The sequence below is a fragment of the Kribbella sp. NPDC004138 genome (genome assembly GCF_053603655.1).
This window is the reverse complement of record NZ_JBSGFZ010000016.1, coordinates 1-209,782: the sequence shown is the minus strand read 5'-3', so window position 1 is coordinate 209,782 and position 209,782 is coordinate 1. Positions and strand designations below refer to the sequence as shown.

186 protein-coding genes, 1 tRNA gene and 1 pseudogene are annotated in these 209,782 nt (G+C 69.5%); 69 read left to right on the top strand and 119 right to left on the bottom strand.

Annotated elements, in window-relative coordinates; genetic code table 11:
• Nucleotides 1–129 precede the first annotated feature (129 nt).
• Nucleotides 130–1,164: a fatty acid desaturase family protein gene (locus ACWEOO_RS23485; protein WP_452144814.1), complete on the bottom strand. Its 1,035-nt coding sequence runs from the start codon at nt 1,162–1,164 to the stop codon at nt 130–132.
• A 189-nt stretch (nt 1,165–1,353) separates the two neighbouring features.
• On the opposite strand from ACWEOO_RS23485, the gene ACWEOO_RS23480 reads away from it, so the two are divergent.
• Both ACWEOO_RS23480 and ACWEOO_RS23475 read left to right on the top strand, forming a co-directional pair.
• Nucleotides 1,354–2,658 carry a sensor histidine kinase gene (locus ACWEOO_RS23480; RefSeq protein ID WP_452144813.1) on the top strand — a complete coding sequence of 435 codons (1,305 nt, stop codon included), beginning with the start codon at nt 1,354–1,356 and terminating at the stop codon, nt 2,656–2,658.
• Nucleotides 2,610–3,257, top strand: coding sequence for a response regulator transcription factor (locus tag ACWEOO_RS23475; protein ID WP_359930189.1), 648 nt, complete (start codon nt 2,610–2,612; stop codon nt 3,255–3,257). Before ACWEOO_RS23480 ends, ACWEOO_RS23475 begins: the two co-directional genes overlap by 49 nt.
• On the opposite strand, the gene ACWEOO_RS23470 is transcribed toward ACWEOO_RS23475, so the two are convergent.
• Entirely contained in the window at nt 3,235–4,044 is an 810-nt protein-coding gene (locus ACWEOO_RS23470) for a helix-turn-helix domain-containing protein (RefSeq protein ID WP_452144812.1), read from the bottom strand. The genes ACWEOO_RS23475 and ACWEOO_RS23470 overlap by 23 nt on opposite strands.
• Before the next feature lie 51 nt (nt 4,045–4,095).
• Here ACWEOO_RS23470 and ACWEOO_RS23465 point away from each other — a divergent pair, with 51 nt between their 5' ends.
• Nucleotides 4,096–4,884: a phytanoyl-CoA dioxygenase family protein gene (locus ACWEOO_RS23465; protein ID WP_452144811.1), complete on the top strand. Its 789-nt coding sequence runs from the start codon at nt 4,096–4,098 to the stop codon at nt 4,882–4,884.
• On the opposite strand, the gene ACWEOO_RS23460 is transcribed toward ACWEOO_RS23465, so the two are convergent.
• The 12 genes from ACWEOO_RS23460 to ACWEOO_RS23405 form a co-directional block, all read right to left on the bottom strand.
• Entirely contained in the window at nt 4,863–5,048 is a 186-nt protein-coding gene (locus ACWEOO_RS23460; RefSeq protein ID WP_452144810.1) for a hypothetical protein, read from the bottom strand. The genes ACWEOO_RS23465 and ACWEOO_RS23460 overlap by 22 nt on opposite strands.
• A 145-nt stretch (nt 5,049–5,193) precedes the next feature.
• Nucleotides 5,194–5,436 (bottom strand): hypothetical protein, encoded by a 243-nt coding sequence (locus ACWEOO_RS23455; RefSeq protein WP_452144809.1) that lies wholly within the window; start codon nt 5,434–5,436, stop codon nt 5,194–5,196.
• 37 nt (nt 5,437–5,473) lie between these two features.
• Nucleotides 5,474–6,532 (bottom strand): zeta toxin family protein, encoded by a 1,059-nt coding sequence (locus ACWEOO_RS23450; protein ID WP_452144808.1) that lies wholly within the window; start codon nt 6,530–6,532, stop codon nt 5,474–5,476.
• Nucleotides 6,529–6,834, bottom strand: a complete 306-nt coding sequence (locus tag ACWEOO_RS23445; protein WP_452144807.1) for a hypothetical protein — start codon at nt 6,832–6,834, stop codon at nt 6,529–6,531. Before ACWEOO_RS23445 ends, ACWEOO_RS23450 begins: the two co-directional genes overlap by 4 nt.
• Nucleotides 6,835–6,895: 61 nt before the next feature.
• Nucleotides 6,896–7,990, bottom strand: a complete 1,095-nt coding sequence (locus tag ACWEOO_RS23440; RefSeq protein ID WP_452144806.1) for a zeta toxin family protein — start codon at nt 7,988–7,990, stop codon at nt 6,896–6,898.
• Nucleotides 7,987–8,283, bottom strand: a complete 297-nt coding sequence (locus ACWEOO_RS23435; RefSeq protein ID WP_452144805.1) for a hypothetical protein — start codon at nt 8,281–8,283, stop codon at nt 7,987–7,989. Before ACWEOO_RS23435 ends, ACWEOO_RS23440 begins: the two co-directional genes overlap by 4 nt.
• Before the next feature lie 13 nt (nt 8,284–8,296).
• Nucleotides 8,297–9,325, bottom strand: coding sequence for a zeta toxin family protein (locus ACWEOO_RS23430; protein WP_452144804.1), 1,029 nt, complete (start codon nt 9,323–9,325; stop codon nt 8,297–8,299).
• Nucleotides 9,322–9,627, bottom strand: a complete 306-nt coding sequence (locus tag ACWEOO_RS23425) for a hypothetical protein (RefSeq protein WP_452144803.1) — start codon at nt 9,625–9,627, stop codon at nt 9,322–9,324. The genes ACWEOO_RS23430 and ACWEOO_RS23425 overlap by 4 nt, the downstream gene beginning before the upstream one ends.
• A 47-nt stretch (nt 9,628–9,674) precedes the next feature.
• A complete protein-coding gene (locus ACWEOO_RS23420) occupies nt 9,675–11,450 on the bottom strand; it encodes a 3-hydroxyacyl-CoA dehydrogenase family protein (RefSeq protein WP_452144802.1) in 1,776 nt (591 codons plus the stop codon).
• 64 nt (nt 11,451–11,514) lie between these two features.
• Entirely contained in the window at nt 11,515–11,997 is a 483-nt protein-coding gene (locus ACWEOO_RS23415) for an NUDIX hydrolase (protein ID WP_452144801.1), read from the bottom strand.
• Nucleotides 11,967–12,848, bottom strand: a complete 882-nt coding sequence (locus ACWEOO_RS23410) for a class I SAM-dependent methyltransferase (protein ID WP_359930173.1) — start codon at nt 12,846–12,848, stop codon at nt 11,967–11,969. The genes ACWEOO_RS23415 and ACWEOO_RS23410 overlap by 31 nt, the downstream gene beginning before the upstream one ends.
• The gene (locus ACWEOO_RS23405) at nt 12,845–13,168 is read right to left on the bottom strand and encodes a hypothetical protein (protein WP_452144800.1); all 324 of its coding nucleotides are present in this window, start codon (nt 13,166–13,168) and stop codon (nt 12,845–12,847) included. The genes ACWEOO_RS23410 and ACWEOO_RS23405 overlap by 4 nt, the downstream gene beginning before the upstream one ends.
• 49 nt (nt 13,169–13,217) lie before the next feature.
• Here ACWEOO_RS23405 and nucS point away from each other — a divergent pair, with 49 nt between their 5' ends.
• The 3 genes from nucS to glmS all read left to right on the top strand — a co-directional run bounded on the left by nucS (nt 13,218) and on the right by glmS (nt 16,097).
• The gene (nucS, locus tag ACWEOO_RS23400) at nt 13,218–13,877 is read left to right on the top strand and encodes an endonuclease NucS (RefSeq protein WP_452144799.1); all 660 of its coding nucleotides are present in this window, start codon (nt 13,218–13,220) and stop codon (nt 13,875–13,877) included.
• A gap of 78 nt (nt 13,878–13,955) precedes the next feature.
• Nucleotides 13,956–14,237 (top strand): hypothetical protein, encoded by a 282-nt coding sequence (locus ACWEOO_RS23395; protein WP_452144798.1) that lies wholly within the window; start codon nt 13,956–13,958, stop codon nt 14,235–14,237.
• A gap of 39 nt (nt 14,238–14,276) precedes the next feature.
• A complete protein-coding gene (glmS, locus tag ACWEOO_RS23390; protein WP_355699981.1) occupies nt 14,277–16,097 on the top strand; it encodes a glutamine--fructose-6-phosphate transaminase (isomerizing) in 1,821 nt (606 codons plus the stop codon).
• 64 nt (nt 16,098–16,161) lie between these two features.
• On the opposite strand, the gene glsA is transcribed toward glmS, so the two are convergent.
• Nucleotides 16,162–17,610 carry a glutaminase A gene (gene glsA, locus ACWEOO_RS23385; protein ID WP_452144797.1) on the bottom strand — a complete coding sequence of 483 codons (1,449 nt, stop codon included), beginning with the start codon at nt 17,608–17,610 and terminating at the stop codon, nt 16,162–16,164.
• 163 nt (nt 17,611–17,773) lie between these two features.
• Between glsA and ACWEOO_RS23380 the strand changes: the two genes are divergently transcribed.
• Together ACWEOO_RS23380 and ACWEOO_RS23375 are read left to right on the top strand one after the other, a co-directional pair.
• The gene (locus ACWEOO_RS23380; RefSeq protein WP_359930165.1) at nt 17,774–18,889 is read left to right on the top strand and encodes an L-talarate/galactarate dehydratase; all 1,116 of its coding nucleotides are present in this window, start codon (nt 17,774–17,776) and stop codon (nt 18,887–18,889) included.
• The gene (locus tag ACWEOO_RS23375) at nt 18,886–19,566 is read left to right on the top strand and encodes a FadR/GntR family transcriptional regulator (protein WP_359930163.1); all 681 of its coding nucleotides are present in this window, start codon (nt 18,886–18,888) and stop codon (nt 19,564–19,566) included. Before ACWEOO_RS23380 ends, ACWEOO_RS23375 begins: the two co-directional genes overlap by 4 nt.
• Here the strand turns inward: ACWEOO_RS23375 and ACWEOO_RS23370 are convergent, their stop codons facing one another.
• From ACWEOO_RS23370 to ACWEOO_RS23355, 4 genes are read right to left on the bottom strand one after another with little or no spacing between them, the layout of a single operon-like run.
• On the bottom strand, nt 19,567–20,814 hold the full coding sequence (locus ACWEOO_RS23370) for a glucarate dehydratase family protein (protein ID WP_452144796.1): 1,248 nt from the start codon (nt 20,812–20,814) through the stop codon (nt 19,567–19,569).
• The gene (locus ACWEOO_RS23365) at nt 20,811–22,295 is read right to left on the bottom strand and encodes a tripartite tricarboxylate transporter permease (protein ID WP_452144795.1); all 1,485 of its coding nucleotides are present in this window, start codon (nt 22,293–22,295) and stop codon (nt 20,811–20,813) included. The genes ACWEOO_RS23370 and ACWEOO_RS23365 overlap by 4 nt, the downstream gene beginning before the upstream one ends.
• Entirely contained in the window at nt 22,295–22,780 is a 486-nt protein-coding gene (locus tag ACWEOO_RS23360; protein ID WP_452144794.1) for a tripartite tricarboxylate transporter TctB family protein, read from the bottom strand. The genes ACWEOO_RS23365 and ACWEOO_RS23360 overlap by 1 nt, the downstream gene beginning before the upstream one ends.
• Nucleotides 22,777–23,775 carry a Bug family tripartite tricarboxylate transporter substrate binding protein gene (locus ACWEOO_RS23355; protein ID WP_452144793.1) on the bottom strand — a complete coding sequence of 333 codons (999 nt, stop codon included), beginning with the start codon at nt 23,773–23,775 and terminating at the stop codon, nt 22,777–22,779. Before ACWEOO_RS23355 ends, ACWEOO_RS23360 begins: the two co-directional genes overlap by 4 nt.
• Nucleotides 23,776–23,888: 113 nt before the next feature.
• Here ACWEOO_RS23355 and ACWEOO_RS23350 point away from each other — a divergent pair, with 113 nt between their 5' ends.
• From ACWEOO_RS23350 to mmuM, 6 genes are all read left to right on the top strand, one after another.
• Nucleotides 23,889–24,767, top strand: coding sequence for a LysR substrate-binding domain-containing protein (locus ACWEOO_RS23350; RefSeq protein ID WP_452144792.1), 879 nt, complete (start codon nt 23,889–23,891; stop codon nt 24,765–24,767).
• 52 nt (nt 24,768–24,819) lie between these two features.
• Complete coding sequence (gene kdgD, locus ACWEOO_RS23345; RefSeq protein ID WP_452144791.1) at nt 24,820–25,734, top strand: 5-dehydro-4-deoxyglucarate dehydratase; 915 nt, start codon at nt 24,820–24,822, stop codon at nt 25,732–25,734.
• The gene (locus ACWEOO_RS23340) at nt 25,731–27,050 is read left to right on the top strand and encodes an enolase C-terminal domain-like protein (RefSeq protein WP_452144790.1); all 1,320 of its coding nucleotides are present in this window, start codon (nt 25,731–25,733) and stop codon (nt 27,048–27,050) included. Before kdgD ends, ACWEOO_RS23340 begins: the two co-directional genes overlap by 4 nt.
• Nucleotides 27,051–27,875: a M55 family metallopeptidase gene (locus ACWEOO_RS23335; RefSeq protein ID WP_452144789.1), complete on the top strand. Its 825-nt coding sequence runs from the start codon at nt 27,051–27,053 to the stop codon at nt 27,873–27,875. It begins immediately after the preceding gene.
• 209 nt (nt 27,876–28,084) lie between these two features.
• Nucleotides 28,085–29,011, top strand: a complete 927-nt coding sequence (locus ACWEOO_RS23330; protein WP_363715170.1) for an FAD-dependent oxidoreductase — start codon at nt 28,085–28,087, stop codon at nt 29,009–29,011.
• Nucleotides 29,004–29,867, top strand: coding sequence for a homocysteine S-methyltransferase (gene mmuM / locus ACWEOO_RS23325; protein ID WP_452144788.1), 864 nt, complete (start codon nt 29,004–29,006; stop codon nt 29,865–29,867). Before ACWEOO_RS23330 ends, mmuM begins: the two co-directional genes overlap by 8 nt.
• A gap of 12 nt (nt 29,868–29,879) precedes the next feature.
• On the opposite strand, the gene pdxR is transcribed toward mmuM, so the two are convergent.
• Nucleotides 29,880–31,262 carry a MocR-like pyridoxine biosynthesis transcription factor PdxR gene (gene pdxR, locus ACWEOO_RS23320; protein ID WP_452144787.1) on the bottom strand — a complete coding sequence of 461 codons (1,383 nt, stop codon included), beginning with the start codon at nt 31,260–31,262 and terminating at the stop codon, nt 29,880–29,882.
• 46 nt (nt 31,263–31,308) lie between these two features.
• On the opposite strand from pdxR, the gene ACWEOO_RS23315 reads away from it, so the two are divergent.
• Both ACWEOO_RS23315 and ACWEOO_RS23310 read left to right on the top strand, forming a co-directional pair.
• Nucleotides 31,309–31,770: a carboxymuconolactone decarboxylase family protein gene (locus ACWEOO_RS23315; protein WP_452144786.1), complete on the top strand. Its 462-nt coding sequence runs from the start codon at nt 31,309–31,311 to the stop codon at nt 31,768–31,770.
• A gap of 10 nt (nt 31,771–31,780) precedes the next feature.
• A complete protein-coding gene (locus ACWEOO_RS23310; RefSeq protein WP_452144785.1) occupies nt 31,781–32,506 on the top strand; it encodes an isocitrate lyase/PEP mutase family protein in 726 nt (241 codons plus the stop codon).
• An 11-nt stretch (nt 32,507–32,517) separates the two neighbouring features.
• Here the strand turns inward: ACWEOO_RS23310 and ACWEOO_RS23305 are convergent, their stop codons facing one another.
• Entirely contained in the window at nt 32,518–34,401 is a 1,884-nt protein-coding gene (locus ACWEOO_RS23305; RefSeq protein WP_452144784.1) for a hypothetical protein, read from the bottom strand.
• An 85-nt stretch (nt 34,402–34,486) separates the two neighbouring features.
• On the opposite strand from ACWEOO_RS23305, the gene ACWEOO_RS23300 reads away from it, so the two are divergent.
• Nucleotides 34,487–34,975 (top strand): pyridoxamine 5'-phosphate oxidase family protein, encoded by a 489-nt coding sequence (locus ACWEOO_RS23300; RefSeq protein ID WP_452144783.1) that lies wholly within the window; start codon nt 34,487–34,489, stop codon nt 34,973–34,975.
• 4 nt (nt 34,976–34,979) lie between these two features.
• Here the strand turns inward: ACWEOO_RS23300 and ACWEOO_RS23295 are convergent, their stop codons facing one another.
• Nucleotides 34,980–36,611 (bottom strand): GH32 C-terminal domain-containing protein, encoded by a 1,632-nt coding sequence (locus ACWEOO_RS23295; RefSeq protein ID WP_452144782.1) that lies wholly within the window; start codon nt 36,609–36,611, stop codon nt 34,980–34,982.
• A gap of 84 nt (nt 36,612–36,695) precedes the next feature.
• Here ACWEOO_RS23295 and ACWEOO_RS23290 point away from each other — a divergent pair, with 84 nt between their 5' ends.
• The 5 genes from ACWEOO_RS23290 to ACWEOO_RS23270 all read left to right on the top strand — a co-directional run bounded on the left by ACWEOO_RS23290 (nt 36,696) and on the right by ACWEOO_RS23270 (nt 41,324).
• Entirely contained in the window at nt 36,696–37,334 is a 639-nt protein-coding gene (locus ACWEOO_RS23290) for a GntR family transcriptional regulator (protein WP_452144781.1), read from the top strand.
• A 24-nt stretch (nt 37,335–37,358) separates the two neighbouring features.
• Nucleotides 37,359–38,570: an amidohydrolase gene (locus ACWEOO_RS23285; RefSeq protein WP_452144780.1), complete on the top strand. Its 1,212-nt coding sequence runs from the start codon at nt 37,359–37,361 to the stop codon at nt 38,568–38,570.
• On the top strand, nt 38,567–39,811 hold the full coding sequence (locus ACWEOO_RS23280) for an MFS transporter (RefSeq protein WP_452144779.1): 1,245 nt from the start codon (nt 38,567–38,569) through the stop codon (nt 39,809–39,811). Before ACWEOO_RS23285 ends, ACWEOO_RS23280 begins: the two co-directional genes overlap by 4 nt.
• A 68-nt stretch (nt 39,812–39,879) precedes the next feature.
• Nucleotides 39,880–40,479: an RNA polymerase sigma factor gene (locus ACWEOO_RS23275; RefSeq protein ID WP_452144778.1), complete on the top strand. Its 600-nt coding sequence runs from the start codon at nt 39,880–39,882 to the stop codon at nt 40,477–40,479.
• Nucleotides 40,476–41,324, top strand: a complete 849-nt coding sequence (locus ACWEOO_RS23270; protein WP_452144777.1) for a hypothetical protein — start codon at nt 40,476–40,478, stop codon at nt 41,322–41,324. The genes ACWEOO_RS23275 and ACWEOO_RS23270 overlap by 4 nt, the downstream gene beginning before the upstream one ends.
• Here the strand turns inward: ACWEOO_RS23270 and ACWEOO_RS23265 are convergent.
• From ACWEOO_RS23265 to ACWEOO_RS23245, 5 genes and pseudogenes are all read right to left on the bottom strand, one after another.
• Nucleotides 41,321–42,121: a family 1 encapsulin nanocompartment shell protein gene (locus ACWEOO_RS23265; protein ID WP_452144776.1), complete on the bottom strand. Its 801-nt coding sequence runs from the start codon at nt 42,119–42,121 to the stop codon at nt 41,321–41,323. The two genes, ACWEOO_RS23270 and ACWEOO_RS23265, sit on opposite strands and share 4 nt — an antisense overlap.
• Nucleotides 42,118–43,085, bottom strand: a pseudogene (locus tag ACWEOO_RS23260) (Dyp-type peroxidase). Before ACWEOO_RS23260 ends, ACWEOO_RS23265 begins: the two are co-directional and overlap by 4 nt.
• A 15-nt stretch (nt 43,086–43,100) precedes the next feature.
• A complete protein-coding gene (locus ACWEOO_RS23255) occupies nt 43,101–43,913 on the bottom strand; it encodes an aldo/keto reductase (protein ID WP_452144775.1) in 813 nt (270 codons plus the stop codon).
• Nucleotides 43,914–43,932: 19 nt separating this feature from the next.
• On the bottom strand, nt 43,933–45,912 hold the full coding sequence (locus tag ACWEOO_RS23250; protein ID WP_452144774.1) for a protein meaA: 1,980 nt from the start codon (nt 45,910–45,912) through the stop codon (nt 43,933–43,935).
• 75 nt (nt 45,913–45,987) lie between these two features.
• Nucleotides 45,988–46,296, bottom strand: a complete 309-nt coding sequence (locus ACWEOO_RS23245; protein WP_359930109.1) for an STAS domain-containing protein — start codon at nt 46,294–46,296, stop codon at nt 45,988–45,990.
• 130 nt (nt 46,297–46,426) lie between these two features.
• Here ACWEOO_RS23245 and ACWEOO_RS23240 point away from each other — a divergent pair, with 130 nt between their 5' ends.
• Genes ACWEOO_RS23240 through sppA form a run of 4 tightly spaced genes read left to right on the top strand, consistent with a single transcriptional unit; the run spans nt 46,427 to nt 50,075 of the window.
• A complete protein-coding gene (locus ACWEOO_RS23240; protein ID WP_452144773.1) occupies nt 46,427–46,759 on the top strand; it encodes a hypothetical protein in 333 nt (110 codons plus the stop codon).
• Nucleotides 46,760–46,802: 43 nt separating this feature from the next.
• A complete protein-coding gene (locus ACWEOO_RS23235; RefSeq protein WP_452144772.1) occupies nt 46,803–47,420 on the top strand; it encodes an RNA polymerase sigma factor in 618 nt (205 codons plus the stop codon).
• On the top strand, nt 47,417–48,391 hold the full coding sequence (locus tag ACWEOO_RS23230; protein WP_452144771.1) for a CU044_5270 family protein: 975 nt from the start codon (nt 47,417–47,419) through the stop codon (nt 48,389–48,391). The genes ACWEOO_RS23235 and ACWEOO_RS23230 overlap by 4 nt, the downstream gene beginning before the upstream one ends.
• Nucleotides 48,392–48,422: 31 nt before the next feature.
• A complete protein-coding gene (sppA, locus tag ACWEOO_RS23225; protein ID WP_452144770.1) occupies nt 48,423–50,075 on the top strand; it encodes a signal peptide peptidase SppA in 1,653 nt (550 codons plus the stop codon).
• On the opposite strand, the gene ACWEOO_RS23220 is transcribed toward sppA, so the two are convergent.
• Nucleotides 50,072–50,653, bottom strand: coding sequence for a cob(I)yrinic acid a,c-diamide adenosyltransferase (locus ACWEOO_RS23220; RefSeq protein WP_452144769.1), 582 nt, complete (start codon nt 50,651–50,653; stop codon nt 50,072–50,074). The genes sppA and ACWEOO_RS23220 overlap by 4 nt on opposite strands.
• A gap of 49 nt (nt 50,654–50,702) precedes the next feature.
• Here ACWEOO_RS23220 and murA point away from each other — a divergent pair, with 49 nt between their 5' ends.
• A complete protein-coding gene (murA, locus tag ACWEOO_RS23215; protein WP_355700017.1) occupies nt 50,703–51,989 on the top strand; it encodes a UDP-N-acetylglucosamine 1-carboxyvinyltransferase in 1,287 nt (428 codons plus the stop codon).
• Nucleotides 51,990–52,002: 13 nt separating this feature from the next.
• Complete coding sequence (fabV, locus tag ACWEOO_RS23210) at nt 52,003–53,175, top strand: enoyl-[acyl-carrier-protein] reductase FabV (RefSeq protein WP_452144768.1); 1,173 nt, start codon at nt 52,003–52,005, stop codon at nt 53,173–53,175.
• On the opposite strand, the gene ACWEOO_RS23205 is transcribed toward fabV, so the two are convergent.
• Complete coding sequence (locus tag ACWEOO_RS23205) at nt 53,162–55,663, bottom strand: DEAD/DEAH box helicase (protein WP_452144767.1); 2,502 nt, start codon at nt 55,661–55,663, stop codon at nt 53,162–53,164. The genes fabV and ACWEOO_RS23205 overlap by 14 nt on opposite strands.
• 296 nt (nt 55,664–55,959) lie before the next feature.
• Here ACWEOO_RS23205 and ACWEOO_RS23200 point away from each other — a divergent pair, with 296 nt between their 5' ends.
• Nucleotides 55,960–57,186: an SGNH/GDSL hydrolase family protein gene (locus tag ACWEOO_RS23200; protein ID WP_452144766.1), complete on the top strand. Its 1,227-nt coding sequence runs from the start codon at nt 55,960–55,962 to the stop codon at nt 57,184–57,186.
• A 45-nt stretch (nt 57,187–57,231) separates the two neighbouring features.
• Here the strand turns inward: ACWEOO_RS23200 and ACWEOO_RS23195 are convergent, their stop codons facing one another.
• From ACWEOO_RS23195 to ACWEOO_RS23125, 15 genes are all read right to left on the bottom strand, one after another.
• A complete protein-coding gene (locus tag ACWEOO_RS23195) occupies nt 57,232–58,842 on the bottom strand; it encodes an extracellular solute-binding protein (protein ID WP_452144765.1) in 1,611 nt (536 codons plus the stop codon).
• The gene (locus ACWEOO_RS23190; RefSeq protein WP_355700023.1) at nt 58,839–59,738 is read right to left on the bottom strand and encodes a carbohydrate ABC transporter permease; all 900 of its coding nucleotides are present in this window, start codon (nt 59,736–59,738) and stop codon (nt 58,839–58,841) included. The genes ACWEOO_RS23195 and ACWEOO_RS23190 overlap by 4 nt, the downstream gene beginning before the upstream one ends.
• Nucleotides 59,735–60,769 (bottom strand): ABC transporter permease, encoded by a 1,035-nt coding sequence (locus ACWEOO_RS23185; protein WP_452144764.1) that lies wholly within the window; start codon nt 60,767–60,769, stop codon nt 59,735–59,737. The genes ACWEOO_RS23190 and ACWEOO_RS23185 overlap by 4 nt, the downstream gene beginning before the upstream one ends.
• A 120-nt stretch (nt 60,770–60,889) precedes the next feature.
• Nucleotides 60,890–61,828: an MBL fold metallo-hydrolase gene (locus ACWEOO_RS23180; RefSeq protein ID WP_452144763.1), complete on the bottom strand. Its 939-nt coding sequence runs from the start codon at nt 61,826–61,828 to the stop codon at nt 60,890–60,892.
• Between the two features lie 3 nt (nt 61,829–61,831).
• The gene (locus ACWEOO_RS23175) at nt 61,832–62,620 is read right to left on the bottom strand and encodes an enoyl-CoA hydratase/isomerase family protein (RefSeq protein ID WP_452144762.1); all 789 of its coding nucleotides are present in this window, start codon (nt 62,618–62,620) and stop codon (nt 61,832–61,834) included.
• Nucleotides 62,613–63,680 (bottom strand): hypothetical protein, encoded by a 1,068-nt coding sequence (locus ACWEOO_RS23170; protein WP_452144761.1) that lies wholly within the window; start codon nt 63,678–63,680, stop codon nt 62,613–62,615. The genes ACWEOO_RS23175 and ACWEOO_RS23170 overlap by 8 nt, the downstream gene beginning before the upstream one ends.
• Nucleotides 63,677–64,864 carry a CaiB/BaiF CoA transferase family protein gene (locus ACWEOO_RS23165; protein WP_452144760.1) on the bottom strand — a complete coding sequence of 396 codons (1,188 nt, stop codon included), beginning with the start codon at nt 64,862–64,864 and terminating at the stop codon, nt 63,677–63,679. The genes ACWEOO_RS23170 and ACWEOO_RS23165 overlap by 4 nt, the downstream gene beginning before the upstream one ends.
• Nucleotides 64,861–65,607, bottom strand: coding sequence for an SDR family NAD(P)-dependent oxidoreductase (locus ACWEOO_RS23160; RefSeq protein ID WP_452144759.1), 747 nt, complete (start codon nt 65,605–65,607; stop codon nt 64,861–64,863). Before ACWEOO_RS23160 ends, ACWEOO_RS23165 begins: the two co-directional genes overlap by 4 nt.
• Nucleotides 65,608–65,624: 17 nt before the next feature.
• Nucleotides 65,625–67,451, bottom strand: a complete 1,827-nt coding sequence (locus ACWEOO_RS23155) for a right-handed parallel beta-helix repeat-containing protein (RefSeq protein WP_452144758.1) — start codon at nt 67,449–67,451, stop codon at nt 65,625–65,627.
• A gap of 7 nt (nt 67,452–67,458) precedes the next feature.
• Nucleotides 67,459–69,318: a right-handed parallel beta-helix repeat-containing protein gene (locus tag ACWEOO_RS23150; RefSeq protein ID WP_452144757.1), complete on the bottom strand. Its 1,860-nt coding sequence runs from the start codon at nt 69,316–69,318 to the stop codon at nt 67,459–67,461.
• A gap of 23 nt (nt 69,319–69,341) precedes the next feature.
• On the bottom strand, nt 69,342–70,130 hold the full coding sequence (locus tag ACWEOO_RS23145) for an RraA family protein (protein WP_452144756.1): 789 nt from the start codon (nt 70,128–70,130) through the stop codon (nt 69,342–69,344).
• A 19-nt stretch (nt 70,131–70,149) separates the two neighbouring features.
• Nucleotides 70,150–72,078 carry a hypothetical protein gene (locus ACWEOO_RS23140; protein WP_452144755.1) on the bottom strand — a complete coding sequence of 643 codons (1,929 nt, stop codon included), beginning with the start codon at nt 72,076–72,078 and terminating at the stop codon, nt 70,150–70,152.
• Nucleotides 72,075–72,953, bottom strand: a complete 879-nt coding sequence (locus tag ACWEOO_RS23135; RefSeq protein ID WP_363715244.1) for a carbohydrate ABC transporter permease — start codon at nt 72,951–72,953, stop codon at nt 72,075–72,077. Before ACWEOO_RS23135 ends, ACWEOO_RS23140 begins: the two co-directional genes overlap by 4 nt.
• Entirely contained in the window at nt 72,950–73,819 is an 870-nt protein-coding gene (locus ACWEOO_RS23130; RefSeq protein WP_452144754.1) for a carbohydrate ABC transporter permease, read from the bottom strand. The genes ACWEOO_RS23135 and ACWEOO_RS23130 overlap by 4 nt, the downstream gene beginning before the upstream one ends.
• Nucleotides 73,816–75,093, bottom strand: coding sequence for an ABC transporter substrate-binding protein (locus ACWEOO_RS23125; RefSeq protein WP_452144753.1), 1,278 nt, complete (start codon nt 75,091–75,093; stop codon nt 73,816–73,818). Before ACWEOO_RS23125 ends, ACWEOO_RS23130 begins: the two co-directional genes overlap by 4 nt.
• 177 nt (nt 75,094–75,270) lie before the next feature.
• On the opposite strand from ACWEOO_RS23125, the gene ACWEOO_RS23120 reads away from it, so the two are divergent.
• From ACWEOO_RS23120 to ACWEOO_RS23100, 5 genes are read left to right on the top strand one after another with little or no spacing between them, the layout of a single operon-like run.
• Nucleotides 75,271–76,386 carry an FCD domain-containing protein gene (locus ACWEOO_RS23120; protein ID WP_452144752.1) on the top strand — a complete coding sequence of 372 codons (1,116 nt, stop codon included), beginning with the start codon at nt 75,271–75,273 and terminating at the stop codon, nt 76,384–76,386.
• Nucleotides 76,379–77,263 carry an amidohydrolase family protein gene (locus ACWEOO_RS23115; RefSeq protein WP_452144751.1) on the top strand — a complete coding sequence of 295 codons (885 nt, stop codon included), beginning with the start codon at nt 76,379–76,381 and terminating at the stop codon, nt 77,261–77,263. The genes ACWEOO_RS23120 and ACWEOO_RS23115 overlap by 8 nt, the downstream gene beginning before the upstream one ends.
• Nucleotides 77,260–79,683, top strand: coding sequence for a glycoside hydrolase family 95 protein (locus ACWEOO_RS23110; protein WP_452144750.1), 2,424 nt, complete (start codon nt 77,260–77,262; stop codon nt 79,681–79,683). Before ACWEOO_RS23115 ends, ACWEOO_RS23110 begins: the two co-directional genes overlap by 4 nt.
• Entirely contained in the window at nt 79,680–82,430 is a 2,751-nt protein-coding gene (locus ACWEOO_RS23105; protein ID WP_452144749.1) for a glycosyl hydrolase family 95 catalytic domain-containing protein, read from the top strand. Before ACWEOO_RS23110 ends, ACWEOO_RS23105 begins: the two co-directional genes overlap by 4 nt.
• A gap of 2 nt (nt 82,431–82,432) precedes the next feature.
• Nucleotides 82,433–82,903, top strand: a complete 471-nt coding sequence (locus ACWEOO_RS23100) for an HIT family protein (protein WP_452144748.1) — start codon at nt 82,433–82,435, stop codon at nt 82,901–82,903.
• Here the strand turns inward: ACWEOO_RS23100 and ACWEOO_RS23095 are convergent.
• Genes ACWEOO_RS23095 through ACWEOO_RS23080 form a run of 4 tightly spaced genes read right to left on the bottom strand, consistent with a single transcriptional unit; the run spans nt 82,884 to nt 90,209 of the window.
• Nucleotides 82,884–85,742, bottom strand: coding sequence for a glycoside hydrolase family 2 TIM barrel-domain containing protein (locus ACWEOO_RS23095; protein ID WP_452144747.1), 2,859 nt, complete (start codon nt 85,740–85,742; stop codon nt 82,884–82,886). The genes ACWEOO_RS23100 and ACWEOO_RS23095 overlap by 20 nt on opposite strands.
• A complete protein-coding gene (locus ACWEOO_RS23090) occupies nt 85,739–87,730 on the bottom strand; it encodes a beta-galactosidase (protein ID WP_452144746.1) in 1,992 nt (663 codons plus the stop codon). Before ACWEOO_RS23090 ends, ACWEOO_RS23095 begins: the two co-directional genes overlap by 4 nt.
• A gap of 55 nt (nt 87,731–87,785) precedes the next feature.
• Nucleotides 87,786–88,760, bottom strand: coding sequence for a LacI family DNA-binding transcriptional regulator (locus ACWEOO_RS23085; RefSeq protein ID WP_355700187.1), 975 nt, complete (start codon nt 88,758–88,760; stop codon nt 87,786–87,788).
• A 36-nt stretch (nt 88,761–88,796) separates the two neighbouring features.
• Nucleotides 88,797–90,209, bottom strand: coding sequence for a glycoside hydrolase family 28 protein (locus ACWEOO_RS23080; protein WP_452144745.1), 1,413 nt, complete (start codon nt 90,207–90,209; stop codon nt 88,797–88,799).
• A 148-nt stretch (nt 90,210–90,357) separates the two neighbouring features.
• On the opposite strand from ACWEOO_RS23080, the gene ACWEOO_RS23075 reads away from it, so the two are divergent.
• From ACWEOO_RS23075 to ACWEOO_RS23065, 3 genes are read left to right on the top strand one after another with little or no spacing between them, the layout of a single operon-like run.
• Nucleotides 90,358–91,770: a glycoside hydrolase family 28 protein gene (locus ACWEOO_RS23075; protein ID WP_452144744.1), complete on the top strand. Its 1,413-nt coding sequence runs from the start codon at nt 90,358–90,360 to the stop codon at nt 91,768–91,770.
• An 11-nt stretch (nt 91,771–91,781) separates the two neighbouring features.
• Entirely contained in the window at nt 91,782–93,206 is a 1,425-nt protein-coding gene (locus tag ACWEOO_RS23070) for a glycoside hydrolase family 28 protein (protein WP_452144743.1), read from the top strand.
• Nucleotides 93,203–94,498: a glycoside hydrolase family 28 protein gene (locus ACWEOO_RS23065; RefSeq protein WP_452144742.1), complete on the top strand. Its 1,296-nt coding sequence runs from the start codon at nt 93,203–93,205 to the stop codon at nt 94,496–94,498. The genes ACWEOO_RS23070 and ACWEOO_RS23065 overlap by 4 nt, the downstream gene beginning before the upstream one ends.
• Here the strand turns inward: ACWEOO_RS23065 and ACWEOO_RS23060 are convergent.
• Nucleotides 94,495–95,682, bottom strand: coding sequence for a hypothetical protein (locus ACWEOO_RS23060; RefSeq protein WP_452144741.1), 1,188 nt, complete (start codon nt 95,680–95,682; stop codon nt 94,495–94,497). The genes ACWEOO_RS23065 and ACWEOO_RS23060 overlap by 4 nt on opposite strands.
• A gap of 313 nt (nt 95,683–95,995) precedes the next feature.
• Nucleotides 95,996–98,431, bottom strand: coding sequence for a pectinesterase family protein (locus ACWEOO_RS23055; RefSeq protein WP_452144740.1), 2,436 nt, complete (start codon nt 98,429–98,431; stop codon nt 95,996–95,998).
• A gap of 181 nt (nt 98,432–98,612) precedes the next feature.
• Between ACWEOO_RS23055 and ACWEOO_RS23050 the strand changes: the two genes are divergently transcribed.
• A complete protein-coding gene (locus ACWEOO_RS23050) occupies nt 98,613–99,617 on the top strand; it encodes a LacI family DNA-binding transcriptional regulator (protein WP_452144739.1) in 1,005 nt (334 codons plus the stop codon).
• Nucleotides 99,618–99,717: 100 nt separating this feature from the next.
• On the opposite strand, the gene ACWEOO_RS23045 is transcribed toward ACWEOO_RS23050, so the two are convergent.
• Nucleotides 99,718–102,441: a family 78 glycoside hydrolase catalytic domain gene (locus ACWEOO_RS23045; RefSeq protein WP_452144738.1), complete on the bottom strand. Its 2,724-nt coding sequence runs from the start codon at nt 102,439–102,441 to the stop codon at nt 99,718–99,720.
• Nucleotides 102,438–104,150, bottom strand: coding sequence for a hypothetical protein (locus ACWEOO_RS23040; protein ID WP_452144737.1), 1,713 nt, complete (start codon nt 104,148–104,150; stop codon nt 102,438–102,440). The genes ACWEOO_RS23045 and ACWEOO_RS23040 overlap by 4 nt, the downstream gene beginning before the upstream one ends.
• Nucleotides 104,151–104,274: 124 nt before the next feature.
• Between ACWEOO_RS23040 and ACWEOO_RS23035 the strand changes: the two genes are divergently transcribed.
• The 3 genes from ACWEOO_RS23035 (at nt 104,275) to ACWEOO_RS23025 (ending at nt 108,028) form a co-directional block, all read left to right on the top strand.
• Complete coding sequence (locus ACWEOO_RS23035; protein WP_452144736.1) at nt 104,275–105,282, top strand: zinc-dependent alcohol dehydrogenase; 1,008 nt, start codon at nt 104,275–104,277, stop codon at nt 105,280–105,282.
• Entirely contained in the window at nt 105,279–106,595 is a 1,317-nt protein-coding gene (locus tag ACWEOO_RS23030; RefSeq protein WP_452144735.1) for a RuBisCO large subunit C-terminal-like domain-containing protein, read from the top strand. Before ACWEOO_RS23035 ends, ACWEOO_RS23030 begins: the two co-directional genes overlap by 4 nt.
• An 86-nt stretch (nt 106,596–106,681) precedes the next feature.
• Nucleotides 106,682–108,028, top strand: a complete 1,347-nt coding sequence (locus ACWEOO_RS23025; RefSeq protein WP_452144734.1) for a four-carbon acid sugar kinase family protein — start codon at nt 106,682–106,684, stop codon at nt 108,026–108,028.
• On the opposite strand, the gene ACWEOO_RS23020 is transcribed toward ACWEOO_RS23025, so the two are convergent.
• From ACWEOO_RS23020 to ACWEOO_RS22965, 12 genes are read right to left on the bottom strand one after another with little or no spacing between them, the layout of a single operon-like run.
• On the bottom strand, nt 108,000–109,127 hold the full coding sequence (locus ACWEOO_RS23020) for a glycoside hydrolase family 28 protein (RefSeq protein WP_452144733.1): 1,128 nt from the start codon (nt 109,125–109,127) through the stop codon (nt 108,000–108,002). The two genes, ACWEOO_RS23025 and ACWEOO_RS23020, sit on opposite strands and share 29 nt — an antisense overlap.
• Nucleotides 109,120–111,153, bottom strand: coding sequence for a hypothetical protein (locus ACWEOO_RS23015; protein WP_452144732.1), 2,034 nt, complete (start codon nt 111,151–111,153; stop codon nt 109,120–109,122). Before ACWEOO_RS23015 ends, ACWEOO_RS23020 begins: the two co-directional genes overlap by 8 nt.
• Before the next feature lie 56 nt (nt 111,154–111,209).
• Complete coding sequence (locus tag ACWEOO_RS23010) at nt 111,210–112,379, bottom strand: DUF5605 domain-containing protein (RefSeq protein WP_452144731.1); 1,170 nt, start codon at nt 112,377–112,379, stop codon at nt 111,210–111,212.
• On the bottom strand, nt 112,376–113,773 hold the full coding sequence (locus ACWEOO_RS23005) for a DUF5060 domain-containing protein (RefSeq protein ID WP_452144730.1): 1,398 nt from the start codon (nt 113,771–113,773) through the stop codon (nt 112,376–112,378). The genes ACWEOO_RS23010 and ACWEOO_RS23005 overlap by 4 nt, the downstream gene beginning before the upstream one ends.
• Entirely contained in the window at nt 113,770–114,837 is a 1,068-nt protein-coding gene (locus ACWEOO_RS23000) for a sialidase family protein (RefSeq protein ID WP_452144729.1), read from the bottom strand. The genes ACWEOO_RS23005 and ACWEOO_RS23000 overlap by 4 nt, the downstream gene beginning before the upstream one ends.
• Complete coding sequence (locus ACWEOO_RS22995; protein ID WP_452144728.1) at nt 114,834–116,384, bottom strand: ABC transporter substrate-binding protein; 1,551 nt, start codon at nt 116,382–116,384, stop codon at nt 114,834–114,836. The genes ACWEOO_RS23000 and ACWEOO_RS22995 overlap by 4 nt, the downstream gene beginning before the upstream one ends.
• 13 nt (nt 116,385–116,397) lie before the next feature.
• Nucleotides 116,398–117,405 carry an ABC transporter ATP-binding protein gene (locus ACWEOO_RS22990; RefSeq protein WP_452144727.1) on the bottom strand — a complete coding sequence of 336 codons (1,008 nt, stop codon included), beginning with the start codon at nt 117,403–117,405 and terminating at the stop codon, nt 116,398–116,400.
• Nucleotides 117,402–118,400: an ABC transporter ATP-binding protein gene (locus ACWEOO_RS22985; RefSeq protein WP_452144726.1), complete on the bottom strand. Its 999-nt coding sequence runs from the start codon at nt 118,398–118,400 to the stop codon at nt 117,402–117,404. The genes ACWEOO_RS22990 and ACWEOO_RS22985 overlap by 4 nt, the downstream gene beginning before the upstream one ends.
• A 10-nt stretch (nt 118,401–118,410) precedes the next feature.
• Entirely contained in the window at nt 118,411–119,553 is a 1,143-nt protein-coding gene (locus tag ACWEOO_RS22980; RefSeq protein WP_452144725.1) for an ABC transporter permease, read from the bottom strand.
• Nucleotides 119,554–119,559: 6 nt separating this feature from the next.
• Complete coding sequence (locus ACWEOO_RS22975; protein ID WP_355700063.1) at nt 119,560–120,558, bottom strand: ABC transporter permease; 999 nt, start codon at nt 120,556–120,558, stop codon at nt 119,560–119,562.
• A complete protein-coding gene (locus ACWEOO_RS22970) occupies nt 120,558–122,549 on the bottom strand; it encodes an ABC transporter substrate-binding protein (RefSeq protein ID WP_452144724.1) in 1,992 nt (663 codons plus the stop codon). The genes ACWEOO_RS22975 and ACWEOO_RS22970 overlap by 1 nt, the downstream gene beginning before the upstream one ends.
• Before the next feature lie 10 nt (nt 122,550–122,559).
• Nucleotides 122,560–124,953: an Ig-like domain-containing protein gene (locus tag ACWEOO_RS22965; RefSeq protein ID WP_452144723.1), complete on the bottom strand. Its 2,394-nt coding sequence runs from the start codon at nt 124,951–124,953 to the stop codon at nt 122,560–122,562.
• 226 nt (nt 124,954–125,179) lie between these two features.
• On the opposite strand from ACWEOO_RS22965, the gene ACWEOO_RS22960 reads away from it, so the two are divergent.
• Together ACWEOO_RS22960 and ACWEOO_RS22955 are read left to right on the top strand one after the other, a co-directional pair.
• Nucleotides 125,180–126,958 carry a glycoside hydrolase family 127 protein gene (locus ACWEOO_RS22960; protein WP_452144722.1) on the top strand — a complete coding sequence of 593 codons (1,779 nt, stop codon included), beginning with the start codon at nt 125,180–125,182 and terminating at the stop codon, nt 126,956–126,958.
• Nucleotides 126,955–129,837: a glycoside hydrolase family 2 TIM barrel-domain containing protein gene (locus ACWEOO_RS22955; RefSeq protein WP_452144721.1), complete on the top strand. Its 2,883-nt coding sequence runs from the start codon at nt 126,955–126,957 to the stop codon at nt 129,835–129,837. The genes ACWEOO_RS22960 and ACWEOO_RS22955 overlap by 4 nt, the downstream gene beginning before the upstream one ends.
• Here ACWEOO_RS22955 and ACWEOO_RS22950 read toward each other — a convergent pair.
• The 5 genes from ACWEOO_RS22950 to ACWEOO_RS22930 form a co-directional block, all read right to left on the bottom strand.
• Nucleotides 129,821–131,926: a DUF6351 family protein gene (locus ACWEOO_RS22950; protein WP_452144720.1), complete on the bottom strand. Its 2,106-nt coding sequence runs from the start codon at nt 131,924–131,926 to the stop codon at nt 129,821–129,823. The genes ACWEOO_RS22955 and ACWEOO_RS22950 overlap by 17 nt on opposite strands.
• A gap of 94 nt (nt 131,927–132,020) precedes the next feature.
• Complete coding sequence (locus tag ACWEOO_RS22945; protein ID WP_452144719.1) at nt 132,021–133,580, bottom strand: FAD-dependent oxidoreductase; 1,560 nt, start codon at nt 133,578–133,580, stop codon at nt 132,021–132,023.
• Between the two features lie 4 nt (nt 133,581–133,584).
• Nucleotides 133,585–134,607 (bottom strand): LacI family DNA-binding transcriptional regulator, encoded by a 1,023-nt coding sequence (locus tag ACWEOO_RS22940; RefSeq protein ID WP_452144718.1) that lies wholly within the window; start codon nt 134,605–134,607, stop codon nt 133,585–133,587.
• Nucleotides 134,608–134,730: 123 nt separating this feature from the next.
• Nucleotides 134,731–135,459 (bottom strand): Type 1 glutamine amidotransferase-like domain-containing protein, encoded by a 729-nt coding sequence (locus ACWEOO_RS22935; protein ID WP_452144717.1) that lies wholly within the window; start codon nt 135,457–135,459, stop codon nt 134,731–134,733.
• Entirely contained in the window at nt 135,456–136,478 is a 1,023-nt protein-coding gene (locus tag ACWEOO_RS22930) for a methyltransferase domain-containing protein (protein WP_452144716.1), read from the bottom strand. Before ACWEOO_RS22930 ends, ACWEOO_RS22935 begins: the two co-directional genes overlap by 4 nt.
• Nucleotides 136,479–136,710: 232 nt before the next feature.
• Between ACWEOO_RS22930 and ACWEOO_RS22925 the strand changes: the two genes are divergently transcribed.
• Nucleotides 136,711–137,697, top strand: coding sequence for an alpha/beta hydrolase (locus tag ACWEOO_RS22925; RefSeq protein WP_452144715.1), 987 nt, complete (start codon nt 136,711–136,713; stop codon nt 137,695–137,697).
• Here the strand turns inward: ACWEOO_RS22925 and ACWEOO_RS22920 are convergent.
• The 13 genes from ACWEOO_RS22920 to ACWEOO_RS22860 form a co-directional block, all read right to left on the bottom strand.
• The gene (locus ACWEOO_RS22920; RefSeq protein WP_452144714.1) at nt 137,688–138,119 is read right to left on the bottom strand and encodes a DUF2550 domain-containing protein; all 432 of its coding nucleotides are present in this window, start codon (nt 138,117–138,119) and stop codon (nt 137,688–137,690) included. The two genes, ACWEOO_RS22925 and ACWEOO_RS22920, sit on opposite strands and share 10 nt — an antisense overlap.
• Nucleotides 138,120–138,208: 89 nt before the next feature.
• Nucleotides 138,209–138,610: a F0F1 ATP synthase subunit epsilon gene (locus ACWEOO_RS22915; RefSeq protein ID WP_355485667.1), complete on the bottom strand. Its 402-nt coding sequence runs from the start codon at nt 138,608–138,610 to the stop codon at nt 138,209–138,211.
• Nucleotide 138,611: 1 nt separating this feature from the next.
• A complete protein-coding gene (gene atpD / locus ACWEOO_RS22910) occupies nt 138,612–140,066 on the bottom strand; it encodes a F0F1 ATP synthase subunit beta (RefSeq protein WP_355700076.1) in 1,455 nt (484 codons plus the stop codon).
• A gap of 5 nt (nt 140,067–140,071) precedes the next feature.
• The gene (locus ACWEOO_RS22905) at nt 140,072–140,983 is read right to left on the bottom strand and encodes a F0F1 ATP synthase subunit gamma (protein WP_355700077.1); all 912 of its coding nucleotides are present in this window, start codon (nt 140,981–140,983) and stop codon (nt 140,072–140,074) included.
• A gap of 3 nt (nt 140,984–140,986) precedes the next feature.
• Nucleotides 140,987–142,624 carry a F0F1 ATP synthase subunit alpha gene (gene atpA, locus ACWEOO_RS22900; RefSeq protein ID WP_359929983.1) on the bottom strand — a complete coding sequence of 546 codons (1,638 nt, stop codon included), beginning with the start codon at nt 142,622–142,624 and terminating at the stop codon, nt 140,987–140,989.
• 90 nt (nt 142,625–142,714) lie between these two features.
• Nucleotides 142,715–143,512, bottom strand: coding sequence for a F0F1 ATP synthase subunit delta (locus tag ACWEOO_RS22895; RefSeq protein ID WP_452144713.1), 798 nt, complete (start codon nt 143,510–143,512; stop codon nt 142,715–142,717).
• Nucleotides 143,512–144,084: a F0F1 ATP synthase subunit B gene (locus ACWEOO_RS22890; RefSeq protein WP_359929979.1), complete on the bottom strand. Its 573-nt coding sequence runs from the start codon at nt 144,082–144,084 to the stop codon at nt 143,512–143,514. The genes ACWEOO_RS22895 and ACWEOO_RS22890 overlap by 1 nt, the downstream gene beginning before the upstream one ends.
• Before the next feature lie 37 nt (nt 144,085–144,121).
• The gene (atpE, locus tag ACWEOO_RS22885) at nt 144,122–144,358 is read right to left on the bottom strand and encodes an ATP synthase F0 subunit C (protein WP_359929978.1); all 237 of its coding nucleotides are present in this window, start codon (nt 144,356–144,358) and stop codon (nt 144,122–144,124) included.
• Nucleotides 144,359–144,433: 75 nt separating this feature from the next.
• Complete coding sequence (gene atpB, locus ACWEOO_RS22880) at nt 144,434–145,216, bottom strand: F0F1 ATP synthase subunit A (RefSeq protein WP_359929976.1); 783 nt, start codon at nt 145,214–145,216, stop codon at nt 144,434–144,436.
• A gap of 82 nt (nt 145,217–145,298) precedes the next feature.
• Complete coding sequence (locus ACWEOO_RS22875; RefSeq protein WP_359929974.1) at nt 145,299–145,511, bottom strand: AtpZ/AtpI family protein; 213 nt, start codon at nt 145,509–145,511, stop codon at nt 145,299–145,301.
• Between the two features lie 90 nt (nt 145,512–145,601).
• Nucleotides 145,602–146,066: a hypothetical protein gene (locus tag ACWEOO_RS22870; RefSeq protein ID WP_452144712.1), complete on the bottom strand. Its 465-nt coding sequence runs from the start codon at nt 146,064–146,066 to the stop codon at nt 145,602–145,604.
• Between the two features lie 203 nt (nt 146,067–146,269).
• Complete coding sequence (locus ACWEOO_RS22865; protein WP_355700082.1) at nt 146,270–147,388, bottom strand: glycosyltransferase family 4 protein; 1,119 nt, start codon at nt 147,386–147,388, stop codon at nt 146,270–146,272.
• On the bottom strand, nt 147,388–148,305 hold the full coding sequence (locus tag ACWEOO_RS22860; RefSeq protein ID WP_452144711.1) for an L-threonylcarbamoyladenylate synthase: 918 nt from the start codon (nt 148,303–148,305) through the stop codon (nt 147,388–147,390). Before ACWEOO_RS22860 ends, ACWEOO_RS22865 begins: the two co-directional genes overlap by 1 nt.
• 109 nt (nt 148,306–148,414) lie before the next feature.
• On the opposite strand from ACWEOO_RS22860, the gene ACWEOO_RS22855 reads away from it, so the two are divergent.
• From ACWEOO_RS22855 to ACWEOO_RS22845, 3 genes are all read left to right on the top strand, one after another.
• Entirely contained in the window at nt 148,415–149,440 is a 1,026-nt protein-coding gene (locus tag ACWEOO_RS22855) for an adenosine deaminase (protein WP_359929964.1), read from the top strand.
• 230 nt (nt 149,441–149,670) lie between these two features.
• Nucleotides 149,671–150,438 (top strand): hypothetical protein, encoded by a 768-nt coding sequence (locus ACWEOO_RS22850; protein WP_452144710.1) that lies wholly within the window; start codon nt 149,671–149,673, stop codon nt 150,436–150,438.
• Entirely contained in the window at nt 150,435–151,319 is an 885-nt protein-coding gene (locus ACWEOO_RS22845) for an endonuclease/exonuclease/phosphatase family protein (RefSeq protein WP_452144709.1), read from the top strand. Before ACWEOO_RS22850 ends, ACWEOO_RS22845 begins: the two co-directional genes overlap by 4 nt.
• Before the next feature lie 106 nt (nt 151,320–151,425).
• Here ACWEOO_RS22845 and prmC read toward each other — a convergent pair whose 3' ends face one another.
• From prmC to ACWEOO_RS22790, 11 genes are all read right to left on the bottom strand, one after another.
• Entirely contained in the window at nt 151,426–152,253 is an 828-nt protein-coding gene (gene prmC / locus ACWEOO_RS22840) for a peptide chain release factor N(5)-glutamine methyltransferase (RefSeq protein WP_452144708.1), read from the bottom strand.
• Nucleotides 152,250–153,326 (bottom strand): peptide chain release factor 1, encoded by a 1,077-nt coding sequence (prfA, locus tag ACWEOO_RS22835; protein ID WP_355700088.1) that lies wholly within the window; start codon nt 153,324–153,326, stop codon nt 152,250–152,252. Before prfA ends, prmC begins: the two co-directional genes overlap by 4 nt.
• A 90-nt stretch (nt 153,327–153,416) precedes the next feature.
• Nucleotides 153,417–153,623, bottom strand: a complete 207-nt coding sequence (rpmE, locus tag ACWEOO_RS22830) for a 50S ribosomal protein L31 (protein WP_131291225.1) — start codon at nt 153,621–153,623, stop codon at nt 153,417–153,419.
• Between the two features lie 216 nt (nt 153,624–153,839).
• Nucleotides 153,840–155,996, bottom strand: a complete 2,157-nt coding sequence (gene rho / locus ACWEOO_RS22825) for a transcription termination factor Rho (RefSeq protein WP_452144707.1) — start codon at nt 155,994–155,996, stop codon at nt 153,840–153,842.
• A 322-nt stretch (nt 155,997–156,318) separates the two neighbouring features.
• On the bottom strand, nt 156,319–157,293 hold the full coding sequence (gene thrB, locus ACWEOO_RS22820) for a homoserine kinase (RefSeq protein ID WP_452144706.1): 975 nt from the start codon (nt 157,291–157,293) through the stop codon (nt 156,319–156,321).
• A gap of 1 nt (nt 157,294) precedes the next feature.
• Complete coding sequence (thrC, locus tag ACWEOO_RS22815) at nt 157,295–158,359, bottom strand: threonine synthase (RefSeq protein ID WP_355700091.1); 1,065 nt, start codon at nt 158,357–158,359, stop codon at nt 157,295–157,297.
• A gap of 4 nt (nt 158,360–158,363) precedes the next feature.
• Complete coding sequence (locus ACWEOO_RS22810) at nt 158,364–159,659, bottom strand: homoserine dehydrogenase (protein ID WP_452144705.1); 1,296 nt, start codon at nt 159,657–159,659, stop codon at nt 158,364–158,366.
• A complete protein-coding gene (lysA, locus tag ACWEOO_RS22805; RefSeq protein WP_452144704.1) occupies nt 159,656–161,062 on the bottom strand; it encodes a diaminopimelate decarboxylase in 1,407 nt (468 codons plus the stop codon). The genes ACWEOO_RS22810 and lysA overlap by 4 nt, the downstream gene beginning before the upstream one ends.
• Nucleotides 161,059–162,717, bottom strand: a complete 1,659-nt coding sequence (gene argS / locus ACWEOO_RS22800) for an arginine--tRNA ligase (protein ID WP_452144703.1) — start codon at nt 162,715–162,717, stop codon at nt 161,059–161,061. The genes lysA and argS overlap by 4 nt, the downstream gene beginning before the upstream one ends.
• Nucleotides 162,718–162,779: 62 nt before the next feature.
• Nucleotides 162,780–163,307, bottom strand: coding sequence for a hypothetical protein (locus tag ACWEOO_RS22795; RefSeq protein WP_452144702.1), 528 nt, complete (start codon nt 163,305–163,307; stop codon nt 162,780–162,782).
• A gap of 45 nt (nt 163,308–163,352) precedes the next feature.
• Complete coding sequence (locus tag ACWEOO_RS22790) at nt 163,353–163,538, bottom strand: PspC domain-containing protein (protein ID WP_355485637.1); 186 nt, start codon at nt 163,536–163,538, stop codon at nt 163,353–163,355.
• Between the two features lie 190 nt (nt 163,539–163,728).
• Between ACWEOO_RS22790 and ACWEOO_RS22785 the strand changes: the two genes are divergently transcribed.
• Nucleotides 163,729–163,800: transfer RNA gene (locus ACWEOO_RS22785), tRNA-Arg, on the top strand.
• Nucleotides 163,801–163,889: 89 nt separating this feature from the next.
• Here ACWEOO_RS22785 and ACWEOO_RS22780 read toward each other — a convergent pair.
• From ACWEOO_RS22780 to ACWEOO_RS22760, 5 genes are all read right to left on the bottom strand, one after another.
• Nucleotides 163,890–165,626 carry a caspase, EACC1-associated type gene (locus ACWEOO_RS22780; protein ID WP_452144701.1) on the bottom strand — a complete coding sequence of 579 codons (1,737 nt, stop codon included), beginning with the start codon at nt 165,624–165,626 and terminating at the stop codon, nt 163,890–163,892.
• 107 nt (nt 165,627–165,733) lie between these two features.
• On the bottom strand, nt 165,734–166,663 hold the full coding sequence (locus tag ACWEOO_RS22775; protein ID WP_452144700.1) for an SDR family NAD(P)-dependent oxidoreductase: 930 nt from the start codon (nt 166,661–166,663) through the stop codon (nt 165,734–165,736).
• Nucleotides 166,660–167,097 (bottom strand): SRPBCC family protein, encoded by a 438-nt coding sequence (locus tag ACWEOO_RS22770; RefSeq protein ID WP_452144699.1) that lies wholly within the window; start codon nt 167,095–167,097, stop codon nt 166,660–166,662. The genes ACWEOO_RS22775 and ACWEOO_RS22770 overlap by 4 nt, the downstream gene beginning before the upstream one ends.
• On the bottom strand, nt 167,094–168,566 hold the full coding sequence (locus tag ACWEOO_RS22765) for an SDR family oxidoreductase (protein ID WP_452144698.1): 1,473 nt from the start codon (nt 168,564–168,566) through the stop codon (nt 167,094–167,096). Before ACWEOO_RS22765 ends, ACWEOO_RS22770 begins: the two co-directional genes overlap by 4 nt.
• Nucleotides 168,563–169,447: a MerR family transcriptional regulator gene (locus tag ACWEOO_RS22760; protein ID WP_452144697.1), complete on the bottom strand. Its 885-nt coding sequence runs from the start codon at nt 169,445–169,447 to the stop codon at nt 168,563–168,565. Before ACWEOO_RS22760 ends, ACWEOO_RS22765 begins: the two co-directional genes overlap by 4 nt.
• Nucleotides 169,448–169,542: 95 nt before the next feature.
• Here ACWEOO_RS22760 and ACWEOO_RS22755 point away from each other — a divergent pair, with 95 nt between their 5' ends.
• From ACWEOO_RS22755 to ACWEOO_RS22745, 3 genes are read left to right on the top strand one after another with little or no spacing between them, the layout of a single operon-like run.
• Nucleotides 169,543–170,790, top strand: coding sequence for an NAD(P)/FAD-dependent oxidoreductase (locus tag ACWEOO_RS22755; protein WP_452144696.1), 1,248 nt, complete (start codon nt 169,543–169,545; stop codon nt 170,788–170,790).
• The gene (locus tag ACWEOO_RS22750; protein WP_452144695.1) at nt 170,787–171,521 is read left to right on the top strand and encodes a DUF1365 domain-containing protein; all 735 of its coding nucleotides are present in this window, start codon (nt 170,787–170,789) and stop codon (nt 171,519–171,521) included. Before ACWEOO_RS22755 ends, ACWEOO_RS22750 begins: the two co-directional genes overlap by 4 nt.
• On the top strand, nt 171,518–172,825 hold the full coding sequence (locus ACWEOO_RS22745; protein WP_452144694.1) for a class I SAM-dependent methyltransferase: 1,308 nt from the start codon (nt 171,518–171,520) through the stop codon (nt 172,823–172,825). The genes ACWEOO_RS22750 and ACWEOO_RS22745 overlap by 4 nt, the downstream gene beginning before the upstream one ends.
• Here ACWEOO_RS22745 and ACWEOO_RS22740 read toward each other — a convergent pair.
• On the bottom strand, nt 172,759–173,292 hold the full coding sequence (locus tag ACWEOO_RS22740) for a hypothetical protein (RefSeq protein ID WP_452144693.1): 534 nt from the start codon (nt 173,290–173,292) through the stop codon (nt 172,759–172,761). The genes ACWEOO_RS22745 and ACWEOO_RS22740 overlap by 67 nt on opposite strands.
• A 99-nt stretch (nt 173,293–173,391) precedes the next feature.
• Between ACWEOO_RS22740 and ACWEOO_RS22735 the strand changes: the two genes are divergently transcribed.
• Complete coding sequence (locus tag ACWEOO_RS22735; RefSeq protein ID WP_452144692.1) at nt 173,392–174,891, top strand: serine hydrolase domain-containing protein; 1,500 nt, start codon at nt 173,392–173,394, stop codon at nt 174,889–174,891.
• Here ACWEOO_RS22735 and ACWEOO_RS22730 read toward each other — a convergent pair.
• From ACWEOO_RS22730 to ACWEOO_RS22715, 4 genes are read right to left on the bottom strand one after another with little or no spacing between them, the layout of a single operon-like run.
• Entirely contained in the window at nt 174,888–175,271 is a 384-nt protein-coding gene (locus ACWEOO_RS22730) for a VOC family protein (RefSeq protein ID WP_452144691.1), read from the bottom strand. The two genes, ACWEOO_RS22735 and ACWEOO_RS22730, sit on opposite strands and share 4 nt — an antisense overlap.
• A complete protein-coding gene (locus tag ACWEOO_RS22725) occupies nt 175,268–175,900 on the bottom strand; it encodes a maleylpyruvate isomerase family mycothiol-dependent enzyme (RefSeq protein ID WP_452144690.1) in 633 nt (210 codons plus the stop codon). The genes ACWEOO_RS22730 and ACWEOO_RS22725 overlap by 4 nt, the downstream gene beginning before the upstream one ends.
• Nucleotides 175,901–175,918: 18 nt before the next feature.
• Complete coding sequence (locus ACWEOO_RS22720) at nt 175,919–177,106, bottom strand: RNA polymerase sigma factor (protein ID WP_452144689.1); 1,188 nt, start codon at nt 177,104–177,106, stop codon at nt 175,919–175,921.
• Entirely contained in the window at nt 177,103–177,432 is a 330-nt protein-coding gene (locus ACWEOO_RS22715; protein ID WP_359929912.1) for a YciI family protein, read from the bottom strand. Before ACWEOO_RS22715 ends, ACWEOO_RS22720 begins: the two co-directional genes overlap by 4 nt.
• Before the next feature lie 60 nt (nt 177,433–177,492).
• On the opposite strand from ACWEOO_RS22715, the gene ACWEOO_RS22710 reads away from it, so the two are divergent.
• The 6 genes from ACWEOO_RS22710 to ACWEOO_RS22685 all read left to right on the top strand — a co-directional run bounded on the left by ACWEOO_RS22710 (nt 177,493) and on the right by ACWEOO_RS22685 (nt 183,656).
• Nucleotides 177,493–177,870, top strand: coding sequence for a VOC family protein (locus ACWEOO_RS22710; protein WP_359929910.1), 378 nt, complete (start codon nt 177,493–177,495; stop codon nt 177,868–177,870).
• A gap of 71 nt (nt 177,871–177,941) precedes the next feature.
• Nucleotides 177,942–179,438 (top strand): glucose-6-phosphate dehydrogenase, encoded by a 1,497-nt coding sequence (zwf, locus tag ACWEOO_RS22705; protein WP_452144688.1) that lies wholly within the window; start codon nt 177,942–177,944, stop codon nt 179,436–179,438.
• Between the two features lie 97 nt (nt 179,439–179,535).
• Nucleotides 179,536–180,273 carry a hypothetical protein gene (locus ACWEOO_RS22700; RefSeq protein ID WP_452144687.1) on the top strand — a complete coding sequence of 246 codons (738 nt, stop codon included), beginning with the start codon at nt 179,536–179,538 and terminating at the stop codon, nt 180,271–180,273.
• Nucleotides 180,274–180,416: 143 nt separating this feature from the next.
• Entirely contained in the window at nt 180,417–181,244 is an 828-nt protein-coding gene (locus ACWEOO_RS22695; protein ID WP_452144686.1) for a hypothetical protein, read from the top strand.
• A gap of 25 nt (nt 181,245–181,269) precedes the next feature.
• A complete protein-coding gene (cobF, locus tag ACWEOO_RS22690) occupies nt 181,270–182,028 on the top strand; it encodes a precorrin-6A synthase (deacetylating) (protein WP_452144685.1) in 759 nt (252 codons plus the stop codon).
• A 68-nt stretch (nt 182,029–182,096) separates the two neighbouring features.
• Nucleotides 182,097–183,656 (top strand): carboxylesterase/lipase family protein, encoded by a 1,560-nt coding sequence (locus ACWEOO_RS22685; protein WP_452144684.1) that lies wholly within the window; start codon nt 182,097–182,099, stop codon nt 183,654–183,656.
• Here the strand turns inward: ACWEOO_RS22685 and ACWEOO_RS22680 are convergent.
• The 3 genes from ACWEOO_RS22680 to ACWEOO_RS22670 all read right to left on the bottom strand — a co-directional run bounded on the left by ACWEOO_RS22680 (nt 183,598) and on the right by ACWEOO_RS22670 (nt 186,221).
• On the bottom strand, nt 183,598–184,230 hold the full coding sequence (locus ACWEOO_RS22680; RefSeq protein WP_452144683.1) for a TMEM175 family protein: 633 nt from the start codon (nt 184,228–184,230) through the stop codon (nt 183,598–183,600). The genes ACWEOO_RS22685 and ACWEOO_RS22680 overlap by 59 nt on opposite strands.
• Nucleotides 184,208–185,662: an MFS transporter gene (locus ACWEOO_RS22675; protein ID WP_452144682.1), complete on the bottom strand. Its 1,455-nt coding sequence runs from the start codon at nt 185,660–185,662 to the stop codon at nt 184,208–184,210. Before ACWEOO_RS22675 ends, ACWEOO_RS22680 begins: the two co-directional genes overlap by 23 nt.
• A gap of 76 nt (nt 185,663–185,738) precedes the next feature.
• Nucleotides 185,739–186,221 (bottom strand): MarR family winged helix-turn-helix transcriptional regulator, encoded by a 483-nt coding sequence (locus ACWEOO_RS22670; RefSeq protein ID WP_359929891.1) that lies wholly within the window; start codon nt 186,219–186,221, stop codon nt 185,739–185,741.
• A gap of 145 nt (nt 186,222–186,366) precedes the next feature.
• Between ACWEOO_RS22670 and ACWEOO_RS22665 the strand changes: the two genes are divergently transcribed.
• The 7 genes from ACWEOO_RS22665 (at nt 186,367) to ACWEOO_RS22635 (ending at nt 193,395) form a co-directional block, all read left to right on the top strand.
• Nucleotides 186,367–187,533, top strand: a complete 1,167-nt coding sequence (locus ACWEOO_RS22665) for an MFS transporter (RefSeq protein ID WP_452144681.1) — start codon at nt 186,367–186,369, stop codon at nt 187,531–187,533.
• Nucleotides 187,534–187,576: 43 nt separating this feature from the next.
• Entirely contained in the window at nt 187,577–188,632 is a 1,056-nt protein-coding gene (locus ACWEOO_RS22660; RefSeq protein WP_452144680.1) for a precorrin-3B synthase, read from the top strand.
• Nucleotides 188,629–189,258: a precorrin-8X methylmutase gene (locus ACWEOO_RS22655; protein ID WP_452144679.1), complete on the top strand. Its 630-nt coding sequence runs from the start codon at nt 188,629–188,631 to the stop codon at nt 189,256–189,258. The genes ACWEOO_RS22660 and ACWEOO_RS22655 overlap by 4 nt, the downstream gene beginning before the upstream one ends.
• Complete coding sequence (locus tag ACWEOO_RS22650; protein ID WP_452144678.1) at nt 189,255–190,781, top strand: precorrin-2 C(20)-methyltransferase; 1,527 nt, start codon at nt 189,255–189,257, stop codon at nt 190,779–190,781. Before ACWEOO_RS22655 ends, ACWEOO_RS22650 begins: the two co-directional genes overlap by 4 nt.
• Nucleotides 190,782–190,860: 79 nt before the next feature.
• On the top strand, nt 190,861–191,565 hold the full coding sequence (locus ACWEOO_RS22645) for a hypothetical protein (RefSeq protein WP_452144677.1): 705 nt from the start codon (nt 190,861–190,863) through the stop codon (nt 191,563–191,565).
• A 70-nt stretch (nt 191,566–191,635) separates the two neighbouring features.
• Nucleotides 191,636–192,250: a hypothetical protein gene (locus ACWEOO_RS22640; protein WP_452144676.1), complete on the top strand. Its 615-nt coding sequence runs from the start codon at nt 191,636–191,638 to the stop codon at nt 192,248–192,250.
• 92 nt (nt 192,251–192,342) lie between these two features.
• Nucleotides 192,343–193,395: an FAD-dependent oxidoreductase gene (locus ACWEOO_RS22635; protein WP_452144675.1), complete on the top strand. Its 1,053-nt coding sequence runs from the start codon at nt 192,343–192,345 to the stop codon at nt 193,393–193,395.
• Here ACWEOO_RS22635 and ACWEOO_RS22630 read toward each other — a convergent pair.
• The 3 genes from ACWEOO_RS22630 to ACWEOO_RS22620 all read right to left on the bottom strand — a co-directional run bounded on the left by ACWEOO_RS22630 (nt 193,376) and on the right by ACWEOO_RS22620 (nt 196,171).
• The gene (locus tag ACWEOO_RS22630; protein WP_452144674.1) at nt 193,376–194,578 is read right to left on the bottom strand and encodes an MFS transporter; all 1,203 of its coding nucleotides are present in this window, start codon (nt 194,576–194,578) and stop codon (nt 193,376–193,378) included. The genes ACWEOO_RS22635 and ACWEOO_RS22630 overlap by 20 nt on opposite strands.
• Nucleotides 194,579–194,641: 63 nt before the next feature.
• A complete protein-coding gene (locus tag ACWEOO_RS22625) occupies nt 194,642–195,697 on the bottom strand; it encodes a DUF5937 family protein (RefSeq protein WP_452144673.1) in 1,056 nt (351 codons plus the stop codon).
• On the bottom strand, nt 195,698–196,171 hold the full coding sequence (locus ACWEOO_RS22620) for a GyrI-like domain-containing protein (RefSeq protein ID WP_452144672.1): 474 nt from the start codon (nt 196,169–196,171) through the stop codon (nt 195,698–195,700). It abuts the gene before it with no gap.
• A gap of 100 nt (nt 196,172–196,271) precedes the next feature.
• Here ACWEOO_RS22620 and ACWEOO_RS22615 point away from each other — a divergent pair, with 100 nt between their 5' ends.
• Nucleotides 196,272–197,570 (top strand): glycoside hydrolase domain-containing protein, encoded by a 1,299-nt coding sequence (locus ACWEOO_RS22615; protein ID WP_452144671.1) that lies wholly within the window; start codon nt 196,272–196,274, stop codon nt 197,568–197,570.
• 4 nt (nt 197,571–197,574) lie between these two features.
• Here the strand turns inward: ACWEOO_RS22615 and ACWEOO_RS22610 are convergent, their stop codons facing one another.
• A complete protein-coding gene (locus ACWEOO_RS22610; protein ID WP_452144670.1) occupies nt 197,575–197,958 on the bottom strand; it encodes a cupin domain-containing protein in 384 nt (127 codons plus the stop codon).
• A gap of 50 nt (nt 197,959–198,008) precedes the next feature.
• On the opposite strand from ACWEOO_RS22610, the gene ACWEOO_RS22605 reads away from it, so the two are divergent.
• On the top strand, nt 198,009–198,473 hold the full coding sequence (locus ACWEOO_RS22605) for a MarR family winged helix-turn-helix transcriptional regulator (RefSeq protein ID WP_452144669.1): 465 nt from the start codon (nt 198,009–198,011) through the stop codon (nt 198,471–198,473).
• Between the two features lie 417 nt (nt 198,474–198,890).
• On the opposite strand, the gene ACWEOO_RS22600 is transcribed toward ACWEOO_RS22605, so the two are convergent.
• From ACWEOO_RS22600 to ACWEOO_RS22590, 3 genes are all read right to left on the bottom strand, one after another.
• Nucleotides 198,891–200,159, bottom strand: coding sequence for a serine hydrolase domain-containing protein (locus tag ACWEOO_RS22600; protein ID WP_452144668.1), 1,269 nt, complete (start codon nt 200,157–200,159; stop codon nt 198,891–198,893).
• 99 nt (nt 200,160–200,258) lie between these two features.
• Nucleotides 200,259–203,078, bottom strand: coding sequence for a DEAD/DEAH box helicase (locus ACWEOO_RS22595; RefSeq protein WP_452144667.1), 2,820 nt, complete (start codon nt 203,076–203,078; stop codon nt 200,259–200,261).
• A 10-nt stretch (nt 203,079–203,088) separates the two neighbouring features.
• Complete coding sequence (locus ACWEOO_RS22590; RefSeq protein ID WP_452144666.1) at nt 203,089–203,979, bottom strand: alpha/beta hydrolase; 891 nt, start codon at nt 203,977–203,979, stop codon at nt 203,089–203,091.
• 67 nt (nt 203,980–204,046) lie between these two features.
• Here ACWEOO_RS22590 and ACWEOO_RS22585 point away from each other — a divergent pair, with 67 nt between their 5' ends.
• Nucleotides 204,047–204,517: a MarR family winged helix-turn-helix transcriptional regulator gene (locus tag ACWEOO_RS22585; protein ID WP_452144665.1), complete on the top strand. Its 471-nt coding sequence runs from the start codon at nt 204,047–204,049 to the stop codon at nt 204,515–204,517.
• 73 nt (nt 204,518–204,590) lie between these two features.
• Here ACWEOO_RS22585 and ACWEOO_RS22580 read toward each other — a convergent pair whose 3' ends face one another.
• The 5 genes from ACWEOO_RS22580 to ACWEOO_RS22560 all read right to left on the bottom strand — a co-directional run bounded on the left by ACWEOO_RS22580 (nt 204,591) and on the right by ACWEOO_RS22560 (nt 207,820).
• The gene (locus ACWEOO_RS22580; RefSeq protein ID WP_452144664.1) at nt 204,591–205,418 is read right to left on the bottom strand and encodes a chitosanase; all 828 of its coding nucleotides are present in this window, start codon (nt 205,416–205,418) and stop codon (nt 204,591–204,593) included.
• A gap of 134 nt (nt 205,419–205,552) precedes the next feature.
• A complete protein-coding gene (locus ACWEOO_RS22575) occupies nt 205,553–206,425 on the bottom strand; it encodes a diacylglycerol/lipid kinase family protein (RefSeq protein ID WP_452144663.1) in 873 nt (290 codons plus the stop codon).
• Nucleotides 206,425–207,186, bottom strand: coding sequence for a twin-arginine translocase subunit TatC (tatC, locus tag ACWEOO_RS22570; RefSeq protein ID WP_363715446.1), 762 nt, complete (start codon nt 207,184–207,186; stop codon nt 206,425–206,427). The genes ACWEOO_RS22575 and tatC overlap by 1 nt, the downstream gene beginning before the upstream one ends.
• 85 nt (nt 207,187–207,271) lie before the next feature.
• Nucleotides 207,272–207,571 (bottom strand): twin-arginine translocase TatA/TatE family subunit, encoded by a 300-nt coding sequence (locus ACWEOO_RS22565; RefSeq protein WP_355700145.1) that lies wholly within the window; start codon nt 207,569–207,571, stop codon nt 207,272–207,274.
• Nucleotides 207,572–207,628: 57 nt separating this feature from the next.
• Entirely contained in the window at nt 207,629–207,820 is a 192-nt protein-coding gene (locus tag ACWEOO_RS22560; protein ID WP_355700146.1) for a hypothetical protein, read from the bottom strand.
• A 141-nt stretch (nt 207,821–207,961) separates the two neighbouring features.
• Between ACWEOO_RS22560 and ACWEOO_RS22555 the strand changes: the two genes are divergently transcribed.
• On the top strand, nt 207,962–209,152 hold the full coding sequence (locus ACWEOO_RS22555; RefSeq protein WP_452144662.1) for a winged helix DNA-binding domain-containing protein: 1,191 nt from the start codon (nt 207,962–207,964) through the stop codon (nt 209,150–209,152).
• Here the strand turns inward: ACWEOO_RS22555 and ACWEOO_RS22550 are convergent.
• Nucleotides 209,149–209,782: helix-turn-helix transcriptional regulator (locus tag ACWEOO_RS22550; RefSeq protein ID WP_452144661.1), on the bottom strand; the 634-nt coding region annotated here is incomplete at its 5' end. The genes ACWEOO_RS22555 and ACWEOO_RS22550 overlap by 4 nt on opposite strands.

Sequence of the window (209,782 nt, the reverse complement as noted above, 5' to 3'; positions counted from 1 at the left end):
TAGTACCACGCGCGGTCGGCTTTGGCGTCGCGGGCGGGGCAACCACCGGGCCGGGGCCGGTCACTGACCGGCCGCTGCCACTTGGAGGGCTTTCTGCGCGACATAGCCCCTCCAGGCTAGTCGTGTGGCCTAGCTCACCTTGAGGTCGCCTCGAAGTTCCTCGCCGACCTCGTGCATGTGGCGCAACCCCAGGCGGTACGACTCGATCAGGCCGGTCGAGACGTAGGGCATGCCGATGCGTTCGCAGTACGCGCGCACGATCGGCTGGGCGAAGCGGAGGTTGGCGCGCGGCATGCTCGGGAAGAGGTGGTGCTCGATCTGGTAGTTGAGCCCGCCCATCATCCAGTCGGTGACCAGGCCGCCGTTCACGTTGCGCGACGTCAGCACCTGCTTCTCCAGGTGGCCCCAGTTGCTGTCGTCGTCGGGCATCTCCATGCCCTTGTGGTTGGGCGCGAACACACTGCCGAGGTGCAGCCCGAAGACCATGTGGTGGATCAGCGCGAACAGCACCGCCTGGCCGGGCGACATGATCAGGAACAGCGCGCCGAAGTACAGCACCAGGTGCGCCGTCATCAGGCCGAGCTCGACCTTCTCGGTGCGCCGGCGGGCGAGCAGGAAGCGAATGCTCGACACCTTGAGGTTGAAGCCCTCCAGCGTCAGCAGCGGGAAGAAGATCCGGGCCTGGTTGCGGGTCAGCCAGCCCTCGAGCCCCTTGCGGCCCTCGGCCTGCTCGAGGGTCCAGACCAGCACGCCCTCGCCGACGTCCGGATCCTTGCCGGTGTGGTTCGGGTTGGCGTGGTGCCGGTTGTGCTTGTCGTTCCACCAGGCGTAGCTCATGCCGAGCAGGAGATTGCCGTGCAGCATGCCGATCCAGTCGTGCAGCTTGCGCGAGGCGGCGATCTGCTGGTGCCCGGCGTCGTGCCCGAAGAACGCCGCGCGGGTGGTCAGGATGCCCAGCGGGATCGCCAGCAGCAGCACCCACCACGAGGCGCCGATCACCGCGATCCCCGCCCAGGTCAGCGCCATCAGCGCCACGTTGATCCCGATCGCCATCGCGTACGCCGCCGTACGGCGCTCCAGCAGGCCGGCGGCCTTGACCTCCCGCAACAGCGGGGAGAAGTCGGAACGGCGGGTAGCAGCAGGTGACGCGATCGGCTGAGCCATCAGGTCCTCGTCTCGGTAGCGGGGGAAGGCCTAGGCGAACAGCCGCGGCCAGCGTACGGCATCAAGCGTTGTCGGTCGAACGCCCGAAAACATGGGAGTTACTACCCAATTCGCTGGGGGTGACAGCGCCCGGCGGAGAGTGGGCATAACTCCACTGCCGTGGCTCTCACGCTCGGTCATGATGGAGACATGAGCACCACCACCGTCGCCACCACCGAAGCGCCGCCGCTGCGCTACCCGAAGCTCGCCCAGCCGTGGATCGCCCTGTTCCTCGCGATCCTGGCCGAGCTCGGGATCGCCTTGTTCGTGCTCAGTGTGGTGTCCGTGCCGCTGATCGCGGTGTGGGTCGGGATCCCGTTACTGCTCGTGGTCGTGCCGGCCGCGCGCTGGTTCGCGAACTGTCACCGCACGATGCTGGCCGGCTTCCTCGGCGAGCGCATCCCCCGGCCGTACAAGAAGCCTCCGATGCCCGGCATGCTGATGCGGCTGCGGACGATCCTGACCGACCCGCAGACCTGGCGGGACATCATCTGGCTGCTCGTCAACGCTGTGATCGGGTTCACGCTGTGCCTGCTCAGCGCCGTCCTGTTCCTGGCCGGGCTGTTCTACCTGGTCTACCCGCTGCTGGTCGGCGTCACCCCCGAGGGCGTCTTCACCGAGCCGTTCGGCGGGCTCGTCACGGTCAACTTCTGGACCAGCTTCCTGGTGATGCCGGTGGCGCTGCTCGCGTTCCTGATCTGGCAGGCCGCCGGTGAGCGGCTGCTGAAGGCGAACGCGTACGTCGCCCGCTCGCTGCTCGGCCCGACCGAGAGCGCCAAGCTGGCGATGCGGGTCCGCGAGCTGGCCGAGTCGCGGGCCGAGACCGTCGACACCCAGGCGGCCGAGCTGCGCCGGATCGAGCGCGACCTGCACGACGGCGCCCAGGCCCGGCTCGCCGCGCTGAGCATGAACCTCGGGATGGCCGAGGAGATGGTGGCGCGGGACCCGGCCCAGGCGGCGGCGCTGCTCACCGAGGCCCGCGAGTCCGCGAGTACGGCGCTGTCCGAGCTGCGCGACCTGGTCCGCGGGATCCACCCGCCGGTGCTCGCCGACCGCGGCCTGGAAGGTGCGGTCAAGGCGCTCGCGCTGACCTGCCCGTTCAAGGTCGACGTGACCTTCGACGTCCCCGGCCGGCCGCCCGCGCCGGTCGAGTCGGCGGCGTACTTCGCGGTCGCCGAGTGCCTGGCGAACGCGGTCAAGTACTCGGCCGCGACGAACGCGTGGGTGCAGATCACCCACGAGGAGGAGAAGCTGCACATGATCGTCGGTGACGACGGCGTGGGAGGCGCGGCGGTCAAGCCCGGCGGCGGTCTGTACGGTATCGAGCGGCGGCTGGCCGCCTTCGACGGTACGTTGACCGTGGTGAGCCCGAGTGCCGGGCCGACCACCGTGATCATGGAGCTGCCTTGCGAGTCCTCATCGCTGAAGACCACGCCCTCCTCCGGGACGGCCTGATCCGCCTGCTGGAGGCGCACGACTTCGAGGTCGTGGAGGCGGTCGACAACGGACCCCGGCTGGTGCCCGCACTCGTGGAGCACCGGCCGGACGTCGCGGTCGTGGACGTCCGGCTGCCGCCGACGTTCACCGACGAGGGCCTGAAGGCCGCCATCGAGGCCCGCACGCAGGTCCCCGGCCTGCCGATCCTGGTGCTCTCGCAGTACGTCGAGCAGCTGTACGCACGGGAGCTGCTCACCGGCGGCGGAGGCGGCGTCGGGTACCTGCTGAAGGACCGCGTGTCGAACGTCGCCGAGTTCCTGGACGCCGTCCGGCGGGTCGCGGGCGGCGGCACCGCGATGGACCCGGACGTGATCGGTCAGCTGCTGGCCCGCAACACCCGCGACGAGCCGATCAGCCGGCTCACCCCGCGCGAGTCCGAGGTCCTCGGCCTGATGGCCGAAGGCCGCTCGAACGCCGCCATCGCCGGCGCCCTGTTCGTCACCGAGAAGGCCGTCAGCAAGCACACCAACAACATCTTCGCCAAGCTCGACCTGCCCCCGTCCGAGGACGACAACCGCCGCGTGATGGCGGTCCTCACCTACCTCTCGTCCCGCTGAGCCGGTACGCCGTGGGGCTGACGCCGGTGTGGCGGCGGAACCGGGTGGAGAAGTACAGCGGGTCCGGGTAACCGACCTGGGCGGCGACCGAGGCGACGGGGCGGCTGGTGAGTTCGAGGAGGCGGGCGGCCGCGTCGAGGCGGCGGCGTTCGACGAACTGCTGCGGGGCGACGCCGAGCTGCTCGCGGAACAGGTGCGCGAACCGCGAGACCGACAGGTTCACCGCCCTCGCGAGCCGCGGTACGTCGAGGCTCGCGGTCAGGTCCTGGTCGATCAGCTCGATGGCACGCAGCAGCCGGTCGTCGATCTGGACGGCCTTCGGGTTCTGGGTGTCGCACCACAGCAGGGCCGCTTCCAGCGCATTGGCGCTCAGTTGCTCGGCCTGCGGCAGCACGCTGCGCTGATGCCGAACGGCGTCGCGCAGGTGGTCGGCGACGCGCTCGAACGCCGGACCGGCCGGGTGCAGCTGAACGGTGCCCGGGGCAACCTCCAGCCAGTCGAGCAGCGGCAGCCAGTCGGGCTTCGGGTGCATGTGCGCATACAGGAAATGCCACCGGTCGCCGACCGTGGCGTAGTCGTGCAGGGTGCCGGGGCGAACCAGCGTCACGCTGCCCGGAGCGGCCGCGACCTGACCGAATCGTCCCTGGCCGTGGAGGGTCTGGACCAGCAGCCAGTCGGTCGTCCCGCGCCGCCGATAGGTCGCGTACTCAGGGCCTTCGTCGAACTCACCGGTCACCAGCCGGCGCACCACCGGATGCGGCGACTCAGCAGGATGTCGAAGGTTCACAGCTCGATAGGCTATCGCTGACCGCGACCCGCCCGCCGCATCCTGGACAACATGACCCAGACAGTCGTGGACATCTACCGGCGGGACGGCATCGTCCAGGTCCCCCAGTTGCTCGAACCCGCCGAGGTCGAGCGGATCAAGTCGGTCTTCATGGAACAGGTCGCGGTGGACCACTCGCTCGCGATCGACGACGGCGTCCCGGACGACGACCCGCTCGCGAAGTTCCCGCGGTTCGTGCACCCGCACCGGGCGGCTGACACCGAGGCCGGGCGGATGTCGATGGAGCTGATGCTCGACAGCCGGATCCTCGATGTCGTGCAGGCCCTGATCGGCCCCGCGCTCGGCGCCCAGTCGATGTTCTACTTCAAGCCGCCGGGCGCCCGCGGACAGGCGCTGCACCAGGACAACACGTTCCTGCGCGCGGATCCGGAGACGTGCCTCGCGGCCTGGATCGCGATCGACGACGTAGACGCGGACAACGGCGGGCTCGCGGTCGTGCCCGGCTCGCACAAGACCGAGCTGGTCTGCCCGGAGCCGGCCGACCTGACCGAGTCGTTCACCAGCGTCGAGGTGCCGATCCCCGACGGCCTCAGCAGAGTGCAGACCCGGATGCAAGCCGGCGACGTCCTGTTCTTCCACGGCAGCGTCGTCCACGGCTCCCGCCCGAACTCCACCGCGGACCGCTTCCGCCGCTCGCTGATCTTCCACTACATCCCCGAGGACAGCGTCGAGATCGCCGCCTTCTACAACCCGCTGGTCCGCCCCGACCGCCGCGAGACCGTCCTCCCCGAAGCCATCGGCGGCGGCCCTTGCGGCGACTACGCCCAGGCCGAGCCGTAAACCCGCCGGCCCAGCGCACAGGCTGTTGCGATCGCGAGCAGCACCGCGCTGCCGATCAGTAGCCGCCCGACGGAGTGCGGCGGATCGAAACCGGTCTCGGTGGCCGCGGCAGCCAGGCAGGTGAGCAGCGTCAGGCCGAGGATCCCGGTCGCGAGTGTGGTCATCCGGAGCAGTGCCGCGCCGGGTGACGGGTCGAAGCGGCGCCCCAGGAACCGCAGTCCGCGGCCGGGTTCCGGGGCGCGCTGCCCCCCAGTTGTCGTACTCGTGCTGTGGGAGGGCCGGCGGCGTACGTCGTCCAGGCGATGCGGATCAGCACCGCATCGACCCCGAGCACCGCGATCCATCGGGCCACGGTCGCCGATCCCGCGGAGATCCGATCAGCACCCAGGCCACGGGAATCACCAGCACCGCGACCAGCACCATGAGCGACGTCCAGCCCGGCCAGTCCGCGCCCACAACCCCCGGCATCATGACCAGCCCGAGCCCCGTCGCGACGACGACCAGCACCCCGGCAACCGGCACCAGATCCCGCCCGACCGATCTCCTCCGCACCCACCCGAGTCTGCCAGCCGCCCCCGGGTCAGTGTGCTCAGTGGTCGCGGGTGTGGGTGGGGGCTGGTCGGGACGGACGTGGGCTGCGAGAGCCGTTGGTCGGGCTCGGTGCGGCAGTGGTGGAAATGGTGGTCGGGGCGGCTAGGCCGGTGGTGGTGAAGCGGCGGAGGTCGCCTACTTGGTGGTCCAGGCGGTTCGGCAGGATCAGCGGGCGGGGCTGTGGGGCGCCGCGGGCCTCGTGTTGTGTCATCGCGGCCCGGACCTCGGCGATGACGAGCGCGGCCAGGGCATCGCCGCGGTCGAGCAACGGCACCGCGGACGCGAGGAACTGCTCGTGCTCGGCCGACGTCGGCGGACGGTTGCGCTCAGCAAGGATCTCCTGCTTGACCAGCCACGGCTCCGGCATCCGCCCGTCCTCGCCGCGGTGAGTCTCGTAGCAGACGAACCCGTCGCGGTCGACGACGTACAGGTCATCGACGTACGCCAGGGACTCCAGCTCCTGAGCGGTGTCCGGCACCAGCCGGTAGGCCAGGTCCCCGAGCTCTGGCCGCACCCACCGGCCGATTCCGGTGTCGTCGAGCGCCTGCTGGAATCGGCTCACGCGACCGAGCCGGCAGTTGGCTTCGTGCGTCGTGACGTAGACAAGCGCGACGCGGTAGTCGACGGCACGGAAACCGTCCACCCAGTTCGTGGTCAGCGGCACCCGGTGCAGCGGGGCGCTGGCGATCACGTCGTACTGCGGCTCGCCGCGGCGGAGATGTTCGAGGCAGCGCACCATCATGCCGCGCGGGAGGTTGCGGGCGATCTCGTCGGCGCCGCCCATCCCCCGGGACCGCATGATCGCGTCGTACCGGGGGTGCGCGGTGATGTCGTCGTCGAAGTCGTACACCGCGACGGACCGCGCGCCGAGCGACGTCTGCAGCAGCCACTGCGTGGTCGACTTGCCCGACCCCGGCGGCCCGCCGATCAGCACCACCAGCGGACGCTGACCTGGGGCCCGCACCGGCGGCTCGTCCGGAGTGATCTGCGCGAGCCGACGGGCGAGCACCGCCTGCGCCTCGCCCAACGTCAGGTCGAGGCGCGCGCTCGCGATCATCCGTCGAGCTCGGCGCGCAACCGCGCCAGCAGCTCCGGGTAGGTGCCGATGACGGTACGACGTTCCGCGGCCGGCATCGCGTCGAGCCGGCGCAGCTCGCCGTCGTGGTAAGCGAGCCGCTCGACGAGCTCGGCCCGGCGGTCGGGGTCGGTCGCCTGCGCGACCAGCGAGTTGTAGATCGAGGCCACGCTCTGCACGAGAGTCCGGACCCGCTCCCGCTCCACCCGCTCCTCGTGGCCCAGCGGCTCGACCCGCCGTCCACCCAGCGCCTCGGTGATGTGCTTCGTCAGCTCGTCCGGCATGTCGCCAGGGTACTCAGCGATCAGTCTTCGGTTCTGCCAGTAGCCTCCCGCACTTCGCGGGTCAGCGATCCGCTGATAGGCCCGGCGACCGTTGTCCGCCGTCCGGTTGTCGTGGTCCGCTCCCCAGGCCCGGAGGTCGGCTTCCGTCGGCGGGCTGGGGGCCACCGGGTGGTCCGTCGGGCGTCCGGATGCCGCTCGCCGGGGCGATGCCCGCGGCCGTCAAGCGGTGCAGCTCCGCCAGTCGTCCGTCCAGCTGCGGGGCCGGATCCGGGACGGCCGGCGAGGGCAGGGGTGCCGGGCGCTCGACCTGTTTGCGCATCGCCTCTCGGACCAGGTCGTCGACCGCGGGCTCCAGCTCGTCACCACGCTGCCGCAACGCCCGCGCCGTCGTCACGAACCGCTGCTGCTCCACCGGCGTCGGCGGGCGGTTGCGCTCGGCAACGATCGCCTCGCGTGCCCCGGGCTCGCGTTCCAGCGAGCCGTCCGGGCGGCGGTGGTTCTCGTAGAGCACGTTCCCGGCCCGGTCCACGACGTAGATGTCGTCGGCATACCCCATGGTCTCCACCGCGTGCGCCGCGTCAGGCACTCGCTGATAGACAGCGTTGTGCATGCGCGGATCAGCCCAGCGCCCGTTCCCGGCGGCGTCTTTCGCCTGCTGGTACCGGTCCGCGATCGCCAGCAGGCTGTCGGCCTCGTTCGTGGCGACATAGACGGCCACCACGCGATGCCCGGCGTTCCGGAACGGCTCCAGAGTCTGCTGCGCCCGCTCCGGAGTCTCCAGCCACGCGCTCGTCACGACGTCGTACGGCGGGTCCGCGGCCAGCAGACTGTCCAGGCACCGCCGGCTCAGGTCCTCAGGAAGGCTCCGGACCACGTCGCCGTGCGCGTCCCTCCCACGGTCGCGGGTCGCCTCCTCGAACCGCGGATGGGCTTGAGCGTCGTCATCGGCCTCGTACGTCGCCGCCGTGTCCACCCCGAGCGCTGCGTGCACCCGATCCTGGATCGTCGACTTCGCCGCACCGGGCTGCCCACCGATCACCACCGCCAGCGGCTGGATGCCGAGACCGCGGACGGGCCGCCGGGGCGGCACGATCTCCTCGATCCGACGGGCGATCAACTGCGCGGACTCGGCTGGTGTGAGCGTGAGGTCGATCATCCGGCGCGTAGCCGGCTCAGCAGCCCGGGATAGCTACGCAGTATCTCGGACCGCTCCTCGGCCGACAGCGCCGCGAACCGCCGGAACCGCTCGGTGTGCACCGCGCGCTCGGTCTCGAGCTCACGTCGACGGGCTTCGTCGGCCTCGGCGGCGATCAGGCCGTTGTACGCCGACAGCACCGCCCGGACCAGGACACGCGCCCGCTCGTGCTCCACTCGTTCCGCATCCGGCAACGGCGCGACGAACTGCCCGCTCAGCGCCTCCGTGATGTGCTTCGCCGGCTCGTCCACCATGAATCCAGCCTACTCAGCGATCGAGCGACCGCCGCTCCGAAACCCGTCCGCTGACCGGCCGAGCGCCCGCCGTGTCCGCGGCACTCACCCGCGGCGGCGCAACACCGGAACCTGCGATCCGCCGAAGATCGGCGAGCCGCTGGTCGAGGCGGAGTTCGGACCCGCGGACGAGGGGCTCGGGAGCAGGCCGCTCGTTGTGCAGCCGCATCGCGGTCCGCACCAGCTCCAGGACCGGAGGTTCCAGTTCGGCGGCCCGGTCGAGCAGCGGTACGGCGGTACCGAGGAACCACTCGTGCTCGGCAGGTGTCGGCGGACGATTGCGCTCGTCGAGGATCGTCTCCCGGCCGCGATGCGGCGGCGGCATCACGCCGTCGTCCCCACGGTGGTTCTCGTACAGCACGTTGCCGTCCCGGTCGACGACGTAGATGTCGTCGACGAGACCCTGCAGCTCCGCCGCATGCGCCGCGTCGGGCATTCCGGCAGCGGCCCGGTCGTGGAGTTCCTTCTCCAGCCAGCGGCCGTAGCCGACGGTGTCCTTCGCCTGCTGGTACCGGTTCGCGATACCGAGCAGGCTGTTGGCCTCGTTGGTGGCGATGTAGACGACTGCGATCCGGTAGTTCTCGGGACGGAATCCGTCCACCCAGAACCGGGTCGCCGCCTCCGACTGCAGCGGGCTGCTGGCGATCACGTCGTACTGCTGCGACCGCAGGTGGTCGAGGCAGTCGTCGCGCAGGTTCGGCGGGAGGCCCGAGGCGACGAGAAGGTTGCCGTCGACACCGTTCGCGCGCATGATCGCGTCGAACCGCGGGTGCGCGGGCGGATCGTCGTCCCGGTCGTACACCGCGACCCGCCGGGCGTCGAGGGCTGCCCGGATGAGTTCCTGGGCGGTCGATTTGCCGGCCGCCGGCTGGCCGCCGATGACCACCAGGAACGGACGGTGCGCGGCGGCTCGCTCGGGCAGCCACAGCGGTGTGATCTGAGCTATCCGACGGGCGGTGACCGCGCTCGCCTCGGCCGGGCTCAGAGTGGGGTCGGCGGTCATCCGTCGATCTCGGCGCGGAGTTCTGCCAGCAGGGCCGGGTAGCTGCGGATCACCTCGGCACGCTCGGCCGCCGTCATGGTGTCCCGGCGGCGGTACTCGGCATCGTGGAAGTCGAGCCTGGCCATCAGTTCGGCGCTCGGTGCGGCCTGCCGGGCGACGAGGGTGTTGCAGCAGCTCGCCACGGCCTGGACCAGGTCGCGGACACGCTCCCGATCGACCCGGTCGTCGTCGCTCAGCGGCGCGACCGCGCGGCCGCCGAGCGCTTCCGTGATGTGCTTGCGCCCCGCCTCACCATCCGGCATCTTCGGCTCCCTCCCGCGGTCAGGTGAGGGGCGATGCTACCCCGGGTTCAGGAGTAGTCGCGGAAGCCGCGGCCGGTTTTGCGGCCGAGGTAGCCGGCGGTGACCAGGTGTTCGAGCAGCGGCGCCGGGGCGAAGCCGGGCTCGCGGAACTCCAGGTAGAGCGTCCGCTGGATGGCCAGCGAGACGTCCAGGCCGACCACGTCGAGCAGGGCGAACGGACCCATCGGGAGGCGGCAGCCGAGCTTCATCGCCGCGTCGATGTCGTCGACGCCGGCATAGTGCGCCTCGAGCATCCGGACCGCGTCGTTCAGGTACGGGAACAGCAGCGCGTTCACGATGAACCCGGCCCGGTCGCCGCACCGCACGGGATGCTTGCCGGCAGCAACGGCTACGGCGGCCACGGTGTCGGCGACGTCGGCGGACGTACTCACCGTGCTGACGACCTCGACCAGTTGCATCACCGGCGCCGGGTTGAAGAAGTGCAGCCCGACCACGTCACCCGGCCGCTTGGTCGCCATCGCCAGGTCGATCACCGGCAGCGACGAGGTCGTGGTGGCCAGGATCGCGCCCGGCTTGCAGATCTCGTCGAACGTCTCGAACAGCGCCTGCTTGACGCTGAGCTCCTCGACGACGGCCTCGATCACCAGGTCGGCGCCCGCGAGGTCGTCGAGCTTCGCCGTACCGGTCACCCGGCGCAGCGCCGCGTCCCGCTCCTCGGCGGACAGCTTGCCGCGCTGCACGCCCTTCTCCAGCGAGCGCTCCAGCACACCGCGGACGCGGTCGACCTTCTCGGTGCCGCGGGCGACGTACAGGACGTCGTACCCGGCCTTGGCCAGGACCTCGACGATGCCGACCGCCATCGTGCCGGAGCCGACCACGCCGACCTGCTTGACCGGCCGGACGGCGATCTCGTCACCGTTGCGGTGCGGGGTGTGCTCGTCGTCCACCACGACCGGCGAGTCCGGCGCCTCGTAGGTGTAGAAGCCGCGCCCGGTCTTCCGGCCGAGCAGCCCGGCGGTGACCATCTGCTTGAGGATCGGCGCCGGCGCGTGCAGCCGGTTGCGGCCCTGCTTGTACATCGTGTCGAGAATCTCGTACGCCGTGTCGAGGCCGATCAGGTCGAGCAGCGCCAGCGGGCCCATCGGGTACCCGCAGCCGAGCCGCATCGCCGCGTCGACGTCCTCGCGGGTGGCGTAGCGGGACTCGACCATCGACACCGCGTGGTTCAGGTACCCGAACAGCAGCGCGTTCGCGATGAACCCGGCCCGGTCGGCGGCGACCACCGGCACCTTGTCGAGCCGGCGGGCCAGCGCCTGCACGTCCTCGACCACGTCCGGCTCGGTGACCACGGTCTTGATCACCTCGACGAACTCCTGCACCGGCGCCGGGTTGAAGAAGTGCATGCCGACGACGCGCCGCGGGCGCTGGGTGGCGACGGAGATCTCGGTGACCGACAACGACGAGGTGTTGGTCGCCAGGATCGCGTCCTCGCCGACGATCTTGTCCAGCGCGGCGAAGATCTCGCGCTTCAGCTCGAGCCGCTCGACGACGGCCTCGATCACCAGGTCGCAGCCGGCCAGCGCCTCCAGCGAGGTGGCGAACGTGACCCGGTCGAACAGCGCCTGCTGGTCCTCGACCGACAGCTTGCCGCGCTTCACGGCCCGGTCGGTCGAGTGCTGGATGTGCCCACGGCCGCGCTCGACGGCCTCCTCGTCGCGCTCGACACCGACCACCGTCAGGCCGTTGCGCGCGAACACCTCGGCGATCCCGGCGCCCATCGTGCCGAGACCCACCACACCAACCGTCGTCAATTCCCGAGCCATGCTCTGCACTATGCCAGTCCAGGTACTGGTCCGCCCATGAGTTGCGTCACCGGCGAGGTCAACCTCACACACCCTCGTCGATGACGACCGGGGTCTCCATCCAGCCTTCGAGCAGCCACCACGGGTCGGGCGCGCCCTCCAGTGCGGCCGCAACGGGTCGTGGCCGGAGGTCCCGCGCGACGAGGTCGGTCACCGGCATCCACACGGCGCGGTAACTCCCCCGCTCCGAGTCGGCCGAGCTTGCCATCTCCGGACCGTCGCCGGTCCCGAACTCGCCGCCGATCACGTCGGCGACGAAGTAGTGCTGCGTGCTGTCGCCGAAGTGCACGACCGCGACCGCCGCCCGGATCTTCACCAGCAGGCCGAGCTCCTCCTGCACCTCCCGGCGCGCGGCCTCCGCGGGACTCTCCCCGTCCTCCACCTGACCGCCGGGCAGCACGTGGTACGTCCGCCCGCCGCGGACCCGCTCGATCGCCGCGATCCCGTGCTCGCTCAGCAGCACGACGCCGGCGCGGATCACGCCCGCACCGCCAGGATCTGCAGCCATGTTCCGATGCGGGAGTCGCCGCGCTCCAGTCGCCGGACGGACCAACCGGTCGCGGCCAGCAGATCGCGCAGCGGAGCTTCCTGCCAGAGGACGAAGTGGCGCGGCAGGTCGAGGTGCCGGTTCGACCACTCCTCCCCCTTGCCCTCCCGGGTGGCGAAGGCGAGCACCGGCGCGGCGCGGGCCGCCTTCCGCAGTACGCCGTCCAGCTGGGCGCGGTCGAAGTGCAGGAACACCGCGCTCGCGTACACCGCGTCGTACGGGCCGCCGTAGTCGTCGGTGATCGCGTTCAGCCGGTCGGCGGCGTATCCGTCGGACCGCATCATCTCGACGAACGCCTGGGTCGCGTCGGTGCGCCGTACGACGTACCCGCGGCTCTCCAGCTCGATCGCGTCCTTGCCGGTGCCGCTGCCGAGCTCGAGCAGACGTCCGCCCGGAGCCACGCAGTCGGCGAGCAGGTCGATCAGGAGGTTGTTGGCGTCGGTCGGGATCGAGTCGCGGAACTTGCCGGCGGCCTGCTCGTACGACGCCAGCGTCACCTCGTTGTCGGAGGCGATCCGCGTCCAGCCGTCGCCGGTGTGCTCGACGATCGCGGGCAGCCGGAGGCCGAGGTCCAGGCCGAGGACGACCACGGTCTCGCCGCGGTGCAGATCGGCGATCGACTGCAGCTCGGCATCCGGGCGCTGGGTCAGCTCGGGGACGACGGTCAGCCTGACGCCGAGGCGATCGGCCAGCCGGGCGCCGGCAGCCGCCTCGAACGGGCCGGCGTACACCAGGGCGACCCGCTCGCCGACCGCCGCGTCCTGGACGTCACCGGGCAGCAGCAGGATCCGGGCGGGACACATCAGGTTCATCTACCGACGTACTCCAAGGCCTCGGCGGCGTACTCCGGCCAGACGGCCGACTGATCCAAAGGGATCCTTACCCATTCCTTCATCGGTCGACCCATCCCCGGGTCGAACTGCTCCACACCGGACAGCGTGAGTGCCTTCGCGCGCGGCTCCGGCGGGAGCTTGAAGGTCATCCCGTCGCCGTACATCCCGGCGAGCACCTTCTTGCCGATCTTCAGGCACGGCATACCGAACATGCTGCCCCGGACCACGCCGGCTGCCTCCAGCCCGGCCGCGACATCCTCGTACGCCGCGACCGCCGCGTCACTCACTTTCGGCATCATGGTCACCACCTTCCCACTCCGCGCACCCGGTGCACTACGGTGCTTTGTCGTGCGCTTGGTGATTGCTACGTGTTCTGTTGACTACTCGGGGCGGCTGACGGCTCATCTGCCGATGGCGCCCCGGTTGCTGATGGTGAAGGCGGACGGGTCCGTGCTGATCCACGCCGACGGCGGGTCGTACAAGCCGCTGAACTGGATGTCGCCACCGTGCAAGCTGACGGAGGAGGACGGCGTCTGGAGCGTCACCAACAAGGCCGGTGAGGAGCTCCGGATCACTCTCCAGGAGGTGCACAGCGACACGGCGTACGAGCTCGGGACCGACCCCGGCCTGATCAAGGACGGCGTCGAGGCGCACCTGCAGGAACTGCTCGCCGAGCACGTGCACACCTTCGGCGAGGGCTGGACGCTGGTCCGCCGGGAATACCCGACCGCGATCGGCCCGGTCGACCTGCTGCTCCGCGACGCCGACGGCAAGCACGTCGCGGTCGAGATCAAGCGCCGCGGCGAGATCGACGGCGTCGAGCAGCTCACCCGGTACATCGAACTCCTGAACCGCGACCCGCTGCTCGCGCCGGTCCGCGGCATCTTCGCCGCCCAGCTGATCAAGCCGCAGGCCCAGTTCCTGGCCACCGACCGCGGCCTGGAGTGCCTGACCGTCGACTACGACGCCCTGCGCGGCATGGAGTCCGACGTACTCCGTCTCTTCTAGCTCCTGACAAAGCAGGGAATTTGCCCGATTTCGGGCAGATGCTTTGCGTTGACCCCGGAAAGACTGCATGGTTGACGGGTGATCAGTGAGGCGGCCGTGGAGCCGGTCGACGAGCTGGCCGAGCAGGTCAGCCGGACGACGGGACTGTCGGCGGATGTCGCGCGGCGGGTGGTCGCCGACGTACTGGCCTATTTCACCGAGACGACCGAGGAGTACGTCCGGCGCCGGCACCGTGAGCTGCAGACCTACGGCGCCCGCAACGACGAGATCTTCGCGCGCCTCGGCGCCGAGCTCCGGCACTGGCCGGTCCGCTCGCCCGAACTCTCCGCCCGGCAGCTGCGACGGATCGTCTACGGCTGACCGGGCCGCTCAACCGAACCTACGAAGGGGCACCATCACATGTGCGGAATCGTCGGGTACGTCGGCACCAAGCCGGCCGCGCCCATCCTGGTGGACGGACTGGCCCGCTTGGAGTATCGCGGCTACGACTCGGCGGGCGTCGCCGTTCTCGGGTCGAGCGAGCTGAAGGTGCACAAGGACGCCGGACGGGTCCGTGAGCTGGAGGCGTCGCTGCCGAAGCGGTTCGGCGGCAAACTCGGCATCGGCCACACCCGGTGGGCCACCCACGGCGGTCCGAGCAAGGACAACGCACACCCGCACGCCAGCGGCAACGAGCGGATCGCGGTCGTGCACAACGGCATCTTCGACAACGCCGCCGCGATCCGCGCGCAACTGGAGGACGCCGGCGTCAAGCTGCGCTCCGAGACCGACACCGAGGTGCTCGCGCACCTGATCGAGCAGGCCGACGGCGACACCCTCGAGGAGAAGGTGCTGGCCAGCCTGCGCCGGATCGAGGGCACCTACGGCATCGCGGTCGTCGACCTCGACTTCCCGGACCGGATCGTGGTCGCCCGCAACGGCAGCCCGCTGATCCTCGGCATCGGCGACGGCGAGATGCACATCGCCTCCGACGCCGCCGCCCTGATCCGCTACACCCGCCAGGTCGTGTACTTGGACGACGGCGAGCTCGCGACCGTCCGCGCCGACGGCTACCGCACCTTCACCCAGGACGCGTCCCCGACCACCAAGACCGCGAAGACGGTCGAGTGGGAGGCCGAGGAGTTCGAGCGCGGCCTGCACGAGCACTTCATGATGAAGGAGATCCACGAGCAGCCGGACGCGGTCGGCCGGGTCATCCGCGGCCGGCTGGACGAGCGTTTCCACACCGTGCACCTCGGCGGCCTGAACATGGACGCCCGCGAGGCGCGGGAGATCAAGCGGGTCAAGATCCTCGGCTGCGGTTCGGCGTACTACGCCGGCCAGATGGGCGCGCAGTTCATCGAGGAGGTCGCCCGGATCCCCGCCGACGCCGAGCCCGCGTCGGAGTTCCGGTACCGCAACCCGGTCGTCGAGCGGGACACGCTGTACGTCGCGGTCTCGCAGTCCGGTGAAACCCTCGACACGCTCGTCGCCGTCCAGGAGCTGAAGCGCAAGGGCGGCCGCGTGATCGGCCTGGTGAACGCGGTCGGGTCGAGCATCGCCCGCGAGGTCGACGGCGGTGTCTACCTGCACGCCGGCCCGGAGGTCTCGGTGGCCTCGACGAAGGCGCTCACCAACATGGCGGTCGGGTTCGCGATGCTCGGCATCCACCTCGGCCGGATCCGGGACGTCTCCCCCGCCGACGGCCGCCGGCTGATCGACGGCCTGAAGAAGCTGCCGGAGCACATTGCCGCGATCGTCGCGCAGGAGGAGGAGCTGGCCAAGATCGCCGGCCGGCTCGCGCAGCACGAGAGCCTGTTCTTCGTCGGCCGGACCCGCGGGTACCCGGTCGCGCGCGAGGGTGCGCAGAAGCTGAAGGAGATCTCGTACCGGCACGCCGAGGCGTACCAGACCTCCGAGCTGAAGCACGGCCCGCTCGCGCTGATCTCGCCGGACGTGCCGAGCGTCGCGATCGTCCCCGACGACGAGCTGCTCGACCGCAACATCGGCGCGCTGCACGAGATCGGCGCCCGCTCCGGCCCGCTGTACGTCGTCACGCACCCGGGCGTCGACGTGCCGGACGGGGTCGCGGCGAAGATCGTGGTCCCGAAGAACGAGGCCGAGCTGGACCCGATCCTGCTGACGATTCCGCTGCAGATCATCGCGTACTACGCCGCGGTCGCCCTGGGCCACGACGTCGACAAGCCGCGCAACCTGGCGAAGTCGGTCACCGTCGAGTAGCAGCCCGAACGACCACGGCCGCCGATCACCCTCAGGGTGGTCGGCGGCCGTTGTTCGTGCGAGATCAGAGCTGCTGGCCGGGCTGCGACGGACGTCGAAGCGTCGCTGTACCGGCTCGCTCGGTCTCGGTGGTCTGCGCGACGCCCACACCACCACTGCCCGGCCGGGCCAGTCCGCCGAGGGCGCGGTCGGCGGCGCTCGCCGCCTCGGCGCGCCGGTCGGCCCCGTTGAGCGCGCCGGTCAGCTGCCCCGCGGCGCGGCCGCGCTCGGCGCCCATGCTCCGGTACGGGTGCAGGCCGAACTCGTTGACGAGCCGCTTGCACACCTCGACCCCGCGCACCGAGTTGCCGACCGCGTCCAGGCGCGGTGAGAACACCACGACGGCCATCCGCTTCGACGGCACCACCATCATGACGTTGCCGGACACCCCGCTCTTGGCCGGCAGCCCTACCTCGTTCGAGAACTGTCCGGAGTCGTTGTACATCCCGCTGTGGCCCATCATGGACAGCACACGCGCAGCGGTGTCCTCGGAGAACACCTGCCGGCCGCTCAAGGGTGCGACTCCACCGTTCGCGAGCGTGGCACCGGCCTTCACCAGGCTGTCGGCGGTCATGGTGAGTGAGCAGCCCATGGTGTAGAGCTCGGTGGCGTCCTCGGGGGCGCGCCGGTCAGTTGGGCTCGCGCCGTACAGCTTCCCGTTCCGCGCCAGCGCGTTGGCGAACATGACGTTCCCGAACCCGGTTTCCCGCTCGGCCAGGAACGTCGCACCGTGCAGCTGCGGACGCTCGCCGGTCATCGCGGCCCACGTGTCCCGGACGGTGGTGAACCTGGCGGACAGGTCCTTGCCGGCGTCGACCAGTGCGAGCGTCCCGATCGCTCCGGCGTTGATCATCGGGTTGTGCGGCCGGCCGTCCGCACCCAGCGACAGCAGCGGATCGTTGAACGGACCGCCGCTCTGTTCCTGACCGACCCAGCGGTGCACCTCTTCCGGGCCGAGCTGCTCCAGCGCGATCGCGTAGTTGAACGGTTTCGACGTCGACTGGACGCTGAATTCCGCCGCCGTGTCGCCGATCGAGAACACCTGGCCGTCGGCGGTGCAGATCGCGATCCCGAACTTCTCCGGATCGGCGTCCCGCAAAGTCGGGATGTAGTCCGCGGTCTCACCGGACCGTTCGTCCAGCAGGTCGGTGTGGATCCGCTCCACCGCCTGCGCGAACGCCGCGAACTCGTCCGCGGGAACGGCGAGATCACCGGTCAGCGCTCGCTGGATCACCTCGTGCCGCGCGACCTCGGCGAACGTGTCGAAATCGAGCTGCACAGGCTGGGCGTACGGCGTGATCGCGGGCCGGCCGGCGGCGTCACGGACACCGTCCAGCGCCGCACGGACCCGCGGATCGTCCGGCATGATGCCGGCCCGGCCGAGGGTGTTGAGCAACTCCCAGGACCAGATCCGGCCGTCGTCGTCGGTGTCGATCGTCGCGTACGACCGGAGCAGCTTCTCCGAGACGTCCATTGGCTGCTTCCTTCCCCAGCTGGCGGCAGGCGGGCGTGCACGACCACGCTGTCGGCGCGCAGCAGCTTGTCCTTCTTGTGTTTCCGGAGAGGTCACCTGGTGTTACGGCAGGATCAAACGACGGTGTTGTAGGACAAGTTTCCTACTTGTATGATCACTCCTCATGGACCGCATCCGCCACGTGCAGCTCAAGTCCGTCGTCCTCCCGCTCGACCAGCCGATCAGCGACGCCAAGGTGCTGACCGGGCGGCAGCGGCCGATGACCGAGGTGGTGTTCCTGTTCGCCGAGATCGCGACCGAGCAGGACCAGCACGGCATCGGGTTCAGCTACTCGAAGCGGGCCGGCGGACCGGCGCAGTACGCGCACGCGAAGGAGATCGCGGCGAACCTGATCGGCGAGGACCCGTCCGACATCGGCAAGGTGTACGACAAGCTGCTCTGGGCCGGTGCCTCGGTCGGCCGCTCGGGTGTCGCGACGCAGGCGATCGCCGCGATCGACATCGCGCTGTGGGACCTGAAGGCCAAGCGGGCCGGTCTGCCGCTCGCCAAGCTGCTCGGCGCGCACCGTGACTCGGTCCGCGCCTACAACACCTCCGGCGGCTTCCTGCACGCCCCGCTCGACGAGGTGAAGGAGCGCGCGTCGAAGTCGCTCGCCGACGGTATCGGCGGGATCAAGATCAAGGTCGGCCAGCCCGACAGCCGGATCGATCTCGAGCGGGTCCGCGCGGTGCGGGAACACCTCGGCGACGACGTACCGCTGATGGTGGACGCGAACCAGCAGTGGGACCGGCCGACGGCGCTGCGGATCGGGCGGGTGCTGGAACAGTTCGGGCTGGTGTGGATCGAGGAGCCGCTGGACGCGTACGACGCGCTCGGGCACGCGGAGCTGGCGGCGGCGCTCGACACCCCGATCGCGACCGGCGAGATGCTGTCCAGCGTCGGCGAGCACGTGCGGCTGATCGAGGCTCGCGCGGCCGACATCATCCAGCCGGACGCGCCGCGGATCGGCGGCATCACACCGTTCCTGAAACTCGCGACGCTCGCCGACCACAACGGTCTGCAGCTGGCGCCGCACTTCGCGATGGAGATCCACCTGCACCTCGCCGCGGCGTACCCGCGGGAGCCCTGGGTCGAGCACTTCGAGTGGCTGAATCCCTTGTTCAACGAGCGGCTGGAGACGGTCGACGGGCGGATGCTGGTCCCCGACCGCCCGGGGCTCGGGTTCACCACCAGCGAGCAGTGCGCGCGCTGGACGGTCGACCGCTGCGAGTTCTCGTGAGCGGACTGGCCGATCAGATCGTCGACGATCTGAAGCGGCGGATCCTCGACGGCGGGATCGCGCCGGGCGCGAAGCTGCCGGCTGAGAACAGCCTGGTCGAGGAGTTCGGGGTCAGCCGGACGGTCGTTCGCGAGGCGGTCTCGCGGCTGCAGGCGGCCGGGCTGGTGGAGACGTTCCAGGGACGCGGGTCGTTCGTTCTCGAGGTCCCGGAGCGTACGCCGGGGCTGCGCGAGGTGCGGTCGCACCGCGACGTCCTCGACCTGATGGACTTCCGGATCGGTGTCGAGAGCGAGGCGGCCGGACTGGCCGCAGTCCGGCGGACCGAGCATCAGCTGAAGGGGATCGAGCGGGCGCTGGACGACTTCCGGCGGGTCGGTGACGATCCGAGCCGGTCGGTGGCCGCCGACTTCGCGTTCCACCTGAAGGTTGCTGTTGCTTCGGGCAACCGGTTCTACGCGGACCTGGTCGGGGAGCTCGGGCCGATGATGATCATGCTGCCGCGAACCCGGCTCGACCCGGCGTACGAGATGTCGGACCCCGGGCACCTGACCCGCGTCGTGCACGAGCACGAGAACATCGCCGCGGCGATCGGCCGGTCCGATGCGGAGGCGGCGCGGGCGGCGATGCGCGTGCACCTGTCCGGCACCCGGCACCGCTTGACCCAGAGCCCCGGCTAGCTACCACCGGGCCGTGTTCGGGCTGAAGCCGGGATCGACGGTCCGCATGTACGTCGTGTCGTCGCGCTTCCGGATTCCGCACGCCAGGTACTGCTCGTGCAGCGTCCCTAACGCGTCGGCGTCCAGCTCCACGCCGAGCCCGGCACCGGACGGCACCCGCACGCTCCCGGACTCGAAGGACAGCACGCCGGGCTTGATCACGTCCTCGGTCTTCCACGGATAGTGCGTGTCACACGCGTACGTGAGGTTCGGCGTCGCCGCCGCGAGATGCGTCATCGCCGCCAGGCTGATCCCGAGGTGCGAGTTGGAGTGCATCGACAACCTCATCCCGAACGTGTCGCAGATCCCCGCCAGCAGCTGCGACCGGCGCAGCCCACCCCAGTAGTGATGATCCGACAGCACCACCTGTACGGCGTCCGCGAGCACAGCCGGCTTCAGATGCGAGAACGCGATCACGCACATGTTCGTCGCCAACGGAATGCCGGTCTGCCGCGCCACGGCCGCCATCCCCTCGATCCCCGGCGTCGGATCCTCCAGATACTCGAGGACGCCGGCCAGCTCCCGGGCGACCCGCACCGACGTGTCCACGGTCCACGCGCAGTTCGGATCGATCCGCAGCTTGTGCTCGGGAAACGCCTCGGCCAGCGCGCGCACCGCGTCGGCCTCCTGTGCCGGCGGGAACACGCCGCCCTTCAGCTTGATCGCCGAGAAGCCGTACTCCCCGATCATCTTCCGTGCCTGCCGCACGATCCCGTCCGGGTCGACTGCCTCGCCCCACTCGTCCGGCTCACGTCCCGGATGCGCGGCCCACTTGTAGAACAGATAAGCGCTGAAGGGCACAGTCTCACGCACCGCACCTCCGAGCAGATCCACAACCGGCCGCCCCTGCACCTTGCCCTGGATGTCGAGCAGCGCGACCTCGTACGGCGACGACACCACGTCGGCCGGGTCCTGCAGGTTGAGCATTCCGCCCACCTGAGCACCTCCCGCCGTCAGTACGTCGCTCACTCGCCGACGGAGCCCGTTGAGGTCGAAGGCATCCAGTCCGGGCAAGACGTCCGCGACCGCCTGCAAACGCAGTAGGTGGTCAGCTGCCGCGTAGGTTTCGCCCAGGCCTACGAGTCCGTCGTCGGTGTGGAGCTGGACGATCGTGCGCAGGGCGTACGGCTCGTGGACGCCGACCACGTTCAGCAGCGGCGGGTCCGCGAACGCGACCGGGGTGAGTTCGACACGGGCGATCTTGGTCATACACGTTCCTTCTGGCGCTTCACGAGCAACCGGAGTGCGGGCAGGGCGAGGACGACGATCAACGCGGCGAGGATCGTGCCGGAGATCGGCCGGGTGAAGAAGCCGGCCGGGTTGCCGCCGAAGATCAGCAGCGACTGCCGGACCGCGGTCTCCATCACGCTGCCGAGCACGAAGGCCAGCACCAGCGGACCCGGCTCGAACCCGAACTTCTTCATCAGGTAGCCCACGACGCCGAACACGATCACCAGGAAGATGTCGAACACCTGGTTCGCCACGGTGTACACGCCGAGCAGCGTGATCAGCACGGTGATCGGCGCGAGCACGGCCGGCCGGACCCTCAGGATCTTCACGAACAGCCCGACCAGCGGGATGCTCATGATCAGCAGCAGGATGTTGCCCAGGTACATCGAGTTGATCACGCCCCAGAACAGGTCCGGGTGCTCCGAGACCAGTTGCGGCCCCGGCGGGATCCCCTGGATCAGCAGCGCGCCGAACATCAGCGCCATCGTCGCGTTCGCCGGGATGCCGAGCGTCAGCAGCGGGATGAACGACGACGTGGCCGCCGCGTTGTTCGCCGTCTCCGGCGCCGCGACGCCCTCGACCGCGCCGCGGCCGAAACGCTCCGGCTGCTTCGCACGCCGCTTCTCCACCGCGTACGCGACCAGCGACGACAGCGTCGCGCCGCCGCCCGGCAGGACACCGAGCACGAACCCGATCACCGAGCCACGCCCGATCGCGCCGCGCGCCTGCCGCAGGTCCGCACGCGACGGCCAGGCGTTCGCGACCGCGACCGGCTGGTGCTGCTTGGTGTGCCGTTCCTCCAGGTTGTAGAGGATCTCGCCGAGCCCGAACAGGCCCATCGCGATCGGCACGAAGTCGATGCCGTCGGCAAGGTTCAGGCTGTCGAACGTGAACCGGCTCGCACCGGTGAACGTGTCCCGCCCGACGGTGGCCAGCAGCAACCCGAGCCCGGCGGCGATCACCGCCTTCAGCCGGCCGCCGTTCCCGACGGTCGCCACCAGCAGCACGCCGAACAACGACAGCGCGGCGTACTCCGGTGGGCCGAAGTCGAGCGCCACGCCGGCCACCACCGGAGCGAGCAGCGTCAGCCCGATGATCGACACCGTGCCGCCGATGAACGACCCGATCGCCGCCACGCCGAGCGCCGTACCGGCCCGTCCTTGTTTCGCCAGCGCGAACCCGTCGAACACCGTGACCACCGAAGACGCCTCGCCCGGCAGCCGCAGCAGGACGGACGTGATCGTGCCGCCGTACTGCGCGCCGTAGAAGATGCCGGCCAGCATGATGATCGCCGACACCGGCTCGACGCCGTACGTGATCGGCAGCAGGATCGCGATCGTCGCGGCCGGACCGAGCCCGGGCAGCACGCCGATCAGCATGCCGATGACGACGCCGACCAGGCAGTACAGCAGGTTCGCCGGCTCCAGCACGACGCCGAAGCCGTCGATCAGGCCGCCCATCAGATCAGCCTGGGCAGCGGGATCTGGAGCACCAGCACGAACAGGACGTAGAACGCGGCGACCGTCCCGACGCTGATCACGACCGACGTGATCCACGACTCCTTGCCGAGGAACCGCAGCCACACGAACGCCAGCAGCAGCGACGGGATCTCGAACCCGATCAACGGCAGCACGGCCGCGAAGACCACGAGGGTCAGGACGGCCACCGCGGTCAGCACACTCGACCGCGAGAACTTCTCGGTGTCCGTCCCCCGCCGGCCGACCAGCGCAAGGACGATCGACAGCACGGTCACGACGACGCTGACCACGAACGGCCAGAGACCCGGCCCCGGCTGGGTCAACCGGCCCAGCCCGAGCGCGAGCGACCCGATCAGGCCGCCGACCCCGATGACACCGGCAACGATCGCCGCTCCGAGCTGGGACCATGGTCCCGCGTGCGGCGGCCGGTCCGCGGCCAACTGCTCCTGCAGCGCGGCCTCACTCACTTCTTCGCCGCCAGCGAGATGCCGAGCTGGTCGAGCTGTCCTTTGTACTTCGTCGCGTACTCGTCGAGGATCTTGCGCACCTCGTCCGGCGAGACCTCGATCGGCGTCAGGCAGTGCGCGTCGTTGAACTTCTTGTACGCGTCGGTCGCGTACGTCTTCTGCGCCGCGTCGAGCAGCTTCGTCTTCGCGGCGTCCGGCGTACCCTTCGGCGCCGTGAGGAAGCGATACTGCGACACCACCACGTCGTACCCCTGCTCCTTGGCCGTCGGCACGTCGGGCAGGAACTTGATCCGCTCGGCCGAGAAGACCGCGAGCGGGACGACCTTCTTCGCCTTCACCTGCTCGATCCCGTCACCGACCTGGATCGTCGCCACGTCGACCTGGCTGCCGAGCAGCGCGGTGAGCGCCGGCGCACCCCCGTCGAACGGTACGTCGGTGGCGGGGATCCCGGCCTGCTTGAACGTCAGCGCGGACGCGAGCTGTGCCCCGGTGCCGACGCCGGTCGTGCCGTATTTGATGTTCTTGCCGGCCTTCTTCAGATCGGCGATCGTCTTGTAGCCGGAGCCGACCGGAGCGATCAGCACGTAGTCGTCCTGCGAGATGCCGCCGAGCAGGTCGAAGTCGTCGAGCTTGACGACCTCGTCGGCCGAGACCGCGAGCGGCGTGATGGTGAACAGCGACGCGTTCTGGACAGCGATCTTGTAGCCGTCGGCCTTCGCGGACTGAAGCTCCTTGGCGTTCAGCGCGCCGTTCGCGCCGGGCTTGTTGACCACCGGCACCGAGACGCCGAGCTCCTTGCCGATGCCCTCCGCGATCGCGCGGGTGATCAGGTCGGTGCTGCCGCCGGGAGACGCACCGACGCTCATCTGGATGTTGCCCGTCGGATAGTCGCCGTCGCCGCCGGTCGAGGTCGTCTTCACCCCACCGCAGCCGGCCAACAGGACTGAAGCACTGACCGCCATCACCAGGACGTGGCGGTTGCGCGTGAACTGCATCGGATCTCCTCCTTTGCGGAGCGTGGTCCCCCGGCTCGATTGCGTGAGCGTAGGAAGGGTCGATCATGCGTGTCCAAGGCCGATGTGGCATCGAGTGATACCTTTCCTGCATCATGTTTTCGCTCGACCAGCTGAGCGCGTTCGTCGCCGTCGCCGAGGAGTTGCACTTCGGCCGCGCCGCCGAGCGGCTGAACATGACCCAGCCGCCGCTGAGTCGTCAGGTGCAGAAACTCGAGCGCGCCGTCGGCGCCCGGCTGCTGGAACGCGACAACCGCAAGGTCGAGCTGACCGAGGCGGGGCAGGCGTTCCTCACCGAGGCGCGCCGGCTGCTCGCGCTCGTCGAGACCGCGGGCGATCTCGCCCGCCGGGTCGATCAGGGCGCGGCGGGGACGCTGCGGCTCGGGTTCACGGCCACGTCGGCGATCCGGACGCTCGGCCCGCTACTGCGCCGGCTGTCCGAGGAACTGCCGGACGTCGACGTGATCCTGCACGAACGGGTCACGCCCGCACAGATCGACGGCCTGCTGCGCGGCGAGCTGGACCTCGGGCTCGGGCGGCCGCCGTTCGACTCCGACGTCCTGGACTCCCGGATCGTGTCCCGCGAACCGCTGTGCGCCGTTGTCCCCGGCAACCATCGGCTCGCCGCCCTCGGGCGGCCGCTGACGTCGGCGGACTTCAGCGGCGAGCAGGTGATCAGCTACTCACCGACCCAGGCCCGGTACTTCCACGAGCTGACGGTCCGGTTCCTCGCCGAGTCGCATCCCCGGATCGAGCAGCGGGTGCAGCAGATCCTGACCGTGATCCTGCTGGTGGCGGCCGGCCGCGGCGTCGCGCTGGTGCCCGCGTCGGCCCGGCACCTCGGCGTCGAGGGTGTGACGTACTGCGACCTGGACGGCCCGGGCAGCCCGGTCGAACTGCACGCGATCTGGCGCCGCGACGCGACCAGCCCGGTCCTGCAGCGCGTGCTCACGATGCTCCCAGAGCATCATTAGATCCAAAATCGATCTTGGACAGGTATCCACCGGCGTTCCTACGCTGACCGGCGTGACCCATTACTCCCCCGCAGAACTCGCCGCGCAGCTGAAGACCGGGCTGCTGTCGTTCCCCGTCACGCACTTCCACGCCGACCTCAGCTTCAACGAGGCCGGGTACCGCGAGCACCTGTCCTGGCTGAGCCGGTACGACGTCGCGGGTCTGTTCGCCGCGGGCGGTACCGGCGAGGGCTTCTCGCTGACACCGGCGGAGATCGACACCGTCGTACGAACGGCCGTCTCGGAGGTGAACGGGCGCGTGCCGGTGATCGCGCCGGCGACCGGCGGGACCGCGTCGGCGGTGGCGGGTGCGCGAGCGGCGCAGGAGGCAGGCGCGGACGGGATCCTGGTGTTCCCGCCGTACCTGACCGAAGCGGGTCAGCCTGGTTTGATCGAGCACGTGTCGGCGGTCTGCCGCAGTACGAGCCTCGGGGTGACGGTCTACAGCCGGGCGAACGCGATCCTCACCGACGTGACGGTCGCGGAGCTCGCGGACCGGAACCCGAACCTGGTGGCCTTCAAGGACGGCGTCGGGAACGTCGAGCAGATGACGCGGACGTACGCGCGGGTGGGTGAGCGGCTCACGTACGTCGGCGGGCTGCCGACGGCCGAGACGTTCGCGCTGCCGCTGCTGCAACTCGGGTACAGCACGTACTCGTCGGCGATCTTCAACTTCGTCCCGGAGTTCGCGCTCGGCTTCTACGCTGACGTGATCGCACAGGACCGCGCCTCGGTGTACCGGAAGCTGAACCAATTCGTGCTGCCATACCTGGACATCCGCGACCGGACCAAGGGGTACGCCGTCTCGATCGTGAAGGCCGGCGTGAACGCGATCGGCCGCGACGCCGGGCCGGTCCGGCCGCCGCTGCAGGACCTCAGCGACGAGGAGCTCGCACAGCTCACCGAGTTGATCGGCAAGGTCAAATGACCCCGACCGTCACCGCGGTGCAGGTCGTGCCGGTCGCCGGGTACGACAGCATGCTGCTCAACCTGAGCGGCGCGCACGGTCCGTTCTTCACCCGCAACGTCGTCATCGTCACCGACAGCTCGGGCAACACCGGCCTCGGCGAGGTCCCCGGCGGCGAGAAGATCGCCGCCACGATCCGCGAAGCCGCTCCCCTGCTCGTCGACCAACCGCTCGCCCGCTACCGATCCCTGCTCCGCGCCGTGTCCACCAGATTCCAGGGCCTCGACAGCGGTGGCCGTGGACTACAGACGTTCGACCTCCGTACGACGGTGCATGCGGTGACAGGACTCGAGTCGGCGCTGCTGGATCTCCTGGGGCAGCACCTCGGCGTGCCCGTCGCGGATCTGCTCGGGGAAGGACAGCAACGCACCGCGGTCCCCGTGCTGGGCTACCTGTTCTACGTAGGCGATGCGACCCAAACAGACCTGCCTTACCGGACGGAGGATGCCGGCGACAGGTGGTCGGAGTTGCGTCGGCGGCCGGCGCTGACTGCTGATGCGATTGCCGAGCTGGCTGTGGCGGCTCAGGAGCGGTACGGGTTCGCGGACTTCAAGCTGAAGGGCGGCGTCTTCGATCCGCATGTCGAGATCGACGCGGTCCGGGCGCTGCACGACCGCTTCCCGTCCGCGCGCATCACCGTCGACCCGAACGGCGCGTGGCTGGTCCGCGAAGCCGTCGCGGTCTGCTCGGGTCTGGACAGCGTCCTCGCGTACGTCGAGGACCCGTGCGGCGCCGAGCCCGGGTTCTCCGGGCGGGAGACGATGGCCGAGTTCAAGCGGCAGACCGGTCTGCGGACGGCCACGAACATGATCGCGACCGACTGGCGCGAGCTGGCGCAGGCGATCCGCACCGACGCCGTCGACATCCCCTTGGCGGATCCGCACTTCTGGACGATGGCCGGATCGGTGCGCGTCGCCCAGCTGTGTCACGACTTCGGGCTGACCTGGGGCTCGCACTCGAACAACCACTTCGACATCTCGCTGGCGATGTTCACGCACGTCGGCGCGGCCGCACCGGGTGAGATCACCGCGCTCGACACGCACTGGATCTGGCAGGACGGTCAGGCGCTGACCAAGGACCCGCTGCGGATCGCCGGCGGCGAGATCGCCGTACCGGCAGGACCGGGGCTCGGGATCGAGCTCGACCGCGAGGCGCTGGCCACCGCCCACGAGCTGTACCTGGAGCACGGCCTCGGAGCCCGCGACGACGCGATCGCGATGCGGTACCTGGTCGAGGATTGGGAGTTCGACCCGAAACGGCCTTGTATGGTGCGTTAGATGAAGGTCTTCCTCTCCACGGATATGGAAGGTACGGCGGGGGTCGTCGACTGGAGCCAGGCCCGCGGACCCGCCACGGAGTACGAGTACTACCGGGGACAGCTGCAGGCCGAGGTGAACGCCGCGATCGACGGCGCGCTGGCCGCGGGCGGGACCGAGTTCCTGGTGAACGACTCGCACTCGACAATGCAGAACCTGCGCCCCGACGAGCTGCACGGGCGCGCGAGCTACCTGTCCGGGAAGCACAAGCCGCTCTACATGATGCAGGGCCTGGACGAGTCGTTCGACGCCGCGTTCTTCGTCTCGTACCACGGGTCGGCGGGCGCGACGGGGTCCGTGCTGCACCACACGTACAACCCGCGGGCGATCGCCGAAGTCCGGCTGAACGGCGCGATCACCGGCGAGGCCGGGATCAACGCCCTGGTGGCGCTAGCCTGCCGGGTGCCCGTCGTGCTGATCTCCGGCGACCGGATCACGATCGACGAGGCGCAGGCGTTCTGCCCGGACATCGAGTCGGTCGTGGTGAAGAACTCGGTGTCGCACAACGCCGCCCTGTCGGTCCATCCCGAACGCGCCCGCGAGTTGATCCACGACGGCGCCCGCCGCGCGCTCGCCCGGTTGAGCGACATCCGGCTGCCGAGCATCACGCTGCCGGCCGAGCTGACCGTCCGGTTCCACACCCGGGCCTTCGCCGAGCTGGCCTGCGAGCTGCGCGGCGTCGAGCGGCGCGAGGAGAGAGTCGTTGTCTTGCGCAACGACGATCCGCTGCGGCTGTACCGGACCTTCATCGCGACCGTCCTGCTGAGCCGCGGCGTCAGCGACTAGGTTGGCGACTTCGACAGTTCTACTCGCTCGCCGTCAACCTCCACTGAGCGCGGCAGCTCGACAGTACGTATAAGTACGTATACGTCCACTGGACGGTCGGCACGGACCGGCGCACGCCTGGGAGTCGCGCCCACCGGCGGACACCTCCTGTCGAGCTGCAGATTCGTTGCCGGGTGGTGCGATGTCGGTGCGTGCGTAACACTGGGTGAATGCGCGTGATCGTTGTCGGTGCGGGCGTGATCGGGCTCAGCTGTGCCATCCGGCTCGCGGAGGGCGGGTACGACGTGGCGGTGTTCGCCCGCGACCTGCCGCTGGAGACCACGTCGTCGGTGGCGGCCGCGATCTGGTACCCGTACCTGTCGGCGCCGGAAGATCGAGTGGCCGGCTGGTCACGGACGTCGTACGAGGAGTTCGCGAAGCTGGCGGAGGTCGAGCCGTCGGTGCAGCTGCTGCACGGGCGGGAGTTCCTGGTGGAGCGGACGCCGGATCCGCGGTGGGCCGACGTTCTGCCGGATCTCACGCGGGTCGGGTCGCCGCCGGTCGGGTTCGCGGACGGGTGGTCGTTCACGACCCCGGTGATCGACATGCCGGCGTACCTGCCCGCGCTGGTGAAACGGCTCGAGGCGGCCGGCGGGACGCTGACCCGTGCGGCGCTGTCCGCGCTGCCGACCGGAGCCGATCTCGTCGTGAACTGCACCGGGCTGGGTGCCCGGCTGACGGCGAGCGATCCGACCGTGACGCCGGTCCGGGGGCAGGTGCTGACGGTCGAGCCGTGCGGGCTCACCGAATGGCTGCTCGCGGACCGCTCGCCGGACGAGATGACGTACGTGGTCCCGCGCCGCAACGACGTCGTCGTCGGCGGCACCAGTCAGCCCGGCGACTGGAACCTGACGGTCGACCCGAAGACCTCGTCGGAGATCCTGGAGCGCGCCGCCGAGCTGGTTCCCCAGCTCCGTACGGCGAAGGTCATCCGGCAGCGCGTGGGGCTGCGGCCGGCGCGACCGACGATCCGGTGCGAGCTCGTCCGCACTCGCTCGGGTGAGCCGATCATCCATTGCTACGGCCACGGCGGCAGCGGGGTCACCGTCTCGTGGGGCTGCGCGGACGAGGTCTTCGAACTTGTCCAAGGTGTCTGACCGGCCGGTCATCCTGGACGGCGGTCTGTCGAACGCGCTCGAGGACCGCGGCCACGACCTGTCGGACGCACTGTGGTCGGCTCGGCTACTGCGGGACGATCCGGCGGAGATCGCGGCGGTGCACCGCGCGTACTACGAGGCCGGCGCGATGGTCGCGACCACGGCGAGCTACCAGGCCAGCGTGCCCGGCTTCGAGCGTGCCGGCGTCGACCGCTCCGAGGCCGAGCGCCTGATCACGAGCTCGGTACGGATCGCCCGCGAGGTCCGCGACGAGTTCCCCGGACGGCTCGTCGCTGCCTCCGTCGGCCCGTACGGCGCGATGCTCGCCGACGGTTCGGAGTACCGCGGCCGGTACGGCGTCAGCTCGACGGTCCTGCGCGACTTCCACGGTCCGCGGCTGGAACTCCTCGCCGCTGCGGGACCTGATCTGCTGGCCGTCGAAACCATCCCCGACACCCAGGAGGCCGAGGTCCTGGCCGAGCTCCTGGGTGATCTCGATCTCCCCGCCTGGTTCTCCTACTCGATCGAGGGCGACCGCACCCGGGCCGGGCAACCGCTCGCCGAGGCGTTCGGCATCGCGGCCGTCGACCAAGTGGTTGCTGTCGGCATCAACTGCTGCCGTCCCGCGGACGTCCTGCCCGCCGTCCGGACCGCGGTCGCCGCCACCGGCAAACCCGCGATCGCCTATCCCAACCGCGGCGAGTCCTGGGACCCGATCGCCCGCCGCTGGATCGGCGACGGCACCGGCCCGGCGACCTTCGCCCCCGACTGGCTGGCGGCGGGAGCGACGTACATCGGCGGTTGCTGCCGAGTCGGCCCGGACGACATCCGCCGCCTCAGTTCTCTGAGTGGATGAGCCGGTCGTCCCTCAGACACCCAGGACCTGGCAGAGGAGGTCCAGCGCGCCGGGATAGGCGTGGTCGGGTGGGGTGCCGTAGCCGACGATCACGGCTTGGCGGGTGGCCGGCGTGGGGTCGAAATGGTACGTCGTGAGAGTGGTCAGGCCGAGGCCCTGCCGGGCGGCCCGGGTGACGATGTCCTCGGCGTCGCCGGGCACGTCGAGCAGGACGTGCATTCCGGCCGAGATGCCGGCGACCTCGACGGTCGGCGCGCGGACCGCGAGCAGCTCGACCAGGCGGTCGCGGCGGCGCCGGTAGTGCAGGCGGGACCGCCGTACGTGCCGGTCGTAGTGGCCGGAGGCGATGAACTCCGCGAGGACGAGCTGTTCCAGCGTCGCGGTCTGGTAGTCGGCGGTCCGCTTCGCGGCGACGACCGGCTCGATGAGGCGCTGCGGCAGCACCATCCACGCCAGCCGCAGTCCGGGCGCGAGGCTCTTGCTCGCCGTACCGGTGTAGACGACGCGCTCCGGGTCGAGCGCCTGCAACGCCCCGACCGCCTGCCGGTCGTAGCGGAACTCCCCGTCGTAGTCGTCCTCGATCAGCACCGCCCCCGACTCCCGCGCCCATTCGACAGCGGCCGTACGGCGATCCGGCGCCAGCGGCACGCCCGTCGGCATCTGGTGCGCCGGCGTGAGCAGCACCCCCTGCCCGGTCAGCCGCGACGTCTGCGCACCCAACTCGTCCACCGGTACGGCGGCCACCTCCAGGCCGCGGGCCCGGATGACGTCGCGGTGCAGCCCGTACCCGAACTCCTCGACCGCCATCGTCGTCCCGCCGAGCGTCCGGACCGCCTCGCCGAGCAGGCTCACAGCCTGCACGTAGCCCGAACAGATCAGGATCCGTTCCGGGTCGGCGCGGACGCCGCGGGCCCGGGCGAGGTAGTCCGCGAGCACGGTGCGCAGCTCGATCCGGCCGCGCGGATCACTCAGCCCGAACGCCTCGTTCGGCGCCGAGATGAGCGCCTTGCGGGCCGCCGCCAGCCACTCGGTCCGCGGGAACGTCGCCACGTCGGGCGCTCCCGGCGTCAGGTCGTACCGGAAGGTGCGGGCCTCGGGCAACAGCACGGACGGCGCCGGCGGCACGGCAGCCCGGTTCGCGACGACCGTCCCGGACCCCTGCCGCGCCGTCAGCCACCCCTCCGCGACCAGCTGCCCGTACGCGTCCGCGACTGTGTTCCGCGCGATCCCGAGGTCCTTGGCCAACGACCGCGACGACGGCAACCGGGTCCCGGCCACCAGCCGCCCACTCCGGATCGACTCGTGCAACGCCCGCACCAGATCCCCCCGGCCGCGCGCCGCACCGAGCTCCAGATGCAGGTCGGCTCCGCTGGAATTGGCCCCCGAATCCTCCATAGAAGTGGACCATACACCTGGGCCGATCCAGCCGTAGGTTGGAGGCATGACAACGACGACGCGGCGGGTCAAGCTCGCCAATCTGGCCCCCGACTTCTACCAGGCGATGATCGAGCTGGACCGGGTGTCCGACACCGGCCTGGACCCGAAACTCGCGCACCTGGTGCGGATCCGGGCCTCGCAGATCAACGGGTGCTCGTACTGCACCGACATGCACTCCCTCGACCTGCGGGAGCTCGGCGAGGACCAGCAGCAGCGGATCGCCCTGCTCCCGGTCTGGCGGGAATCGGCGAAGTTCTACACCGAGCAGGAGAAGGCCGCACTGCAGCTGACCGAGGCGATCACGCTGATCAGCGTGGACCACGTCCCGGACGACGTGTACGAGGTCGCGGCGCAGGCGTTCGACGAGAAGGACCTGGCGCGGCTGATCTCGCTGATCATCACGATCAACATGTGGACCCGGGTCGGGGTGACCGGGAAGATGGAGCCCGGTCACTACCAGCCGTGAGGTCGCATCGATGACTGCCGAGAAGTTCAGGGCCCAGCACCACGGCGGCACTCCCCTGGTCCTCCCGAACGCGTGGGACCCGGTGAGCGCCCGCCTGGTCGCCGAGGCCGGTTTCGCCGCCGTGGCCACCAGCAGCGGAGCCGTCGCCCGCGTGCTCGGGTACGACGACGGGCAGCTGACCCCGCCGGAGACGATGTTCGCCGCCGTCGCGCGGATCGCCGGCGCGGTCGACGTACCGGTGACGGCCGACATGGAGGCCGGGTACGGCCTGCCGCCGAAGGAGTTCGCCGAGCGGTTGCTGGAGACCGGCGCGGTCGGCTGCAACCTCGAGGACTCGGTCGGCGGCGCGCTGGTCGACGTCGCGCGGCAGGCCGACTATCTGGCCGAGGTGCGGGCCGCCGCGGGAGCCGAGCTGGTGATCAACGCCCGCGTCGACACCTTCATCCGCCCGGTCGACGACCCGGTCGGCGAGGCCGTCCGGCGGGGGCGCGAGTACCGCCGCGCCGGCGTCGACTGCGTCTACCCGATCCTCGCGCCGCTGGACCAGCTGGCCCAGGTGGCGGCCGAGGTCGGCGGGCCGATCAACGGCCACGCGAAGGTCGGCGGCCCGACGCCGGCCGAGCTCGCCGCCGCCGGCGCCACCCGGATCTCGTACGGGACGAGCGTGCACAACCACGTCATGGCCCAACTACGGGACCTCCTCCCTGCGCTCGGCCTGAACGTTACGTCCGAATAACTGGCGGGACCTCACTCCAGTTCTTCGGACGTAAGCGCTCGCAGTGCGTAGACGAGCGCCCAGTCCTGGTCGTTCGCGAGCGGATCGGCGACGTGGGCGGGCTGCCCGTTGACGCAGCTCGGGTACACGAACGCGCAGGTCGCCGATCCGTCCGCGGCGAAGCTGACCAGGTTCGCGCGGAGGATCGCGTCCTCCGCGCGGTCCAGCCAGGCGGCGTCCGCGGGCGTGACGAGTTCGCGCGGCCAGGCGGCGTACACGACCGCGCTCAACGCGGACCAGTAGTGCGGGAAGACGTCGCCCCACAGCCGCAGCCGCCCGAACCAGTAGCCGTCCCAGTGCCGGATCGGGACGTGCCGCAGCCGGACGTCGGGCTGGTCGGCGGCGAACGCGGTCAGCCACGGCAGGCGCCGGGTCAGCTCGGCGCCGTCGATCTCGTCCGGTGCGATCCGGTACGCCGCGACGAGCAGCTCGAGCAGCGGGGCGACCATCGACTGCTCGTAGTTGACCTCGTGCGGCGGCAGCTCGTCGCCGTACGAGACGAAGGTCTTCGCGTGCCGGACCAGGTGGTCGTGCAGGCCGAGCTCGCTGAGCAGCGGGCCGAGGTCGAAGGCGAGGAAGTGGTCGCCGCCGAGCTCGTAGTACCGGTCCAGGATGCGAGTCGCCCCGGCGCGATCGCCCTGGCCGAGCAGGAAGCGGGCGAACCAGGGGAAGTTGTACAGGCGGACGGCGTTCTGGTGGATGCTGTCGTCCTGGATCGTGCCCTGGTCGTCGAGCAGATGGTCGCGGACGAACTGCTCGTAGCCGGCCAGCGCCGCGTCCAGCTCGGCGCGGTCGCCCCACCCGCGGTCACGGACCTCCTGCAGCAGCAGCGCCATGCCGACGCGTTCACGGGCGTCGGACCAGTCGCGCCACGCGCTCGAGAGGACCGTGAGACCGCTGTCGTTGTCGTACGGCACGAACGCGTACTTGCGGCTGTCGTCGAGCTCGGGCCGGCGTTGCCGGTCCAGCACGAACCGTACCCGGCGCTCGGCGACCTGCCGGAGCGGTTCGTGGAACAGTACGGCGATCCGCGCATTGCCGTCCGGCGCTTCGACGTACTGGAGGCCCGGCTCGGTGCTGGTGATCTCGCGTCCGTCGTGCAGCCGGATCGTCTCGCCGAGCTCGGCCGCGAGGCGGTCGGCGCCGATCAGCGGCGCGCGATCCGCGTGGAAGGCGGGCAGGTCGTCGTACCAGGCCAGCTGCCAGGTCCAGCGGTACGACTGGCCGGGGTCCAGGACCTTGGTCGGCTGGCCGCCCATCGCGTGCGGCGCGCGGGCGTGGTCGGTGACGTGGAGGTAGATGTGGCCGCGGATGTTGCTGCTCGTGCTGGGCTCGCGGGACTCGACCGAGTACGCCCAGAGCTCGCCTTCCTCGAGCTGCAGGCCGAGCCCCGGACCGCTGCCGTCCATCGGCACCGCCCACACCCAGGCGTCGGCGCCGCCGGTCCAGACATGGGCATGCACCGCACCGGTGAGACTCTCCCGGCTGGAGGTGTAGACGTCGCGGTACGGCGTACTGATCGCCAGCGACCCGATCTCGACCGGATCCGCGCCGGTGTTGCGCAGCTCGTACGTCTCGGTCCACTGCTCGCCGAAACGGCGCCCGACGCGCAGCTCGAGATCGCCGTACCGGTACATGAGGTCGATGCCGCTGCTCCGCCAGCGGGTGAACGCGGGGGTGTCGAACCGGTGCGCGCCGCGATCGGTGATCACGAAGCCCTTGCCCCAGGCGTGCAGGCTGTCGTGCACGACGCCCTCGTCCAGCAGGATGCGTCTGCCGTCCGGATGCAGCACCTGCGCGACCGAGCCGTCGTCGGCGAGCTGGACCGTCCCGCGACCGAAATCAAAACTCTCCACGATCCGCCAACCTATCGATGTCGAGAACCGCCGTGCGGCTCCGTCCCCCTGATGAGAACCGACCTCCGCAGCGATGGGAACCGAGATGAACAAGCAGCAGATCGCCGAGATCCTCGCCAAGCCGTACGCGCAGCAGCTCCTCGACGGGCCGGAGCCGGCCCGGTTCGCCTACGACGGCCTGGACGGGGACCCGCGGGTCGTCCCGATCGGCTTCTGGGTCGAGGGCGACCAGATCCTGATCGCCACCGTGCCGAAGGCCGCCAAGGTCGCCGCGCTCCGCAAGAATCCGAAGGTCGCGCTGACCATCGACACCGGGGCGTTCCCGCCCAAGGTCCTGCTGCTGCGCGGCACCGCCGAGCTCAGCACCGTCCCGGGTGTCCCCGAGGGCTACCTCGTCGCCGGTCACAAGGTGATGACCGACGAGCAGTACCCGGCCTGGGAGGCCGGTGTGAAGGGGCTGTACGACGAGATGGTGGTCATCACGATCACGCTGACCTGGGCCAAGCTGCTCGACTTCGAGACCACGATCCCGAAGGCCGTCGAGGACCTGATCAAACAGAAGAGCGCAAGCTGACCGGTTACGGCCAGATCGAATCGAGCTCGGCGACCTCGAGGCGTTCGATCGTGCAATCGGCTCCGGACGCGGTGAGAGTGAGCTCGTGGTGACCCGGCTGGACGCAGGCCGTCAGCGAGGCCTCACCGTCGTTGGCGAAGACCTCGACGGACGTCATGTCCACGAGGATGTCGAGCTTGGTGAGCGCGGTGATCGTCGGCTGTTCACCGTCGAGTACGGCGATGCTCCCCGACGTCACAGAGACTCGCGTGCCACAGATGTCGAACGCCAGCTCGCCGTCCGCCGGCACGGCCACGTCGCAGGTGATGCGGAGCAGCGGCCACGCCGTACCGATCTGCCAGGGACTGCCGGTGGACAGCACCCGGGCCGGCCAGGCGTTCCGGTCGCGCTCCAGGCTCGCGAGCTCCGGCACCGGCGAGCGGTACAGCCGTAGGCCGCCCGCGGTGCGGTGCAGGCTCAGGTCGCACGGGATGCTCACCTGCTGGTTGAACGGCATGTTCGGGTAGCGGCCGCCGCGCATCCAGGCAACCTGGACGCGGCGCGGGGCGGGATCGGCAGCCCAGCTCTGGGTCGCGTAGAAGTGCGGCCCACCGTCGACCTGCAGCTGCGGTGTCTCCTCGACGAAGGCCTGCCCGTCGAAACTGCCGACCGAGTAGCGGCCGTCGCCGCGCACGAGGACCCAGCGCGACTCGTCGGTTCCGGCGACCGGGAGCTCGAAGAAGTCCGGGCATTCGAAGCTGTCCGCGATCGAGCTGTCCAGCAGCTCCCAGTGCAGCAGGTCGTCGGAGCGCAACAGCTGGTACCGGTCGTCGCCGTACAGCACCATCACCCACTGCGAGCGCCGATGATCGCGGAACACCATCGGATCGCGCTCGGGCAGGTCAATGATCGGGTTGCCGGCGTAATGCGTCCACGTCCGGCCGCGGTCGAGGCTGTACGAGACGCACTGCGACCGGTTGTCGTTGCGCGACCAGAAGGCGACCATGGCCGGCTCCCCGCCGGGCTCGCCGAGGCCGGAAGTGTTGCCGACGTCGACCACGCAGCTGCCCGACTGTACGCCGGTGTCGAGGGACTCCTCGAAGAACGCCGGCTGGAGCTCCGTCCAGTGCACCAGGTCGTTGCTGACGGCATGGATCCAGCACTTGTTCCAGCGCTGCGCGAACAGGTGGTACTCGCCCTCGTGGAAGACCAGGCCGTTGAGGTCGTTGAGCCAGCCCTCCTCGCGCTCGACCGGGTTCAGCCGGTGCATGGCCCACTGCCGGGCCGTGAAGTGCAGTTGCGGGCGCAGCGCCTCCCGGTACAGCGGGGGTCTCGTCGTGTCGACCGCCGGGGTCGAGCTCGGCGCGATGTCGCTCACGTGGACGCCACTGTGGCCCGCCTCGGAGACGATCTCGAGGTGCGCCTCCTGGCCGAGCCGGTCCGTCAGGTCGAAGGACGCCGGGTGCGGCCGCTCGGTGCCGCGGCCGGTCTCGGTGCCGACGATCTCGCCCTTGACGACGACGTTCAAGCAGGTCTTGTACTCGTAGTCGCCGCCGCCGATCCGGAAGTTCAGGTACGGCTGCGAGATCACGAACGGCGCCGAGACGCGCCGTCCGCGCGCGGATGTGGTCCAGGTCAGCGGTTCCGGTGCCTCCATTGCGCGGACAGTAGCACCTGATTCGCCCGCGGACCCGCTGGTACGAGATGCTGGACAATGGCATACCAAACCCTGGAGAGGCCGATGAGCGAAAGCCGGGAGTCGGAGACCGAGCGGGTCACACGGCAACTGCGGGACGAGATCCTGGACGGCGCACGGCTGCCGGGTGAGCGGCTGGTCGAGCGGGAGCTCGCGGCCGCGCTCGACGTCAGCCGGGTGCCGGTGCGCGAGGCGCTGAAGGCGCTCGTCGGCGAGGGACTCGTGACGTTGCGGCCGCGGTCCTGGGCGGTGGTGCGGACGTTCACCGACTCCGACATCGCGGACCTGAGCGAGGTCCGGTCCGCGTTCGAGCCGCTGACGTTCCGGCTCGCGGCGGAGCGGCGGACCAGGGCCGGACTCGACCGCCTGCGGGTCGTTCTGGACGAGCAACTCGGCGCGGCGCGCGCCGGGGACGCCGTCGTCGCGCGGCGCACGGCGGCCGACTTCCACGAGCTCGTCACCGAGTTGGCGTCGAACGAGCTGCTCGTCGAGATCGAGCGCCCGTTGCGCAGCCGGATGCGCTGGCTGCTGACCCAGCACGACGACCTGGTCGCGGTCGCCGACCAGCACCAGGAGTTGTTCACCGCGATCGCGAACCGCGACGTCGAGGCCGCCGGACGGCTGGCCGGCGAACACCTCACGCAGTCCCGGTCCCTGCTCCGGAACAGGCACGCGGGCGAGTGAGAATTTTGGTATACCATTCCCGCCATGACCTCCTTGCTGCTGGCTGACGTGCGCCCCTGGGGCGGCGACCCGGTCGACGTGACGATCGTCGACGGCGTGATCTCCGACCTTTCTCCCGCCGGGAGCGGCACAGCAGCCGCCGAGCGGATCGAGGCGCGGATCGAGGGGCGGATCGAGGGGCGGGGCCTGCTCGCGCTGCCGGGGTTCGTGAACGCGCACGCGCACGTCGACAAGAGCTGGTGGGGTCAGCCGTGGGTGTCGTACGGCGGGGAGCCGACGACGCAGGGCCGGATCGCCCACGAGCGCGCCGAGCGGGACAAGTACGGCATCCCGAGCGTGAGCGGTGCGCAGGCCGTGCTGCGTGAGTTCCTCCGGCACGGGACGACGGCCACCCGCACGCACGTCGACGTCGACCTCGGGGTCGGGCTGCGCGGCATCGCCACGGTGCGCGAGGCCGCGGCCGCGCTCGACGGCGCGGTCGACGTGGAGATCGTGGCGTTCCCGCAGGACGGTGTGCTCCGGCGTCCCGGCGTCCTCGACCTGCTCGACCAGGCCGCCGCCGAAGGGGCGACGAGCATCGGCGGTCTGGATCCGGCGACGATCGACCGCGACCCGGTCGGCCAGCTGGACGCGCTGTTCGAGATCGCCGCCCGGCGCGGGGTCGGGATCGACATCCACCTGCACGACCGCGGCGACCTCGGCGGCTTCCAGTACGAGCTGATCGCCGAGCGCACCGTGCAGGCGGGGCTGCAGGGCAAGGTGAACGTGTCGCACGGGTTCGCGCTCGGCGAGCTGCCGCCGGCGCGGCGGGCCGAGCTGGTGGACCAGCTCGGCGCGGCCGGGATCTCCTGGACCACGGTCGCCCCGCCGACCTCGGCGCCGTTGCCGTTCCGCGAGATGCGCGCGGCGGGCGTTCCGCTCGGTCTCGGCACCGACGGCATCCGGGACCTGTGGTCGCCGTACGGCGACGGCGACCTGCTGCAGGTTGCCCGCGGTTTCGCCCGGCTGCACGGGCTCCGCACCGACGAGGATCTGACGTACGCCGTCGAGCTCGCGACGACGTACGGCGCCGGGTTCGTGCACCGCGCCAACCACGGCGTCATCGTGGGCGCGCGGGCCGACATCGTGCTGCTCGACGCCGAGAACGCGCCGGACGTGCTGGTGCGCGCGCCGCGTCGCGAGCTCGTGATCGCCGGCGGGCGGGTCGTCGTCCGCGACGGCGAACTCCGGGTGTGAGCAGCGGTACGGCGGTCGGGCGGACGCTGGGCTCACTGCGGGACAACCGCGTCTTCCGGCTGTTCTGGTTCTCGAACCTGTTCTTCTTCGGCGGTGTGTGGACGCAGACGCTCGTGCTCGGGTGGCTCGCGTGGGAGACGACGCACTCCGACTTCCTGGTCGCGGTCTACACAGCGGTGCGGCTGGCGCCGTTGCTGCTCGGGCCGTTCGCGGGGGCGTTCGCGGACCGGCACGACCGGGTGCGGTTGCTGATCGTCGCGGCGTCCTGGGCGCTGGTCGCGGTCAGCACTGTCGCCACGCTGGCGTCGCTCGGCAAGGCGTCGTACTGGGTGCTCGTGGTCGGCGGACTGGCGATCGGGCTCGCGCAGTCGCCGTCGCAGCCGGCCCGCGCCTCGCTGGTGATGGACCTGGTCGGCCGGCAGAACCTCAGCAACGCGAACGCGCTGAACTCGATGGCGCTCAACATGACGCAGGTGATCGGCCCCGCGATCGGTGGGCTGCTGATCACCGGGCTCGGCGCCGCGGCCGCGTTGTGGGTCTCGACCTTCTGGTACGCCGTCTCGCTGGTCACGCTGCTGCCGTTGCGCGGCCACGGCCGCGTGGCCGGCGCACACGCCGGGTCGGCGATCCGGATGGTCACCAGCGGTCTCCGCGACCTCGCGAGGAACCGGCTCGCCTCGACGGTGCTCCTGGTCACGCTGGCCGCGAACACGCTGCTGTGGCCGGTCGCCCAGTCCTTCATGCCGGTGTTCGCCCAGGAGTCGCTCGGACTGGACGCGGCGGGACTCGGCTGGCTGCTCACCTGCGCCGGCGTCGGCGGGCTCACCGGTTCGCTGGTGATCGCCTGGCTCGGCGACTTCCGGTTCAAAGGCGGCCTGTTCGTGATCGGTACGGCGCTGTGGGGCACGCTGTGGTCCCTCTTCGCGCTGTCCCACGACAGGATCGTCGCGTTCGTCCTCACGGCCGCGATCGGTGTGATGAGCGCCGCGTTCGGCGTATTCCAGACGACGTTGCTCCTGATGACCACCGACGAGTCCCTGCACGGCCGCGCGCTGGGCGTCCAGGAGCTGGCGATCGGCATCATGCCGGTTGCCTCCCTCGCTCTCGGCGCGTTCGCCGAGCACTACGGCGTCGGCAGGACAACCTTCGTCAGCGCCCTGCTGCTGGTCGTCCTGGTCGCCGCGCTGGCGATCTGGACTCCGAGCCTGCTGCGCTACAGCGGTTCCGGCTACGGTGACTGATTGACCCACCCGGGAACCTTTCCCGCGCGCCCGACACGTTGCAGGTGTCAGGCGAGAACGGAGGGTCGATGGGGGTTTACCTAGTGGACGACGGGCCGGTGACGGCGTCCGACGGATTGCTGTGGGACCGCGCCGCCGAGGGCGATTCCGAGGCGTTCGGGCAGTTGTACGACCGGCACGCGCAGGCGATCTACAGGTTCCTGTACCGGCGGACCGGCTCGTGGAGTGATGCCGAGGACCTCACGTCCACGGTGTTCCTGCACGCCTGGCGGCGGCGCGCGGACGTGGTCCTCGACCGGGACTCGGCACTCCCCTGGCTGCTGCGGACCGCCGACTACACCGTACGGAACGAGTGGCGGGCCAAGCTCCGGTACCGCCGGGCGCTCGCGGCGGCGCACGTGCTGGTCCACGACGTCCGGGACCACGCCGACGACGTCGCCGGCCGGCTCGACGACGACCGCCGGGTCCAGCAGGCGCGGGAGTCGCTGCGGCGGCTTCCGAAGCACGAGCGCGAGATCGTCGAACTCTGCATCTGGGCCGGTCTCGACCAGCAGGCCGCCGCGGTCGCCCTCGACGTACCGCTCGGCACGGTCAAGTCCCGGCTGTCGCGGGCCCGCAAGCACCTGCGCGAACTCAATCTTCCTTCTCCGATGGAGTCACCGGCATGATCACCTCTCCTCCCGACCTGCGCCCCGAGACCCGCGAACGCCAGCGCGCCGAGCTGACCGCGATCGTCGCGCACGAGGCGGCCCGCAAGCCGCGCGGCCGCGTTGTACCGCTGCTGGCTGCGGCGGCCGTTCTCGCCGTGACAGCCGGCCTCGCGTTCGGCGTACCGGCACTGCGCCGTGACGACGGGCAAGCTCTCGCGACGCAGCCGCCGCAGGTTGTGGCACCTCTGAACGACGCCGACAAGGCGCGGTTCGCGAAGCTCTGCGCGCAGCGTCTTCAACTGCCGCGGCGCGCCGCGAAGTCGATGCCCTACCAGGTCCTCGACGGCTTCCGCTTCACGAACCCTCCGGCGGACGCGTACACATCGTCCTGGGTGGTCATCAAGCAGTTCGGCCTGTGGGTGACCTGCGGGCTGGACGCCGAGGGCCGCGTGCAGCAGGGCGATCAGGAGGGCGCCAACCAGGACCTGTACCGCGCGATCGAGCCGCGGATGATCGGCGCCGGCGCGTACGCCGCGCACATCAAGCGCATCACCGTTGCCGTCGGCAACCAGGAGCCGGTGGAGGCGGTGCTGCGGAACGGCTTCTTCTACACCGCGGTGCCGTACATCCAGGTCCGCGGTCCGCACACCGACCCGGTACGCCGCGTGTACGTCGTCCGCGGGTACGACGCAACCGGCAAGCTCGTGTACACGAGCCCGCGGACCGACGGCGAGGCCGCAGCCCTCAGCAGGGCGTGCTACCTCGACCCGAACGGCAAGCTGACCGTCTGGCAGAGCGACAACCCGCACCCGGACCCGAAGACCTGCCGCCAGGGCTACTTCTGGAACTACGGGCCGAACTAACGGACCACGACGCTCGACTCCGCGGTGAGGGCCAGGAACGTCAGCGACTCCTGCAGGTACAGCTGGACGGTGTCGGCGTCGTGCGAGAGGTACCCGATCGAGAGGTCCTGACCGAGGTGCAGCTCGTAGTCGCCGCCGCGCGTCGACACCAGCAGCGCGCCCTCGAGCGCCGGCGCCCAGATGATCTCGCCGTCGCCGATCAGCCGGGCCAGGTGCTCGCGGATCGGGTAGCCGTGGTCGGTGGTCTCCGCGACCGCGGTGTACGTGTCGGCGGACAGCAGCAGGCTGTACGGACCGCTGACCCCGGCCAGGCGCAACGCGCGCAGGGCCTGGGCGGCGGTGTCCGGCAGCTCGCGCGGATCGGCCGGAAGGGTGAGGACCGGGTTCGAGGAGCTCGGGGCGAGGCCGGTGATCCCGGCCGCGCCGGAGCCGTGGAAGACCAGGTGGTCCTCGGCGTACGCGATCTGCTTCGCGGCGTCCTTCACCGGCTGCCAGTCGGAGTCCTTCGCGCCGCGCTCGACGTCGTCGACGGCCTGCCGCGAGACGGTGAACGGAACCCGCAACTCGATGATCGGCTGCGCGGTCCGGCGGAGCGCGAGCACTCCCTCGCCCGGCGCCTCGACCGGCTCGGTGTGCCCGGTGCCGACCGCGGACAGGCCCGGCCCGGCCGGGCCGACGAGGTCGACCACGCGGCGGCCGGCGATGTCCCGGGTGAAGGTCCGCCGGGCCTCCTCCTCGATCTCGCCCCACGCGGCGTCCGAGACCGGGGCGAGCTCGCGGTGCAGGTTGTTGGTCATGCGTGACTCCCTTTCAGACTGCCGATGCCCAGCGAGCCGTCCGCGCTGGTGGTGGCCGGCTGGTCGCCGGCGAGGAACGCGGCGGTCGGCACGAAGAACAGGCTGCCGGTGACCGCGGTGGAGAAGTCGAGGATCCGGTCGTGGTTGCCGGGCGGCTCGCCGGCGAACATCCGGCGCAGCATCCGCTCGATCACGTCCGGGGTGCCGGCGTACCCGATGAAGTAAGTGCCGAACTCGGCGGATCCGGGCGCGCCGAAGGCCATGTTCTCGCGGACGATCTGCCGCTCGGTCCCGTCCGGGTCGACGATCGTGGTGACCGCGACGTGCGAGTTCGCGGGCTGGTCGGTGAGCTCGATGTCGGCGAGTTTCGACCGGCCGATCACCCGCTCCTGCTCCGCGACCGGCAGCGCCTGCCACGCGTCGAGGTCGTGCAGGTACTTCTGCACGATCACGTAGCTGCCGCCGGCGTACGCCGGGTCCTCAGCGCCGATCGTGACCGCGGCGACCGCCGCCGCGCCGGACGGGTTCTCGGTGCCGTCGACGAAGCCGAGCAGGTCGCGCTGGTCGAAGTACTTGAACCCGTGCACCTCGTCGCGGAGGTTGACGTGGCCGGCCAGCCGGGCCATCACCTGGCGGGCGAGCTCGAAGCACAGATCGAGGCTCCGGGCGCGCAGGTGGAACAGCAGATCACCGTGCGTCGCCGGGCGGTGTGCTTGGCGCCGGACACGCCGCGGAACGGATGCAGGCCGCGCGGCACCGGTTGGCGGTACAGCCGATGCCAGAGGGAGGCGCCGATGCCGACCAGGCAGCTGAGCTGGTCGTCCGGCACCCGGAAACCGACCGAGCGGGTCAGCCCGGCGAGGTCGGCCAGCACGTCCCGCGCGACGCTCTCGGATCCAGGACGTACGTCGAGCACGAGGAAGATCGCTGCCTTCGCGGGCTCCCGCAGCACCTCCTGGATCATGGGGTCAGCATGGTGTCAGGACCACCACTTGCCGCTCTGCGCCAAGGCGTCCGCCGTCAGCTGCGTGGTGTCCAGGGCGTCCAGGTCGGCGACCTGCGCGTCGTCCAGCTCGAAGCCGAAGACGTCGAAGTTCTCGACGATCCGGTCCTGGTGGATGGACTTCGGGATGACCGAGAGGCCCTTCTGGATCGCCCAGCGGATCAGGACCTGCGCCGGTGTCCGGCCGGTCGCCGCGGCGATCCGCGCGATCACCGGGTCGTCGAGGTGCCGGCCGGTGCCGAGCGGGCTGTACGCCTGCACGACGACGCCCGCCTCCTCACACGCCGCGACGAGTCCCTTGCGGTACTCGAACGGGCTGAACAGGACCTGGTTCGCGACCGGCTGGATCCGGGCGATCTTGTTCAACTCGGCCAGCTCGGCGGCGCTGAAGTTCGAGATGCCGATGCCCTTGGTGAGCCCGGCGTCGACCGCGGCCTCCATCGCCGGCCACGCCCACGTCGGCCCGCCCTGCGGCCAGTGGATCAGGTACAGGTCGAGGTAGTCGGTGCCGAGCCGCTCGAGACTCTTCTCCGCCTCGACCCGCGCGTCCTTGCCGCCCGGGTAGAACTTCGTCGTCAGGAAGATCTCCTCGCGCGGGATGCCGCTGTCCCGGATCGCCTTCCCGACGCTGGTCTCGTTGTGGTAGGCCTGCGCGGTGTCGATCAGCCGGTAGCCGGCCTCGAGCGCCCACGTCACGGCACGCTCGCACTCCACCCCGTCGTCCACCTGCCAGACCCCCAGGCCGAGCACCGGGATCTCAGTTCCGTTCGAGAGCGTGCGAGTCGTCATGCTCTCCTTCTACCATGCCTTACACCTTGTTGGCGTGGCGTATCACGTCGACCACGTCCGACATCATGCCGGTGAGGTCGTAGTCCTTCGGGGTGTAGACGGCGGCCACCCCGGCAGCGCGCAGTGCTCTGGCGTCGGCGTCGGGGACGATGCCGCCGACGACGACCGGGACGTCCTCCAGACCCGCCTCGCGAAGACCGTCGACGACCTGCGGGACCAGCTCCATGTGAGAGCCGGACAGGATTGAGAGGCCGACGCAGTGCACGTCCTCGGCGACCGCGGCGGCGACGATCTGCTCCGGCGTCAGGCGGATGCCCTGGTAGATGACCTCGAAACCGACGTCGCGCGCCCGGACCGCGACCTGTTCGGCTCCGTTCGAGTGGCCGTCGAGCCCGGGTTTGCCGACCAGCAGCCGGAGTCGGCCGCCCAGCTCCGCGGACGTCGCGGCCACCTTGTCCCGGACCGCGGCGATCTCGGCGCCGCCGCCGGACACGCCGACGGATCCGGCGACCCCGGTCGGTGCGCGGTACTCGCCGTACATCTCCCGTAGCACCCCGGCCCACTCCCCGGTCGTCACACCGGCGCGGACACACTCCAGCGTCACCGGCATCAGGTTGTCGGTCGTCTTGGCCGCCGCGCGTAGCTTCGACAGCGCGCCCTCGACAGCGGCTTCGTCTCGCTCGGCGCGCCAGGTCCGCAGCGACTCGAGCGCGGCTGCCTCGGCCGCCGGGTCGACGGTCTGGATCGCGGTGTCCAGGTCCGCGGTCAGCGGGGACGGCTCGGTGCTTTCGAACTTGTTCACGCCGACGACGACCTGCTCACCGGACTCGATCCGCTGCCGCCGTTCGGCGTGCGACGCGACGAGCGCCTGCTTCAGGTACCCGGTCTCGACGGCGGCGACCGCACCGCCCATCGCCTGCACCCGGTCGATCTCCTCGCGCGCGCCGTCGACCAGCGCCGACACCTTCGCCTCGATGACGTGCGAGCCGTCGAAGATGTCGTCGTACTCGAGCAGGTCGGACTCGTAGGCCAGCACCTGCTGCATCCGCAGCGACCACTGCTGGTCCCACGGGCGCGGCAGCCCGAGCGCCTCGTTCCAGGCCGGCAGCTGGACGGCGCGCGCCCGCGCGTTCTTCGACAGCGTCACGCCGAGCATCTCGAGCACGATCCGCTGCACGTTGTTCTCCGGCTGCGCCTCGGTCAGGCCGAGCGAGTTCACCTGGACGCCGTACCGCAGCCGGCGGGCCTTCGGGTCCGTGACGCCGTACCGCTGCAGGGTCAGCTCGTCCCAGAGCTGGACGAAGGCGCGCATCTTGCAGGTCTCCTCGATGAACCGTACGCCGGCGTTCACGAAGAACGAGATCCGCTGGACCACGTCCCCGAACCGCTCCGGCGGCACCTGGCCGCCGTCGCGGACCCGGTCGAGGACCGCGATCGCGGTGGACAGCGCGAAGGCGAGCTCCTGCACCGGCGTCGCGCCGGCCTCCTGCAGGTGGTAGCTGCAGATGTTGATCGGGTTCCACTTCGGCATGTCCGCGACCGTGTACGCGATCAGGTCGGTGGTCAGCCGCAGCGAGGCGTCCGGCGGGAACGCGTAGGTGCCGCGGGACAGGTACTCCTTGACGATGTCATTCTGCGTGGTGCCGGTCAGCTCGGCCGGCGACGCGCCCTGCTCCTGCGCGGCCACCTGATAGAGCGCGAGCAGCCACATCGCGGTCGCGTTGATCGTCATCGACGTGTTCATCTGCGCCAGCGGGATCTGGTCGAACAGCGCCCGGACGTCACCGAGATGCGCGACCGGTACGCCGACCTTCCCGACCTCGCCCTTCGCGAGCGGGTGGTCCGCGTCGTACCCGGTCTGGGTGGGCAGGTCGAACGCGACCGACAGCCCGGTCTGGCCCTTCGCGAGGTTCCGGCGGAACAGCGCGTTGGACTCCGCCGCGGACGAGTGGCCCGCGTACGTCCGCATCACCCAGGGTCGATCCTTGTCGGTCGCCATGTACCCGAGAGTAGGACTCTGTGCCCTTGTGAGTCCGCTCCTCGTGACTGGCGTCACCAGGGGTGTGGGTCACATTCAGGCGCTGATGGGTAGGGGGGTCCGCTCGACCTTGAGGACGCGGTGCAGGCGGGTGACCGCGAGGATGCGGACCACCGACGGCATCGGGTGCCAGAGGACGAGTTGGCGGCCGAGCAGCTGGGTGCGGCGATGGGTCGCGACCAGCAGGCCCAGACCGGTCGCATCGACCGCGTCGACCTCCTCCAAGTCGACGATCACGTCGCCGTCGGAGGCGTCGATCAGGTCGTTGAGAGTTTGACGGACGTCGCCGACCGAGCGCACGTCCAGGATTCCGGTCAGATGCACCACGTTGTCAGGCTCGAGCATGTGCGTGCCCTCCGCTCTTCCGGCGGCCCCCGAGGTTTCCATCGGCCGCGTGACAGCGCTTGTGTTCGTAAAGACTCCCCGGAGACACGAAAGGTTGCCAAGGCCTCACGATCTTTTGTTTCGCGCGACAATGGTGTCCGTGTTCGCCGAGCAGTACTTCCTCTTCCCGGTCGTGGCCCTCGCTCTGGCCGGTGTGATGGTCCTGCTCTGCCGCTGGGCGTTCTCGAAGGCGAAGGGCGGATCGCTGGTCCGCCGCGTCGACCACCGCCCGGCCGAGCGGGACGCCTTCGGCCTGCTCGTCGACATCCGCACCGTGCCGAACCAGAACGAGGCCCGCGTGCTGGTCAGCCGCCTGCGCACTTTCGGGATCAAAGCGACCGCGGCCCGCACCACCGAGGGCTGGACGGTGTACGTCTGGCCGCGGGACGAGGCCGCCGCCCGCGGCCTGCTCGACGCTCCCTGAGCGGCCGTGTCCACCTGAGAGCGATCTCAGGCGTCACTCCACCATGACGTCTGAAGCTGGGGTCGCGTTTCCGTACCAGAATCCACCATGGCGCGATGTCGCACCCGTCACCGACGACGCCCGCGTGCTGGAGGCGTCGGTGCGCGAGCCGGAGCGGTTCGCGGTGATCTTCGACCGGTACTACGGCCAGGTGCACGCGTACGTCGCGCGCCGGCTGGGGACCGATGTGGCGGACGACCTGGCCGCCGAGACGTTCCTGATCGCGTTCCGCCGGCGGGAGCGGTTCGACCGGCGCAGCGGCGCGGTCCGGGCCTGGCTGTACGGGATCGCGACCAACCTGATCCGGCGGCACCGGCGCGACGAGGTCCGGGCGTGGCGGGCTGCGGCGAAGCTGCCTGCGCCGCTGCCCGCGGGAGCACACGACGACCGCGTGACGGCACTGGTGACGGCGCAGGGCGCGTCCCGTGAACTGGCCGCCGCGTTGGCGAAGCTGAACGCGAAGGACCGGGAGGTCCTGCTGCTCGTCGCGCTCGGGCAGCTGACGTACGACGAGGTCGCGGCCGCGTTGGGCATCGCCTACGGCACAGTGTGCTCGCGACTGTCACGGGCCCGCCGGACGGTTCGGGCAGCAGTCACGAATCCTGCGGAGGACGCGTCGTGAACGAGTTCGACGTACTGCGGAAGGCGTTTCCGGAGCAGGAGCCGCCGACTCCCGAGGCGGCCCGGGACGCGCGTCGCCAGCTGCAGGAGCTGATGCGCAAGCCTCGCGTGTCGTTCGTCCGGACCGGCTGGCTCGGGACCGCCGTTACCGCAGCCACCGCACTGGTGGCCGTGGCAGGGCTCGGCGGTGCGTTGCTGGTCGGGCGCGGCGACGACGGGACCATGCCGAGCGGGCCGCCGACGACGACTGCGCCGCAGCTCGCGACCGCGGCCGAGGTGTTGATCGCTGTCGCCGTACGGCAGGAGAAGGACGAGAAGGTGTCCGGAACGTATTTCCGGGTGCGGAGTCTGCAGGTGACCACCGGCAAATACGCACGGCGGACCATCACCGAGAGCTGGATGCCGATGAAGCCGGGCGTCGCCTCCTGGTTCGGCTGGGTGAACCTGGGCGAGAAGACCGCGCCAGTGGTGAACAAGATGTCGTTCCGCGACGTGCCGCCGGGCTACTTCCTGGGTGAAAAGCCGCTGAGCGCCAAGCAGATCGCTGCGCTGCCGACCGACCCCGCGGTGCTCCGCAAGGTCCTAGCCAAGACGGCGGGTCCGGATCTGACCGCGGCCGACCAGGACTACGCCGTGTTCGCCGCGGCCGGACGGTTGCTGTTCGAGATGCCGTCACCGCCCAAGCTCCGGGGCGCTGCCCTGCGGGTGCTGGCCGCCCTGCCCGGGACACGCATCCGGACCGGCATCAAGGACCCGATCGGCCGCACCGGCACCGAGGTCAGCATCACGGCCGTCAAGCCGAGCGGCACGCGGACCGGCCTGTTCTGGAGCGGAGCGACGTACATCATCGATCCGGGCACCGGGCGCCTGCTCAGCTCCACGATTCGCGGGCCGAAAACAGGGTCCACCGTCGTCCTCGAGTCCGGCTGGACCGACGACAAGCCGACGCCGCCCTCTACCGCTGTCCGGTAGCCGGTCTTTGGTGGGGGTCTAGGGTCGGGGTATGGGGACTCTGCTTGAGCTGGATCTGACCCGCGGTGTGCTCGAGACACCGCCCGCTTCCCCGGTGGCCGCGTTCCGGGCGCGGCACCTGCCGACACTGCGCGAGCTGGTGGGCGCGCTGCGGAAGGGGGCGCGTGACGACAGTGTGGTCGGGGTCGTGGCGCACCTCGGCGGACACCGGCTGTCGCTCGCGCAGGTGCAGGAGCTGCGTGAGGCGGTGGCCGACTTCCGTACGTCGGGCAAGCCGGCCGTCGCGTGGACCGAATCGTTCGGCGAGTCCGGTCAGGGAACTGTGCCGTACTACCTGGCGACCGCGTTCGACGAGATCTGGCTGCAGCCGTCCGGCGACCTGGCCGTCACCGGCGTCTCCGTGCAGGCCGTCTTCGTCCGTGGCGCGCTCGACAAGGCCGGCGTGATCCCGCAGTTCGGCAAGCGGCGTGAGTACAAGACCGCTGCCGACACGTTCACCGAGCGGGAGATGACCCCGCCGGCCCGCGAGATGGCGTCGCGGCTGGCGGAGTCGGCGTACGAGCAGATCGTCGAGGGCATCGCCGTACGGCGGCGTCTGGACACCACACGGGTCCGGGAGCTCGTCGACAGCGCACCGCTGGCCGCACAGGCCGGCCTGGATGCCGGACTGATCGATCGGCTCGGCTACCGGTCGGACGTGTACGACGAGCTCGAGAAGACGCTGCAGTACGACAATCGGCTGCTGGCCGAGCGGTACATCCGGCGTGGTCCGCGGACCCTCGAAGACCTCCGGAAGGCGCTCCCCTGGCCGCAGAAGCCGCTGGTGGCCGTGGTCCGCGTGACAGGCGGCATCTCGGTCGGCCGCAACTCGAACAGCCCGCTCGGCGGCCCTGGCTCCGGCTCCGACACCATCGGCGCCGCGCTGCGCGCTGTCGCGGACAACGACCAGGTGAAGGCGGTCGTCCTGCGAGTCGACAGCCCAGGCGGTTCGTACGTCGCCTCGGACGCGATCCGCAACGAGGTACTGCGGTTGCGCTCGACGGGACGCCCGGTGATCGCGTCGATGGGCGGAGTGGCAGCGTCCGGCGGGTACTTCGTCGCGATGCCGGCCGACGTGATCGTGGCCCAGCCGGGCACGATCACCGGGTCGATCGGCGTGCTGACCGGCAAGGGCGTCGTCCGCGACGCGCTGGGGCGGATCGGCATCTCGCGGGAGGCCGTGTCCGAGGGTGAGAACGCGCAGATGTACTCGGCCCAGGAAGAGTTCACCGACGAGCAGTGGGCGCGCCTGGAGGAGACGCTCGACCGGATCTACAAGGACTTCGTCGCCAAGGCCGCCCAGGACCGCGGGCTGCCCGAGGACCGGCTGGAGTCGCTGGCCCGCGGACGGGTCTGGACCGGTGCGGACGCGCACAGTCACAAGCTCGTCGACGAACTCGGCGGCTTCCAGCACGCGCTCACGCTCGCGTGCAACCGGGCCGGTCTGGACCGCGAGGAGATCGCCGTCACGTCGGTCCCGCACCGCAACCTGCTGAGTCAGCTCAAGGCCCCGACGACGACCGATGATCTGGCGGTCAGCGCGGCGCCGTTGACGCTCGACGGCCTGACCACCGGTCTCTACACCGCCCTCGGCCTGCCGCCCGCCGGGGTCCTGCGGATGCCCTTCAGCTGGGAGATCAGTTAGTCCCGCTCGCCTCCGGGGACCCAGAGGACGTCGCCGCCGGACGAGAGGTTGGCGACCCGGCCGAGGATGAAGAGCAGGTCGGACAGGCGGTTCAGATAGGTGATCGCGAGCAGGTTGATCGACGGGCCGTGGGTTTCGACGGCGGCCCAGCCGGCCCGCTCGGCGCGGCGGACCACCGCGCGCGCGACGTTCAGGTACGCGGCGCCCTCGGTGCCGCCGGGCAGGATGAACGAGCGGAGCTTGGTCAAACGACCGTTGTAGTCGTCGCACCAGGCCTCGAGCCGGTCGACGTAGTCCTGGGTGATGCGCAGCGGCGGGTACTCCGGGTCGGGCGTGATCGGGTTGCACAGGTCCGCGCCGACGTCGAACAGGTCGTTCTGGATCCGGGTCAGCAGCACCACGATCGCGCTGTTCAGGTGCCCGGCCGCGATGGCCACCCCGATCGCGGAATTCGCCTCGTCGACCTCGCCGTACGCCGCCAGTCGCGGGTCCGTCTTCGACGTGGTGGAGTTGTCGCCGAGACGGGTCTCGCCGGCGTCACCGGTGCGGGTGTAGATCCGCGTCAAGTTCACAGCCATGCCAGGACTCTACGCAAAGCCCGGCGAGGTCAAACGCTACAGTCGACCGGTGGAACGGTTTCGAATCGCGGGTGAGGCACGGCTCGAGGGCGCTGTCGAGGTGGCCGGGGCGAAGAACAGTGTGCTCAAGCTGATGGCGGCGGCGCTGCTGGCGGAAGGTACGACGACGCTGCGGCAGGTGCCGGGCATTCTCGATGTCACCTTCATGGCGCAACTGCTGGACACCCTCGGGTGCGAGGTGACGGTGGACGCCGAGCAACGGCTCGCGACGATCGCCGTACCGGGCACCATCGGGCACCAGTGCGACTACGACCTGGTCCGCAAGCTGCGCGCGTCGATCTCGGTGCTCGGTCCGCTGCTGGCCCGCTGCGGCCAGGCGGAGGTCGCGCTGCCGGGCGGCGACAACATCGGCTCCCGCGGCCTGAACATGCACGTCGCCGGCCTGGAGTCGATGGGCGCGAAGGTGCACATCGAGCACGGCTTCGTGATCGCCGAGGCTCCGCAGGGCCTGCACGGCGCCGAGGTCTGGCTGGACTTCCCGAGCGTCGGCGCCACCGAGACGATCATGATGGCCGCGGTGCTCGCGCGCGGGACGACGATCATCGAGAACGCCGCCCGCGAGCCGGAGATCCAGGACATCGCGGCGATGCTCGTCGAGATGGGCGCTCAGATCGACGGCGCCGGCTCGCCGCGGATCGAGATCACCGGCGTGGACGGGCTGCTGAACCCGGTCGAGCACGTGGTGGTGCCGGACCGGATCGTGTCCGGCAGCTGGGCGTTCGCGGCCGCGATCACCAAGGGTGACGTGACGATCGCCAACGGGCACGCCGAGCATCTCGAACTGCCGCTCGACAAGCTGCACCGGGCCGGCGCGGACATCACCGTGCTGAACCCCGGCTTCCGGGTCCGGATGCACGACCGGCCGAAGCCGGTGGACGTGGTCACGCTCCCCTACCCCGGGTTCGCCACCGACCTGCAGGCCTTCGTGATCGCGCTGAACGCGATCAGCGACGGCGCCGCCATGGTCACCGAGAACCTGTTCGAGGGCCGGTTCACGTTCGCGCAGGAGCTGACCCGGCTGGGCGCCCAGATCCAGACCGACGGCCATCACGCCGTGGTCCGCGGCGTACCGCGACTGTCCGGCGCGCCCGTGGTCGCCTCGGACATCCGCGCCGGGGCCGCGCTGGTGCTGGCCGGCCTCGCCGCCGAGGGCGAGACGCTGGTGTCAGCCGCCCACCACGTGCACCGCGGCTACACCGACTTCGCCGGGAACCTCCGCCGTCTCGGCGCCGACGTCGTCGTCGAACCTGACGACGCAGAGATGTACTGGAGCTAATAAGCTCCTCCGCATGACTGAGCGCGTGGTGAAGCCGGTGGGTCGGGGTTTCCTGTTTCTCGACTCGCACCCGGCCGGGTGTGCACAGGTCGTGCGGGACATGGCGGCGGAGGTCGAACAGCGTCCCGCGGAGCGGCGTACGGCGCTGGTGATCGGATCCAGCTCCGGGTACGGGCTCGCGACGACGATCGCCGGGCTCGCGCGGTACGGGATCGACGGCATCGGCATCTGCTTCGAGAAGGCCGCCACCGCCCGTCGTACGGCGACCGCCGGCTGGTACCGCACCGCGGAAACCGCCGCGCTGGCCGCTCAGCTCGGCCGCTCGTGGACCTTCGTGAACGCGGACGCGTTCGCGGACACCACCAAGGACGAGGTCCTCGACCTGATCGCCTCGCAGCTCGGCGGGATCGATCACCTGGTCTACAGCGTCGCCGCACCGCGTCGTACGGACCCGCGCACCGGCGAGACGTACCAGTCGGTGCTGAAGGCGATCGGCGCCGAGCACACCACGAAAAGCCTCGCGTTCGACGACGGTGCGCCGGTGCTGCAGGAGGTCGGGATCGAGGTCGCGACCGACGACGAGATCGCGCAGACCGTGAAGGTGATGGGCGGCGAGGACTGGGCCCGCTGGATCACCGCGCTGCGCGAGCGCGACCTGCTCAAGCCCGGCTTCAACACCGTCGCCCTCACCTACATCGGCTCGGAGCTGACCGGCCCGCTGTACCGGCAGGGCTCGATCGGCGCGGCCAAGGCGGATCTCGAGCAGACCGCGCTGAAGCTGGCCGCGGACGGCGTGACCGCGATGACGTCGGTGAACGGCGCCGCCGTCACCCAGGCGTCGTCGGCGATCCCCGGCATCGGCCTGTACGTCAGCCTGCTGCACAAGGTGACCGGCCTGCAGACCCCCGTCGAGCAGTCGATCGCGCTCTGGGACCAGCTCACCGGCGAGACCCCGCTCGACCTGGACGACGAGGGCCGCATCCGCCTCGACCGCTGGGAACTCAACGACGAGGTCCAGTCCGCCGTCCGCACCCAGTGGGAGTCCGTGACGCCCGACAACATCGCGTCGGTCGCGGACGCTGACTGGTTCCTCGCCGAAGTCCGCCGCCTGTACGGCTTCGACGTACCCGGCGTGGACTACGACGCCGACACCGAGGTCGACGTGGAGTGGCCTACAACGGCTTGAACGACACCATTTCCAGGACGAGTTCGCCGGCCTCGTCGGAGGCGTTGAGGTCGACGGACGCGGTGATGCGCCAGTCGTGGTTGCCCTCCGGGTCGTCGATGATCTGCTGGACCTCCCAGTAGCCGGGGTGCTCCTCGACCAGGAACAGCGCGGGACCGCGGGCGGCCGGACCGGTGCCGACGACGTCGTGCTCGGCGTAGTACGCCGTACCGGCCTCGGCCCAGCGGCCCGCGTCCCAGCCGGCCTCGCTGTCGAGCTGACCGAGCTCGGCCCAGCGGTGCAGGGCGAGTAGCTCGACGCGGCGGAACATCGCGTTGCGGACCAGGACCCGGAAAGCCCTGGCGTTCAAGGTGATCCGGCGCGGACCGGCCGGCGTCGGCTCGGCCGCCTCCTCCTCGGTGGGGTTGGTCAGCTCCTCCCACTCGTCGAGCAGGCTGGAGTCGGTCTGGCGGACCACCTCGCCGAGCCACTCGATCAGGTCGGCGAGGTCCTCGTTGACCTTGTCCGGCGGGACTGTCTGCCGCAGCGCCTTGTACGCGTCGCTGAGGTAGCGCAGGACGATGCCTTCGGAGCGGGCCAGCCCGTAGTACCCGATGAACTCGCCGAACGTCATCGCGCGCTCGAACATGTCCCGGACGACGGCCTTCGGCGACAGCCCGGTGTCCGCGATCCACGGGTGCGTCTGCCGATACATCTCGAACGTTGCCTCGAGCAACTCCGCGAGCGGCTTCGGCCAGCTGACGTCCTCGAGCAGCTCCATCCGCTCGTCGTACTCGATGCCTTGGGCCTTCATCGCGTTCACTGCCTCGCCCCTGGCGTGGTGCTCCTGCGCCCAGAGCACAGCCCGCGGGTCCTCCAGCGTGGCCTCGATGATCGAGACCACGTCCAGCGCGTACGACGGGTCGCCCGGGTCCAGCAGGTCCAGCGCCGCGAGCGCGAACGTGGACAGCGGCTGGTTGAGGCTGAAGTCCTTCTGCAGGTCGACGGTCAGGCGGAGGATCCGGCCGTTCTCGTCCGGCTCGTCGAGGCGCTCCACCACGCCGGCGGTGACGAGCGTGCGGTAGATCTGGATCGCGCGGCGGATCAGCCGCACCTGCGCCTTGGCGTCCTCGTGGTTGTCGCGGAGCAGCCGCCGCATGCTCTCGAACGCGTTGCCGTCGCGGGCGATGACGTTCAGCAGCATCGCGTGGCTGACCCGCATCCGCGACCGGAGCGCCTCGGGCTCGGCCGCGACCAGCCGGTCGAAGGTGTCCTCGCCCCAGGTGACGAACCCTTCCGGCGGCTTCTTCCGCTGCACCTTGCGCTGCTTCTTCGGGTCGTCACCGGCCTTTGCGAGGGCCTTGACGTTCTCGACGACGTGGTCCGGCGCCTGCACGACGACGGTGCCGGACGTGTCGTACCCGGCCCGGCCGGCGCGGCCCGCGATCTGGTGGAACTCGCGCGCCTTCAGGATCCGCTGGCGGCGTCCGTCGTACTTGCTGAGCGCGGTGAGGACGACCGTGCGGATGGGGACGTTGATGCCGACGCCGAGGGTGTCGGTGCCGCAGATGACCTTGAGCAGCCCGGCCTGCGCGAGCTGCTCGACAAGCCGGCGGTACTTCGGGAGCATGCCGGCGTGGTGGACGCCGATACCGTGCTTCACCAGCCGCTGCAGCGTCCGGCCGAAGCCCTTGCTGAACCGGAAGTTCCCGATCAGCTCGTTGATCTTCTCCTTCTCCTCCTTCGAGGAGACGTTGATGCTCATCAGCGCCTGGGCGCGTTCGAGGGCGGCCGCCTGGGTGAAGTGCACGACGTACACCGGGGCCTGGTGGGTGGTGAGCAGCTCTTCGAGCGTCTCGTGCAGCGCGGTGGTGACGTACTTGTAGATCAGCGGCACCGGGCGCTCGCCGGACGCAACGATCGCCGTCGGTCGGGCGGTGCGGCGGGACAGGTCGATCTTGAACCGCTCGACGTCGCCGAGGGTCGCCGACATGAGGACGAACTGCGCCTTCGGGAGCTCGAGCAGCGGCACCTGCCAGGCCCAGCCGCGATCCGGCTCGGAGTAGAAGTGGAACTCGTCCATCACCACCTGGCCGACGTCCGCGTCCGCGCCCTCGCGCAGGGCGATGTTCGCCAGCACCTCCGCCGTACAGCAGATGATCGGAGCGCCTGCATTGACGGCGGCGTCGCCGGTCAGCATGCCGACCTTGTCCGCCCCGAACACGTCACACAGCGCGAAGAACTTCTCCGACACCAGCGCCTTGATCGGCGCGGTGTAGAACGTCCGCTGCCCGTTCGCCAGCGCGGCGAAGTGCGCGCCGGTCGCCACCAGGCTCTTCCCGGACCCGGTCGGCGTCGACAGGATCACATTCGACCCCGTCATCACCTCGATCAGCGCCTCCTCCTGCGCCGGGTACAGCGAGATCCCCTGCTCGGTCACCCAGCGCGCGAACGCGTCATACAGGTCATCAGGCTCGGTCGTCCCCGGAACGTTCTCGGTCAGCGTCATCACCGACCATTGTCCCCGACCGGACAATCCACCATCGCCGCCGGGTGCGGCGCACCCGTCCGGTAGCTCGCCCGCCGCCGCCGGCTCGATGCGGTGGCATCGCGTGCAACGTCGACAGGATGTATCCGCCAACCACGCCGCGACCGGAGACGCGCCAGGCGTACCAAGGGCGGAGGTGGACGAAGACATCCTGTCGAGGTTGCACACCTACCGTTCGGCTCGGTTTGGGGACCGTTCGGCGACAGAAACAGTGCAAACGATTGCAAGCATTTCTATTCAACGGTGACTTGATGGGCATGACTTCTACTTCGTGGCGCCGGATGGGCGCGAGTTTGCTGGTGGCGGCGGTGGGGGCGGCGGGGCTGGTGGCCGCCGGGCCCGACGATCAGGGGGCGACGGGAGGTGGTGGCGCGCTGGTGACGACCTGGGGTGCGGCGGACGACATCGCCGGCGGGACGTTGAGCGACATGACGGTGCGGAACGTGCTGCGGACGTCCGTCGGCGGGGAGGATCTGCGGATCCGGATCTCCAACGCGAACGGGGACCAGCCGCTGGTGTCGGACTCGGTGTACGTCGGGCGGCAGGACAGCGGCGCGAGCGTGGTGCCCGGGACGAGCCGGCGGCTGACGTTCGGCGGCAGCACGACGGTGACGATCCCGCCGGGCGCGATGGCGATCAGCGATCCGCTGCCGGGCGCGGTGCCGGCGCTGACCAAGCTGACGGTCAGCCTGCACGTGGTCGGGACGACGGGTGTGATCACCGCGCACAACCGGGCGATGCAGCACAGCTACAAGTCGACGTCCGGCGATCACGCGGCCGACGAGTCGAGTACGGCATACCAGACGGAGTCTTCGGCTTGGTTCTTCCTGAACGCCGCGATCGTCGAGGCGCCGCGGCCGGTGCAGACCGTCGCGACGCTCGGCGACTCGATCACGTCGTCGGTCGGTTCGACGATCGACACCGACCGGCGATGGCCGGACGTCCTCGCCGCCCGGTACGCGCAGCTGCCCGAACCGCGGCGGCTCGCGATCTCGAACGAGGGCATCTCGGGGAACCGGGTGCTCGGCGGGGTCGCCAAGGCGGGCAGCGCCGGGGCGAGTGCGCTGGCCCGGCTGGACAAGGATGTGCTGACGAAGCCCGGTGTACGGACGGTGCTGGTGCTGGAGGGGATCAACGACATCTACGCCGGGGCGACGACCGAACAGCTGATCGCCGGTTACCGGCAGCTGATCACGCGGGTGCACGCGTCCGGCCGGTGCATCGTGGGCGGGACGCTGACGCCGATGGGCAGCTCGTTCGTCTACACGCCGGAGAAGGAGGCGATCCGGCAGGCGGTGAACGCATTCATCCGCAGCAGCGGTGAGTTCGACGGGGTGGCCGACTTCGATGCCGCCACCCGTGACCCCGCCGACCCGTCGCGCCTCGCGGCGGCGTACGACGGCGGCGACGGCCTGCACCCCAACGACGCGGGAAGTGCGGCCATGGGCAACGCCCCCACCCTCGACTCGCTCCGCTGTCAGTAGCCGGAACCGGGTGCACCGCCGCTCGGGCGGTGCACCCGGATTCCTTTACTTCTCGCCCTTGATGGCGAGGGCTTGTTCCAGTTCGTCTCGGATGGCGTCGGCACCGGACTTGCGGTAGTTGGTGACGGCTTCGTCCCAAGCGGAGAGGTCGGCGCGGCCGAGTTGGATGTCCTTGGTGAGGGCGTCCATGCGGGTGTCGAGAACCTTGCCCTTGGTGGACTGGGTGGGTGAGTAGAGGCCGTACGCCGGCGGCAGGATCGCTGTCGGGAGGACGGCTTTCAGGTGGTTGTACGCCATGTCGACGGCCTCGGGATGCCCGGGGAAGTACGCGGGGTACGGACCGTCGGCCAGGTACTGGACCGGGAACTCGCCGAGGCACACCTCGCTCCCGCCGTCCTTGGTCAGCTGCGGATCGGTCCCGTTCAGCGTGTAGTGCCGCCCGGGCAGGCCGAACTTACGGAACAGGTACTCCTCGGTCCCGAACGGCGCCGCGAACCAGTTCAGGATCCGCAGCAGCGCCCTTATCCGCTCCGGCGAGCTCGGCCGGATCGCGGCGATCGAGTTGTTCGGCGAGCCGAGCAGCACCCGTCCGACCTGCCCGTCGTCGGACCGCGGCACCGGGATCGCGATGCTGAAGTTCTTGTTCGTCGCGCGCCGGTAGAAGCTCTGGATCGACGAGTACGTGTCCTGCGTCATCACCGCGGAGCCCTGTGTGAACCAGACCTTCTGGTTGTTCTTCGCGACCCCATCCGGATGGATCAGGCCGTCCTTCACCATCTGCCGGGTGATCGCCAGCATCTCCTTGTGCTCCGGCAGTTCCCGGCTGTGCACGAGCTTCCCGTCGCGCACCTCCCACCCGTTCGGCAACCGAAGCATCGCGCTGACCGCCGCCGTCGGCGGTACGGCGAAACCCCACCGGTTCTTCTTGCCGTCGGTGACGGCCTTCGCCACCTTCACCAGCTCGTCGATGGTCGGCGACCCGATCTCGACGCCGAACTGGTCGAGCAGGTCCTGCCGGACCAGCAGGGTGTTCGTCGACATCACGCCGCGCTGAATCGGCACGGCCCGGATACCGCCCGAGAACACACAGCCCCGCCACGACGCCTGCGGCGCGTTCGCCAGGAACGGGTACTCGAGGATCGCGTCCCCGGACAGGTACTCGGTCAGGTCCTGCGCCCGCGCCTCCAGGAACTGCGGCAGGTAGGCGAACCCGCCGTCCACGTTGAACAGGTCGCCCAGCGTGTCACCGGCCACCGCGGTGGCGAACTTGTTCGGGTAGTCGGCCGCCGCCGTGATGGTCAGTTCCAGCGGCGACCCGAGCCGCCGGTTCAGTTCCTGCCAGTACGGATTGCGGTCGGCCGTCGGCGGGATCGGGTTCGACGTCAGCGTCGAGCCGACCACGTCGCTCCCGTCGCCCGGCGTGCCGCTGGTCACCTTCGTCGGGTTCGCCGGGAAGCGGTAGAAGCAGTCCGGCATCAGCGGGTGACTGCGCGGCAGGTCCGGCTTGGGGCCGTCGAAGCGTTTGTACGTCGGGAGCGCGACCGGCTTGTTCAGCGCTGCGATGTCGGTGGACCGGGTCACCGTCGAGCACCCGGTCACGCCGACCGCCGCGGCGGCCAGCGATCCGCCGAGGAACGCCCTTCTGCTGAACGTCATCCCTTCACCGCCCCGGTCAGCATGCCCTTGGCGAAGTGCCGTTGCAGGAACGGGTACACGATCAGGATCGGTACCAGCGACACCACCAGGATCGCCATCTGGATCGACTCCTGCGGCGGCAGCTGGTCGGCCGCCGCGCCGCCGAGATCACCGCTGCTCAGCTCGGTGTTGTTGACGACGTACGTGCGCAGGACCAGCTGCAGCGGCCATTTCGCGGTGTCGTTGATGTAGAGCATCGCGTTGAAGAACGCGTTCCAGTAGCCGACCGCGTAGAACAGCCCGACCACCGCGAGCACAGCCCGGGACAGCGGGAGCACGATCGACCAGAAGATCCGGAAGTCGCCGGCGCCGTCGATCCGGGCCGAGTCGAGCACCGAGTCCGGGATGCCCATGAAGAACGAGCGCAGCACGATCACGTTGAAGCCGCTGATCGCCGTCGGCAGGATCAGCGCGAGCAACGAGTCGAGCAGCCCGAACTCCTTCACCACCAGGTAGTTCGGGATCAGGCCCGGGCTGAACAGCAGGCTGAACAGCACGATCATCAGGATCGGCTTCTGCCCGAACGAGCCCGGCCGGCTGAGCGAGTACGCCAGCATCGTGGACCCAGCCAGGCTGATCAGCGTGCCGCCGGTGGCGATGACCACGCTGACCAGCAAGGCCCGCTGGACGACGCCGCCGTTGAAGATCGATTTGTACGCGTCCAGGTTGAGGCCGTCCGGCCAGAGCACGAACCCGCCGGAGTTGGTGACGTGTTCCTGGCTGGCGATGCTGGTCGCGATCACACCGATGAACGGGATGATGACGACCGCGCAGCAGATCAGCAGCACGACGCCCTTCACCGCCCGCGTGGGCGCCCCGGGACCGTCGTCGATCCCCTTCGTCTGTACGAGACTCATTTCTTGTACACCCCCGCTTCGCCGAAGATGTGGGCGATCTTGTTGGCGCCGATCACCAGGGCGACGCCGACCAGGCCCTTCACGAGTCCCACCGCGGCGGAGACGCCCCATTGGCCGGCCAGTACGCCGTTGTTGTAGACGTAGGTGTCGAGGACCTCACTCGCCGGTCTCCCGACCAGGTTCTGCTGCAGGATGATCTGCTCGAAGCCGACGGTCAGCGAGTCGCCGAGCCGCAGGATCAGCAGCAGGATGATCAGGCCGCGGATCCCGGGCACCGTGACGTGCCACAGTTGCCGCCAGCGGGAGGCGCCGTCGACGCGGGCCGCCTCGTACAACCCGGGATCGATCTGGGTCAGCGCGGCCAGGAACAGGATCGTCCCCCAGCCGGTGTCCTTCCAGATCACCTGGCTGGTCAGCAGCGCGATGAAGCCGTCCGGGTTGCCGAGGAAGTCGATCGTGCCCATCCCGTGCTCGCGGAGGAAGTTGTTGATCAGGCCGCTGCCGCCGAGGATCTGCTGGAAGATCGCGATCACGATCACCCAGGACAGGAAGTGCGGCAGGTACAGGACCGATTGCACGACCCGCTTGATCCGCTCGGACAGCAGACTGTTCAGCAGTAGCGCCAGCGCGATCGGCGCCGGGAACACGAAGATCACCTGGACGAGCGTGATCAGCAGCGTGTTCTTGAGCGCGTTCAGGAACTCCGGGTCGCCGTTGAAGATCACCGCGAAGTTGTCCAGCCCGACCCACGCGCTGCGGCCGAGCGGCACGAACGGCAGGTACTCCTGGAACGCGATCAGGTTCCCGAGCAGCGGCAGGTAGTGGAACGCCAGCAGCAGCGCCAGGCCGGGCAGGGCCATCAGCAGCAGGATCTTGTCCCGGCGGGCCCGCGCCCACCAGGACAGCGGTTTGCCGCTCGCGGTGAGCCGGGGCGGCGCGGACCTACTGTCCGTAGCCGCGCCCGGCGGTCCGGAGCCGGTCGGTTCGCCGGCCGTGGTCTGCCGGCTGGGGATTCGGTCTGTTTGAGCCACGCGACACTCCCAGGGTCGTCGCCCCCCACGGTGGAGAGCGCTTTCCGTTCTCCTGTGTTCGACTGTGTCGCGTCTTGGGGAGTCGCGCAGCTTTGGTCGGAGTGTCTGGCCGAAACCGGCTCAGCCGCGGTGGTGCCAGCGGGTCTCGGCGGCGCCGCGGCGGGCGAGATGTTCGAGGTGGGCGCGGGCCATCCGCACGGTCTGCAGGTTGATACCGCCGTACGCCCCCAGCTCGGTACCGATGGCGTCGGCCAGGTTACGGACAGTCAGCGAACCGGTGCTTCTGAGCAGCCGGGCGGTGAGTTCGTCGACGCCGGCGACCCACTCGAGGCTCTCCTCGATGAGCTTCCGGCCGGCGGTCGCGTCCATCGCGTCGCCGTGCGACGGTACGAGCGCGTCGAAGTCGAGCTCCAGGAGCCGGGTCAGCCCGTTCGTGTACCGCGTGACGTCGGTGTAGAGCGGCGCCAGCCAGACCGAGCTGTCGAGGTACGGCCGGCCGCGGCCCTGCACGTCGTCGAAGGTGAACAGGGTCCGCGAGGTCTCGTCGAGTACGGCGATGTGCCCGGGACTGTGGCCGCTGGTCGTGATCACCTGCAACGGCCGCTCACCGGGCAGGCGATCGCCGTCGCGCAGCAGGAGGTCGATCCGGACCCGGTCGTCCAGCATCTCCAGCAGCTCGGTCCGCTCGGCCTCCGAGAGGTCCAGCGCGTCCGGATCCGAACCCCACAGCTCGGTCAGCAACCGCTCGTTGTCCTCCAGCCACCCGGCCTCCAGCGCGGGCGCCGCGAACCGGGCCCCGCTGTGCTTGCGCAGTACGGCGTTGCCGCCCATGTGATCGGGGTGCGCGTGGCTGTTGACGACCAGGGTGAGGTCCGACAGCCCGAGGCCCAGTTCCGCGAGCTCGGGCGCCGTCGTCGACTCTGGAGTCGACGCGATGCCCGCGTCCAGCAGCACCAGCTCGGAGCCGGCGTCGATCACGTGCAGCCAGAGCGGCAGTCCGCACACATGCGGGTAGTCGGTCGCCAACTGATGGATCCCCGGTGCGATCTCGCTAGGCATGGTTCACCGTCCTTCGAAGATTCCGGTCCGCCGTTCCGCGAAGGCCGCTCGGCCTTCGGCGGCGTCGTGGGTGCCGAGGGCAACCGCCTGCAGCTCGCGCTCGTACTGGATGGCGGCCTCCAGCCCCATCGACCAGGCTGCACGCAGGTTCGCCTTCGCCGCGGCGGCCGCGACCGGCGGGCGGGCGGCGATCCGGTGCGCCAGCTCGGTGGCTGTCGGCAACAGGTCGTCCGGGGCCACGATCTTGCTGACCAGGCCGATCCGCAGCGCCTCGACGGCGTCGATCGGATCGCCGGTGAGCAACATCGTCGCCGCGTCGCCGGCCGGCACCGAGGCGGCGAGCAGGGCCGTCACTCCCCCGCCGCCGATCCAGCCGAGCTTGATCTCGGCCGCCGCGAAGCTCGCGGCCGACGAGGCCAGCCGGATGTCGCACGACAGCGCGAGCTCCAGCCCGCCGCCGTACGCGTACCCGTTGACCGCCGCGATCACCGGCGTCCGCAACGAGCGCAGCGCGTCGCAGTAGTCGCGCCGGTTCCGGAAGTGCCACGGGCCGTCGTACCGGTCGAGCTCGCCGATGTCGCTGCCGACCGAGAAGGCCCGCTCGCCGGCGCCGGTCACCACGACCGCACGGATCGACGGGTCCTCGTCGATGCGCGGGATGAGCTCGAGCAGCTCGGCGCTCATCGACCGGGTGGCCGCGTTCAGCTTCGCGGGCCGGTCGAGCGTGAGCACGCCGACGTACCCGTCCTGGTCGAAGCGGATCCGGCCGCCGTCCCCCGAGCCGCTAGCCATTGCGCACCTTCTTGAAGTCGTCCTCGATCCGGTTGACCGCCGCGTCGAGGTCGTCGTCGTTGCCGAGCAGCTCCCGCACCCGCTCGGACAGCTCGTCCTGGAACCCGATCCAGCCGTCGAACCGCGGCCGGACGTACGACGTCCGCACGGTCTCGAGCGTGGCGGAGTAGTGCCCGTTCCACGCCTGGTCCACCTCCGGCGACTCCCACACGGCGGTAGTCGCCGACTGTCCACCCACCGCGGACAGCTCCAGCTGCGTCTGTACGTCGAGCAGACCGCGCACGTACTTCGTCACGGCAAGCACCTTCGAGTACGCCCGCGGCGTCACCGCCAGTCCGGTCCCACCGAGCGTGCCGTTCCCCGACGAGTCCTGCTCGAACAGCCGAGGCGCAGCCGACCAGGCGAGCGTGTGTCCGTAGTAGGCGTAGCTGTAAACCAGCGGACAGCACTCAGCCTCCCCAGCCACCAGCAACTCGTGAATGCCGATCGGGTCCAGGTCGGCCGCACTCTGATCACTGCGTCGCCACACCGCACGCAACAACTCCAAAGCCGCAACGGCACGTTGCCTGTCCAGCAGCGTGTGTCCACTGCGGTCTCCTGCAAGACCCAGCAGCATCAACCCCGCATGTGGGCCTGCGACACACAGGACGACACCGGACAGCCGCAGTACGTCGGACCAGCCTGCAGGCGGGGTAGCGAGGTCCGGCCGGTACACACACGTTTGGGTCGCAGCATCCAGCGGCAACGCCCATCCATGCCCCTCCAGCTGATAACTCGACCACGTCGGCGGCACGGCCCGCGACTCCCACAACGCCAGGTCGTCGGGCGAGAACACGTCCTCCACCGGCAGTACGGCGCCTGCCTCGATCGCCGCGCCCAGTCCCGGGTGGTCGATCACCAGCAGGTCGTACTGCCCGGCCAGCTCCACCAACGGAGTCGACTCGAACCCGGACAGCGGCTGCCGGTCCCACTCGACCTGGACCTCCGGGTGGGTGAACACCTCCAGCGGCCGATAACCCCGAGGGTGGTCCCAGGTCAGTCCGCGCAATGCCACCGTCACGGCGCGACCACCGCGCCCGACTCCAGCAACGCCTGCCGCCTCGCCGGTGAGACGCCAAGCTCCGACAACAACTCGTCGGTGTGCTCACCGACCAGCGGAGCAGGCCGGTGTACCTCGGCAGGTGTCCGGCTGAAGCGGTACGGGAATCCCGGTGTCGTCACGGTGCCCTCGGTCGGGTGCTCGTACGTCACGAACGACTCGTTGTGCAGCACCTGCGGGTCCGTGCGCAGGTCGTCGTACGACAGCACCGGACCGCACCACACGCCACGCTCACGCAGCTTGAGCATCCAGTGCTCGGTGGACTCGCGTCGCAGCGCTGTCGACACCGCGGCAGCGATCTCGTCGCGGCGGGCGAACCCGTCGCGCTCCGCGTCCAGTCCGGCCAGCTGTGGCGCGTCCAGCACCTCCGCCAGCACCGGCAGGTTCGCGAACGCCAACGAGATGTACCCGTCGGCAGTCGTGAAGATCCCGTACGGCGCACGAATGTAGCTGTGCGCGTGGACCTCCTCGGAGCGCGTCTGCGGTACGCCGCCGACGGTGTGCACCGACAGCTCCTGCATCTGCAGGGCGATCACCGCGTCCAGCATGTTCACCTGGACGAGCTGCCCCTCGCCGGTACGCTCCCGATGCAGCAGCGCGGCCAGCACACCTTCGAACGCGCTGTACGCCGTGACCGCGTCGGCCAGGAAGTACGGCGCCGCGACGGGCGGCTCGTCAGGGCGGCCAGAGCTGAACAATGCACCGCTCATCGCTTGCACCAGCAGGTCTTGTCCGGGCCACTCGGCGTACGGTCCGCTCTCGCCGTACCCGGAGATCGAGACGTAGACCAGTGAGGGCTTCAGTGCGCGCAGCGTGTCGTAGTCGACGCCGAGACGGGCTGCTACGCCGGGCCGGTAGTTCTGGAGGAACACGTCCGACGTGCGCACCAGCTCGTACAAGAGCTCGCGGCCCTCTTCGGACTTGAGGTCGACGGCCAGACTGCGCTTGTTGCGGTTCAGCGACAGGAAGGACGCGTTGACCTCGTTGCCCGCGGCGCCGCCGGCGGACGTGTGCCGCTGCCACTCACCGGTCACCGGCTCGACCTTGACCACGTCCGCGCCGAGGTCGCCGAGCCGCATCGCCGCCAGCGGACCGGCCATCGCCACCGACAGGTCGAGAACCCGGTAACCGCCCAGGATGTTCATTGCGCCGTCCATCCCGCGTCGACCGGCAGGACCGCGCCGGTGACGAACGAGGCGTCGTCGCTGGCCAGGAACGCGATCGCGGCGGCCACCTCCGACGGCTGCCCGATCCGGCCGAGCGCGTGGTGCCGCTCGACCATGGCCTGCATGGCGCCCGGGTCGTCCTCGCCGCCGACCTTTCCGTTGCGGATCAGCGGGGTGTCGATGAGGCCGGGCGCCACGCAGTTCGCGCGGACGCCGGCGCGACCGTGGTCGAGGGCCATCGCGCGGGTCAGGTTCTCGACGCCGGCCTTCGCCGCGCAGTACGCCGACCTGTTCCGCTCGCCGACCGTGCCGATCGCGGACGAGATCGTCACGATCACCCCGCCGCCCTGCGCGATGAACCGCGGCAGGACGGCCCGGCACGAGTTGTAGACGCCGGTCAGGTCGACGTCCAGAATCGTCCGCCACTCGTCGGGCGAGGTGTTCGGAACGGTGTCGCAGGCATCCACGCCAGCAGCACTCACCAGCACATCAACCCGCTCGAGCCCCGAGACCACCTCCACCGTCCGCTCGAGATCCGTCACATCGAGCTCGAACGCCTGCCCACCGATGTCGGCGGCCAGTTCCTGAGCGGCCGCGCGGTTGCGGTCGCAGATGATCACCTCGCCGCCCTCGGCGGCGATGCGGTGGGCGGTGGCCGCGCCGATCCCGGAGGCGGCTCCGGTGATCAGCGCGACCTTGCCCTTGAACCTTTCGGTATCCATAGCTGTTCTAGAACTCTCTAGGGCTTCTCGTAGGGGAAGGACGGCAGCACGCCGATCTGGTCGTACTGCATCTTGGAGTCGTCGAAGCCGGCCTCCCAGCTGACGTTCGCGAACGTGTCGCACGGTCCCGCGGACGGCCCGTGGTACGGGTCGCTCTCGGTGTTGGTGACCTTGATGTCGGAGAACGCGAACCCGCAGCCGCCGAAGTCCATGTGCACGCCGTACGGCTTGGCGTCCGGCATCGACGGATCCGCGTTCGCGTCGTCGATGACCAGCTGGGAGACGGACGCGTCCGGCGTGTACGGCGGCTCGTTGCGGACGCCGTACGCGTAGAACGGACCGGTGTCGCCGCTGTCCTGCGCGAGGTGCGAGAGCCGGACGAACGTGACGGTGTTGCCGCCGGTGTAGTTGTCCGCGTTCGGGATCTCCGGCCGGGACTCGATGCTGATGCCGTACCGGGCGCCGTGCTCGACGACGGTGTGGCTCACCTCGTTGCCGCCGCTGTTCATGATCTCGACGCCGGCCGAGTCACCCGGCACCAGCTCACCGATGTGATGGATGTAGTTGTTGGTGAACGTGTTGCCGTGGGCAACGTCGCCTTCGCCGGGCCAGCCGCCCTCGATCTTGATGCCGTCGTTGCCGAGGTGCTCGAGCAGGCTGTCCGAGACCGTGGTCTGCTCGTTCGCGAACAGCAGCTCGATCGCGGTGAACCCGGTCTGCTGGATGTGCAGCCTGGTGAGCTTCACGCCGCGGGTGTTCGTGAGCGTGATCGCGCCCCACCGGTTCCGCGGCAGCTCGATCTGGGTGTCGTACTTCGGATACTTGTGCTTGACCCCGGAGTCACCCGTCCCGTTCCAGCCGTACCGGTACCAGTCCATGAAGTCGGTGTGCTGGATCGTCAGGCCGTCGAGCGTCAGGTTCTCGACCCGCCGGTTCGGCGACGCGCCCTCCAGCGAGAACACCTGGGTCTGCGTCGGCCGGTAGACCGTGACGCCGTCCATCGTCCCGCCGGCGGGCTTGTAGTACAGCGTCTTCGCCGGGTAGTCCAGGTAGTACTCGCCGGCCTGGTCGAGGAGGCTCAGCGAGTTCTGCACGTAGTATCGCGAGCCGCCGCCGGAGTTGATGAAGCCGTACCGCGCCGGGTAGACCAGCGTGGTCCGCTTCTTGGTGAAGTTGATGTCGAGCATCGGGATGGTGTCGGTGAACCACGACCAGGAGCCGCCCGACCACACCGTCACCTGCGCCGGCCACGACGTACCGAGCCGCAGGTCCCAGGACGGGTCGATGTCGCCGCTGTTGAACCCGAGCTGGTCGCGGACCGCTTCCTTGGTCGGGTCGAACAGGATGGACCGCAGGTACGGCGCCCACTTGTCGTCGGCCGCCCGGTTCGGGTACCGGGCGGTCGTCGCCCGCTTGCCCTCGGCGTAAAGGCTGTAGAACGGCTGGCTGATGTCGACCGGCGCCTTGAAGATGCCGTCCTTGTACGGCGTCCACCCAGTCACCTCCCGCCCCGCCTCGAAGACCGCCTTGCCCGGACCGTCCGCGCTCCGGTAGGTCACTCCGGAGTCGCGGTCGTCGAAGCTGATCGTCTTGTCGACCTGGTACGTCCCGGCCTTCAGGTTCACCACCGGCGTGCACTCGGCGTGCGCCGTGATCCGCAGCGCGTCCCGCGCGTGCTCCACGGTCTTCCACGGCTTCCGCTCGGTCCCCGGGCCCTGGTCGTTGCCGTCCGGCGACACCCATTTGGAGCCACAGTCCTGCGTCGGCGCCGCGGTTCCCACGGCGGAGCCTGCGCCGACCACAGCCAGCGCAGCACCCACGACCACTCCCACGAGCAGCTTCATCGCGAGCTCACCGCCCCGCGACGTCGTACGGGAAGGACGGCAGTACGCCGATCTTGTCGTACTCCATCTTCGACGCGTCGAAGCCGGTCACCCAGTTGGCGTTCGTCACCTCGTTGCACTTGTACGACTGGTACTTGTCGTCGGTGACGGTACCGACCTCGACGTTGCTGAAGGCGAACCCGCAGCCGCCGGCGTCCATGTGCACACCGCGCGTTCCACCCGCGTCGGGCATCGACGGGTCCGGGATCACGTCCCCGACGACCAGCTGGTCGACCGTGTTCTGGACGGGGTGCGGCTCCTGGTTGTCGACGCCGTAGGTGTAGAACGCGCCCATGTCGCCGCTGTCCAGGCCGAGCTGCTCCAACCGGATGTACTTGAAGCTGTTGCCGGACGCGTACTGGTCGCCGTCCTTCACCTCGGGCCGGGACTCCAGGCTGATGCCGTAGCGCGCACCGTGCTTGACCTCGATGTTCGAGAGCGTGTTGTTGCCGGTGTCCATCAGCTCGACGCCGGCCGAGTCACCGGGGACCAGCTCGCCGATGTGGTCGATGAACACGTTCGAGATCGTGTGGTGGTTGCTCAGGTCGCCCTCACCCGGCCAGCCGCCCTCGACCTTGATGCCGTCGGCGCCGATGTTCTCCAGCAGGCTGTCGGTGATCCTGGTGTGATCGTTGGCGAACAGCAAGTAGATGCCGGTGAAGCCGGTGTCGGACAGGTGCATCCGGCTCAGGTCGATGTTGCTCGTGTTGGTCAGCGTGACCGCACCGAACCGGTTCCGCGGCATCTCGATCTGCCGGTCGTACTCCGGGTACTTGTGCTCGACACCGGCGTCACCACCGGCCACCCAGCCGTTGCGGTACCAGCTGACGAAGTCGGAGTACTGCACGCCCAGGCCGTCGAAGGTGACGTCGTGCAGCCGGTCCTGCGGCGACTTGCCGGCCAGGTTGAGCACGGTCTTCACCGTCGGCCGCAGCACCTTGACGCCGTCCATGGTGCCGGCGCGCGGCTTGTAGTAGACCTCACCGGCCTTGTTGTCGACGTAGTACTCCCCGGCCTGGTCCAGGAAGCTCAGCGAGTTCTGGAAGAAGTAGCGGGAGCCGCCGCGGCTGTTGACCATCGCGTAGCGGGTCCAGTACTTCAGCGTGGTCTGGGTCTTCTTGAAGTTGGTGTCCAGCAGCGGGATGGTGTCGGTGAACCACGACCAGGAGCCACCGGACCAGATCGTCACCGACGCCTGGCTCATGTCCCAGCTGGGGTCCCAGTCACCAGGCTTGCCCCACAGCCAGTTGTGGACGTCCATCTTGTCCTCTTGGTAGAGGATCGATGTCATGTACGGCGACCAGGTGTCGTCGCTGCCCCGGTTCGGGTAGCGGGCGTTCGTCGCGCGCTTGCCGTCCTCGAAGAGCGTGTAGAACGGCTTGGACGCGTCGAACTTGGCCTTGTAGATGCCGTTCTGGGTCGGGGTCCAGCCGGTGATCTCCTCGGCGCCCTGCAGCTGCGCCTTTCCGGGACCGTCGACGCTGCGGTACACGACGCGGTGGCCGTTCTTCCCGGAGTCCTGCTCGTTCAGGTCGATGGTGGACGCGACCGGGTAGTCGCCGGTCTTCAGGTTCACCGTGATGTCGCAGTTCATCCGGTCGTTGAGGCGCTTGTTCCGGATCTCGTCACGGGCCCGGGTGACCGTCTTCCACGGTTCCTTCTCGGTGCCCTTGGCGGCGTCGTCGCCGTTCGGCGCGACCCAGAAGGTGTTGCAGTCGACGGCACCGGCGGGCTGGGCGTTGAATTGGATGGCGGCGACCGTCACCAGGGCAGCCGCGACCACCCCGGCGCCGACGCTGAGCGTCGTACGCCTGGTTCTCTTGGACATGTTGGGCGGGGTCCTCTCGGGGGTCAGTGATTCCCGTTCTGGCTGCGCCAGTGCTCGTACTCGAGCCGGGTCTTCTCGTTCAGGGGGTAGTAGTCACGCAGCGGGGCGCCCTCGTCGATGCGGCGCCGGCTGAACTTCTCCCACTCGTCGTGCTCGGCGGCCGCCGCGATGACGGACTCGGCACGCCGGCGGGGTACGACGACCGCGCCGTCGTCGTCGGCGAGCACCAGGTCCCCCGGCAGCGTGAGGACGCCGCCGACCGCCACCGGGACGTTGTACGCCCACGGGAACAGTTCGGACTGGGACGCGTAGTGCGGGGTGGCTCCGGTGGACCAGATCGGGACGTCGAGCTCCGACACCCGCGGTACGTCGCGGATCCGGCCGTCGACGACGATGCCGGCTCCGCCGCGGAGCTTGAAGTAGCGGACCAGCATGTCGCCGAAGCAGCCCGTGGTGTGGCTGCCGTACGCCTGGACCACCAGGACGTCGCCGGGCTGGATCTCGTCGAGCACGGCCCACAGCGCCGTACTGCGCTCGATGTACTCCTGGGTCTGCCCGTCGGCGATGTCCTCACGCTGCGGCATGAACTGCAGGGTCAGCGCGCGGCCGACCACCTTCTTGCCGGGAAACATGCTGGTCGGACCGTCGACGAAGGTCCGGCGGATGCCCTGGTTGTGCAACCGGGCGCAGGCGGTGGCCGACCCGATCCCGGACAGCCGCGCGACCAGGTCGGGATCCGGCGCCGGCGGGGTGTCGCCGCGCACCGGCAGATCCCAGACCGGCGTCACCGGAGCTTGTTCCGTGCTGCTCATATGTCTCCTCGGTACTCGATCAGTCAAGCGCCAGATGTGCGGCGCGGTAGGTGTTTCTGGTCAGCCGCAGGTCCAGCCGGATGGTCCGGCCCGGCGGCATCGTCACTTCGAGTCTGTTGCTGCCGACAACGACCGTGCGCGTCCCCGGCTCCGGTGGCCGCGACGTGTACGCCGGGGACGGCCCGGGATACTCCCCGGTCGCGGTGGACACCGTCGCCTCGTCGATCCGGTCCGTGCCGAAGCTGCCGGCCTGCACGATCACGCGACGGGTCTGCGTCGCGGACAGGTTGACCAGCTGCAGACCGGTGCGGTCCGGCTCGACCGTGTCGACCAGCGCCGCCACGTCCGGCGGCAGTCCGGGCCGTCCGCGGTCGGCGTCCAGGTACAGGACACGCATCGGGAGCAGGCCGCCGTTGTAGAGCAGTTGCGGCGTACCTGTGGTCAGCTGCAGCAGCGCCTCGGTGGCGACCGGGTTGTGCCGCTGCCAGTGGTGGATGTTCATCTCGGCCGGGTCCACGGTGTCGACGGCCATCAGGTCCATCCGCCGCTGCACCTGCGACAGCGCGACGCCCAGCATCGCCTCCGGGTAGCCGGGGTTGTCGCCGGCCAGGTACGCGAGCCAGGGCGCCTCGTGACCGGCGTCCTCCTTGTTGCGGAAGTCGTGGACGGTCCGCCAGTCGTAGCCGCTGCGCTCCCGCAGCTGGACCAGCCGCTCGCGGTCGCCCGCTTCGAAGGACGCCTGCCACAACCACATCGGCAGTCCGAGCTGCGGCGGCTGGTAGTCGAACCAGCCGTCGTCGTTGTGCCGGTTCGGGATCAGCAGCGTCGGGTTGGCGCAGTCCTCGCCGAGCTCGGCCTCCCAGCGGTCGCGGATGCTCATCTCGGTGTCGTCGACAGCACCGCTGACGCCACGCTCGTACAGGTGGTCGAGCAGCTGCCGGGCGAAGTCCAGCCGCTTCTGATCACCCGTGAGTACGGCGCCGTTCAGCGCGGCGACGCAGGCGGCCGAGCCGACGCTGTACACGCCGTGCGGCCAGTTCCAGCCGTAGTTGCCGCCGTACCAGCGACCGTCGTGCAGTTCGCCGACGATGCCGTTCGGGCCGACGTTGTCGGGCAGCAGACCGCCGTTGGCCTTGGCCCGCTCCTCCCACGCGTCCAGGTACTCCAGGGTCCAGTCAGCGAACCGGTCGCTGTGGTCGTACAGCCAGGCGTTCGCGGTCAGCGTGGTCGCGGCCAGGTTGACTGCGGTGTCACCAGCACCGAGTCGGCGGATCATCTCCGCGCCCATCAGGTCCGCGTTGTCCTTCAGGTCGTCCCAGCCTGAGATGCCGGGCACACCGGACAGCGGGAGCCCGAAGACACGCATCCGCTCCTGGTTGGTGCCGAACGTCCGCCACTCGTCGTTGATCCCCCACCGTGGACCGCCGGCGCCGTTGTGCGGTGCACGGATCGTCCTGGTCGCGGGATCGTAGTTCCCGGTGGGCGAACCGGGGAGATACAGCTCGGCGAACCGGTACGCGCGTTCGCGGAACACCTCGTCGGTCGGATCCGCCGCACACAGCGAGTAGAAGAAGATCATCGACTCGCCGATGTGGAACCAGTCGTACCCGCGCTCGAACTCGTCGACCAGGAACCCCAGGTCGGTGAGCTGCCGGGTGACACCTTCCCAGTGCCACTTCGACACGTCGATCAGGTCGTCCGCGCCGCCCAGCTGGTAGAGCACCGGCCAGTTGACGAACGCCTCGTAGAAGTCGTCGGCGCCGTCCCGGCTCTGCATCGGGCCGGCGTACCGCAGGCCGCCGTCCGGCAGGCAGTAGCGTTCCCGGAACAGCCACCAGCCCTCGTCCATCACGTCGAACAGCCGGCGCTGCATGATCGCCCACGCGGGCGGCGTACCGATCGGGGTCTCGGCCAGGACCGTTGTCTGCGTGGAATTCTTCGGGGTCATCCCTTGGTCGCTCCCGCGGTCAGGCCGCTGATCACGTGCCGCTGGAGCAGCACGAAGACCACCAGCAACGGAGCCACTGCGAGCAGCAGCGTCGGGAACACCACCGTGTAGTCGGTGGAGTACTGGCTGACGGCGGCGTACACACCGGTCGTCACGGTGTAGAGGCCGCTGCCGGGGCCGAGGATGATCTGCGGGTTCACGAAGTCGTTCCACACCGAGAAGGTGTTCAGGATGACCATCGTGACCACGGCCGGTTTCATCAGCGGGAACACGATCGACCAGAACACCCGGTGCTTGCCGGCGCCGTCGACCGCGGCCGCCTCGTCGAGGCTGGCCGGGATCGTCATGATGTACCCGGCGTACAGGAAGATCGAGAACGGCAGCGTCAGCGTGGTCTCGAACAGCACGAACCCGGGGATCGTCCCCATCAGCCCGAGGAACTTCAGCGTGTAGACGACCGGGATCACCAGCACCTGGCTGGGGATGAACGTCCCGGCGACGAACAGCAGCAGGAGCATCCGGTACCGGCGTTCGCTGCGCCGGGCGATCACGTACGACACCGGGCCGGCCAGCGCCACGGACAGCACGTTCACGGACACCACGAACAGGATCGTGACGGCGTACCCCTTGAGGATGTTGAAGTCCGGGTTCGTCGCGGCCTTCCGCAGGTACTCCGTGCTCAGCTGGTCCGGCGACAGCGAGAACGGGTGCGCCAGGATGTCCTGCTGCGACTTGAATGCGCTGACGACCAGCAGGTACATCGGCACCAGCATCAGCACGCTGGTCACCACCAGGAACGCGACCCGTCCCCAGCCCTTGGTCTTCCACGGCTTGAACTGCACAGTGGCCACCCGAGGCATCCGGAGCGCGCTCATGCCTGCACCCCTTGGTCAGCACGCGCCCGGAGCCGGGCGACGGTCAGAGCAAGTCCAGCCGTGATGACCATCAGTACGACGCTCTGCGCCGAGCCGAAGCCGAGCGCGTTGTTGTGGAACGAGTCCCAGAGGATCAGGTACGCCGCGGTCTGCGTGGACCCGGCCGGGCCGCCACCCGTCAGCGACACCACCAGGTCGTACGTCTTCAGCAGCGTGACCAGCGACAGCACCAGGTTCACCGTGACGACAGGCGCCAGTGCGGGCAGTGTGACGTTGAAGAACGTCTGCCTGGTGGTTGCACCGTCGATCCGGGCAGCCTCGAGCAGGTCCTTCGACACCGTCTGCAGACCGGCTAGGTAGAGCACGACGTTCACACCGAACCCAGCCCAGACCAGTACGGCGATAAGACTCGCGAGAGCCCATTTCGGGTCAGACAGGAACGGTAGGACCTCAGCACCCTTCGAGGTGAGCCAGCCGTTCACGACACCCGACGTACCGAGCACTGCGCTCCACAGGAAGCCGACGACCAGTGCGCTCAGCACGTGCGGGTAGAACAGCACGATGCGGAAGAACGCGTTCAGCCGGGAGGCACCGTTCACCAGCAGCGCGAAGCCGAGCCCGAACACGCTGAGCAGGACCGTGCCGACCGCGGCGATCAGCAGCGTCACCCAGCCCGCGCGGATCGCCTCGGCACTGTGCGTCAGGTTGACGTAGTTCTTGAGGCCGACGAACGCCGGGTTCGCGCTGTACCCGTCCCAGTCGGTCAGGCTGAGGTAGAGCGACAGACAGACCGGGACGACCAGCATGACGACGAACAGCGCCAGGGCGGGGCCGACCATACTGAGGGTGGTCAGACGGGCTCTCACGATTTCGAGCCCATCCAGCTGTCGATGCGGGCGGCGACGTCCTTCGCGCTCTTCCCCGTGTAGAGGCTCTGGACCGCCTTGTTCCACTCGCCGTTGAAGCCCTGCGGCAGCGTGTTCGCGCCGTACCCCTCACCCTGGGCGACCTGCTTCGGCGCCTGGTCGAGGATGTCCTGCACTTGCTTGCCGAGCGGCGACAGCTTCTCGGTGTAGCCCTTGCGGAAGTTGCCGTCCTGCGCGAGCTGGCTCTGGACCGCGGTCTTGTCGGTGACCAGCCACTGCACCAGCTTGACCGAGAGGTCGCGCTGCTTGGTCGACTTCAGCACCATGTACGGCGCGGCCATCGTGACACCCTGCGGGCCGGGCGACGGCTGTCCCTTCTCGGTGGGGGCCGCGAACACACCCAGGTCGAACGTGGGCTTCGCGTCGTCGGCGGTCCGGACGAACCAGCTGCCCATGACATACATACCGGCCTTGCCGGACAGGAAGTTGGTCTGTGCGCCGACGTCCTTCAGCCCCAGCGCGTTCTTGTCGACGTACCCGTTCTTGATCCACGACTGGTAGCGCTCCAGCAGCGGCAGCATCGTCTCGCCGACCTTGGCCTGCTTGGAGTTGATCTGCTGGTACCAGTCCGGGTGCTCGGTCGCGATAGACGGGTCACTGAGCTGCAGCAGCTGCAAGCCGGTCACGTAGTCGCCGGCCGTCTGCAGCGGCAGGTAGCCGGCGGCCTTCAGCTTGCCCATCGCGGCAGTCAGCTCGTCCAGGTCCTTCGGCGGCGCGCTGATACCGGCCTTGGCGAAGGCGTCCTTGTTGTAGAACACCAGCGACTGCGCCTGCTGGCCGACGCCGACCGTGTACACCTTGCCGTCCAGCGAGGCCTGCTCCACCAGCGGCGTGTCCTTGGTCCAGGCCTGGTCGGTCAGATCGAGCATCTGCGGCGCCAGCACCTTGTCGGCCATCAGCGTCTCGACGACATCCGGCGCGTTGCCGGCCGCGAGCAACTGCGGCAGCGTGTCCTTCACACCCGACCCGGTCGGCGCCTCGATCTTCACGTCGACGCCCGGGTTGGCGTCCTCGAAGGGCTTGACCAGCCCCTCCCAGTAGCTCTTGGTGAGGTTGGGGGTGATGTTGACCAGCATCCGGACTTCGCCGGTGCTGTCACCAGCAGCACCCTTGTCGTCGCTGAAGCCGCCACCGCAGCCCGCCGCGCCCACCAGGATCACAACGGATGTCAGCAGGCCGAGCTTGCGCCCTGGTTTGCGTGCCGAACGAGCCATTTCCGGGTCCTCTCCAGATCGTCCCGGCGTCGGGGGCGGCCGGGCGTCGTTATCGAGTGACGATGCAGAGCGCCGCGCCGAAGTGTCAACGTTTACGCGACAAAGTGGACGCCGTGAGTCAGAAGTCCGCGCTATATAGGGTTGGCAGAACACTGTGAACGGGGTCACCATGCAGCCATGCCCGATGCCGGAAGACCGAAGTCGCCGCTGACCCTGTCGGTGGCCGAGCGGACCGCGCTCAGCCAGCTCGCCGCCGCGCCGCGGACCACCGACGCCATGCGGCTGCGCGCCAGGATCGTGCTGGCCAGCGCCGAGGGACGGTCGAACAAGGCGGTCGCGGACCTGCTCGAGGTCACCCCCGGCACGGTCGGCAAGTGGCGTCGCCGCTTCCTCCGGATGGGCATGGCCGGCCTCGACGACGGGATGCGCAGCGGACGGCCGCGAATGGTCGACCGGGTGCAGCTGGGCGCTGTCGCGGCAACATCGATGGCCGATTCCGGACATCGGCCCTCGACGCGCGAACTGGCGGCGGCGTACGGCGTCTCGCAGTCGACGGTCGCGCGGCGCCGCCGGGAGGAGGTCCAGCACTACCGCTCCGGTGCTGGAATCGTCCTGGGTGCCGGCCGTCCCGCTCCGCCCGTCCCCAGTGACCCTGAGTTGCTGTCCGACCGGGTGTACGAAGCGATCCGCGGCTGGATACTGTCCGGCGAGCTCGCGCCCGGGATGCGGGTCGTCGAGTCCGAGATCGCGCGGGTGCTCGGGACCAGCCAGACCCCGGCCCGTGAAGCCGTACGGCGGTTGGCGCACGAGGGGCTCGTCACGTACCGGCCGCGGCTGGGCAACTTCGTCACCGAGATCTCGCAGGTCGAGGCCCGGGAGGCGCGCGAAGTCCGGGTGCTGCTGGAGTCCGCGGCGGCGCGGCGGGCGACCGGGCATGTGCCGCCGGAGGAGCTGGACCTGCTCCGGATCGAGATGCAGCGGATGATCGAGGCCGCCGGTCACCACGACATCGGCGCGTTCCGCGAGGCCGACCTGCGGTTCCACCGGCAGGTGCTGGCGACCAGCGGTAACTCGATGCTGCTCCGCGTGTGGCGGACGCTCGAGCCGGCCCTGTGGAGCCTGCAGGTGGTCTCGAACGCGATGTACGCCGGCGACTGGGGCCTGATGGCCCGCCGCCACCTCGACCTGATCGAGGTCCTCAACGGCACCGACCCCGAAGACTCCGCCCGCCTCTTCGCCGCCCACGCCCGCGGCGAAAGCTCCATCACCAGACCAGCCGGCCACCATGACTGAAGCCGCCTTGCTCGACGCCCACGTCCACGTCTGGAACCTGTCCCAGCAGGTCCTCCCGTGGCTGGACCCCGGCCACCCGCTCCGCCGCGACTTCTCCCTCGACCATCTCAGGGGTCAACCCCTCGGAGTGCCGGTTGACCCCCCGCCTTCTGGGTCCGCAACCGGCCAGCTCCGGGGTCAACCCCTGAGTTGGGCCGTGAGCGCGGTGCCCGACGCCGGGTCGAGTGTTCTGCTGGTGCAAGCTGACGCGGACCCGGCCGAGGTTGGTTACCTGCTGGCGTTGGCCCGGCGGGAATCGGCTGTGGTGGGGGTGGTGGGGTGGTTCGATCTGCTGGAGTTTCCGGATCGGGTGCCTGATGATCCGTTGCTGGTCGGGGTGCGTAGTCCGCCGCAGGACCAGAGCGATCCCGACCTGCTGACAGCTCCCGCGCACGTGCGCGGAGTGCGGGCCGCCGCCGACGCCGGCCTTGCCATCGATCTCCTGATCCGCCCCGCCGCCCTGATCGGCGCCGCCCGGCTCGCCACCGCCGTACCGGACGCCCGCCTGGTCCTCGACCACCTCGGCAACCCGACGACCGCCACCCCCGCGTGGCGCACCGGAATGCAGGCACTCGCCGAGTGCCCGAACGTCACCGTCAAGCTCTCCGGTACCGCCCATCTCGCGACCGACGACCTCCGCGCACTGGTCGACGTCGCCCTCGAACTCTTCGGCAGTGAACGGTTGCTGTTCGGCTCGGACTGGCCCGTGTGCACGCTGGCCGCCCCCCGCGCCGAGGTGATCCGCCGTACCACCGCACTGCTGCCACCCGCCACGCACAACGACGTGTTCCGTGGCACCGCCCAGCGCATCTACCGCCCCAGGGAGACCGCCCCATGACCGAATACACCCGGCGCCAGGTCCTCAAGACCGCCGGTGCCGCGGCCGGCACCGCAGTCGTCGCCGGCTCACTCACCCATCCCCTGTCCGCAGCCGCGACCACCGGCAGCGACACCAACCCCCTCAAGCTCTGGTACACCCAGCCCGCCACCGAGTGGCTCCAAGCACTTGCCATCGGCAACGGAAGGCTCGGCGCCATGGTGTACGGCGGGACCGCCACCGAGACGCTGCAGCTCAACGAGGACTCGATCTGGGCCGGCGGCCCGCACCAGTACGACGACCCGGTCGGCAAGGAGGTGCTGCCCGAGATCCGCCGGCTGATCGCCGAGGAGAAGTACCTCGACGCGCAGAACCTCGCCGACCAGCACTTCATGGGTCGCCCGACCGAGCAGATGCAGTACCAGCCGGTCGGCTACCTGTCGCTGACCTTCCCGGGCATCGACGCGACCGCGGTCACGGCGTACCGGCGCGAGCTCGACCTGACCACGGCGATCACGTCGGTCAGCTACGAGCACGCGGGCGTGCGCTACACCCGGGAGGTGTTCGTCAGCCATCCCGCGCAGGTGCTGGTGATGAAGCTGACCGCGAACCAGCGCGGCGCGCTCACCTTCGACGCGACGTACACCACCGAGCAGGCGGCGACACCCGCGGCGTACGACGAGCGCACGCTGGCACTCAACGGCATCAGCGGCGACGCCGAAGGTCTCAAAGGATCGGTCAAGTTCTGCGCGCTGCTTCGCGCCTTCGCCGACGGCGGCACCACGACGGTTGCTAACGGCAAGCTCTCGGTCGCCGGCGCGGACGAGGTCACGCTGCTGTTCTCGGTCGGCACCAGCTACCGCAACTACCTCGATGTCGGCGCTGACCAAGTCGCACGCGCGGCCGCGCCGCTGACGGCGGTCGGCCGCCCGGCGTACGGCGCACTCCGGCACGCACACGTGGACGACTACCAGCGCCTGTTCGGCCGTCTCGATCTGGACCTCGGTACGTCGGACTCGATCGCCCTGCCGACCGACCAGCGCATCATCGCGTTCCGCAACGGCGGCGACCCGCAACTGGCCGCGCTGTACTACCAGTTCGGCCGGTACCTGCTGATCTCCAGCTCCCGCACGCCGGGTCAGCCCGCGAACCTGCAGGGCATCTGGAGCTACAAGATGCTGCCCGAGTGGCAGTCCAAGTTCACCCTGAACATCAACTGCGAGATGAACTACTGGCCGGCCGGCCCGGCCAACCTCGCGGAGTGCTGGGACCCGCTGTTCCAGATGATCGGTGAGCTGTCGGAGTCCGGCGCGCGGACGGCGGCCGCCATGTACGACGCCCCGGGCTGGGTCGCGCATCACAACACCGACGGCTGGCGCGGCACCGCACCAGTGGACTTCGCGTACTACGGTGTCTGGCCGACCGGCGGTGCGTGGCTGTCGCTGCTGTTCTGGGAGCGGTACGAGTACACCGGCGACCTGGAGATGCTGCGGAAGTACTACCCGGTCCTGCGCGGCTCGGTGGAGTTCTTCCTCGACCAGCTGCAGACCGACGCGAAAACAGGCTGGCTGGTGACCAGCCCGTCGCACTCCCCCGAGCTCAAGCACCACGACTACGACAACGTCGGCGTGAGCATGTGCGCCGGGCCGACGATGGACACCGAGATCCTGCACGACCTCTTCAAGGTGTTCGGGCAGGCGACCGCGGTGCTCGGCGTCGACAGCGCGCTGGCCGCAGCCGCAGCGGAAGCACGGTCGAAGCTCGCGCCGATCCAGATCGGGTACCTCGGCCAGATCCAGGAATGGCTGATCGACTGGGAGGAGGCCGCACTGGAGACGAGTCGACATGTCTCACACCTGTGGGCCGTGTTCCCGAGCGACCAGGTGACACCCCGCCGTACGCCGGAGCTCGCCGACGCGGCCCGCAAGTCGCTGGAGCTCCGCGGGCCGGCCGTCACCGCCGGGTGGTCGCTGGCGTGGAAACTGAACCTGCGCGCGCGACTGCTCGAGCCGGACAACGCGTACAAGCACCTCACGCAGCTGCTGGGCCCCGGCCGGACCGCACCGAACCTGTTCGACCTGCACCCGCCGTTCCAGATCGACGGGAACTTCGGCGGCGTCTCCGGCCTCACCGAGATGATCATGCAGAGCCACTCCGGTGAGGTCGCGCTGCTGCCGTGTCTGCCGACGGCGTTCCCGACCGGGAGCATCCGGGGCATGCGCGCCCGCGGCGGCTTCGACCTGGAGTTCTCCTGGTCCGGCGGGAGGTTGGCCAAGGCGAAGATCCGGTCGCTGCTCGGCAACCGGCTGCGGCTGCGGACTGGCGCTCTGGTGGACGTGAAGTCGTCCGCCGGACCGGTCGCGTTCGCCAGGCCGGAGGACGGCGTGGTCGAGTTCCGCACTCGTCCCGGCATCGACTACTTCGTGGAGGTGCGCGCATGAACGCCCTGCGACTGACGATGCCGTTGCTGGCTGCCCTGCTCAGTGTCGGCGCCACCTCGCTGCCAACTGCCAGTACTACGCCCACTGAGCAGCAGACGACCGCTTGGCATGGCGGTGCGCTGCAGGGCGATACAGCCGGCCTGGTATCGCGCTCAGACCTCGTCCAAGAGGGCCCTGCCTGGCGTTACTACCAGGCGATGCCGCTTGGAAATGGTGTGCTCGGCGCCTCGGTCTGGGCCGAGAAGGGGTACAGCGCTCAGCTCAACCGCGTGGACACGTTCCCAGACCTCAAGTCCGCTGGACGCCTCGTCGTACCGGGGCTGGACTCGCTGATGCGTGCCGACGACTACAGCGGCCGGCTGTCGCTGTACGACGGCCAGGTCGTGCAGAGCGGCGGTGGAATGACCGCGCGGTCCTACGTGCGTGCCGACGCGGATCAGTTCGTTCTGGAAGTCACGGGAGCGGATCCGTCGCGGCCGCAGACTGCTGACCTGAAGTTGTGGGCCGGTCGTACGCCGGCGGTCAGCGCCGCGAACGGGATCGCCGCGCTGGCGGAGACGTTCCACGACGAGGCGTCCGGCAGCATCACCGGTGCGGTCGCCGCGCTGACCGCACAGGCCCAGGGCGTCACCGCGTCGGTGGTCGATCCGCTGACGGTGCGGCTGACGTTCCGTCCTCGGGCGGACGGCAGCTTCCGGCTCGTGGTCGGCGTACCGTCGTACCGCGGTGGTGAACTGCGCGCCGCCGCCCGGCGGGCAGTGGTCGAGACGCCCAGCCATCACCTCGACTGGTGGCACGCCTTCTGGGACAAGGCGGCGCCGATGCGGATCACGTCGGCCGACGGTTCCGGTGAGTACGTCGAGAACCTGCGGACGCTGCAGCTGTACACCATGGCCGCATCGATGCGCGGCAACGTACCGAGCACGCACGGCGCTGTCGTCCGGATGTTCTCGTCGTCCGGAGACCAGGCCGACTGGGCACAGGACTCGTACTGGCACTTCAACCTGCGGATGCTGGTGTCCGCGAACCTCGGCGCCGGCGTCGGCGAGCTCAACTCGCCGTACTTCAAGTTCTACCTGGACCGTGCCGAGCTGATGCGCGAGTGGACGCGGACGCACTGGATCGGCGGCGAGGGGCTCTGTCTGCCGGAGTTCATGCGGTACGACGGCACCGGTGACGGCTGTGACAACACACAGGAGCCCAGCTGGACGCGGAGGATCCTGACCAGTGGCCCTGAGCTGGTGAACAACATCTGGCAGCAGTACCGGTACACCGGCGACAAGGCCTTGCTGGACCGCGGCTATCCGCTGATGCGGGACGTGGCGCGGTTCTACCTGTCGGCCATGACGCCGGGCGCGGACGGCTACCTGCATCTGGAGCACGTGAACGCGCTGGAGGTGCAGTGGGACACCACTGACCCGGTGCCGGACCTGGCCGCGATGCGGGTGATCTTCCCGCTCGTCGCCGACCTGGCACAGACGCGTGGGGACACCGCGCTGGCCGCGCAGTTGCGGGACGCGGTGCGCAAGCTCCCGCCCTTCCGGACCGTCGAGCGCAACGGCGAGCAGGTGCTGGCGTGGTCCGGTACCGACGAGGCAGCCCACAACACGCAGAACCCGGAGATGGAGGCGCTCTGGCCGTGGGGCGTGTTCGACGAGACGTCCGAGTTGATGCAGGCGACGTACCGGCAGCGCGTGTACCCGCAGGACAAGGACTGGGGTATGGACGCGACCTGGGCCGCGCGACTCGGTCTGCCGGACGAGGTGAAACGGATGCTGCTGAAGGGCATCGCCGACTTCCAGATCTACCCGAACGGTTTCACCGTCCACCGCACCGGCCAGGAGGCGGTCCGCAACCACAGCTTCTACAACGAGTGGGGCGGTGTCCTGAGCACCGGCCTGCAGGAAGCCTTGGTTCAGTCGTACGACGGTGTTGTGCACGTCGCCCCGGCGTGGCCGCGGGACTGGGACGTCGCGGGGTCGGTGCAGATCGAGGGCGGCCACCGGATCAGCACCGAGGTGCACGACGGCGTACCGACGGTGGTCGGTATCCAGGCCGGCAGCCGGGAGACGCTGAAGGTGCGCAACCCGTGGCCAGGTCAGAAGGTTCGGGTGGTCGACGCTCAGGGGCGGGTCGTTGTCGGTGCCGGCTCGGCCGAGGTTCTGTCGGTCGCGGTCCTCCCGCACGCGTCGTACACGGTGGAGCGTGTCGACGTGCCGCTCTCGTCGCTCACCTATGCGCCATTGACCGGTCAGCCGGCTACCGCGGTCAAGACCGTGGGGAACCGGGTGCTGGGCGTCAAGAAGAGTGAGCCGCCGTTGGCGAGCGACCTGGTGTCCGTGGTGGCGCCGGAGAAGCTGTCCAACCTGGTGAAGGCGCAGGTCGGCGCACCGATCTATGTCGACCGCAGCTACACGGTCAGCGAACTGCCCGGTCAGTTGAACGGGCAGGCGTTGGTCCAGGGCGCCAACGACGACTCCAAGGCGACCACACCGCCGGACTATCTGAAGCTCAACCTGACCCGTCCGGCCACGGTCTACGTCGCCTTCGATCCACGCGGCGAGAATGTGTGGTGGCCGGCGTGGCTGTCCGATTTCACTCGCACCGGCGAGACCGTCGGCACCACGGACCAGCGCCTGATCCTCTTCAAACGCGACGTACCTGCCGGACAACTGACCCTCGGACCAAACTCCGGGGTGGCAGGCAAGGGCAATTCCACCTACGTCACGTTCGTGGTACCACGCTAGTCATGTTCAACCACGCCCCCGACGGCTACGACTGCCCGTTCTGCCGACTGGCCGCCGGGGGCGAGGACAGCCTCACGGCGCAGCACGACATCGTGCTGCGCCGCGAGCACGCCCTGGCCTTCGTAGCCTCCCGCTGGTGGCCCAATAACCAGGGCCACGTCCTGGTCGTCCCGACCGAACACCACGAGAACCTGTACGACCTACCAGCGCAGTCCGGCCACGCCGTCCACGACGTCGTCCGAGAGGTCGCAATCGCCATCCGCAGCACCTACGGGTGCGCCGGTGTCTCCACCCGCCAGCACAACGAGCCAGCCGGCTACCAAGACGCCTGGCACTACCACGTCCACGTCTTCCCGCGGTACCCCGGCGACAACCTCTACAACACCCGTCACCTGGAGGCGCCCGCGACCGCGGCGCAGCGCGCCCCGTACATCGAGCGCCTCGAGGCGTACTTCAGGTCCGCTGGAAGGTGAGGCTGAAGGTGTACGGCGCTACTTCCAGCTGGTGCTGAGGTGTGGCGGCCGGGCCGCAAGAGGCGGACCCGAGAGCGTTCTGGGCCAGGTCGAGGTTGAGGTAGATGTGGTCGCGCGGGACCAGGTCCGAGCGGTGGCGGGCGCGTTCCAGGTCCTCGGTGGTCCAGCGGCGCGCGGTCAGCTGGAAGTACGGCGCGCCGTCCACGCGCAGACCGTTGCCGCCAGCATCGGTCAGCTCGACCCAACGGACGTCGATCCGGGAGCCGTTCTCCTGCGGCACGACGTACGGCGTCTGCAGTTCGTCGACGGTGCCTGCGTACCGCCCGACACGAGCCGCCTCGCGACTGTCGGCGTACGCCTCCCCCGGACCACCGCCGTACCACTGCACATTCTCCAACGCCTTGGGCAACGTCATGCGTACGCCGACCCGCGGCCAGCTCCCGCAGCGCGGCGTGACGGCCGTGCCGCCCCACTCCCCCTCCGGCTGCACGTCAACGGTCAGCTGGAGGCGATGCTCGTCAGCAGTCCAGCGGTACGTCGTACGCACGCCGACGCCGAGCCCCTCAGGCGCCACGCGTGCACGCACGATCAGCTCGTTGTCCACCACTTCGACCGCATCCACGCGGTGCAGCAGCCGATCGAGCCCGGCCGCACGCCACTCCTGGGTGACACCGTTGCGCCCGCCCTGGCCGTTGTCGTTGTCCGTCGGTGCACGCCACAAGTCCAGCACCGGCCCGTCGACCACCTGACCGAACAACCGCGTCAGCCGACCAGTTCTACGGTCGAACTCGCCCCCACCGACCCTCAGCACCTCTCCCCTGTCCTCCACAGCAGCGGCCACCACAGGAACGGCAGCCGGTTGCTCCAGCACGAACTGCGCCCAAGCAACCTCATGCCCCGCCGCAGCCCACGCCTCGTCCTTCGCCAGCACGGCGCGCACAGTCAACACCTGCTCAGCCTGAGCAGGGGCAGGCAGAGCAAGCCGCAGCTCCGTCGACTCCCCCGGCGCGATGTGAGGAAGGTCCAGCCGGCCGGCGTCCACCTCGACGCCGTCCTCCGCCACCGACCACAGGAACTCCAGATCGTCCAAGCCCGTGAAGGTCCGGTGGTTGTGGACGACGAGCGGATCCGGCCCGGTGAAACGAACCGGTTCGATGACCTTCTTGTACTCGGTCAGACCCGGCGACGGGGTGCGGTCCGGGAACAGCAGGCCGTCGATGCAGAAGTTCATACCGTGGAGTCGCTCGCCGAAGTCGCCGCCGTACACATGGTCGGTTGCACCAGGCAACAGCAGGCCGTGGTCGATCCACTCCCAGAGGAAGCCGCCCTGCAGCCGCGGGTAGCGCTCGAGGATCCGCTGATAGTCTGCCAGCCCGCCGGGACCGTTGCCCATCGCATGCCCGTACTCGGCGAGTACGAACGGCAAAGCGCGGCGCCGGGCCTCCAACGACGGGTGCTCGGCGGTCTCCTCCGGTACGTCCTCCGTCCGTGTGCCGATCGCCTCGAGGTCCTCCAGCGGCGGGTACATCAGGCTGTAGAAGTCGGAGAACTCGTACGTCCGGTCCCGCTCGTAGAACAGCGCCCGCTCCGGATCCCGCTGCCGCGTCCAGGCCGCCAGCTCGCCGAAGTTCCGGCCGCGGTGGCTCTCGTTGGCCAGCGACCAGATGACCACGCTGGGATGGTTCTTGTCGCGTTCGACCATCCGCCGCATCCGGTCGAGCATCATCGGCGCCCAGTCCGGGTCGTCGGCCGGGTTGCCCCGCCAGTCGGTGTAGATGAACCCGTGCGTCTCGATGTCGCACTCGTCGATCACCCACAGCCCGAGCTCGTCGCACAGGTCCAGGAACGCCGGATGCGGCGGATAGTGCGCGGTCCGTACGGCGTTGACGTTGTGCCGCTTCATCAGCACGAGGTCCTCGCGCATCGCGTCCACCGTCATCGCCCGGCCGCGCCGTTCGTCGTGCTCGTGCCGGTTCACGCCGCGGAAGAACAGCGGCTGCCCGTTCGCGGTGAACAGCCCGTCCACCATCCGCACGGTCCGGAACCCGATCCGCAGCTCGACCGTCTCCCCCGGCACCTCGACCGTCGCGTCGTACAGCCGCGGCAGCTCGGCCGACCAGGGCTCCACCGCACCGATCGTCACCGGCGCCCCCGGCTCCGCGACGACACCGAGCTCCGGTACCCGGACGACCGCGTCCGGCGCCGTGTCGACGCGCAGTGTCCCGGCGCCGGTCACGTGGTCGTACGACGCGTGCACGAAGACGTCGTCGATCAACGGCCGCGCGAGCAGCGTCACGTCCCGGAAGATGCCGGGCAGCCACCACATGTCCTGGTCCTCGAGGTACGAACCCGACGACCACTGATGCACCCGCACGGCCAGCGTGTTCCGTCCCGGCCGCAACAGGTGGCCGACGGTGAACTCGCTCGGCAGCCGGCTGCCCTTCGCGGTCCCTGCCTCGACGCCGTTCACCCAGACCTTGAAGCACGAGTCGACGCCCTCGAACCGCAGGACCGCGCCGTCAGCCGGCCAGTCGCCCGGCAGGTCGAACGAGCGGACGTGGTCACCGGTCGGGTTGGCGTCCGGTGCGTACGGCGGATCGATCGGGAACGGGAACGCCGTGTTGGTGTACCGCGGCCGGTCGTGCCCCTGCAGCACCCAGTGCCCCGGGACCTCCAGCTCACCCCAGTCCGGCCCGATCTCCGGTACGCCGTCCGGCGCGCTGTCCCAAAGCTTGAAGCTCCAGCGGCCGTTCAAGCAGATCCGCGGCCGCGACGACCGCAACCACGCCCGCGGCTCCCGGGCCCCGGTGCTCGGCGTCAGATCCTCGAAGTACCTCACTGCGCCTCCTTGAGCACCCGCACGTCCCACGGCCCCAACTCGATTCGCCCGACAGGCACTGACGGCGACATGACGACCGAAGCACCCGACCAGTTGTGCACGAACCACAACCGCTCCCCCGCCGCGTTCACCGCCGACAGCGCGGTCACCGACGGAGCCCACAACCGCGACTCCCCGTACAGCGCCGCCGCCAGCGCAGCGTCCGGCACCGTGCCGACGTACGTCACCCGCCCGGCGCCGAACCGCTTGGTCGTGACGATCGGCCGGCGGCCGTCCGGATGCTCGTACGACGCCAGCACCTCGGCGTCCTCGACGAGCAAGGTCTCCGCCCATCGCGTGGCACACCCGTCCAGCCCGCTGACCGGCATCGCGGCCTCCAGGTTCTCGAACTCGTGGTACGCCGTTCCGGCCGCCTCCCGCAACCGCGCCGGAGCGACCGACGGCCGCGGCCGGGCCTCCGGATCCGCGTACCCCGTCCGCGGCCCGACGACCAGATGCCCGCCGTCCCGCGCATAGCCGACCAGCCGATCCAGCACGGCATCCGACGCCACATACAGGCCGGCGGCAACCACGACCGGCGCCGACAACGCGGTCTCGAGCCGCTCGACCGGCACTACTCCCGGCCGCAGCCCGGCGTCCAGGACCCCGCCGTAGAACGCTTCGACGATCGTCCGGTACGACGCCTTGTCAGGCGCACCGCCCGCGGTGGCCAACGGCGGCTGGCACTGCATCGCCCAGTCGCTCTCGGTCGACCACAGCACCACGACGTCGACGTCAGGCGTGAGGTCGACCACCGACGAGCCGGCCGCCGCCAACTCCGCCCCGACGGCGGCGATCTCCCGATACACCCGCCCGGGCTCCAGCCCGTGCCCGAGAATCCCGCCCCAGAACGTCTCCGCGCCATGGTGGATCGAGTGCCAATGCCAGTACTCGACCATCCGCGCACCGCGCGACACCATCGCCCACGCGACCTGTCGCAGCTGCCCGTCGTACGGCGGCCGGTTCTGGTGCGAGCCGCCGATCGAGGTCGCGTTCGTCTCGGTCACCAGGAATGGCATGCCGCGCGACCCGTACACGCGGTCGGCGGCCAGGAACAGCTCGGACACACTCCGCCCGATCCACCCCGGCGCCAACCGCGACGGCTCCACCGGGCGCGCGAGCCCGTCCTGCACATCCACATAGATGTTGCCCGCTGCAACGTCCAGCTGCGAGGTCAAGTCCACGTCGGCCACCGCCGGCCGGTCGTACGCCAGGCAGGTCGTGACGAACTGTCCCGGCCGTCGCAGCTCGCGTACCAGCTCCGCCTGCCACCCGATGAACTCCGTGGTCCGCGAAGCCTGGAAACGGCGCCAGGCCAGGTCGTACGACGGGGTGCTGTTCCCGTCCGGCCGCCACAACTCGGACCAATCGCTCAGCCGATGCGACCAGTAGGTCAGTCCCCAGGCCTCGTTCAGCGCCTCGACGTCGCCGTAGGTCCGGCGCAACCCAGCCACGAAATCGCCGAAGACCGACGCATTGTGCGCCAGCAGCACACCGGGCTCGTTGTCGACCTGGTACCCGATCACCGCTGGATGGTCCCGGTACCGTTCCACGATCCGGCGCACCACCCGCTCCGCGTGGAAGCGGAACGCCGGCTGCCCGTAGTCGATCTCCTGCCGGATCCCCCACGGCACCGGTACGCCGGTCCGACGCTCGGCCGCGATCTCCGGGTGCGCCCGCTGCAGCCACGGCGGTACGGCGTACGTCGGCGTCCCGAGGATCACGCCGATCCCGCGGTCGTGGGCGCCGTCGAGCACCGGGCGGATCCATTCGAGGTCGAAGACGCCGGCCCGCGGTTCCCACGTCGACCAGGCCGACTCGCCGACGCGGACGGCGGTGATACCGGCCGCGACCATCAGATCCAGGTCGGCCGGGATCCGGTCACCGAGCGAACGTGGCAGATATTCCGGGTAGTAGGCCGTCCCCAGCACGATATGTGGCGGCAGCATGCGCCAACGCTAACCGACGACAGACCGCGCGTGCAATCGTTTGCATGCAGGGATTTCAGCGAATCCGGGCCCGTCGCCGGGCGGTTCCGGTGCTGGCCCGCACCACAAGCTCGGGGGTGAGCAGATCCGGCGCCGGCCAGTCGTCGCCACCGAGTCGCTTGGTGAGCTGCTGCCACGCCAGCTCGCCCAGCCTCGCCCGCTCGTTGCGCAGCGACGTCAGCGGCGGCCGTGAATACGCCGCGATCGGAATGTCGTCGTACGACGCGACCGACAACTCCGACGGAACCTCGACGCCGTTGTCGTACATCCAGCTCAGCAACCCGATGCCGACCAGGTCGTTGAACGTGATCACCGCGGTGGCCCGGCTGTGCAGGACGGCCGGGCCCGCGTCGTACCCGTGGTTGCCGGACCAGCCGCCGTCGACCTCGTCCAGCGTCACGTCGAGCGCCCGCGCCGTACGACGCAGCGTGCGGCGGCGCTCGCCGTCGGACCACGACGACGCCGGGCCGCCGACGTACAGCACGCGGCGATGGCCGAGGCCGGTGAGATGCTCGAGCAGCAACCGCGAGGCGGCCCGGTAGTCGATGGCGACCACGCCCGCGTTCTTCACGGTGCGGTTGATGCACACCACCGGCACCGGTAGCGCCAGCGCCTTCTCCAGTCCGGCGCGGGTGAGCCGCGAACTGCAGAGCACCAGCGCGCCGGAGTAGTCGACCAACTCGTCGACGAGTCGCAGCTCCTCGGCCGGATCCTCGCCGCTCTCACCGATCAGCAGGCGGTAGCCGCCGGCCCGCGCCGCGGCGTTCAGGCCCTTCAGCACCTCGGAGAAGAACGGGTTCGCCAGGTCGGGCACCGTCACGCCGACCGTCAGCGGGCGGCCGAGCTTGAACTCCTGCGCCCGCTTGTCGGCGCGGTACCCCAGCTGGCCGGCCACCGCGCGCACATGGGCGACGACCTCGGGCGAGATCAGGTCGGATCCGTTCAGCGCGCGCGACACCGTCGAGACCGAGGTGCCGGCCTCGCGTGCCACATCGATCAAGCGAACCCGTTCCGCCACTGTGTTCCCCTAAATCCCCTCAGAAGCACCGATCCGAACGTTCCGGATCGTCACGTCGTCGGCGTACTGTACGACAGCTTCCGCCGCGACCTCGTCGAACCGGCTGTCGGTGATCGCCACCGAGGAGATGTGCTTGGTCTCCGCCCCCACGATGCGATAGGCCCGCTCGGCGCGGGCCACCCGGACCCGGTCGAAACGGATGCCGTGCACAGCGGGGAACAGCGACTGGTCGCCACCTCCCTGGTAGCTGAAAGTGATTTCCAAAGGACGATACATCCAGGCGCGCGAATCCACGTCGCTGACGTCGACATTGCGGACGTATCCGCCGCGGGTCGAGGTGGACTTCACGCACAGCAGCCATTGCAGGTACGCCTCGTCGGCGGCCGGATCGCCCGGCGCGGACAGCCGCCGGACGAACACGTCCTCGATGCCGCCGCTCATCTCGCTACCGACAGCGACCGCGGCGCCACCGCTGACGAAGGTGCAGTCCTCGACGATGATCCCGCGCGACGGCAGGCCGAGCCGGCGGCCGTCGGCGTCCCGGCCGGACTTGATCGCGATGCAGTCGTCGTGAGTCGCGAACGTGCAGTCGCGGATCAGCACGTCGGTGCAGGACTCCGGGTTGCAGCCGTCGCCGTTCGGGCCGAGGTTGTTCACGGTGACGCCCTGCACGGTGACGTTGCGGCACTCGAGCGGGTGGATCGTCCACATCGGCGAGTCCTTGACCGTCACGCCTTCGACCAGCACGTTCGTGCAGCGGAACGGCTGGATGAAGCTCGGGCGGAGGTAGTGCCCCGCGCCGAAGACGCGCTGCTCGACCGGGACCTGCTCGTTGTTCATCCGCTCGAGCTCGGCCCAGTCGGCGCGCTGGTTCGGCAGGCCGGTGTGCCAGCCGTACTGCCCGCTGCCGATCAGGTACCACCAGTGCTCGTTGTCGCCGGCGCCGTCGAGCACCCCCTTGCCGGTGATGCCGATGTCGGTCTGCCCCTCGGCACGGATCAGCGACGAGTAGTTGTACACCTCGACGCTCTGCCAGCGGGTCCGGACAACCGGCAGGTACGCCGCGGGGTCGGTGCTGAACCGCAGCGTCGCGCCCTCGTCGAGGTGCAGGTCGACGTGACTCAGCAGGTTGATCGCACCGGTCTGCCACACACCGGGCGGTACGACGACATGCCCGCCGCCGGCCTGGTGACACGCCGCGACGGCGGCGGCGATCCCCGCGGTCGCGTCGGCCGGCGTCGCGCCGTACGCCGTGATCGGGAACCAGGCGTCACGGAACCGCGGCGGGCGGATCCGCGACCGGATCAGGCCTTCGGCGCCCGGTTCAGCGACGCCCGGATCGGCGGCCGCGGGCAGGCCGATGCCAGCAGCAACCACTCCTCCGACCGAGAGACCGAGAAGTTGACGACGGGTGGGACGCATGGGCGGAACACCTTCCTCAGACACGGTTGAGGTAAAGCTTTGCCCGCAAGTATCCAAGAGATTCCGCGCCGGTCAAGCCCAGGCGTTGACACCCTCGCGGTCTGCGGGCACGATCGGTTGCAATCGTTTGCATACTAGGAGGCAGCGGATGACCGCCCCTGTTCGTCGCCGTACCGTCCTGTTCGCCGGCGGAGCCGCTCTCGCCGGCGGATCCCTGCTCGGCGGCGGCACCGCCCCGGCCGCCGCCGCGCTCGCCCCGGAGGCGTCCGCCGACGCGCAGATCGCCGCCATCCTGCGCCGGATCCGCCCGCCGCGTTTCCCGGACCGCTGGTACGACGTGACCGATTTCGGCGCCGTCGGCGACGATGCCACCGACTGCACGGCGGCGCTGCGCGCGGCGATCGTGGCGTGCCACCGCAGCGGCGGCGGGCATGTCGTCGTACCGGCCGGTGACTACCGCACCGGCGCCGTTCACCTGTTGAGTCGCGTCGACCTGCATCTGGCGGCCGGCGCGCGATTGGCGTTCAGCCAGGACCCGGCCGCGTATCTGCCGGTGGTGCCGACGCGCTACGAGGGGACGGAGTGCTACAACTACGCCGCCTTCGTCTACGCCTACGGACAGCGCGACATCGCGGTCACCGGCGCCGGCGTTCTGGACGGCCGCGCCGACGCGACGCACTGGTGGGACTGGACGGGCGGCCCGCCGCCCAACGAGGGACCGGACAAGACGCTGCTGATCCAGATGGCCGAAGCTGGTGTCCCGGTCGAGGAGCGGGTGTTCGGCGCCGGTCACAACCTGCGGCCGAACCTGCTGCAGTTCAACCGCTGCGAGAACGTGCTGCTCGAGGGCATCACGGTCAAGGACTCGCCGATGTGGAACCTGCACCCGGTGCTCTGCCGCAACGTCACGATCCGCGGCGTGACCGTCGACAGCCCGGACGGGCCGAACAACGACGGCATCGACCCGGAGTCCTGCACCGACGTGCTGATCGAGAACTGCACGATCTCCACCGGCGACGACTGCATCGCGTTCAAGTCCGGCAAGGACGCCGACGGCCGGCGCGTGAACGTTCCCGCCCGGTACGCCGTCGTCCGCAACTGCGAGATGGCCGACGGGAACGGCGGCGTGACGGCCGGCAGCGAGACCAGCGGCGGGGTGCTGGACATCTTCGTCCGCGACTGCCGGATGAGCAGCCCGCACCTCGAGCGCGCGATCCGGATCAAGAGCAACCCGAACCGCGGCGGCACGATCGCGAACATCGACGTCCGCCGGATCGCGGTCGGCCAGGCCGCCGACTCCGCGATCGAGATCGTGCTCAACTACGCCAACGTGACCACCGGCGCCTACCCGCCGGACGTGCACGGCATCACGATCAGCCAGCTCACCGTGGCGTCCGCGCCGCGCGCCCTGAATTTGCTCGGCCTCACCGACGACCCGCTGCGCGACATCCACCTGCACCAGTGCCGCTTCGACGCGATCACCGACGAGAACGTGATCGAGAACGTCGAGGGCCTGCGCCTGGATCAGGTCTGGATCAACGGCGCCCGCGTCGACAACTGAAGGAGCCCTCCATGAATGACGTGAGCCGGAAGAACTTCCTCCGCCTCGGCGCAGCCGCGGCCGTCACCGGCACCGCCGGAATCCTGGCGGCCGGACCTGCCGCCGCCGACGGCGCAGGCGGGTCGGCCCTCCACGATCCGGGGCCTGGCTGGGGATATGTCAGCGAGATCCTCCGCAACACCCGTCCACCGCGGTTCGCCGCCCGCGACTTCTCGATCACCACGTTCGGCGCGATCCCCGACGGCTCGACGCTCGCCACGGATGCGATCGCGAAGGCCGTCGACGCCTGCCACCGCGCCGGCGGCGGCCGCGTCGTCGTACCCGCCGGCACCTTCCTCACCGGCGCGATCCACCTGAAGTCGAACGTCAACCTGCACGTCTCCGCCGGCGCCACGCTCCTGTTCAGCAGCGACCCCACGCAGTACCTCCCGGTCGTCCTGACCCGCTTCGAGGGCCAGGAGTGCATGAACTACTCGCCGTTCATCTACGCGCGCGACTGCGAGAACATCGCGGTCACCGGCAGCGGCACCCTGGACGGCGGCGCGACCTGGGACAACTGGTGGTCCTGGGTCACGCCCTCCGGCCCGGACGCCCAGACGCTGCAGCAGCTGGCGGCGGACGGCGTACCGGTCGAGGACCGCGTGTTCGGCGACGGCCATCACCTGCGCGCCGCGTTCATCGAGACGCAGTCCTGCCGCAACGTGCTGATCGAGGGCCTGACGATCCTGCGGTCGCCGTTCTGGGAGATCCACCCGGTGCTGTCCCGCAACGTCACCGTCCGCGGCCTGACCATCGACAGCCGCGGCCCGAACAACGACGGCGTCAACCCGGAGAGCTCGCAGTACGTCCACATCCAGGACTGCACGCTGAACTGCGGCGACGACTGCATCGCGATCAAGTCCGGCAAGGGCGCCGACGGCCTGCGGATCAACGTGCCGTCGGAGAACATCCTGATCGAGAACTGCACGCTGAACATCCGGTACGGCGCGATCACGATCGGCAGCGAGATGACCGGCGGCGTCCGGAACGTATTCGTCCGCAACTGCACGATCGGCAGCCCGAACCTGTACTTCGGCCTCTACATCAAGACCAACTCGGTGCGCGGCGGCTTCGCCGAGAACATCTACCTGCGCGACCTCGACATCTCGAACCTGACCAAGGAAGTCGTGTCCTGCAACTTCTATCGCAGCGAGGGCGACGTCGGCCCGCTGACGCCGCGGGTGCGGAACGTCGAGCTGCGCAACGTGAACGTCGGGCACGCCCGCAACGCGTTCTCGATCTTCGGGTACCCGCGCTCGCCGATCCAGGACTTCCGGCTGATCGACTGCACGTACACCAGCATCGACGCCGCCAGCTCGATCCAGGACACGGAGCTCACGTTCCAGAACTTCACTGTCAACGGACAGCTGATCACCGACCCGGCGCAGCTCACGTGACCGCTCCGGACACCGCTCACCCGGCAGGCTGGCCGGACGCCGACCGCATTCTGGCCGGCGTCCGGCCGCCGGCCTTTCCTGCCGTCGACTTCCCGATCACCGCGTACGGCGCGGTCGAGGCGAACGCCGGCCCCGGGATCGCTGCCGCGATCGCTGCCTGCCACGCAGCCGGCGGCGGGCGCGTCGTCGTACCGCCCGGCCGCTGGCACACCACCGGGATCCGCCTGCTGTCGTCGGTCGAACTCCACGTCAGCGAGGGCGCGACGCTGCTTTTCAGCACCGACCCGGCCGACTACCTCCCGCTCGTCGAGACGCGGTACGAAGGGCTCGACCTGCTGAACCACGCGCCGATGATCTATGCGCACGGCTGCACCGACATCGCGATCACCGGTACCGGCACGCTCGACGGCCAAGGGTCGTGGGACAGCTGGTGGCAGTGGTTCAACGAATGCGACGACGAGTTCCGGATGCTCCGCGAACAGAGCTGGTACGGCGTACCGCTCGAAGACAGGGTGCGGGGCACCCGCCTGCGATCCAGCTTCGTCCAGCCGTACGACTGCATCAACGTTCTGATCGAGGGTGTGACCGTGGTGCGGTCACCGTTCTGGCAGATCCACCCGGTGCTCTGCCGCAACGTGACGATCCGCGACCTGGTGATCGACTCGCAGGGGCCGAACAACGACGGCATCGACCTCGAGTCGTGCCGCTCGGTCGTCGTTTCCGGCTGCGTGATCGACGCCGGCGACGACTGCATCGCGCTCAAGTCCGGCCGTGAGGCGGACGGGCTGCGCGTCGGCGTACCGACCGAGGACGTGCTGATCGAGAACTGCGAGCTGCGGGTCAAGTACGGCGCGATCACCCTGGGATCCGATCTGACCGGCGGCGTCCGCAACGTCTACGTCCGCAACTGCCGGATCGGCGGGCCGTACTTCGCGCTGTACATCAAGACCAACGCGGTCCGCGGCGGCTTCGTCGAGAACGTCTACCTGCGCGACATCACGATCTCCGACGTCCTGAAGGAAGTCGTCCAGTGCAACTTCCACCGCGGTGAGGGAGAGGCCGGCCCGCTCACGCCGTCCGTCCGGAACGTCGAGCTGCGCGGCGTGACCGTGGAGCACGCGCGCAACGCGCTGCTGCTCCGCGGCTACCGGCACGCGCGGATCGAAGACTTCCGGCTGGTGGACTGCGCCTTCACCGTCGACCAGCCCAGCACCGTGCAGCACGCGGTGCTGAGCTTCGACGACGTCACGATCAACGGCCGTCTCGTGAAGGACGTCCACCAGATCCGTTAGGGCAGATGCGCGCAGTGGACGTCGAGGTCCCACAGGATCACCGACAGCGCGTACGGGCTGATCGTGTGATCGCCGTGAGTCGCGTCCTCCAGCAGCTCCCAGTGGCCGTTCGACTCGTTGCTCACCGCATCGGTCCCGATCACCGCGATCCGCTGCCGCACCGCCGCCTCGTACGACCGGTGGCCGACGCCGTTGAAGCAGCACTCGTCGAACCGGTTGAGGATCTGCATCTGCCGCCGGTGCGGCCCGACGGCGGCGAGCGCGTAGAAGTCCGGGAAGTCGGCCAGCCCGTAGAACCCCGGCTGCATGTCCAGCCGCTGCTCCCAGTCGCCGCGGGTCGGGCTCGGCTTCGGCGACCCCGGCCGGACGAAGAACGGCAGCGAGCCGGCCGTCGGGTAGGACCGGGTGATCCGGGTGTCCAGCGCCGGGTACACGCTCGTCGCCCACCCGCCGCCGGACAGCCCGACCATCTGTACCGACGACGGCCGGTACGTCGCCTGCACGTAGTTCATCGCGACCGCCAGCGGCGTCAGGAACAAGGCGAGCGGTGAGTACGTGGCCGAGGCCCACTGCGGCAGGTCGTTGTGCGACGGCTGCAACTGCTTGGCCGGGTCGGCGGGGTCCTGCAGCGTCTTCGGGTTCCAGTGGTAGAACGGCATCGCGAACAGCAACACGGTGTACCCGTGGTCGAGCAGCCCCTGCGCGACCCGCTGCATCGTGTCCAGGCCCTCGCCGTGCCCGTTGTGGTAGAACGCGACCCGGCGGTGCGTGCTCTGCACCGGCTCGAGCACGAATACGCTCGCGACGTACCCGAACTCCATCGCCACGTCGAGCTTGTCGAACCGCCGTACGCCGGTGAACTCCGGCAGCTCCGGCGGTACGCCGATGTCCCGCCGGACCGTCGGCAGCCCGGTCGGCAGGACGCCGGTGTCCTTCCAAACCTGCGCCACCAACTGCGGCCGCAGCGCGTCCGCGTCGGCGGCGGTGTGGATCTTCATCAGCTCCTCGACGTCCACCCCGACGACGACCTGCGGCAGCGTCTTGTACGTCGCCGCGTGGGCGGCCGCGATCTCAGCATTCACCGGCGCGACGGGACGCGGCGCCGGGTGCGGCTGCACACCGCCCGCGGGGACCTCCGTCGCGGCCGCGGTCAGCGGCCATCCGGTCGCGCTGCCGGCAGTCACGGCGAGAGCACCTCCGAGAATGGCCCGACGGTTGACGTTCTTCATGAGTTCGATGGCGCCGCTGCCGCGTCGACCACTGCCGCGAGGGTACGCCATCTCCCTCCCTTCACAGGTTGTCGGTTGGATTGGGTACTGTCTGCACCAGTTGCGATAGCCAAGCAACCAGCAGATGCCAGACGAATAACCGCGGCCGGGCGGGCCGTGGCAGTGCGGGGAGCCTTCTTGCGCAGTAAGGCACGGCTGTGAACCGCGAACCTCAACCCGCAAGGGTTGAAATCCCCCGCCTTCGGGTGGTGGAGGACGCCAACATGGATCACCTTTCGAGAGGTGAGGCGGGAACCACTGGATGCCAGCCGCCAAACACTGTTGATGGGGAGGACAGCCTGGCTGCCTCCCCATCACTCAGCTGCCGGGAGCACGCCAGTCGTGTGCTGGTGTCGAGCGGCCGGCCGGCCAGGTCGGTGCTGTGGTACTCCCAGAACCGGATCTGGCCGGCGGCCGCGCAGTCGTTGGGGCTGGTGATCTGCCAGCCGGTCTTCTTCACGTGGCTGTCCATCGCAGAGTCGACGAAGACGGCCTGGCTGGTCGGGAACCGGCTGAGCTCGGCGCGCGCCAGGAACACGCTGTCGTCGGGCACCTCCGGCGCACGGGTCAGTCGCACCCGGACGAAGATGTTGCCGGGACCGTTGTCGGTGTTGCGGACCTGGTTGTAGTAGCCCTCGTGCAGCGCCTTCAGCTCCGAGTCCTGCATGAACACACCGCCGGTCCCCCAGACGAAGTCCACGTCACCCTCGACGTAGCTGTTCGTCACGAACGCCTGGCCTTGCAGGCGCAGGCTGTCCTGGTAGCCGAGGATGCGGACCCGGGCGAGCACGATCCGGCTCCCGTTCCCGAAGAACGCCTCGGCCTGCGAACCGCGGTACGGCGTGAGGTTCTGTACCGTCACGTCCGACATCGTGAAGTCGTCCGCGAACACGGCCATCGCGGACCGCCAGCAGTTGAACCGGTCGGACTGCGGGATGACGCGGCGCTGGCAGTACGACTGTTCGGGCGGGACGTTGCCCATCGCGGAGTCGCCGTTCAGCAGGTTGTTGTTCGGGTAGCCGATCACGGTCTTGCCGGCGCCCGCGCCGCGAATCGTCAGCCCGGGCTTGGTCGGCGGCACCCAGACCAGCTCGCGGTAGAGCCCCGGGGCGACGTCGATCGTTGCCTTGTGCCCCTCCCCCACAACGTCGACCGCCGCCTGCACCGTGCAGAAGTCCTGGCCGGGGCCTACGGACAAGCGCTCATCGGTTCTGGGATCGTGCCGGGTTCTGAACCGCCAATCCTTGGTGCCACGGTCCCCGACCACGAACCCGGGATCGACAGTTACGGAGTACACCTGGCCAGGCTCGAGCCGCCGGTGCGGGTAGATCTTCACCGTCCGCCCGTCGACCACCACCGCCTGGTACATCCACGTGTGCAGCTGCCCGAAGTCCGTCTGCGCCTGCCCGACCGACCGCTGGTACGACGTGAGGTCCGCGAGGTTGATCGTGTCGACGACGTCCCCGTTGGCCGCATGGATCTGGACCTTCCCGGTGACACCGACCCTGACGGGCCCTTGGTAGGTGAGGGTCAGCGGCGTGTCCGAGCAGGTCGCCTCTGCCACACCCTGCGGCGCGAGTTTCGGCGTGCCGATGGGGCCGGTGGACCAGCCGGTGAGGCGTTTGAGAACCGCGGTGAGTCTGGCGGCGGCGACCTGGTGGCCTTTGACGTTCGGGTGCGTGCTGCCGTTGAAGTCGTCCGGTCCGAGCCAGCCCGTGGTGTCGACGTACACGATCTTGCGGTCGTTGGCCGCCGCGACCGCCGCCTTGATGTCGTCGGCGTGCGTGCCGTTGAACGGGCGCAGGGCAACGATCAACGTGCGCGGGTAGGCGGCGCGGATCTTGCTGAGGTACGCGGCGTACGCAGGAGTGAACTGCGCGCTGTCGTACGCCGCGTCGTTCGTGCCGAAGTTGACGACGACCGCGCCGGGGTCGAACCCCGTGGCGGGGAAGCCGGCGAGATTCCAGCCGAACGACTCCGCGGCGGTGCCGACGTTGCCGTGCCCCGGCTGCAGGATGCCCTGCTTGCCGAAGCCGACCTGGTTGGTGTCCGCGCCGAACGCCTCCCCGACCAGATGCGGGTACGCCTTGGTGCCGTCCGCGCAGTCCGTGCCGAGCTCGGCGCACAGGGCCAGCACGCCCTGGGTGATCGAGTCGCCGTAGAAGTCGATCCGGTGCTCGGCCGTCGTCGGCAGCGGGATCAGCTTGGCGTCCGGGGCGAGCTCGATCTTCTTCAGGACGACGCCGGTCTGCAGCGGGACGTTCCAGCGGTTCTCGTACTCGTCGACGTCCTTGACCAGGATCTCGGCGGTGTGCGCGATCACCGGGTCCAGGTCGTCGGCGAACACCTTGTGGTCCGCGTCGACCTTGTGCAGCACCGGCGCCCCGCCGTCGATCGCGACGTACAGCTGCGCGGGGACCGTGATCGACGCGGTGTCGAACAGGGCGCCCAGGTGCGAGCCGGTGAAGCGGAAGCGGACCGACGAGCCCGAGTTCACCGTGATCGCGACGTCGTCGTCACGGCCCCAATGACCGTCGAGCTCGATCCGCGGGTCGAACGGGCCGTACGTCGCGGGGTTCGCGGCGGCTGCCGGTCCGGCGGACACGGTCAGCAGTCCGGCTCCGGCGAGCACGACCAGGCACAGGCTCAACAGACGATTTCGCACGGCGATCTCCTCGCGCGGACCGCCGCAACAGAAGGCCCGGGGCGGTGGGCGGGTAATCCTTTTCCTGGCAACCGTGACAGCGCTGCGCGGTGACGTCAAGGGTTCGCCTCAGGAAATCGGGAAAAGGTTTACATCGTGCTGCCGGCAGCGATCTGCGCTGCGCTCATGGTCCAATGGGGCGGTGAGAAAGCCCGTTGCGAACCGCGCAGCTCGTGCGACGATCCATGACGTGGCGCGGCTGGCCGAGGTGTCGACGGCGACCGTGTCGCGGGTGCTGAGCGGCGGCAAGCCGGTGTCGCCGGAGGTCGCCGACCGGGTCCGGGTGGCCGCCCAGGACGTCGGTTACCGGCCGAACCCGGCGGCGCAGACGCTGTTGCGCGGCAGCAGCCGGACGGTCGGCGTCGTCGTACCGGATCTCGGCAACCCGTACTTCGCGGAGATCCTCAAGGGCATCGCCGCCGAGGCGGCCGCGGACGAGCACCACACGCTGGTCGCCGGCACCGAGGAGGACCCGGAGCAGGAGTACCGGTCCGCGATCGAACTCGCGCGTTGGGTCGACGGTCTGCTGCTGTGTGCGCCCCGGATGAGCACGCCGCGCCTGCGCGAGGTCGCGGAGGCGGCGCGGCGACTCGTCCTGATCAACCGGGTGCTGCGGCACCACGCCGTCGGCTCGGTGGTTGTCGACTACCACCTCGGTGTGCGGGCGCTGTGCGAGCATCTCGCGTCGCTCGGGCACAAGCGGATCGCGTACCTGCAGGGGCCGACCGCCGCGTGGTCCGATCAGCAGCGGCAGCGCGGCTTCCGCTCGCCGGAGGCGTCGGGGCTCACGATCGTCCGGGTGGAGTGCGGTTCGACGCTCGTCGACGGGCGGGAGGCGGTCGAGGAGGCGCTGACGTACCAGCCGACCGCGATCATCTGCTTCAACGACCACGTCGCCGTCGGCGTCCTCAGCCGCCTGCGCGAACTCGGCCTGTCCGTCCCGCACGACATCTCGGTCGCCGGCATCGACGACGCCCCGATGAGCGCGCACACCGACCCCGGCCTGACGACGTACGCCGTGTCCACGGTCGAGCTCGGCCGCCAGGCCTGGGAACGCTTCACCCCGAAGGTCACCACCGCCACCACCCACGTCCGAGGCCAACTCGTCATCCGCGGCTCCACCACCCACCCACCCCGCCGCCGCTGACCACCCCACCGCCAACCGAGCCGACATCACTCGGCGCCCCGCTCTCCGGGCCGCCGGCCGCCCCACCTCACCCCGCGGCTTCTGCGGAGCGAGTAGCGGGTCAGGCCTGGGCGGTGAAGTGGTAGGTGCCGGGGGCTACTCGGCAGGTGGCGGTGTCGGCGCCGGCCTCGCGCAGGGTGATGCCTTCGGCGTCGGTCAGGGGGTGGCCGGACTCCTGGGTGGAAGCAGGGTTCGAGGTGGGGATGTGGATCGTCGCGTCGGCGCCGGGTGGGACGGTGACGTCGAGCGTGAGGGTGCCGTCGACGACCTCCCAGCGGGTCGAGACCCGGCCGGAGGGGATGTCGTACGACGCCTCGGCCCAGGTGAGCCGGCCGCCTGGACAGGGCTTGATGACGAGGTCGCGGAAGCCGATCGACTCGGGCGCCTGGCTGATCCCCGCGACGTCGCCGTACAGCCATTCGCCGACCGAGCCGAGCGAGTAGTGGTTGAACGAGTTCATCGCGACCGGGCCGAACCCGCTCTCCTCGGTCCACCCGTCCCAGCGCTCCCAGATCGTCGTCGCGCCGTGCTTGATCGAGTACCCCCAGGACGGGTAGCGGTCGTCATGCAGCAGGTCGTACGCCAACTCGGCGTACCCGTATCTGGTCAGGATCGGGCACAGCAGCGCAACCCCGGCGAACCCGGTCGTCAACGATCGCCCGCGGAGCTCGAGATCCGCGACCAAGTGCTTGACCGCCACCTGTTCGGCCTGCTCCGGCAGCAACCCGAACGCCAGCGGCAGCAAGTACCCGGTCTGGGTGTCGCCGCGGACCTTGCCCTCGGCATCGACGAACTCCGCGACGAACGCCGCCGCGATCTTCGTCCACAGCTCGCGGTACGCCGCTGCCTCGTCCGTCAGCCCGAGCACCTCGGCGGTCGCGGCCGTGAACTCCACGCTGCGCGCGAAGTACGCCGTTGCGAGGACGTCGCGATCGGTGCGCACACCGACCTGCAGCCAGTCGCCGTAGTGACCGCTCGTGCGGTGCCTCCAGATCAGGTCGGGGTTGGCACGGTGGACGTAGTCGACCCAGCGTCGCATCACCGGCCACGCGGTCCGGAGCACGCGCTCGTCACCGTAGATCCGGTACAGCGTCCACGGCACGATCGTCGCCGCGTCCGCCCACGCCGGCGTGCCGTGCCGGCCGGTGATCACGTGCGGGATCACGTCCGGAATCGCGCCTTCGTCGGTCTGCGCCACGGCGAGATCCGCGAACCAGTTCTCGAAGAAGGTCAGCACGTCGGCCTGGTAGGCCGCCGTGGGCAGGAAGATCTGCGCGTCGGCCGTCCACCCGAGGCGCTCGTCGCGCTGCGGGCAGTCCGTGGGGACGCTGACGAAGTTGCCGCGCTGTCCCCACCGGATGTTGCTGAGCAGCTGGTTGACGCCGGGATCCGAACACTCGAACCGCCCCGCGACCGGCGTGTCGGAGTGCAGCACCCGACCGGTCACGTCGTCGGCGGTCAGCTCGCCCGGATACCCGTCGACCTCGACGTACCGGAAGCCGTGCAGGGTGAAGATCGGCTCGAAGAACTCCTCGGTCGCGCCGGCGCTGACGAAGTAGTCGGTGGCGTCGGCCGTCCGCAGGTTGGCGGTGTACAGCTCGCCGTCGGCCTGCAGCATCTCGCCGTGCCGCAACCGGATCCGGTCTCCGGCACCGGCGCCGCGCACCCGCAACCGCACGCGACCGGCAAGGTTTTGCCCGAGGTCGACGATGAAGCGTCCTGGCTCGACCGCGGTGACCGCGACCGCCGGCACGTCCTCAGTGACACGCACAGGGTCGGTCGTCGCCGCGATCAGTGTCGACACATCACCACCAAGATCGCCGGCGGGTGCCCACTCGCTCGCGTCGTACCCAGCGCTGCACCAGTCGCCCAGCTCGAGCCTCGCGTCGTACGACTCCCCCATCAGCAAATCGGCGAATCTGATCGGTCCGACGTGATCGACCCAGCGGCCGTCGGTCGCGACCACGGTCTGCGAGCCATCGGGGTGATCGATGACGAGCTGCGCGAGCAGTTGGGGCTTCTTTCCGTAGTGGTGCGCGTGGCTGCGCGTGTCCCATCCGACGTACCCGGACCACCAGCCTTCGCCGAGGACGGCACCGATCACGTTTTCGCCGGCGCGCAACACCTCAGTCACGTCGTACGTCTGGTAGGCGACGCGCTCGCGGTAGTCGGTCCAGCCCGGCGTCAGCTCGTCGTTGCCGATCCGCCGGCCGTTGGCGTGGAACTGGTACAGCCCGTGGGCGGTCGCGTAGAGCCGGGCCCTGGTGATCGGCTGGGTGAGCTCGAACGACCGGCGGTAGTAGCGCGGCGGCGCGATGGTCGCCTGCCGGACCGTCCGCGGCTCGGCGCGATCCACCGGCGGCTCGAAGTACGGATCAGTTTCGTAGTCGTGCTCGATCCAGTGCGCCTGCCACTCGTCGTCATGGAAAAGCCCGGTCGCGAATGTCGCCTCGGCCGATGAGACGGCTCCAGCCGCGTCACGCACCTCGAGCCGCCAGACGTAATCGGTCTGCGACGTCAGCGGAGCACCGCCGTGGTCGACCGACGTCGTCCGCTCGCTGCGCCACCCGCTGTCCCACACCTGCACGCCGTCGCGCAGCACGCGCACACGGAAGGCGTCCTGCCGATCGCCACGCGTCGGCGAGGCCAGCCGCCAACTCAGCCGCGGTCGCGCCGTACCGATGCCGAGCGGGTCGGCTCGGTGTTCGCAGCGCAGGTCGTACGCCGTCAGCCCTGGCAGCTCTGTCACGGCCGGCGTTTCGGACAGCACCCAGTCAGTTGTCACCAGGACCACTCCGTCTCGGGTCGATGCAGCTCGTACTCCCGCAGGCCGCCGGCGTGCTCGGGGCGGTCGCCGTACATCGGGCGGGACGTGCCGGGCGGGTCGATCGCGATCACGTCGTCACCTCGCCAGATGGTCCGGAACTCGTTGCCGGCCGCAAGCTCTGTGGTGGTCTGCTCGACCATCGGGAACGTCACCACGATCCGCTCTCCCGGCTGCGGCTTCGGGATCGACAGGTAGCCGTCGGGCGCCCAGATTCGCTCGGCGCCGGTCCGCTCGTCGTCTCCGCGGCGGAGCTTCAACCGCGCATACCCGGCCCAGTCGGGGATCCGCACGCGGAGCTCCTCCATCGGCTCGTTGACGTGCAACTCGACCTTGCCCTCGACCGGCAGGTGGCTGATCACGTCGACCGCGTGGTGCCCGCGCGTCAGCAGCAGGTTGACCCGCCGCACCTGGTGGTCGCCGGTGACGATGCTGTTCCACGCCCAGAACAGGCCACGGACGCCGGAGCCCACACAGCATGCCTGCACGTCGTTCGTGTGGCCACGGCCCAGCGGCACGTCGGAGACATAGTCGTTCGGAGCGCCGTATCCGCAGAAGGCGCCGAGGACTCGCTCGCCGACGTCGACGTACGTCCGCCAGCCGGGCTCGTCCTGTGAGCGGTCCGGGGCGGACTCCACCCAGCTGACGTCCTGCAGTTGCGACGCGGCCAGGTGGTTGCGGACGAAGCGCTCGACGACCGGCCAGTACTCCGTGAGTCCGTTGCCGGCCAGCGTCGTGCCCAGACCGATGAGGTCCACGAGAGAACAGGTCTCGTGCTCGTACTGCTGGTCGGCGAGGTCGCCCGGCGTCCAGCCGAACCTGGTCGCCTCGCCGAGAACCCAGTCATAGCTGCGGCGCACGAACTCGGTCAGCCCGTGGTCACCGGTGTGCCTGGCCAGTCGCGCCAGCCCCTCCAGCGTCCCGACGCGCGTGTGGAAGTGGCCGCTGCGGTAGGCACGGGCGGAGTTGAAGCTCCCGTCCGCGTTGAACACACCGCTCTTCTCCACGATCAGACGGGCGAACCACTCGCACAGCTCGAGCGCGTCGGTGTTGCCGGTGGCCTGGTGGTACCGCAGCAGCGGCATGATCAGACGGCCGGAGAACGAGGCCGGGTCCGGCGCAAGATGCAGGTCGATCGCGTTCGACGACGGCCAGCCGTCCTTCGTGTACTCCGAGGCCGGATAGAACCAGACGTCGCGCTCCTTGATCGCGATCCGCTTCAGCGCTGCCACCTGGCGGTCCGCGGCCTGCCGCGCCTGTGGATCATCGGCGGCGACCACAGCGGTCGTCATCGCGAGCAGGGTGGCGCGCTGGTCGATCAGATTCGCGTTCGGCAGCCAGTGTCCCTTGGGATGGACCTGGCGGTAGGTGAGGCCGTCGTCGGCGAGCAGCGCGAACAGCCGCTGCCGGTAGCGGTCGGCGATCGTGTCCCACCGCGGGTCCCAGTCCTTGCCTCCGGTCATCTGCCGGGTGAGCAGGATCGCGTCGGTGAGCCTGCCGTGGCTGGAGCCGTAGTCCCAATCGCCGTGGTCCATGCGGGCCGGGCGAGCCAGCAGGTTCGCACTGAAGAAGGGGATGCCGTCCAGGTCGTCGTCGGCCAGTCCGGTCACCGCGTTCATCGCCAGCGCGGCCCGGTCCTCGAGCAGCAGTGTCGCGGGGATCGTCGCCATGAGGTAAACCTTTGCCTCCTCGGCCGCCGAAGTCAACCGGCTATCCACAGGCTGGCCGATCCGCCTTGTTTTCTTGACGTTTACTGGCGGAGACTGGGCGGGCCCGAGTGAAAGGAGAGGCCTCGTGCGAGCAGCAGTTCTGGAGGCTCCGCGGCAGGTTTCGGTGACCGACGTGCCGGATCCCGAGACGGGCGGCGACGTGCTGCTCAGGATGCGCGCGGTCGGGCTGTGCGGCTCGGACCTGCACACCTGGAGCGGGCAGCACCCGTTCCGCAAGCCACCCGTCGTGCTGGGCCACGAGGGCGCCGGAGAGGTCGTGACGTCGGGCGACCCACGCTTCCGGCCGGGCGACCACGTCGCGGTGCTGCCGGCCCTTTCGTGCTGGGAGTGCACGCGCTGCGAGACCGGGAATCCGCATCTCTGCAAGCACAAACGCGTCCCCGGCCTGGGCTGGCCGGGCATGCTGAGTGAGTACTTCGCGGCGCCCGGGCGGGTCCTGATCCCCCTGAACGACGAGATCGGGTACGGCGAGGGCGCGATGATCGAGCCGGCCGCCGTCGGATGGCGCTCGACATCGGCCGTGCGGGCCGGTGACGCCGTCGCGGTCCTCGGCGGCGGCGCGATCGGGAGTCTCGCGGCCGCGATCAGTCGGCACCGCGGCGCCCGGACGGTGCTGGTGAGCGACATCAAGCAGCACAACCGCGAGTTCCTGGTGGCACAAGGCGTCGACATCGCGGTCGATCCTCTCTCGTCGGACCTGACGTCGATCGGGCTCGAGGTTAGTGGTGGCGACGGGTTCGACGTGGTCGTGGTGGCTTCCGGGCATCCCGGGTGCCTGGCGGAGGCGTTGGCGTTGTGCAGACCGCGCGGGCAAGTGGTGCTGCTGCCAATGTTCGGCGGCGCACTGACCGTCGATCTGAATCCAGTCGTTCTCAAGGAGGTCACAGTGCAGGGCTCGACGATCTACACACCGACCGATTTCGCGGCGGCCGCAAGACTCGTCAACACACGGACTCTCGACGTCCGTCCGTACATCTCGGACGTCGTGCCACTCGGCCGCACACCGGAGACTCTGGCGGCGATTGACGGCGGCGCCGCCCACCTCAAGACCCAGATCGACCCGACTCGATGAGCGCCCACGAGGTCGTCGCCACCTATCTGATCGAGACCTACCTCCCGCTGGAGCAAGCCGCCGAAGCCGTGGCCGGCGAGCAATCCACAGGCACGTTCACAGCCGTCGCACGCGAAACCCCCGAGCTCCGCGAACGCTTCGCCGCCCGAGTTGTGTCGATCGAAGAACTACCCCCCACCGGCAACCCGGACCTCCCAGGGGCAACTCGACCACCCGTGCCCGGCGCGGGGCCGCCGGGCACGGGGTCGCCGGGCACGGCGGATGTGGCACTCGCGGCCGGCCGGACGAGTGGACGCGTGCGGGTTGCCTTCGGGCTGAACAACTTCGGGCCCTCGTTGCCCAATCTGCTCGCCGCGGTGGCGGGGAACCTGTTCGAGCTCCGGCAACTGGCCGGGATTCGGCTGCTGGACCTCGATCTCCCGACGCCGTTCGCCGAGCGCTACCCCGGCCCGCAGTTCGGCGTCCGCGGGACGCGCGAACTGCTCGACCGGCCGGACGGCGTACTCCTCGGCACGATCGTCAAGCCGAGTATCGGGTTGCCGCCGGAGGAGCTCCGCCTTGTCGTCCGCGAGCTCGCCGAGGCCGGGATCGACTTCATCAAGGACGACGAGCTGATGGGCAACCCGCCGCACTCGCCGCTCGCCGACCGCGTGGCCGTCGTCACCGAGGAGCTGGACAAGGTCGCCGCGCGCACCGGACGCCGCCCGATGTACGCGTTCAACATCACCGACGACCTAGACCGTATGGCCGCCAACCACGACCTTGTCCAGGCAGCCGGAGGCACCTGCGTGATGGTCTGCGTGAACCTCGTCGGCTTCACCGCCCTCGCCTGGCTCCGAGAACGCTGCGCGCTACCCATCCACGGCCACCGCGCGATGACCGGGGTGTACACCCGCGCACCGCAGCTAGGCATCGACTACGTCGCCTGGTCCAAACTCGCGCGCCTGGCCGGCGCGGATCACCTGCACACGAACGGTCTGTCCAACAAGTTCTACGAGACCGACGAAGAGGTCCTCCGCTCCATCACCGCTGTCCGCACACCCCTACTAGGAGGCTACGAGACACTGCCCGTCCTCTCCTCCGGCCAGACACCAGGCTTGGCCCCGGAAACCTACCGCCGCACAAACACCACCGATCTCCTAGTCCTGGCAGGCGGCGGCATCCACGGCCACCCAAGCGGCCCAGCCGCAGGCGTCACCGCCATGCGAGCAGCCTGGTCAGCCGCAACCTCAGGCACCGACCTAGACCAGGCCGCCACCCAGGTCCCCGCACTACGCGAAGCCCTCGACAAGTTCGGCGGCAACCGTGCCTGAGACGACAACCACCAGCACCGACCCGACGCCCACCACCAGACAGGCTCTCGCAGCGCAACAGAGCTTCAACAAGTGGGGCGGCGGTTGTGGTTGAGGCGGCGTTTTACGGCGACGATTTCACTGGGTCGACCGATGCGATGGTGCAGTTTGCTCGGGTCGGGTTGCGGTCGGTGCTGCTCGTGACGTTGCTGTCGGCATCTGAGTTGCGCGAGCTGGCCGAGCGGTACGACGTGATCGGTGTCGCCGGGATCGCACGGTCGCTGCCGCCTGACGAGCAGGAAGCTGAGCTCCGTCCGGCGCTGGAGGCGCTCCGGGATCTTGGGCCACGTGTGTTGCAGTACAAGGTGTGCTCGACGGCCGACTCCTCCCCCACGCGTGGCAGCATCGGGCGAGCGGTGGAGATCGGGCGGGAGGTTTGTGGTACCTCCGTCGTACCCATTCTCATCGCGCAACCGGAGCTGGGCCGCTACACCGTCTTCAGCCACCACTTCGCCGCCGAAGCCGGCGCCGTTCACCGCCTCGACCGTCAACCCACCATGTCCGCGCATCCCGCCACCCCCATGCACGAATCCGATCTCCGCGAACACCTCAGCCGTCAGACGTCGCTTCCTCTTGGCGCCCGTCACCTGACCACCTACTCCACCCTCGCGACTGGCCTCACCGCGGCTGGAGATGTTGCCGCGGTCTTGCTCGATGCGCTGACCGACGAGGATCTGCGGCTACTCGGAAAGGGAATCCTGGGAGACGCGGGTGAGGCCTGGTTCGTCGTCGGCTCAGGCGGTATGTCCCGAGCCGTCGCCTTGGCCCTTCGGCCTGACGGCGGAGCAGCTACCGCGGCGGCGTCGCGTGTCGGTGGGCCGGTGTTAGTGGTGTCGGGCAGCCAGTCGCGGCGTACCGCAGAGCAGATCGAGCACGCCCGCTCCGCCGGTTGGGAGGTGCTGCCGCTCGCAGACAGTGCGACGGCTCAGACGACCGCCGCGCTCGCAGACGGCACGATGGGTCAGACGACTGCTGTGCCAGCAGACGGCGCGGTGGGTCAGGCGACTGGTGCGTTCGCGGAGGGTGTGGTGGAGCGGGCGATTGGTGCGTTCGTGGCGGGAGTGGATGGGGTCGTCGTGCATACGAATGAGTTGGATCCTGGGAGCCTCGCGCAGGTACCTGCTGCGTTGGCGGAGGTTGTGCGAGGGGTTGCCGCGGCGACCGGTGTACGGCGGGTGGTGGTGGCGGGTGGGGATACGTCCGGGCAGGTGTTGCGGGAGCTTGGGATCAGTGCGCTTGAGCTGGTTGATGCGTCGGAGTCGATCGCGCCTGGGGTGCATTTGTGCCGGGCGGCGTCGGGCGAGGTGGAGCTTGATGGGTTGGAGTTGTTGTTGAAGCCGGGGCAGTTGGGGGAGGTCGATCTGTTTACGCGGTTTCGGGGGTGGTCAGGGTGAAGGATTCGACTGGTGCCTGTGGGCTGTCGAGGATTTCGACGGTGCGTGGCGCGGAGGCGACGGTCAGGTTCGTGATGGTGATGTCGCGTACGACGGGGGCGTGGCCGCCGAAGTGTTCGGGTTCCGCGTGGCGGGTGGTGATGAGTACGGCGGAGGAGGTGACTGACTCGACTGCGAGGTTTTCGACACGGACCTGCTCGATCAGGCCGCCACGTGAGGAGTTCGTCTTGATCCGTACGGCGTGGTCGACGGCTGGGCCGGTGACGTGCAGATCGCGGGCGTGGACGTTGTGGACTCCGCCGGATACTTCGCTCCCGATCGTCAGGGCGCCGTGGCCGGCGACGAATCGGCACGACTCGATGAGGATGTTCCGGGACGGGCGGCCGACGCGGCGGCCGTCGTCGTCGCGGCCGGACTTGATCGCGATGCAGTCGTCACCGGTGTCGAACGAGCAGCCGGTGATGACGACGTCCGTGCAGGAGTCGGGATTGCAGCCGTCGTTGTTCGGGCCGTGCGAGTCGACAGTGACGCCGCGCACCAGGACGTCGCTGCAGAAGACCGGGTGCACCACCCACATCGGGGCGTTGACGATGCGGACGTCTTCGATGCGGACGCGACGACAGCTGTGCGGCTGGACGAAGCTGGGGCGGAAACCGTGACCGGGTTCGAAGACACGGTCCGCCACCGGGACGCCGTCGTCGACCATGCGCAGCAGACGTTCCCAGTCCGTGCGCGGCCGGGTGTTGCGCCACCAGTTGTCCGAGCTCGCGCCGCCGTCGAGGGTTCCTGTGCCGGTGATCGCGACGTCCGTTTCGTCGTAGGCGTAGATGAGAGGTGAGTGACTGAAGCACTCGATCCCCTGCCACCGGGTGCGGACGATCGGGTACGCCGCTGGGTCGGTGCTGAACCGCAGCGTCGCGCCGGCAGACACGTGCAGCTCGACGTTGCTGCGCAGCCGGATCGCGCCGGTGTGGAATTCACCGGCGGGTACGACGACGCGCCCGCCGGTGAGCGCGCACGCGTCGATCGCCCTCGCGATCGCCGCTGTACAGTCCGCGTCAGCAGCGGCGCCGAAGTCGGTGATCAGGTAGTCAGGCATCGGGTGGTAGGGCTTGGGTGCGGAGGGCGTTGGCGAGCGGTACGGCGATGACCCAGCTGGGGTTCCAGGTGTTGGCGTGGCCGCGGCGTTGCCAGTGGGTTTGGAAGACGGCTTCGCCTTGTTCGCCGGGCAGGGGGAAGTTCCAGTCGTGGGGGCTGATGGCGACGGTCTGGGTGAGCGCCTGGAGGGTCGTTCGGGCCGCGACGACGTACGACCGGCGGTTGGTGGTGAGTCCGAAGGACAGCAGTTCGTACGTCGGGAAGAAGGCGTCGAGGTGGTGGTTCTGGACGCTGACCGTCGGCCAGCCGATCGCGTTGAAGCCGGCCGCGTGCAAGGGCGAGCCCTCGTCCTGTTCCGGAGACCACACGTAGACCCAGGTCAGGAGCCAGTCGGCGGCCACCTCGCACCAGGTCGCGTAGACGGGATCGCCGGTACGGCGAAAGAGCTCGTAGGCGGCCATGAAGTAGTACATGCCGGCTTCTTTGTCCTCGCACGCCGCGTCGAGTGTGGACCGCGAGAACGGGCGGTCGAAGGTCCGCGCGTGCTGATCGTGGTACCGGGACAGCCAGACGGTCGCCTCCGACAACAGCTCGGCGTCGTCGAGAACCTCCGAGGCCTTGAGAGCAGCCAGTACGCACGGGATCCCGGCGGACGAGACGGTCGTCGCCGCGGGCGAGCCGTCCAGCCGCCACCCCACCGGGAACGTGCCGTCGGCCAACTGAGCGCCGGCCGAGCTGCGGAGAAAGGTCATGGACTCCGTGAGGGCGTGCAACCAGGACGGCGGAACAGCTTCGCCGTGCGCTCGGAAGAGCGTGATGATGTCGGCCAGGTCGGCGATCGTCTCGCCATAAGCACGGCTGGAGACCATGGGCCGGTTGCCGGTCCGGAAGCTGGTCCAGCGACGGGTGATGGCCTGATAGGCGTTGTGGCGCAGACCGGGAGTCGGCGTCGGGCTGCCCGACAGGTAGAACTCGACGGCCGCCCGGCAGCGATCGATGCGCAGGCGGTCCCGGGTGTTGAAGCCGAGCTGCGCGTCGCACCAGGCGAGCTTGAGCGCCTGGCCGGTCCACCCGTACATGAAGTGCCGCGTCTTCCGCGGACCGTTGCCCGGGATGTCACTGAACTTCGTGTACCCGGCCACCGTCCCGGACTGGTACCACCGGTTGTCCAGAGCAACTGTCTTCAGCCGGATCAACTCGTCCAGTGCCAGACCGTCAGCACCGGCACCAGTGAAGACCGCGCGCGCCGTGTGGACCAGCTGCCGGAAAGCGTGACCACGAATGTCCTGCGGCCCCCAGTCGAGGATCAGCTGCTGCGTGTAGCTCTCCCCCGGCCGCAGCGTGAGGTAGCCGTCGTCGGTGACCTCGGTCTCGGCCTTGCTGACATACCGGATGTCCTGCTTGCCGTCGAACATCAGGACGCCGCTGAGCGCCGCGATCGCTGGCCCCTCCTGCCGGATCGCGCCGAGCGAGCCGTAGCGGACCTGGCCGTCCCCCGAGCGGCGTGCCTGCGGGCGCGAGAGGACGGACAGCCAGCGCCGTTCGCGGCCCTCGCGCCATTCGAGGTTCACCCCGGGGATCGGCAGCCGGTCCTCCTCGGCGACGAATCCGCCGCCGGGCGCCGGACCGATTCGCGGTACGGCGCGCGCCGGGTCGGCGGACGGGTTGTCGTTGTAGATCACGCCGGGGACGGTGAGCTGGCTGTCCTTCACCCGGCCCAGGTCGAGCAGCAGCCCGACAGCAAGGTCCGCGAGCCGGCGCTTGCTCGTGTTGCGCCACCGGAGCTCGAGGTTCAACCGGTCGCCGTCGTCGAATGCCAACTGCACCTCGACCGCGAGCGGTCCGGTGCGACAGCCGGCGCGGTGCTCGCCCGGTCGCCGCGAGATCCACCAGCCGTCGGGTGACGGTGTCCCGGCCGTCTGGAGCAGGCTCGGCTGCCACGGCCGGCCGGCCGAGCAGGTCAGCAGACCGGCCAGCGGGCGTTCGAGGCAGACCGGGCCGTCGGCCAGGCCGAGCTGCAGGACCACACCGTCAGGGGTACGGCGGAGTTCGGCTTGGCGGGGTCCCGACGTGAGCGGTGGCATCAGGACGTCCGGCGGATCTGGATGGCCTGGTACTGCGTGCCGGGCAGCCGGACGGTCAGCGTGTCGGTGACGTTCTCACGGGTTCGGCGTACCGAGTGGTTCCACACGTCCAGCACGTCGACGTCGTACACGCCCTTCGGGAGCGAGAACGTGCGGTCGGGGAACTGGTGCTCGCCGAGGTACTGCAGGTAGTACGAGCCTGGCACCGCGAGGGTCGGGGCGTCGCGGTAGTCGTCGATGGGCTCGACACCGTCCGGCAGCTCGTCGAGGACCTCACGCAACAACCGAAGCCGCTGCGCCACAACTCCCGTCGGCCGACTACCCCCGGCTGACCAAGGTGTGTCGACGTACCACTCGCCATGGGTTACGTACGCCCCGCGGACCGTGCCCTCCCAGATGCGGGTGAGCATCTCCTCGGGGCGGAGGCTGGTGTCGGGGGTGGTGCCGTTGCCTTCGTGGCCGCAGGCGTCGACGAAGACGGGTTTGGCGTAGTCGCGGCGAAGGGCCGAGACACCACGCAGGTTCTCGAGGCGGACGCTGAGGTGGGTCAGCCAGGGCGGTCCGGGATCGGTTGCCTCGTGCATCGAGATCAGGTGCTGGCTGGGATCGAGTTCGGCGATGAGCTCGGCCAGCCGGCGGACGTCCGTGGCCTGCGGTGTGCTGGTCGGCGAGAGGCACCAGGTGACGTTGCGGTACGCGGACAAGCGGTTCACCGTGGCGCGGATGGTCGCCTCGTCCAGCGGGAGGCTCACGTCGGCGACGATGCCGGCCGTCAGGAGGTCGCGGACCTGGTCCTCGATGGTCTCCGAGAATGCGAGCCGGACGCGGTTGAACGGCGACGCCGCGATCGCGGGACGCGCCGCGGCCCATCGGTCGGGGCGGCCGAACCACGACGTCGTCAGCGGGTGGTACGGCGTACCGTCCGCCCATCGCAGCGCCGTCCCGAAACGCCGGACCGGACCACGCGAGGTCCCCGGCGTGCAGGTGAACTCGATACCGGACGACCCCGACCACTCGCCTTCCAGGTCCGGGCTGAACCGGACGAGCCAGCTGTCTCCCGACTGGAACGACTCCGCGTAGGCGGTGGCGCCGGACGCGTGCCGGAAGTGCACGCCGGTCGGTCCGGCAACGGGTAGTTCGAGCACGTCCCAGCGTGCTACTGACGTCATCGGGTGCCTCTCAGGGCGAGGTACGGGGTGGCGGGCAGCGGGATGCGGCTCGGGCCGGTGTACTCGGCCAGCGGGGTGATGGTCATCGCGCGGGTGTCGATCAGGTCGAAGTGGAACGGCGATCCGTCCGGCAGATCGAGTTCCACGGCCGACGGCTGCCGGTCGCCGAGGTAGTGCAGGACGCAGCGGTCGGTGTCGACCTCGCCGTCCGACTGCCGTGGCAGTCCGGCGAACACGGCCCGCAGGAAGTCGATCCGCTCCGGGCTGTCGCCGTACAGCCGGCCGCCGATCGAGATCCACGCCCGGGTCTCGCGGTCGACGAACGACTCGCCGTGTCCGACGTACCCGCCGAGCGCCATGCCCTGCCAGAACCGGTGCACCATCTCGTCCGCGGTCAGGTTGCCCCAGCGGCGGCCGGCGTTGCCCTCGTAGCCGATCTCGTCGATCACCACCGGTTTCGGGCAGTCCCGCCACGCCGCGACCTCGGCGCCGTCCCAGTGCTGCACGCTCTGGTGGGTGATCCACGGCTTGCCGAAGTCGTACGGCGTGAAGACCTCGTACATCTTGGTGCCGTTGTGGATCGACCGCAGCCGCTGGTACGGGTCGTAGCGCTGTACCAGCTGGAGCAGCCGGTCCCAGTCCGCGATCGTCTTCTCGTGGTTGAAGTCGTACTCGTTCGACAGCGACCACCAGACGTTGCGGTACGCCGCCAGCCGCGCGACGACGTACCGCAGGTACGCCGCGTCCTGCGCCGGGGTCATCCGGTCGAAGCCCCACACGCCGCGGTCGTACGGGTGGAACAGGATCAGGTCCGCCTGGATGCCGAGAGCCAGCAGATCGGCGACGCGGCTCTCGAAGTGCTGGAAGAACTCCGGGTCGTACCGGTCAACGTCGACGGCGCCGGGGGTCGAGCCCGCGAACGGGGTGCGCTCCGGGCGCATCCCGTCCGTGGGCAGCAGGCACATCCGGACCTTGTCGAAGGGTGCCTCGCGCAACGACTCGAGCGTGAGCTCCTGGAGCTCCTTCGTCTCGTACGTCCAGTGGTAGCAGGTGGTGCCGATGCAGTCGTAGCGACTGCCGTCGGCGTACGAGAAGTGGTGCCTGCCGAGCACGTCGACCGGTCCGTGGTTGCCCTGGCCCGGTGGAGCGCAGGTGAAGGTGCCGTGGTGGCCGTCCAATTCGGGGGCGGAGCTGGACGTGATGTACGACCACTCCCCCTCACGGTCCGGTGAGAACCGCGCACGGTAGTCCCCGTCGCCGTCGTAGAAGCCGTCGACGGTTACCATCCGGTTCCGGAACTGGTAGGTGACCTGGAACTCCACATCGACGAACGGGTTGCCGCCGGACGGCCCGGTCAGGGTGAGCTCGTGCAGGCCCCACTTCTCGATACTCATGGCAATCGGTCTCCTGCCTGGATCCACTCGGGCGCCAGGATCACGTGCTTGATGGTCTTGCGCAGGTACGAGTACGCGACGTGCAGCCGGCCGTCGCGGGTCTGCAGCAGCGTCGGGTACGAGTAGCCGAACTCGTTGTCGCGGTACTCCTCGTCCTGCACCTGGAGGTTGCGCCAGTACGGCCAGGTGGCGCCGTCGTCCTCGGACAGCGCCAGCGTCAGCGGGGTCCGCAGGGTCTTCCGGCGGACGCCGCCCTTGCCGTCGTCGACCCAGCGGAACTGGTCGCGGTCGGCGCACGAGTCGTTGAACACCATGACGAGCCGACCGTCGCTGAGCCGGAGCACCTGGATCGCCGAGTTGTTGTTCGGCAGAGTGGTCTTCTCGGGAGCGGTCCAGGTGCGGCCGTTGTCCTTCGACACCGACCGGTGGATGCGGTCGGCGGCGCGGCTGCGGTAGTAGCCGACGAGTTCGCCCGGTGACAGCTCGGCGATGCTCATCTGCACCTGTCCGACCGCATCCGGCACCTCCACGGTGGACCAGGTCGAGCCTTGGTCGGTGCTCAGTTTCAGCACCGTGCGCTCGGCGGTCTTGTCGCAGTCGTACGCCGGCAGCAGCCAGTCACCGTTGCTCAGCACAACAATCGGGTTCCGGATGAACGAACCGAGGTGGTCGAACAGCACCTCACTCCGCTCCCAGGTGACCCCGCCGTCGGGTGAGACCCGCCGGATCACCCGCGAGCTCGACTGGTCATGCGGTTCGTTCGAGGTGTGCAGCAGCCAGACCTCACCCGCCGGCGGGGCGACGAACAGCAGCGGATTCTGTTCCGACCTGCGCGGGTCGGAGGACAGTTGCACGGGCGGCAGCCAGGTGTCGGAGCCGGCCGGGAGGCGGGAGAGCACGATGTTCGTGTCCGGCTCGCCCTCCCCCGGCCCGTTGAACCAGGCGCAGAGCAGGTCGCCGGCCTCGGTCTCGACGAGGGTGGCGGCGTGGCTGTCGCCGGGGTGGATGGTGGGCAGGAGGGCCGCACCCTCGCGGATGCGGCCGTCGAACCTGGGATCGATCACCATGTGAGCCCGCGGGCGACCTGCGCCTTGATGTAGTCGGGGATGTCCTGCGTCTCGGTGACCAGCAGCGACGAGTCGACGTCCATGCCGTCCTTGAGGACGTGCTGCCGGAACACCTTGTACAGGGGGATGTCCCAGTACTCGGTGTTCTGGTAGTTCTTGATCACCGCGTTGTCGCCCCAGTAGACGGCCGACGTGTCGACCGCCGCGAGCTCCGGGATCGCCGTACCGAACGCGTTCACGACCGCGTCGGTCTTCAGCACCGCCTTCATGCCGTACGACGAGATCCGCGTCTGCATCTCCTCCGACACCAGGTACTTGATCACGTCCAGCGCCTGGTCCTTGTGCTGCGACTGCGGCGGGATGAACGCGGCCCGGGTGTCCGGCTGGTAGATCGTCTTCGACCCGCGCGACAGCACCGGCATCGAGGTGACGCCGATCTTCACGCTCTTGGCCCACTCGGCGAATTGCGCCGCGTCGTCCTCCTCGACGTAGTACGCGCTGAGCGCGTACGCGTTCAGCTTCGACAGGTTGTTCACCGCCATCGCGAGATGCCCGGGGAAGCTCATGTCGCCCTTGAAGAAGTCGTCCACGGTGGTGAAGTTGTTCCGCGGGATCATCAGGAACCGGTACATGTTGTTCGCGACGGTCTTCCACTCCGCGCTGGTCAGGTTGACCTTCACGTCCTCCGGCGCCGGCTGCTCGCTCGAACCGGGCACGAACGGGTAGAGCCCGAGCTGGTTCATCGCGAGGTAGTTGTCCGGGTGCTGCATGTAGCCCTTGTAGTGGTGGATCCCGTCCTGCCGGGTGAGCTTCTGCGCGAGCTTGTAGACGTCGTCGTACGTCGACCCTGCCGTCGGGTACCGGACGCCGAACTTGTCGAAGATCAGCTTGTTGTAGAACAGCAGGCTCTCGTCGATCCAGAGCGGGACGCCGTACAGGCCGCCGTCGGAGCGGGACTTGATCTGCTCGACCGAGCCGACGTTCAGCGCGGTCAGGTCGATGCCGGCCTGCTGCACCAGTCCGGTGATGTCCTGGGTCCAGCCCAGCGGCTCGAGGTCCCGGTCGATCCGCAGCCGCGGGTCCTCCAGGATCAGGTCCGGCACCCGGCCGGCCTTGGCCATGTCCTCGTACCGGATCGGGTAGTCCCAGGTGGCGTACTTCAGCTTGATGTTCGGGAACTTGGCCCGGATCGCGTCACCGAAGACGGTGTCGAAGTACCGGGTAGCCTCCCGGCCCTGGTCGTTGCCGCCGAGCTCGAACGGCTTGAAGTTGGCGGCGAAGACGAACAGCTCGTCGTCGGCGACCGAGAACGGCACGTTGTACTTGTTCGGGATGTCGACGACACCGGTCGCGGAGCTCACGCTGCCGCGCGACGTGGCGGTGGTGGAGCTGGTGGTGGCAGCGGCGGCGGTCCCGGCCGGGAGCACGCCGCCCAGGGCGGCCAGGCCGCCGAGCAGCGCGCTGTTGCGGACGAAGCCGCGACGCGACAGGCCGGGGCCGTCGGACGAAGCGGAAGGACGCTCGGCGTTCTGAGCTTCAGACATGGAATGACCTTTCCTACGGGGCGGTGGTGGCCGTGAGGACACCCTTCAGGTCGAGCTGCTCGGCCAGGTGGCACGCGACTTTGCGGCCGCCGATCTCGCGCAGCTGCGGGACTTCGGTCTTGCACCGCGCCTCGGCGTACCCGCACCGCGGGTGGAACGGGCAGCCGGACGGCACCTTCGACGGGTCCGCGATCTCGCCGCGCAACTTGATGCGCTCGCGGAGCCCGCGGGAGGCGGGATCGGGATCCGGTACGGCGCTCAGCAGCGCCTCGGTGTACGGGTGCAGGGGTCTGGTGTAGAGCTCCTCGGTCGTCGCGCTTTCGACGAGCTTGCCGACGTACATCACCGCGACGTCGTCGGCGACGTGCTCGACGATGCCGAGGTCGTGGGACACGAACAGGTAGGTGAGGCCGGACTCCTCCTGCAGATCCCGCAGCAGGTTGAGGATCTGGGCCCGGACCGACACGTCGAGCGCGCTGACCGCCTCGTCCGCGACCACCAGCCGCGGCTCGGTGGCGAGCGCCCGCGCGATCACAACCCGCTGCCGCTCGCCGCCGCTGAACGCGTGCGGGTAGCGGTGCGCGTACTCGGCCCGCAGCCCGACGCGACGCAGCAGCGCGGCGACCTTGTCGTCGATCTCGTCGCGCGACCCCGCCGCCTGCACCCGGAGCGGCTCGGCGATGATGTCGCGCAGCGTCTTGCGCGGGTCGAGCGAGGAGTGCGGGTCCTGGAAGATCAGGCGGACCTGGCCGCGGTACGGCTTCAGCTGCTTCTCGCTCAGCGGCGCCAGGTCGACACCGTCGAACATGATGCTGCCCGAGGTCGGCTCGTAGGCGCGGACGATGCAGCGGCCGAGGGTCGTCTTCCCGCAGCCCGACTCACCCACGAGCCCGAGCGTCCGGCCGGCCTGGATCGACAGGTCGACACCGTCGACCGCCTTCACGAAGCCCCGGTTCCGCCCGAGGAACCCGCCGTGCAGCGGGAAGTGCATGGTCAGCCCACGTGTCTCCAGCAACGTCATGACTTCTCCTCGCCGTACAGCAGACAGGCAACGTCGATCTCGTCGCTGCGCACCCGGAGCGGCACGGTCGTGTCGCACTTCCCGGCCATGAACGCGTCGCATCGCGGGTGGAACCGGCACCCCGACGGCCGCTCGTACGGCGGCGGTACGGTCCCGCGGACTGCGACCAGCCGCTCCTGCCCGCGCGCACCGAGTCTGGGCACCGAACGCACAAGTGCTTGTGTGTAAGGGTGTTTGGGCCGGCTGAGTACGGCGGACGCCGGCCCCTGCTCGACGACTTCGCCGAGGTACATCACCGCAACCTCGTCGGCGACCTGCGCCGCGACGCCGAGGTCGTGCGTGATCAGCATGATCGCCATCCCGAACTCCTGCTGCAGGTCCTGCAGCAGGTCCAGGATCTGCGCCTGGGTGGTGACGTCGAGCGCGGTCGTCGGCTCGTCCGCGATCAGCAGCCGCGGCCGGCACGACAGCGCCATCGCGATCATCGCGCGCTGCCGCATGCCGCCGCTGAGCTGGAACGGGTACGAGTCCACGCGGCGCTGCGGGTTGGGGATGCCGACCCGGCCGAGCATCTCGATCGCGCGCTCCCGGGCGACCTGCTTGCCGACGTGCTCGTGCAGCCGGATCGCCTCGACGATCTGGTCGCCGATCGTGTGCACCAGGCTGAGCGACGCCATCGGCTCCTGGAACACCATCGCGATGTCGGCCCAGCGCACCTGCCGCAGCCGCTTGTCCTTCGCGGCCAGCAGGTCGAGCGGCTCGCTGCCCGGTGCGTCGTCGTACAGCAGGATCTCGCCGCCGACGATCCGGGCCGGCTTCTCCACCAGCCGCAGGATCGACCGGGCGGTGACGCTCTTGCCGCACCCGGACTCGCCGACCACGGCCAGCGTCCGGCCACGTGGCACCGACAGGCTGACGCCGTCGACGGCCTTCACGACCCCGTCGCCGAGCTCGAAGTGAGTCCTCAACGAGCGCACTTCCAGTAGCGGTTGCATCAGAGGGTCCTCACTTGTAGGGATCCGCGGCGTCGCGCAGACCGTCGCCGACGAAGTTCATGGCCAGGACGACCACCACGACCGCGAGGCCGGGTGTCAGCAGCCACGGCGCAGTCGCGACCGCGCGGATGTTCTGCGCGCCCTCGAGCAGCACGCCCCAGCTCACCGCGGGCGGCTGCAGACCGAGGCCGAGGAACGACAGGCTGGTCTCGGCGAGGATCATCCGCGGCACCGCCATCGAGATCGACGCGATGATGTGACTGGCGAACGACGGCACCATGTGGCCGAAGATGATCCCGGTCCGGCCGACGCCGTCCAGCCGGGCCGCCATCACGAAGTCCTCCTCGCGCAGGCTCAGGAACCGGCCGCGGACGTCCCGCGCCAGCCCGGTCCAGCCGATCAGCGAGAGGATCACGGTGATCGCGAAGTACCTGGTCAACGGTCCCCAACTGCCCGGAAGGGCGGCCGACAGCGCCATCCACAGCGGCAGCGTCGGGACCGACATGATGAACTCGATGATCCGCTGGATGATGTTGTCGACCGTGCCGCCCAGGTAGCCGGAGATACCGCCGATCAGCATGCCGAGCACGAAGCTCGCGAACACGCCGACGAGTCCGATCGACAACGACACCCGGGCGCCGTGGATCAGCCGGGACAGCAGGTCGCGGCCGGACTGGTCGGCGCCGACCAGGAAGAACGGCTCGCCGGCCGTCGTCGGACCGATCAGGTGGATGTTCGACTTGATCGGGCCCAGGATCGAGTACTCGTCGCCGCGCACGAACCACCCGATGTCGACGATCTTCGACGTGTCGACGGTGAAGGTCTGCTCGAACGTCTCCTGGTTGCGCGTCGACGAGTACCCGTACACGAACATCCCGTGCTCGGCGTCGACATGGATCCGCTGCGGTGGGGCGTACGGCAGCGAGGTGTGCGCGGTGTCGGCGCTGGACGGGGCGAAGAAGCCCGCGAAGATCGCGACGAAGTAGATCGGGACCAGCACAATCAGCCCGATCAGCGCCAGCCGGTGCCGGCGGAACTGCCGCCACATCAGCCGCCACTGCGGCAGCGCGCCGTGGTCGCGAAGGCTCTTCACCACCTCCGCCGGCACTTCGTGCGAGCTGTCAGGAGCGATCGCCTCGGTCTGCTGGACCATTCAGATCTATCCCTTCTGGAACCGGGTACGGATCCGCGGATCCCACCAGGCCAGTGCGAGGTCGCTGAGCATCGTGCCGATCACCGTCAGCGTGCTGAGGATCAGCACGAAGCTGCCGACCAGGTACATGTCCTGGCTCTTCACCGCCCCGAGCAGCAGCGGACCGCTGGTCGGCAGGCTCATCACGACCGACACGATCGTCTCGCCGCTGATCAGGCCGGGCAGCAGCCAGCCGACCGTGCTGAAGAACGGGCTGAGCGACATCCGGACCGGGTACTTGAGCAGCAGCTTCCACTCCGGCAGGCCCTTCGCCCGGGCGGTCGCGACGTACGGCTTGTGCAACTCGTCGAGCAAGTTGGCCCGGGTGATCCGGATCAGGCCGGCCGTCCCGGCGACGCCGACCACCACGATCGGGATCCACAGGTGGGACAACAGGTCGAGCAGCTTGCCCAGGTTCCAGGCCGCGTCGGCGTACTCCGGTGAGAAGAGTCCGCCGACGCTCTGGCCGAAGTACCGGAACCCGATGTACATCATCACCAGCGCGAGCATGAACTCCGGCACGGCCATCCCGATGAAGCCGAGGAACGAGGCCAGATAGTCGCCGCCGGAGTACTGCCGCAGCGCGCTGTAGATGCCGATCGGGAACGCGATCGCCCAGACGAACAGCAGGCTCGCGATCGACAGCACCATCGACAGCAGCACCCGGTTGCCGATCAGGCTGGCCACCGACTGGTTCCAGGCGAAGGACTGGCCGAGGTCACCGTGCAGTACGACGCCCTTGATCCAGGTGAGGTACTGCACGATGAACGGCTTGTCGAGCCCGTAGTGCCGCTTCAGCTCGGCGATCTGCGAGTCCGGGATGTCCTGGCCGCGGGCCTCCGCGTTCGCGATCACCGTGGTGGTGTAGTCGCCCGGCGGCAGCTTGATGACCACGAAGGTGACGAACGAGATCGCCGCCAGCGTGATGCCCATCCAGACCAGCCGCCGGGCCACGAAGCGCAGCATTACTGGCCGATCGCGAACTGCTCGGGGTGGACGATGCCCGGGGCGACCGATTCGCTCATCGTGGCCGGCACGTTGTGGAAGTCGTTCTTCACCACGCCGTACGTGTTCGGGACCGAGCTGATGCCGATGTAGTAGAACTGGTCGGCCGCGATTTGCAGGATCTGCTTGCCCAGGTCGAGCGTCTTCGCCGGGTCGGGCTCCTGCCGTGCCTGGGTGAACAGCTCCATCTGCTTCTTGATCTCGGCCGGCGGCTGTACGCCTTCCTCGCCCTTCGACTGGTACCACTGCGCCCAGCCGATGCCGTATCGCGCGCTGCCGTCGTTGGTCGGCACCCAGTAGTGGTCGCCGCCGGTCCCGGTGGGCAGCACGAACGTGCCGCAGGTCCAGGTGCCGGCGTCGTGGTCGTTGGCCTTGACCCGCTCCTTGTAGAGGTCTTCACTGACCGCCTGCGTGCGCAGCTCGATCCCGACCGCGGCCCAGCGCTTCTTGACGAACTCGATCGCCTCGACGTGGTCCGGGAACGACTCGCTGACCAGCACGGCGACCGACACCGGCTTCCCGTCCGCACCGAGCCGCTTGCCGTCCGCCGACTTCTTGGTCAGCCCGGCCGCGTCCAGGTGCTGGTTCGCCTTGGCGGCGTCGAACTCCAGGAACTGCGTGGCCAGCTGCTCGTTGTAGTACGGCGAGTCCTTCGGCGGCGCACCCTGCCAGGGCTCCCCCTGGCCGGCGTAGACCGCGTCGATGACCTCCTTGCGGTTGATCGCGTGCGACAGACCGGCCCGGAACTCCTTGTTGGAGAACAGCGCCCGCTTGACCGGGTCCTTGTGGGTCAGGTTGAGGCCGAGGACCATCGTGTTGGTGAGCTGGGTCGGCACCTCGAAGATCTTGTAGCCGCCCTTCTCCCGGTTCTGTGCGACGACCGGCTTGTTCTGCGGCGTCCCGAAGTTCCGGTACTGCATGCCGAACTCGCCGTTCATCACCTTGAGCAGCTCGACCTGGGCGTCCTGGACGACCTCGACGCGGCAGTTGTCGATGTACGGCAGCTGCCGGCCCTGGTCGTCGACCTTCCAGTAGTACGGGTTCCGGGTCAGCGTGACCGCGGAGCCCTTGCCGAGCGCGGTGGTCACCTTCCACGGCGCCAGCGTCGGCTGCTCCGGGTTGGTCCACGGGTTCTGCTTCTGCGAGAACAGATCGGTCCAGCTGCCGACACCGGCCTTCTTCGCCAGCGCGTTCGCATTCTTGTTGTACTTCAGGTGGAACTGCTGGAAGTAGTGCTTCGGCAGCAGCATCCCGTAGGCGCCTTCACGCTCGAAGATGCCGTCGGCGATCTGCACCAGCAGCGACGGCTGCGGCGAGCTGTAGGTCATCTTGATCGTGCGCTCGTCGACCTTCTCGACCTTCGCGATCTTCCCGGTGTCCGGCGACGTGAACGCGTCGTACAGACCGTCCGGGTGCAGACCCTCGTCGCACTGCACCTCGAGGATCGTGAAGATCAGGTCGTCCGCCGTACACGGCTTGCCGTCGGACCACTTCATGCCCTCACGCAGGGTGAAGGTGTAGACCTTGCTCTCGGCACCGACCGTGAACTCGCAGGTGTTCGCCTCGATCTCGTCGTAGCCGGGCTTGCCGACCTTGTCGGGCTTCCAGCGCAGCAGCGGCTCGTAGCGCATCGCGTACCACAGCCACTGGGTGTCCTCCTGGGTCAGCATCGCCGACCGCCAGGTGCCGCCGTACATCGCCTTGCCGTCGAGGGGCTTGATCACCGGCGGGTTCTTCGGGAGCCGGTCCGCCAGCGGCGGCAGCGTGCCCTTGTCCACCAGGGCTTTCAGCATCGGCGATTCCTTCTCGCCGACCGCGGCGGCTTGCGCACCGGCCCCGGCCGGCTTGGTGTCGAAGAAGCCGCAGCCGGGGACGGTGGCGACGGCCAGCAGGCCGAGACCGCCCTGCAGCAGCCGCCGTCGATCGATCTTGCTCTCAGACCCTCTTGTCATCGTCATGACCTCACTGCTGCTCGAGCGTGATGTTGCTGAACTGCGCGGTCCCGTAGTCGACGAGACCGTTGTCGTCCAGAAGGCCGCCGTCGATGGCGAACCCGATGTAGAAGGAGCGGTTCGGCATCACGAGCTTCTCGTAGCCGAAGCGGTCCCACTTGACTTGATCCGTGGAGATGAACGCCTCGAACTCGACGTCCCGGAACTGCGGGCGCTCGCGCCGGAGCAGCCGCAGCCAGTACACCTTCGTGGGATCCAGGTAGCTGCCGTCCCACGGCCACGGGCCGACGCTGGGCACCGAGCCGTGGGTCTGGATCCGGATCGCCTGCGCCTTCATGCCGCCGTCGTCGGTGGCCGTCGGCGCGGCACTCGCGTTGTCGTTGACCGTGCCGTACCCGCCCGCGACGCCGAAGCCGATCCCGCCGTACATGAACGGCGCGGCCGGGTCGAGCGAGTCGCGGATCATCAGGCCCGCGGTCAGCCCGTTGGCGATCTTGCTGATCTTGTCCAGCCGCGCGGTGATCTGCGAGACCGCGCCGGCACCGCCGGCCTGGAGCTTGCGGTACACGTAGTGGAAGTTGCTGCTCCGCCCGTAGATCCGGCCGGAGCCCTTGATGGTCAGGACCCCGCCGTCCAGGCTCCCGGATCCCGGCACCGGCGGCTTCCCGACCGAGGCCGACGTCCAGCCCGCCGTACCCACCTGCTTGTTGACGTGCAGCTGGACGGCGGTCGACTGGGTCGCCGTACCGTTGCGGTCGGTGGCCCGCGCCGTGACCCAGTAGGAGCCATCAGCAACGTTCTTCCACTGCACCTGGTACGGCGCGCTCGTCGCGGTGCCGATCACCTGGTCACCGGCGAAGAACTCGACCTTGGCCAGCTGCCCGCCCTTCGCGGCGGAAACGTCGGCCTTGATCGTCACGGTCGGCGCGGTCCGGCCGGCGAACGTCTGGTTCTGCGCCGGGCTGGTGATCCGCACGGCCGGGTTGCCGACCGGGTCCGGGACCAGCGAGTTGAGGTAGTTCTCCAGGTAGGTGTAGCCGTTCGGCGCGATCTTCTGCGCGTCCGACGGGTCGTTCGGGTCGAGCCCGTTCGCCTGCTCCCACCAGTCCGGGATGCCGTCGTGGTCGGAGTCCACCGGCGCCTCGGTCCGGGCCAGGTCCGGGTAGCCGCCGACCTGCTTCTGCGAGTTGATCAGCCGCCCGGTGCCGTTGCGGACCTCGTCGACGATCCGGGCGTCGGCGGCGTCGCGCCGGGGCAGGATCGCGCCGGCTCCGGCGAGCACCGCCTCGTACGCCTTGCCGGCCGCTTGGAGCTCGCCGCGGCCCGGGATCGGCTGCGGCTCGGCCAGTTCGACGATGCCGCCGATCGGGTACCGGATGCCGCGCCGGTTGTGCGCCGTGACCTCCGGGTGGCCCTCGACCTGGTTGCCGGCGACGTACCACTGGCCGCCACGGTTGGCGCTCACCACGACCGGCGCGACCTCGTCGAGCGTGGTCGGGCCCGGCTTGTAGAAGTTGTTCATGATGTTGATGCCGTTGGCCCACTCACCGCCGTACACCGAGGTGTACCCGTGGTCGTAGATCACGTTGTTGTAGTGGTCGACCTCGAGGTTGATGCCCTCGGTGTAGCCGAAGCGCGGCTGCCGGCCGCCCTGGTGGGCGACCAGGTTGTGGTGGTACGTGTTCCGCTCGCCGCCCCAGATGCCGCCGTACCCGTGCCGGTTCTTCGGGTGCGCGGACAGCGCCAGGCCCTCGGAGACGATGCACCACTGGACGGTGACGTCGAAGTTCCCGTACGGCGACAGGCACTCGTCGACCGCCCAGCTGAACGAGCAGTGGTCGATGATCAGGTTGCGGATCTGCGGGCTCACCGAGCCCGGCACGTTGGTGTTGAAGGCGTCGTCGGCGACCGCGTTCTCGTCGCCGAGCCGGAACCGCAGGTAGCGCATCACGATGTCGTGCGCGCCGCCGCTGATGTTGGTGCCGTAGCCCGCCACGCAGATCCCGCCGCCGGGCGCGGTCTGTCCGGCGATCGTCAGGTTGCTCCCGGCGATCTTCAGGCCCGACTGCAGCTGGATCGTGCCGGAGACCCGGAACACGATCGTCCGGTCGGAGCCGGAGACCGCGTCCCGCAGCGATCCGGGTCCGGAATCGGCCAGCGTGGTCACCTCGTACACGGAGCCACCGCGGCCACCCTTGGCCCACATCCCGGCGCCCTCGGCGCCCGGGAAGGCCGGCAGCCGGTCCTCGTTCGCGGTGGCGCCGGCGGTCTTCGCGGTCGCTGCGGCGGTCGCCGTCGGCGTGATGCCGAGCGATGCGACACCGATGGCGGCCGCGGTGGTCCCGACGAATCCACGCCGGGACCAGCCCGGCGCCGGGGCTTCGCCTGGGAGAGTTTCTGTCATCGTCCATGCCTCGCTTTCGGCAGGGGGGCGGCTGCTGAGTCGCGCAGTCTGAATATCTAGTCAACTCCGAATGGAACGACGGCCCTCATGCTCACGGAGGTTACGAAGGCATGTCAAGAGCGTGACGCCGGAAAGTTGCAATCGTTTGCAGGCAGAGATTTTCTCGATCGCAATCGTTTGCACGAACTCTTGCCGGATCGTCCGCGCCAGTGGTTACCTAGCCTCCATGCCTTTGCGCCCACTCCCCCACGGCAGCACCAGGATCAGCGGCGGCTTCTGGTTGGAACGGCAACGCACGAACCGCGACACGACCATCCCGGCCGCCGCACAGCGGCTCGAGGAGGCCGGAACGCTCCGCAACTTCCGCCGGACGGCCGGGCAGGAAACCGACGCCGACTCGAGCACCGAGGCGGCCTTCGCCGGCAAGCTGTTCGCGGACACCGACGTCTACAAATGGCTGGAAGCCGTTGCCTGGGAGCAGGATCGCGAGCCCTCAGCCGAGTTCGCCGCCTGGCAGGTCGGCACCAATGGCTTGGTCGCCGCCGCGCAGGAGCCCGACGGCTATCTCAACACCCACACTCATTTGGTCCTGGACGGGCAGCGGTACGGCGACCTGGAGAAGGGGCACGAACTGTACTGCGCGGGACATCTGTTCCAGGCGGCGGTGGCGCAGGTGCGGGCAACCGGGGATCGCACCTTGCTCGACGTCGCGTGCCGGTTCGCCGATCACCTGTGCAAGACCTTCGGCCCCGGCCGGCTGGAGGGTGTCGACGGGCATCCCCTGATCGAGACGGCCCTTGTCGACCTGTACCGCGAGACCGGTACGGCGGCGTACCTGGAGCTGGCGTCGTACTTCGTCGAGGCCCGCGGCCACGGGATGCTCACTCCCCCGGGTCACCACGGCCCGGCGTACTTCCAGGATCACCGTCCGGTGCGCGAGACCCGGACGATCGCCGGGCACGCGGTCCGGGCGCTGTACCTGGCGTCGGGCGCGACCGACGTCGCGGTGGAGACCGGCGACGACGAACTGCTCGGCACGTTGCGGGCGATGTGGGCGACGATGGTCGAGAGCCAGACGTACCTGAACGGCGGACTCGGTTCCCGCTGGTACGGCGAGGCGTTCGGCGACCCGTTCGAGCTGCCGCCGGACGCGGCGTACTGCGAGACGTGTGCGGCGATCGCGAGCGTGCAGTGGAGCTGGCGGCTGTTGCTCGCGACCGGCGAGAGCAAGTACGCCGACCTGATCGAGCGGACGCTCTACAACGCGGTGATCTCCGGGGTGTCGCTCGACGGTGACCGGTTCTTCTACGTGAACACGTTGAAGGTCCGGCACAACGCCTTCGCCGACGATCAACGGTCGGCCGTGGGCGGCAGGCAGCCGTGGTTCGGTACGGCGTGCTGCCCGCCGAACGTGATGCGCACGCTGTCCTCGCTCGACCAGCTGGTCGCGACCGCGGACGACGACGGGGTGCAGGTGCACCTCTACGCGCCGGCTTCGGTGCGCGCGGGCGAGATCGGCTTCGAGATCGAGACCGAGTATCCGTGGCACGGGACCGTCCGGGTGCGGATCACAGCGACTCCGGACACACCGTGGACGCTCAGGCTGCGGATCCCGGCGTGGGCGGACAGCCAACGGCTGACGGTGAACGGGCACGAAGGCCCGCTGCGACGGGTGTGGTCCGTCGGTGACGAGGTCGTGCTGGAGTTGCCGGTCGCGGCGCGCCGGACGGCGCCGGACGAGCGGATCGACGCGGTGCGTGGCTGCGTCGCGATCGAACGCGGCCCGTTGGTGTACTGCTTCGAGCAGCAGGACGCGGACGTCGTCCTCGACCACACCGCGGTCGTCGCGGGCGAGCTGGTCGAGCGGGAGCGACCTGACCTGCTCGGCGGCGTGACCACCATCGACGTACCGGCACGTGACGGCACGCTGACCGCGATCCCCTACTACGCCTGGGCGAACCGGACGGTCGGACCGATGACGGTATGGATCCGGGAGGACGCGTGAACTACTGGGAGGATCCCGGTCCCGGGTACGGCGTGCTGCCGCCGCGGGCCGCCGTACGGTCGGATGCGCCGCGGTTGAGCCTGAACGGGCAGTGGCGATTCCGCTGGACGCCGTCGGTGCCTCCGGCCGGTTTCGAAGCGCCGGACTTCGACGACTCCGACTGGGACTGGTTGCCGGTGCCGTCGTCGTGGCCGATGCACGGACATGGCAGTCCGGCGTACACGAACCAGAAGTATCCGTTCCCGGTCGACCCGCCGTACGTGCCCGACGAGAACCCGACCGGGGACCATCGGCTGGCGTTCGAGCTGCCGGCGTCGTGGAGCGATCCGACCGTGTTGCGGTTCGACGGCGTGGACTCGTGTGCGCGGGTCTGGCTGAACGGGGTCGAGCTCGGGGTGACGCGTGGGTCGCGGCTGCCGGCCGAGTTCGCGGTCAGCGACGTCCTGCGGCCGGGGCGGAACGTGCTGGCGGTGCGCGTGCACCAGTGGTCCTCCGGGTCGTACCTCGAGGATCAGGACATGTGGTGGCTGCCAGGCATCTTCCGTGATGTCACGCTGATCTCGCGGCCGGTGGACGCGGACGTCTTCGTGCACGCCGACTACGTGGACGGTTCCGGCGTACTGCGGGTCGAGTCGGCGCCGGGTGCGATCGTGCGGATCCCGGAGCTGGACGTCGAGGTGCCGAGCGGGAGGACGGTGGCGATCCCGGGCGTCGAGCCGTGGTCGGCCGAGGTGCCGCGGTTGTACGACGCGGTCGTGGAGCTGCCCGGCGAGCGGGTCGCGCTGCGGATCGGGTTCCGGACCGTGGAGATCGTCGACGGCGTCCTACGGGTCAACGGGCGGCGGATCGTGTTCCACGGCGTGAACCGGCACGAGCACGATCCCGTGTTCGGTCGCGCCGTACCGCTGGAGCGGCTGCGCGAAGAGCTGCTGGTGATGAAGCGGCACAACATCAACGCGATCCGGACCAGTCACTACCCGCCGGACTCCCGGCTGCTGGAGCTGTGCGACGAGCTCGGGTTCTGGGTGATGGACGAGTGCGACTACGAGTCGCACGGGTTCTTCCTGCTCGACTGGCGTGGGAACCCGGCCGACGACCCGCGGTTCCGGGACGCGTCGCTGGACCGGATGCGCCGCACGGTCGAGCGCGACAAGAACCACCCGTGCGTGGTGATGTGGTCGCTCGGGAACGAGGCCGGCGTCGGGTCGAACCTGACCGCGATGGCCGCGTGGACGCGGGACCGGGATCCGTCCCGGCCGGTGCACTACGAGGGCGACCTGACGTGCGCCGACGTGGACGTGTACAGCCGGATGTACGCGTCGCACGCCGAGGTCGAGGCGATCGGGAAGCGCGCCGAGAGGCCGTTGGACGATCCGGTGCTGGACGCGCGGCGGCGGGCGATGCCGTTCGTGCTCTGCGAGTATTCGCATGCCGGCGGCAACGGTCCTGGCGGGCTGCCGCAGTACGAGGAGCTCTTCGACCGGTACGAACGGTGCCAGGGCGGGTTCCTGTGGGAGTGGATGGAGCACGGCATCCTGCGTGCCGACGGGTCGTACGGTTACGGCGGCGACTTCGGCGAGGAGCTCCACGACGGGACGTATGTGCTCGACGGTCTCGTCTTCCCCGACCTGACGCCGCAGCCGGTCCTCGCCGAGGTCCACAAGGTCTACGAGCCGGTCCGTCTGACGATCGCCGACGACGTGCTGACCGTCACCAACAGGTACGACGTCCTCGACACCTCACATCTGTCGTTCCTCTGGGACGTTGCCGACGAAGGCATCGTCGTGGACCGCGGCACGCTGGACGTCCCGGTCATCCCGTCCGGCGAATCGGCCACGATCACGCTCCCCGCCCCGCCGGCCCAGAACCCCGAACGCTGGCTGACAGTCCGCGCCGTCCTCACGCAGGACTGCGCCTGGGCCCCAGCAGGCCACGAGGTCACCTGCACCCAAGCCCTCGTCCCGCTACCCCCGGACCGTTTGAGGGGTGAACCTCGCGGCTTGCCCGTTGGCAGTCCGCATACCGGCACAGGAACGGGCAAGCTTCGGGGTGAACGTCCGACGTTGGGAAGTGGTTGCGCGGTGGGGCCGGGGGTGTTCGACGCGCGGACCGGGCGGCTGGTGGGGCTTTGGGGGTGGGAGGTGGAGCATGTGCCGCTGGAACTGTGGCGGGCTCCTACTCAGCACGACGCGCGGACGTGGGATGCGACGACGCTGGACCGGAAGACACGGTGGGCGAACGCCGGACTGGACCGGCTGCGGTACCGGACTGTTGGCGTCGAGCAGACGAGTGACGGCCTGGTGGTCACCACGATGGTCGGTGCGGCCGCCACGGACGCGCGGGTGCTGACGACGTACAGGTGGCGCAGCGACGGTGAGCGGCTGATGGCCGAGGTCGATGTCGAGCCGTTGGGTGAGTGGACGGTGCCGTGGGCGCGGCTGGGCGTCACGTTCGGGCTGCCGGGCGGCCTGCACACGATGACCTGGTTCGGGTTGGGCCCGGGGCAGGCGTACCCGGACTCGCGGTCAGCGGCGCGGATCGGCCGCTATACCAGCACGGTCGACGACCTCCAGGTGCCGTACCTGTATCCGCAGGAGAACGGTGCCCGCGGCGACGTCCGCTGGGCCGAGCTTTCCGGCGCGGCCGGCAAGCTGCGCCTGACCGGCGACCCGCACGTCGCGCTGACGGTCCGCCGCTGGACGACCGCCGAACTGGCCGCGGCCGAGCACCCGGCGGACCTGCGCCCGGACGACCGCGTCTGGCTCACGCTGGACGCCCTGCAACACGGCCTAGGCAGCCCGACCAGCGACGCGCCGATCCTCCCGCCGCACGACCTCCAACCGCACAAGCACACCTTCAGGTTCAGCTTGGGAAGCTGATCCACGTCCCCGCCAACGGCTGCTGACCGATCCCCGGCTTCGACCAGTCGCAGACCCCGTCGGGGAAGATCGTCCGCAGCTTCTTCCACTGTGCGTCGGTGAATCCGGGGTATTCCGGCCGTTTGGGCGTCCGCAGCTCGCACTTGATCACGTCCGCCGCGACCCCGGCTCCGGCCACCTCCCGCGGGAACGACGCCGACGGGAACAGCTTCTCGCAGCGCGAGGCCGGGTCCCGGGTCAGCGGCTGCGCGACGAACTCGGTCGACGACGGAACCCGGCAGCCCTCGACCAGCCCGGACGGCCGCGCCGCGACGATCTTGTCGATCCGCGGCCGCGCGGTGGTGTCGGCCGTCAATTGCGTGAGCCAGCGGTCCATCTCGTCGACGGCGTGCTGCAGCATCGGGCTCGCGGTGCTGAACAGCCCGTACGTCGCGTCCTCGAGCAGGCTCACCTGGTTGTCCGCCGTACCGTTCGCCTCCTGCAGCCGGGCGCGCATCGAGAACGTGTGGTACCGGACGTGGATGTCGCCGTACGACTGGGTGTCGTAGTACGCCCGGTAGTCGATGATCGGCACGTCCTTCAGCCCGCCGCCGCCGTTCGTCAGCCGCCCGGTCCGGTACGCCGCGCGCACCGCCTGCGGATCGGCCGCGGTCCGGGACGGCACCAGGTTCGCGTCCGCGTCGAAGCCGCCGACGTGCTCGTTCAGGTCGAGGAACTGCGCGGGCGTGATCGCCCCGGACTTCAGCACCTTCAGCCCGTACTGCACGCCGACGTTGTCGAGCGGCCGCCGGGCGAACCCGCTCGACGGGTCCGCGCCGTACGCGTTGATCGTGTGGTCGAAGACGTCGCAGCGCGCGCCCTGCGGGTTCGTCACCGGGTCGTAGCGCTGCTCGGCGGGGAGGTGGGAGCAGTTGCTCCGCGGGTCGATCCGGTTCGCGCTCACCGCCATGCTCGGCAGCGTCGCGTACGTCTGGAAGCCCGCGACCTTGCGCTTCTGCTCCTGCGTCCACGCCAGACCCGACGTGGTGAAGTACGAGTTCAGCAGCCACGAGTCGCTGATGAACGAGACCGTGCCGAACCCGACCTCCGGGAACGAGCAGCCGACGACGATCCCGTCGAAGATGCCCGGGTAGTTGTCGGTGATCTGGTGTGCCTGGTACGAACCGCCCGAGCAGCCGAAGCCGATCGTGAAGTCCGGCCGGCCGTAGTGCTCGACGAACAACTCCTTCGTCGTCATCGCGGATTCGGCCGCGGTCAGGTCGTTGCAGTTCTGGCCGAAGACGTTCAGCGACGACGACAGCAACGCGTACCCGCGACCGAGCAGGAACGCGTCGGTGACGCCGCCGGTCGTCGAGCCGGACCGGTACCACCCGCCGGCACAGCCGCCGCCGAGCGTGAAGATCGCCCGCCCGTTCCAGCTTGACGACCGCCGCGTCGGGGTCGGCGCGGCCTCCCGCAGCGGGTCGTGCAGCATGCTGGTCTGCACCACGGCCCGGTTCGCGCTGCCGGTCTCCATCCGGACGATGAACGGGTCACCGGAGTCCGTCTTCGCGAGATCAACCGGGTACGCCGTGGCGCCGGCCGGCCACTTCGCGAACTGGCCCGCGGTCGTCCGGTAGAAGTAGTCGACGCGCGGCGCAATCGTGCAGTCCGCGTCCAGCGGGGCGCCCAGGGTGCCGCCGATCACCGGGACGGTGAACTTCGCGGTCTCACACAGGAACGGCTGCTCATGCGGTCCCGAGAACACCGGCCCTTGCCGCGGGTGGTTCTGGACGTCCAGCGTCGTCTGCTGCCCGTCGGCCTCGGCGCGGAGAACGTTCGGCCCGGGCCGCAGGCCGCTGACCAGTCCCGTCACGCCGGTGCCGTCGGGGGTGAACGCCGACGACACGTCCGCGCCGTTCAGCGTCACCCGCACCGGCTCGTCCGCGTCCGGGACCGCGACATGGACGAGCGCGTCGCCGCCGGTCACCATGTCCGGGCGGCCGGACAGGATCTCCAGCTTGACGTCGCGGGACGCCACGGCCGGAACCACCGGGACCACGAGCGCGGCCGCGATCAGCGCCGCGATGACGCGAACTGGTCGGTTCACGGGGTCCTCCAAGGTTCAGTGGGCGACAACAACCTCGTAGCCGTGCGTGATGTCAATCATGTGCTTGTCCGTACCCAGTTTCCGTCAACGACTCTCAGTCGCGATAGGTCCGGACCGTTTCCGGCCAGGCGATCCGGGTGCCCAGCTTGTCGGTGAGGAGTCGCTGGAAGTCGGCCAGCTGGGTGGGGTCGTTACGGACCTTGCGTGGTGACAGGCCTTCGGCCAGGCAGAAACCGACCAGTGCGCCGACCGCCTCGCCGATGCTCCATTCGACCGGGTGGAGGCGGTAACACCCGTTGGTGACATGGGTGGTCCCGATGTTCTTGTTCGCCGGGAGCAGGTTGGTGACGCGGACCGGGATCAGCGCGCCGAGCGGGATCTGGAACGGGTACGCCTCGATGTCGACGTAGCTGCGGCCCGCCGTACTCGGATGCAGGTCGATCCGGTACCGGCCGAGCCCGACCGTGTCCGCGAACACCTCGCTGCCCGCCCCGGCCGGTCGCGCCTCGACGCCGACATGCTGTTCCAGCACCGTGAACTCGGCCTGGATCCGGCGCGCCTCGCGGATGTACGGCGTCTTGGCGAGACCGTCCGCCGTACCGGTGACATCGGGGCGCAACCGCAGCCCGGGGTAGCCGCCCTCGGTCTGCATCCAGTACAGGAAGGACAGCGACAGGTCCTTGCTCGCGGCCAGGGCCGTCGCCGGATCGGGTCCGCCGAGCAGCGGCTGCTCCCAGTAGTCGAGCTGCGGCCAGTTCACCACCGTGACGTCCGGGATCACCTTGTCGACAAAGTTGCTGCTGGCAAGGATCTGCCGGTAGCGCCAGAGCGAGAACGGCGCCCGGTGCTCCGGGTTTGCGTCGAGGAGCTTCCATTCCCGCTGCTCCAGCGTGACAGGTACGACGTCGGTCCAGGACAGCTGCGGTCCCGGCCAGAACGGCGCGACCATGTCCCGCCAGTGCGCGTAGCCGGCCGGGCGATCGATCGTGTGGTCCTCCCCCGGCCGGTGCTCCAGCGCGAAACACCAGGAGAACGCCTGCTGGTCGAGGGGATTCGCGACGTCGGGCGCGTGCGGCTCGCCGGTCTGATCGCGGCCTTCCGCACCGATCACGTGCTCGACGTTGGCCAGCTCCAGCAGGTCGCCGAGCTCGGTCGCGTCCACGACGTACGCCGCGGACACCGTCAGCTCGTCGCCGGTGCGCAGGTCCCGCAGCGTCACCGCCTCGATCTCGTCGCCGGTCGTGACCGCCGCGATCGGCTCGTGCTCCAGGAACAACCGCAGCCGGTCCGAGGCACGCCACGGCGCGAGCATCTCCTCCAGCACGGTCGCGGCGACGCGGGGTTCGTGGCAGAAGCGGCTGACGACGCCGAGTCCGGGGTCGAGCAGCGGATCCGCGGCGGCCTCGGGTGTCAGCGGGTAGTTACGGCGGTAGTAGTCCCGGATCCGGCGGCGGAGTTCGGCGTACCCGCTCGCGGCGTACTGCTCGATCCACGGGTGCTCGTCCGGTGGCACGAGTTGGCTGGTCAGCTGACCGCCCAGCCAGTCGGTCGGCTCGGTCAGGACGACGCGACGGCCCAGCCGGACCGCGGTGAGCGCGGCCGCGACCCCGCCGAGTCCGCCGCCGACCACCAGCACATCGGTTTCGAGTTCCACCGGTTCACTCCCTCGTACGGGCGTCGGCGACGGTTTCGCCGGCCACCAGGTCACAGGCCACCAGTCGACTGACGGGTTCTGCCTCCGGGTTCTCGACCCGCACGACCAGCGCGTCGATCGCGATCCGGCCGATCTCCTTGCGCGGAACCACCAGGCAGTCCCAGCGGTGACCGGGTTCGTCGCCGGATCCCTCCAGCACCGCCACCGACACGTCCGCCGGAATGCTCAGCCCGCGCTCGGCCAGCCGGCGCCGCACGTCCTCGGCCTGGCCGATGGTCTCGGCAACGACCGCGGTCTCGGGGCCTGCCGCCAGCTCGTCGAGCCACTCGTCGGTCACCCCGGGCTCGCCGCGGAACCCGGGCGAGCGGTCCTGCAGACCGAGACGCTCGACGGCGGCGCGGTACCCCGCACGGCGATCGGCGTACGCCTCCTGCTCGTTGTCCGAGCGCAGATAGGCGAGATGGCGATGCCCGCGCTCGGCCAGCGACGCCACGATCCGCCCGGCCGCGGACACGTAGTCCGGCACGATGCACGGGATCTCCGCGCCCGGCACCTCGCGGCGGCCGATGTGCACGAACAGGTAGCCGTCGCGCCACAGCCGGGCCAGTTCCTCGCGATCGGTCGCGGCACCGAGCAGGACGGCGCCGTCGGCGAGGTTCAGCCGGTTGGTGCCGTCGCGGTAGATCCGGCGCCGGCCGTCACGCGCCCCGGTCGAGGTGAACAGCACGAGGTCGTAGCCGAGCTCCTCGGCGCGCTCCTCGATCCCGAGCAGGAACTCGAAGTAGAAGTCGTCGCGGGCGTGCGGGAACACGGCCTCGAAGGTATGGACGCCGAGCAGCCGGTTGCGCTTGTTCCGCAGGTTCCGCGCGGCGGCGTTCGGGACGTAGCCGAGGTCCTTGACCGCGGCGCGGATCCGGTCCCGGGTCTCCGCCGGGATCCGGTCGACGTCCCCGCTGATCACCCGTGACACCGCGGACTGCGACACCCCGGCCAGCCGGGCGACATCGGACTGTCTGGGCGCTTTCATCACGTCTCCTGCGATCAGCGAATGAGCTCCGTCATACGTATGAGCACTCAGCTACGGCCGTGCTCTTACGTATGAGCAGGAACCTACGAGCGCCGGGCCTGGCCTGTCAACAGCTCTCGACGGCTACGAGGTGAACAGCTTCCAGGCGCCCTCCGAGACGACGTCGACGGTGCCGTCGACAACCCGGACGGCGCTGTCGTCGTCGATGGCGTACGTCGGCGCGGGGATCCGGGCCGCCCATTGCTCCGCGTTCGCCAAGGACGCGTCGAGGTGCTGCGGATGCTCCAGGTGCGGGATCACCCCGAAGTCGACGAGTCCGGCGCCCCGGGCCGTGACCAGGATCCGGTCGAGGTCGCCCTGCGGGGTGCGGAAGACGAACTTCTCCGACTTCAGCGGCTGGTCGGCTCCGCGGGGCGGCTCGGGGTAGGTCTCGACGAACGTGGTGGTGGCGGCGATGCTCCCGGCGCTGACCCCGACGTACACACCCTCGTTCGTCTGCAGGAGCTCGGCGAGGCCGGAGCGCCACAACCAGCTCGCGAGGAACAGCGGGTCGCCGCCACCGACCAGGATCGCGTCGGCCTCGCGGACCGCCGGCGCCCAGGCCGCCTCGTCGATGCTCGGCAGTGCCGTCAGTTCCAGGATGCCGAGCGACTTCCAGCCCAGTCCGCACAGCGGCGACGGAGAGCTGCCCGTGATCGCACGCCACGCCATCTCGGGCCCACCGGGGAACGGGTACAGCGCGGTGGGGACGAAGAGGGCGGTGGACTCGGCGATCGGCTTGCCCAGGAGCCCGACGAGCGCGTCGTGGATGGTCGCGTTCTTGATGCCGGAGGACGTCAGAAGAAGCTTCATACCCCTGCAACGAACGAGGCACGGCGAATCCGACAGTCGGCGACAACAATCTCTGGGCGCTGACCGGCGAGGCTGATGGGGTGTTGGGCCCGGATCGTCCAGTGCCGGTCGAATTGGGCCACCTGGTGCGGATTGAGGACCGCGACCAGGAGACCGTCAGGGGCAAGAGTTCGCCGCCATCGACGGAGGTACGGCGTGAGGTCGCCGATGGTCAGGCGGTGGCCCCACGGCGGGTTGGTGATGATGCGGTCGGCAGCCGCCGTGAGTTCGCGAGCGTTTCCCCGCCGCCAGGTGATCGAGGGCGTCCGCGTGGTCCGGAGCTGGGTGGTGTTCGCCCGGGCTGCTGCGATGGCGGCCGGGTTCTTGTCCACGCCGTGGTACGTCGCCCGCGGTTCGAGCCGCTGCGCCTCGAGCAGCAACGTCCCGGCCCCGCAGAACGGATCAAGGACGTGGTGCCCGGGCGCGAGCCCTGCCAGCCGGGCCATCGCTGCGCCCACGGGCGGGTGCAGGCTGCCGAGCACCGTGTGCTCCCGCCACGGCCGCCTGTGCAGCGGTACGGCGTACGGCCGCCGGGCGACGCGCATCGTCTTCCCGTCCAGCACCACACGCCACTCGGCGCGGTCGTCCGGCGGCGCGACGCCGTACCGCCGGGAGTGGTACCGCCCGCCCGTCAATCGCTCGAGCCGCTCGCCCACCAGGTCCTCGACGTCATACCGGTTGAAGTTCCGCGTGCCCACGAACGACGCCGACACCGCGAACGCCCGATCGGCCGGCTCCGACTGCACCGCCTGGCGCACGGCGTCGGCCAGGCCGGCCCGAGCACGGCCGGGATCCGGCGCCGCGCCGTACACCTCGAACAAGTCGTCAGCCACCCGCGGCGGCTGCTCCACGATGCCGGACGACGGCTCGACGATCAGCTGCCGCTTCGTCACCTCGACCACCCGGTGTCCTGCTGCGGCGACCTCCTCAGCCGCCAACCACTCCAGACCACCGACAACTCGCACCAGCACAGAACGCATGAAGAATCTCCCGGCAAGAACCCGGGAGCAACCAACGGCTACTCCCGCGTCGCCGGCCAAGGGCAGAACGCCACACAACGGACCGACGGGAGTCAGCCCCGTCGGAAGAAGAAACTCTTCATGGGCGCGATCGTGGCACAAGAACCGCCGGTCACCCAGCGAATTTCCGTCCCGCCCTTGAGTAACCACCTGGCGTGGTCTTGACTTTCAAGTCCCGCCCCGGAGGTTGCCCGTGCGCGTCACGCTGCTCGCCACCGCCCTGTTCCTCGGACTTTCCCCGCTCGCCCCCGCGCAAGCCGCGCCACCGCCCGCCGTCGAGACCGCGACCGTCCGGACCGCAGCACTCGGCGCGGAAGTCGTGGCGGTCAAGCAGGTCGCGGACCGGCTGACCGACCTGACCGTGCGGTCCCAGGCGCTGGGCGGCCGGACCGTCAACGTCCGGCTGCTGACCCCGGACGGCTGGAATCCCGCCGACCGCCGTCAGCACTGGCCGACGTTCTGGCTCCTGCACGGCTGCTGCGGGGACTACACGTCCTGGTCCGGCACTGACATCGCCAAGATCCCGAGCCTGCGCAAGGTCCTCGTCGTGATGCCCGAGGCCGGCTGGAGCGGCTGGTACAGCGACTGGTGGAACTACGGCGCCGGCGGCGACCCCGAGTGGGAGACGTTCCACACCGTCGAGCTGGCGCACCTGCTGGAGCACGGCTGGGGCGCGAGCTCGAACCGCGTCGTCGCCGGCCTGTCGATGGGCGGGCAGGGCGCACTCCTGTACGCCGCTCGCCACCCCGGCATGTTCCGTGCGGCCGCGGCGTACTCCGGTTCGGCCCATCCGCTGCTGAACGACGAGTCGATCAACCGGATCAAGGGGTTCTTCGCCGGCCAGGGCAACGACCCGCTCCGGGTCTGGGGAGACCCCGTCGCCCAGCGCGGGATCTGGGAGGCGCACGACCCGTACTACCTGGCGCACCGGCTCAAGTCGCTACCGGTGTACCTGTCCTGCGGCGACGGCACGGCCGGACCGCTCGACCCGCCCGGGAAGACCGACGCGCTGGAGGCGGACTTCAACCGCCAGAACCACGCTCTGGCCGCCGAGCTCGAACGGCTCGGTGCGAAACACCTGACGACCAACTTCTACGGACCGGGCACCCATGCGTGGGCCTACTGGCAGCGCGAGCTGCACGCCTCACTGCCGATGCTGCTGCAGGCCCTTCACAGATAGGTCTGCGTGCTCGGTGGCGCGGACTCCATCCAGGCCAGGACACCGGTGAGAGCTTCCTCGGTCATGGCGAAGTGGACGGTGCGGTCGCGGAGCTCGGCGTCGACGATGACGTGGCCGGCGTAGGTGACCAGCGGCTCGTTGCCCATCGGGCGGCGGGTGGTGACACCTTCGAGCTGGCGCCGGTTGACGACGAGCTTCGGCCACCAGGCAAGGCTGAAGACCCGGAACCACTGCAGGTCGTCGCCGACGTAGCGGGCCAGGCCGAGGGCCCAGCCGCGGCCGTGCTCCTTCTGCGCGAGCTGCAGGCTGCAATCAAAAGTTCCGCCGTCCCTGGACAACCAGCGACGGCGGAACGCGACCAGCACGATGAACAGCACGGCGGCAAGCAGACAGACCCCGACGACATCGAGGACTACCCTCATACCTTGCCGACCTCATTTCCGGTGCCCGACCCCGGGCACCCCGGAGAACCGTACTGCTGTGACGCGATATTTGATTATGGCAGGTCGGATCAGGACGTCTGCTCGGCGGCCCGAACCCTGGCCTCGGCGAGTCGCACCTCGTCGGCGTCGGCGTCGGCCAGACCGGCCGCCAGCGCCTGCTCGAGCTCGCGCCGAGCCTCCTCCAGGTCGATGTCGTGACCCATCTCGGCGTTCTCGGCCAGGATCGAGACCCGGTCGTTCGCCACCGAGATGAACCCGTCCGGCGCGGCCGCGACGAAGTACTCGTCGTCGACGGTCCGCACCTGGACGGTGCCGCCCTGCAGCAGGCCCAGCAGTGGCGCGTGGCCGGGCAGGATGCCGACGTCACCGTCCGTGGTCCGGGCGATCACGATCTTGGCCTGGCCCTGCCACACGGTCCGCTCGGCCGCGACCAGCGCGACCTCGAGGTGCTTGGCAGAATCGTCGGCCATCTCAGTTTTCCTTCTGCAGCTCGGCCCACTTGCGCTCGACGTCCTCGAGCGAACCGACGTTGAAGAACGCCTGCTCGGCGATGTGGTCGCACTCGCCTTCGGTGATCTTCTTGAAGGACTCGATGGTGTCCTTCAGCGGCACGGTGGAGCCCGGGATGTTGGTGAACTTCTCCGCCATGTAGGTGTTCTGCGAGAGGAACTGCTCGATCCGGCGCGCCCGCGCGACGGTGATCTTGTCCTCTTCGGAGAGCTCGTCGACACCGAGGATGGCGATGATGTCCTGCAGTTCCTTGTTCTTCTGCAGGATCTGCTTCACCCGGACGGCCACGTCGTAGTGCTCCTGGCCGATGTACTGCGGGTCGAGGATCCGCGACGTCGAGGTCAGCGGGTCGACGGCCGGGTACAGACCACGCGACGCGATGTCACGCGAGAGCTCGGTGGTCGCGTCCAGGTGCGCGAACGTGGTGGCCGGCGCCGGGTCGGTGTAGTCGTCGGCGGGCACGTAGATCGCCTGCATCGAGGTGATCGAGTGACCGCGGGTCGACGTGATCCGCTCCTGCAGCACGCCCATCTCGTCGGCCAGGTTCGGCTGGTAACCGACGGCGCTCGGCATCCGGCCGAGCAGCGTGGAGACCTCGGAACCGGCCTGCGTGAACCGGAAGATGTTGTCGATGAACAGCAGCACGTCCTGCTGCTTGACGTCGCGGAAGTACTCCGCCATCGTCAGCGCCGACAGCGCGACCCGCAGGCGCGTGCCCGGCGGCTCGTCCATCTGGCCGAACACCAGCGCGGTGTCCTTGAAGACGCCGGCCTCTTCCATCTCGTTGATGAGGTCGTTGCCCTCACGGGTCCGCTCGCCTACGCCGGCGAACACCGACGTACCACCGAAGTTGTGGGCGATCCGGTAGATCATCTCCTGGATCAGAACGGTCTTGCCGACACCCGCACCGCCGAACAGGCCGATCTTTCCGCCCTGCACGTACGGCGTGAGCAGGTCGAGCACCTTGATGCCGGTCTCCAGCATCTCGGTCTTCGACTCGAGCTGGTCGAAGGCCGGCGCCTTGCGGTGGATCGGCCAGCGCTCGGCGATCTCGAACTCGGACTCGTCCTGGTTCAGGCACTTGCCGGTCACGGACCAGACCCGGCCCTTGGTGACGTCACCGACCGGGACGGAGATCGCCGCGCCGGTGTCGCGCACCTCGGCGCCGCGGATCAGGCCGTCGGTCGGCTTCATCGAGATCGCCCGGACGATGTTGTCGCCGACGTGCAGCGCGACCTCGAGGGTGATCGTCTGGGTGGCGTCGCCGAGGGTGATGTCCACCTCGAGCGCGTTGTAGATGTCGGGCATCGCGTCGGCCGCGAACTCGACGTCGACGACCGGGCCGATCACCCGGGCGACGCGACCGACACCCGCGGCGCCGGCCTCGTTGTTCTTCTCGGTAACCGTGGCAGTCATCTCTCTCACTCGCTCCCGGCGGTCGCGTCGGCCAGCGCGCTGGCGCCACCGACGATCTCGCTGATTTCCTGGGTAATTTGCGCCTGGCGGGCCTGGTTCAGGTCCCGGGTCAGGCTCTCGATCAGGTCCTGCGCGTTGTCCGTCGCGGACTTCATCGCACGCTGCCGGTTGGCCAGCTCGGAGGCGGCCGCCTGCAGCATGCACCAGTGGATCCGGCTGGCGACGTACTTCGGCAGCAGGCCGTCGAGCACGTCCTCGGCGGAGGGCTCGAACTCGTACAGCGGCAGCACGTCGTCCGGCGCCGGCGCCTCCTCGCCCTCGACGACCTCCAGCGGCAGCAGCCGGATGACGTCGGCGCGCTGGGTGAGCATCGACACGAACCGGGTGAAGACGATGTGGATCTCGTCCACACCGCCCTCCTCGGTCGGGGTCAGGAAGGCCTCGATCAGCGCGTCGGCGATCTCCCGGGCCCGCTCGTAGCTCGGGTTGTCGGAGTCACCGGTCCACGACTGCGCGACCTCACGCTGGCGGAAGGTGTAGTACGCGACGCCCTTGCGGCCGCTGAGGTAAGGAACGATCTCCTTCTCCTCCTCGCGCAGCAGCTGGTGCAGCCGCTCGCCTTCACGGATCACGTTGGACGAGTAGGCACCGGCCTGACCGCGGTCGGAGGTGATCAGCAGCACGGCGGCGCGGCGCGGGTTCTCCTTCTCGGTGGTCAGCGGGTGGTCGACGTTCGAGAACGTCGCCACCGCCGACACGGCACGGGTGAGCTCACGCGCGTACGGACCGGCCGCCGCGGCGCGCTGCTGCGCCTTGACGATCCGGGACGCCGCGATCAGCTCCATCGCGCGGGTGAGCTTCTTGATCGTCGTGACCGAGGCCTTCCGGTCGCGAAGCTCCCGCAGGTTCGCCGGCATCGGTCAGCCCCGCTTCTGCTTGACGATCTGCTCCTGGTCCACGTCCGCCTCGTCCATCGCCTCGGCCGGGGCCTCGCTGCCGAGCAGCGTGCCCTCGGAGGTCTGGAACGTCGGCTTGAACGCCTTCAGCGCGTCCGTGACGGCCTGCGCCTCGTCGTCGCCGAACAGCCCGGACTCGCGGATCGCGTCGAGCACCTTGCTCTCCCGGCGCAGGTAGTCCAGGAAGTCCCGCTCGAAGCGCAGTACGTCGTTCACCGGCACGTCGTCGAACTTGCCCGTCGTCCCGGACCAGATGGAGACGATCTGCTCCTCCACCGGGTACGGCGAGTACTGCGGCTGACGGAGCAGCTGCACGAGCCGCTGACCGCGGTCCAGCTGCCGGCGCGAGGTGGCGTCCAGGTCGGAGGCGAACATCGCGAACGCCTCCATCGCGCGGAACTGCGCCAGGTCGATCTTCAGCGATCCGGACACGTTCTTCATGCCCTTGACCTGCGCGGCGCCGCCGACCCGGGACACCGAGATACCGACGTCAATGGCCGGCCGGATGTTCGCGTTGAACAGGTCGGACTGCAGGAAGATCTGCCCGTCGGTGATCGAGATGACGTTGGTCGGGATGAACGCCGAGACGTCGTTCGCCTTGGTCTCGATGATCGGCAGACCCGTCATCGAGCCGGCGCCGAGCTCGTCGGACAGCTTCGCGCAACGCTCGAGCAGCCGGCTGTGCAGGTAGAAGACGTCACCCGGGTAGGCCTCACGGCCCGGCGGGCGGCGCAGCAGCAGCGACATCGCGCGGTACGCCTCGGCCTGCTTGGTCAGGTCGTCGAACACGATCAGGACGTGCTTGCCCTGGTACATCCAGTGCTGGCCGATCGCCGAACCGGTGTACGGCGCGACGTACTTGAAGCCGGCCGGGTCGGACGCCGGGGAGGCGACGATGGTGGTGTACTCCATCGCGCCGGCCTCTTCGAGCGCACCCCGCACGGACGCGATCGTCGAGCCCTTCTGGCCGATCGCGACGTAGATGCAGCGGACCTGCTTCTTCGGGTCGCCGGACTCCCAGTTCGCCTTCTGGTTGATGATCGTGTCGACCGCGATCGCCGTCTTGCCGGTCTTGCGGTCGCCGATGATCAGCTCGCGCTGGCCGCGGCCGACCGGGATCATGCCGTCGATGGCCTTGATGCCGGTCTGCAGCGGCTCGCGGACCTCCTGGCGGTCCATCACGCCGGCCGCCTGGAGCTCGAGCGCGCGCTCGCCCTCGAGGCCCTGGATCTCGCCCAGGCCGTCGATCGGCTTGCCCAGCGGGTCGACCACGCGGCCGAGGTAGCCCTCGCCGACCGGCACCGACAGGATCCGGCCGGTCCGGCGGACCTGCTGGCCTTCCTCGATACCGTCGTACTCACCGAGGATGACGACACCGATGTCGCGGACGTCCAGGTTCAACGCGATGCCCTGGGTGCCGTTCTCGAACTCGAGCAGCTCGTTGGTCATCGCCGAGGGCAGCCCCTCGACGTGCGCGATGCCGTCACCGGCGTCGACGACGGTGCCGACCTCTTCGGCCGTGGTGTCGGCCGGTTGGTACTCGGTGACGAACCGATCCAGGGCGTCCCGGATCTCCTCCGGCCTGATCGTGAGCTCAGCCATTGTGTTTCCTGCTTCCTTGACCCTTGCTGGCCTGTTGTGGCTCTAAAGGCTTTCCCGACCCTTAGCGCCGCTTATGTCGTTAAGGGGCGTTCAGCCCGCGATGCGCCGTTGCGCGTCGTCGAGCCTGGCCGCGATGGTTCCGTCGATCACTTCGTCGCCGATGTCCACCCGGACGCCGCCGACCACATTCGGGTCGACGATGACGTTCAGCTGGATGTCCCGGCCGTACTGCCGTCCGAGCGCCGCGGCGAGCCGGGTGCGCTCCGCCTCGGTCAGGTCGGTGGCCACCCGCACGGTCGCGATGCTGGCGTTCCGCCGGGCCGCCGCGGCGACCTGGTAGGACCGCATCGACGCCGCGAAGCTGCGGCCACGGCCGTCCACGGCCCGCTCGGCGAGCCGCACCGTGGTGGCGTCGGCCTTGCCCTGCAGCAGTCCGCGGATCAGTCCCTGGCGGTGCTCGACCGGGATCACCCGGTCGCCCAGCTTGTCGGCCAGGCTGCGCTCGGCCGCGACCACCCGGTCCAGCCGGAACAGCTCGTCCTCGACCTCGTCCAGCTTCCGCCGGGTGTCGGCGTAGGCCACCTCGGCCTCGACGCTGAGCAGGTCCAGGGCATCAGCGAGGTCACGGCCGCTGACCCAGCGACCGGACACCGCGGCGGACAGGATCTCCAGCGCCTGGGCGGAGATCTTGCCGCCGAACAGCTGCCCGACGAGCGCGGTCTTGGTCTCGGCCGACCGGGCCGGGTCGGTCAGGGCGCGCCGGAGCGCGCCGTTGCCGTCCAGCAGCTTGGCGATCGAGAACAGCTCACTGCCCAGACCCTCGGCCGGGGCCGCACCCGCCAGGGCCTGCTCGGCCCGGGCGAGTGACTCGTTCGACGCGCCGCGCATCAGCTGTCCGTTCCGACAGCCTGACGGGCGGACTCCGAGGACTCCAGCTCGGCCAGGAAGCGCTCGACGGTCCGGCGCTGCCGGGCCTCGTCCTCGAGCGACTCACCGACGATCCGGCCGGCCAGCGTGGTCGCCATCGTGCCCACCTCGCTGCGCAACGAGGCAACCGCCTGCGTCCGCTCGGCGTCGATCTGGGCGCGCGCGTGCGTGACGATCCGCTCGGCCTCGGCGTTCGCCTGCTCGCGCATCTCCGCGATGATCACCGCACCCTGCTCACGGGCGTCCTCGCGGATCTTCGCAGCTTCCTGCCGGGCCTCGGCCAGCTGCGCGTTGTACTTCTCCAAAGCCGCCTTCGCCTCGGCCTGGGCCGCCTTGGCCTCGTTCATCCCGCCTTCGATCGCCGCGGTCCGATCGGCATAAGCCTTCTCGAACTTCGGTACGACGACCTTGGCGAAGGCGATGGCCAAGAGGACCAGAAAGACGAAACCGAAGATGATCTCGGCAGTGTGCGGGATCAGCGGGTTGACGTCCTCGCCGGCCGCCTCAGCCAGAGGAAGCACCATCGTCATCATGTCCGTGTCCTGTCAGTCAGTCTGGAAAAGGGGTGGATCAGGCGCCGGCCTTGAACACGAACGCCAGCGCGATACCGATGATGGCCAGAACCTCGGTGACGCCGAAGCCGATCCACGCGATCGACTGCAGCTTGCTCTGGGCCTCCGGCTGCCGCGCGGTTCCGTTGATGACCGCCGCGAAGATCAGACCAACGCCGACGCCCGGGCCGATCGCGGCGAGGCCGTAGCCCAGGACGGCGATGTTGCCGGTGATTGCGAGAGCGATGTTGCTCATTTGCGGTGTTTCCTTTCGGTACGGATAGGGGCTATCCGGGTTTCCGTTGCTACGGGTCTATGGGGGTACGGCGAATCAGTGGTCTTCGGCGATGGCGCTGCCGATGTACTGCGCTGTCAGCACCACGAAGATGTAGGCCTGGATGCACTGGACGAACAGTTCCAGTCCGGCGATCGCGAGGCCCATCAGGAAGGTGATGACGCCGACGCCGCCGAGCGCGATGCTGCCAGACTCGAACACCATGTACTCGGCGCCGAGTACGAACACCAGCAGCAGGATGTGGCCGGCGAACATGTTGGCGAACAGCCGCAGACTCAGCGAGACCGGGCGCACCAGGATGTTCGAGATGAACTCGATCGGGATCATCAGCGGCATCAGCCAGACCGGCACACCGGCCGGCATGGTCTGGTGCTTGAAGTAGCCCCACGCGCCGTGCTTGCGGATCCCGACCGCGTTGTAGATGACCCAGCTCATGATCGCCGCCACGTACGCCCAGCCGATGTGGCTGAAGGTCGGGAACTGCAGCAGCGGGACAGTCGCGGCCACGTTGTTCAGCAGGATGAAGTAAAAGAGGCCGCACAGATACGGCACGAACTTCATGTACTCCTGGCTGCCGATCGCGTCGCGGGCGATCGAGTTGCGCACGAAGTTGTACCCGAGCTCGCCGGCGAACTGCAGCTTGGTCGGGACGATCGCGGCCTTGCGGGACGCACCCCAGTAGAACCAGACGATGACGACAACGGTCAGCGCGCTGATCAGGACGGGCTTGGTGAACCAGTCCACGCCGTCGATGATCGGCGGGGTGTCGAAGCTCTGTGGACCGGGTGCGATGAACTCGGTCGGAACGCCGGCGGTCACCGGGTCTCCTCTCGCGTCGTGCTCAAGTCGGACGCCTTGTAGCAAAGGGCAGGGCGGCTCAGGGCATGGCGGTCGGTGAGGATCAGGACCGCGACCCGTACCGGAAGTGCAACATCAAGATGGTGAGCCCGGCACCGAGCACGATGCCCACCGGAAGCAGGAACTGGGTGCCGAAGAGGCGATCCAACCCGAAGCCGATGCCCCCGTAGACGAGGACACCGCCGATCAAGTAGGACAGGACCCGCCAGCCGTCGCCCCCTCCGGGTGATGGCTTCGGATCCTGATGCTCGTTCATTGGCACCCGAAACGTACCAGTCGGCGACAGTTGCGGTCACATCGGGGCCCGTAACTTCCACCACAGCAAGGAAGTTGTCACCCACGGTGCTCATGCCGTCACGTCCTTGTCGAGGTCGTAGATCGGCACCCGCAGCCGCGACCAGGCCCAGATCTCGCCGGCCATCCAGCCCATCACGACCACCATCGCGACCAGGCCGAGGACGGTCAGATTCACGTGCTTGTCCAGGCTGTCCGAGCTCAGCGCGATCGCGAGCAGACCGCCGAAGACCGCGATCCGGCCGGTGTACGACGCCATCGCGACGGCGAGCTGCATCGTCGGGGACGTCTTGCGGGACAAGTGCAGCGCGAGCAGACCGACGCCGGAGAAGACGACCACGATCAGCAGCCCCAGCAGCGCACCCCAGAGGCCGCGCAGACCGGCGGCGACGGTGGACACCGCGGCAGCATTCACACCGACGACCAGGGCGGCAACGAGAGCGCCACGCAACATTGCCAGCGCCGGGTGCTTGGTCGCTTGTCCGGCGGGCTTCGGGCTGTGAGCCGTGGGAGCCATCTGGTGGTTCCGTCCTGCAGGCGGGCTGGTCTCGCGGCCAACTCGTCGGGTGGGCGGGGTCAGGGGTGTCGCTGTTCTTTGCTGGTGCTTGTGAAAACTAGCACAAAGTCTGCACGGTCAGCAAAACGAGACCTCTCCCGCTGTACGCGCCCACCCTATCGGTAGCCCACGCACGCCAGTGGTCTGGTCCCTCCCAGCGCGGATCAGACCTTGGCGAGCGGTTTCCGGGAACGCCTCGGGAGACCGGTCGTCAGGAGCACCGCGGTGACCGCGACGGCCAGCACGACGAGCACCGTCCACCAGGTCAGCACGAGGCCGAGGACCACCACGCCGTACGCGATCAAGGCGGTCCAGAGGTACATCAGCAGGACGGCCCGACGGTGCGAGTGGCCGCGCTGCATCAGGCGGTGGTGCAGGTGCTGCTTGTCGGCGGCGAACGGCGACCGGCCGGCCTTGGTCCGGCGTACGTAGGCCATCGTCAGGTCCAGCGCGGGGATCGCGAGGATCGCGATCGGCAGCACCAGCGGGAGCAGCGCGGGCAGCAGGCTGGAGCCGCCGACCTCGTACGGCACCGCGTTCGGGTCCATCTGGCCGGTCAGGCTGATCGTCGACGCGGCCAGCATCAGGCCGATCAGCAGGGCGCCGGAGTCGCCCATGAAAACCCTTGCAGGGAAGAAGTTGTGCGGCAGGAAGCCGAGGCAGGCGCCGGCCAGAGCGACCGTGATCAGCGTCGAGGTCGTCGCGCGGTCGAGGTTCTCGTGCACGTTCAGCAGGTACGAGTACGTGAAGAACGCGGTCGCCCCGATCGCGGTGACGCCGGCCGCGAGACCGTCCAGGCCGTCGACGAAGTTCACCGCGTTGCACGACACCAGCAGGATGCCCGCGGTGAGTACGGCGAGCTGCGCGGGCGACGGCGAGATCACGCCGCCGGGCAGCGGCAGCCAGTACAACTGGATGCCTTGGACAACGAGTACGCCGACCGCGAGCACCTCGCCGGCCAGCTTGGTGATCGCGTCCAGCTCGTACAGGTCGTCGACCACGCCGACCGCGCAGATCACCACGCCGCCGACCAGGATCGCGCGGGCGTCGTGCGCGACCTGCAGGCTGTTGCCGAGGAACGGCAGGCTGGACGCGACCGCGAAACCGGCGATCAGGCCGCCGAGGATGGACAGGCCGCCGAAGTACGGGATCGGGACCTTGTGCACGTCGCGGGCCCGGACCTTGGCGACCGCGCCGTAGCGCAGCGCGATCTGCCGGGCGACGCCGGTCAGCAGGAAGGTCGTGGCCATCGCCACGAACAGGACCAGCAGGTACTCGCGCACTAGTCCGCAGGCCTCACATCGGGATCGGTCGTCTTCGCCTCATTCTGCTTGGACGCTGCGGCCGGCGCTTCGGTTGGCTCGTCCCCGACCGTCTCGTCCGGCTTCTCCTCGTCGACCTTGTCCTCGACCTTGTCGTCGGCCTTCTCGTCGGACTTGTCCTCGACCTTCTCGTCGGCCTTCTCGTTGGCCTTGTCCTCGGCCTTCTCGTCGGTCTTCTCGTCGAGCTTGTCTTCGGGCTCGGGCGACTGTTCGGGGGTGGGCTCGGCGGAGTCGCCGGACTCGCCGACGACCTCCGGGACGATCGCGCGGAGCTGGTCGAGGGAGATCGCGCCGACGCGGACCACGCGCGGGGTGTCGGTGGTGAGGTCGACGATCGTCGACGGCTCCCCCGCGGTCGCCTCGCCGCCGTCGAGGTACACCGCGACCGAGTCGCCCAGCTGCTCCTCGGCGTCGTACACGTCCAGCGCCGCGGGCCGGCCGGACCTGTTGGCGGCGCTGACCGCGAGCGGCCCGGTCCGGGACAGCAGTTCGCGGGTGTTCTCGTGGTCCGGGACGCGGAGCGCGACCGTGCCCTGGGTCTCCCCCAGGTCCCACATCAACGACGTCTGCGCGTGACAGATCACCGTCAGCGGCCCCGGCCAGAACTCCTCGCAGAGCTTGCGGCCGTTGTCGGGTACGTCGGTGGCGAGCGCGTCCAGCGACTCGACGACCGAGATCAGCACCGGCGGCGGCACGTCCCGCCCGCGCCCCTTGGCGTCCAGCAGCCGCTGCACGGCGTCGGCCTTGAAGGCGTCGGCGGCGAGGCCGTACACGGTGTCGGTCGGGAAGACGACCAGGTCGCCGGCCTCGATGGCGTCCACCGCAGCGCGGTAGGCCGGTGCCAGTTCGTCCCCGGTGAAGTCGAAGCGCTCACTCACGGAGTGAATCGTGCCACTCGCGCAGGCCCGGACTCCAACCGGGCTCTTCCTTACATTCGATTGTCAGCTTTCGCGCCGGAAACCCCGGCGACTCCTTAGGATCCCCGGCATGACTGTGTCGCACGAGTTCCTCGCCGGGTTGCCGAAGGCCGAGCTGCATGTCCACCACGTCGGGTCCGCGTCACCGCGGATCGTGGCCGAGCTGGCCGCGCGGCACCCCGGGTCGCCGGTGCCGGCCGACCCGGCGCTGCTCACCGAGTACTTCAAGTTCAGCGACTTCGCCCACTTCATCGACATCTACCTGTCCGTCGTCGAGCTGATCAAGACGCCTGAGGACGTCCGGCTGCTCACCTACGAGATCGCCCGCGAGATGGCCGGCCAGCAGAACCTGCGGTACGCCGAGCTGACCGTCACGCCGTACACGTCGGTGATCCGCGGGATCGCCGCCGAGGCGTTCTGCGAGGCGATCGAGGACGCCCGGATCGCGGCCGAGAAGGACTTCGGCCTGGTGCTGCGGTGGATCTTCGACATCTCCGGTGAGGACGGCGTGCCGGGCGCCGACGAGACGCTGCGGATCGCCACCAAGGTCCGGCCCGAGGGTCTGGTCGGGTTCGGGCTCGGCGGGCCGGAGATCGGCGTCCCGCGGCCGCAGTTCCAGCCGCACTTCGAGGCGGCGGTCGCGGCCGGGCTGCACAGCGTCCCGCACGCCGGAGAGACGACCGGCCCGCAGACCATCTGGGACGCGGTCCGATTCCTGAAGGCCGAGCGGATCGGCCACGGGACGTCGACGATGCAGGACCCGGCCCTGGTCGACTACCTCGGCGAGCACCGGATCCCGCTCGAGGTCAGCCCGACGTCGAACATCGCCACCCGCGCGGTCGCGTCGTACGACGTGCACCCGCTGCGCGCCATGGTCGACGCCGGCCTGGTGGTCACGATCAACTCCGACGACCCGCCGATGTTCGGCACGGACCTCACCAACGAGTACGCCGTCGCGGCACGGCTGCTCGACCTGGACGAAGCCGGCGTCGGCGAGCTGGCGAAGACGGCCGTGCGGGTGTCGTTCGCCGAGGACTCGGTGAAGTCGGCCCTGCTGTCTGAGATCGACACCTACGTGGCTCAGAACACCCTTTAGCCGACAGACTGCCGCCGGACTGGCCAACCACGCTGCTGTGTGAGGTGTGGTTGGCTGGTCCGGTGCGGAAAGTCTGTGGGGCACTGGCCGTCGCGATGTTGGGTCTGGCGGCCTGCAGTGACGAGCCGGCGCCGGCCGGCCCGCCACCCGCTGCTGCCAGGCCCAGCGCGAGTCCCAGCCCCAGTCCCACTCCCCCGCCCGCGCCTGGCGGGCTGCCGCGCGGCGGGCGGGTGATCTTCCCGAAGCACCAACTCGTCGGGTACGTCGGCCTGCCGGGCTCACCGGCGCTCGGTCCGCTGGACAAGGACCTCGACGCGAAGGCCGCCAAGTTGGACAGGCTGTCCCGCGCCTACGCGGCCGGGCGGACGCCCCTGCCGGTGATGGAGCTGATCGCGGTCGTCGCCAAGGGCTCACGGGGCAAGGACGGCCTGTACCGCGGGCGCACCGACGACGCGAAGATCGAGGAGTACCTGACCGTCGCGCGCAAGCACAAGATGCTGCTGCTGCTCGACATCCAGCCTGGGCGCGCGAAGATCCTGCCCGAGGTGAAGCGCCTGGAGCGGTGGCTGAAGGAGCCGGACATCGGCCTGGCGTTCGACCCCGAATGGGCAGTCGGTCCGGCGCAGGTACCCGGCCGGGTCTTCGGGCACACCACGGGCGCCGAGCTCGACAGCATCGCGGCGTACCTGTCGGGGCTGGTGCAGTCGAACGGCCTGCCGGAGAAGGTGTTCGTGTTCCACCAGCTGTCGACGCGGATCGTCAGCGACGAGAAGGCGCTGAAGCCGCACCCCGGCGTGGTGACGATCAAGTCGGTCGACGGGATCGGCGCCCGGTCCGACAAACTCAAGACCTGGGCGAAGCTGACCACGGGTCTCCCGCCGGCGGTGCACGCCGGCTTCAAGCTCTTCTACACCGAGGATGCCCGGCAGGGTCCGCTGATGACGCCCGCACAGGTGCTGGCGCTGAAACCCCGTCCGGAGCTGGTGATCTACGAATGATCTCGATCGCGTTCGCCAACATCGCCGGCGGCCGCCTGGTCGGCCCGGACGGGTACGACGAGGCCGACCGGACGGCGGACTTCGGGCACGCGCTCGCGGGGCTGCGACCGGACGTGCTGATCGTGACCGAGCTCGCCCCGGACGGCGACCAGCTCGAGCGGCTGGCCGCCGCCGCGATGCCGGGCCGGCAGGCGTACTACGCGCGGCACGGGTTCTCGGATTCGCACATCCCCGGCGTGGCGCGGCTGGGAGTGGGGATCGCATCGGCGTACCCGTTGACCGAGCTGGAGCGGATCGACCTGCCGGACCCGTCGATCGACTTCCTGCACTGGCGGACCGGTGAACCGATGGACCCGCATCCGAAGGGCTTCTTGGTCGCGCGTGCCGATCTCGGATGGCTCGGTGAGGTCGATCTCGTCGGTGGACAGGTGTGTCCGATCCACATGTTCCGCAGCGCGTCGGGTGTCGAGTACACATACCAGGACGGTGCGGGGCGTGAGTACGGGACGGAGCTCACGGCGTACCTGCGGGAGCAACTGGCGGCGCGCGGCGTCCGCCGGGCGGTTGTCGCGGGCGACCTGAACATGCCGAACCCACGCGACGTCTTCGGCGACCCCCTCGGCCTGGTCGACGCGTTCGGCGACCCACCCCCGGTCACCACCCCGGACGGCCGCTCGATCGACCGCCTGTTCTCCACCCCCGACCTGGTCGCCCGCGACGTCGAGGTGGTCCGAGTACCAGGCGCCGACCACTACCCAGTCGTCTGCCGCCTCTCCCTCCGCACCCCCGAGGCGCCCGCAATCGGCCGGATCCGCGAACAGGACCTCGCTCGCCCACCCGCCCGCCCCGCCGCACCCAGCCGCCGCGGTCTCTCGCGCTGATCGGTGCAAGCTCGACAGGACGTATACGCCCACTGGGCGCGTCCGGCGGCTGGTGCGAGCGTGCGGGAAGCGGTCGGCGGCCGACACCTCCTGTCGAGCTGCCGATTCAGACGCGGCGGCCGGTGGTGAACCGGTGGCGGCCGGCCAGGTCCAGTTGGTCGCGGACCTCGGTGTAGAGGGCGGTGGCGGTGAAGACTGCGGGTGCGGACTCGCCTTGGACGTCCGCGTGCTCGCAGGCGAACCAGCCGCCCGGCTTCAGGAGTCGGGCCGCTGTCGCCGCGACGACCTTGATCTCGTCGAGGCCGTCGTCGCCAGACCACAAGGCGAGGGCCGGGTCGTGGTCGCGGACCTCGGCGGTCACTGATTCCCAGGCGGTCAGCGGGATGTACGGCGGGTTGGAGATGACCGCGTCGACCTGACCGTCGAGCTCCGGCAGGCAACCGTCGATGTCGCCCTCGTGCAGGATCGCGCCCGTGCCTTCGAGATTGCGCCGGGCCCAGACGACCGCCTCGGGCGACAGCTCGACCGCATGCACGGTGCTGTCCGGCCGCTCGGTCGCGACTGCACCCGCGATCGCCCCGGATCCGCTGCACAGGTCCACGACCAGCGGGGTCTTCACGTCGGCGATCCGGTCCAGGATCCAGCCGACCATCACCTCGGTCTCCGGGCGCGGTACGAACACCCCCGGCCCCACGGCGAGCTCCCGATACCGGAACGCCGCCGTACCCGTCAGGTGCTGCAACGGCTCCCGAGCCGCCCGCCGCGCGATCAGCTCGTCGTACCGCGCCATCTGTTCGGCCGTGGGCTCACGAAGGTTCAACCGGCTGGAACCAGTAACGAAGGCGAGCAGTTCAGCAGCGTCGAACTCCGGCGAGGCAACCCCGGCCGCTCGCAACCGCGCGGCCGAAGCCGACACAAGTGCCTTGGTGGTCACTGGGACTCGACGGCCTCGAGGCGGGCGGCGAGGTCGGCGTCCGTCAATGCCTTGATGACCGGCTCCAGTTCGCCGCCCAGGACCTGGTCGAGGTTGTGGGCCTTGTAGCCGACGCGGTGGTCGGAGAAGCGGTTCTCCGGGAAGTTGTACGTGCGGACCCGCTCAGACCGGTCGACGGTGCGGATCTGCGACCGCCGGGCGTCACTCGCCTCCTGGTCGGCTGCCTCCTGCGCCGCGGCCAGCAGCCGCGCCCGCAGCACGCGCATCGCCTGCTCGCGGTTCTGCAGCTGGGACTTCTCGTTCTGCATCGAGACCACGATGCCGGTCGGCAGGTGGGTGATCCGGACCGCGGAGTCGGTCGTGTTGACGCTCTGCCCGCCCGGCCCGGAGGAGCGGAACACGTCGATCCGCAGGTCGTTCGGGTCGATCTCGACGTCCACGTCCTCGGCCTCCGGCAGCACCAGCACGCCGGCCGCGGACGTGTGGATCCGCCCCTGCGACTCGGTCACCGGCACCCGCTGGACCCGGTGCACGCCGCCCTCGAACTTCAGCTTCGCGTACGGCGCGTCGCCGGGCTCCGGCGTGCCCTTCGCCTTCACCGCGACGGTGATCGACTTGTACCCGCCGAGGTCGGACTCGGCCGAGTCCAGCACCTCGGTCTTCCAGTTCTGCGACTCGGCGTACTTCAGGTACATCTTCAGCAGGTCGCCGGCGAACAACGCGGACTCGTCGCCGCCCTCGCCCGCCTTGATCTCGAGGATCGCGTCCTTGTCGTCGTTGGGGTCCCGCGGCACCAGCAGCGTCTGCAGCCGCTCGGCGAGCTCCTCGCGGCGCGCGGCCAGCTTGGTCGCCTCCTCGGCGAACGCCGGATCCTCCGCCGCAAGCTCCTTCGCGGCCTCGATGTCGTCGCCGGTCTGCAGCCACTCGTCGTACGTACGGACCACCGGCGCCAGCGCGGCGTACCGCTTGCCGACCCGGCGGGCGTTGGCCTGGTCGGAGTGCAGCTCCGGCTCCGCCATCTGCCGCTCCAGCTCGGCGTACTCCGCCTTCAGCGTCTCAACTGCCTCGAACATGCCGCACTCCTCCTCCCGGACCACCGCCGACAACACAAACCGCGCGCCGGTCCCGCCCAGAACGGGCAGAACCGGCGCGCGGCAGGAAAGCTACTTCTTGGCGTACCGCTTCTCGAAGCGGGCCACCCGGCCACCGGTGTCGAGAATCTTCTGCTTGCCGGTGTAGAAGGGGTGGCACTGCGAGCACACGTCGGCGTGGATGACGCCGTTCTCCGCGGTCGAGCGCGTCTGGAACGTGGCGCCACAGGTGCAGGTCACCGTGGTGTCCACATACGTCGGGTGGATGTCAGCCTTCACAACAACTCTCCTAGGAAGTATCAAGCGCCCCGGGTCGTCCGCACCCCGCGAACGTGAACCGGAACCAGCAAACAAGTGTGCCACGCGAGGCCCCGCCCGGAGAAATCAACCGTCACGGGCGTCCGGTGCGAGGCTGAGACCCGAACCGGCGTCCAGGGACCTGAAATGCCAGGTCCCCGGATGCCATTGCGGGTCTCAGGATGCGGCAGCGGTCGATCAGTCGCCGTTGGTGGTGCTGTGGCTGCTGCCGGTCGACGGGGTGGTCTTGTTGACCTGGAGCAGGAACTCGATGTTCGACTTGCTCTCCTTGAGCTTGCCGATCAGCAGCTCCAGCGCGGCCTGGCCGTCGAGCGCGGACAGCACCCGGCGGAGCTTCCAGACCACCTGGGTCTCCTCCTTGGACATCAGCAGCTCCTCGCGGCGGGTGCCGGAGGCGACCACGTCGATGGCCGGGAAGATCCGCCGGTCGGCGAACTCGCGGCGCAGCCGCAGCTCCATGTTGCCGGTGCCCTTGAACTCCTCGAAGATCACCTCGTCCATCTTCGAGCCGGTCTCGATCAGCGCCGTCGCGAGGATGGTCAGCGAACCGCCGTCCTCGATGTTGCGGGCGGCGCCGAAGAACCGCTTCGGCGGGTACAGCGCGGACGAGTCGACACCGCCGGACAGGATCCGGCCGCTGGCCGGCGCCGCGATGTTGTACGCCCGGCCGAGCCGGGTGATCGAGTCGAGCAGCACGACCACGTCGTGGCCGAGCTCCACCAGCCGCTTGGCGCGCTCGATGGCCAGCTCCGCGACCGTGGTGTGGTCGTCGGCCGGCCGGTCGAACGTCGAGGCGATGACCTCGCCCTTGACCGTGCGCTGCATGTCGGTGACCTCTTCGGGCCGCTCGTCCACCAGCACGACCATCAGGTGCACTTCGGGGTTGTTCGTGGTGATCGCGTTCGCGAGCGCCTGCAGCACCATCGTCTTACCGGCCTTCGGCGGCGAGACGATCAGGCCACGCTGGCCCTTGCCGATCGGGCTGACGATGTCGACGATGCGCGTCGTCAGGATGCCCGGCTCGGTCTCCAGGCGGAGCCGCTCGGTCGCGTACAGCGGGGTGAGCTTGTTGAAGTCCTGCCGCTGCTTGGCGATCTCCGGGTCCGCACCGTTGACGGTGTCGATCCGGACCAGCGGGTTGAACTTCTCCTTGCGCTCGCCCTCCTGCGGCTGCTTCACCGCACCGGTGATCGCGTCGCCCTTGCGCAGGCCGTACCGCTTCACCATCGAGAGGGCGACGTACACGTCGTTCGGGCCGGGCAGGTAGCCGCTGGTCCGGACGAACGCGTAGTTGTCGAGGACGTCGAGGATGCCCGCCGCGGGGACGAGGATGTCGTCCTCGGTGATCGTCGGCTCGGCGTCGTACCGCTCGCCGCGACCGCGGTTACGGCTGCTGTCGCGTCCGCTGTCCCGGCCGCTGTCGCGGGTGCCGCTGCTCTGGCCGTCGCGGGTGCGGTCCCGGTCGCGGCCCCGGCGGCGCCGGCGACGGCCCTCGCCGTCCTCGCCGCGGTCGTTCTGGTCCTGCCGGTCCTGCCGGTCCTGCCGGTCCTGACGGTTCCGCTGGTTGTCACCACGGTTGTCGCGGTTGCCGTCCCGGTTGTCCCGGTTCTGGTTGCCGTCGCGGTTGTCCCGGCCCTGCTCACGGCCCTGTTCACGGTTGCCGTCGCGGTTGCGGTCCCGGTTCTGGTTGCCGTCGCGGCCGTCCCGGTTGGTGTCCCGGTTCTGCTCGCGGCCCTGCTCACGGTTGCCGTCGCGGTTCCGGTCGCGGGTGCGGCCCTGGTTGTCCGCGCGGTCGTCGGCGCGGTCGTCGCCGCGCTCCTCGGCGCGCTCGCCGCCGCGGGTCTCGACCCGCTCGGCGGCACCGGTCGCGGCAGCCGGCTCCGGCTGCGCGGTCTTCGCCGCGGGCGCTTCGACGGCGGCCTCGAAGACGGCACCGTCCTGCCGCGGGTCGTTCTCGGCGTCCTTCTGGGCAGCCGCGCGGGTCCGGCGGCTGCCGCCCTCGCGCTTGGCCGGCGCCTCGGCGGTCTTCGCCGCGGGCGCGTCGGCGGCCTCGTCGAGCGTCGGCTGCGTCGTCTTCGGCTGCGCCTTCGCCCTGGTGCCGCTCGTCGAGCCGCCCGCCGGAGCACCGGCGGATCCGCCGGTCTGGGCGGCCTTGATCGCCTCGATCAGCTGGCCCTTGCGCAGTGCGCCGGTGCCCTTGATGCCGAGCGTCCCGGCGAGCTGCTTGAGCTCGGGGAGTAGCATGCCCTCGAGGCCGCCGCCAGCTTTGCGGCGACGCGTCGCGGTGGTCGCCGCGGCGTCAGCTCCGCTGGAGGCTTCAACAGTTTCTGTCACGTGAGGTCCTTCCCACACGGATCGTCGACGGCCTGCACGGCGCGTCGACCAATTTCACCCACGACCGCACAACGGGCACGTGGGATACAAGAGACTCTCGCTCGATCTGAGTCCTCCCGGACATCTCCGACGCAGGCGGCGCAAGGTCACGTCCACAGGAGGGTCGCCACACAACACAGGGTGCCGGGAGCACAGCCCGGATCGTGACGAGAGCACACCGATCACCTGGAGGGGATCGGGTGAGTCGAGACTAGCACCACTACAGGTCCTTCTGCCGACTCCAGGGGTGACAACGCGTGTCAGCCGTCCGGCATTCCCGGCGTCAGCCCGCCTCCATCGACCAGACCTGTACGCCGACTGGATCGATCTCCAGCTCGTACTTCGCCCAGCCATCAGGCGGCTCCGGCGTACTGCGGAAAAACTGGCTCTGACCTGCGCTTTTGCCGTCGTGACCGCCGAGTACGGCGACTGTCGGACCGGCCCCGCTGACGATCGCGGCGAGCCCGCTGCCGCGCAGTTTGTGGACCAGCGCGAGACTCTCCGGCATAGCCGGTTCGCGGTACTCCTGGTGCAGCCGGTCCTCTGTCGCGGTCAGCAGCAGCTCCGGCCGGCCGGTCACGGCCGCGACGAGCAGCGCGGCCTTGCCCGCGTTGGCCGCGGCGTCGATGTGGGAAACAACGCCCGGCAGCAGTCCGCGCGCCTGTTTGGTCAGCACGCGATTGTCAGGTACGTAAGCGATCGCGGCCAATCCGTCGGCCGGTTCCAGCCGGACCGCGCGGCCCGTTCCGCCTTCTGTCCAAGCGATCGTGAAGCCCCCGAGGGCCGCCGCCGCCACGTTGTCGGGGTGGCCTTCGATCTCGTTCGCGAGCACGACGAGGCGCTCGCGGTCCAGCGGCTCGCCGGCCAGCGCGAACGCTGCCGCGAGCCCGCCGACGATCGCCGCGGACGACGACCCCAGCCCGCGCCCGTGCGGGATCCGGTTCTCGCAGCGCAGCGTGAATCCGGGCACCGGCGCGCCCAAGGCCTCGAGCCCCGCCTGGATCGACCGGACCACGAGATGCGTCTCGTCGAGCGGTACTTCGCCTTCGCCGCAGCCGGTCACCTGCACGGTCACCCCGGATCCGCACGGCGTGACGACCAGGTCGTCGTACAGCGTCAGCGCGAGACCGAAGGCGTCGAAGCCAGGCCCCAGGTTCGCGCTCGTCGCGGGCACCCGGACCCGCACCTGGTCGCACGGCCGCCGGTGGCCGGCGTCCTGCTTGCGATCCGGCTCGGCACCCCTGTCGACCCCGCCCATCTCAGGCGAGACCGGCGATGCGGGCGACGGCGTCGGTGTCGGCCGGCGTCACCGGCGGCTCCTCGAAGCTGACGTGCCCCAGAGCCGTGTCGATGTCCTTCAGGCCGTGGCCGGTGACCGTGATCACCACGGTCGAACCGCCCGGTAGCCACCCCTGCGCCTTCGCGTGCAGCAGACCGGCGACCCCGGCGGCCGACGCGGGCTCGACGAACACGCCTTCGCGGGCGGCGAGCTCACGCTGCGCGGTCAGGATCTGCTCGTCGGTGACCAGCTCGATCCGCCCGCCGGACTCGTCCCGCGCGGCCTCGGCCAGCGTCCAGGACGCCGGGTTGCCGACCCTGATCGCCGTCGCCGCGGTCTCCGGCTTCTCGACGATCGAGCCGCGCACGATCGGCGCCGCCCCCTCGGCCTGGAAGCCCCACATCTTCGGGGTCCGGGTGGCGAGCTTGTCCTCGGCGTACTCCTGGTATCCCTTCCAGTAGGCCGCGATGTTGCCCGCGTTGCCCACCGGGAGCAGGTGCAGGTCCGGCGCGTCGCCGAGCGCGTCGCAGACCTCGAACGACGCGGTCTTCTGCCCTTCCAGGCGGACCGGGTTCACCGAGTTCACCAGCGCGACCGGGTAGTTCTTCCCGAGCTCGCGGACGATCCGCAGGCAGTCGTCGAACCCGCCGTCGATCTGCACCAGCTTCGCGCCGTGCACGACCGCCTGGGCCAGCTTGCCCTTCGCGATCCGGCCCGCGGGGATCACCACCAGCGGCAGCATCCCGGCGCGGACGGCGTACGCCGCGGCCGACGCCGAGGTGTTGCCGGTGGAGGCGCAGACGACGGCCTTGTCACCGGCCTGCGCGGCCAGCGAGATCGCCACCGTCATGCCGCGGTCCTTGAACGAGCCGGTCGGGTTGTTGCCCTCGACCTTGAGCCAGACCTCGCAGCCGCTCTGCTCGCTCAGCCACTGCGCGGCCACCAGCGGCGTCCCGCCCTCGCCGAGCGTGACCACCGGCGTGTCCGCCGACACGGGAAGCCGGTCTCTGTACTCCTCGATCACGCCACGCCACTGGTGCACCATTGAATTACTCGCCTTCCACCCGCATCACACTGCTGACTTCACGGACGATGTCCATGTCCCGCAAGGAATCCACGGTCGCGGACAACGCGGCGTCGGTCGCGGTGTGGGTGACCACCACCAGCTGCGCGTCGCTGCCCCGGCCCTCCTGGCGGACGGTCTGGATCGACACGTCGTGCTCGGAGAACGCGTGGGCCACCGCCGCGAGCACACCGGCCTTGTCGGCCACGTCCAGCGACACGTGGTAGCGGGTCGTCGCGTCGCCCATCGGCCGCACGGACCGCTGGGTGTACGACGACTCGCCGACTCCCGGCACGCCCTTGAGCCGGTTGCGCGCGGCGGACACCAGATCCCCGAGGACTGCACTGGCCGTCGGGGCGCCGCCGGCACCACGACCATAGAACATCAGCTGGCCGGCCGCTTTCGATTCCACGAAAACGGCGTTGTACGCGTCCCGGACGTTCGCCAGCGGGTGGGTGGCCGGGATCATCGCCGGATACACCCGGGCGCTGACCGAGTCGCTCACCTCGTCCAGCTCGCAGATCGCCAGCGACTTCACCACGCAGCCCATCTCCCGGGCCGACGCGATGTCGGTCGCGGTCACCTCGGTGATGCCCTCGCGGTGCACGTCGGCGATCGAGACCCGGGTGTGGAACGCCAGGCTGGCCAGCAGCGCGGCCTTCGCGGCGGCGTCGAAGCCCTCGATGTCCGCGGTCGGGTCGGCCTCGGCGTACCCCAGCGCCTGGGCCTCCTCGAGCGCCTCGTCGAATCCGGCGCCGGTGCTGTCCATCTTGTCGAGGATGTAGTTCGTCGTGCCGTTGACGATGCCCATCACCCGGACCACGTCGTCACCGGCGAGCGACTCGCGCAGCGGCCGCAGGATCGGGATCGCGCCGGCCACCGCGGCCTCGAAGTACAGGTCGCGCTGGTACTTCTCCGCGGCCGCGAACAGCGTCGGGCCGTCCTCGGCGAGCAGGGCCTTGTTCGCCGTGACGACCGAGGCGCCCTGCTCGAGCGCGGTCAGGATCAAGCTGCGGGCGGGCTCCAGGCCGCCGATCACCTCGATCACCAGGTCGAGGTCGCCCCGCGACACCAGCGCCTGCGCGTCGGTGGTGATCAGGGCCGGGTCGACCGCGATGTCGCGCGCGCGGCCGGGCCGGCGGACGGCGATACCGGCGATCTCCAGCCGGGCGCCGACGCGGGCCGCCAGATGGTCCGCCTGCTCGGTCAGGATCCGCACCACCTCGGTGCCGACCACTCCGCAACCGAGCAGGCCTACCTTGAGAGGTTTTGCGTCGTTCATTCGGCGGCCCCCATGTCGAGTCCGAGCAGGTCGTCTTCGGTCTCACGGCGTACGACGACGCGCATGTGGCCGTCCTTGACCGCGATCACCGGTGGCCGCGGCACGTGGTTGTAGTTGCTCGCCATCGAGCGGCAGTAGGCACCGGTCCCCGGGACGGCGACCAGGTCGCCGGGCCGCACGTCCGCGGGCAGGAACTCGGCCTTCACGACGATGTCACCGGCCTCGCAGTGCTTGCCGACCACGCGCGCGAGCGTCGGCCCGGCGTCGGAGTACCGGTTGGCGAGTGTGCAGGAGTAGTCGGCGTCGTACAGCGCGGCGCGGATGTTGTCGCTGATCCCGCCGTCGACCGACACGTACGTCCGGGAGGCGCCGGCGTCCAGCTCGACCTCCTTGACGGTGCCGACCGAGTAGACGGTGCACATCGCCGGGCCGACGATCGCGCGGCCGGGCTCGATCGACACCAACGGAGGCTCGACGCCGAACGCCCGGCACTCGTGCTCGACGATCTTGCCCATCTCGGTGGCCAGCTGCGCCGGATCCGACGGGTCGTCCTGCGTGGTGTACGCGATCCCGAAGCCGCCGCCCAGGTCGAGCTCGGGCATGTCGACGCCGAGCTCGTCGGAAACCCTTGCGTGCAAGGCGATCACGCGCTTCGCGGCGACCTCGAAACCGGACGAGTCGAAGATCTGCGAGCCGATGTGCGAGTGCAGGCCGAGCAGCTCCAGCTCCGGCGCTTCGTTGACCCGGGCAACGGCTTCGTACGCCGCGCCGGAGGTGATCGAGAAGCCGAACTTCTGGTCCTCGTGCGCGGTCGCGATGTACTCGTGGGTGTGCGCCTCGACACCGGCGGTGACCCGGATCATCACCGGGGCGATCACGCCGCGCTCGCCGGCGAGCGCGATCAGCCGGGAGATCTCGTACTGCGAGTCGACGATGATCCGGCCGATCCCGGCGTCCAGCGCGCGGGCCAGCTCGGACTCTGACTTGTTGTTGCCGTGGAACCCGAGCCGCTTCGGGTCGGCGCCCGCCCGGAGCGCGACGGCCAGCTCTCCCCCGCTGCAGATGTCGAGGTTCAGGCCCTCTTCCATCACCCAACGGACGACCGTCGTACACAGGAAGGCCTTGCCGGCGTAGTAGACGTCGAAGTCCTTGAAGGCGTGCTTGAACGCGCGCGCCCGGGCGCGGAAATCGTCCTCGTCCAGCACGTACGCCGGGCTGCCCTGCTCGGCGACCAGGTCGCGCACGTCGACACCGCCGACGACCAGCGAGCCCTCGCCGGTCTTCTTCGCGGTGGACGACCACAGCTGCGGGACCAGGTCGTTGACGTCGCGGGGCGCGCGCAGCCAGGACGGGCCGCGGTGACCGATGTCGGCGTGCAGCGCGCCCGCCTCGTGCGCCCTCACATCCGCTCCGGTGCGGAGACGCCGAGCAGGTCGAGCCCGTTGGCGAGAACGGTCCGGGTCGCGGACACCAGGGTCAGGCGAGCCTTGTGCACCGGCTCCACCTCCTCGTCGCCGCGCGGCAGCACGCGGCAGCTGTCGTAGAACTTGTGGAACGCGGACGCGGTGTCCTCGAGGTACCGCGCGATGCGGTGCGGCTCGCGCAGCTCCGCGGCGGTGGCGACGACCCGCGGGAACTCGGCCAGCGCGCGCAGCAGATCACCCTCGCGCTCGTGGCTGAGCAGGCCCGGGTCGAACTCGTCCAGCTTGATGCCGAGCTCGTCGGCGTTGCGCAGGATCGAGGCCAGCCGGGCGTGCGCGTACTGCACGTAGTACACCGGGTTCTCGCTGGCCTGCCGGGTCATCTCCTCGATGTCCAGGGTCAGCGGGGAGTCGGCCGGGTAGCGGCAGAGGGTGTAGCGGAGCGCGTCGACGCCGCCCTCCTCGACCAGCTCGGCGAGCGTGACGATGGTGCCGGCCCGCTTGGACAGCCGCATCTCCTCGCCGCCCTTGAGGATCTTCACCAGCTGGCCGATCAGGATCTCGATGTTGTGCTCGGGGTCGTCGCCGGCGCAGGCCGCGATCGCCTTCAGCCGGTTCACGTAGCCGTGGTGGTCGGCGCCGAGCAGGTAGATGCAGGTCTCGTAGCCGCGCTCGCGCTTGTTCACGTAGTACGCCGCGTCGGAGGCGAAGTACGTCGGCTCGCCGTTCGACCGGATCAGCACGCGGTCCTTGTCGTCGGTGAAGTCCGTGGTCCGCATCCAGAGCGCGTCGTCCGCCTCGTACAGATGGCCCTGGTCGCGGAGCTTCTGGATCGCGTGCGGTACGCCGTCCTGCTCGTGCAGGCTGCGCTCGGAGAACCAGACGTCGAACTTGGTCCGGAAGTGCTCGAGCTGGTCCTGCTGCTCCTTGAGCTGACGCTCGTAGCCCGCCTCGCGGAACGCGACCAGCTGCTCGTCCTCGGGCAGCTCGGTGATCCCCGGCACCTCGTCGACGATCCGCTTGGCCAGGTCGAGGATGTACTCGCCGTGGTACCCGTCCTCCGGGATCGGCTGCCCGTGCGCCGCAGCCTGCAGGCTGGCGCCGAACTTGTCCATCTGGTTGCCGCGGTCGTTGATGTAGAACTCGCGGCTGACGCTCGCGCCCGCCGCGGCCAGCACCCGGGCGAGCGCGTCGCCGACGGCCGCCCAGCGGGTGTGACCGAGGTGCAGCGGGCCGGTCGGGTTCGCGGAGATGAACTCGAGGTTGATCGTCCGGCCCTGCAGGCTGTCGCTGGTGCCGTACTTCTCGCCGGCCTCCAGGATGGCCTGCGCGACCTTGCCCTGGGCATCGGCGGCGACCCGGAGGTTGATGAAGCCCGGGCCGGCGATCTCGACCGCGGTGATCGCCTCGTCGTCGCGCAGCTGCACGGCCAGCAGCTCGGCGAACTGGCGCGGATTCAGCCCGGCGCGCTTGCCGAGCTGCATGGCGACGTTGGTCGCGTAGTCCCCGTGCTCGGGGTTCTTGGGTCGCTCGACCTTCAGCTCGCGCGGCAGCCCGCCCTCGACGGTGATGGTGCCGTCGGCGGCGAGCGCGGCCAGGGCCTGCAGGATCTTCTCAGCGAGCTGTTCCGGAGTCACCGGATCAGCCTAATGGGCTGCACCCGAAACCCTTGACTCACCATCCACAGCCCGGTACGCGCTCAGCTCCGCGCACTCACCGTGACGTGACTGTTGCGGACCAGCGGGGTGTCCCAGGGCGCCGGCTTGCCGTCGACGGTGACCTTCAGGTCCTGGCAGGCGTCCGCGAGGCATTTCGCGTCGTACCGCACACCCCAGAGGGTGAAGAACTGAGCCAGCGTCGGTTTCTCGGCGGCGGTCTTGGCCTCGACCCAGACCCGGCCGTCGGTGGTGTGGGTGTGGACGGCGGCCTGCTCGGCGCGGAGCTTGTCGACGCCGAGACCCGCCGGGACCTGGACCGGCTTGCCGTCGAGCGTGACCGCGATGGTCAGCGAGTACGGCGACGGCCCGGAGAAGTCGAGCGGGAGCCGTTCGAAGCCAGCCTTGTCCATGTACGAGACCGCGTCCCGGGGCGCGTCCCAGGGCGGCGCGCCGGTCCGGAGCTCCGCGGCCGCCGGCGCGGCCGGGCTGACCTGGCAGCCCGCGAGCACCCCGCCGACGAGCAGCACCGCAGCCGTCCCGGCCGCCGGGCGCCACCTGCCTGCTCTCATGAAGAGTCAGGTTGCCAGGTGCGCCCCGACGGCCGGCCGCCGGGGTCAGTCCTCCGACGGCATCAGGATCCACAGCACGATGTAGATCAGGAACTGCGGGCCGGGCAGCAGGCAGCTGATCACGAAGATCAGCCGCATGGTGTTCGCGGAGATCCCGAACCGGCGAGCCAGTCCGGCGCAGACACCGCCGATCCAGCGATCACGCGACGGTCGAACCAGAGAGCTAGCCATGATTACCGATGTCCTTTCCGCTGTTGGGCTTACCTCCACTATGACGCCGCCCACGACGGAACTGATCCCCCGCGGCGGGGGTTCCAGGGTCAGCTCAGGGCTCCCCCGTACGACGATCGGCAGGGGTGCGTGTCGCCGGCCCAATTCGGGGTTTCGGTGAAGTTCCTGCTACTGTTCTGCACGTTCCTGAGCCCCCGTAGCTCAGGGGATAGAGCACCGCCCTCCGGAGGCGGGTGCGCAGGTTCGAATCCTGCCGGGGGCGCGGACGATCTGGGCGATCTGTGTCGACGAGACTGTCGACGTAGATCGCCCTTCGTGCCTTCCAGGGCCGCAACCCCGGGCCCGCCCAACTCAGGCCCCTTCGAGCCCTCCGGGGGCAAGTTGTGGAAACACGTTGGACCAGAGGATCACGCGCTGATCGGATCCACCCGTAGCAAGGATTCGGCCGTCGTTCGACACAGCCACGGCCCAGATCCAGTCTTCATGCCACACGCGCCCTGCTCGCTTGGCCGACTCCTCACTGATGACCCTCGGCAGGCGGGGTCGTGCGACGTCCCACAGTCGGACTGTCTTGTCCCAACTTGCGCTTGCCACGACCTTGTCGTCAGCAGCAAACGTGACCGACTTGACGAGATACTCATGGCCTGGCAGTCGCCACAGCCTTGAAAAGTTGTCGCAATCCCAGAGACATACCCGCTTGTCCAAGCCTGCACTTGCCAATAAATGTCCGCGATGGGAGAACGCCACGGCCTCGACGGAACTGTCGTGGGTTCCCAACGGTCGCACCTCGTTGGACTCGAGATTCCATATCACTATGGCGTCGTCGTGAGTTCCGATCGCAAGCAGTTTGCCGTCCGCCGAGAACGCGATAGAGCTGACTCTGGCTTCGAAACCTCGACTGTCGATGTACCCCCACGAGGCTGGGTCCCACAGCGCGACCTGTTTGTCGTACCCGCCGGTGGCGACGTACGTGCCCTCAGGTGACAGGGCGATCGAGTAAACCGCGTCCGAGTGGTGCTCGAGCGACTGGATCAGGCTCCCGTCCTGCCAGTTCCATACGCGCACGACCGTGTCTTCACCTGCCGTCAGGAGTTCATGGGGCTCCGCGCCGAACGTGATCGCGTAAAGAAACGTGGAATCGTGTTCGAGGTGGATCGGCTCAGCCGGCCGACCGTCCGCATCCAGACGCCACAGGAGCGCCACGTCCTTGCTCCCGGCAGCCAGCGTCTGCGAGTCATGCGAGAACGCCAGGGAATACACCTCGTCGGACGCATGAAGAACCAGTTGCTGATATTCCGTGACCCGGGACAGATTGAGTTCGGAGGTCTTACGGCCCGCCAGCGACGGCACCTTCGCGATCCGTAGCGTTCCTTGAACGTTTATGTCGCCGGTGGGATGTTGGTTCGGATTCCGCTCACGAACCTTGTCGAACACAAAATTGTACAGCTCATCGATCGAGACCCAGCCGTCCCGATTCTCGTCTGCGGCGCCGGTTTCCAATCCCTCGATGAGAGCACGGGTAAAGTAGGAACTGGTCGGCCGGGCAGCTCGCACTTCGGCGTCCTCGAACGCATATTCGGTCTGGTTGGACGCGGTGAGAACGACCGTTCCAGTGCCCTGGAACCGTTCTTTCACATCGACCGTCGACAGCGCCGGAGAGCGTTGCAGCTTCCCTCGTGAGAACGCACCGCTGAAGCAGCAATCAAGGAGGAGGAGCTTGGATCTGGAGAGGCTGTCGTCGATCAGTGAGTGCAGCCACGTCGCGGCAAGGGCCGTGGACCGAAGCAGGTCCAGGCGGGTGTCTTTCGCCGAAAGGTAGAGATTCCCTCCTTCGTCCTTGACTCCATGGCAGGAGAAGTACACGAGGAGGACATCGTCGCGGCGCCGATCACGATAGAAGGCTTCGAGCGCTCGATTGAGTCGATCGATTGTCGGGTCTTGAAGCACCGTGACCTCGTAGCCGCCCACGTCCGGATCCCCCAGCAGTCCTGCTAGCGCAGCGGCATCCGTCGCAGGGGCCCGTAGCTGGGTCAAGCCAGGATCGTCGAATTGACCGACCGCGACGAGTAACGCAACCTTCGCCGACATCAATCCCCCTGGCCTATGCCACCGCTACCGCTTTCGGCCCCAATTCGACAGTAATACGACTGCGCTGTGGACGCGAGACCTGTTGACGCGGCCCCTCCGCCGGCGACTCACAGGATGCCGGCGACGGTTCGGCAGTGGGTCCAGAGGCGGTTCGTGTCCGCTTCGGAACTTTGGGTGTGGCGGAAGTAGTGCGGTGGGCGGGGTTCGCGGTCGTGCCAGAAGTTGCCGGTGGGGGGTGTGGGTTGGGTGGCGGCCAGCCAGAGGGTGGTGTCGACGCCCTCTTCGGGGGTTCTGAGGAAGGGTTTGGTGAGACGGCTGAAGCCGGGCAGGCTCTCGGTGAGGCCGGGGGTCTCGGACCAGCCGGGGTGCATGGTGGCGACGAAGGTGGGGGCCATGTCAGCGGCCAGGAGTGGGGTGAGGGCAACCTGGATGCGTTTGCTGCGGGCGTAGGCGGTGGCGCCGTGGTAGGTGCCGTGGATGTACTCCGGGTCGTCGACCGGGAGTTTCTGCGTGTACATGCCTCCGGAGGCCACCAGGATGACCCGGCCGTCCTTCAAGTTCGGGCGCAGCAACTCCGTCAGTAGCAGCGGTCCCAGGACGTGGGTGGCGAAGGTCAGTTCGTGGCCCTGGGGGGATTCGGTACGGCGGGGTGGCATGACGCCGGCGTTGTGGATCAGGGCGTGGACGGGGTCGGTCAGGCCGGTGGCGTAGTGGCGTACGGCGTCCAGGTCGGAGATGTCGCACTCGTCGACGACGAAGGTCGCGTTGGGGATGTCGCGCTGCAGTTCGGCCAGCGTATCTGCGGCGCGCGATGCATCGCGGACAACCAGGTGGACCGTGGCGCCTAGACGTGCAAGGCCCGCGGCGGTTGCCTTGCCGAGGCCGGAGCGGGCTCCTGTGACCACGGCGGTCTTGCCGTTCAGGGAGCCGGGTGCCGGGTCGTCGGTGGGCCAGCTGCGGCTGCGCAGGCCGTAGCCGATACGCGTGTAGCCAGGGATGACCGTACGGTCCAGGAGCGTGTCCAAGAGGCCATTCATGCGGCCAGCCGGCCCAATGCGTTGCGGAGGCCTTCTTCGGCTTCCTCCCCCAGACGGTCGAACGACTTGCGCAGGAAGGGTTCGGCGAGGCTGACGAGGCCCTTGAGCCGGAACTCGGCCCGGTAGGTGACGCGGGTCAGATGGGACTCGCTGCTGAACGTCATGGTGTCGCGGGCAACGATCGTCCGGTTCTCGCCGCGCAGGACGATCCGGTCGGGGCGGACGCACTCCTCGACCACGTACGTGAGCTCGGTCTCGCGGCCGTTGAAGCGAGAGGTGTTGTGGTACGTCGTACCGACCCCGCCGTCACCTGAGACGAGCGTGGTCCGCACCGTGCCGGGATCCCACTCCTGGGTGGTGCGGAAGTCCGCGAGATAGCCGAAGACCCGTGCGGTGTCGGCCGCTACCGTGACTTCGCGTTCGATGACGATCATCGGTTCTCCTCCGTTCGTTCGGCGGCGTGGGCGATGTTGCGCTGCATGCCGCCGAAGACAACGTCGTGGAACGGTCGGATGGCCGCCCAGTACAGCTCCCCCGGTAGACCGCGGGGGTGGAACAACGCGCGCTGGCGGAACAGCGTGTGGCCGTTCCCGTCGGTGCCGGCGCGCAACTCGAGCCAGGCCTCGCCGGGCAGCCGCATCTCGGCACGCAACCGGAGCAGCCGGCCGGGCTCCACGCTCTCCACCCGCCACCAGTCGAGTGGATCGCCCACCGACAGCCTGTCGGGGTGCAGCCGGCCGCGGCGCAGGCCGGGGCCGCCGACGACCCGGTCGAGCAGACCGCGGGTCCACCAGCCGAGCCGCCACGAGTACCAGCCACGGCGGCCGCCGATGCCCTCGATCACCTTCCAGAGGCGCTCGGGTGGCGCATCGACGGTGCAGTCGCGCTCGTCGACGTACAGCGAGCCGCCGGACCAGTCCGGGTCGCTCGGCAGCGGGTCGCTGGGGGCGCCCGGTGTCGAGGCGGAGGCCCACGACGTGGTCACGTCCAGGTCGTGAACCTTCTTCAGCGCGAGCTCGACGGCCCGGTCGAAGCCGATGCCGCCGCCGCGGCGCGGAGCGACGTACCGGTCGATGTCGTGGTCCTTGCAGACCACCTCGTGCACCAGGCTGTCGACCAGCGGCCGGGCGATGCCGCTCGGCACCGGCGTGACCAGACCGACCCAGTGGCTCGACAGGCCGGGCGACAGCAGCGGCAGCGTCACGATCCGCCGCGGACGCAGGCCGGCCACGGCCGCGTAGCGCTGCATCATCGCGCGGTACGTCAGCACGTCCGGTCCGCCGATGTCGAAGCCGCGGTTCACGTCGGGCGGCATCTCCGCGGACCCGACCAGGTAGCGCAGGACGTCGCGGACCGCGATCGGCTGGATCCGGGTGTCCAGCCAGCGCGGCGTGACCATCACCGGCAGCCGCTCGGTCAGGTAGCGCAGCATCTCGAAGGACGCCGAGCCGGAGCCGATGATCACCGCGGCGCGCAGCACGGTCGTCGGTACGCCGCTGGCCAGCAGGATCTCCCCGACCTCGCGGCGGGACCCGAGGTGCCGGGACAGATCCTCGTCGTCCGGGTGCAGCCCGCCGAGGTACACAATCCGGGCGACGCCGGACTCGCGGCAGGCCGTGCCGAAAGCGAGTGCGGTACGCCGGTCGCGCACCTCGAACTGCTGGCCGGAGCCCATCGAGTGGATCAGGTAGTACGCGACGTCGACGCAGTCCAGCGCTCTGGTCAGCACGGCCGGGTCGGAGGCGTCGCCGGCCACGACCTCGATCTGGGACCGCCACGGGCGCGTGTCGAGCCGCTCCGGGTGCCGCGCCAGGACGCGTACGTCGTACCCGGCCGCCAGCAGCTCGGGGACCAACCGTCCGCCGATGTAGCCGGTGGCTCCGGTCACCAGGATTCGGGTCATCGCTCGGCCAATCGCTCGGCGGCGGTCACCGGATCGGCGCCGACGTACTGCGCTCCGACCGTGGCTGCCAGCTCACTGGAAGCACCCGCCCCGGCAAGGACGACCGATCGGTCCTGCGACAGCTCGACGAGTTGCGGACGGACCGCGTCGAAGCGCGAGTGGTCCGACGCGGACAGCATCACCAAGTCCGGCCCGAGCGCCGCGGCCGTCCGTTCGACGTCGGCCATCGGCGAGTCGGCGCCGAGGAAGACCACCCGCCAGCCGGAACGGCGCAGGATCAGACCGAACGACAGCAGCGCGATGTCGTGCAGCTCACCGGGCGGACAGGCGAGCAGTGCCCGCGGGCCGTGACCCGCGCCCCAGCCCGTCGACAACGCGGCCAGCCGTGACCTGATGATGTTGCTGGCGAAGTGTTCCTGCCCGACGGTCACGTCGCCGCGCTCCCACCGGTCGCCCAGCTCGTGCAGGTAGGGCATCAGCACCTCGCGGATGACGGCCTCGACGGTCAGCGCACCGAACAGCTGGTCCAGGACGGCCTGCGCGGCCCGCTCGTCCAGCTCGTCCAGCGCGGACCGCAGGTTCGCCGCGCCGCCGGACTCGGCCATCCGGACGAGCAACGGATCCCGGACGGCCGGCGCTCCGTCGGGCTCGGCCAGCACCGCGCGGGCCGCCTCGGCGGCGGACAGCCCGTCGGCGATGTACGCCCGCATCCGCTGGACCCGGCGTACGTCGGCGTCGGAGTACAGCCGGAAGCCGCCCGGTGAACGGGTCGGCGACAGCAGACCGTAGCGGGTCTCCCAGGCACGCAGAACGTGCTCGCTGACACCGGCGCGCTTGCTCAACGCACCGATCCGCAGACCACCCGGCACCGAAGTCTCCATGAGCACACTATACAAACTCTAGACAGACTTTTGACAAGAACTCCCCGATAGGCCTAATCTCTAGACAGACCTTAGACAGCCTTGGAGGCCAGACCATGACCGAGTCCGTGGCTGTGATCGGCGCCGGCGTGTCCGGCCTGACGGCCGCCTACCTGCTCGGCCGGCGCTACGACGTCACGCTGCTCGAGGCCGAGTCACGGCTCGGCGGGCACGCGCACACGCACGACGTGACCGATCCCGCCGGGCAGCGGCTCGCGATCGACACCGGCTTCATCGTCCACAACACCCGCACCTACCCGCTGCTGCGCAAGCTGTTCGGCGAGCTCGGCGTCCGGACCCGGCCGACCGAGATGAGTATGAGCATCTGCGATCCGGCCGGCGGGCTCGAGTTCGCCGGCGGCCGCGGCGTGACCGGGATCTTCGCCCAGCGCCGCCGGATCGCCGACCCGCGCTTCCTCGGGCTGCTCCGCGAGGTGCGCCGCTTCCACCGCAGTGCCGCGCGGTACATCGCCCGGACCGGCGACGACGATCTCGCGACGCTCGGCGAGTTCCTCCAGGCCGAGCGTTTCAGCCCCGACTTCACCCGGCTGTACGCCGTACCTGTCGTGTCGTGTGTGTGGTCGTGCGGAGGCAACTCGGCCCTGTCCTACCCGGCCCGCTACCTGTTCCGGTTCCTCGACCACCACGGCATGCTCTCGGTCGGCAGCTCGCCGCAGTGGCTGACCGTCACGGGCGGTTCCCGGCAGTACGTCGACGCCGTCGCCGAGCGGATCGGCACGGTCCGGGCCGGCCGCCCGGTGCGTTCCGTGCAACGACACCCCGACGGCGTGACGATCACCGTTGCCGACGGCGACACGATGGACTTCGACCGGGTCGTCCTGGCCACCCACGCGGACCATGCCCTCGAGCTACTCGCGGACGCGTCACCCGAGGAGAAGGCGGTGCTCGGACCGTTCGAGTACAGCCGCAACGCGACGGTGCTGCACACCGACACATCATTGCTGCCGGCAACGAAGAACGCCCGCGCCTCGTGGAACCACGTCATTCGCCCGGGCACGCCGCTGACGACGTACTGGATGAACAAGCTGCAAGGTCTGGAGACCGACGAGACCTACCTGGTCACGCTGAACGGTGCCGACGCGGTCGATCCGGCGCGGGTGATCGCCCGGATGGACTACCGGCACCCCCTCTACACCCCGAAGGCAGTCGCCGCCCAGCCTGTGCTGGCGACTCTCAACACCGGCCGGACCGCGTTCGCAGGGGCGTATCACGGCTGGGGTTTCCACGAGGACGGCTGCCGCGCCGGCGTTGCGGCCGCCGGGTCCTTCGGGGTTCGCTGGTGACGGTCGTCGGGTTGCACCCCACAATCCCGGCGATCGTCACCGGCTCCGTCAAGCACGGGCGATCCATTCCGATCCGGCACGCGTTCCGGTACCGGGTGTACCAGTGGCTGATCGACCTGGACGACGTGCCACGCCTGCCGTGGTACCTGCGCCCGCTGGCCCGCTTCGACGCGCGCGACCACCTCGGCGGCCGCGGTCCCACGATCAAGGCCGAGCTGCGCCGGTACCTTCACAGCCAGGGCATCGAGTACGACGGCCGTGTGCTGATGCTGGCCAACGCCCGCGTGCTCGGCCACGTCTTCGATCCGCTGACCGTGTACTGGTGCGTTGACAGTCCGTACGTCGTGGCGGAAGTCCACAACACGTACGGCGAACGGCACGCCTACCTGCTCACACCGGACGCGGACGGCACCGCCGAGACCGCCAAGCAGTTCTACGTCTCGCCGTTCAACGACGTCTCGGGCGACTACGAGCTGCGGTTCCGGCTGGACCGCGACCGGGTCCGCGTCCAGGTCAGCTTGTCCCGCGGCGGTCGCACGGTCTTCGGCGCCAGCTTCGACGGCGTACCGCGACCCGCTACCCGTCGGGCGATTCTCGCCACCGCCGTACGGATGCCGCTGATGCCGCACCGGGTGTCCGCGCTCATCCGGCTGCACGGCATCCGGCTGTGGGCCCGCCGCCTGCCCGTCAGGCAGCGCCCGAAACACGAACTCCAGGAGGGACTTCGATGAGCACGCTGACCGTCGCGCAACCCCTGTGCCTGCGGCACCCGGCGTTCCGGCCGCTCTGCGTCCGGGCCTGGGTCGCCCGGCTGATCGTCGACCGGATGCTCGACCGCATCGCGGTCCGCGCGGTCTACCCGGACGGTACGGTCCGCGGCGGCGGCGGGCCGGACGCTCCGGTACTGCGGATCGTGCGCCCGGAGTCGATGTTCGAGCGGCTCGCGCACAACCCGAAGATCGGGCTCGGCGAGGCGTACATGGCCGGCGATTGGGCCGCCGCCGACGGCACCGACCTCGGCGACCTGCTGACGCCGTTCGCGGAACGCGTCGCCCACCTCGTGCCGGCCGCGCTGCTCCGCTTCCGGCGGCTGGTAGACCGGCGCGTACCCCGCTGGCAGCGCAACACACTGACCGGTGCCCGCAGCAACATCAGCGCGCACTACGACCTGAGCAATGCGCTGTTCGGGGCGTTCCTGGACCCGGGCATGACGTACAGCTCCGCGCTCTTCGATCACGACGGACCGCTGTCCGACCAGGATCTGGAGGCGGCGCAGACCCGGAAGGTCGAGCGGATCCTCGACCTCGCCGGCGTCGGCCCCGGCAGCCGGGTGCTGGAGATCGGGACGGGCTGGGGCACGCTGGCGATCGCCGCCGCCCGCCGCGGCGCGTACGTCACCGGCATCACGTTGTCGACCGAGCAGCTGCAGCTGGCCGAGAAGCGCGTCGCCGACGCCGGGCTGGCCGACCGCGTCGATCTCCGGCTCCAGGACTACCGGGCCGTGACGGGTTCGTACGACGCGGTGGTCAGCGTGGAGATGATCGAAGCGGTCGGCGAGGAGTACTGGCCGGACTACTTCCGCACACTGGACCAGCTGCTCGCACCGGGCGGCAAGGTCGCGCTGCAGGCGATTCTGATGGAGCACGACCGGATGCTCGCCACCCGCCACTCGTACGGCTGGATCCAGAAGTACATCTTCCCCGGCGGCCTGATCCCGTCCCGAACCGCGATCGACGAGACCCTCGAGCGGCACACCACGCTGTCCGTCGACGACGACTACCGGTTCGGTCAGGACTACGCGGAGACGCTCCGCCGGTGGCGCCGGCGGTTCGTCGCCAACTGGCAGAGCGTCCGGACAGAGGGCTTCGACGAATCCTTCCGGCGAGCCTGGGAGTACTACCTGGCCTACTGCGAGGCCGGCTTCGCCTCCGGCTACCTCGACGTCGGTCAGCTGCGCCTGACCCGTGATCAGCTGTCCGGCAACGAGAACGTCGAGAGCACGATGCGGTCCTTGCCCGGCGCCTCGGCCAGGTAGGGCTCGACGAGTTCGGTGAAGCCGGCACGGAAGGTCTCCATGTCGGCCGGGCTGAGGTAGAGGGCGAGCTGGGAGTAGCCCAGTTGGTGCAGCCGCGGACTCAGGTCACCGTTGTCGACGACGCGGTCGAAGTCCGCGGCCAGGCGGGTCAGCATCATCAGGAACGCCTGCCGGTGCTGCTCCGGTGTCATGGCGCGCGCCTCGCGCTCGTCGATCCGGCCGACCTTGGTCTGGTCCAGGCTGAGCGTGCGCTCCGTCGTACCGCGGATCTTCCGCTCGCGGACCACGGTCAGGTAGCCGGCGTCGATCAGCGCGGCCACGTGCCGGTAGAGGGTCGTGGTGGGGATGTCGGGCAGGTCGCGCTTCAGGTCCGTGGTGGTGACCTCACGGCCGAGCGCGCGCTGCACGATCCGCCAGCGGATCGGGTGCAGCAGCACGTCCAGCACCGGGGTCGGCGACTCGTCCATCGACGCTCCATCAGGGTTCTTTCAGGGTATCCATTGATACCAATGCTGGTAATAATAGCGGCATCGGAAGCAATCCCACTCGCCCGAGGAGACGTTGACGTGTCGCTCACCCGTCGTACCGTGCTCAAGTCCGCGGCCGCTGCCGTGCCCGTTGCCGCATTGTCCACCACGGCCGCCGCGGCGACCGGTCTCCGCGAACCGGCCGCGATCGGGCGGCTGGCCGAGAAGATCGAGGCCGGGCTGGCGAAGTACGCGATTCCCGGCGCCGGGCTCGGCGTCTGGTACCGCGGCCGGGAGTACGTCCGCGGCTTCGGTGTCACGAGTGTGGACACCGGCGAGGCGGTGTCCGGCGACACCGTGTTCCGGATCGGCTCGACGAGCAAGACGTTCACCGCGACTGCGATCATGCGGCTCGTCGAGCGCGGCCGGATCGCTCTCGACCGGCCGGTCCGCGCGTACCTGCCGGACTTCGCGACCCAGGACCCGTCCGTCGCGGCACGCGTCACCGTCCGGCAGTTGCTGAACCACTCGGCCGGCTGGCAGGGCGACTACTTCGAGGACACCGGTCAGGGCGACGACGCGCTCGCGACGTACGTCGGCGGGATGCCGAAGGTCCCGCAGCTCACGCCGCTCGGGAAGGTGTTCTCGTACAACAACGCCGCGATCGGCGTGGCCGGGCGGATCATCGAGGTGGTGACCGGGAAGCCGTACGAGGTCGCCACCCGCGAACTCGTCGTCGACCCGCTGGGGCTCGGGCACAGCCGGTTCTTCCGCAGCGAGCTCGACGGCTTCAGCGTCGCCGCATCGCACAACATCGTCGACGGCAAGCCGGTCGTCGAGCCGTCGTTCGACGCGATGCCGCGGGCGCTGCACTCGATCGGCGGGCTGATCTCGAGCGCCCGGGACCAGCTGCGGTACGCGCGGTACCACCTGGGGCACCGGGATCTTCCCCAGCTGCTGAGCGACCGCGGCAGGCTCGCGATGCAGTCGCACCCGGGTCCGGGCGGCACGCTGTTCGTCGAGCTGAACGGCGTCGGGGTCAGCTGGATGCTGCGCCCGACCGCTCAAGGCCCGACGGTTGTGCAGCACGGCGGAGACTGGAACGGGCAGCACTCCGGCTTCCTGTTCGTTCCGGAGCGGGACTTCGCGATCACGCTGCTGACCAACTCGGAGAGCGGGCCGCTGCTGGTGGCGGACCTGTTCGCGGACGACTGGGCGCTCCAGGAGTTCGCCGGCGTCAGCAACCTCCCCGCCGTACCGCGGGAGCTGCCGCCGCGTCGGCTGGCGGAGTACGCGGGCACGTACGTCTCACAGCAGATCGGTCTCGACGGCAAGCCGGAGGAGCTCGGGCTGGACGTCACTCCCGACAGCGGCGAGCTGGTCGCGGGTGTGGGCGGCGAGACCCTGTTCCGGTTCGCGTTCTACCGCAAGGACTACATCCTCGCGCTGAACCCGGACGGCACGCCGACCCACGTCCGCGCCAACTTCGTCCGCGGCAGCAACGGACAGGTCGAGTGGTTGCGGTACGGCGGCCGCTTGTTCCGCTTCCACCCGGCCGGAACCCGTCAGGCGACCGCCTTCGGCCGCCGCGTGCTCTAGTCAGTACTGACCATCCACAGGTGGCCGTCGGGGTCGGTGAACGTGCTCAGGTAGGCCCACGGCTTGCGAGTCGGCGCTGTCACCTGCTTTGCCCCGGCGGCGATCGCCTTGGCCGCAGTCGCGTCGACGGCCTCCTCGCTGTCGACGCGCAGGCCGAGGATGCACTCACTCTGCCCCGGCGGCGCGGCGGGCTGTTCACCGAGCACCCAGCCGAAGCCGCCGGTCGGGATCAGCATCATGGTGACGTCCGCGGCCAGCTGGAACTGCAGCGGTTCGGGGATGCCGTCCTCGTCGGGCTCACCGACAGGCGTCAGACCGAGCGCCTCCTGGTAGAACGCGTACGAACGCGGCCGGTCCTCGATCGGCAGGCTGATGATCATCGGGTCACTCCAGCGGTGAAACGGTCGGCGTCGCGACCGGACAGGTGGTTCGGTGGGAGGCTACGGCCGCTGAGGACCAGCAGGAGGTCCTGGGCCGTTCCTGTGAGCGGCGTGCCGCTGCCGTAGGTCCACGCTAGGTCGGTGGCCTGCAGTTGTACGCCGTCCAGGTCGACGCCGAAGTACTTGACCTGACGAGGCTTCAGCGCATCGAAGATGATCCGCATCCGCTCTGCCGGCACCTGGCGATCGATGCCCAGTGCAACAGTCACGTCAAGACCGTGCGTCACGTCGTGCGCCAGCGCCCCCGCATACCCACCGCCCGGCGGCTTCCACGGATGGTCGACGTTCCGCCGCAGACACTCGACCAGCTCCCCCGACGTCAACTCCACCGCATCCCGCCGCGCCTGCCGGTCGGCGTACCGATCGAAGTTCCCACCGGCCCGCAGCAAACCGCCGACGAACCGCGGCCCCGAGACCCGGAACGGCATCGTGACATGCGCAACCAACTCCCGCACCCGCCAGCCGGCACACAACGTAGGCCGATCCCACTCCTCCTCTCCCAACCCAGCCAGCACACCGACCAACTCACGCCGCTCAGCCGCCACAGCAGCCCTGATATCCGTCGTCATACCCCACCGACGAACGACTCAGCCCCGGACAGACACCTCTCGCAATCTCTTCTCCAGATACCTGCGTTCGGCGTCCGTGGTAGCCAGCCTCAGAGCTTCTCGGTACGCCGCGGTCGCCTCGGGCCAGCGGTGGAGGCGGCGGAGGAAGTCGGCTCGGGTGGCTGGGAGGAGGTGGTAGGTGGTCAGGGGGTCGGCGGTCAGGGCTTCTACGAGGCGTAGGCCTACGGCGGGGCCGTCGGCCATGCCGATGGCTACGGCTCGGTTGAGGGCTACTACGGGGGTTTGCGGGAGTTGGGCGTAGAGCGCGGCGATCTGGGGCCAGTCGGTTTCGGGGGCGGTGCGGGCGGTGGCGTGGCAGGCCGCGATTGCTGCTTGGATCTGGTACGGGCCGGGCTCATTGCGGAGGAGGGCGGCGTCCAGGAGGGCTACGCCTTCGGTGATCTGGGCATGGTCCCAGCGGGTGCGGTCCTGGTCGTCCAGGGTGACCAGGGCGCCGTCCGGGGACAGCCGGGTGTCGCGGCGGGCGTCGTGCATCAGCATGAGAGCGAGGAGGCCGGTGGCCTCAGGCTCGTCCGGCATCAGGTGGACGAGCAGCCTGGCCAATCTGATCGCTTCACCGGTCAGATTGCTCCGGACGACGTCGGAGTACCCCTCGTTGAACAGCAGGTACAGCACCGCCAGCACGGCGGGTGTCCGCTGGGGCAGGAGATGCGCCGGCGGGACCCGGTACGGGATGCCCGCGTGCTGGATCTTTTGCTTCGCGCGGGTCAGGCGTTTCGACATGGTGGTCTCCGGGACCAGGAACGCCCGCGCGATCTCCGCCGTACTCAGACCGGCCAGTGTCCGCAGCGTCAACGCCACGCGTGTCTCCATCGCCAATGCGGGGTGGCAGCACGTGAACATCAACCGCAGCCGGTCGTCAGGTACGTCGTACGGCGGCTCCTGGTCGGACTCGATCGCGGCCGCCTCCCGCAGCTTGGCCGCACCGACCGCCTCGCGCCGCAGCCAGTCGATCGCCCGGTTGCGGGCGGTCGTGGTCAGCCAGGCGCCGGGCCGATCCGGTACGCCGTCCGCCGGCCACCGCTGCAGCGCCGCGGCGAACGCCTCCTGCGCGCACTCCTCGGCCAGCTCCCAGTCACCGGTCAGCCGGATCAGCGTGGCGACCACCTGGCCCCACTCCTGCCGGTAGATCTCCTCGAAGGTCACACCGGCGGTTCCAGCAGGGGCCGGATCTCGATCGTGCCGTAGCCGGCCGCGGGGTGCTTGGCCGCGATCTCGATCGCCTCGTCCAGGTCGGCGCAGTCGATCAGCACGAACCCGCCGATCTGCTCCTTCGTCTCCGCGAACGGCCCGTCGGTCAGCAGCAGCTCGCCCTCGCGCACCCGCAGCGTGGTCGCCTCGTCCGGCGGCCGCAGCCCGGCCGCGCCGGTCACGACCCCGCGAGACTCCATCTCCTCCGACCAGCCGCCGCAGCCGTCGTCGGCGTGCGCGGCAGCGGACTCGTCTCCACAGATCATCAGCAGGTACTTCACCGCTTCATCCTCGCAGGTCTAGCGTCGACAGCAAGGAACTCTCAGGGGGAGGTACCAGAGATGACAGGGCGGATCGTGCACTTCGAGGTGCCGTACGACGACGGTGAGCGAGCGCGGGCGTTCTACCGCGAGGCCTTCGGGTGGAACCTGATGGAAATGCCCGAGCTGAACTACACGATGGTGTCGACCGGGCCGGTCGACGACCAGGCGATGCCGGCCGAGCCCGGCTTCATCAACGGCGGGATGTTCCAGCGCACCGGCGACCTGACCCGTCCGATGCTGACGGTCGACGTCGCGGACATCGACGCCGCCTGGAAGACCATCGAGAGCCTCGGCGGCGAACGCGTCGGCGAGAAACTCCCGGTCGGCGACATGGGCTTCGCCGGGTACTTCAAGGATCCGGAGGGCAACATCCTCGGTCTGTGGCAATCAGCCTGACGCGTGGCCGTCACCGGAGCCACCTAGACTGCGGACAGTGTTGGCTCCGGTGGCGTCCTCGGGAGGACTGAATGCCTGACCGTACTCAGACCATTGCGTATCCGGCGCCCGGATCGCGACCGTCGCGGCGGGATCCGGAGCCGCTGGCGCCGCACGTGATCGTGCTGTTCGGCGCCACCGGCGACCTCGCCAAGCGCAAACTGCTGCCCGGTCTGGCGTATCTGCAGCAGTCCCGGTTCGCGCCGGACGTGCGGATCATCGGGACCGCCACCGAGGACCTGACCTGCGACGAGTTCCGCGAGCGGGCGCGGCAGGCGGTCGAGATGTTCGGCACGCACGCGATGAGCGACGCGGAGTGGGCGCAGTTCGCCGAACGGCTGGAGTACGTGCCGGTCACCGCCGGCCCGGAGGCGCTGGCGGCCGCGGTCAAGGCCGCCGAGGAGCTGCTCGGCCCGGACACCCGGCGGCTGCACTACCTGTCGGTGCCGCCCAAGGCCGCCCAGGCGGTGATCGCGATGCTGCGCGACGCCGGCCTGGTCGAGCGCGCCCGGGTGGTGATGGAGAAGCCGTTCGGCGACGACCTGGCCACCGCGATCGAGCTCAACGACTTCGTCCACGAGACGTTCGACGAGTCGCAGATCTTCCGGATCGACCACTTCCTCGGCAAGGAAGCCGCGCTGAACATCCTGGCGTTCCGGTTCGCGAACGGCCTGTTCGAGCCGATCTGGAACCGCAACTTCATCGACCACGTGCAGATCGACATCCCGGAGTCGCTCGGCCTGGACCAGCGGGCCACCTTCTACGAGCCGACCGGCGCGTTCAAGGACATGGTCGTCACGCACCTGATGCAGGTGATGTCGTTCGTCGCGATGGAGCCGCCGACCGCCCTGGAGCCGCGGGCGATCTCGGAGGAGAAGAACAAGGTCTTCCGGTCGATGCTGCCGCTCGATCCGGCCTGCGTGGTCCGCGGTCAGTACGGCGGTTACCGCAACGAGGAAGGCGTCGCGCCGGACTCCGACACCGAGACGTTCATCGCGCTCAAGGTCGAGATCGACAACTGGCGCTGGGCCGGCGTCCCGTTCTACCTGCGCACCGGCAAGAAGCTGGCCGAGGGCCAGCGGATCATCTCGATCGCCTTCAAGGAGGCGCCGAAGACGATGTTCCCGGCCGGCTCCGGCGTCGGCTCGGAAGGTCCGGACCACCTGACGTTCGACCTGGCCGACTCGTCGCGGGTGTCGCTGTCGTTCTACGGCAAGCGGCCGGGCCCGGGGATGCGGCTGGAGAAGCTGTCGATGCAGTTCTCCACACGGGAGACCGAGAGCGCGGGCGACGTCCTCGAGGCGTACGAGCGGTTGATCCTGGACGCGATGCGCGGGGACCACACGCTGTTCACCACGGCCGAGGGCATCGAGTCGCTGTGGGACCGTTCCGCGCCGCTGCTCGAGGACCCGCCGCCCGCCAAGCCGTACCAGCCCGGCACCTGGGGGCCGAACGCGATCCACCAGCTGATCGCGCCGCGCGCCTGGCGGCTCCCGTTCGAACGCGAGTGGCGCCAGGCCAAGCCGTAAGCCTCCGGATCGGCACCGACAGGCCGTTGACCCTGCGCCACGTTGCGCGCACCCTGAGGTTCGAGGGACGGTTTTCCTCGGGCCATGGGGGGTTGCCATGCCGCGTCGACTCATTGCACTCAGCCTGCTGCTGATCGCTGCGCTCTTGCCCGCAGGCTGCGGATCCGACAGCACAGCGGGCGATTCGGGTACGTCGGACTCCGGCCAGAGCGGCGATCCGGGCGGGAACAACGGCGGTGACAACGGGGGCGACAACGGGGGCGACAACGGCGGCGGGGACAAGGGTGGCGGGTCGCTGTCCTGGGTGCCGTGGGGGCCCAAGGATCCGCAGTCACCGACGCCGACCTGGTCGGCGTACAACTATCTTGCCGACGGCAAGTGCTCCGACCTGCAGAGCGAGGTCGCGGACCTGACCGCCGACCAGGGCGGTGACTTCGGGAAGGCGATGGTCGCCCTCTGCCAGGCCGCGGTCAAGGGTCAGTCGAAGCAGTGGGCCGTCGTCGAGGCCAACCAGAACGCCGAGACCGGCGCGCTCAACCACGATTGCCTGACGCCCCTGGTCAAGGACCTGATGGCGCGGGGCCTCGCCTGGCGCCGCGCCCATCCCGGCGCGGTACCGAGGGTGCGCTTCCACCGGGTGACCACCGGTTCCCAGGAGACCGAGTGCGGTCACGCCGCGAACCAGGAGAACGGCGAACAGACCGAGCAGCCCACCGAACAGCCGACAGACCAGCCCACGGAGCAGCCCACGGAGCAGCCGACCAACGAGACCCCGCCGGCCGGAGGCCCGTCCGAGACGTCGTCACCCGACGCAGCCCCCAACCCAGACGGATGACCACGCCCACCGGGAGACCGCCCCTGGAACCACCCGCCAACGAACCGCAACCGAACGGACGGCCGTCCCGCGAAACGCCGACCGCCGAACCGCCCGACAGCGAAGCGCCGAGTGGACAGTCGCCCCTGCAGGCGGTGGTGTCGGTGCTCACCACCTTGGGTCCGCCGCTGACGATCGCCACGGCGCTGATGATCTACTTCGGCTGGGCGCGCTCCGATACGCAGGCCCGGGAGATGGGGCTGGACGTCAGCCTGTTCGGCTACACGACGCGCGACTACGTGATGAACAGCATCAGCACGTTGTACCTGCCGCTCCTCGTCCTCGCCGGCCTCGCGCTCGGCGCACTCGCCGTACACCTCCGGGTCGACGCGGCGCTCCGCCGTACCGAGGCTCGTCCGGCGCTGCGGAGGGCCGGCCGGATCGCCTTGCTGTCGGGCCTCGGCGCGGTCGCGGCCGCGGTCGTCGCCGCGACGGTGGCCGGCGACGCGGTGGACCTGGTCGCGCCGCTGATCGTTGCTGCAGGCACCATTGTCGCGGCGTACGGCGCCCGGCTGCGGACGGCCGCGTCCGACAAGTCCGCAACGGCTCAACGTGGGGCACCGCCCGTCTGGTACCGGGCGTTCCGGCTGCTGCTCGTCGGCGGCGTCGTCACGGCCGCGCTGTTCTGGGCGGTGTCGGACTATGCGACCGCGGTCGGCCGTGGGTACGCGCGTCAGGTGCAGGACAACGTTCGGTACCTCCCGCGCGCCACTGTGTTCAGCAGCACACCACTCGGACTCGAGGCGCCCGGAGTCGTCGAGGAACCGATCGTCGAGGGCGGTAAGACCGTGCACTACCGCACCACCGGGCTGCGTCTGCTGGTGGTTTCGGGCGGACGGGCGTTCCTGCTGCCCAATGGGTGGAGGGCCGGGTCCGGCACGGTCGTGGTGCTTCCTGACAACGATGAGATCCGCTGGCAGTTCTCCCGCTGACGGCGGCCTCCTCTACGCTGCGGGCATGCGCGAGATTGTGGTGGTCGGGGTCGGTGCGGGCGATCCGGAGCAGGTGACGATGCAGGCCGTGTCGGCGCTGAACCGGGTCGACGTGTTCTTCGTGCTGGACAAGGGCGAGGTCAAGCAGGAGCTGGTCGACCTGCGGTCGGAGATCCTCCGCCGGTACGCGACGAGCAAGGAGTACCGCGTCGTCGTCGGCCGGGACCCGGAGCGGGACCGCACGACCTCGGCGTACGTCGAGGCGGTCGACGACTGGCGGCGGCGCCGCGCGGACGTCTGCGCGGACCTGATCGCGACCGAGTTGGGCGAGGACCAGGTCGGCGCGTTCCTGGTGTGGGGCGACCCGTCGCTGTACGACAGCACGCTGGCGATCCTCGACGACATCCTGGCGCGCGGTGAGCTCGCGTTCTCGGTCGAGGTGATTCCCGGGATCAGCAGCGTGTCGACGCTCGCCGCGCGGCACCGGGTCGGGCTGAACCAGGTCGGCCGGCCGATCCAGATCACCACCGGCCGGCGCCTCGCGACGGAGTGGCCGGACGGGGTGGACGACGTCGTGGTGATGCTCGACGCGCAGACCGCGTTCACCGAGCACCTCGACCAGGACGCCGACATCTACTGGGGCGCCTACCTCGGCACGCCCGACGAACTCCTCGTCTCGGGTCCGCTCCGCGAGGTCGCACCCGAGATCGAGAAGGTCCGCGCCGAGGCGCGAGACCGCAAGGGCTGGATCATGGACACCTACCTCCTCAGGCGCCACAGCTAGACCAAAGTCTTAGTGGCTTTGGCCGTCGGGCCGAAGTGGTGGGGCGTCTGCCGGCGGAGGGTGCCGGTATGACGAAGAAAAGGCTATTGGCGATGGTGGCGGCGGCCGGGCTGGCCGCGGCCGGGACGTTGGTGAGCGGCGCTGGGGCCGGCGACGCGGCTGAGCACGTCGTACGGACCGACGCGGGGCGGGTGGCTGCGCGGTCGGTCGGGGACGCGCTGGTGTACGACGGGATCCCGTACGCCGCTCCCCCGACAGGCGCCCTGCGGTGGAAGGCGCCGCAGCCGGTGCAGCCGTGGAGCGTGGTGCGCGAGTCGAAGGTGGGCAGTGTCTGCGCGCAGCAGCCGAATTCCGAGGCGCCGGACGGATCGGTGGCCGAGGACTGCCTGTACCTGAACGTGACGACGCCCGCCGTCTCCTCCACGAAGCCTCGCGCGGTCGTGGTGTGGATCCCCGGTGGCGGGTTCTTCTCCGGCGCCGGCAGCAGCTACGAGGCGTCGAAGTTCGCCGCGCGGGGAGACGTGGTCGTTGTCACGGTCAACTACCGCCTCGGCATCTTCGGCTTCTTCGGCTACCCGGGTCTGCCCGGCTCCGGCACCTTCGGTCTGCAGGACCAGCAGGCGGCCCTGCGCTGGGTGCAGCGCAACGCCAGCGCGTTCGGCGGCGACCCGCGCAACGTCACGGTCGCGGGCGAGTCCGCCGGCGGGATGAGCGTGTGCGCGCAGCTGACCTCTCCGACCGCGTCCGGCCTGTTCGCGAAGGCAATCATGCAGAGCGGCTCCTGCGCGTTCAACTGGGCCGACAACAGCCAGTACCCGGGCCAGACCGCGGACTCCCCGTGGGTCCCCGTCAGCCGGATGCAGGCGAACGGCAAGGAGTGGGCCGCGGGCAAGAACTGCAGCACGATCGAGTGCCTGCGCGGCTTGAAGGCCGACGTCCTGGTCGACGACCTGCTCCAGTTCACGCAGATCGGGTACGGCGGGAGCCCCGTCGTACCGCTCAGCCCGGCGAAGGCCCTGCGCGCGGGGCTCTTCCACCGGGTGCCGATCATCTCCGGGAACAACCACGACGAGGCGAACGGCTGGTTGGCCGCGTTCGGGGACATCAAGGACTACCCGGCGCTGGTGCGGAACATGGTCGGCGCGCAGAAGGCGCCAGAGGTACTGCGGCACTACCCGCAGACCAGCTACGAGTCGTCGGCCGCGGCGTGGGGTGCTGTGACGACGGACCGGATCTGGTCGTGCACACAGGTCGCGGCGGACCAGCAGGCGGCGCGCAAGGTCCCGGTGTACGCATACGAGTTCGCTGACAAGCACTCCCCGATCGCAGCCCCCGGACTGGGAGCCGCACACGCCATGGAGCTGCCGTACCTGTTCCGGCTCGGCGGGTACGACTTCCCGATGCCGGAGACGCAGCAGAGGCTGTCGAACCAGATGATCGACTACTGGACAGCGTTCGCGCGCACCGGCAACCCGAACGGCCCGGACCGCCCGCAGTGGTCACCGACCGGCGTACGGACCGTCGACGGGCTCTCGCTCGCGCCGACGGACCAGGGCGGCATCAAGCGCGTCAATCTGACGACTGAGCACCAGTGCGGATTCTGGAGCGGCCTCTCGACACGCGGCTGATGATCGGCGACAGCAGAAGCAGGAACATCGCGTAGAAATTCACGCCTGGAACCAGAGACGCCAGGAGGAAGGCAACCAGGGTCAACCCGGTCAGCAGCAGGGAGCCGACGAGCTCCCGCTGCCGGACCGGGTTGTCCGGCTTCTCGAGTTCGCTGTGCCCGTGGACCATCCAGGCGAGCGCCGACTGGCAGATGCTCAGCGCCAGAATCGTGCCGATGTACGGCCCGGCGGTGAACCGGCCGCTGTCGAAGGCGCCGATGATCTCGGTCGGGAACGGCAGGACGACGATGGTGAGCAACCAGAGCAGGTTCAGCCGCATCATGGCCGGCGTGTACGCGCGGACATGCTCGAACACCCGGTGGTGCCCCAGCCAGAAGTTCGCGATCACCACGAAGCTCAGCAGGAAGGTGAAGATCTCCTGGCGATGCTCAGAGATCACGCTGACCGCGTCGCCGCCGTCGGCCTGCACCTCGGGCACCAGATCGACCAGCGGCAGCACCAGCAACGTGATGGCGATGGCGACGACGGCATCGGTGAACAGAACCAGCCGGTCAGGATCTCTCGACGTACTCACGGCCGCCAAGGGTAGTCGCGCCGCGGAGCAGGCTGATGGACAGCAGGGCCGCTGCCAGCACGAATCCGGCGGCCGCGAGCCACGCTGCGCCGTAGCCGTCGCGTAGGGCCAGGAGCTTGTCGGCGCCGTCGCTGAGGCGGTCGGAGGTCGTGGACGCGGCCAGCGTGGCCAGTACGGCGGTGCCCACGGCCGCACCGGCTTGCTGTGCGGTGTTGTTGAGGCCTGAGGCCAGCCCTGCGTCGCCGGCGTCCGCGCCGGACATCGCCAGCATGATCGACGCCGGGATGGCCACGCCGATACCGGCGCCCATCACCGCCAGCACCGGGCCGACGTCGACGACGTACGAGCCGTCGACCGGCGCACGGCTGATCCAGAGCAGCGCCAGCAGGAAGACGACCAGCCCGGCGATCAACATCCTGCGCGGACCGAAGCGGACAGTCAGGCGCGGCGCCAGTGACAGCGACATCAGTGCGTTCATGATCGGCGCCGGCAGGAAGGCGAGGCCGGTGGTGAGTGAGTCGTAGCCCAGGACGCCCTGCACGTAGAGCGCGGTGGTGAACTGGAAGCCGAAACCGGCCGCGAAGAGCAGGACGACCACGACGTTCGCCACGCTGAGCTGACGGCGACGGAAGATGCGCAGGGCCAGCAACGGGTGCTTGATGCGCGCCTGCCGTACGACGAACGCGGCCAGCAGGACGAGTGCGGCGCCTGCCTGAAGAAGTGTGCGGGCAAGCGTCGCCTGCGGCTCTGCGGTCTGGACGATCGTGTAGACGGCCAGCGACAGCCCGGACGTCACCAGTACGGCGCCCACGATGTCCGCACCGTTGGCGAGGCCAAGACCAGGTCGGTGAGCCAGCAGCCGTACGGCGAACACCAGTGAGACCACACCGATCGGCACGTTGATCAGAAACGCCCAGTGCCAGCCGACGGTCTGGGTGATCACCCCACCGAAGATGAGCCCGATCGACGCGCCGCTGGCGGCCGTGAAGCTGTAGACGCCCATCGCCCGCGCCTGCTCACCGGGAGCCGGGTACAGGCTCACGATCATGCCGAGGATCACCGCCGAGGCCAGTGCGCCGCCGACCCCCTGCAGGAAGCGTCCGGCGATCAGGACCTCCGCACTCCCCGCCACACCGCACAGCAGCGAGGCCGCGGTGAACAACGCGAGCCCCGCGACGAACACCCGCTTGCTCCCGACCAGATCACCGATCCGTCCGGCCAGCAGGAGCAGACCGGCGAACGCGATCAGGTACGAGTTCATCACCCAGGCCAGCCCGGCCTGCGAGAACCCCAGATCGCCTTGGATCGTGGGCAGCGCGACGGTCACCACGGTCCCGTCGAGGATGATCATCAACTGCATCACGCACAGCACGACCAGGGCCTGGGTCCGTCCCCGCACCCGCCCGGCCAACTCCGCAGACTCCACAGCCACAACGCTCTCCTGTCTGATAGCCGACAGGAGAGACCTTAACAGATAGTCCCGTAACAGACGATCTTTTAGTGGATGATCATGCGGTGCGCTGGCGGGAGCGGCGGACGGGCTGGGCGGTCACCGGGGTGGCCAGCGGGCCGTCCACCAAGGTGGTGACGGACTCGACGAAGGTCTTGCGCTGCGCCGCGGTCAGGGCGTCCAGCGCCTCCGCGTGGACGCGGTCGACGATCTGCTGCCCCTCGGCGGCGATCGCGGCGCCGGCCTCGGTGACGGCGATGATGCGGGCGCGGCGGTCGGTCGTGGACGGTTTGCGCTCGGCGTACCCGGCCTTCTCGAGGGCGTCGACGGTGACGACCATCGTGGTCTTGTCCAGGTAGGCGAGCTCGGCGATCTGGATCTGCGTGCGTTCGGCTTCCAGCGCGTGCCGCAGGACGCACTGCATCCGCAGCGTCAGGCCGACCTCCGCCAGCGCTGCGGACAGCTGGGTCTCCAGGACGTGACCCGCGTGCGTGAGGTATCCGGTGAGGTCGGGGACGGTCCGTGCCGGGAGCTGCGCCATACCATCGAGGTTAGCTCGGATCATCTGGCCGGAGATGATCCCGAGCCGGATCATTCCTCGCGGAAAAGCGACGGCTTGCCCGCCCCCGACCGCGCTGTCGCGAAACCGCGAGCCGTCCGGCGCCACGGCCGGTTGCCTGGACCGCATGACTGTTCTGACAACCCGGTCGTCGCCGCGGGCGCTCGAGTGGTTCGGCGTCGGCGCGCTGACGCTCGGGATCTTCGCGATCGTCACCACCGAGATCCTCCCGATCGGCCTGCTCACCCCGATCGGCGCCGACTTCGCGCTGACACCCGGCCGCACCGGCCTGCTGATGACGATGCCCGGCCTGGTCGCGGCGGTCGCCGCGCCGGTCGTCACGCTCGCAACGGCACGGCTGGACCGGCGTCTGATGCTCTGCGCGCTCATGGTCCTGCTGGCCATCGCCGGGCTGGTCGCCGCCACCGCGCCGGTCTTCTGGCTCGAACTGGCGGCCAGGTTCCTCGTCGGCCTGACCATCGGCGGCTTCTGGTCCATCGGCGCCGGTCTCGCCGGACGGCTCGTCCCGCAGCGATGGGCGGCGCGGGCCACCGCTGTGATCTTCTCCGCGGTCCCCCTCGGCTCGGTGCTCGGCGTGCCGGCGGGAACGTTCCTCGGCGAGCTCGCAGGCTGGCGTGCGTCGTTCGCTGCGCTCGGCGTACTCGCGCTGCTGGCTCTGGTCGCACTGCGCACCACGGTGCCGCAACTCCCGCCTTTGCAGGTCACCAAGCCCGCCGTGCTCGCTGCCGCGCTGCGCAGGAGCCGGACCCCGCTGATCGTCACCTCTCTGATCGTCACGGCACATTTCGCGACATACACCTACGTCACGCCGTTCCTGCGCGATGTGGTGCGTCCGGAGCTCATCGGCCTGTTCCTGCTCGTGTACGGCGCCGCCGGTCTGGTCGGCAACCTCCTCGCCGGGCCGAAGGCACATCGCCGCAGCACCTTCGTCACCTGTGCCGCACTCATCGCCACAGCAACGCTCCTGATGCCGGTGATCGGCCGCAGTACGGCAGGGGCGCTCGTCCTGCTCGTGGTGTGGGGACTCGGGTACGGCGGCGTACCGGTCTGCTCGATGAGCATGTTCGCCCAGGCCGCTCCGGAATCGCGGGAGGCGGCGACAGTCTGGTTCACCTCGTCGTTCCAGGCGGTGTTGTCGATCGGCGCGCTGCTCGGCGGGCTGGTGGTGGACGCGTGGTCGGTCCCGGTGGCGATGACGGCCGGAGGCGTGTGTGCACTCGTGGCGGTCGGGTTCCTGCTGTGGGCCAGAACACACGAGGTTTCGGGGACGTAGCATCACCGCTGTGGCGAGGACAGAAGGCGATCGGTGCCCTGGTGTGCTGGCAGTGCACCAGGCGGCTGACGGCGGCCTCGCACGCGTGCGGGTCCCCGGCGGGCGGCTGACGTCCGAGCAGGTCGACATACTGCGCCTTGCTGCCGCCGAGCTCGGTGACGGCCGGCTGGAGCTGACGTCGCGCGGCAACATCCAGATCCGCGCGCTCCGTGCCGACGGGCCACGGCAGCTGTCGGACCGGCTGTTTGCTGCAGGGCTGCTGCCGTCGATCGCACATGAGCGCGTGCGGAACATCCTGGCGTCGCCGCTGTCCGGTCTGGACCAGCAGTCGAAGTACGACGTAATTCCCGTGGCCGCTGCCTTGGACCGAGCGTTGTGCGACCGCCCTGCGCTGGCTGACCTGCCAGGACGCTTCTTGTTCGCCCTGGATGACGGCCGTGGTGACTTGGCCGAGCTGCAGGAGGACGTTGCGGTGCGGGCGCTCGACGAGCGGAGTGCGTTGCTTAGCCTCGGGGCTCGCGGTGTGCGTGTGGAGTGGGACCAGGTGCCGGAGCTGATGCTGGCCGCGGCCGAGGCCTTCCTCGAGGTGCGTGACCAGGAATGGCGGATCGCTGAGGTCGTCGATGGTGCTGAGCGCGTGCTCGAGCGCCTTGGAGTGCAAGCGGACGAGGCCCTGCCGGCAGAGTCGACGCGTGTGACAGCGGGTCGGCATGGGGCCGCACTGGTGGTCACCGTGCCCTTGGGAAGCCTGACGCAGGAACAGGCCGCGGCGCTGGTCCGGTCAGGCGATGAGGTCCGCATCACGCCCTGGCGCTCTGTCGTTGTGCCCGCTGCCGCTGCAGGGTTGGAGGACGTCGGCCTCATCACCACACCGGGCTCGGTCTGGGAAGGTGTCACAGCCTGCGCAGGCCGGCCTGGGTGCGCGAAGTCGCTGGCCGATGTCCGAGCGGACGCCGCCCGGCTGGTCCCCGAGATGCGAAGGGACGACCGGCGGGTCCACTGGTCGGGCTGCGAGCGGCGGTGCGGGAAGCCAAGCGGTGCGTTCGTGGATGTTCTTGCTGTCGGTGACGGTTATCTGGTGGACGGGAAACGGGTGTGAGTTACGAGTACGAGCGGGACGGCGCGGAGATCTACCGGCGGTCGTTCGCGACGATCCGGGCCGAGGCTGCGCTGGACGGGCTCCCGGCCGATGTGGCGCAGGTCGCCGTACGGATGATTCACGCGTGCGGCATGACGGACCTGGTCGCCGACATCGCCTGGTCGGCGAACGTGGTGAAGAACGCCCGGGCCGCGCTGCAGAACGGAGCGCCGGTCCTGTGCGACGCGCACATGGTCGCGGCCGGCATCACCCGGCGGCGACTCCCGGCGGGCAACGAGGTGATCTGCACGCTGCAGGACCCGCGGACCGTGGACCTCGCGCAAAACCTCGGTACGACGCGCAGTGCCGCCGCCGTCGACCTGTGGCTGGACCGGCTCGACGGTGCAGTTGTTGCTATCGGCAACGCGCCGACGACGCTCTTCCGGCTGCTGGAGGTGATCGCGGCGGGCGGTCCGAGGCCGGCTGCGGTGCTGGGGATCCCGGTCGGCTTCATCGGCGCGGCCGAGTCCAAGGACGCGCTGGCCGCGAACGAGCTCGGGCTCGAGTACCTCGTGGTGCGCGGCCGTCGGGGCGGCAGCGCGATCACCGCGGCGGCCGTCAACGCGATCGCGAGTGAGGTCGAATGAGCGGGCGACTGTGGGGTGTCGGGCTGGGGCCCGGCGATTCCGAGCTGGTGACGGTGAAGGCGGCCCGGTTGATCGGGGCCGCGGACGTGATCGCGTTCCACAGCGCGCGGCACGGGCGGAGCATCGCGCGGGCGGTCGCCGCGCCGTACCTGACGCCGGGGCAGATCGAGGAGCATCTCGTCTACCCGCTCACCACGGAGACGACCGACCACCCGGGTGGCTACCAGGGTGCGATGGACGACTTCTACGCCGACTGCGCCGCCCGGCTCGCCGCGCACCTGGACGCGGGCCGGGACGTCGTCGTCCTCGCGGAAGGCGACCCGCTGTTCTACGGCTCCTACATGCACATGCACAAACGGCTCGCGGACCGGTACCCGTGCGAGGTGGTCCCCGGCGTGACCTCGGTCAGCGCCGCGGCGGCTGTCCTCGGACGCCCGCTCTGTGAGCGCGACGAGATCCTCACCGTGCTGCCTGGCACGCTGCCGCCGGACGTCCTGGCGGACCGCCTGCGTTCCACCGACGCGGCGGCCGTGATGAAGCTCGGGCGCACCTTTGCGAACGTCCGGGAGGCGTTCGAGCTCGCCGGACGCGCCGACGAGGCCTGGTACGTCGAACGCGCGACCACCGATGCGCAGCGCACTGCGCCGCTCAACGAGGTCGACCCCGACGAGGTGCCGTACTTCTCCCTCGCGCTCCTCCCGAGCCCGATCAACAACACCTTCGCTCCCCCGGTCACGAAGACCGCCGCCGAAGGCTCAGTCACGGTCGTCGGCCTGGGACCGGCCGGCCCGGACTGGATGACACCGGAGGCCCGCGCCGCGATCGCGGGTGCGGACGACGTGATCGGCTACACGACGTACGTCGACCGGCTGCCGGACCGGGCGCGGCAGCGCAAGCACGGCTCGGACAACCGCGTCGAGTCCGAGCGGGCCGCCTTCGCGCTCGACCTGGCCCGCAAGGGCTCCACGGTCGTCGTGGTCTCGTCCGGCGACCCGGGCGTATTCGCCATGGCCAGTGCGGTCACCGAAGTCGCCGCGGAGCCGGAGTACGCCGACATCGCCGTACAGGTGCTGCCTGGCATGACCGCCGCGCAAGCGGTCGCCAGCCGGGTCGGAGCGCCGCTGGGACACGACTACTGCGTGCTGTCGCTGTCGGACCGGCTCAAGCCGTGGGACGTGATCGCTCAGCGCCTCAGCGCCGCGGCCCAGGCCGACCTGGCGATCGCGATCTACAACCCCGCCTCCAAGACCCGCACGTGGCAGGTGGCAGCGACCCGCGACCTGCTGCTCGAGCACCGTGCTCCCGGTACGCCGGTGGTGGTCGGTCGCGATGTCGGCGGTCCGGAGGAGACGATCACCGTCACGACGCTGGCGAAGCTCGACCCCGAAACGGTTGACATGCGGTGCCTGCTCCTGGTCGGCTCGTCACAGACGCGTACCGTGCCCCGCCCGGCCGGCTCACTGGTCTTCACTCCGCGCCGATACCCCGCGACAGCGAGTGACAGCACACCAGGAGTCGGTTAAATCCGCACTCCGGCCGTGTCAGGCGCGGTGCGGGCGGGTAGGGACCGCCCCGAAGCCGACCTGTGAGGAGCCCGCGGAGATGAGTCAGCAGTACCCCGGCGACACTGCCACGGCCACGATCGCCACGCCCGCCGGCGACGCCGCCAGCACCCAGAAGTACGAGGAGGCCCGTGCGGCCGCGAGCCGGGCGATGAGCACGATCTCGGTCACCCCGGACCCGCCGTTGCGGACGCCGCCGGCGCTGCCCGGGGAGGATGAGGTCGATGCGGACCTGCTGTCGTACCGCGGGTTCAAGTTCGGTGCGGCGTTCTTCGGCTGGCTGATCGCCGTCTCGATGTCGGTGCTGCTGATGGCCGCCGTGGCGGGAGCCGCGCTCGGCACCGCCGAGGTCCTGGACTACACCACGAGCGACGCGAAGGCCCAGCCCGGCGCGGCCTCGATCACGGCGGCCGGGGTGACGTTGTTCATGCTGACGCTGGCGTTCTACATCGGCGGCTACGTCGCCGGCCGGCTGGCCCGCTTCGACGGCGGACGGCAGGGCTTCGGTGTCTGGATGATCGCCGTGGTCGTGGGAGCACTCGCGGGCGGCGCAGGCTGGCTGCTGGACAACCAGTACGGCCTGGTCGACGAGATCAACCGGCCGGACGTCGCGATCGCCGACAACACGCTCCTGCTCGGCAGCATCGCCGCCACGGCCGCGGTCCTGGTCCTGACGCTGCTGGCCGCCATCGTCGGCGGCAAGTCCGGGCGTCGCTACCACGACCGCATCGACCAACTACTCTGAGCTGTCGCTGCTGGTTTCACCCGGGGTACTGGGGTGACACACGGGGCTTGTCCGGTGAGGAGAAGCTGACATGACTCAGCAGCATGACGAAGATACCCGCGTCGATCGGCTCGGACCGTCCGAGGCGTACGTCGACGACCGGCCCACAGTGGCCGATCCCGAGCGCGACGACGGAGTTCTGGAGCCCACGCGCCGCGGTTCGGCCGGTGGCTCGGCGTTCTACGGCTGGCTGGTCGCGATCGGCATGATCGCGCTGCTGACCGGGATCGTCGGCGCGGTCGCGGCCGCCGTCGACTACGCGCTCACGATCGACTGGAACGCGGCCCAGGGCAGCGCCGGCACGGCCGGCACCATCGGGATCGCGTCCGTCGTGGTCCTACTGGTCGTCCTGGCGATCGCCTACTACGCCGGCGGATCCGTCGCCGGCCGGCTCGCCCGCGCCCACGGCGCCCTGCACGGCTTCGGCGTCTGGCTGATCGGCATCGTGGTGACCGCGATCGTCGCCGGGCTCGCCGCGCTGGCCGGCTCGGAGTACGACGTCCTGAACCGGATGGACCTGCCGTCGCTGCCGATCGCAGACACGACGCTGACGACCGGCGGCCTGGTCGCGGTCGCGGCCGCCGTCCTGATCACGCTGGTCGCGGCGGTCGCCGGCGGCGTCGCCGGGAAGCGGCGTACCGACTGACGGTCGACCCGGGCGGCGGATAGCAGCTATCCGCCGCCCGAGTCATGTTTGCCGCCGGGAAGACGTGGGCCGCGCCGGGCGTTGGTGCTGATGTGCTCGAGGTAGCGGTGATCGGTGCGGGACAGGCCGGGCTGTCGGCTGCGTACCACCTGGTCCGGATGGGATTCACGCCGTACGACGAGGTCCTCGTCCTGGACCGCAACACCGACCCCGGAGGCGCCTGGCAGCACCGGTGGGACTCGCTGACCATGCACGATGTGCACGGGATCGCGAACCTGCCCGGCGTTCCGGTACCGTCGAGTGCGGGCGCGGAGCGGGCCAACGAGTTCGTCCCGGCGTACTTCGCGGACTACGAGAAGCAGTTCGACCTGCCGGTACTGCGGCCTGTGGCCGTGGAGAGCGTCCGGCCGGCGGCGGACGGGTTCGAGTTGGAGACGTCCAACGGCAGTTACCACGCGGCCTCGATCGTGAACGCGACCGGGACGTGGGACCGGCCCTTCATCCCCTGGTATCCGGGCATCGAGACGTTCGAGGGGCGCCAACTGCACACGGCCGACTACCGCGGCGCGGCTGAGCTGGCCGGTCAGCATGTCCTGGTTGTCGGCGGCGGGGCGTCTGCCGTCCAGTTGCTTGCGGAGATCTCCGCGGTAGCCACGACCACATGGGTGACGCGTCGGCCGCCGGAGTGGCGGACGGGCGAGGACTTCACGCCGGAGTACGGGCGTCAGGTCGTGGCTCGCGTCGAAGAGCGAGTCCGGGCCGGCCTGCCGCCGCGCAGCGTCGTCAGTGTGACAGGGCTGCATCTGAGGCCCCAGGAGCAGGCGGCCGCGGACCGTGGCGTCTACACCCGCCTGCCGATGTTCTCGCGGATCACGAAGGACGGCGTGGAGTGGGCGTCCGGCGATCATCTGCAGGTCGACACGATCCTGTGGGCGACCGGCTTCCGGGCCGACCTCGCGCACCTGGCACCGCTGCACCTGCGTGAGCCGTCCGGCGGCATCCGCATGAACGGCACCGCCACGGTCATCGACCCGCGGGTCCATCTGGTCGGCTACGGCCCGTCGGCCAGCACCATCGGCGCCAACCGTGCCGGCTTCACGGCTGCCCGCGCGCTGCGCGACCTCCTCAAACCTGTGGCTGCATAACGGGTTCCGGCTCCTGCACCACGACCGGCACGAACAACCCGGCCACCAGGAACACAGCTGCCGTCAGCAACCACCCCGGCCAGCCCCAGGACACCGCGACCGTCGTGATGAGCAGGGGCGCCACCAGGTCGCCGATCTGGTGGCCCATGGCGTAGGCGCCTTGGTACTGGCCTTGGGCGCCGGGCGGGGCCAGCTCGAAGCTGATGCCCCAGCCGCCCGCCGACTGCAGCATCTCCCCCAGGACATGCGCGAGCGCCGCAGCGACCAGCAGACCGATCGTCACCGCTCCGGAGGTCGCATCGCTCAGTGCCAGGACCAGACAGGTGACCGCCAGCAGCAGTCCGGCGCGCCGACCGGCTCGGGCCGCGCCACTGAGACGCTCGGTGCCGCGGGAGATCCGGACCTGCAAGAGGATCACGGCCGCCGAGTTGAGCACCAGCAGCACCGAGATGATCCACCGTGGCGCATCCGTCGCGGTCGCGACCCACAGCGGGATACCGACCTGCGCGAGCGCACCATGCATGCTCAGCACGCCGTCGAGTCCGACGAACACCAGGAACCGCCGGTCCCGTACCGCTGTCAGCCCGGACGGCCCCGACGCGGACGGCACCGGCGGAACGGCCGGCATCCCGAAGCGCACCAACCCCGCCGTCACCAGGTACGTCGCCGCGTTCGCCAGCAGCGCCACGACGTACACCTCACGCCGGTCGACCGCGAGCACCACTCCGGCGGCTGCCATACCGACGGCCATGCCGATGTTCGTGACCACCCGGAGGATCGCCCGGGTGCGCACCCGCTGATCGGCCGGTGCGACTCCGGCGATCAACGCGCCCTTCGCGCCCCGCTGCCCCGAGTCCGCGATCGCGGTCACCGCCGCCACGGCGACGTACCAGCCGAACGACCGCACCTGGGTCAGTGCGGTCATCGTGATCGCCTGGAGCAGCAGGAACCCGACGTACGCCCGGTTGGGTCCGAGCCGGTCCGCCACGACGCCGAGCGGCGTGCTCGCGACCAGACCGACCAGTGCGGCCACAGTCAGTCCCACACCGACGTGAGCGATCGAGAGACCGACAGCGCGGGTCAGGTAGAGCGCCGCGACCGCTGCGTAGACACCGTTCCCGAGCGTGTTGACCAGAGTGGCAGCGATCAGCCGTCGGACGGCGGGCGAGAAGGATGAGGTCACAGCTGCTCATCCAACATTCGGTGGCCCGGACCCGGCGGTGGACTGCCGACTTCCGTCAGTCGATCAGCGCATGATCAGCGTCAACAGGTCGGTGCCGAGGGTGGTCAGCGCGTCGTTGTTCAGGCGGTACGCGACGAAGCGGCCCTGCCGTTCGGCGGTCACCAGTCCGGCGCGGGTGAGTGCCCGGAGGTGGCGGGTGACCTGCGTGGAGTGGAGACCCCAGAGCGCGGCGATCTCGCCCGCCGTCCGCGCCTCGCTGGCCACGGCGCGGCAGACCTGGAGGCGATCCGGCGACGCCAGCGCGTCCAAGCGGGCACGGATCTGCTGTGCGGTGGGTACGGCGGCCGCGCGACCGCCGGCGGGATAGATGACCGTCACCGGCTCACCGGGGATCTCGCCGACGAACAGGTGCGGTGCGATGTAGTTGCTCGGCACAAGCAACAGCGAGCGCGTGCTGATGTCGATGCGCTTGCTCTGCACCTTCTGCACGACGACGCTGTCCGCGTCCCGTACGTCGATCGCGCTGTCGAGCGAACGCAGCATGGTCCCGAGACCGTCCCGGACGGCCAGGTCACGGTCTTGCCGGCCACGAGCAGCCAGCGTGTCGTACGACGCCTCCCAGAGCTCACCGAACCACTCGCGCCAGCAGGCGTCCAGTACGTCGAGAAACCGGCGGACCGGCTCAGCAGGTGACGTCAGCAAGGACTCGACCAGTGCGGCGACAGAGCGTCCACGGCTACGAGCCCAGTGCTGTACGGCGTCCGTGTCGATCGACCGGCTGCTCAGTGGGCGACCACGCAACGGCCTGACCAATTCTGCGGCCACGTCTTCCGGCGGGCGAGAACGCAGTCCTGCCAGCTCGTCGGTCCAGGTCGGGACGCCGATGGCGGCGCTGGTGGCGAAGAACCGAGCCCGCACGGCGCGCACGGTCCAGGTCCACTGCGCCAGCTCCGCCCGCAGCTCGGCGGACAACGGGAGCGACGCAGCCCAGTCGACTCGGTCGTGATGGGCGGGCTCAGCCAGCACATGCAGTGCGCAGCCGAGCTCGATCAGCGGCGAGGCGACGTGACGAATCCGCTCCGGCTCCAGCCGGGTCACGCCTGCGAGAACGGTCGGCACTCAGTCCTTCAGCTTGAACTGGAGGTCGGTGTCCCAGTCGTTCATGTCGGGGACCTCACGCGGGTCGGAGCGGTACACCTCCAGGCGGGCGGTCCAGTGGTCACCGTCGGCGTCCCACTCGAGACCCTCCTGCTCGGCCCAGGCGAGCAGATCGCGCGTCGCTCCGAGCAGCCCGTCCGGATGGCCGTGGTGCCTGACGGTCGCGTAGCGCCCGGCCGGGAGTACGCCGGTGACGATCTCGCCCTCGCCGGAGTGCAGGTCGTCGACCGGGAACCCGATCTCCAGCACCAGCCCGGTCTCCATGTCGACCACGTCGTACTTGAAGAACGGCGCGTCGTTCGGCGCGATCTCCTTGGCGGCGAGCCAGGCGACCACCTCGCCCATCCGGTCCGCGAACGCCGCGATCCCGTCCATCGCGACCTTGCCCCGCAACGCGACGTACGGCCGTTCCCCGATCTCCACGATCTCCGGCATGACGTGTTCCCTCCAAGGACGTCGTTGCGCACAACTTAACCCCAACCGGGCTTGCCGCGGCGTATTACCGAGCGTCTACTGAGAGCTGGGGGTGGCCATCATGTTCAAGGTCAAGCTTCTCGTCGCGGCTCTCGCACTCGCTGTCGCCGGTATCGGCACAACCGTTCCCGCCGGCGCCGAGCCCACGACCCCGCTGCCGTACCCGGCCGGTGCGACGGCGACGCGGTACACCGGGCTCGCGTTCGACACCTGTACGGCGCCGAGCGTCGCGCAGATGTCAGCTTGGCTGGCCTCGCCGTACCGGGCGGTCGGCATCTACATCGGCGGCGTGAACCGGACCTGCGCTCAGCCACAGCTGACTCCCAGCTGGGTCAGCAGCGTGACCCGGATGGGCTTCCGGCTGGTCCCTATCTACATGGGCTACCAGGCGCCGTGCACGACACGCACCAACGCTGTGAAGATGACCGTGCCGTCAGCGACCCTCCAGGGCGCCCTGCTCGCGCGCGACGCCGTACGGGCGGCAGGAGCGCTCAACCTGCTCGGCGGTAGCGCGATCTACGCCGACATGGAGCACTACGACATCACCAACAGCACTTGCCGGGCGACCGTCCTGCGGTACTTGTCCGCGTGGACAAAACAGCTCCACGCACTCGGCTTCTTGTCCGGCGTCTACGCACACCAGAACTCCGGCGCGGTCGACCTGGCCGCCGCCTACAACTCGAGCACCTACGCACGACCGGACGCGCTCTGGATCGCACGCTGGGACAACAACAGCTCGCTGACGAACTGGCCGACCGTTCCCAACACGTTCTGGCTGGTCGGCCAGCGCGGCAAGCAGTACCGCGGCGACCACACCGAGACGTACGGCGGCGTGACCCTCAACATCGACAACGACCGCTTCGACGCGCCAGTGGCGACGGTCTGGTACACCTACACGGTCCGCGCCACCATCTACTCCTACAGCGGCCCGTCGACCGCCTACGCCATCCGCTCCACCATTCCGGCGAACGCCGGGGTCCGCATCGTCTGCCAGACCTTCGGCCCGAAGATCGGCACCAGCGCGGTCTGGGACCGGCTGACCGACGGCACCTACGTCATCGACTACTACGTCCGGACGCCGAACAAGACCGGCTACAGCGCACCGATCCCCGGCTGCACCTTCCCGTACCAGACCACGATCAACAACCTCACACGCCGGCACGGGCCGGGTACGGCGTACGCCGCGTACCCGAACCCGCTGCCGATCGGCTCGCTGGCCTGGATCAGCTGCCAGCGAGCCGGATCGAAGGTCGGCACGACCGCCGTCTGGGACCGCCTCACCGACGGCTCGTGGGTCACCGACTACTACGTCGCCACGCCCAGCAAGACGACGTACAGCCCACCGAACCGGCGGTGCTGAGCCGCTACTTCGACCAGGGCGGCTGGACCGCCGTACCGTCGGCCATGTAGCCGGTGAAGCCCGCCGTGATCGCGACGATCAGCTGGGCCTCGCCCTCGCCGAGGTTGGTCAGCGCGATCGGCTCACCGGCCGGCACGACGGCGGCGTCGCCCGGGCCGAGCTTGTCGCCGTCCGCGGCGAGCTGCACGGTGCCGCTCAGCACCATGAACACCTCGTCCCGGTCGAGCGTGTGCGGCGCGTCGCCGCCGTGCCCCGGAGGAACCGTGAGCCGCCAGGTGCACAGCCCCGGCGAACCGAGGCTCGGCGCGGCCTGCACGGTGAACTGCGCACCACCCAGCTCGAAGCGCGGCGCGTCGGCCGCGGGCGTCACATACATCTCGTCCCCCATCCATTTAGTCAAGCTGACTTGACCAAGCCAGCTTGACTATCATGGGCCACATGACGCGATCGGGCAAGGTGGATATCGGGATTCTTCTGCTGCTGGCGGACCAGGAGTTCGTCCGCGAACTGCACGAGTACACCGCCACGCAGGGATACACCGACCACGGCCGCTCGGACGGCTTCGTGCTCCGGACGCTGTCCGACGGCCCGAAGACGATCAGCGGCCTGGCCGAGCGGCTCGAGGTCACCAAACAGGGCGCGAGCCAGATCGTCGACGACATGGAACGCCGCGGGTACGTCGAACGCCGCCCGGACCCGACCGACGCCCGCGCCCGGCTGCTGCACCTCACCGACCACGGCCGCGCCACACTGGCGGCGGCCCGCCGGTTCCATCAGCTGTACGAACGCAGGCTCCGCAACCGTCTCGGCGACGAGGCCGTCGACACGCTGCGCGAAGTCCTGACCGACATCGCCGGCGAAGCCACCATCAGCCCGCCGCACTTCCGCGCAGCGATGTACTGACCGCAGCAACTGCCACTGCCGCGAGGTGCTGCCGCAGTCGGGTTGTCGCACCGCAGCCTGCGTGTTGAGGCCGGGTGTGCTGAGCCCCGGGGCGCTGGAGCCGTTGCACCCGGGGAGGATGCGCCGGCGGCGGGGTTGTTGCGTCCTAGCACCGAAGAACCCGCCAGCGGCGCCAGTGAGCTGCACGTCGTGCGGTAGCGCGCCGAGTCGTGGGGTTTGGTCGGGCGCCGCAACCGCGAGTCGTGGATCGAGGCTGTGCTGAGCCGCCGAAATCCACGACTCGACGAGGTTTGAGCCGTGGGAGGGAAGAGGGGACGGGAACGGGTGACCGGGGACTGGTAATAGCAGGTCTCTGGTCACCACAGGCTGCCTCGTGATCCGCGGTGGCGGGTCGTCAGACAGGTGCTTTGGCGGGGGTCAGCTGAAGTACTTGGGGAAGAAGTCGTGGGTGGGCCAGGACTTCACGCCGTTGGCGGCGGTCCACATGGCTGCGTCGATGTCGCCGTACGACTTGCCGCTGGCGTCGTCGCGGCGGTTGAACAGTGCGGCCCAGCTCAGCCCGCCCGACGTACGGACGAGCAGCGTGTACGTGCCCGGCATGCTGCCGGTGTGCCACGTGTTGCGGCCGGTGCCGCTGCTGACCGGGCGGATCTGCCAGCCGAGGCCGTAGTACCAGCCGTCGGCGTTGACGCCGGTGGACGGCTTCGCCCAGACGCGGCCGAGTGACGTGCTGTTCAGCACGCTCGACGGCGCATCGAACATCCTCGCCCAGCGCACCAGGTCGGGCGCGCTGGCGATCCAGCCGCCGTTCGCGTCCTGGATCCGCATGCTGAACGAGCCGTACGGCGCGGCGACGGTCTTCGCGGAGCCGTCCAGCACGGTCGGGCCGGAGTACTGCGACTCGTACGACGTCTCGCCACTGTGCTTGGCGATCGACCAGCCCAGCGACATCCGCGTGATCTTCAACGGGGCGAGCAGCTTCTGCTTCACGTAGTTCTCGTAGCTCAGGCCGCTGACCTTCTCGATCACCCGGCCGGCCAGCAGGTACCCGAAGTTCGAGTACGCGTACTTCGAGCCCGGCGTGAAGTCGAGCTTCTGCCCGGCCATGTACTTGATGACGTCCGCGTGCTGCAGCTCCAGCGGTACGCCGAGCGTCCGCGAGATGGTCGCGTCCTTGAAGTTCGGGTCACCGGACACGTCCCGGTCCCAGCCGCCGAGGTGCTGCAGCACCTTCCACAGCGTGATCGACGACCAGCGCGAGTCCCGGGTCAGGCCGCTCGCCGGTGTGATGTCGAGGATGTTCGCGACCGGCGTCGGCAGGCTCACCTTCCCGTCCTGCACGAGCTTCACGATCGCCGCCGCGGTGAACGACTTCGACAAGCTGGCGATCCGGAACAACGAGGTTGGCTGCACGGTCAACGCGGTCGACGTACTGTAGCCGCGGGCAAGCACCAGGCGGCCCTTGTACGTCACCGCGAGCTGCCCGGCCGTCACGCCGCGGGCCTGCATGAACGCCTTCATCTGACTGTCGAACCCGGCCAGCGCCGACACCGCGGTCCCGGTGGTCTGCCAGGTAGCAGCCGCATCAGCCGGCCGCCCGATCACATAACCAGCACCGGTGCCGACCGCAGCGGTAGCACCGGTCGCGACAGCAAGCTTCCCCAGATTCCGACGCGACAGCTCCACGAACGTCTACTCCTTCGAACCGAGACTCCCGGACCCCGAAAGTCTTTCACCTCCAGAGGTCCACTCGGGCCAGTTGGCGACGACTGACGCAGACACCGCTTACTCGACCATGGAGGCGTAGGAGATGACGCCTCGGCGGATCTGGTCGACGACGGCGCGGGCCGTGCTGCGGAGCGGGGTGTCTCCGGCGGCGTCGGCGATCTGTTCGGTGAGGTCGATGAGTTGCTTGACCCAGCGGACGAAGTCGCCGGCGGCCAGGTCGGACTCGTACAGGACCTCGGCCAGCGACGCACCCGACGCCCAGCGGAACGCGGGCCAGCAGAAGTTCAGGTCCATCGAGCGCAGGAAGTCGACCCGCATGTCCCGCTCCAGCGCGGACAGGTCCCGCCAGATCGAGCCCATCCGCTCCAGCGCGATCCGTACGTCGCCGCGCGGCAGCCGCGGTGAGGTCGGCTCGTCCTTGGACCGCGACTCGTACACCAGCGCCGCGAGGCACGAGGCCAGCTCCGGCACGGTCAGGTCGTCGAACACCCCTTGCCGCAGGCATTCCGCCGCGACCAGGTCGAGCTCGGTGTAGATCCGGGCGAGCCGGTCGCCGGCCTCGGTCGTCTTGTCGCCGTCGAGGTAGTGCAGCGCGTCCAGCACCTGACAGACCCGGTCGAACTGGCGGGCGATCGTGTTCGTCCGCTGCTCGATCTTCCGTTGCACGTCACGGTTCTCGCGGTCGAGCCGGAAGTACCGCTCGGCCCAGCGGGCGTGGTCCTCGCGGTCCGAGCAGCCGTGGCAGGGGTGCGCGCGCAGTTGCGCCCGCATCTCCTGCAGTTCCGGGTCGTCGGCGTGGGAGACGATGTCGCGGCCGCGCGACGGCGGTCCGTCCTCGCCGAGCAGGTCGGTCCGGTTCCGCAGCACCTGGGCGAGCTCGCGGCGCTGCTGCGGGTTGCGCGGGTTGAACTTGCGCGGGATCCGCAGCGTCCCGATCGCCTCCACCGGTGTCGGGAAGTCGACCATCGACAGCTTCCGCACCTGCCGGTCCAGCGTCAGCACGGTCGGCCGCGGCCCTTCCCGCTCCGATCGCATGCCCGGGTCGAGCACCAGCGCCCAGCCCGCGCTGCGGCCGGCCGGGATCCGGACGATGTCACCGGTCTTCAGCTTCTCGATCGACTCCTGCGCCTCGATCCGGCGGTCGAGCTTGCGGCGCTTCGACCCGGACGCCTCGCGATCGCCGATCCGCCGGCGCAGCGCGGCGTACTCGAGGAAGTCGCCGAGGTGGCAATCGATCGACTCCTTGTACCCCTCGAGCGCCTCGGTGTTGCGCTGCACCTGCCGCGCCAGCCCGACCACGGCCTGGTCGGACTGGAACTGCGCGAACGACAGCTCGAGCATGTCCCGCGCCCGCGTCCGCCCGACCTGACGCACCAGGTTGACGGCCATGTTGTACGACGGGGAGAACGACGACCGCAGCGGATACGTCCGCGTCGACGCCAGGCCGGCGACCTCGCGCGGGTCGAACCCGGGCTGCCAGAGCACGACCGCATGCCCCTCGACGTCGATCCCGCGCCGTCCGGCGCGCCCGGTCAGCTGCGTGTACTCCCCCGGCGTGATGTCGACGTGCGCCTCGCCGTTCCACTTCGAGAGCTTCTCGAGGACGACGGTGCGCGCCGGCATGTTGATGCCCAGGGCAAGCGTCTCGGTGGCGAACACGACCTTGATCAGGCCGCGCGCGAACAGCTCCTCGACGACCTCCTTGAAGGCCGCCAGCATGCCCGCGTGATGCGCCGCGATCCCGCGCGACAGGGCCTCGGCGAAGTCGTGGTACCCGAGCACGCCGAGGTCCTCGTCCGGGAGGTCCGCCGTCCGCTCGGCGACCACGCGCTTGATCTCGTCGCGCTCCGACGGCTTGGTCAGCCGCAGCCCGGACCGCAGGCACTGCACGACCGCGTCCTCACAGCCCTTGCGGGAGAAGATGAAGAAGATCGCCGGCAGCAGCGCGCCGGCGTCCAGCTCCTCCACCACGTCCGAGCGGTACGGCGTGAAGTGGGTCTTGGCCGGCCGGTTCCTCGGCAGGTCGCGGCGGCGCCGCGGCTTGCGGGAGTCGTCGCGGAAGATCCGGTTGTCGTCGCGGGCGATCCGGACCAGCTGCGGGTTCACCAGGTCCTTGAGATCGGCCTTCGCCGGGTTACCCGCCTTCGCCGGATTGCCCGACTTCGAGGGCTTCGCAGGAGCGCCGACCCGAGCGGTCGGCGCTTCCCCGGCGAACAGGTCGTGCAGCCGTTTCCCCACCATCACGTGCTGGAACAGCGGCACCGGGCGCTTCTCCTCCAGGACGACGAAGGTGTTGCCGCGGACCGTTTCCAGCCAGTCGCCGAACTCCTCGGCGTTGCTCACCGTCGCCGACAGCGAGACCACCGACACCGAGTCCGGCAGGTGGATCAGCACCTCTTCCCAGACCGCGCCGCGGGAGCGGTCGGCCAGGTAGTGCACCTCGTCCATCACTACGTACGAGAGGCCGAGCAGCGTCTGCGACCCGGCGTACAGCATGTTCCGCAGCACCTCGGTCGTCATCACGACGATCGGGGCCTCGGAGTTCACCGAGTTGTCGCCGGTGAGCAGGCCGACCTTGTCCGCGCCGTACCTGCTCACCAGGTCGCCGTACTTCTGGTTGCTCAGCGCCTTGATCGGGGTGGTGTAGAAGCACTTCTGCCCACGCTCCAGGGCGAGGTGGACGGCGAACTCACCGACGAGCGTCTTGCCGGAGCCGGTGGGCGCCGCGACCAGCACCTGGTGACCGTCCTCGAGGGCGGCGCAGGCGCGCAGCTGGAACTCGTCCAGCTCGAAGTCGTAGAGCGCCCGGAACTCCTTCACGGCAGGATGCTCCTGGTCCGAGCGGAACGAGGCGTACTTCTCGGACGGGGTACTCATGGACCCCAATCTATGCGACCCCACCCCCAAAGCCACGCTGGGCCAGCCACTGCGCGGCTCGCGTCAGCGCGGCGTCGGCCTCGTCCATCACGCCGACGTTGAACTGGTACACGTGCGGAGCTCCCGCGACCACGTCCAGGCTCACATCCACCTCCTGCTCCGCGGCGCGGGCCGCGAGCCGCAGCGAGTCGTCGAGCAGCACCTCGGCGGATCCGACCTGGATCAGCAGCGGCGGCAAACCGGTGAGGTCCGCGAGGAGCGGGCTGGCCAGCTCGTCCTTCGGGTCGTGACCGGCCAGGTAGGCGTCGACGTACGCGTCGAAGTGCTCCCGGCTGAACAGCGGGTCCTGGTCGCCGCGCGCGTCCATGCTGGCGCCGGACAGCGTCAGGTCGGTCCACGGCGAGAACACGACGGCCGCCGGCGGCAGCCGCAGACCTTGCCGGCGTGCGGCGAGGATCGTCGCGAGCGCCAGTCCGCCACCCGCGGAGTCGCCGGCGATCAGGACGTCCCGACCGCCTTCCTGCAAGGCGATGTACGCCGCCAGCGCGTCGTCGACCGCGGCCGGGAACGGGTTCTCCGGCGCGAGCCGGTAGTCCAGCGAGACCGCCGGCAGACCGGTACGGCGGGACAGCGGCGCCGCGAGGTTCGCGCCGGTGCGGGCCGAGCCGATCACGTACCCGCCGCCGTGCAAGTAGAGGATCACGCTGTCGCCGTCGGCTCCTTCGACCTGGACGTCCAGCGCCGGCACCCCGCCCACACTGGTTCGGACGAGCGTGACGTCGTCGCCGAGCGGCCGCACGGCGAACACCGCGTCGAAATCGGCCCGTTGCTGCTCGGGCGTCCGCCGGGGGTCGCCCTTGGTGATGAAGCTGCGCGCCACAGCGCGTTGGTCCCGGCTCATAGCTGCCTCCTGATAGATTCCGAGGAATATAGTTCTCTGCAACTACATTCCAAGGAATCTAATTCCCGTGACCGATCTCACAGCATTGTTCACGGACCTGGTCCGGCTGGAAACGCGGCTCTACAACGTGCTCGACGCCCGCCTGAAGGCCGAGCATGCGCTTCCGCTCGGCCAGTTCGAGTTCCTGCGGTTCATCGCGGCGCACGGGACGGCGCGGGTCTACGACCTGGCGCGGGAGATGGCGATCACGGTCGGCGCCACCAGCAAGGCGGTCGACCGGCTCGAGGCCGCCGGGCGCGTCCGGCGGACGGCGAACCCGTCAGACCGCCGCTCGTCGCTGGTCGAGCTGACCCCCGCGGGCGCCGATCTCCTCGCCGCCGCGGCGCCGACGGTCGAGGACGAGCTGCAGACCTGGGTCGGCTCCGTCCTGCCGGCGCCGGTCGTCGACCAGCTCGCGACCAGCCTGTCGATGCTGCGTCAACGTGCCGAGCTCGACCAGCGCACGGACCGCCACCACTCATCAACCGCCGACAGCTGACCGAGCCGACGCTCAGCCGCGGTCGTCGACAGGCCCGCAGCGAGGGTTGGTGAGTGATGGCGGTCCGCAGTGGCTAGCCGATGTGGTACGGGTCGCCGTACACCTTCCAGTCCAGCGGTGTGTTCAGGTTGAAGTTGCCGTTGCGGAGGAACACCCGCTGCGCGGTGTCCACCCGGCTGGTGTCGCTGTGCGCCTCCTCCTGCTTCATCGCCCAGACCCGGGCGTCCAGGAACGCGTTCAGGTACGTCGTCTCGTTGCCGCCCTGCGCCGGCGGCTTCGCCTTGGCGAGCGCCCGCTTGCGGATCCCGCCGAAGCTGGTCGGGTCGTCACCGTCGCCGTGCATGACGATCGCGTCGTAGTAGCAGAACTGCCCGAGGGTGCGCAGCCCGTCGGACTTGCCGCGGCTGACCGCCGGGTTGAAGTACACCCGGTCGCGCTCGTCGTTCTGGCACTGCTGGAACACCGAGTCCTTGGCGGCGGTCTTCCAGTCCCTGGTGTAGTTCGGGTCGAGGCCGGAGTGCGAGTCGCTGCCGTCCACGCGGCGCAGCGCCGGCAGGTACTTCTGCAGGATGTTGTTCGGCTTGCGATCGGCGTACAGCTCGACGAGCTCGAGCATGTCGTGGGTCCCCGAGCAGAACCCGATGATGCCCGCGGTGTACCCGCGGCCGTCGTCGATGTCCTCGATGTACTTGTACTGCGCCTTCCAGTCCAGCGACGAGTTCTCCGCGCTGCAGACGATCTGCATCGCGATCTCCTTCTTCGCCGGGTCGTCGAGGCCGGTCGCCTGCACCGCGGCGTCGGCGTGCGGCGCGTAGCGGGAGACGGCGAGCCCGGTGGCCGGCACGGCGGCGAGCGACAGGCCGAGCAGCAGCGTGGTCCGGCGCGAGGGGCGGTACTCCATGTGGTCCTCCGAGGGGCGTCCGAGGATGAACTGTTAGGAAGCTTTCCTATCAGATGAACGCCGGTCGTGAGAACAGCTCAGTTCATGTCAGTTGTGTCTCAGGCGGACACTCAGGCGAACGCTCAGGCGAACGCTCAGGCGAACACGGTGAGCGCCCCCGGGGCGACCCCGATGTCGACCGGCAGCGGGCCGAGGACCTCGCCGTCGGCGTACGCCGTGATGCCCGGCGACTCGAGCCGGACCGAGCGGCCGCGGACGGCGCGCACCGCCGGGTGGCCGACGTGGGTGCCCTTGGACAGCTTCGGGAACAGCTGCAGCAGTGTCATCCGGGACACCGGCTCGATGATCGTCACGTCCAGCAGCCCGTCGTCGATCTCCGCGCCGGCGCAGATCTGCAGGCCGCCGCCGTACGTCGGCCCGGTGCCGACCGCGACCAGCATGGCCTCGGTCTCGATCACCTCGTCGTCGACCGTCACGACGTACTCGAGGGGCTTGAACGTGCGGAGCTCGGCGAGCGTCGCGACGGTGTAACGGGAACTGCCCTTGGGCCAGCTCATCGCGTTGGCCCGTTTGTTGACGAGCGAGTCGAAGCCGCCGGCCACGACGGTGGTGATGAACCTGTCCTTGGCCACTGCGAGGTCGATCGTCCGGGTCTTACCCGCGACGACCAGGTCGGCCGCCGCGGCCGGATCCCCCAGCGGTACGCCGATCCCGCGGGCGAAGTCGTTGCCGGTGCCGGCCGGGATGACGCCGAACGGCATCCCGGAGTTGGCCAGCACCTGAGCGCCTAGGTGGATGGTGCCGTCGCCGCCGATCAGCGCGACCGCATCCGCGCCCGAGGCGACCACCTCGGCGGCGATCCGGCCGACGTCCTCGGCACACGTCGTGGTGTGGACGTCGACGGTCAGCCCCGCGGCGGCGATCTGCTCGCGCACCGCCGGCGCGATCCGCGCACCACGTCCCCGGCCGCTGGTGGGGTTGACCACCAGGGCGATCCGCCGACTCATCAGTCCGCCAGCAGCTCTTCGGACCGGCGGGCGCGGCGTTTGTCGTTGAAGCGCGAGATGATCTCGGCGACGAAGAACAGCAGGCACATCGGGATCGCCAGCAGGCACATCGTGAACGGGTCGCCGGACGGCGTCGCGACGGCGGCGAACACGAAGATCACCAGGATGATGTACGGCCGGAACTTGCCGAGCGCGGCGGCCGGCACCACGCCGACCATGTTCAGCAGCACGACCACCAGCGGGATCAGGAACGCGACGCCGAAGACGAGCATCGTGCGGAGCACGAAGTCCAGGTAGTCGGGCAGCTCGACCAGGTTCTGGATGTCCAGCGGCGTGAAGCCGAGCAGGATCTCGATGCCCTTCGGCAGCGTCCAGTACGAGACCGCGATCCCGGTGGCGAACAGCGGGGTTGCGATCGCCGAGAATATGTAGGCCCACTTGCGCTCGCTGCGGTGCAGTCCGGGCGCGACGAAGGCCCACAGCTGGTACAGCCAGACCGGCGCGGCCAGCACCAGGCCGAACAGCGCCGAGATCTTGATCCGGAACGTCAGCGCGTTGCCGACACCCGGGAACGTCAGCTGCGGCGTCTTGGTCTGTCCGGCGTCCTTGGCCATCTCGGCCACGCTCGTCACGAACGGCTTGGTCAGGAACTCGAAGGCGTGATTGTAGAAGATCCAGCCGACGACCGTTCCGACCACGATCGCGAGCACACTGATGAGCAGCCGGTTCCGGAGCTCGACAATGTGCTCGCGCAGGGTCATCCGACCCTCTGGGTCCTTCGGGTGGCGTTCTTTCTTTTCCTTACGCCGCCCGAACTTCACCATCGACACAGGTGGGGCGTTCGGCTCAGTTGGCCGTGTGCGGCGGCAGGCCGTCGCCCGGCCCCTGGCCGTTCACCTGGTTCGGCTGCTGGGCCGGCTGCGCCTGGGTCTGCTGCACGGTCTGCTGCGCCGGCGGCTGGGAGGCTTCCTCGGTCAGCTCCGGGTCCTTCTTCTTGGGGCCGACCTCTTCTTCCCAGATCTTCTTCGACTTGCCGAGCTGCTTCACCAGCGCCGGCAGCTTGGCCGAACCGAACAGCAGCACGACGATCGCGAGAATGATCAGCCATTCTGCGCCTTGGGGCATACCGATGAGCGGTGCTGCCATGTCGATCTCCCTTTCCAACATCAACTCGGGACTCGAGCCTGAGTTCGTGGCCGAATACTACGCCGGAGCGCCGGCGTCCTCACGGGTCTGTCCAGACCCGGCCGCGGACTGCGCTGCCTCCAGCTTGGACTGGGCGGCGACCAACTCACGCGTCAGTGCCTTGCCCTGGCCCCATAACCTCCACGCGAGCAGGGCGAGGACGAGGAGCCACACCGCCACCACCGCGAGGAACAAGAGGAACCAGTACATACCCAGGAGCCTAACCGCTTCCTGGCCGGGACCCACGCCCCGCGGTGCGTCTCCGGGGACAACGGTGTCGGAACGTGATGGTAAAACCGAGTGTCCCGCAGTGGCGGTGCGGCGTGATCGAGGCGAGCAAGGGGGCCGCGAATGGAGCGGATCGGGGTCGAGGAGCGGCGGACGCGGCTCGGGCGGCGGCACCGGCTCGGAGCGGGCTGCCAGGCGGCCGATCCGGTCGAGGCGGCCGCGTCGATGGTGGCGTTGCACGCGTCCGATCCGGCCACGGTGCACCTGAGCGTGGCCGCTCGGGTGCCGGGCAGTGACGTCGCGGACACGGAGCGTGCTCTGTACGACGATCGGTCGCTGATCCGGATGCTGGGCATGCGGCGGACCGTGTTCGTCGTACCGACGCCGTTCGCGCCCATCGTCCAGGCGGCGTGCACCAACGACATCGCCGTCAAGCAGCGCAAGTTGCTGGTCAAGCATCTGCTCGAGGCGGAGGTCGGGGAGGACGCCGACGCCTGCGGGCAGTGGCTGGCCGCGGTCGAAGAGGCGACCGCGACCGCGCTGGCGCTGCGTGGTTCGGCCACGGCGCAGGAGCTGTCCGCCGACGAGCCGCGGTTGCGGACCCGGCTCAGCATGGCCCCCGGGAAGTCGTACGGCGCGCAGCCGTACGTGACGAGCCGCGTGCTGTTCCAGCTGGCGGCCGACGGGCGGATTGTGCGCGGGCGTCCGCTGGGGACATGGCTGAGCGGACAGCACCAGTGGTCGCCGGTCGCGGACTGGCTGCCGGCCGGGCTTGGCGACAAGCTGGCCGCGGAGGAGGCGCGCGTGACGCTCGCCCGGGCCTGGCTGGCGTCGTTCGGCCCTGGCACGACGGCTGATCTGCAGTGGTGGGCCGGGTGGACGCTCGGTCAGACGCGGAAGGCGCTGGCGGCCGTCGAGGCGGTCGAGGTGGACCTGGACGGCCAGGTCGGGTTTGTGCTTCCCGGTGACGAGGCGCCGGAGGTCCCGGTCGAGCCGTGGGTGGCGTTCCTGCCCGGTCTGGACCCGACGCCGATGGGCTGGAAGGAGCGCGACTGGTTCCTGGGTCCGCACAAGGCGAAGCTCTTCGACACCACCGGCAACATCGGCCCCAGCATCTGGTCGGACGGCCGGATCATCGGCGCCTGGGGGCAGCCCGAGTCCGGCGAGGTCCGCTACCAGCTCCTGGAAGACGTCGGTGCGGACACGACGGCAATGGTGGAGGCCGAGGCGGCTCGGTGGACCAAGTGGCTGGCCGGTGTGCGGGTCACGCCACGCTTCCGCTCCCCGCTCGAGAAGCACCTCAGCCAGGGCTAGACGTCGTACGCCGAGAGCGCGTCGCGGGCCGTGGCGGCGATCTGGGTGGTGAGGTCCTCGGGGTCCAGGACCGTGGCGGCTCCGCCGAGGCGGAGGACCAGGCGCTGCAGCCAGGCGGTGTCGGCGACGCGGAGCTTGACGATGAGAGAGTTCTCCGGGCCCTCTTCGACGGACTCGTTGGGGTAGTACTCGGCGACCCAGCGGGCCGGCGGCGCGAGCTTCACCGTGGCCAGCAGGTCGCGCTCGGACGGCTGGAACATGCCGTTGGACAGGTCCCGCGGTGTCGCCTCGGGCGGCGGCTCGCTCGGCACGTCGAGGAGCTTGACGGCGGCGATCCGGTCCAGGCGGAACAGCCGCACGTCCTCGGCCAGCCGGCACCAGGCTTCCAGGTACGTGCGCCCCTCGGACACGACCAGCCGCATCGGGTCCACGTCGCGCTCGGTCGTCTCGTCGCGCGACGGTACGTCGTACGTCAGGTGCAGCCGCCGTTTCGTGGCCAGGCCGCGGTTCACGATCTCGGCGATCTCCGGGGCGGCCGGCTCGACATGAACATGCGCGGCCGCGCCCTCGTTCGCCGCCGCGGCCTCGCCGGCCGCCCGCTCGAGCTTGGCGATCGCGCGGTCGACGGCG

Coding starts and splice junctions, on each gene's coding strand:
- ACWEOO_RS23485 (WP_452144814.1), bottom strand. CDS start 1,164: ATGGCTCAGCCGATCGCGTCACCTGCTGCTACCCGCCGTTCCGACTTC.
- ACWEOO_RS23480 (WP_452144813.1), top strand. CDS start 1,354: ATGAGCACCACCACCGTCGCCACCACCGAAGCGCCGCCGCTGCGCTAC.
- ACWEOO_RS23465 (WP_452144811.1), top strand. CDS start 4,096: ATGACCCAGACAGTCGTGGACATCTACCGGCGGGACGGCATCGTCCAG.
- ACWEOO_RS23460 (WP_452144810.1), bottom strand. CDS start 5,048: ATGACCACACTCGCGACCGGGATCCTCGGCCTGACGCTGCTCACCTGC.
- ACWEOO_RS23450 (WP_452144808.1), bottom strand. CDS start 6,532: ATGATCGCGAGCGCGCGCCTCGACCTGACGTTGGGCGAGGCGCAGGCG.
- ACWEOO_RS23445 (WP_452144807.1), bottom strand. CDS start 6,834: ATGCCGGACGAGCTGACGAAGCACATCACCGAGGCGCTGGGTGGACGG.
- ACWEOO_RS23440 (WP_452144806.1), bottom strand. CDS start 7,990: ATGATCGACCTCACGCTCACACCAGCCGAGTCCGCGCAGTTGATCGCC.
- ACWEOO_RS23435 (WP_452144805.1), bottom strand. CDS start 8,283: ATGGTGGACGAGCCGGCGAAGCACATCACGGAGGCGCTGAGCGGGCAG.
- ACWEOO_RS23430 (WP_452144804.1), bottom strand. CDS start 9,325: ATGACCGCCGACCCCACTCTGAGCCCGGCCGAGGCGAGCGCGGTCACC.
- ACWEOO_RS23425 (WP_452144803.1), bottom strand. CDS start 9,627: ATGCCGGATGGTGAGGCGGGGCGCAAGCACATCACGGAAGCGCTCGGC.
- ACWEOO_RS23420 (WP_452144802.1), bottom strand. CDS start 11,450: ATGGCTCGGGAATTGACGACGGTTGGTGTGGTGGGTCTCGGCACGATG.
- ACWEOO_RS23415 (WP_452144801.1), bottom strand. CDS start 11,997: ATGGCTGCAGATCCTGGCGGTGCGGGCGTGATCCGCGCCGGCGTCGTG.
- ACWEOO_RS23410 (WP_359930173.1), bottom strand. CDS start 12,848: ATGAACCTGATGTGTCCCGCCCGGATCCTGCTGCTGCCCGGTGACGTC.
- ACWEOO_RS23405 (WP_452144800.1), bottom strand. CDS start 13,168: ATGATGCCGAAAGTGAGTGACGCGGCGGTCGCGGCGTACGAGGATGTC.
- glmS (WP_355699981.1), top strand. CDS start 14,277: ATGTGCGGAATCGTCGGGTACGTCGGCACCAAGCCGGCCGCGCCCATC.
- glsA (WP_452144797.1), bottom strand. CDS start 17,610: ATGGACGTCTCGGAGAAGCTGCTCCGGTCGTACGCGACGATCGACACC.
- ACWEOO_RS23380 (WP_359930165.1), top strand. CDS start 17,774: ATGGACCGCATCCGCCACGTGCAGCTCAAGTCCGTCGTCCTCCCGCTC.
- ACWEOO_RS23370 (WP_452144796.1), bottom strand. CDS start 20,814: ATGACCAAGATCGCCCGTGTCGAACTCACCCCGGTCGCGTTCGCGGAC.
- ACWEOO_RS23365 (WP_452144795.1), bottom strand. CDS start 22,295: ATGGGCGGCCTGATCGACGGCTTCGGCGTCGTGCTGGAGCCGGCGAAC.
- ACWEOO_RS23355 (WP_452144793.1), bottom strand. CDS start 23,775: ATGCAGTTCACGCGCAACCGCCACGTCCTGGTGATGGCGGTCAGTGCT.
- ACWEOO_RS23350 (WP_452144792.1), top strand. CDS start 23,889: ATGTTTTCGCTCGACCAGCTGAGCGCGTTCGTCGCCGTCGCCGAGGAG.
- ACWEOO_RS23340 (WP_452144790.1), top strand. CDS start 25,731: ATGACCCCGACCGTCACCGCGGTGCAGGTCGTGCCGGTCGCCGGGTAC.
- ACWEOO_RS23335 (WP_452144789.1), top strand. CDS start 27,051: ATGAAGGTCTTCCTCTCCACGGATATGGAAGGTACGGCGGGGGTCGTC.
- ACWEOO_RS23330 (WP_363715170.1), top strand. CDS start 28,085: ATGCGCGTGATCGTTGTCGGTGCGGGCGTGATCGGGCTCAGCTGTGCC.
- pdxR (WP_452144787.1), bottom strand. CDS start 31,262: ATGGAGGATTCGGGGGCCAATTCCAGCGGAGCCGACCTGCATCTGGAG.
- ACWEOO_RS23315 (WP_452144786.1), top strand. CDS start 31,309: ATGACAACGACGACGCGGCGGGTCAAGCTCGCCAATCTGGCCCCCGAC.
- ACWEOO_RS23310 (WP_452144785.1), top strand. CDS start 31,781: ATGACTGCCGAGAAGTTCAGGGCCCAGCACCACGGCGGCACTCCCCTG.
- ACWEOO_RS23300 (WP_452144783.1), top strand. CDS start 34,487: ATGAACAAGCAGCAGATCGCCGAGATCCTCGCCAAGCCGTACGCGCAG.
- ACWEOO_RS23295 (WP_452144782.1), bottom strand. CDS start 36,611: ATGGAGGCACCGGAACCGCTGACCTGGACCACATCCGCGCGCGGACGG.
- ACWEOO_RS23290 (WP_452144781.1), top strand. CDS start 36,696: ATGAGCGAAAGCCGGGAGTCGGAGACCGAGCGGGTCACACGGCAACTG.
- ACWEOO_RS23285 (WP_452144780.1), top strand. CDS start 37,359: ATGACCTCCTTGCTGCTGGCTGACGTGCGCCCCTGGGGCGGCGACCCG.
- ACWEOO_RS23275 (WP_452144778.1), top strand. CDS start 39,880: ATGGGGGTTTACCTAGTGGACGACGGGCCGGTGACGGCGTCCGACGGA.
- ACWEOO_RS23270 (WP_452144777.1), top strand. CDS start 40,476: ATGATCACCTCTCCTCCCGACCTGCGCCCCGAGACCCGCGAACGCCAG.
- ACWEOO_RS23265 (WP_452144776.1), bottom strand. CDS start 42,121: ATGACCAACAACCTGCACCGCGAGCTCGCCCCGGTCTCGGACGCCGCG.
- ACWEOO_RS23255 (WP_452144775.1), bottom strand. CDS start 43,913: ATGACGACTCGCACGCTCTCGAACGGAACTGAGATCCCGGTGCTCGGC.
- ACWEOO_RS23250 (WP_452144774.1), bottom strand. CDS start 45,912: ATGGCGACCGACAAGGATCGACCCTGGGTGATGCGGACGTACGCGGGC.
- ACWEOO_RS23245 (WP_359930109.1), bottom strand. CDS start 46,296: ATGCTCGAGCCTGACAACGTGGTGCATCTGACCGGAATCCTGGACGTG.
- ACWEOO_RS23240 (WP_452144773.1), top strand. CDS start 46,427: ATGGTGTCCGTGTTCGCCGAGCAGTACTTCCTCTTCCCGGTCGTGGCC.
- ACWEOO_RS23235 (WP_452144772.1), top strand. CDS start 46,803: ATGACGTCTGAAGCTGGGGTCGCGTTTCCGTACCAGAATCCACCATGG.
- sppA (WP_452144770.1), top strand. CDS start 48,423: ATGGGGACTCTGCTTGAGCTGGATCTGACCCGCGGTGTGCTCGAGACA.
- ACWEOO_RS23220 (WP_452144769.1), bottom strand. CDS start 50,653: ATGGCTGTGAACTTGACGCGGATCTACACCCGCACCGGTGACGCCGGC.
- fabV (WP_452144768.1), top strand. CDS start 52,003: ATGACTGAGCGCGTGGTGAAGCCGGTGGGTCGGGGTTTCCTGTTTCTC.
- ACWEOO_RS23205 (WP_452144767.1), bottom strand. CDS start 55,663: ATGACGCTGACCGAGAACGTTCCGGGGACGACCGAGCCTGATGACCTG.
- ACWEOO_RS23200 (WP_452144766.1), top strand. CDS start 55,960: ATGACTTCTACTTCGTGGCGCCGGATGGGCGCGAGTTTGCTGGTGGCG.
- ACWEOO_RS23195 (WP_452144765.1), bottom strand. CDS start 58,842: ATGACGTTCAGCAGAAGGGCGTTCCTCGGCGGATCGCTGGCCGCCGCG.
- ACWEOO_RS23190 (WP_355700023.1), bottom strand. CDS start 59,738: ATGAGTCTCGTACAGACGAAGGGGATCGACGACGGTCCCGGGGCGCCC.
- ACWEOO_RS23180 (WP_452144763.1), bottom strand. CDS start 61,828: ATGCCTAGCGAGATCGCACCGGGGATCCATCAGTTGGCGACCGACTAC.
- ACWEOO_RS23175 (WP_452144762.1), bottom strand. CDS start 62,620: ATGGCTAGCGGCTCGGGGGACGGCGGCCGGATCCGCTTCGACCAGGAC.
- ACWEOO_RS23165 (WP_452144760.1), bottom strand. CDS start 64,864: ATGAACATCCTGGGCGGTTACCGGGTTCTCGACCTGTCGGTGGCGATG.
- ACWEOO_RS23160 (WP_452144759.1), bottom strand. CDS start 65,607: ATGGATACCGAAAGGTTCAAGGGCAAGGTCGCGCTGATCACCGGAGCC.
- ACWEOO_RS23155 (WP_452144758.1), bottom strand. CDS start 67,451: ATGAAGCTGCTCGTGGGAGTGGTCGTGGGTGCTGCGCTGGCTGTGGTC.
- ACWEOO_RS23150 (WP_452144757.1), bottom strand. CDS start 69,318: ATGTCCAAGAGAACCAGGCGTACGACGCTCAGCGTCGGCGCCGGGGTG.
- ACWEOO_RS23145 (WP_452144756.1), bottom strand. CDS start 70,130: ATGAGCAGCACGGAACAAGCTCCGGTGACGCCGGTCTGGGATCTGCCG.
- ACWEOO_RS23140 (WP_452144755.1), bottom strand. CDS start 72,078: ATGACCCCGAAGAATTCCACGCAGACAACGGTCCTGGCCGAGACCCCG.
- ACWEOO_RS23135 (WP_363715244.1), bottom strand. CDS start 72,953: ATGAGCGCGCTCCGGATGCCTCGGGTGGCCACTGTGCAGTTCAAGCCG.
- ACWEOO_RS23125 (WP_452144753.1), bottom strand. CDS start 75,093: ATGGCTCGTTCGGCACGCAAACCAGGGCGCAAGCTCGGCCTGCTGACA.
- ACWEOO_RS23120 (WP_452144752.1), top strand. CDS start 75,271: ATGCCCGATGCCGGAAGACCGAAGTCGCCGCTGACCCTGTCGGTGGCC.
- ACWEOO_RS23115 (WP_452144751.1), top strand. CDS start 76,379: ATGACTGAAGCCGCCTTGCTCGACGCCCACGTCCACGTCTGGAACCTG.
- ACWEOO_RS23110 (WP_452144750.1), top strand. CDS start 77,260: ATGACCGAATACACCCGGCGCCAGGTCCTCAAGACCGCCGGTGCCGCG.
- ACWEOO_RS23105 (WP_452144749.1), top strand. CDS start 79,680: ATGAACGCCCTGCGACTGACGATGCCGTTGCTGGCTGCCCTGCTCAGT.
- ACWEOO_RS23100 (WP_452144748.1), top strand. CDS start 82,433: ATGTTCAACCACGCCCCCGACGGCTACGACTGCCCGTTCTGCCGACTG.
- ACWEOO_RS23090 (WP_452144746.1), bottom strand. CDS start 87,730: ATGCTGCCGCCACATATCGTGCTGGGGACGGCCTACTACCCGGAATAT.
- ACWEOO_RS23080 (WP_452144745.1), bottom strand. CDS start 90,209: ATGCGTCCCACCCGTCGTCAACTTCTCGGTCTCTCGGTCGGAGGAGTG.
- ACWEOO_RS23075 (WP_452144744.1), top strand. CDS start 90,358: ATGACCGCCCCTGTTCGTCGCCGTACCGTCCTGTTCGCCGGCGGAGCC.
- ACWEOO_RS23070 (WP_452144743.1), top strand. CDS start 91,782: ATGAATGACGTGAGCCGGAAGAACTTCCTCCGCCTCGGCGCAGCCGCG.
- ACWEOO_RS23040 (WP_452144737.1), bottom strand. CDS start 104,150: ATGGCGACGATCCCCGCGACACTGCTGCTCGAGGACCGGGCCGCGCTG.
- ACWEOO_RS23030 (WP_452144735.1), top strand. CDS start 105,279: ATGAGCGCCCACGAGGTCGTCGCCACCTATCTGATCGAGACCTACCTC.
- ACWEOO_RS23020 (WP_452144733.1), bottom strand. CDS start 109,127: ATGCCTGACTACCTGATCACCGACTTCGGCGCCGCTGCTGACGCGGAC.
- ACWEOO_RS23010 (WP_452144731.1), bottom strand. CDS start 112,379: ATGACGTCAGTAGCACGCTGGGACGTGCTCGAACTACCCGTTGCCGGA.
- ACWEOO_RS23005 (WP_452144730.1), bottom strand. CDS start 113,773: ATGAGTATCGAGAAGTGGGGCCTGCACGAGCTCACCCTGACCGGGCCG.
- ACWEOO_RS22995 (WP_452144728.1), bottom strand. CDS start 116,384: ATGTCTGAAGCTCAGAACGCCGAGCGTCCTTCCGCTTCGTCCGACGGC.
- ACWEOO_RS22990 (WP_452144727.1), bottom strand. CDS start 117,405: ATGACGTTGCTGGAGACACGTGGGCTGACCATGCACTTCCCGCTGCAC.
- ACWEOO_RS22985 (WP_452144726.1), bottom strand. CDS start 118,400: ATGCAACCGCTACTGGAAGTGCGCTCGTTGAGGACTCACTTCGAGCTC.
- ACWEOO_RS22980 (WP_452144725.1), bottom strand. CDS start 119,553: ATGGTCCAGCAGACCGAGGCGATCGCTCCTGACAGCTCGCACGAAGTG.
- ACWEOO_RS22975 (WP_355700063.1), bottom strand. CDS start 120,558: ATGCTGCGCTTCGTGGCCCGGCGGCTGGTCTGGATGGGCATCACGCTG.
- ACWEOO_RS22970 (WP_452144724.1), bottom strand. CDS start 122,549: ATGACAAGAGGGTCTGAGAGCAAGATCGATCGACGGCGGCTGCTGCAG.
- ACWEOO_RS22965 (WP_452144723.1), bottom strand. CDS start 124,953: ATGACAGAAACTCTCCCAGGCGAAGCCCCGGCGCCGGGCTGGTCCCGG.
- ACWEOO_RS22960 (WP_452144722.1), top strand. CDS start 125,180: ATGCCTTTGCGCCCACTCCCCCACGGCAGCACCAGGATCAGCGGCGGC.
- ACWEOO_RS22940 (WP_452144718.1), bottom strand. CDS start 134,607: ATGAAAGCGCCCAGACAGTCCGATGTCGCCCGGCTGGCCGGGGTGTCG.
- ACWEOO_RS22935 (WP_452144717.1), bottom strand. CDS start 135,459: ATGAAGCTTCTTCTGACGTCCTCCGGCATCAAGAACGCGACCATCCAC.
- ACWEOO_RS22930 (WP_452144716.1), bottom strand. CDS start 136,478: ATGCGTTCTGTGCTGGTGCGAGTTGTCGGTGGTCTGGAGTGGTTGGCG.
- ACWEOO_RS22920 (WP_452144714.1), bottom strand. CDS start 138,119: ATGAGGGTAGTCCTCGATGTCGTCGGGGTCTGTCTGCTTGCCGCCGTG.
- ACWEOO_RS22915 (WP_355485667.1), bottom strand. CDS start 138,610: ATGGCCGACGATTCTGCCAAGCACCTCGAGGTCGCGCTGGTCGCGGCC.
- atpD (WP_355700076.1), bottom strand. CDS start 140,066: ATGACTGCCACGGTTACCGAGAAGAACAACGAGGCCGGCGCCGCGGGT.
- ACWEOO_RS22905 (WP_355700077.1), bottom strand. CDS start 140,983: ATGCCGGCGAACCTGCGGGAGCTTCGCGACCGGAAGGCCTCGGTCACG.
- atpA (WP_359929983.1), bottom strand. CDS start 142,624: ATGGCTGAGCTCACGATCAGGCCGGAGGAGATCCGGGACGCCCTGGAT.
- ACWEOO_RS22895 (WP_452144713.1), bottom strand. CDS start 143,512: ATGCGCGGCGCGTCGAACGAGTCACTCGCCCGGGCCGAGCAGGCCCTG.
- ACWEOO_RS22890 (WP_359929979.1), bottom strand. CDS start 144,084: ATGATGACGATGGTGCTTCCTCTGGCTGAGGCGGCCGGCGAGGACGTC.
- atpE (WP_359929978.1), bottom strand. CDS start 144,358: ATGAGCAACATCGCTCTCGCAATCACCGGCAACATCGCCGTCCTGGGC.
- ACWEOO_RS22875 (WP_359929974.1), bottom strand. CDS start 145,511: ATGAACGAGCATCAGGATCCGAAGCCATCACCCGGAGGGGGCGACGGC.
- ACWEOO_RS22870 (WP_452144712.1), bottom strand. CDS start 146,066: ATGGCTCCCACGGCTCACAGCCCGAAGCCCGCCGGACAAGCGACCAAG.
- ACWEOO_RS22855 (WP_359929964.1), top strand. CDS start 148,415: ATGACTGTGTCGCACGAGTTCCTCGCCGGGTTGCCGAAGGCCGAGCTG.
- ACWEOO_RS22845 (WP_452144709.1), top strand. CDS start 150,435: ATGATCTCGATCGCGTTCGCCAACATCGCCGGCGGCCGCCTGGTCGGC.
- prfA (WP_355700088.1), bottom strand. CDS start 153,326: ATGTTCGAGGCAGTTGAGACGCTGAAGGCGGAGTACGCCGAGCTGGAG.
- thrB (WP_452144706.1), bottom strand. CDS start 157,293: ATGGGCGGGGTCGACAGGGGTGCCGAGCCGGATCGCAAGCAGGACGCC.
- thrC (WP_355700091.1), bottom strand. CDS start 158,359: ATGGTGCACCAGTGGCGTGGCGTGATCGAGGAGTACAGAGACCGGCTT.
- ACWEOO_RS22810 (WP_452144705.1), bottom strand. CDS start 159,659: ATGAACGACGCAAAACCTCTCAAGGTAGGCCTGCTCGGTTGCGGAGTG.
- ACWEOO_RS22795 (WP_452144702.1), bottom strand. CDS start 163,307: ATGAGAGCAGGCAGGTGGCGCCCGGCGGCCGGGACGGCTGCGGTGCTG.
- ACWEOO_RS22790 (WP_355485637.1), bottom strand. CDS start 163,538: ATGGCTAGCTCTCTGGTTCGACCGTCGCGTGATCGCTGGATCGGCGGT.
- ACWEOO_RS22780 (WP_452144701.1), bottom strand. CDS start 165,626: ATGTCGGCGAAGGTTGCGTTACTCGTCGCGGTCGGTCAATTCGACGAT.
- ACWEOO_RS22775 (WP_452144700.1), bottom strand. CDS start 166,663: ATGAATGGCCTCTTGGACACGCTCCTGGACCGTACGGTCATCCCTGGC.
- ACWEOO_RS22770 (WP_452144699.1), bottom strand. CDS start 167,097: ATGATCGTCATCGAACGCGAAGTCACGGTAGCGGCCGACACCGCACGG.
- ACWEOO_RS22765 (WP_452144698.1), bottom strand. CDS start 168,566: ATGACCCGAATCCTGGTGACCGGAGCCACCGGCTACATCGGCGGACGG.
- ACWEOO_RS22760 (WP_452144697.1), bottom strand. CDS start 169,447: ATGGAGACTTCGGTGCCGGGTGGTCTGCGGATCGGTGCGTTGAGCAAG.
- ACWEOO_RS22755 (WP_452144696.1), top strand. CDS start 169,543: ATGACCGAGTCCGTGGCTGTGATCGGCGCCGGCGTGTCCGGCCTGACG.
- ACWEOO_RS22745 (WP_452144694.1), top strand. CDS start 171,518: ATGAGCACGCTGACCGTCGCGCAACCCCTGTGCCTGCGGCACCCGGCG.
- ACWEOO_RS22740 (WP_452144693.1), bottom strand. CDS start 173,292: ATGGACGAGTCGCCGACCCCGGTGCTGGACGTGCTGCTGCACCCGATC.
- ACWEOO_RS22730 (WP_452144691.1), bottom strand. CDS start 175,271: ATGATCATCAGCCTGCCGATCGAGGACCGGCCGCGTTCGTACGCGTTC.
- ACWEOO_RS22725 (WP_452144690.1), bottom strand. CDS start 175,900: ATGACGACGGATATCAGGGCTGCTGTGGCGGCTGAGCGGCGTGAGTTG.
- ACWEOO_RS22710 (WP_359929910.1), top strand. CDS start 177,493: ATGACAGGGCGGATCGTGCACTTCGAGGTGCCGTACGACGACGGTGAG.
- zwf (WP_452144688.1), top strand. CDS start 177,942: ATGCCTGACCGTACTCAGACCATTGCGTATCCGGCGCCCGGATCGCGA.
- ACWEOO_RS22700 (WP_452144687.1), top strand. CDS start 179,536: ATGCCGCGTCGACTCATTGCACTCAGCCTGCTGCTGATCGCTGCGCTC.
- cobF (WP_452144685.1), top strand. CDS start 181,270: ATGCGCGAGATTGTGGTGGTCGGGGTCGGTGCGGGCGATCCGGAGCAG.
- ACWEOO_RS22685 (WP_452144684.1), top strand. CDS start 182,097: ATGACGAAGAAAAGGCTATTGGCGATGGTGGCGGCGGCCGGGCTGGCC.
- ACWEOO_RS22670 (WP_359929891.1), bottom strand. CDS start 186,221: ATGGCGCAGCTCCCGGCACGGACCGTCCCCGACCTCACCGGATACCTC.
- ACWEOO_RS22665 (WP_452144681.1), top strand. CDS start 186,367: ATGACTGTTCTGACAACCCGGTCGTCGCCGCGGGCGCTCGAGTGGTTC.
- ACWEOO_RS22650 (WP_452144678.1), top strand. CDS start 189,255: ATGAGCGGGCGACTGTGGGGTGTCGGGCTGGGGCCCGGCGATTCCGAG.
- ACWEOO_RS22645 (WP_452144677.1), top strand. CDS start 190,861: ATGAGTCAGCAGTACCCCGGCGACACTGCCACGGCCACGATCGCCACG.
- ACWEOO_RS22640 (WP_452144676.1), top strand. CDS start 191,636: ATGACTCAGCAGCATGACGAAGATACCCGCGTCGATCGGCTCGGACCG.
- ACWEOO_RS22620 (WP_452144672.1), bottom strand. CDS start 196,171: ATGCCGGAGATCGTGGAGATCGGGGAACGGCCGTACGTCGCGTTGCGG.
- ACWEOO_RS22615 (WP_452144671.1), top strand. CDS start 196,272: ATGTTCAAGGTCAAGCTTCTCGTCGCGGCTCTCGCACTCGCTGTCGCC.
- ACWEOO_RS22610 (WP_452144670.1), bottom strand. CDS start 197,958: ATGGGGGACGAGATGTATGTGACGCCCGCGGCCGACGCGCCGCGCTTC.
- ACWEOO_RS22605 (WP_452144669.1), top strand. CDS start 198,009: ATGACGCGATCGGGCAAGGTGGATATCGGGATTCTTCTGCTGCTGGCG.
- ACWEOO_RS22595 (WP_452144667.1), bottom strand. CDS start 203,078: ATGAGTACCCCGTCCGAGAAGTACGCCTCGTTCCGCTCGGACCAGGAG.
- ACWEOO_RS22590 (WP_452144666.1), bottom strand. CDS start 203,979: ATGAGCCGGGACCAACGCGCTGTGGCGCGCAGCTTCATCACCAAGGGC.
- ACWEOO_RS22580 (WP_452144664.1), bottom strand. CDS start 205,418: ATGGAGTACCGCCCCTCGCGCCGGACCACGCTGCTGCTCGGCCTGTCG.
- ACWEOO_RS22575 (WP_452144663.1), bottom strand. CDS start 206,425: ATGAGTCGGCGGATCGCCCTGGTGGTCAACCCCACCAGCGGCCGGGGA.
- tatC (WP_363715446.1), bottom strand. CDS start 207,186: ATGACCCTGCGCGAGCACATTGTCGAGCTCCGGAACCGGCTGCTCATC.
- ACWEOO_RS22565 (WP_355700145.1), bottom strand. CDS start 207,571: ATGGCAGCACCGCTCATCGGTATGCCCCAAGGCGCAGAATGGCTGATC.
- ACWEOO_RS22560 (WP_355700146.1), bottom strand. CDS start 207,820: ATGTACTGGTTCCTCTTGTTCCTCGCGGTGGTGGCGGTGTGGCTCCTC.
- ACWEOO_RS22555 (WP_452144662.1), top strand. CDS start 207,962: ATGGAGCGGATCGGGGTCGAGGAGCGGCGGACGCGGCTCGGGCGGCGG.